The sequence below is a fragment of the Candidatus Litorirhabdus singularis genome, from assembly GCF_026262625.1.
In the GTDB taxonomy this organism is placed as follows: Bacteria; Pseudomonadota; Gammaproteobacteria; order Pseudomonadales; family Halieaceae; genus Litorirhabdus; species Litorirhabdus singularis.
In genome coordinates, this window is sequence record NZ_SHNN01000003.1 from 172,364 (window position 1) to 403,049 (window position 230,686).

At 54.9% G+C, this 230,686-nt stretch carries 218 protein-coding genes, 1 other RNA gene and 1 riboswitch (2 of these 220 cut by a window edge); of the genes, 64 read left to right on the plus strand and 155 right to left on the minus strand.

Features of this window, described 5'->3' with window-relative positions:
• A protein-coding gene (locus tag EYC98_RS15250; RefSeq protein ID WP_279246234.1) for an efflux RND transporter permease subunit crosses the window boundary here: on the plus strand, positions 1–2,613 show its 3' portion. 432 nt of this gene lie to the left of the window's left edge; 2,613 of the gene's 3,045 nt are visible here — the last part of the coding sequence; its start codon lies off the left edge, out of view; the stop codon is at positions 2,611–2,613.
• On the opposite strand, the gene EYC98_RS15255 is transcribed toward EYC98_RS15250, so the two are convergent.
• The 3 genes from EYC98_RS15255 to EYC98_RS15265 are packed head-to-tail and all read right to left on the minus strand — an operon-like array spanning position 2,610 to position 5,205.
• Positions 2,610–4,310, minus strand: a complete 1,701-nt coding sequence (locus tag EYC98_RS15255) for a GMC family oxidoreductase (protein WP_279246235.1) — start codon at positions 4,308–4,310, stop codon at positions 2,610–2,612. The genes EYC98_RS15250 and EYC98_RS15255 overlap by 4 nt on opposite strands.
• Positions 4,307–4,945, minus strand: a complete 639-nt coding sequence (locus EYC98_RS15260) for a gluconate 2-dehydrogenase subunit 3 family protein (RefSeq protein WP_279246236.1) — start codon at positions 4,943–4,945, stop codon at positions 4,307–4,309. The genes EYC98_RS15255 and EYC98_RS15260 overlap by 4 nt, the downstream gene beginning before the upstream one ends.
• Positions 4,942–5,205 (minus strand): hypothetical protein, encoded by a 264-nt coding sequence (locus EYC98_RS15265; protein WP_279246237.1) that lies wholly within the window; start codon positions 5,203–5,205, stop codon positions 4,942–4,944. The genes EYC98_RS15260 and EYC98_RS15265 overlap by 4 nt, the downstream gene beginning before the upstream one ends.
• A 174-nt stretch (positions 5,206–5,379) precedes the next feature.
• Here EYC98_RS15265 and EYC98_RS15270 point away from each other — a divergent pair, with 174 nt between their 5' ends.
• Entirely contained in the window at positions 5,380–6,768 is a 1,389-nt protein-coding gene (locus EYC98_RS15270; RefSeq protein WP_279246238.1) for a M20/M25/M40 family metallo-hydrolase, read from the plus strand.
• Between the two features lie 24 nt (positions 6,769–6,792).
• Here EYC98_RS15270 and EYC98_RS15275 read toward each other — a convergent pair whose 3' ends face one another.
• The 5 genes from EYC98_RS15275 to EYC98_RS15295 all read right to left on the minus strand — a co-directional run bounded on the left by EYC98_RS15275 (position 6,793) and on the right by EYC98_RS15295 (position 12,764).
• On the minus strand, positions 6,793–8,670 hold the full coding sequence (locus EYC98_RS15275; protein ID WP_279246239.1) for a DUF3604 domain-containing protein: 1,878 nt from the start codon (positions 8,668–8,670) through the stop codon (positions 6,793–6,795).
• A gap of 140 nt (positions 8,671–8,810) precedes the next feature.
• Positions 8,811–9,695 carry an SDR family NAD(P)-dependent oxidoreductase gene (locus EYC98_RS15280; RefSeq protein ID WP_279246240.1) on the minus strand — a complete coding sequence of 295 codons (885 nt, stop codon included), beginning with the start codon at positions 9,693–9,695 and terminating at the stop codon, positions 8,811–8,813.
• 5 nt (positions 9,696–9,700) lie between these two features.
• Positions 9,701–10,480 carry an acetoacetate decarboxylase family protein gene (locus EYC98_RS15285; RefSeq protein ID WP_279246241.1) on the minus strand — a complete coding sequence of 260 codons (780 nt, stop codon included), beginning with the start codon at positions 10,478–10,480 and terminating at the stop codon, positions 9,701–9,703.
• A gap of 101 nt (positions 10,481–10,581) precedes the next feature.
• The gene (locus tag EYC98_RS15290) at positions 10,582–11,541 is read right to left on the minus strand and encodes a Rieske 2Fe-2S domain-containing protein (RefSeq protein ID WP_279246242.1); all 960 of its coding nucleotides are present in this window, start codon (positions 11,539–11,541) and stop codon (positions 10,582–10,584) included.
• Positions 11,542–11,552: 11 nt separating this feature from the next.
• The gene (locus tag EYC98_RS15295; protein WP_279246243.1) at positions 11,553–12,764 is read right to left on the minus strand and encodes an amidohydrolase family protein; all 1,212 of its coding nucleotides are present in this window, start codon (positions 12,762–12,764) and stop codon (positions 11,553–11,555) included.
• A 149-nt stretch (positions 12,765–12,913) separates the two neighbouring features.
• Between EYC98_RS15295 and EYC98_RS15300 the strand changes: the two genes are divergently transcribed.
• The 3 genes from EYC98_RS15300 (at position 12,914) to EYC98_RS15310 (ending at position 15,638) form a co-directional block, all read left to right on the plus strand.
• Positions 12,914–13,543, plus strand: a complete 630-nt coding sequence (locus EYC98_RS15300) for a TetR/AcrR family transcriptional regulator (protein ID WP_279246244.1) — start codon at positions 12,914–12,916, stop codon at positions 13,541–13,543.
• A 14-nt stretch (positions 13,544–13,557) separates the two neighbouring features.
• On the plus strand, positions 13,558–14,754 hold the full coding sequence (locus EYC98_RS15305) for a cytochrome P450 (protein ID WP_279246245.1): 1,197 nt from the start codon (positions 13,558–13,560) through the stop codon (positions 14,752–14,754).
• A 140-nt stretch (positions 14,755–14,894) separates the two neighbouring features.
• The gene (locus EYC98_RS15310) at positions 14,895–15,638 is read left to right on the plus strand and encodes a glucose 1-dehydrogenase (protein WP_279246246.1); all 744 of its coding nucleotides are present in this window, start codon (positions 14,895–14,897) and stop codon (positions 15,636–15,638) included.
• 33 nt (positions 15,639–15,671) lie between these two features.
• Here EYC98_RS15310 and EYC98_RS15315 read toward each other — a convergent pair whose 3' ends face one another.
• From EYC98_RS15315 to EYC98_RS15330, 4 genes are all read right to left on the minus strand, one after another.
• A complete protein-coding gene (locus tag EYC98_RS15315) occupies positions 15,672–17,000 on the minus strand; it encodes a carotenoid oxygenase family protein (protein ID WP_279246247.1) in 1,329 nt (442 codons plus the stop codon).
• Positions 17,001–17,094: 94 nt separating this feature from the next.
• Positions 17,095–17,508: a nuclear transport factor 2 family protein gene (locus EYC98_RS15320; protein ID WP_279246248.1), complete on the minus strand. Its 414-nt coding sequence runs from the start codon at positions 17,506–17,508 to the stop codon at positions 17,095–17,097.
• Positions 17,505–18,677, minus strand: a complete 1,173-nt coding sequence (locus EYC98_RS15325) for a sulfotransferase family protein (protein ID WP_279246249.1) — start codon at positions 18,675–18,677, stop codon at positions 17,505–17,507. The genes EYC98_RS15320 and EYC98_RS15325 overlap by 4 nt, the downstream gene beginning before the upstream one ends.
• A 171-nt stretch (positions 18,678–18,848) precedes the next feature.
• Positions 18,849–19,463, minus strand: a complete 615-nt coding sequence (locus EYC98_RS15330) for a hypothetical protein (protein WP_279246250.1) — start codon at positions 19,461–19,463, stop codon at positions 18,849–18,851.
• A gap of 176 nt (positions 19,464–19,639) precedes the next feature.
• On the opposite strand from EYC98_RS15330, the gene EYC98_RS15335 reads away from it, so the two are divergent.
• A complete protein-coding gene (locus EYC98_RS15335) occupies positions 19,640–20,593 on the plus strand; it encodes an alpha/beta hydrolase (protein ID WP_279246251.1) in 954 nt (317 codons plus the stop codon).
• Positions 20,594–20,702: 109 nt separating this feature from the next.
• Positions 20,703–22,277: an AMP-binding protein gene (locus tag EYC98_RS15340; protein ID WP_279246252.1), complete on the plus strand. Its 1,575-nt coding sequence runs from the start codon at positions 20,703–20,705 to the stop codon at positions 22,275–22,277.
• Between the two features lie 39 nt (positions 22,278–22,316).
• Here the strand turns inward: EYC98_RS15340 and EYC98_RS15345 are convergent, their stop codons facing one another.
• From EYC98_RS15345 to EYC98_RS15375, 7 genes are all read right to left on the minus strand, one after another.
• Positions 22,317–23,078 carry a glutathione S-transferase family protein gene (locus EYC98_RS15345; protein ID WP_279246253.1) on the minus strand — a complete coding sequence of 254 codons (762 nt, stop codon included), beginning with the start codon at positions 23,076–23,078 and terminating at the stop codon, positions 22,317–22,319.
• A gap of 35 nt (positions 23,079–23,113) precedes the next feature.
• Complete coding sequence (locus EYC98_RS15350; protein WP_279246254.1) at positions 23,114–23,995, minus strand: LLM class flavin-dependent oxidoreductase; 882 nt, start codon at positions 23,993–23,995, stop codon at positions 23,114–23,116.
• A gap of 72 nt (positions 23,996–24,067) precedes the next feature.
• Positions 24,068–25,681, minus strand: a complete 1,614-nt coding sequence (locus tag EYC98_RS15355; RefSeq protein WP_279246255.1) for an AMP-binding protein — start codon at positions 25,679–25,681, stop codon at positions 24,068–24,070.
• Between the two features lie 3 nt (positions 25,682–25,684).
• The gene (locus tag EYC98_RS15360; protein ID WP_279246256.1) at positions 25,685–26,617 is read right to left on the minus strand and encodes an aromatic ring-hydroxylating oxygenase subunit alpha; all 933 of its coding nucleotides are present in this window, start codon (positions 26,615–26,617) and stop codon (positions 25,685–25,687) included.
• Positions 26,618–26,736: 119 nt separating this feature from the next.
• Positions 26,737–27,978: a cytochrome P450 gene (locus EYC98_RS15365; RefSeq protein ID WP_279246257.1), complete on the minus strand. Its 1,242-nt coding sequence runs from the start codon at positions 27,976–27,978 to the stop codon at positions 26,737–26,739.
• A gap of 1 nt (position 27,979) precedes the next feature.
• A complete protein-coding gene (locus EYC98_RS15370) occupies positions 27,980–29,164 on the minus strand; it encodes an iron-containing alcohol dehydrogenase (protein ID WP_279246258.1) in 1,185 nt (394 codons plus the stop codon).
• Positions 29,165–29,282: 118 nt separating this feature from the next.
• Positions 29,283–30,098: a sugar phosphate isomerase/epimerase family protein gene (locus EYC98_RS15375; RefSeq protein WP_279246259.1), complete on the minus strand. Its 816-nt coding sequence runs from the start codon at positions 30,096–30,098 to the stop codon at positions 29,283–29,285.
• A 192-nt stretch (positions 30,099–30,290) separates the two neighbouring features.
• Here EYC98_RS15375 and EYC98_RS15380 point away from each other — a divergent pair, with 192 nt between their 5' ends.
• Together EYC98_RS15380 and EYC98_RS15385 are read left to right on the plus strand one after the other, a co-directional pair.
• A complete protein-coding gene (locus tag EYC98_RS15380) occupies positions 30,291–30,746 on the plus strand; it encodes a VOC family protein (protein ID WP_279246260.1) in 456 nt (151 codons plus the stop codon).
• 2 nt (positions 30,747–30,748) lie between these two features.
• A complete protein-coding gene (locus tag EYC98_RS15385; RefSeq protein ID WP_279246261.1) occupies positions 30,749–31,540 on the plus strand; it encodes an SDR family NAD(P)-dependent oxidoreductase in 792 nt (263 codons plus the stop codon).
• Here the strand turns inward: EYC98_RS15385 and EYC98_RS15390 are convergent.
• Together EYC98_RS15390 and EYC98_RS15395 are read right to left on the minus strand one after the other, a co-directional pair.
• The gene (locus tag EYC98_RS15390) at positions 31,533–32,384 is read right to left on the minus strand and encodes an SDR family NAD(P)-dependent oxidoreductase (protein ID WP_279246262.1); all 852 of its coding nucleotides are present in this window, start codon (positions 32,382–32,384) and stop codon (positions 31,533–31,535) included. The two genes, EYC98_RS15385 and EYC98_RS15390, sit on opposite strands and share 8 nt — an antisense overlap.
• Before the next feature lie 33 nt (positions 32,385–32,417).
• On the minus strand, positions 32,418–33,596 hold the full coding sequence (locus EYC98_RS15395; protein ID WP_279246263.1) for a pyridoxal-phosphate-dependent aminotransferase family protein: 1,179 nt from the start codon (positions 33,594–33,596) through the stop codon (positions 32,418–32,420).
• A 183-nt stretch (positions 33,597–33,779) separates the two neighbouring features.
• Here EYC98_RS15395 and EYC98_RS15400 point away from each other — a divergent pair, with 183 nt between their 5' ends.
• The gene (locus tag EYC98_RS15400) at positions 33,780–33,965 is read left to right on the plus strand and encodes a hypothetical protein (RefSeq protein WP_279246264.1); all 186 of its coding nucleotides are present in this window, start codon (positions 33,780–33,782) and stop codon (positions 33,963–33,965) included.
• Positions 33,966–33,979: 14 nt separating this feature from the next.
• On the opposite strand, the gene EYC98_RS15405 is transcribed toward EYC98_RS15400, so the two are convergent.
• On the minus strand, positions 33,980–34,426 hold the full coding sequence (locus EYC98_RS15405) for a MarR family winged helix-turn-helix transcriptional regulator (RefSeq protein ID WP_279246265.1): 447 nt from the start codon (positions 34,424–34,426) through the stop codon (positions 33,980–33,982).
• 488 nt (positions 34,427–34,914) lie between these two features.
• Between EYC98_RS15405 and EYC98_RS15410 the strand changes: the two genes are divergently transcribed.
• Positions 34,915–35,571, plus strand: a complete 657-nt coding sequence (locus EYC98_RS15410; RefSeq protein WP_279246266.1) for a hypothetical protein — start codon at positions 34,915–34,917, stop codon at positions 35,569–35,571.
• Positions 35,572–35,912: 341 nt separating this feature from the next.
• Here EYC98_RS15410 and EYC98_RS15415 read toward each other — a convergent pair whose 3' ends face one another.
• Together EYC98_RS15415 and EYC98_RS15420 are read right to left on the minus strand one after the other, a co-directional pair.
• Positions 35,913–36,854 carry a hypothetical protein gene (locus tag EYC98_RS15415; protein WP_279246267.1) on the minus strand — a complete coding sequence of 314 codons (942 nt, stop codon included), beginning with the start codon at positions 36,852–36,854 and terminating at the stop codon, positions 35,913–35,915.
• Positions 36,855–37,290: 436 nt separating this feature from the next.
• Positions 37,291–37,860 carry a hypothetical protein gene (locus EYC98_RS15420; protein WP_279246268.1) on the minus strand — a complete coding sequence of 190 codons (570 nt, stop codon included), beginning with the start codon at positions 37,858–37,860 and terminating at the stop codon, positions 37,291–37,293.
• Positions 37,861–37,968: 108 nt separating this feature from the next.
• Between EYC98_RS15420 and EYC98_RS15425 the strand changes: the two genes are divergently transcribed.
• Positions 37,969–39,204 (plus strand): NupC/NupG family nucleoside CNT transporter, encoded by a 1,236-nt coding sequence (locus tag EYC98_RS15425; protein WP_279246269.1) that lies wholly within the window; start codon positions 37,969–37,971, stop codon positions 39,202–39,204.
• 2 nt (positions 39,205–39,206) lie between these two features.
• Here the strand turns inward: EYC98_RS15425 and EYC98_RS15430 are convergent, their stop codons facing one another.
• Both EYC98_RS15430 and EYC98_RS15435 read right to left on the minus strand, forming a co-directional pair.
• A complete protein-coding gene (locus tag EYC98_RS15430; protein WP_279246270.1) occupies positions 39,207–39,602 on the minus strand; it encodes a DUF8021 domain-containing protein in 396 nt (131 codons plus the stop codon).
• A 49-nt stretch (positions 39,603–39,651) separates the two neighbouring features.
• Entirely contained in the window at positions 39,652–40,593 is a 942-nt protein-coding gene (locus EYC98_RS15435) for an alpha/beta fold hydrolase (protein ID WP_279246271.1), read from the minus strand.
• 255 nt (positions 40,594–40,848) lie between these two features.
• Here EYC98_RS15435 and EYC98_RS15440 point away from each other — a divergent pair, with 255 nt between their 5' ends.
• Together EYC98_RS15440 and EYC98_RS15445 are read left to right on the plus strand one after the other, a co-directional pair.
• Positions 40,849–42,456 (plus strand): AMP-binding protein, encoded by a 1,608-nt coding sequence (locus tag EYC98_RS15440; protein ID WP_279246272.1) that lies wholly within the window; start codon positions 40,849–40,851, stop codon positions 42,454–42,456.
• Between the two features lie 215 nt (positions 42,457–42,671).
• Positions 42,672–43,946: an MBL fold metallo-hydrolase gene (locus EYC98_RS15445; RefSeq protein WP_279246273.1), complete on the plus strand. Its 1,275-nt coding sequence runs from the start codon at positions 42,672–42,674 to the stop codon at positions 43,944–43,946.
• 17 nt (positions 43,947–43,963) lie between these two features.
• On the opposite strand, the gene EYC98_RS15450 is transcribed toward EYC98_RS15445, so the two are convergent.
• From EYC98_RS15450 to EYC98_RS15470, 5 genes are all read right to left on the minus strand, one after another.
• A complete protein-coding gene (locus tag EYC98_RS15450; RefSeq protein WP_279246274.1) occupies positions 43,964–45,358 on the minus strand; it encodes a hypothetical protein in 1,395 nt (464 codons plus the stop codon).
• 2 nt (positions 45,359–45,360) lie between these two features.
• Positions 45,361–47,271, minus strand: a complete 1,911-nt coding sequence (locus tag EYC98_RS15455) for a DUF3604 domain-containing protein (protein ID WP_279246275.1) — start codon at positions 47,269–47,271, stop codon at positions 45,361–45,363.
• 263 nt (positions 47,272–47,534) lie between these two features.
• On the minus strand, positions 47,535–49,829 hold the full coding sequence (locus EYC98_RS15460; protein WP_279246276.1) for a TonB-dependent receptor: 2,295 nt from the start codon (positions 49,827–49,829) through the stop codon (positions 47,535–47,537).
• Between the two features lie 269 nt (positions 49,830–50,098).
• The gene (locus tag EYC98_RS15465; protein WP_279246277.1) at positions 50,099–50,941 is read right to left on the minus strand and encodes an SDR family NAD(P)-dependent oxidoreductase; all 843 of its coding nucleotides are present in this window, start codon (positions 50,939–50,941) and stop codon (positions 50,099–50,101) included.
• Complete coding sequence (locus tag EYC98_RS15470; RefSeq protein WP_279246278.1) at positions 50,928–52,100, minus strand: sulfotransferase family protein; 1,173 nt, start codon at positions 52,098–52,100, stop codon at positions 50,928–50,930. The genes EYC98_RS15465 and EYC98_RS15470 overlap by 14 nt, the downstream gene beginning before the upstream one ends.
• A gap of 182 nt (positions 52,101–52,282) precedes the next feature.
• Between EYC98_RS15470 and EYC98_RS15475 the strand changes: the two genes are divergently transcribed.
• A complete protein-coding gene (locus EYC98_RS15475) occupies positions 52,283–53,863 on the plus strand; it encodes a M48 family metalloprotease (protein ID WP_279246279.1) in 1,581 nt (526 codons plus the stop codon).
• A gap of 12 nt (positions 53,864–53,875) precedes the next feature.
• On the opposite strand, the gene EYC98_RS15480 is transcribed toward EYC98_RS15475, so the two are convergent.
• The 8 genes from EYC98_RS15480 to EYC98_RS15515 all read right to left on the minus strand — a co-directional run bounded on the left by EYC98_RS15480 (position 53,876) and on the right by EYC98_RS15515 (position 63,179).
• Positions 53,876–55,132, minus strand: coding sequence for a sulfotransferase family protein (locus tag EYC98_RS15480; protein ID WP_279246280.1), 1,257 nt, complete (start codon positions 55,130–55,132; stop codon positions 53,876–53,878).
• 61 nt (positions 55,133–55,193) lie between these two features.
• Positions 55,194–56,201 (minus strand): lipoyl synthase, encoded by a 1,008-nt coding sequence (gene lipA / locus EYC98_RS15485; protein ID WP_279246281.1) that lies wholly within the window; start codon positions 56,199–56,201, stop codon positions 55,194–55,196.
• 34 nt (positions 56,202–56,235) lie between these two features.
• Positions 56,236–57,165, minus strand: coding sequence for a TauD/TfdA dioxygenase family protein (locus EYC98_RS15490; RefSeq protein ID WP_279246282.1), 930 nt, complete (start codon positions 57,163–57,165; stop codon positions 56,236–56,238).
• Positions 57,166–57,203: 38 nt separating this feature from the next.
• Positions 57,204–57,974: a class II aldolase/adducin family protein gene (locus EYC98_RS15495; RefSeq protein ID WP_279246283.1), complete on the minus strand. Its 771-nt coding sequence runs from the start codon at positions 57,972–57,974 to the stop codon at positions 57,204–57,206.
• A gap of 29 nt (positions 57,975–58,003) precedes the next feature.
• The gene (locus EYC98_RS15500) at positions 58,004–58,915 is read right to left on the minus strand and encodes an NAD-dependent epimerase/dehydratase family protein (protein ID WP_279246284.1); all 912 of its coding nucleotides are present in this window, start codon (positions 58,913–58,915) and stop codon (positions 58,004–58,006) included.
• A 203-nt stretch (positions 58,916–59,118) separates the two neighbouring features.
• Complete coding sequence (locus EYC98_RS15505; protein ID WP_279246285.1) at positions 59,119–60,843, minus strand: SLC13 family permease; 1,725 nt, start codon at positions 60,841–60,843, stop codon at positions 59,119–59,121.
• Between the two features lie 174 nt (positions 60,844–61,017).
• Complete coding sequence (locus tag EYC98_RS15510; protein ID WP_279246286.1) at positions 61,018–61,416, minus strand: hypothetical protein; 399 nt, start codon at positions 61,414–61,416, stop codon at positions 61,018–61,020.
• Positions 61,413–63,179 (minus strand): FAD-dependent oxidoreductase, encoded by a 1,767-nt coding sequence (locus EYC98_RS15515; RefSeq protein ID WP_279246287.1) that lies wholly within the window; start codon positions 63,177–63,179, stop codon positions 61,413–61,415. The genes EYC98_RS15510 and EYC98_RS15515 overlap by 4 nt, the downstream gene beginning before the upstream one ends.
• A 156-nt stretch (positions 63,180–63,335) precedes the next feature.
• Between EYC98_RS15515 and EYC98_RS15520 the strand changes: the two genes are divergently transcribed.
• Both EYC98_RS15520 and EYC98_RS15525 read left to right on the plus strand, forming a co-directional pair.
• Positions 63,336–65,204 (plus strand): DUF3604 domain-containing protein, encoded by a 1,869-nt coding sequence (locus EYC98_RS15520; protein ID WP_279246288.1) that lies wholly within the window; start codon positions 63,336–63,338, stop codon positions 65,202–65,204.
• Between the two features lie 13 nt (positions 65,205–65,217).
• Positions 65,218–65,721, plus strand: coding sequence for a nuclear transport factor 2 family protein (locus EYC98_RS15525; protein ID WP_279246289.1), 504 nt, complete (start codon positions 65,218–65,220; stop codon positions 65,719–65,721).
• A 9-nt stretch (positions 65,722–65,730) separates the two neighbouring features.
• On the opposite strand, the gene EYC98_RS15530 is transcribed toward EYC98_RS15525, so the two are convergent.
• Both EYC98_RS15530 and EYC98_RS15535 read right to left on the minus strand, forming a co-directional pair.
• Positions 65,731–66,168 (minus strand): Zn-ribbon domain-containing OB-fold protein, encoded by a 438-nt coding sequence (locus EYC98_RS15530; RefSeq protein WP_279246290.1) that lies wholly within the window; start codon positions 66,166–66,168, stop codon positions 65,731–65,733.
• On the minus strand, positions 66,165–67,325 hold the full coding sequence (locus EYC98_RS15535; protein WP_279246291.1) for a thiolase family protein: 1,161 nt from the start codon (positions 67,323–67,325) through the stop codon (positions 66,165–66,167). The genes EYC98_RS15530 and EYC98_RS15535 overlap by 4 nt, the downstream gene beginning before the upstream one ends.
• 297 nt (positions 67,326–67,622) lie before the next feature.
• Between EYC98_RS15535 and EYC98_RS15540 the strand changes: the two genes are divergently transcribed.
• Positions 67,623–71,015, plus strand: coding sequence for an ATP-binding protein (locus EYC98_RS15540; protein WP_279246292.1), 3,393 nt, complete (start codon positions 67,623–67,625; stop codon positions 71,013–71,015).
• Positions 71,012–71,923 (plus strand): response regulator, encoded by a 912-nt coding sequence (locus EYC98_RS15545; RefSeq protein WP_279246293.1) that lies wholly within the window; start codon positions 71,012–71,014, stop codon positions 71,921–71,923. Before EYC98_RS15540 ends, EYC98_RS15545 begins: the two co-directional genes overlap by 4 nt.
• A 14-nt stretch (positions 71,924–71,937) precedes the next feature.
• Here EYC98_RS15545 and ureG read toward each other — a convergent pair whose 3' ends face one another.
• The 14 genes from ureG to EYC98_RS15615 all read right to left on the minus strand — a co-directional run bounded on the left by ureG (position 71,938) and on the right by EYC98_RS15615 (position 84,193).
• Positions 71,938–72,573 carry an urease accessory protein UreG gene (gene ureG, locus EYC98_RS15550; protein ID WP_279246294.1) on the minus strand — a complete coding sequence of 212 codons (636 nt, stop codon included), beginning with the start codon at positions 72,571–72,573 and terminating at the stop codon, positions 71,938–71,940.
• A gap of 39 nt (positions 72,574–72,612) precedes the next feature.
• Entirely contained in the window at positions 72,613–73,284 is a 672-nt protein-coding gene (locus EYC98_RS15555) for an urease accessory protein UreF (protein WP_279246295.1), read from the minus strand.
• Positions 73,265–73,732, minus strand: a complete 468-nt coding sequence (locus EYC98_RS15560; protein ID WP_279246296.1) for an urease accessory protein UreE — start codon at positions 73,730–73,732, stop codon at positions 73,265–73,267. Before EYC98_RS15560 ends, EYC98_RS15555 begins: the two co-directional genes overlap by 20 nt.
• A gap of 7 nt (positions 73,733–73,739) precedes the next feature.
• Positions 73,740–75,443, minus strand: a complete 1,704-nt coding sequence (ureC, locus tag EYC98_RS15565) for an urease subunit alpha (RefSeq protein WP_279246297.1) — start codon at positions 75,441–75,443, stop codon at positions 73,740–73,742.
• Complete coding sequence (locus EYC98_RS15570) at positions 75,440–75,778, minus strand: urease subunit beta (RefSeq protein WP_279246298.1); 339 nt, start codon at positions 75,776–75,778, stop codon at positions 75,440–75,442. The genes ureC and EYC98_RS15570 overlap by 4 nt, the downstream gene beginning before the upstream one ends.
• 15 nt (positions 75,779–75,793) lie before the next feature.
• Positions 75,794–76,096, minus strand: a complete 303-nt coding sequence (locus EYC98_RS15575) for an urease subunit gamma (protein ID WP_279246299.1) — start codon at positions 76,094–76,096, stop codon at positions 75,794–75,796.
• Between the two features lie 34 nt (positions 76,097–76,130).
• On the minus strand, positions 76,131–77,003 hold the full coding sequence (locus tag EYC98_RS15580) for an urease accessory protein UreD (protein WP_279246300.1): 873 nt from the start codon (positions 77,001–77,003) through the stop codon (positions 76,131–76,133).
• Positions 76,993–77,190, minus strand: a complete 198-nt coding sequence (locus EYC98_RS15585; RefSeq protein WP_279246301.1) for a hypothetical protein — start codon at positions 77,188–77,190, stop codon at positions 76,993–76,995. The genes EYC98_RS15580 and EYC98_RS15585 overlap by 11 nt, the downstream gene beginning before the upstream one ends.
• 100 nt (positions 77,191–77,290) lie before the next feature.
• Positions 77,291–77,986, minus strand: a complete 696-nt coding sequence (gene urtE, locus EYC98_RS15590) for an urea ABC transporter ATP-binding subunit UrtE (RefSeq protein ID WP_279246302.1) — start codon at positions 77,984–77,986, stop codon at positions 77,291–77,293.
• Positions 77,983–78,819, minus strand: a complete 837-nt coding sequence (gene urtD, locus EYC98_RS15595; protein ID WP_420887182.1) for an urea ABC transporter ATP-binding protein UrtD — start codon at positions 78,817–78,819, stop codon at positions 77,983–77,985. Before urtD ends, urtE begins: the two co-directional genes overlap by 4 nt.
• A complete protein-coding gene (gene urtC / locus EYC98_RS15600) occupies positions 78,816–79,964 on the minus strand; it encodes an urea ABC transporter permease subunit UrtC (RefSeq protein WP_279246303.1) in 1,149 nt (382 codons plus the stop codon). The genes urtD and urtC overlap by 4 nt, the downstream gene beginning before the upstream one ends.
• Entirely contained in the window at positions 79,961–81,619 is a 1,659-nt protein-coding gene (gene urtB, locus EYC98_RS15605) for an urea ABC transporter permease subunit UrtB (protein ID WP_279246304.1), read from the minus strand. Before urtB ends, urtC begins: the two co-directional genes overlap by 4 nt.
• Positions 81,620–81,719: 100 nt before the next feature.
• Complete coding sequence (gene urtA, locus EYC98_RS15610) at positions 81,720–82,988, minus strand: urea ABC transporter substrate-binding protein (RefSeq protein WP_279246620.1); 1,269 nt, start codon at positions 82,986–82,988, stop codon at positions 81,720–81,722.
• A gap of 47 nt (positions 82,989–83,035) precedes the next feature.
• Positions 83,036–84,193: a hypothetical protein gene (locus EYC98_RS15615; protein WP_279246305.1), complete on the minus strand. Its 1,158-nt coding sequence runs from the start codon at positions 84,191–84,193 to the stop codon at positions 83,036–83,038.
• Between the two features lie 232 nt (positions 84,194–84,425).
• Here EYC98_RS15615 and EYC98_RS15620 point away from each other — a divergent pair, with 232 nt between their 5' ends.
• The 3 genes from EYC98_RS15620 to EYC98_RS15630 all read left to right on the plus strand — a co-directional run bounded on the left by EYC98_RS15620 (position 84,426) and on the right by EYC98_RS15630 (position 85,514).
• On the plus strand, positions 84,426–84,797 hold the full coding sequence (locus EYC98_RS15620) for a hypothetical protein (protein WP_279246306.1): 372 nt from the start codon (positions 84,426–84,428) through the stop codon (positions 84,795–84,797).
• A gap of 301 nt (positions 84,798–85,098) precedes the next feature.
• Positions 85,099–85,356, plus strand: coding sequence for a YkgJ family cysteine cluster protein (locus tag EYC98_RS15625; RefSeq protein WP_279246307.1), 258 nt, complete (start codon positions 85,099–85,101; stop codon positions 85,354–85,356).
• A 35-nt stretch (positions 85,357–85,391) separates the two neighbouring features.
• On the plus strand, positions 85,392–85,514 hold the full coding sequence (locus EYC98_RS15630; RefSeq protein ID WP_279246308.1) for a hypothetical protein: 123 nt from the start codon (positions 85,392–85,394) through the stop codon (positions 85,512–85,514).
• Positions 85,515–85,572: 58 nt separating this feature from the next.
• Here EYC98_RS15630 and EYC98_RS15635 read toward each other — a convergent pair whose 3' ends face one another.
• The 12 genes from EYC98_RS15635 to EYC98_RS15690 form a co-directional block, all read right to left on the minus strand.
• Positions 85,573–86,274: a hypothetical protein gene (locus EYC98_RS15635; RefSeq protein WP_279246309.1), complete on the minus strand. Its 702-nt coding sequence runs from the start codon at positions 86,272–86,274 to the stop codon at positions 85,573–85,575.
• Positions 86,274–86,939 carry a hypothetical protein gene (locus EYC98_RS15640; RefSeq protein ID WP_279246310.1) on the minus strand — a complete coding sequence of 222 codons (666 nt, stop codon included), beginning with the start codon at positions 86,937–86,939 and terminating at the stop codon, positions 86,274–86,276. Before EYC98_RS15640 ends, EYC98_RS15635 begins: the two co-directional genes overlap by 1 nt.
• Positions 86,940–86,941: 2 nt before the next feature.
• Entirely contained in the window at positions 86,942–87,502 is a 561-nt protein-coding gene (locus EYC98_RS15645; RefSeq protein WP_279246311.1) for a hypothetical protein, read from the minus strand.
• A 14-nt stretch (positions 87,503–87,516) separates the two neighbouring features.
• On the minus strand, positions 87,517–88,344 hold the full coding sequence (locus EYC98_RS15650; RefSeq protein WP_279246312.1) for a hypothetical protein: 828 nt from the start codon (positions 88,342–88,344) through the stop codon (positions 87,517–87,519).
• A 45-nt stretch (positions 88,345–88,389) separates the two neighbouring features.
• Positions 88,390–89,442: a lytic transglycosylase domain-containing protein gene (locus tag EYC98_RS15655; RefSeq protein ID WP_279246313.1), complete on the minus strand. Its 1,053-nt coding sequence runs from the start codon at positions 89,440–89,442 to the stop codon at positions 88,390–88,392.
• A gap of 10 nt (positions 89,443–89,452) precedes the next feature.
• Positions 89,453–90,808 (minus strand): hypothetical protein, encoded by a 1,356-nt coding sequence (locus tag EYC98_RS15660; protein WP_279246314.1) that lies wholly within the window; start codon positions 90,806–90,808, stop codon positions 89,453–89,455.
• Between the two features lie 114 nt (positions 90,809–90,922).
• Complete coding sequence (locus EYC98_RS15665; RefSeq protein ID WP_279246315.1) at positions 90,923–92,359, minus strand: ATP-binding protein; 1,437 nt, start codon at positions 92,357–92,359, stop codon at positions 90,923–90,925.
• 3 nt (positions 92,360–92,362) lie between these two features.
• Entirely contained in the window at positions 92,363–93,049 is a 687-nt protein-coding gene (locus EYC98_RS15670; RefSeq protein ID WP_279246316.1) for a response regulator transcription factor, read from the minus strand.
• Positions 93,049–93,375 carry a hypothetical protein gene (locus tag EYC98_RS15675; RefSeq protein ID WP_279246317.1) on the minus strand — a complete coding sequence of 109 codons (327 nt, stop codon included), beginning with the start codon at positions 93,373–93,375 and terminating at the stop codon, positions 93,049–93,051. The genes EYC98_RS15670 and EYC98_RS15675 overlap by 1 nt, the downstream gene beginning before the upstream one ends.
• Positions 93,353–94,081 carry a glycine zipper 2TM domain-containing protein gene (locus tag EYC98_RS15680; protein WP_279246318.1) on the minus strand — a complete coding sequence of 243 codons (729 nt, stop codon included), beginning with the start codon at positions 94,079–94,081 and terminating at the stop codon, positions 93,353–93,355. Before EYC98_RS15680 ends, EYC98_RS15675 begins: the two co-directional genes overlap by 23 nt.
• A gap of 88 nt (positions 94,082–94,169) precedes the next feature.
• A complete protein-coding gene (locus tag EYC98_RS15685; RefSeq protein WP_279246319.1) occupies positions 94,170–94,826 on the minus strand; it encodes a DUF4126 domain-containing protein in 657 nt (218 codons plus the stop codon).
• A 107-nt stretch (positions 94,827–94,933) separates the two neighbouring features.
• Positions 94,934–98,104, minus strand: coding sequence for a 3-keto-alpha-glucoside-1,2-lyase-like domain-containing protein (locus tag EYC98_RS15690; RefSeq protein ID WP_279246320.1), 3,171 nt, complete (start codon positions 98,102–98,104; stop codon positions 94,934–94,936).
• A gap of 215 nt (positions 98,105–98,319) precedes the next feature.
• Here EYC98_RS15690 and EYC98_RS15695 point away from each other — a divergent pair, with 215 nt between their 5' ends.
• A complete protein-coding gene (locus tag EYC98_RS15695) occupies positions 98,320–99,594 on the plus strand; it encodes a cytochrome P450 (RefSeq protein ID WP_279246321.1) in 1,275 nt (424 codons plus the stop codon).
• A gap of 89 nt (positions 99,595–99,683) precedes the next feature.
• Entirely contained in the window at positions 99,684–101,498 is a 1,815-nt protein-coding gene (gene recQ, locus EYC98_RS15700) for a DNA helicase RecQ (protein WP_279246322.1), read from the plus strand.
• Here the strand turns inward: recQ and EYC98_RS15705 are convergent.
• Genes EYC98_RS15705 through EYC98_RS15720 form a run of 4 tightly spaced genes read right to left on the minus strand, consistent with a single transcriptional unit; the run spans position 101,489 to position 105,431 of the window.
• Positions 101,489–102,427 carry a sterol desaturase family protein gene (locus EYC98_RS15705; RefSeq protein ID WP_279246323.1) on the minus strand — a complete coding sequence of 313 codons (939 nt, stop codon included), beginning with the start codon at positions 102,425–102,427 and terminating at the stop codon, positions 101,489–101,491. The two genes, recQ and EYC98_RS15705, sit on opposite strands and share 10 nt — an antisense overlap.
• A 4-nt stretch (positions 102,428–102,431) precedes the next feature.
• Complete coding sequence (locus tag EYC98_RS15710; protein ID WP_279246324.1) at positions 102,432–103,706, minus strand: DSD1 family PLP-dependent enzyme; 1,275 nt, start codon at positions 103,704–103,706, stop codon at positions 102,432–102,434.
• Positions 103,703–105,073, minus strand: a complete 1,371-nt coding sequence (locus EYC98_RS15715) for a D-arabinono-1,4-lactone oxidase (RefSeq protein ID WP_279246325.1) — start codon at positions 105,071–105,073, stop codon at positions 103,703–103,705. The genes EYC98_RS15710 and EYC98_RS15715 overlap by 4 nt, the downstream gene beginning before the upstream one ends.
• 1 nt (position 105,074) lies before the next feature.
• Positions 105,075–105,431, minus strand: a complete 357-nt coding sequence (locus EYC98_RS15720; protein ID WP_279246326.1) for a c-type cytochrome — start codon at positions 105,429–105,431, stop codon at positions 105,075–105,077.
• Between the two features lie 244 nt (positions 105,432–105,675).
• Between EYC98_RS15720 and EYC98_RS15725 the strand changes: the two genes are divergently transcribed.
• Complete coding sequence (locus tag EYC98_RS15725; protein ID WP_279246327.1) at positions 105,676–107,697, plus strand: pyrroloquinoline quinone-dependent dehydrogenase; 2,022 nt, start codon at positions 105,676–105,678, stop codon at positions 107,695–107,697.
• 6 nt (positions 107,698–107,703) lie between these two features.
• Positions 107,704–109,755: an oxidoreductase gene (locus EYC98_RS15730; RefSeq protein WP_279246328.1), complete on the plus strand. Its 2,052-nt coding sequence runs from the start codon at positions 107,704–107,706 to the stop codon at positions 109,753–109,755.
• A gap of 28 nt (positions 109,756–109,783) precedes the next feature.
• On the opposite strand, the gene EYC98_RS15735 is transcribed toward EYC98_RS15730, so the two are convergent.
• The 4 genes from EYC98_RS15735 to EYC98_RS15750 are packed head-to-tail and all read right to left on the minus strand — an operon-like array spanning position 109,784 to position 112,621.
• Complete coding sequence (locus EYC98_RS15735; RefSeq protein ID WP_279246329.1) at positions 109,784–110,251, minus strand: nuclear transport factor 2 family protein; 468 nt, start codon at positions 110,249–110,251, stop codon at positions 109,784–109,786.
• A gap of 28 nt (positions 110,252–110,279) precedes the next feature.
• Positions 110,280–111,155 carry a DUF1295 domain-containing protein gene (locus tag EYC98_RS15740; protein ID WP_279246330.1) on the minus strand — a complete coding sequence of 292 codons (876 nt, stop codon included), beginning with the start codon at positions 111,153–111,155 and terminating at the stop codon, positions 110,280–110,282.
• A 1-nt stretch (position 111,156) separates the two neighbouring features.
• Entirely contained in the window at positions 111,157–112,098 is a 942-nt protein-coding gene (locus EYC98_RS15745) for an alpha/beta hydrolase (RefSeq protein ID WP_279246331.1), read from the minus strand.
• A gap of 55 nt (positions 112,099–112,153) precedes the next feature.
• Complete coding sequence (locus EYC98_RS15750) at positions 112,154–112,621, minus strand: nitroreductase family deazaflavin-dependent oxidoreductase (RefSeq protein ID WP_279246332.1); 468 nt, start codon at positions 112,619–112,621, stop codon at positions 112,154–112,156.
• A gap of 285 nt (positions 112,622–112,906) precedes the next feature.
• Between EYC98_RS15750 and EYC98_RS15755 the strand changes: the two genes are divergently transcribed.
• Complete coding sequence (locus tag EYC98_RS15755) at positions 112,907–113,665, plus strand: SDR family NAD(P)-dependent oxidoreductase (RefSeq protein ID WP_279246333.1); 759 nt, start codon at positions 112,907–112,909, stop codon at positions 113,663–113,665.
• Between the two features lie 21 nt (positions 113,666–113,686).
• On the opposite strand, the gene EYC98_RS15760 is transcribed toward EYC98_RS15755, so the two are convergent.
• The 3 genes from EYC98_RS15760 to EYC98_RS15770 form a co-directional block, all read right to left on the minus strand.
• Complete coding sequence (locus EYC98_RS15760) at positions 113,687–114,301, minus strand: carbonic anhydrase (RefSeq protein WP_279246334.1); 615 nt, start codon at positions 114,299–114,301, stop codon at positions 113,687–113,689.
• 162 nt (positions 114,302–114,463) lie between these two features.
• Positions 114,464–115,375, minus strand: coding sequence for a 1-aminocyclopropane-1-carboxylate deaminase/D-cysteine desulfhydrase (locus EYC98_RS15765; protein ID WP_279246335.1), 912 nt, complete (start codon positions 115,373–115,375; stop codon positions 114,464–114,466).
• A gap of 7 nt (positions 115,376–115,382) precedes the next feature.
• Positions 115,383–116,267, minus strand: a complete 885-nt coding sequence (locus tag EYC98_RS15770; RefSeq protein ID WP_279246336.1) for a hypothetical protein — start codon at positions 116,265–116,267, stop codon at positions 115,383–115,385.
• Positions 116,268–116,498: 231 nt separating this feature from the next.
• Here EYC98_RS15770 and leuA point away from each other — a divergent pair, with 231 nt between their 5' ends.
• A complete protein-coding gene (gene leuA / locus EYC98_RS15775) occupies positions 116,499–118,172 on the plus strand; it encodes a 2-isopropylmalate synthase (RefSeq protein WP_279246337.1) in 1,674 nt (557 codons plus the stop codon).
• A 149-nt stretch (positions 118,173–118,321) separates the two neighbouring features.
• On the plus strand, positions 118,322–118,504 hold the full coding sequence (locus EYC98_RS15780; protein WP_279246338.1) for a hypothetical protein: 183 nt from the start codon (positions 118,322–118,324) through the stop codon (positions 118,502–118,504).
• Positions 118,505–118,588: 84 nt separating this feature from the next.
• Here the strand turns inward: EYC98_RS15780 and EYC98_RS15785 are convergent, their stop codons facing one another.
• Together EYC98_RS15785 and EYC98_RS15790 are read right to left on the minus strand one after the other, a co-directional pair.
• Positions 118,589–118,978 carry a TFIIB-type zinc ribbon-containing protein gene (locus tag EYC98_RS15785; RefSeq protein WP_279246339.1) on the minus strand — a complete coding sequence of 130 codons (390 nt, stop codon included), beginning with the start codon at positions 118,976–118,978 and terminating at the stop codon, positions 118,589–118,591.
• Positions 118,979–118,985: 7 nt separating this feature from the next.
• Entirely contained in the window at positions 118,986–119,795 is an 810-nt protein-coding gene (locus EYC98_RS15790) for an alpha/beta hydrolase family protein (RefSeq protein WP_279246340.1), read from the minus strand.
• A gap of 124 nt (positions 119,796–119,919) precedes the next feature.
• Here EYC98_RS15790 and cmoA point away from each other — a divergent pair, with 124 nt between their 5' ends.
• Positions 119,920–120,651: a carboxy-S-adenosyl-L-methionine synthase CmoA gene (gene cmoA, locus EYC98_RS15795; protein ID WP_279246341.1), complete on the plus strand. Its 732-nt coding sequence runs from the start codon at positions 119,920–119,922 to the stop codon at positions 120,649–120,651.
• Complete coding sequence (cmoB, locus tag EYC98_RS15800; RefSeq protein ID WP_279246342.1) at positions 120,648–121,628, plus strand: tRNA 5-methoxyuridine(34)/uridine 5-oxyacetic acid(34) synthase CmoB; 981 nt, start codon at positions 120,648–120,650, stop codon at positions 121,626–121,628. The genes cmoA and cmoB overlap by 4 nt, the downstream gene beginning before the upstream one ends.
• 23 nt (positions 121,629–121,651) lie before the next feature.
• On the opposite strand, the gene lon is transcribed toward cmoB, so the two are convergent.
• Complete coding sequence (gene lon, locus EYC98_RS15805; RefSeq protein WP_279246343.1) at positions 121,652–124,126, minus strand: endopeptidase La; 2,475 nt, start codon at positions 124,124–124,126, stop codon at positions 121,652–121,654.
• A 110-nt stretch (positions 124,127–124,236) separates the two neighbouring features.
• On the opposite strand from lon, the gene EYC98_RS15810 reads away from it, so the two are divergent.
• A complete protein-coding gene (locus EYC98_RS15810) occupies positions 124,237–125,499 on the plus strand; it encodes an aspartate aminotransferase type Ic (RefSeq protein WP_279246344.1) in 1,263 nt (420 codons plus the stop codon).
• A gap of 3 nt (positions 125,500–125,502) precedes the next feature.
• On the opposite strand, the gene EYC98_RS15815 is transcribed toward EYC98_RS15810, so the two are convergent.
• On the minus strand, positions 125,503–125,847 hold the full coding sequence (locus tag EYC98_RS15815) for a DUF1820 family protein (RefSeq protein WP_279246345.1): 345 nt from the start codon (positions 125,845–125,847) through the stop codon (positions 125,503–125,505).
• A gap of 130 nt (positions 125,848–125,977) precedes the next feature.
• Between EYC98_RS15815 and miaB the strand changes: the two genes are divergently transcribed.
• The 9 genes from miaB (at position 125,978) to EYC98_RS15860 (ending at position 136,078) form a co-directional block, all read left to right on the plus strand.
• Entirely contained in the window at positions 125,978–127,396 is a 1,419-nt protein-coding gene (miaB, locus tag EYC98_RS15820; RefSeq protein WP_279246621.1) for a tRNA (N6-isopentenyl adenosine(37)-C2)-methylthiotransferase MiaB, read from the plus strand.
• 65 nt (positions 127,397–127,461) lie between these two features.
• Positions 127,462–128,475, plus strand: coding sequence for a PhoH family protein (locus tag EYC98_RS15825; protein ID WP_279246346.1), 1,014 nt, complete (start codon positions 127,462–127,464; stop codon positions 128,473–128,475).
• The gene (gene ybeY, locus EYC98_RS15830; RefSeq protein WP_279246347.1) at positions 128,472–128,966 is read left to right on the plus strand and encodes an rRNA maturation RNase YbeY; all 495 of its coding nucleotides are present in this window, start codon (positions 128,472–128,474) and stop codon (positions 128,964–128,966) included. The genes EYC98_RS15825 and ybeY overlap by 4 nt, the downstream gene beginning before the upstream one ends.
• On the plus strand, positions 128,963–129,805 hold the full coding sequence (locus EYC98_RS15835) for an HlyC/CorC family transporter (protein ID WP_279246348.1): 843 nt from the start codon (positions 128,963–128,965) through the stop codon (positions 129,803–129,805). Before ybeY ends, EYC98_RS15835 begins: the two co-directional genes overlap by 4 nt.
• Positions 129,789–131,318 (plus strand): apolipoprotein N-acyltransferase, encoded by a 1,530-nt coding sequence (lnt, locus tag EYC98_RS15840; RefSeq protein WP_279246349.1) that lies wholly within the window; start codon positions 129,789–129,791, stop codon positions 131,316–131,318. Before EYC98_RS15835 ends, lnt begins: the two co-directional genes overlap by 17 nt.
• Before the next feature lie 91 nt (positions 131,319–131,409).
• A complete protein-coding gene (gene leuS, locus EYC98_RS15845) occupies positions 131,410–133,857 on the plus strand; it encodes a leucine--tRNA ligase (protein ID WP_279246350.1) in 2,448 nt (815 codons plus the stop codon).
• Complete coding sequence (locus EYC98_RS15850) at positions 133,858–134,403, plus strand: LPS-assembly lipoprotein LptE (protein WP_279246351.1); 546 nt, start codon at positions 133,858–133,860, stop codon at positions 134,401–134,403.
• The gene (gene holA, locus EYC98_RS15855) at positions 134,403–135,464 is read left to right on the plus strand and encodes a DNA polymerase III subunit delta (protein WP_279246352.1); all 1,062 of its coding nucleotides are present in this window, start codon (positions 134,403–134,405) and stop codon (positions 135,462–135,464) included. Before EYC98_RS15850 ends, holA begins: the two co-directional genes overlap by 1 nt.
• Positions 135,461–136,078, plus strand: a complete 618-nt coding sequence (locus EYC98_RS15860; RefSeq protein WP_279246353.1) for a pentapeptide repeat-containing protein — start codon at positions 135,461–135,463, stop codon at positions 136,076–136,078. Before holA ends, EYC98_RS15860 begins: the two co-directional genes overlap by 4 nt.
• 18 nt (positions 136,079–136,096) lie before the next feature.
• Here the strand turns inward: EYC98_RS15860 and EYC98_RS15865 are convergent, their stop codons facing one another.
• Positions 136,097–136,387 carry a putative quinol monooxygenase gene (locus EYC98_RS15865; protein WP_279246354.1) on the minus strand — a complete coding sequence of 97 codons (291 nt, stop codon included), beginning with the start codon at positions 136,385–136,387 and terminating at the stop codon, positions 136,097–136,099.
• A gap of 251 nt (positions 136,388–136,638) precedes the next feature.
• On the opposite strand from EYC98_RS15865, the gene imuA reads away from it, so the two are divergent.
• The gene (gene imuA, locus EYC98_RS15870) at positions 136,639–137,334 is read left to right on the plus strand and encodes a translesion DNA synthesis-associated protein ImuA (protein ID WP_279246355.1); all 696 of its coding nucleotides are present in this window, start codon (positions 136,639–136,641) and stop codon (positions 137,332–137,334) included.
• Between the two features lie 30 nt (positions 137,335–137,364).
• On the plus strand, positions 137,365–138,822 hold the full coding sequence (locus EYC98_RS15875) for a Y-family DNA polymerase (RefSeq protein WP_279246356.1): 1,458 nt from the start codon (positions 137,365–137,367) through the stop codon (positions 138,820–138,822).
• A 70-nt stretch (positions 138,823–138,892) separates the two neighbouring features.
• Here EYC98_RS15875 and EYC98_RS15880 read toward each other — a convergent pair whose 3' ends face one another.
• From EYC98_RS15880 to EYC98_RS15985, 22 genes are all read right to left on the minus strand, one after another.
• Positions 138,893–139,069, minus strand: a complete 177-nt coding sequence (locus EYC98_RS15880; RefSeq protein ID WP_279246357.1) for a hypothetical protein — start codon at positions 139,067–139,069, stop codon at positions 138,893–138,895.
• 160 nt (positions 139,070–139,229) lie between these two features.
• Positions 139,230–139,847, minus strand: a complete 618-nt coding sequence (locus EYC98_RS15885) for an alpha-ketoglutarate-dependent dioxygenase AlkB family protein (protein WP_279246358.1) — start codon at positions 139,845–139,847, stop codon at positions 139,230–139,232.
• A gap of 1 nt (position 139,848) precedes the next feature.
• The gene (locus tag EYC98_RS15890) at positions 139,849–140,400 is read right to left on the minus strand and encodes a GNAT family N-acetyltransferase (protein ID WP_279246359.1); all 552 of its coding nucleotides are present in this window, start codon (positions 140,398–140,400) and stop codon (positions 139,849–139,851) included.
• A gap of 35 nt (positions 140,401–140,435) precedes the next feature.
• Positions 140,436–140,633 carry a hypothetical protein gene (locus EYC98_RS15895; RefSeq protein WP_279246360.1) on the minus strand — a complete coding sequence of 66 codons (198 nt, stop codon included), beginning with the start codon at positions 140,631–140,633 and terminating at the stop codon, positions 140,436–140,438.
• A 4-nt stretch (positions 140,634–140,637) separates the two neighbouring features.
• Positions 140,638–141,555 (minus strand): VOC family protein, encoded by a 918-nt coding sequence (locus EYC98_RS15900; RefSeq protein WP_279246361.1) that lies wholly within the window; start codon positions 141,553–141,555, stop codon positions 140,638–140,640.
• Between the two features lie 31 nt (positions 141,556–141,586).
• Positions 141,587–141,925: a zinc ribbon domain-containing protein YjdM gene (locus tag EYC98_RS15905; protein WP_279246362.1), complete on the minus strand. Its 339-nt coding sequence runs from the start codon at positions 141,923–141,925 to the stop codon at positions 141,587–141,589.
• Positions 141,926–141,989: 64 nt separating this feature from the next.
• Positions 141,990–142,442, minus strand: a complete 453-nt coding sequence (locus tag EYC98_RS15910) for a nuclear transport factor 2 family protein (RefSeq protein ID WP_279246363.1) — start codon at positions 142,440–142,442, stop codon at positions 141,990–141,992.
• 28 nt (positions 142,443–142,470) lie between these two features.
• Positions 142,471–143,325: a phytanoyl-CoA dioxygenase family protein gene (locus tag EYC98_RS15915; protein ID WP_279246364.1), complete on the minus strand. Its 855-nt coding sequence runs from the start codon at positions 143,323–143,325 to the stop codon at positions 142,471–142,473.
• A gap of 80 nt (positions 143,326–143,405) precedes the next feature.
• On the minus strand, positions 143,406–143,735 hold the full coding sequence (locus tag EYC98_RS15920; protein ID WP_279246365.1) for a putative signal transducing protein: 330 nt from the start codon (positions 143,733–143,735) through the stop codon (positions 143,406–143,408).
• Positions 143,736–143,800: 65 nt separating this feature from the next.
• Positions 143,801–144,211, minus strand: coding sequence for a PaaI family thioesterase (locus EYC98_RS15925; RefSeq protein ID WP_279246366.1), 411 nt, complete (start codon positions 144,209–144,211; stop codon positions 143,801–143,803).
• Between the two features lie 100 nt (positions 144,212–144,311).
• Positions 144,312–145,499, minus strand: coding sequence for a sulfate adenylyltransferase (gene sat / locus EYC98_RS15930; protein WP_279246367.1), 1,188 nt, complete (start codon positions 145,497–145,499; stop codon positions 144,312–144,314).
• Positions 145,500–145,509: 10 nt separating this feature from the next.
• The gene (cysC, locus tag EYC98_RS15935) at positions 145,510–146,127 is read right to left on the minus strand and encodes an adenylyl-sulfate kinase (protein WP_279246368.1); all 618 of its coding nucleotides are present in this window, start codon (positions 146,125–146,127) and stop codon (positions 145,510–145,512) included.
• 30 nt (positions 146,128–146,157) lie between these two features.
• Positions 146,158–147,321, minus strand: a complete 1,164-nt coding sequence (locus EYC98_RS15940) for a sulfotransferase family protein (protein WP_279246369.1) — start codon at positions 147,319–147,321, stop codon at positions 146,158–146,160.
• Entirely contained in the window at positions 147,322–148,416 is a 1,095-nt protein-coding gene (locus tag EYC98_RS15945; RefSeq protein ID WP_279246370.1) for a DUF1214 domain-containing protein, read from the minus strand.
• A gap of 50 nt (positions 148,417–148,466) precedes the next feature.
• Positions 148,467–148,652 carry a hypothetical protein gene (locus EYC98_RS15950; protein ID WP_279246371.1) on the minus strand — a complete coding sequence of 62 codons (186 nt, stop codon included), beginning with the start codon at positions 148,650–148,652 and terminating at the stop codon, positions 148,467–148,469.
• On the minus strand, positions 148,649–149,350 hold the full coding sequence (trmH, locus tag EYC98_RS15955; RefSeq protein ID WP_279246372.1) for a tRNA (guanosine(18)-2'-O)-methyltransferase TrmH: 702 nt from the start codon (positions 149,348–149,350) through the stop codon (positions 148,649–148,651). The genes EYC98_RS15950 and trmH overlap by 4 nt, the downstream gene beginning before the upstream one ends.
• A complete protein-coding gene (locus EYC98_RS15960; RefSeq protein ID WP_279246373.1) occupies positions 149,350–150,213 on the minus strand; it encodes an alpha/beta fold hydrolase in 864 nt (287 codons plus the stop codon). Before EYC98_RS15960 ends, trmH begins: the two co-directional genes overlap by 1 nt.
• A gap of 46 nt (positions 150,214–150,259) precedes the next feature.
• The gene (locus EYC98_RS15965; protein WP_279246374.1) at positions 150,260–151,039 is read right to left on the minus strand and encodes an SDR family NAD(P)-dependent oxidoreductase; all 780 of its coding nucleotides are present in this window, start codon (positions 151,037–151,039) and stop codon (positions 150,260–150,262) included.
• Positions 151,036–152,766, minus strand: coding sequence for an N-acyl-D-amino-acid deacylase family protein (locus EYC98_RS15970; protein ID WP_279246375.1), 1,731 nt, complete (start codon positions 152,764–152,766; stop codon positions 151,036–151,038). Before EYC98_RS15970 ends, EYC98_RS15965 begins: the two co-directional genes overlap by 4 nt.
• A gap of 9 nt (positions 152,767–152,775) precedes the next feature.
• On the minus strand, positions 152,776–153,294 hold the full coding sequence (locus EYC98_RS15975; RefSeq protein ID WP_279246376.1) for a nuclear transport factor 2 family protein: 519 nt from the start codon (positions 153,292–153,294) through the stop codon (positions 152,776–152,778).
• Positions 153,294–154,226, minus strand: coding sequence for an NAD-dependent epimerase/dehydratase family protein (locus EYC98_RS15980; RefSeq protein WP_279246377.1), 933 nt, complete (start codon positions 154,224–154,226; stop codon positions 153,294–153,296). Before EYC98_RS15980 ends, EYC98_RS15975 begins: the two co-directional genes overlap by 1 nt.
• Positions 154,227–154,342: 116 nt before the next feature.
• A complete protein-coding gene (locus tag EYC98_RS15985; RefSeq protein ID WP_279246378.1) occupies positions 154,343–155,485 on the minus strand; it encodes a sensor domain-containing diguanylate cyclase in 1,143 nt (380 codons plus the stop codon).
• Positions 155,486–155,561: 76 nt separating this feature from the next.
• A riboswitch (TPP riboswitch) is annotated at positions 155,562–155,671 on the plus strand.
• 55 nt (positions 155,672–155,726) lie between these two features.
• Between EYC98_RS15985 and EYC98_RS15990 the strand changes: the two genes are divergently transcribed.
• Genes EYC98_RS15990 through EYC98_RS16000 form a run of 3 tightly spaced genes read left to right on the plus strand, consistent with a single transcriptional unit; the run spans position 155,727 to position 159,199 of the window.
• Entirely contained in the window at positions 155,727–157,832 is a 2,106-nt protein-coding gene (locus EYC98_RS15990; RefSeq protein ID WP_279246379.1) for a TonB-dependent receptor, read from the plus strand.
• A gap of 15 nt (positions 157,833–157,847) precedes the next feature.
• The gene (gene pnuC / locus EYC98_RS15995; RefSeq protein ID WP_279246380.1) at positions 157,848–158,447 is read left to right on the plus strand and encodes a nicotinamide riboside transporter PnuC; all 600 of its coding nucleotides are present in this window, start codon (positions 157,848–157,850) and stop codon (positions 158,445–158,447) included.
• Positions 158,414–159,199 (plus strand): choline/ethanolamine kinase family protein, encoded by a 786-nt coding sequence (locus EYC98_RS16000; RefSeq protein WP_279246381.1) that lies wholly within the window; start codon positions 158,414–158,416, stop codon positions 159,197–159,199. Before pnuC ends, EYC98_RS16000 begins: the two co-directional genes overlap by 34 nt.
• Here EYC98_RS16000 and EYC98_RS16005 read toward each other — a convergent pair.
• Positions 159,186–160,373 carry an amino acid aminotransferase gene (locus EYC98_RS16005; RefSeq protein ID WP_279246382.1) on the minus strand — a complete coding sequence of 396 codons (1,188 nt, stop codon included), beginning with the start codon at positions 160,371–160,373 and terminating at the stop codon, positions 159,186–159,188. The two genes, EYC98_RS16000 and EYC98_RS16005, sit on opposite strands and share 14 nt — an antisense overlap.
• A gap of 216 nt (positions 160,374–160,589) precedes the next feature.
• Here EYC98_RS16005 and EYC98_RS16010 point away from each other — a divergent pair, with 216 nt between their 5' ends.
• Positions 160,590–160,928 carry a cupin domain-containing protein gene (locus tag EYC98_RS16010; protein WP_279246383.1) on the plus strand — a complete coding sequence of 113 codons (339 nt, stop codon included), beginning with the start codon at positions 160,590–160,592 and terminating at the stop codon, positions 160,926–160,928.
• Positions 160,929–160,992: 64 nt separating this feature from the next.
• On the opposite strand, the gene EYC98_RS16015 is transcribed toward EYC98_RS16010, so the two are convergent.
• The 4 genes from EYC98_RS16015 to EYC98_RS16030 form a co-directional block, all read right to left on the minus strand.
• Entirely contained in the window at positions 160,993–161,406 is a 414-nt protein-coding gene (locus tag EYC98_RS16015) for a MaoC family dehydratase (protein ID WP_279246384.1), read from the minus strand.
• Positions 161,399–161,932 carry an FAS1-like dehydratase domain-containing protein gene (locus tag EYC98_RS16020; protein WP_279246385.1) on the minus strand — a complete coding sequence of 178 codons (534 nt, stop codon included), beginning with the start codon at positions 161,930–161,932 and terminating at the stop codon, positions 161,399–161,401. The genes EYC98_RS16015 and EYC98_RS16020 overlap by 8 nt, the downstream gene beginning before the upstream one ends.
• A complete protein-coding gene (locus EYC98_RS16025) occupies positions 161,929–163,020 on the minus strand; it encodes a Rieske 2Fe-2S domain-containing protein (protein ID WP_279246386.1) in 1,092 nt (363 codons plus the stop codon). Before EYC98_RS16025 ends, EYC98_RS16020 begins: the two co-directional genes overlap by 4 nt.
• A 105-nt stretch (positions 163,021–163,125) precedes the next feature.
• Positions 163,126–163,608, minus strand: coding sequence for a YajQ family cyclic di-GMP-binding protein (locus EYC98_RS16030; protein WP_279246387.1), 483 nt, complete (start codon positions 163,606–163,608; stop codon positions 163,126–163,128).
• Between the two features lie 77 nt (positions 163,609–163,685).
• Here EYC98_RS16030 and EYC98_RS16035 point away from each other — a divergent pair, with 77 nt between their 5' ends.
• Positions 163,686–164,594 carry a ketopantoate reductase family protein gene (locus EYC98_RS16035; RefSeq protein WP_279246388.1) on the plus strand — a complete coding sequence of 303 codons (909 nt, stop codon included), beginning with the start codon at positions 163,686–163,688 and terminating at the stop codon, positions 164,592–164,594.
• Positions 164,594–165,232 carry a lysoplasmalogenase gene (locus EYC98_RS16040; protein WP_279246389.1) on the plus strand — a complete coding sequence of 213 codons (639 nt, stop codon included), beginning with the start codon at positions 164,594–164,596 and terminating at the stop codon, positions 165,230–165,232. The genes EYC98_RS16035 and EYC98_RS16040 overlap by 1 nt, the downstream gene beginning before the upstream one ends.
• 54 nt (positions 165,233–165,286) lie before the next feature.
• On the opposite strand, the gene EYC98_RS16045 is transcribed toward EYC98_RS16040, so the two are convergent.
• The 5 genes from EYC98_RS16045 to ampD are packed head-to-tail and all read right to left on the minus strand — an operon-like array spanning position 165,287 to position 170,519.
• The gene (locus EYC98_RS16045) at positions 165,287–166,675 is read right to left on the minus strand and encodes a serine/threonine-protein kinase (protein WP_279246390.1); all 1,389 of its coding nucleotides are present in this window, start codon (positions 166,673–166,675) and stop codon (positions 165,287–165,289) included.
• Positions 166,676–168,232, minus strand: a complete 1,557-nt coding sequence (locus tag EYC98_RS16050) for a sigma 54-interacting transcriptional regulator (RefSeq protein ID WP_279246391.1) — start codon at positions 168,230–168,232, stop codon at positions 166,676–166,678.
• 53 nt (positions 168,233–168,285) lie between these two features.
• On the minus strand, positions 168,286–169,053 hold the full coding sequence (locus EYC98_RS16055; protein WP_279246392.1) for an SDR family NAD(P)-dependent oxidoreductase: 768 nt from the start codon (positions 169,051–169,053) through the stop codon (positions 168,286–168,288).
• Positions 169,054–169,068: 15 nt separating this feature from the next.
• Complete coding sequence (ampE, locus tag EYC98_RS16060) at positions 169,069–169,938, minus strand: regulatory signaling modulator protein AmpE (protein ID WP_279246393.1); 870 nt, start codon at positions 169,936–169,938, stop codon at positions 169,069–169,071.
• Positions 169,938–170,519 carry a 1,6-anhydro-N-acetylmuramyl-L-alanine amidase AmpD gene (gene ampD / locus EYC98_RS16065; protein ID WP_279246394.1) on the minus strand — a complete coding sequence of 194 codons (582 nt, stop codon included), beginning with the start codon at positions 170,517–170,519 and terminating at the stop codon, positions 169,938–169,940. Before ampD ends, ampE begins: the two co-directional genes overlap by 1 nt.
• 117 nt (positions 170,520–170,636) lie before the next feature.
• Here ampD and nadC point away from each other — a divergent pair, with 117 nt between their 5' ends.
• Positions 170,637–171,476, plus strand: coding sequence for a carboxylating nicotinate-nucleotide diphosphorylase (gene nadC, locus EYC98_RS16070; RefSeq protein ID WP_279246395.1), 840 nt, complete (start codon positions 170,637–170,639; stop codon positions 171,474–171,476).
• A gap of 58 nt (positions 171,477–171,534) precedes the next feature.
• Here the strand turns inward: nadC and rraA are convergent, their stop codons facing one another.
• Positions 171,535–172,023 carry a ribonuclease E activity regulator RraA gene (rraA, locus tag EYC98_RS16075; protein WP_279246396.1) on the minus strand — a complete coding sequence of 163 codons (489 nt, stop codon included), beginning with the start codon at positions 172,021–172,023 and terminating at the stop codon, positions 171,535–171,537.
• Complete coding sequence (locus tag EYC98_RS16080; RefSeq protein ID WP_279246397.1) at positions 172,023–173,771, minus strand: acyl-CoA dehydrogenase; 1,749 nt, start codon at positions 173,769–173,771, stop codon at positions 172,023–172,025. The genes rraA and EYC98_RS16080 overlap by 1 nt, the downstream gene beginning before the upstream one ends.
• Before the next feature lie 200 nt (positions 173,772–173,971).
• Here EYC98_RS16080 and EYC98_RS16085 point away from each other — a divergent pair, with 200 nt between their 5' ends.
• Together EYC98_RS16085 and EYC98_RS16090 are read left to right on the plus strand one after the other, a co-directional pair.
• Entirely contained in the window at positions 173,972–174,919 is a 948-nt protein-coding gene (locus EYC98_RS16085) for a LysR family transcriptional regulator (protein WP_279246398.1), read from the plus strand.
• 138 nt (positions 174,920–175,057) lie between these two features.
• The gene (locus EYC98_RS16090; protein WP_279246399.1) at positions 175,058–177,238 is read left to right on the plus strand and encodes a malate synthase G; all 2,181 of its coding nucleotides are present in this window, start codon (positions 175,058–175,060) and stop codon (positions 177,236–177,238) included.
• 40 nt (positions 177,239–177,278) lie between these two features.
• On the opposite strand, the gene EYC98_RS16095 is transcribed toward EYC98_RS16090, so the two are convergent.
• The 4 genes from EYC98_RS16095 to EYC98_RS16110 form a co-directional block, all read right to left on the minus strand.
• Complete coding sequence (locus tag EYC98_RS16095) at positions 177,279–178,133, minus strand: glycosyltransferase family 2 protein (protein ID WP_279246400.1); 855 nt, start codon at positions 178,131–178,133, stop codon at positions 177,279–177,281.
• Positions 178,134–178,138: 5 nt separating this feature from the next.
• Entirely contained in the window at positions 178,139–180,043 is a 1,905-nt protein-coding gene (locus EYC98_RS16100) for a hypothetical protein (RefSeq protein WP_279246401.1), read from the minus strand.
• Positions 180,040–181,959, minus strand: coding sequence for a tetratricopeptide repeat protein (locus EYC98_RS16105; RefSeq protein ID WP_279246402.1), 1,920 nt, complete (start codon positions 181,957–181,959; stop codon positions 180,040–180,042). Before EYC98_RS16105 ends, EYC98_RS16100 begins: the two co-directional genes overlap by 4 nt.
• Positions 181,960–182,078: 119 nt before the next feature.
• Positions 182,079–182,507, minus strand: coding sequence for a pilin (locus tag EYC98_RS16110; RefSeq protein ID WP_279246403.1), 429 nt, complete (start codon positions 182,505–182,507; stop codon positions 182,079–182,081).
• 407 nt (positions 182,508–182,914) lie between these two features.
• On the opposite strand from EYC98_RS16110, the gene pilB reads away from it, so the two are divergent.
• Genes pilB through coaE form a run of 4 tightly spaced genes read left to right on the plus strand, consistent with a single transcriptional unit; the run spans position 182,915 to position 187,350 of the window.
• Entirely contained in the window at positions 182,915–184,630 is a 1,716-nt protein-coding gene (gene pilB, locus EYC98_RS16115; protein WP_279246404.1) for a type IV-A pilus assembly ATPase PilB, read from the plus strand.
• Positions 184,631–184,633: 3 nt separating this feature from the next.
• The gene (locus EYC98_RS16120; protein ID WP_279246405.1) at positions 184,634–185,854 is read left to right on the plus strand and encodes a type II secretion system F family protein; all 1,221 of its coding nucleotides are present in this window, start codon (positions 184,634–184,636) and stop codon (positions 185,852–185,854) included.
• A gap of 9 nt (positions 185,855–185,863) precedes the next feature.
• Complete coding sequence (locus EYC98_RS16125) at positions 185,864–186,754, plus strand: prepilin peptidase (RefSeq protein WP_279246406.1); 891 nt, start codon at positions 185,864–185,866, stop codon at positions 186,752–186,754.
• A complete protein-coding gene (gene coaE, locus EYC98_RS16130) occupies positions 186,751–187,350 on the plus strand; it encodes a dephospho-CoA kinase (protein WP_279246407.1) in 600 nt (199 codons plus the stop codon). Before EYC98_RS16125 ends, coaE begins: the two co-directional genes overlap by 4 nt.
• A gap of 16 nt (positions 187,351–187,366) precedes the next feature.
• Here coaE and EYC98_RS16135 read toward each other — a convergent pair whose 3' ends face one another.
• Entirely contained in the window at positions 187,367–188,020 is a 654-nt protein-coding gene (locus tag EYC98_RS16135; protein WP_279246408.1) for a TetR/AcrR family transcriptional regulator, read from the minus strand.
• A 136-nt stretch (positions 188,021–188,156) separates the two neighbouring features.
• Between EYC98_RS16135 and EYC98_RS16140 the strand changes: the two genes are divergently transcribed.
• Positions 188,157–189,443 (plus strand): aromatic ring-hydroxylating oxygenase subunit alpha, encoded by a 1,287-nt coding sequence (locus EYC98_RS16140; protein ID WP_279246409.1) that lies wholly within the window; start codon positions 188,157–188,159, stop codon positions 189,441–189,443.
• A complete protein-coding gene (locus EYC98_RS16145) occupies positions 189,440–190,000 on the plus strand; it encodes an aromatic-ring-hydroxylating dioxygenase subunit beta (RefSeq protein WP_279246410.1) in 561 nt (186 codons plus the stop codon). The genes EYC98_RS16140 and EYC98_RS16145 overlap by 4 nt, the downstream gene beginning before the upstream one ends.
• A gap of 52 nt (positions 190,001–190,052) precedes the next feature.
• Here EYC98_RS16145 and EYC98_RS16150 read toward each other — a convergent pair whose 3' ends face one another.
• The gene (locus tag EYC98_RS16150) at positions 190,053–190,367 is read right to left on the minus strand and encodes a DUF1330 domain-containing protein (RefSeq protein ID WP_279246411.1); all 315 of its coding nucleotides are present in this window, start codon (positions 190,365–190,367) and stop codon (positions 190,053–190,055) included.
• Between the two features lie 162 nt (positions 190,368–190,529).
• Here EYC98_RS16150 and EYC98_RS16155 point away from each other — a divergent pair, with 162 nt between their 5' ends.
• Positions 190,530–191,447: a TIGR03564 family F420-dependent LLM class oxidoreductase gene (locus tag EYC98_RS16155; RefSeq protein ID WP_279246412.1), complete on the plus strand. Its 918-nt coding sequence runs from the start codon at positions 190,530–190,532 to the stop codon at positions 191,445–191,447.
• Positions 191,448–191,482: 35 nt separating this feature from the next.
• On the opposite strand, the gene EYC98_RS16160 is transcribed toward EYC98_RS16155, so the two are convergent.
• The 26 genes from EYC98_RS16160 to rsmI all read right to left on the minus strand — a co-directional run bounded on the left by EYC98_RS16160 (position 191,483) and on the right by rsmI (position 221,426).
• On the minus strand, positions 191,483–192,421 hold the full coding sequence (locus EYC98_RS16160) for a TIGR03619 family F420-dependent LLM class oxidoreductase (protein WP_279246413.1): 939 nt from the start codon (positions 192,419–192,421) through the stop codon (positions 191,483–191,485).
• A gap of 81 nt (positions 192,422–192,502) precedes the next feature.
• Positions 192,503–192,781 carry a hypothetical protein gene (locus tag EYC98_RS16165; RefSeq protein WP_279246414.1) on the minus strand — a complete coding sequence of 93 codons (279 nt, stop codon included), beginning with the start codon at positions 192,779–192,781 and terminating at the stop codon, positions 192,503–192,505.
• Between the two features lie 208 nt (positions 192,782–192,989).
• Positions 192,990–193,673, minus strand: coding sequence for a glutathione S-transferase family protein (locus EYC98_RS16170; protein ID WP_279246415.1), 684 nt, complete (start codon positions 193,671–193,673; stop codon positions 192,990–192,992).
• 194 nt (positions 193,674–193,867) lie between these two features.
• Positions 193,868–195,724, minus strand: coding sequence for a putative bifunctional diguanylate cyclase/phosphodiesterase (locus EYC98_RS16175; protein WP_279246416.1), 1,857 nt, complete (start codon positions 195,722–195,724; stop codon positions 193,868–193,870).
• 213 nt (positions 195,725–195,937) lie between these two features.
• Positions 195,938–197,389 (minus strand): carotenoid oxygenase family protein, encoded by a 1,452-nt coding sequence (locus EYC98_RS16180; RefSeq protein WP_279246417.1) that lies wholly within the window; start codon positions 197,387–197,389, stop codon positions 195,938–195,940.
• 223 nt (positions 197,390–197,612) lie between these two features.
• Positions 197,613–198,017, minus strand: coding sequence for an 8-oxo-dGTP diphosphatase MutT (gene mutT, locus EYC98_RS16185; RefSeq protein ID WP_279246418.1), 405 nt, complete (start codon positions 198,015–198,017; stop codon positions 197,613–197,615).
• Entirely contained in the window at positions 198,018–199,214 is a 1,197-nt protein-coding gene (gene argJ, locus EYC98_RS16190; protein WP_279246419.1) for a bifunctional glutamate N-acetyltransferase/amino-acid acetyltransferase ArgJ, read from the minus strand.
• Entirely contained in the window at positions 199,201–201,930 is a 2,730-nt protein-coding gene (secA, locus tag EYC98_RS16195; protein ID WP_279246420.1) for a preprotein translocase subunit SecA, read from the minus strand. The genes argJ and secA overlap by 14 nt, the downstream gene beginning before the upstream one ends.
• Positions 201,931–202,019: 89 nt before the next feature.
• Positions 202,020–202,949 (minus strand): M23 family metallopeptidase, encoded by a 930-nt coding sequence (locus EYC98_RS16200; protein ID WP_279246421.1) that lies wholly within the window; start codon positions 202,947–202,949, stop codon positions 202,020–202,022.
• A gap of 237 nt (positions 202,950–203,186) precedes the next feature.
• Positions 203,187–204,362 (minus strand): cell division protein FtsZ, encoded by a 1,176-nt coding sequence (ftsZ, locus tag EYC98_RS16205; RefSeq protein ID WP_279246422.1) that lies wholly within the window; start codon positions 204,360–204,362, stop codon positions 203,187–203,189.
• A 71-nt stretch (positions 204,363–204,433) separates the two neighbouring features.
• On the minus strand, positions 204,434–205,672 hold the full coding sequence (ftsA, locus tag EYC98_RS16210; protein ID WP_279246423.1) for a cell division protein FtsA: 1,239 nt from the start codon (positions 205,670–205,672) through the stop codon (positions 204,434–204,436).
• A gap of 67 nt (positions 205,673–205,739) precedes the next feature.
• Positions 205,740–206,504, minus strand: coding sequence for a cell division protein FtsQ/DivIB (locus EYC98_RS16215; RefSeq protein WP_279246424.1), 765 nt, complete (start codon positions 206,502–206,504; stop codon positions 205,740–205,742).
• A 4-nt stretch (positions 206,505–206,508) separates the two neighbouring features.
• Positions 206,509–207,429 (minus strand): D-alanine--D-alanine ligase, encoded by a 921-nt coding sequence (locus tag EYC98_RS16220; RefSeq protein WP_279246425.1) that lies wholly within the window; start codon positions 207,427–207,429, stop codon positions 206,509–206,511.
• A complete protein-coding gene (gene murC, locus EYC98_RS16225; protein WP_279246622.1) occupies positions 207,426–208,826 on the minus strand; it encodes a UDP-N-acetylmuramate--L-alanine ligase in 1,401 nt (466 codons plus the stop codon). The genes EYC98_RS16220 and murC overlap by 4 nt, the downstream gene beginning before the upstream one ends.
• Before the next feature lie 25 nt (positions 208,827–208,851).
• Positions 208,852–209,949 (minus strand): undecaprenyldiphospho-muramoylpentapeptide beta-N-acetylglucosaminyltransferase, encoded by a 1,098-nt coding sequence (gene murG, locus EYC98_RS16230; RefSeq protein ID WP_279246426.1) that lies wholly within the window; start codon positions 209,947–209,949, stop codon positions 208,852–208,854.
• The gene (ftsW, locus tag EYC98_RS16235) at positions 209,939–211,099 is read right to left on the minus strand and encodes a putative lipid II flippase FtsW (RefSeq protein WP_279246427.1); all 1,161 of its coding nucleotides are present in this window, start codon (positions 211,097–211,099) and stop codon (positions 209,939–209,941) included. Before ftsW ends, murG begins: the two co-directional genes overlap by 11 nt.
• Positions 211,092–212,465, minus strand: coding sequence for a UDP-N-acetylmuramoyl-L-alanine--D-glutamate ligase (gene murD / locus EYC98_RS16240; RefSeq protein WP_420887184.1), 1,374 nt, complete (start codon positions 212,463–212,465; stop codon positions 211,092–211,094). Before murD ends, ftsW begins: the two co-directional genes overlap by 8 nt.
• Before the next feature lie 15 nt (positions 212,466–212,480).
• Positions 212,481–213,563 (minus strand): phospho-N-acetylmuramoyl-pentapeptide-transferase, encoded by a 1,083-nt coding sequence (gene mraY, locus EYC98_RS16245; RefSeq protein ID WP_279246429.1) that lies wholly within the window; start codon positions 213,561–213,563, stop codon positions 212,481–212,483.
• Between the two features lies 1 nt (position 213,564).
• A complete protein-coding gene (locus EYC98_RS16250; protein WP_279246430.1) occupies positions 213,565–214,929 on the minus strand; it encodes a UDP-N-acetylmuramoyl-tripeptide--D-alanyl-D-alanine ligase in 1,365 nt (454 codons plus the stop codon).
• Complete coding sequence (locus EYC98_RS16255; RefSeq protein ID WP_279246623.1) at positions 214,926–216,425, minus strand: UDP-N-acetylmuramoyl-L-alanyl-D-glutamate--2,6-diaminopimelate ligase; 1,500 nt, start codon at positions 216,423–216,425, stop codon at positions 214,926–214,928. Before EYC98_RS16255 ends, EYC98_RS16250 begins: the two co-directional genes overlap by 4 nt.
• A gap of 2 nt (positions 216,426–216,427) precedes the next feature.
• Positions 216,428–218,140: a peptidoglycan D,D-transpeptidase FtsI family protein gene (locus EYC98_RS16260; RefSeq protein ID WP_279246431.1), complete on the minus strand. Its 1,713-nt coding sequence runs from the start codon at positions 218,138–218,140 to the stop codon at positions 216,428–216,430.
• Positions 218,137–218,454 carry a cell division protein FtsL gene (gene ftsL, locus EYC98_RS16265; protein WP_279246432.1) on the minus strand — a complete coding sequence of 106 codons (318 nt, stop codon included), beginning with the start codon at positions 218,452–218,454 and terminating at the stop codon, positions 218,137–218,139. Before ftsL ends, EYC98_RS16260 begins: the two co-directional genes overlap by 4 nt.
• Complete coding sequence (gene rsmH, locus EYC98_RS16270; protein ID WP_279246433.1) at positions 218,447–219,376, minus strand: 16S rRNA (cytosine(1402)-N(4))-methyltransferase RsmH; 930 nt, start codon at positions 219,374–219,376, stop codon at positions 218,447–218,449. The genes ftsL and rsmH overlap by 8 nt, the downstream gene beginning before the upstream one ends.
• A complete protein-coding gene (gene mraZ, locus EYC98_RS16275) occupies positions 219,377–219,832 on the minus strand; it encodes a division/cell wall cluster transcriptional repressor MraZ (protein ID WP_279246434.1) in 456 nt (151 codons plus the stop codon). It abuts the gene before it with no gap.
• Between the two features lie 331 nt (positions 219,833–220,163).
• An RNA gene (gene rnpB / locus EYC98_RS16280) (RNase P RNA component class A) lies at positions 220,164–220,515 on the minus strand.
• Positions 220,516–220,592: 77 nt separating this feature from the next.
• The gene (rsmI, locus tag EYC98_RS16285; protein ID WP_279246435.1) at positions 220,593–221,426 is read right to left on the minus strand and encodes a 16S rRNA (cytidine(1402)-2'-O)-methyltransferase; all 834 of its coding nucleotides are present in this window, start codon (positions 221,424–221,426) and stop codon (positions 220,593–220,595) included.
• Between the two features lie 16 nt (positions 221,427–221,442).
• Here rsmI and EYC98_RS16290 point away from each other — a divergent pair, with 16 nt between their 5' ends.
• Genes EYC98_RS16290 through EYC98_RS16305 form a run of 4 tightly spaced genes read left to right on the plus strand, consistent with a single transcriptional unit; the run spans position 221,443 to position 224,819 of the window.
• Complete coding sequence (locus EYC98_RS16290; RefSeq protein ID WP_279246436.1) at positions 221,443–223,248, plus strand: penicillin-binding protein activator; 1,806 nt, start codon at positions 221,443–221,445, stop codon at positions 223,246–223,248.
• Between the two features lie 36 nt (positions 223,249–223,284).
• Entirely contained in the window at positions 223,285–223,641 is a 357-nt protein-coding gene (locus EYC98_RS16295) for a YraN family protein (RefSeq protein WP_279246437.1), read from the plus strand.
• Between the two features lie 3 nt (positions 223,642–223,644).
• Complete coding sequence (locus EYC98_RS16300) at positions 223,645–224,238, plus strand: SIS domain-containing protein (protein ID WP_279246438.1); 594 nt, start codon at positions 223,645–223,647, stop codon at positions 224,236–224,238.
• Positions 224,235–224,819, plus strand: a complete 585-nt coding sequence (locus EYC98_RS16305) for a BON domain-containing protein (protein WP_279246439.1) — start codon at positions 224,235–224,237, stop codon at positions 224,817–224,819. Before EYC98_RS16300 ends, EYC98_RS16305 begins: the two co-directional genes overlap by 4 nt.
• 48 nt (positions 224,820–224,867) lie before the next feature.
• Here the strand turns inward: EYC98_RS16305 and EYC98_RS16310 are convergent, their stop codons facing one another.
• From EYC98_RS16310 to rplM, 6 genes are all read right to left on the minus strand, one after another.
• Positions 224,868–225,260, minus strand: coding sequence for a ClpXP protease specificity-enhancing factor (locus tag EYC98_RS16310; RefSeq protein WP_279246440.1), 393 nt, complete (start codon positions 225,258–225,260; stop codon positions 224,868–224,870).
• 35 nt (positions 225,261–225,295) lie between these two features.
• Positions 225,296–225,928, minus strand: a complete 633-nt coding sequence (locus tag EYC98_RS16315; protein WP_279246441.1) for a glutathione S-transferase N-terminal domain-containing protein — start codon at positions 225,926–225,928, stop codon at positions 225,296–225,298.
• A 48-nt stretch (positions 225,929–225,976) separates the two neighbouring features.
• Complete coding sequence (locus tag EYC98_RS16320; protein WP_279246442.1) at positions 225,977–228,004, minus strand: cytochrome b N-terminal domain-containing protein; 2,028 nt, start codon at positions 228,002–228,004, stop codon at positions 225,977–225,979.
• On the minus strand, positions 228,004–228,606 hold the full coding sequence (petA, locus tag EYC98_RS16325; protein ID WP_279246443.1) for a ubiquinol-cytochrome c reductase iron-sulfur subunit: 603 nt from the start codon (positions 228,604–228,606) through the stop codon (positions 228,004–228,006). Before petA ends, EYC98_RS16320 begins: the two co-directional genes overlap by 1 nt.
• Before the next feature lie 256 nt (positions 228,607–228,862).
• Positions 228,863–229,255: a 30S ribosomal protein S9 gene (gene rpsI, locus EYC98_RS16330; RefSeq protein WP_279246444.1), complete on the minus strand. Its 393-nt coding sequence runs from the start codon at positions 229,253–229,255 to the stop codon at positions 228,863–228,865.
• A gap of 11 nt (positions 229,256–229,266) precedes the next feature.
• Positions 229,267–229,695: a 50S ribosomal protein L13 gene (gene rplM / locus EYC98_RS16335; RefSeq protein WP_279246445.1), complete on the minus strand. Its 429-nt coding sequence runs from the start codon at positions 229,693–229,695 to the stop codon at positions 229,267–229,269.
• Between the two features lie 358 nt (positions 229,696–230,053).
• Between rplM and EYC98_RS16340 the strand changes: the two genes are divergently transcribed.
• Positions 230,054–230,686: the 5' portion of a hypothetical protein gene (locus EYC98_RS16340; protein WP_279246446.1), read on the plus strand. It continues 303 nt past the right edge of the window; only the first 633 of its 936 coding nucleotides appear in the window; the start codon lies at positions 230,054–230,056; its stop codon lies off the right edge, out of view.

Sequence of the window (230,686 nt, forward strand, 5' to 3'; positions counted from 1 at the left end):
GGTGACCGGCCGCTGGCGGAACTGAATCAAATAGCACGTATACAGGTAAAAAAAGCGCTGGAAAATATCAGCGGCGTCGGCGAAGTTGTGGTCGGCGGTGGTCGCGAACGCAAGATTCGTGTGGACCTGAATCTGTCGCGTCTGGCCGCTCTGGGCTTAACGGCACAGGACGTTATCACCGCGTTTAGCCGTGAGCACATTCAGATACCCGGCGGCTTTCTGGTGGGGGGCAATCTGGAGAAGCTATTGCACCTGGACCTGGAGTTTCACACAGTAGCCGAGCTGGAAGAACTGGTAGTGGTATGGCGCCAGCAGGTACCCGTCAAGCTGCGTGATGTGGCGCAGGTCAGCGATGCACTGGATGATAAACGCAGTCTCGCCCGCTTCAATGGCGAAGAGGGAGTGGCGATAGCGATACGTAAAGTACAGGGTTCGAACACGGTGCAGATCGTACGCGAAATTGAGCGGCGTCTGGAGCAGACTATCGCCCCTACCCTGCCAGACGGCATAGAGCTGATCGTAGCAGCCAACGAGGCGGGTGTGATCGAGGGCATTGTCGACGGTCTTAACGCCCACATCATTGAGGGTACCTTGTTGGCCGCGTTCGTGGTCTGGCTGTTTCTACTCAATCTACCGGCCACAGTGATTATTGCTACTGCCATTCCCGTGTCTCTCGCAGGTGCGGTAATCGTCATGTTCTTTGGCGGCTTTACCTTCAATATGCTTACCATGAGCGGGCTACTACTGCTGATTGGCGTGGTTGTAGATGACGCCATTGTGGTCCTCGAAAACGTGCACAGACAATATGAAGCGGGCCAGACTGACCCGATACAAGCCGCCATCGACGGCACCCGCGGCGTGGTCGCGGCGGTCTTTGCCGCCTCCTTAACTCTGGTGTGTATTTTTGCCACGGTGATTTTCATGGATGGCATGATCGGCGTTTTCATGCGCTCTTTTGCGGTCGTGGTAACTGTCGGCGTGATCACCTCTCTGATTGTGTCTCTGACACTGACCCCGGCTCTGTGCGCACGCTTTCTGAAACCCGAAAAAAACAACGACACCAATCCGCTGCACCGCATTATCAACCGCGGCCATGCGCTGCTTGAAAACAGCTACCGACGCATGCTTGACGGCAGTTTACGACATCGCGGCATGACGCTGATTGGAACCACGCTGGTAGTCGCATCCAGTGGCTGGTTCATGACACAACTAGGCACAGAGTTCTTCCCGGAAGATGAGGAGTCACGCTTTCTGGTCACACTCAACACGCCGCTAGGCTCTTCCATTGATTACATGGAAGACAAAGTCGCACGCGCCGAGAGTATTCTGCGCAAGTACCCGGAAGTACTCCACGTGCTTAGCACCGTAGGGGCGCAGCGCGGAGACGAGATAACCAATGCTTCCCTGAAAGTGGCCCTGGTACCGCCCAGAGATCGCGAACTAAGCCAAATGCAATTAATGCCCATCATTCGAGAGGCCATGCAGGAGATTCCAGGCGTAGATGCCTATCTGGGTATGTACCCGATGTTTGAGGGTATGGGCGGAAGCCCGTTTGAAGCTTATATCACTGGTCCCGACCTCTACGAGGTAGCCCGGCTGTCCGAACTGATGCAGGAAAAACTGCAGGAATACCCCGAGATGGGCAAAGTGCGGCTGGAGCTGAAGCTGGATCGACCGCAGTTGAGTTTTAGTGTAGACCGCAATCGCTCCCAGGCACTGGGCATCAGTACCCAGCAGATCGGCGACACGGTGCGAGTACTGGCCGGGGGCGCGGATATTGCCAAATACAACGAATTACCCGGCGATGGGGAGCGCTATGACGTGCGACTTGCAGCCAATCGGGACACCATGATCGGGGCCCGGGACCTTGAAAACGTTTATCTGCGTGGTCCCGAGAACAGTCTGGTGCAAATGAGCTCGGTAGTGACCATGGAAGAAAAACTCGGCCCAGCTCAGGTACAACGACTCGCGCTGAATTTTAGTGCGGGCTTTTTTGCCACACCAAACACTGACATTGGTTCCGCAGTCAGTATTTTCCGCTCCAGCGCCGGTGATATCCTACCTCCAGGCTATCAGGTGTTACTGGTGGGCCAAGCCAAAGAAATGGAAAAGACCGGCGGTGCTGTGCTCCTGCTAATCATTACCGGACTGATCATGGTGTATATGGTGCTGGCCAGTCAGTTCAATTCCTTTCTGCAGCCGGTGCTGGTCATGCTGGCGCAGCCGCTGGCCATTGTCGGTGGCTTTATGGCGCTATGGATTGCCGGCAACACGCTGAATTTGTTTTCCATGATTGGCATGGTGCTGCTGGTCGGTCTGGTCTCCAAGAACTCGATTCTGCTGGTCGACCTGATCAATCAATTCCGCGCACGCGGTATGAGTGACGCCGAAGCGATTCGACAGGCCTGCCCCCAGCGCATGCGCCCGGTGCTGATGACCTCGTTAACCATTGTCTTGGCCATGCTGCCCGCTGCAATAGGCGTGGGCGAAGGCTCGGGGCAATACGGCCCGCTAGCAGTAGCGGTGATTGGCGGTGTAATCAGTTCAACCCTGCTTACCCTGCTAGTGGTGCCAGTTGCCTACTCCCTGCTGGGACGCTGGCTAACGCGCTAGCCGTAGTGGCCCGCTTGCAGTTGCTTGACGGCATAGTCGCAGGCACGCGCTGTAAACGCCATGTAGGTTAGCGAGGGATTCACGCAGGACGCCGACGTCATAAAGGACCCATCAGTGACGAACAGGTTGTCAATTTCATGGGCCTGATTGTACTTATTCAGTACTGATTGAGTGGGATCATCGCCCATACGCGCGGTACCCATCTCGTGAATAGCGCCACCACCGGTTTCCATATTGGATTCATCATTGGTGATGTAATACACCGCGCCGGCCGCGCGAAACAACTCCGCCGCCTGCTTGCCGGTATCATTAGCCAGCGCCCGCTCATTGGCACCCCACTCAAACTCAGTCGCCAGCTGCGGAATGCCGAAGCGGTCGACCTTGCTGGCGTGCAGATAAGCCTGGTTTTGCGCCTGAGGCAGGCACTCAGAGAACGCTGACAGGGCCCAGATCCACATGGGGTTGGGTTTTTTCAGCGACGCTTTGTAGTCTGCACCGAAACCTTTGCTGTTAAAGGTGGTTTGCCAGTCACCGCGCATGGGTATGGCCTGAATGCCAAACCCGCGCACGAAATCAGCGTCCTCGTCTTGCCCGGTCAGATTGCGAAAACGCGGTATATAAAGCCCATTGGGACGATTACCTTCGTAATAGCTATTGACGTCATCCACCATGATACCGAGATGAATCATCTGCAGGTGGTCCATCAGGTACTTACCCAGCGCGCCGCTACGATTAGACAGACCGTTGGGGTGCTGCTCGCTGGTAGAATTCAACATGATCTGGGTACTGCCCAGCGTCGACGCACACAGGAAGAACAGCTTGGCGCTAAAAATGCTGCGCTCACCGGTCTGGGTATTGATGGTTCTGACTGCCGTAATACGCGTACCGCTGGCATCGTGGTCCAGCCGCTCCACTACCTGGTCAGGCATCAAGGTCAAATTTCCGGTGGCCTGCGCTGCCGGCAAGGTCGAGCTCTGCGAGCTGAAATAGCTGCCCGTAGAGCAGCCACGCTGACACGGCCCACAGTAATGACAGGGCGCACGGCCGTTATGTTCCTCAGTAAGAATCGCGACCCTACCGATGGTCATGGGTATATGTGGCATCTTTTTATTGATGCGCGCCTTCGCGGTCTTCTCGATTTCGTAGTAATCCATGGGCGGCAGGAATTCACTGTCGGGCAGCTGCGGCAGGTTCTCGGCTTGACCACTAACGCCAATGAACTTCTCCACGTAGCTATACCAGGGTGCAATTTCCTCATAGCTCACCGGCCATGGGATCCCATGACCATCGGTAGCGTTGGCATTAAAATCCTGCTCACTCCAACGATAGACCTGACGCCCCCACAATAATGAGCGCCCACCGACCACATCCGATCGAAACCAGTCGAAGGGTTTTTCCTCACTGCGCACATAAGGATTCAAACGATCATTGTTCCAATACTGTCGGGTCGCCTCGCTAAAGGCGTAGCTGGAACTCTGCACAAAGTAATCACGCTCGTTCTGCTCACGATCGGGCATTCCATGAAACGGGATTTTCCAGGACGGTGCATGCTCTCCCCGGTAATCCTGACCGTGTTTAATATCCTTGCCGCGCTCCAGCACCAGCACCTTAAGCCCCTTCTCGGTCAGCTCCTTGGCGGCCCAGCCGCCGGAAATACCCGAGCCGACCACTATCGCATCGAACTGTGTAGCACTCATAACCCGGTCTCCGCCGACAACATGCGCATGGGAAGCTCCGCCGCATAGGCTGAGTCATCTTCAGCCAAAGCCAGGCTGCCATTAAAACTACCCATAGGATTTTCACGCAGAAACTGGGTCCCCCCCACTTCAGATAGCATGAACCCTAGCACCGTCAACTCCTTGAACTGACAAATAAACGGCGCCTCGGAATCCCACACCCGGGTCACATTGCCCAGGTTATACCACTGGGCATCACCCGCCTCCGCCTCCAATTGTTCCAGTAGCTGTAATTGTTGCTTACCAGATAACGCGGCAAAATCGCCATTCGCTCTGGCCAGAAGGTCCGCCAGCCCAGCATCGAACATCGCGCGCTCAGCGTCGTTAAACCAGTCAGCTACCATCAGCTCAATAAAGCGAGCCACCCCGGCATCTGTAGCGCCTGGAGTATCAGTCGCGGGAATCACTTGCTCAGCCGCTGCAGTAACAGCCGCACGCTGCGCAGCGTTGAAATAAGTGAGCGGTTTGCGGTCTATGTAATTGGTTTGTCCGGCCAGAAAGCGGGACTGTTCATTACTCAATGCCCAGCTGGTTGGAATGCTGCTAGCGCCGGCGGCAAACACCGCTGCACACTGTAAAAATTCTCTTCGATTCACACACGACTCCGGCGTTGATTCCTGAATTGTAGGGCTAATGTCACCAGCAAACCTACGCCAATACAGGCGATGGTCTGATATTGCCACAAGCTAAAGGCATAGCCGCCACCGCGGAATACCGTGTAACCCCAGTAAAGACCGTCGACACTCAGCGCATGACTGGCTTCGTAAAACGCCCAACCAGTGGGCTCCAGGCCGAAACGCAAATAGATCGCTACAATCAGCCCCCACAAACTCGCTCTTATTATTCCCGATGACACTTGGCTTCTCTCGCGGCGCAGTTGAAGGAGCTAAAGTAATTCATTCGCGCTTTAGGGGTCAAGCGTCGCGTCAGCGCCGATGATGGCGCAATAATCAATTCGCGCTCAGAGCCAGATACCAGTAGCATTCGCCAGTCATAATCCCAATACCCGGTAATCATGGAGACCCCGCTTATGCTGTCAAAATATCTGCTACTTGGGCTGCTACTAATCGCTGCTCTACCAGCAACCCTATTCGCCAGCAACGGTCAGGCTAAAGACCCCGGAGCAGAAGCCACTGAATGGCTGCAGGCTTTCCTCCGCGTGGACACGGTAAACCCCCCGGGAAACGAATCGCGGGCGGTTGATTTTTACGCTGAGATTTTTGATCGAGAGGGCATAGTCTGGGAATCTGCGGAAAGCGCACCCGGTCGCGGTAATATCTGGGCCCGTATTAAAGGTGGCGATGAGCCGGCCCTGATACTGCTGCAACATACCGACGTGGTGCCTTCCAACCCAGAGTACTGGAGCGTGGAACCGTTGTCCGGGCTGATTCGCGATGGCTACCTGTGGGGCCGCGGCGCGCTCGACATGAAAGGTACCGGCATTAGCCATCTCGCTGCCTTTCTGGCGCTGCATCGCGCCGGTAAGCCGTTGAACCGGGACGTTATATTCCTGGCTACCGCCGATGAAGAAGCCGGCGGTAAGTTCGGCGTCGGCTGGATGGTTGAACATCACCCGGAAGTGTTTGCCGGTGCCGGCCTACTGCTTAACGAGGGCGGCGGAGGCAGCCGTTCTGGTGATCAGGTAGTGTTTGGCGTGGAAGTCACCCAGAAGGTACCCGTATGGCTGCGCTTAACGGCCGAGGGCACTCCTGGGCATGGCTCGTCGCCACGCAGCACTAGCGCTGTGGACAGCCTGATAGGCGCGCTGACCAGATTACAAGGCAATCCCTTCCCCGCGCGCATCATTGCTCCGGTGGACGCGATGTTCAAATCCATGGCGCTGGATGCCCCAGCGGAGCAGGCAGCAGTCTTTACCGACATGAGGAGCGCGATTAAACAACCAGGATATTTACAGCAACTGCAAAGCGACTCGCCACGCTTGCATGCGATCACCCGGGACACTTGCAGTATCACGCGCCTGCAGGGTTCCAGCAAAATTAACGTCATTCCCCCGGTGGCCTGGGCGGAAATTGACTGTCGTATTCTGCCAGATCGACCCGCCAGCGCTTTTATAGCCGATATCAATAAGCTGTTGGAAGGTCGTGGCATTCTGGTTACCGAAATACTGTCTTTCGGCTCCGCAATATCGACCACTGATACGGTGCTCTATCGCGCAATCGAAGAGTTTGCCAATGAGCGCTACCCCGGCTCAAGAGTCATGCCTGCGGTATTGGGAGGCTTCACTGACAGCCATTTCACCCGTGAACTGGGCATCGCCAGTTACGGCTTTAGCCCAGTCGTTAATTCAGAACGAGACTACGTCGGCATCCATGGCAATGACGAACGTATCAATATTGCAGACTTCCGCGAGGGTGTGGACAACCTGATTTACCTGCTGGGTAAAGTCGTCTACCCCTGAGGTGCACCGTGTCGGCATGACCCACTAGCGCGGGCTGTACCAGATTGGCGAACTGTAGGCGCGGTCCTGCACGGTAGTCGGAGCTCGCGGATCAACCGCGCGACCTAATCTGACCCGGTCGTATTCCGACCAGCGTGGAGTTTCTATCTCAATCACACGAGCGTAATAAAAGGCGCGCTCTGCCGCATCAAAATCAGGATCGGTCCAGACTGTTGCCAACGCTGTAGCGCCTATCGAGTTATCATAGCTCGCATCACTGAGATCCACGCTATTGCCCAGCGACTTGAGGCTGCCGTTGCGACGCGGTCGACGTCCGTCCGAGGCCGCCACGTTATAAACCTTCTCGTGCAACTCACCCGCATCATCCAGCCAACCCTTAACCACCTGCAGCCTGTCCAGGTTGGCTCCATCCGGATCCTTTAACGCCGCAATCATGAAGTCTGGAGCCTTACCTTCGGGAGCGCCCAGTTCACCTCCCATAGGTACCCCTTTGCGATAACCAATACGCGCAAAATGCGGGTCAAGCACGTCATCTTCTGCGTATTCCCAGCCACCAAAAAACCGCAGGCTTATACGTGAGCCGGTTGTCGCGTAAACCTCTTTTCTGCGCATAGCATCGAATAATGATTCACGGGTATTCTCCTGCGCCCACACGGCGGCGTAACCGGAGGCCACAAAGGCCCAGGGCATAGTCAGTTCTACGCCGGGTTGCTCGGTGGTGATATTGCTTACTGCTGGCGCAGTGCGCGGCATGGCTGGTTCCATCACGGTGGCCTTACCCCAGAAGTTATCTTCGCCCCCGGTAGCCAGCGAAGTATGCGAGTCGGTGCTGCCAATCATGCCAAACTGGTAGGGGTTGATTCCCAGGGTACTGGCCAGCAATAAGCCGCTCTTCAATGCGCTGCGAGCGTACTCATATTGCAGCATATCATTGGATTTATTGGCACCGGCAGTTGCGACAAAGTTACCTCCGTCCCAAGTTTCAAAGTCCGCAAACTCGTCATCGGGTGACAGGAAAGGATGCGTTTCACCGTCGCCTTTGATCTGCGTCACCTCCACCAGCGGTTCATGCCGCAAACGCCGCGCCGCGTATTCGGCGTCGATAGCCGCACCGGAATAATCCGTCATCTGGAACATGCGGCCATTACTGAGGTTGCCGTTATGCGGGATTGCCAAAATGCGTCCGCCCGTGTTCTCCTCATAGCGCTCCATAAAGCTCCACAAGTTGGCCGGGTCCTCACCGCCGTTGGATGCTAATGGTTGCATCTGCCCCGCTTTATCGGCTGCATCAGCATAGATCACCACCCGGTGCAGATTGTTGCCAGCGGGCATAGACGTCCATTCAAAACCAATCAGGGCGGTAAAGTTACCGGGATCGTTATAGGCATCCGAAATTGCGATCGATTCCTGCCAGATATCCGCTGAAACCTCGGGTGAATCCAGCATGGCAGTACCCTGTGACATCTTGCTCAGAAACTCCTGCATAATCGCCCCGGCCTGCTCTGGAGACGCATCACCGGTCATCGCTTTATAGACACGGCGGGAGTCGTCCGTAGTGAGTAGACGTGCGTCACCTTCGCGCAACTTAAGCATGGTGCCCAGCTGCTCGGCATGGTCTGACACCACCAGGAAATCAAGCGGTCGATAGAGCCGCGCTAACATGCCGGCGTTGGCCTCAACCGCCTCACCGCGGGCAAAGCGATAGGCATCAGCAGGGCTCAGGCCGGTATTACCCATGGTATTTGCATCTACGCTATAGGAGCTGTGCAAGTGGGTATCTCCCCAGTACACATTCATCGGAAAATTCTCTTCCGCCCATGGCGTATAGTCTTGTGCCATGACCTGTGTAGCGGTATATCCGAGAGCCAGCAGCGCGCAGCGCAATAGCAGGGTTTTATACATGACTAACCAGCCTTTTATAATTATTGATAGCCACAAAAGCATAGACCATGTTGAGATCAAATGGCAGCAGAGGTTCTGCCTGCTGTGGGGAAACTGAGAGAGAAATGCGAGGTGACAGTCTGTCACCCCGCAGCAGAGTGCTAGCCCAGAGCGGGCGGCACCGGAGTCGTACGATTCAGAATCATATCGGTGCGCGCCTGGATTTTGGCGTCGGTCTCAGGCGTGGTCTTTAGCAACCAGAACTGATCTTGCTCAATACCAGCAACAGCCATCTCTGCCACTTCATCCGGATGCGTGACATTCATTTCGATACCGTATTCTGCCGCCATCTTCTTCATGTCATCGACCGAATTGATGCCGGTTTCATTGCCATCACCCTGAAAGTCTTTTTGCAGTTCTTCAGGACGCACGCGACCAGAGTTGAACAAGCCGGTATCCACAACATACGGCCCGGGGAATAAAGCACTGATTTTAACCGGCAACTGCTGCGCGGCAACCTGAAAATGCAGGTTCTCAGTAATACTCTGGACCGCCGCCTTGGTCGCGGTGTAAACCGGACAGTCTGGCAGGACAATGAGTGCTCCGTTGCCAGAACCGGTAATGGCGAAGTGTGACTCCACGCCTTGCTCTATCAATCGCGGCATGAACACCTTAATGGAGTTAATCACCCCCCACAGATTGACGTTCAAGGTCCACTGCCAGTCCTTGTCGGAGTAATCCCACATATTGCCAGACTCGCCAGCACCGATACCGGCGTTGGCGAACACCAAATGCATACCACCGAACTCGGCAATGGCCTTATCCGCGACGGCGTTCAAGCTGTCTACCGAAGTGACATCACAAAATTCGGCAATCGCCGTTATGCCCTCCGCTGCCAAGTCTGCGGCCACAGTCGTCAAGGCATTGCGGTCGACATCGCCGACTACAATCTTAGCCCCCCGCCGACCCAGCGCAAACGCCAGCGAACGTCCGACGCCGCTGGCACCACCGGTAATAACTGCAACTTTGTCCGTAAAATCTTGCATACGGCTTACGCTACGTTCAGGTCAGCAGGAGCGCCGCCCACACCAGGCCAGCGCGAACCGGAGATAGTGTCAGCAAACGGCAGGAAGCCTTCACCGTCAAGCTCACCCGCAAGAGTCATCGTGCGATCCAGAAAGATCGGCCACCACAGGTGTGCCGACAGTTGCTCACGCATGGGCAGCTTGCTGGCCAACGGATCCCAGGGGCTATCGCGTAATATTAACTCACCGTCGACTTTTTCGCGACGTTGAGTGCCGTACTTGCTCATCACATGCACTACATGTGGCGGAAAGTCGTAACCGGTTGCGGGACCGCCAACGCTGACTGCACGTGATACTTTTATCCACCACTCGTTCTGTACCCATTCGTCCATGGGGTCTAGCTCACCGGTGCTCTGGCCGCTGAACTCCAGGAAGGTATAACCTTGATGCACGCAACGCGCTGACACCTGATCCATCATCCGATAGAAAGTGGTATCACAAGGGTACTTGGGCTGACCGTTGGTCTCCTGGCTGATAAAAATAGCCGACTCCTGATCAATACCGTATCCCAGCGTGTACTCGCCAGCGGTGCCGTTATAGTCCGCGTCAACCGTGGTAACCACACCGTACTCAGGAATATTGGGTACCGGAAAATTGTAGATGGTCAGGTTCACATTGGGCTCAGCTCCGGGCTCAATGCCGGGTGGCAGCAGCGCCGCAATTTTTTCAGGATCAGTGCGATACTTGATCTTCAGCATAGGCCAGTTGAGGATATCGCCAGTGTTGCCTTGGATAGAGTCAGTCATTGGTTTTCCTTTTTGGTTGTTGTTTTCGTTTTTTTATTGGTAGTGCCCGGACTCACGTGCCGGGCGCTGTAGGCTAAATTTTTACAACGCTTTAGCTGCGACTAAGCTGCCGCATTATCGTCGATATAGAACTGCCGCACCCACTTACGAAAGCCCACCAATGAGGTATCGCCTTTGCAAAATACGGGCTTTTGACGATAAATCTTGTGGCGCCAGATAGGCATATCGTCACCAATACCTTCTTTAATCCCGCGCATAACATCATCACCTACCAGATCGACAATTTCTTTACGCACAGTCAGTGTCCAGCGCATGTGCGTTTCTTCAAGGCTGGTGGGCTGGGCGGTGGAATACACCAGCATTTCTGCACCAGGCCCATAGACCGTTCTGACCACCGCCAAACCCGGATTGTGCAGGGTGGCGTGCAGTGTATTAGGGTGCGCAGCATCTTTGGCATCGGCCACCATGTGCAATACGCGGCCATCCTCTGCTATCTCAACCTTGCTCGGCGGTGTGTCCTGCATGCGGTGCACATACTGAAAATGCTCTGGGTCACAGGTATTCTCAGCAATATTCTGCACGTGATTGGGAATGGTAAACTCCCAGTATTGCGGCTCGCTCCAGTCATCGCTGGAAAGCTCCTCCAACGCAGGAATCTCCCATGCTGGTGCCTCTTCCAAGGGGTGATACCAAACCATGATATCCCCGTTGGTTTCACTGACTGGCCAGGAACGCACTTTGGCTCGCTCCGGAATTTCATCGCAGTAAGGTATTTCTACGCAATCTCCACTGGCGTCAAACTTCCAGCCATGAAACGGACAGCGAATAGTCTCCCCCACTACTCGTCCTTCGACACCCAGATGGGCGCCCAGGTGTGGACAGAATGCATCGGTGACCACTGCCTGACCGGAGCGGGTACGAAACAGCGCCAACTCGCGGTCAAACGCTGTCACTCGCTGAACTTCGCCACTGGCAAGTTCGCGGCCACGTCCAACCGAGTACCAACCAATGGGAAAATCCGGCCCGTCCTGGGATTTGGACTCACATACACCTAAAGCCATCTAACAAACCTCTACTGAAACTGACTGAACTGAGGACCGATACGGTCCGCAATGGGACGTAAAGCATCTTCCGACATGCCGTACCACTTAATAGCATTCTCGCCTAATACCTTGCGAATATCGGATTCTGGAAAACCACTGAAGTTTTCGACCAGACGCGTCTCCGTCTCGGGCCACGTCCCCTCAGGGTGCGGGTAATCACTGCCCCACATCAATTTATCTTTGCCCAGGAAATTAGTTACCGCCATGTCACCACGCTTGGCGCAGGACGCCCCGACACCAATATTGCGCATAAAATACTCAGACGGCAGCATGCTGAGATGGGCCCGAAAATCACCCAGCTTGGCCGACTCTGGACCTTCGGTAGAGTGAAAGTCGAGCATCTTCAGCCAGTACTCCAACATCCAGTTGGTGCCACCCTCGGTAAGACACGCCTTGAGTCGCGGGAAGCGTTCAAACACGCCGCCCCAAATCATGAAGGCCAGCGGCCGATACAACCACCACATGACCTCGGACACATACAGACCCATGGCGCCGGGACGATCCTTGGCGGGGTCCATAGGAAAATCCGGACCAAAGAAATCTTCCATCGGTCCCGGTCCAGAATGAAAGTGGACCATCACACCCAGGCTTTCGCAGGCCTCCCAGAAGGGGTCGTATTTAATATGGTTGTAACCCGGAAACTCATGGGTCATCACCGGTATCATGACGTGGCGGAAACCATTGTCGTAACACCAGCGCATATTCTCTACCGCCAGCTGCACATCCCACAGCAACGGAATAACCGCTACACCATGATGACGCGCAGGATTATTGGCACAAAATTCTGACAACCAGCGGTTGTGGGCCATAGCACCCGCCCACTGTAATTCCGGTGTCATATCCTTGGTCGGCATCGACAAGCCGGCCCCAAACGGCGGCGTGTTGACCTCAGTTATACCGTCAGGAAAGATCATTTCAGCGGCAATACCATCTTCATCCAACATGGCCACTCGCTGCTCGTAAACCCAAGCACCCGTTAGACGGTCTTCAATACCTATGCGCCATTGGTCATTGATTTCCTTGATCAGGAAACTCTCTGACGCCTTAGTCGACATTTCGATGGTGATAGGCACCGCAATATCCAGAATATCGTGGAATTTTTCTTCCACGTAAGGCTTGTACTCGGCAATAGGAAGGCCGGCATGGCAGTCTGAAGACACCACAATCATACGATCCGACATATAAACTCCTGCATCTGTTATGTCGCTCGAATCGGCTGCTTCCGATGCCATAGCGACTACTATTAAAAATAAACAAATGAGCATTTGTGCTCGTTTGTATACTTTTATAGACTATACGCTCATGGGATGCAACATTTGCTGGATATTTTGTGGATGCGATTGAGACACTAGCTGAACGACCCGAGACCAGCCGCCGAGAAAAGCGCAAGCTGGAAATTCGCGGTCGTATTCAGGATTCCGCCTACACACTGTTCCGTGATCAGGGCATTCAAGACACCAGCATTGAGCAAATTTGCTTGGCAGCTGACGTAGCCAGACGCACTTTTTACGGCTACTACCCGAACAAAGATGCCCTGCTGCGCGAACTCAGCCGCGAGCGCATTTCCAATACTGCTGAGGGTATGATCGAGCAGGTCATGACCGAACATAGCAGCACGCGCGGCCGAGTCTCTGCCATGATCGACTACATGGCGGCCAATATTCGCCAGTATTCAGACATCGATCGCAAGCTGATCCTGATCACCCCGGTATCAGCCGATGACGATAATCACCTGCGTGAACTCAGCGCCAGCGTGCAGGACCACTTCAGACAAGTTTTCAAAGCCGGCATTGCCAATGGTGAATTAGGCCAACGCTTCTCGCCGGAGATTCTCTCCGAGATGATTATGGGTACCTTCAACAACATGATGGTAAGTTGGGCCGTGGACGCACGGTTTCCGATTTTCGAAAAGCTTGAAGAAGCGCGCGACCTGTTCGACCATATCCTCGCACAGACTTAAAATAGGCCAAGCCCATGCAAATCGATATCTATAGCCCCGACAGTTACCTACAGGGCATACCGCATCAGCAGTTTGCCTGGCTACGCGCCAACGACCCGGTGCACTGGCATCAGCACCCCGCCGGTGGCGGTTATTGGGCGATCAGCAAACATGCCGACATCCTTGCGGTATCGCGCGACCATAAGAGCTTTTCCGCGCAACAGGGTTTTGTCATGGTGGACGACCTGCCCGCTGAGATCCTGCCCATGGCACAGGGCCAGCTCTTAGGTATGGACCCGCCCCAACACGGCCCCATTCGCCGCGCTGTGATCACCCGCTTTACCTCCAAAATGCTGGCCAACCTCGAGCCACAGATTCGCAGCATTACTCAATCAATCATGGCGAATGCACGCGACATCGGTGAGGTCAATTTTGTCGAGTCACTAGCCGGCGACCTACCCACCGCAGTCATCGGCTCTATGCTTGAGATCCCTACCGATATGTGGCCACAGATCAGGGCTTGGTCAGATATGCAGACTTCCGGCGATGACCCCGACCTGGGTGGCTCACCAGAACAGATTAATCAGGCTTCCGTAGAGATGGGCACCTACGGCTACCAGCTAGCTACCGAGCGTAAAGACCAGGGCGGCGATGATCTTATCTCGTTATTAATCAACACCGAGGTCGACGGCCATCAGGTCGACGAAATGGAGTTCGCCAGCCTGTTTATCCAAATCACTGTGGCCGGCAATGAAACTACCCGCGGACTCATCAGCTCCGGCATGCACCAGTTGATGCAGCAACCCGAGCTGTACCAGCAGCTGCAGGATAACCCGTCAATGATACCCGGAGCGGTAGAAGAAATGCTGCGCTGGACTTGCCCGCTACACTATTTCCGCAGAACGGCGACCTGTGACACCGAAATCCGCGGACAGAAAATTGCCAAAGGTGACAAGGTCGTTATGCTCTATAGCTCTGGTAATTTTGACGAAGAGGTATTTACCGACCCCATGCGCTTTGATATTGAGCGCAACCCCAACCCGCACCTGTCATTTGGCCACGGCATTCATCTGTGCCTGGGCGCCAACCTGGCGCGCATGGAGGCCCGCATATTCCTTGAGGAATTCTTTAAAACCTTTTCCGGCATCGAAATGGCCGGTGACACGGCTTATATTCGCTCCAACAGTATTCACGGTTTCAAGCAGATGCCGGTGCGATTGTTGCCGCGCTAACTTCTATGGCCTTCGGCATTACAGCTTAAACCAATCAAAGACCAAAGCTCCCCACGGTTCTGCCAGCGGCCCGACTGAGCTATGCTTAGCTGGTTATCACATAGCGTGCAGACCGGCGCATTGACTGAGGAGTAATTATTGTGGAAAGACTAGCGGGTAAAGCGGTACTGCTGACCGGTGGCGCCAATGGTATGGGTGAAATGCACGTACGCAGACTGGTTGCCGAAGGTGCCCGAGTGCTGTTTACCGACGTCAATGTCGAGGCCGGACAGGCTCTGGCCGAGTCAGTCGGCGAGCGCGGCATATTCGCCCAACAGGATGTCAGTCAGGAAGCAGACTGGGTGCGCATTGTCGAACTGGCGGTCGCAGAACTGGGCGGCATCGATGTACTCATCAACAACGCCGGCATTCATTCTTTTGGCAGTCTGGAGGAAGAAAACGTAGAGCGGCTGCGTCAGGTACTGGACGTAAACGTAGCAGGCACCTGGCTTGGCATACAGAAAGTTGCTCCTATAATGCGCGCCGATGGCGGCGGCTCCATTATTAACCTGTCTTCCATGGCAGGCTACGTGGGCATGCCCCACTACACCGTATATTCAAGCTCGAAGTGGGCGGTGCGCGGCATTACCAAGTGCGCAGCCAGCGAATTGGGCGCAGACAACATCCGCGTAAACGCGATACTGCCAGGCGCCATCGATCAGACCGGCATGTTTAATAGCGCAGAGGCAGAAGCTGCCATGGAACGGCTGAGCACCAGTACGCCACTAGCAAGAGTGGGCGAGCGCGATGAGGTCTCATCGCTGGTGGTGTTTCTCGCATCCGACGAATCTGCCTTTATTACCGGCGCCGACCACCTGATAGATGGCGGCAATAGTCTGAGCTGATTGTCACATCAGCTCAAGATATAGCACCACTACTTAATAGTTCTCGGGTATCCAGCTGCCATGAAAGCCCATTGGTACCCGCGCTGGCAGATGCACAGTGGCTAACGCCCCGCGACTGAGGTCGGCGGCGTCCATGATCACAAGCTCGCTAGTGCCCGCTGCCTTATCGAACACATAGCTGAGCAGCCATCCATCATCTTCTGCACTGCCATCCGGGTCGGCCACAAACACAGCTTCACTGCCCTCGCGTCCGGCACCCAACTCAAACACCTGACTGCTGTCATTGGCGAGATCGAACTTGATATAGCGTTCGGCAAGCGGGCCGACATCGGATAAACCCGCCACATAACCATAGCGATGCTTTAGACCTACCAGGCTGTCATTAAGACGCGGAAACTCGGTAGAGCGGTCATCCAGTTGGGTCTCAGTGACGGTACCCTTGTCCTGATCAATCACCCAGCGGTATAACATCGCTGGACTCTCAACCCGAGCCGCCATGACGTTGGCCTTGCGACAGACATCGATAACAATCTGATTGCCCTCTTCGTAGGCATTCAGGGGATGAAAAACATAGCAGGGGTCGATCTCATACCACACTACATCGGCATCGCATCCCTCTCGTGGCATCACACCCAGGCGCGCTCCATAGGAAGGGTCCCACTTAATGGGCAGGCCGCTATCAGCCATGTTCTCCACGTCCCAAACGGCGGGGAGATCCATCCAGATTACATAGTTACGGGTGATGTTGAAGTCGTGAATCATGGTCGCGCCGGGCACGGTAATTTCTTCGCTTTGCACCAGTTCGCCACTCGCCGACACCCGGTGATAAGTCAGATAGGGCGGAAAAATGCCGTAGCCAAAGAACAACAGCTCGCCAGTCTCAGGGCAAGTTTTAGGGTGTGCCGTCATTGGCGTATTGAGCTTACCGGCAAAATCCCAGGGACCTTCGGTTTCCAGCTCAGGCGTCAACGCAAAAGGCAGGTGCGCTTCTTCCAATGCCAATATCTTGCCTGCGTGATGGATAATGTGGGTATTGGCGGCAGACTTCTGCAAATCCATGATTGCCTCAATGGGGTCCGCACCGGAGTCCGCAAACAACGGGGTACGCACATAACGATTGCGATACCAATTGGCTTTGCCATCCTCCAACTCAACCCCATGAATCATGCCATCGCCCAGAAACCAGTGGCTGGACCAGCCAGTTTGTGGATTAGGCCCATTGCGCAGCATTCGCCCGTTCAGCGCACGCGGAATTTCACCAGTGACTTTAAGCTCAGTAGCTGTAACTTCTTCAAAGGTAGGCGCGAAATTATCTTTTAGATAAAACGGCAGATTCTCAGGCATGACTTCTGGCTTATTCATGGGCTCTCTCCTTGCGTTCCTCACATGATGGCGGGAATCGACAGGCTGCCAGCATAAACCAGTTTTACGAAGACCGGTAGCTCACCCGAGGAATCTACTCGGGGCTCATCATGGCGTACAAATAAGCGGTGTCAAAGACCTCCCAGGTCTCGGCAATTCTGCCCGCCTCAAGACGAAACAGGCTGTGGTACTGATTCTTGTATTCATCACCTCTGGCAGTAATCGCACTCAGGGTGAACAACATGCTGACGCGATCTCCCTCTGCCGTAAACGCCTGATAATCAAAGCGCAGGGTCTGCGGCTGGTAATAGTCAGAGACCACGCCACTGAATAACGCCAGCACCTGCTCGCGGCCGACACAAGTGGCCACGGAGACGTTCGACTGCGGAATATGCCACACGACATCCTGTGTAAAAAAGGGTTCAAGATCAACCTCCTCACCCTTGAACTTGCGCTCCAGGCTCGACTGAAAAGACTTTATAAGTGACTTATTTTCCGCTTCGCTCATCGCTGGGACGCCTGAGACAACCACTCTTGCTGATCATAGAAAGAAAATCTCTCTCGCACCTGCGCCTCACTCATACCGAACTGGTCCAACCGGTGCTGATGTTTACCGTGTTTGTTTTGCGGATGCGCATCCATATGCGACTGCAGACATCCACGCACGTCGCTATCGAAAGGCAAATCAAAATGAGCATATATGCGCTGCGCGGTATCCATCGAATCAGACACCAGACAGTCATGTTCATAATCGGTAAAACGTTGCTGCGGCAATATCCGCCGATCCTTAAGCCCGCGCTCCAAAGAACGGGCATACCACTCCATTACCAAAGGACCAAATTTTTCGGCATCGACCTGGTCCGCATTGCCACCACACATATAATTACTGAGAATCATCTGCGTCATTGAACAGATAGATGAGGTAACACTCACGACATCGCGATGCCCCCACAGAATATTGGCATCGGGAAACAGATCCAGCAGGACTGGCAGCGCCCACATATGTGCCGGCGCCTTTAGTAGCCAGCGCGTACCAGGCCGCTGCCACTGTAATAACTTCAGGTAGTTGCGGTATTCCGTATAAAGACGTGTCAGGTCATGATTCTGGAACCAGCTGCTATAGGGTTCCAGCATAATCTCCCAACCGGTCTGCACACCGTCAAAAGAATAGGCATGCATCATGACGCACTCTTCCGGTAAATCAGGGTGGGCATAGTGGATTTTGTCAAACTCTGGATTACGGTTGGCTTCCATATACTCCACCATGCCGACATGGCGCGGGTCCGGAGTGCCACGCTGCCATCCCGGTAACGGCTCGGGACAATGAATTTCCCAAAGCAACAATGACTTGGTGGCGGGGTCGGCATTCAACAAATTCACCATTGCCGACGTTCCGGTGCGCGGTAAACCTGTTACAAACATCGGCTGCTTGAGTTCAATATCGAGGATTTCGGGATGCTCATCAAACGCTTGCTGCATCTTCAAGCGTGTGACCAGTCGACCCAGCGTAGTTTGACTGCAGGCTTGACGACTACCCTCATCAACAACATTTTTGTCGTAAGTCTCTAGCAGCACCTCCAAACCTTCTCGAAAGCCAGCATCACCAAAGTGATCAAGACCAGTCTGTGCCCGTGCCGCATCTATCAGTGAATTTGCATCAAACAAGTTCTTGCTCATTGTGGCTCCGGGAAATCATTTCTGCGAAAGCAGCTCTGTGCGTAAACCGCTACCATCGTCTTCAAATTATCAGGCTACTCATTTTGTGCCAAACATCATCAAACGACAGACAAAAAAATGCCAGCGAAAGCTGGCATTAATCTTCTAACTTGAAGCAACGAGTTTAATCTATCATGCGGACTTGGGCTTAGGTGCTGCCTTCTTCTTTGCCGCGGCCTTCTTCTTTGGTGCCGCCTTCTTCTTAGGTGCAGCCTTTTTCTTTGCAGCTGCTTTCTTTTTCGGTGCAGCTTTTTTGGGCGCAGCTTTTTTGGGCGCAGCTTTTTTCTTTGCCGCAGCCTTCTTCTTCGGAGCAGCCTTCTTTTTAGCTGCTGTCTTTTTCTTAGCCTGAGCCGCCGCAGCTTTTTCTACAGCCGCTGCCGCCCGGTCTGCAGCCTTCGCCTTTTGCTGCTCAAGCATCACATCGGTTCGCAAAGGCACCAATCGCTCAACAGCGTCTGCTAACACTTGTGCGATCTTACCAGCGGTATCGCCCATGTGCCGCGCCTGCGCTCGCAATTCTTCCAACTTCTTTTGGTTCTCGCTGGTAGGCTTGCCCTTGAGCGAGCTACGAGCTTTTTTCAGCCGTGCATTCGCTGCCTTTTGTTTTTTGCGCGCCGCAGCCAGTTCGCGCTTACCGCGTTCAACCCGCTGCTGTGCATCCTTCAATAAACGCGCGCGAATCTTCTCGACTTCACTATTCGCTTTTTGTGCAAGCTTGACTGCCTGCGCCAGTTCTTTCTCTAACATGTTCCGCACTCCTGAAAGGGTTGATACCGCAACTGTTGATACCGCACCTACAGTGTAGGAAAGAATTCACCAATTGCCCAGCGGCAATTGCTATTCTAAGTGCAGCATTAATTACATTTATTGAGCAGCATCAATCTAACACAAGACACGCTGCCGCGAAAAAACGGAGAGAGATGATGAGCTACCCGATAGATACCGAACTAACAGCGATACTTGAATATATTCCAGCATCTGACTTTTCTGACCCGGTTGCGACGAGAAAAAACATGAAGGACATGATGCAATTGTTTGGCAACGACACCGATGAAAGTGGTATCAACATTACCGATACCACTATACCCGGCATGTCCGGTGCACCCGATATACCACTGCGTATTTACAGACCAGAGGAATCGGACGCTATTACTGCGGGCCTTTTGTATATACACGGCGGCGGCTTTGCGGTGGGAGATCTCGACAGCGAGCACAGTGGTGTAGTCTCAATGTGTCGTTCTCTAGGCATCGTGATCGTGTCTGTAGACTACCGACTGGCACCTGAAGACCCTTATCCAGCTGGACTTGAAGATTGCTATACGGCATTACAATGGGTCCACCAGCAAGCAACGACCCTGGGCATTGACGCTACACGAATCGGTGTAAGAGGCGGCAGTGCCGGCGGTGGTCTGGCCGCTGCGCTGGCGCTGCTAACCCGCGACCGAAGCGGTCCATCACTGTGCTTTCAATTTTTGGGCATTCCGGAACTAGACGATCGACTGAGCACGGTAAGCATGATTGAGTTTACCGATACACCATTGTGGCATCGCGGCAATGCCATTCTCAGCTGGCAGTATTATCTGGGCGACAAGTACCAGCCAGGCGCTGAAGGAGTCCCCTATACCGCTGCTCCTGCGCGCGCCGACATTGAGGATCTACGTGGACTGCCGCCGGCCTATGTATCGACCATGGAATTTGATCCACTGCGCGATGAAGGCATCCAATACGCGCTAAAACTTTTACAGGCTGGCGTTGCCACCGAGCTCCACAGCTTCCCGGGAACTTACCACGGCTCAGAAATGGTACTTGAGGCTGCGGTCACCAAACGCGGCAATGGCGAAGGTTTGGAGGCGCTGCGCCGGGGACTTGGTTTATAATAGAGTCAGCCGGATGGCCGCTATTGTCAGTTCAGATTGACCGCTGCCACCTATAACTAACCGTATCGTCAACGCTATACTTTGCGACCCAACGCGGAGATTGACCACTATGTCTGACAGCATTCACCACCCCCCCTTAATGGCCGACCTACTGATCAACGGCCTCAATCGTTACGATGACGAGCCCTGTTTATATTTGGGCGATAAGGTTGCCAGCTACCGCGACGTACGCGAGTCCACCAGTCAAATGGTGCAGGCGCTGCAGAGTTCAGGACTCAGCCAAGGCAGGAAAATTGCCGTTATATCTGCCAATAGACCCGAAGTGCTTTCCAACATTGCCGCCATGCAGCTCGCCGGCTGCATCGGCTCACCGCTGCACCCAATGGGCTCACTCGATGATCACAGTTACGTCATCGAACACGCTGAAATCGACGCACTGGTATTTGATACCACAGTATTTTCGCCCCGCGCAGAGGAACTCAAACAACGTTTTCCCGATCTTATATTGCTGGGTTTCGGACCCAATGACGTCGGCGCAGACTATCTGGCACTAGCCGCTAGCTTCGAGCCGCAGCCACTGGTGGCACCGGATGTGGATCCGACGGACATCTCATCGATCACTTACACCGGCGGCACCACTGGAAAACCCAAGGGAGTTCTAAGCACCTACCGCGCCACCTCCTATATGACCATGATACAGATGGCGGAATGGGAATTTCCCGCAGACCTGCGCATGCTTATTGCGACACCACTGTCACATGCCGCTGCGGCGTTCTTTGTGCCTGTATTGCAGAAGGGTGGCGCTTTCTATGTCATGCAGGGTTTTAGCCCTGATGAATTTTTTGACATGGTGGAAACACACCGCATCACCGCAACGATGCTGGTACCCGTCATGCTCTACTTCCTGCTCGACTCGCCACGCTCAGCTCAGGCTGATATGTCGAGCATGGAAACTATATTCTATGGCGCTTCTGCGATGAGTCCCGCACGCCTGACCGAAGGCATCAACAAGTGGGGCAAGGTTTTCTACCAGTTCTTTGGCCAGTCAGAGGCACCCATGGTGTTGGCCAATATGAAAAAGTCCGAGCACGACCTGAGCAAACCCGAGCGCCTAAGCTCCTGCGGCCGCCCCGCTCCCTGGATTCATCTCGCCTTACTCGACGATAACGGTAATGCAGTGGCTGCTGGCGAACCCGGTGAAATTTGTGTGCGAGCACCGTTGGTTATGCATGGCTACAAGGATATGCCCGAGCAAACCGAAGAAGCCATGGCGGGAGGCTGGCTGCACACAGGTGATGTTGGCCGCCTGGATAGTGAAGGTTTTCTTTACATAGTGGATCGCAAGAAGGATATGGTAGTCAGCGGCGGCTTCAACGTTTTTCCGCGCGAAGTAGAAGATGTGTTGTCCGGACATGAGGCGGTAGGTCAGGTAGCGGTTATCGGTGTACCGGATGAAAAGTGGGGAGAAGCCGTCAAGGCGGTTGTGGTGCTTAAGCCCGGCTTTGAGAGCAGTGAGGAACTTACGCAAGCATTGATCGACATGGTTAAAGCTGCGAAGGGTTCAGTGCAGGCGCCCAAATCGATCGACTACGCCGACGCTATTCCGCTGACGGCGGTTGGCAAACCCGATAAGAAAACCCTGCGCGCCGCGTACTGGAGCGATTCAAGCCGCGGTGTGGGCTGAAGCAGAGTTAAAACTCAGCAGTGCTGGCCCGGGCCAGCACTAGAACTCCAGCGGCAGCTTGAGCCACGTGTCGAATATGTAACGACGGTGCTCCCACACAATATCGCGTGCTTTATCATGACTGGGGTGATGTTGAGAAAAGCCGGCACGCATGCTGCCGGGCATGGGAAGTTCAGCCTCTGGCAAAGGATTGATCATTATTGCCAGCATCACCGCCGCGTATAGATCCAGCGCCGTTAGGGAGTCGCCAATAAAGTAGCGCGAGCCTCGCGCCTGCTGCTGCTCTAGCAGGTCACTACATAGCTCGAGCAATTGACCTACCCGCACATATGAAGCTTCCACCTCAGCCTCACTATAGCCATACTTCGCCGCCAGTAACGCTAATACCGGAGAGGCCTCAGGCCCGCCAGAGGCCGCGATAGACTGCAGACGCCGGTCCCAGGCGAAACCACACTCACCGGCGAATTCGCGCAACAGGCCAAACATAGCAACGCGCTGCGAAGCATCTTCTGGTATCAGTCGTGGCTCTGGCTGCAGTTGTTCCGCCTGCCACAACATCGCCTCCCAACTGATACGAATGCGCTCATCATTAAATGCGGCTACCGGGGCACTGTTCTGTCCACTCCAAGCAAGCAGCTCCGCATTCTCCTGGCCCATCAACTGGGCAACGGGTTTGTATTCAAGACTTTTGACGTGATAGATCGCTTTTACACACTCACCCCAAGCACCCGGCACACCTGCGACCAACACCAGACGCAAGCCATCGGCGCTGCGCCCCTCTTCCAGGCTCAAGTACTGCATAGTTTTCTCCCCGCTGCCAACCCGTTCCAACAGATCTAGCGTGTCTCGATAATGTCGACAAGACGGTCTATCTCGCACAGTTCCGCGGTAACGGGTGACAGCATTGCCTCTTCGCATCCGGCCGCCTCAATATTGTCCAATGCCTCACGCACAGCATCAGGCCCGCTACGATGCTGCGAGTCGGCCATCCATTTGGCAATGTCTTCACCCGCAATCAGCAGATAGTTGTAAACGTAGTCGTATAGCTTCTGTTGCCCACCTTCGGCCAGCGTAAACCAACAACCGCCCATGTGGTAAGGCACAGTGTCACGACCTGCATCAGCCCAAGCCTTGTCCGCCATACCTAGCGTATTGGCGAGTTCGTCTTTTTCGCCATTACCGGAGAAGGCGAAAATACCGTCTGCCCATTGCGCGCTGCGCGCAATCCCCTTCGGCCCCATAGCACCGGTCAGAATTCGCGGCCCACCTTCCTGCACCGGCACCGGCCCCACCGGATCAACACCTTCAAACGGCGGATTCTGTGCCCAGATACTGCGCATGGTCGCCACCTGCTCATCCATTTTGGCGTGGCGCCCACCATAGGTCGCCCCAACCGCTTTGTAATCCAGCGGTCGGCCGCCATAGCCAACAGTCACCGTCAGCCTGCCACCAGACATCACATCCAGAGTCGCGATCTCTTTGGCCGCTCGCACCGCGTTATGCATGGGCAGCACATAGAGCGTCGTATTGATCTCGATACGCTCGGTAACCGCCGCCGCAGATGCCAGCAATATACGCATATCGTAGGTCGGCCCCAGAATACGCTCGCCACAGGACAAACTGTGAAAAGGACCCTGATCGATATGCCGAAACCAGGCGTGATAGTCGTCACGGGTCAAACCCTGCTTCATATAGGGCAAACACAATCCGATTTTCATAGTTTCTCCTGTATTGGTTTAGCCCTGCAGCAGGTATTAGGCACCAGCCTGCAGCGCTGAAATAATTGGCGACTAGCGCTTGAGTTGAAAGTCGGTACTGGTGCGATCCCAGACCCCGGGTTTGAGAGCCCGATCTCGCAGCTTATACTTTTGCACTTTGTTGGTAGGCGTAAACGGCAGCTCTGAGACAAACTCAATATAGCGCGGTACGCAAAAATACGGTGCGTTGTCATTAACATAGCGAGCCAGCTCATCGGCACTAGCTCCGACGCCATCATTAGCTACCACATCCAGCTTGATCTCATCTTCGCTGTCCAGTTCATCGGCGCGAATAGCATACACAGCAGCCGACTGCACCGCTGGATGCTGCATCACAATACCCTCAATCTGCACAGAAGAGACATTCCGACCTTTGAACCGAATAACGTCCTTTTTCCTATCGACAAAAAAGTAATCGCCGTCCTCATCGCGTATACCGAGGTCCCCGGTATGATACCAACCGTCAATGTAGGCAGCGGCCTCGGTGTCAGGGTTTTCAAAGTAGCCGTTGAAGATCTGGTACGGTTCCGTCTGACGCACACAAAACTCTCCCACTTCACCCGTGGCTGCGGCAATACCATCGGCATTGACCATCTTGAGTTCGATACCTGCTGACAACTCTCCCAGGGCGTTCGGCTTCCATTGCTTGGCGGGCGTATCCTTGCGCGACAGCAGCAGCATCACTTCACTCTGCCCAAATCCCTGCAAATTACCTTCAATACCGAACCGTTCGCAAAACGGCCGCATTAACGGTTCTGGCATCGGCACCATATTGGCCATGCGCAGCGGATTCTCTGCATCGTCTTCCCGGGGAGGCTGCTTCCAGAGAAAAATGTGCATGGCCCCCAGCGTCATCGTCTGAGTGGCCCCGTAGTGTCGCAGCCTGTCCCAAAAATCGTGCACTGAGAACGCCGGGTCAATAGCGCAGGCTATACCGCCAACCATAGCCCGGTAGACGTTAGCCACCCAGCTGGCCGAGTTATAGAGCGGTAAACAGTTATAGGCGACGTCACCTTCACGAAGTTCGAAATTACGATTGTTGTGAATCGCCGCCCTAACCCAGACATTGTGGCTCTGCATTACGCCTTTCGCCTTACCGGTCGTGCCCGACGTCCACATAACCGCACAGGTATCACCGTAGTGGATATGGCTCATATCAGGCTCTGAGCAGTCATCCGAGATAAGATCAGTAAGTCCAAGCGCTCCGGCCGGCTCTTTACCTTTCTCCAAATCCACGACCACCAGGGGACCAAAGGCCAGGTGCTCACGCACCTCCAGCAGCCGCGGTAGCAACGCGCCCTCGGTAATCAAAATACTGCCGTGACTGTCGGCAATGGTTTCGCGTAACCAGTTGCCTCGATAGTCGGTATTAATAGGGACCCAAATGGCCCCCACTTTGCTGCAGGCCAGCGCCAAAAACACAAACTCGACGCTGCTGTTGAGAAAGAAAATGACTCGATGACCGGCGCCAGCACCCCGCGCACGTAAACCGTGAGCCAGCTGATTTACGCGGGTGTTAACTTCACTATAGCTATAGCTCTGATCCTGCCAGAGCAGAAACGGCTGATCACCAATGGCATCGGCATGCAGGGCCAGAATAGTGCCCAGACGGCGGTTACCCGGATCGGAAAAATCTATCTCATGCATAGTCTAGGCGTAGAATTGGTTAGCCCACTTACGGAAGCGCGAAATAGGTCCATCGCCATCGCAAAAATTCGGTTGTTCACGGTATAGCTTGTTTTCCCAGATTGGAACATCATCACCAAATTGCCGGTTAACCTCAGCCACAAAGGCCGCACCTATGCGGTCGACCTTTTCGTCCCCCTCTTCGTTGCGGTAGTAAATATGAAAATGCTGCTCAACATTATCCTCATCCACCGCTACCGTGGTTCCTACCATACACACATCCACCAGGGTCTGGTAGCGGGTCACAGAGAAGCCAAAACCCATGGTATCCGTATTCAAAGTGCCTTCTACAGTGCCTTTGGAACTGGGGAAATGCTGAGTACTGCGCATGATCATTGACGGGCCTTCAAACCGAAAGTCACCGTACTCAGCATCACCCGGGTGATTGTGGATGGTCACAAAATGCGCGCCATCAGCGGTGTTTTCAGCCATTTCCTGTAGCGCTGTACGTACCTTGTGTACGCGACTGAATGGGCCCTTCCAGGCTTCATCCTCAGCCTCGGGAATGTTTGGCAAATCAAACAGCGGGGCAACATCCCCCGGGTGATACCACGCCATAATGACGCCATAGTGTTCCTGTGTAGGGTAAGTGCGCAAACACGCGCTTTCATTAAGCTTTTTGGCGTAATCAATCTCTGCCACCGCACCATCACCGTTATAGCGCCAGTGGTGAAAGGGGCACTCCACCAGATTGCCCTTAACCCGGCCACCCACACCAATATGCGCACCCAGATGAGGGCAGTAGGCGTCCTGCAGGTGCGCCGCACCGTCTTCGCCACGCCACAAAATCAGGTCGCGCCCAAAATAACGCACGGTATGCAGTTCAGAGGTACCGACTTCAGCGGAATAACCCACATGAAACCAGCCATAGGGTAATGGAAAAGGAAACCGACTCATGACAACTGCCTGTGATAAACGCGTGCGGCCAGCTTAGCCAGACGCCGCACATTCTTCAACAAAACAATTCAATTGAATTGTTTTTGGGTTAACAAATTGAGCCGCAGCGGTTTCTGAGCCTAGCGAAACTGATAACGCACCGGCATCGACTTGAGACCACCGACAAAGTTGGCGTGAACCCAGGTTGGCTCCGTCGTCATTTCCATGTGCTTCAGACGCGGCAGCAGCTCACGATAAAAACGCGCCACTTCCATGTTTGCCAGATGCTGCCCCAAACACATATGTGAGCCATAGCCAAACGCCAGATGCAGTTTGGAATCGCGTTTCAGATCGAGTTCATTAGGGTTGGCAATCACCTCCGCATCACGATTAGCGGCGGGAAACCACAACGCTATATTGTCACCTGCCTTGATCTTCTTACCACGCAACTCCAGATCATCGGTCGCCGTACGCACCATATGCCGTACTGGCGAAACCCAACGCATCAGCTCCTTGGACGCTTCCATATCCATATCTGGATTATCGCGCCACTCGGACATTTGTTCAGGGTTATCCAACAGTGCCTTCATACCGGCACCGAGCACGGCGGAGGTGGTGTCATGGCCGGCGCTGGCGGCAATAATAAAATAGCTCATCTGGTCCAGAGGGTTCATCGGCTCGCCGTCTACTTCGGCATTAGCCAGCACCGTGGCCAAATCATCGGTGGGGTTTTTCTTGCGATCGGCGATCACTTCTTCAAAGTAAGCGGAAAAAGCCAGCAGTGTTTCCATGCTCTCACCATCCAGGCTCTGACGCTGCAAATCAGGGTCCTGATTACCGAATAACTCCTGCGTGAGGCGCAGCATAGTAGCCTCAGACTCACGCGGGAGACCCAGTATCGACATAATAATACGCAGTGGATAGAGTAAGGTGATGTCCTTGACGAAGTCACACTCGTCGCCCATCTCCTGCATCTTATCGACATACTCTTTACACATGGCCTGAATCTCGACATCGAGCTTTGCCACCGAACGCGGCAAAAACCAGTCACGACTGACACGGCGCAACTTCAGATGCTTCGGCCGATCCATGTGAATCAGCGTCTCCAGACCATTACGCGTTCCGAACTGTTCCAGCAATGGCTCCTCAAAGGCCTTGGGGAACAAAATGGTGCGCGGGGCGCTAAGAAATCGATCGTTGTTACTGCCGACAAACTTGATATCTTCGTATTTCGATAGTGACCAGAACGGGTCAAAACCCTCTGGCTCAACCCAGGTCACCGGATCGTTCTCACGCAGGTAATCAAACAGCCCATGCATGGTGGTTTCGTGACCCATGATCTCCGGGTTTACCAGATCAATATTTTTGTATTGGCGACTCATCTCAGCTTTCCTTGGCCAAGAGCTGACGCAGCACGCCATCGCAGTCATCATTTTCCATGTAATAAGGTGACGAATATCCATTGGCTTCAGCCACGGCACGGTCACGTATCGCCACCATATCCTCAGCGCGCAGTTGCTCGCAGGTAGTCGGTATACCCACCTGCTGATTTAAGTCGCGTACCGCCGCAATAAACTCTTCTGCAGATTTCTTACCGATCAACACCGCGAGTTCAGTCAGCTTGTCGCGCGCGTCTGGCAAGGACATTTCCAACACGAATGGCAGTACCATCGCGTTAGCCAGCCCATGAGGAACACCGTACTCGGCGCCCAGCTGGTGTGCGATGGCGTGGACATTGCCAACGTTGACCTGATTAATTGCCTGACCCGCCATATAGGCTGCATGCGCCATACCATCGCGAGCATCAATATCGCTGCCCTGGCTATAGGCCACCGGCAGCTGCTTAAAGATAATACGAATAGCCGCGCGCGCTTTATCCCGCGCATCACCTTTGTCCCACACACTGATATAGGCTTCAATAGCATGGGTCAACGCGTCCATACCGGTCGCCGCTGTGATATGAGGCGGCAGCCCGGTCAGCAGCGTCGGGTCGATACAAGCGGCATCAGGCCCCAGATTGGCGCCCGCAATAATTGATTTCTGGTGCGTCTGACTATCGGAGATGACCGCGCCGCGGGTAGCCTCAGAGCCCGTGCCTGAAGTGGTCGGTAGCGCAAACAAGGGCGGAATCGCATTCGGTGCCTTACCCATACCCACCAGATCGCGGGGGTCGCCAGGGTGAGTCACCATCGCTCCAATAATCTTTGCCGCATCCATGGAGGAGCCTCCACCAATAGCGAGAATGCCGTCGCAGCCATTCTCCTGATAAACCGCGTGCCCCTGTTCGACAATATCAAAGGTGGGGTCTGGCAGTACCGCATCAAATACCACGGTCTCGGTATCAGTACCTTCAAAGCCAGCCAAAGCTTGTCCAACGATGCCCAGCTCAACCAACGGCTTGTCCGTCACCACCAGAATTTTGCGCACGCCGTTACGGGAGATGTACTGACAGAGCTGCTTGGAACTGCCCTCCCCGGCAAATAGCATATAGGAAGCACCGCCCATGAAATTCATCATGAAACTGGCAAACTTGAGAAACAGGCCGTGCTTGCACTTTGCGAATGACATTATTTTCCACCTCAAAAACGAAAGGCTGACATTATGGAACGCCGCTGCGAGCTTCACCATAGCTGCCTATAGTCAATTTTGGCCACAAGCGCCGAAGACAAACTCGTCGGGCTGGATACTATTCTCGAAAAGGCCGTTGTAGCGTTTCATGCAGATATTGCGCGCCATCGTCGAGACTCATGGCTTTGACTTTATTACTGAACATTTCCGTACCGATGGGGCAGGCAATCCCCATATCACGCCACAATTGCAGCATCCGTGGCCAGTCGACCACTCCCTCGCCCGGCGCGCAACGATAACCCAGCGTCTGCTCCATAATGTCTTCATCAGGCTGCTCTGGCAGCGCATCTGCTACTTGAATAAAGTGCACTTTGTCTCCGGGCAGCTGGGCCAGCGCGTCGTAATCCATCCCCGCACGGGTAAAGTGCCAGGTATCAATAACAAACCCGAGGTTGTCCTCTGCCACCGTATCAACCAGCTGCAGAACCGCCTGCGGATTGGGGAGTGCTGACCAGGGCAAAAATTCCAACCCCAGTTTGACCCCTTGCGCTCCCAGCTGCTGACACTGCACCCGCAAATTGGCGGCGGCACGGGCAAAGTCAGGAATCTCGGGTGTCATACAGCCGACCATCACCAACTCGGGTTCAAATACCTCTGCGGCCGCCAGCATCACATCCAGTTCCTCCAGATGCTCGCCATTGCTGGCGTGGGTCCAAGCCGTCATAAATTCCAGCGAGGTAGCCCGCATCCCGTGTTGATCCAGGACCTCACGCACTGCCTCCAGACTTCCCAGTTCTTTGCGGCCGACGTCGATACTCATTAACCAGAAAGAGAGCTCGGTAAAACCAGCGCGGCTGGCTGCAGCAATATTGTCACTGAAACTGGCGCCATCCGGCAGGCAGGCGTAACAAAGCAGGTCGGTACGGTCGAACATGTCAATCTCCAGTTGAGTGAGTGCTGACGCATCAGATAGCCGCCAAATATAGAACATTCGGACCAGAACCGACAGAGCCGCCTGGAAGAGCCGCCTGGAAGAGCCGCCTGGAACAGCCCTTCAGGGTTTTTTAATACGATTGTATTATTTTTATGAAATGTCTATAGTGACCAAAAATCGGAGAGCGCCGCCATGAATACCTCTGTGCAACAGCAACTGAATTTACCACCGATGGATCAGGTAGGTTTTGTCTATAAGGATCTGGACGCCGCCATCGCCCAATACGGCCCCATGTTTGGCCCCTTTGAGGTACAGGAATACGGCAGCTTCGATTACACCTATCGCGGCCGTTCGGAACCGGCCGAGCTACGAATCGCGTTTGGAAAAAGCGGTGACATAGAAATAGAACTGATTCAGTGGGTCTCTGGGCACAGCCCACACAGGGAGTTCATTGAAGCCGGCAATGAAGGTATGCATCATCTGCGATTTCTGGTCGATAACGTGGACGCCATGGTTGAGCAGGCAGCCGCCTTCGGCTGGCATTGCATCTGGTATAACCAGTTTGCGCCGGGTTTGGCCATGGCTTATATGGAACGTGAAGGCGACCCACTGCTCATCGAGTTTTTCGAAAACCAGCAGGCTACATAGCCATGGATAGCAGTATCTTCAAAAACCACTATGGACCGGCAGCGGTCATCACCGGCGCCTCCTCAGGCATTGGTTACGCGTTTGCCCAACGTCTGGCCGCGATCGGCTTTGACCTGGTACTGGTTGCACGCCGTGAAGACCGACTGCAACAGTTAAAGCAGTCGCTGCAGCAGTATCACGTTAAGGTGCAGCTGTGCGTTGCCGACCTCACCACAGAAAGCGCCGTTGATGCCGTATTTAGCGCCTGCCAAGGCATGGATATCGGCCTGCTGGTCAGCAATGCAGGCTTTGGCCTGAAGGGGGCCCATCAAGACAACGACCCGGCCACCATGCAGCGCATGCTGACGGTTAATTGCAACGCGCCGATGCAGCTCAGCCACCGCTTTGCACCGCAACTGGTGGCACGCGAACGTAGCGGAATTATTATCACCAGCTCTGTCGAAGGCCTGATGGGTTTCCCCTACTCCGTGCCCTATGCAGCCAGCAAAGCTTTCACCAACAGCCTGGCCGAAGGCCTCTGGGGTGAATTGTCACCTCAGGGCGTCGACGTGCTCGGACTGTGCCCGGGTAGCACTGATACAGAGGCACACGCCCTGCAGGGGATTGATCAATCAAAGCTGGAAGGCATGATGAGCGCCACCGAAGTGGCGAGTCTGGCATTGGAGAACATTACCGAAGGGCCAATCTACATTGCGGGTGAACAGAATCAGCAGATGTTTGCCAGTATCACCGAGATGCCAAGACGCGACGCACTGCTAATGATGGCCCAGACCATGCAGGAGTCGTTCAAGTAGGCTCGGTAAACTCCGTGGCAGGCTCATGCGGCAGACCATTGATGACCGCCGTGCCCCAACTCATCATATCGATCGCTGCTGGTCGACTGGCGAGGTAATCGGCGGGCAATCGAGCCCGATTGTCTTCTCCCGCCACCCACAAAGGCCCCTCGCCCAAATGCATCAGGCCTTCTTGCGCCGCCTGATCGCAGGACATCGCACCGCCTGGCATAAAAGCCTCGAAGTCCACGTGGGCGTGGCTTGGCGTGTTCGTGGCACCCAGCACCAGACACATAGCATCAACTCCGCTGGGCTTCAGGTCATGCCACAGACCTTCCGCTAACATCTGGTCAAACGCTTTACTGGCAGGATATATAGACAGCCAGGCTGACCCAGCCATAGCCGCCATAGAAGACAGCAGCATAAGTCCGCCGCGACCGCGTTCGACCATCGCTTTGGCAAAATGATTACACAGCAGCGCCGGCGTGCGGCAGTTCAAGTTAATCATGAAGTCGAGATCGTCAACGCTCCACTCGGTGTAGCGGGCATACTTGACTGCCGAACCGACGTTGTAAATGAACAAGCCCACCTCTAACTCCGCGCTAAACGCCTGTATTCGCTGCAGCACATCGGGCTGAGTAAGATCGGCAGACAGATACCTCACCTCGATATCATGTTCCCGCTGAAGGCTATCTGCCAGTTGCTGCATGGGTTGCTCGCGCCGCGCCACCAGCAACAGATTAAGACCTGCTGCCGCCAACATTCTGGCAAAAGATTCCCCTACTCCCTCAGAGCCACCGGCAACTAGCGCCCAGGGGCCATATTTGTCCGCGAAACCGGCAGGCAAATCTGCTGTGGCCGTCATACTCAACTCCTACCAGTGATCAAACCGGAACCCTCAGGACGCGGAAGCGTAAACCGCATTGGCCGCTGCCACTGCTTTGCCGCCAGCCAGACTCAGGCCCTGACCAATTAGCGTGTTTTCCAGTGCCGCCAGACACAAACGCACGTTACCGGGGTTGCTGGCATAGCCCATCAGGCCGATGCGCCAGACCTTACCGGCCAGCGCTCCAAGACCCGCACCAATTTCAAGATTGTAATCCTGTAACAAAGTGGTCCGCAGTGCAGCGTCATCAACACCGTCAGGAATACTCACGAGGTTGAGCTGGGGCAACCGACTCGCGGCTTCAACTACCAGTTGTAGCCCCATGGTTTCCAGACCCGCTTTAAGTGCCTCGTGATTGCGCGCGTGACGCGCCCAGCTGGCCTCTAAACCTTCTTCTTGCAGTATGGTCAGAGACTCGTGCAGCGCGTATAACGCGTTAATAGGCGCGGTATGGTGATAAGCCCGCTTGGCACCGCCGCCCCAGTAGCCCATCACCAGGTTCATATCCAGAAACCAGCTTTGTACTGGCGTCTGGCGCGACTGAATAACATCTACCGCGGCCTGACTGAATGTTACCGGTGATAACCCCGGCACACAGGACAAACACTTCTGCGTGCCAGAGTAGACCGCATCTGCGCCCCAGCCATCCACATCAACTTCTATACCCGCCAGTCCGGTCACGGTATCCACAATCGACAACATGCCAGCCGCACTGGCCATTTGACACAGAGCGTAGGCGTCACTTTGCACACCGGTAGAGGTCTCGGCGTGCACAAAGGCCAGCAGCTTGGCGTCTGGATGCGCAGCAATCGCCTGCGCCACCTTGGCGGTGTCAACTGCGCTACCCCACTCGTCTTCCACCATAATCGCTTCGCAGCCGGCGCGAGTGACATTTTCTTTCATACGCCCACCGAATACGCCGTTCTGACAGATAATGGCTTTATCACCCGCCTCCAGCAGGTTCACGAAGCAGGCTTCCATGCCAGCGGAACCCGGCGCCGATATCGGCAGCGTCAGTTCGTTACTGGTCTGAAACGCGAATTGCAGTAATTGCTTGATCTCATCCATTAACTGGATAAAGGCCGGATCCAAATGGCCGATGGTCGGGCGCGCCAGGGCTCCGGTAATACGAGGGTCAACGTCGGAGGGCCCGGGGCCCATCAGTACACGCCGGGGCGGATAAAAACTCATAGGGAATACCTCAAAATCTGTGGCCGATCAGTTTACCTAATTGGCTCTGCCACGTCAGCTGATCAACGCATAACGCTAAACACACAACTGGACGTTAATCAGGACGGCACGTAACATTGCGGCATACTATTGTCGGCGGGCCTCACCCGCCACCAAGCCCATTCCAGTCAGGAGTTGCCAGAGATGGCGGATGTCGTACCTTTTAAGAAACCCAGTCTCAAGGAAAAACACCGGGGCAATACACTGTGCCGCAATGGCCACCACAAATGGGCGATCGAAAAAGCCAATCAGTTTGACGTCAAGTACGGCAAGCTAGTCACCATTTACAAGTGCAGCCGCTGTGGCACACTGCGCAACGAACTAACCTGAACGCCACGCCAGCTCTAGCTGGCTAATATCTGCGTCAGCTTCTGCAAGTCGCTCACCTGCTCTTTATTCAGTCGCTGCAGCTGCCGACTCGACATCTCATCAAAACTGACCGCAGCTTCTGCATAAATGCGGCCACCCCCCCTGCTCAATTTGACCAGACTGGAACGGGCATCGCGCGGGTTGCGCTGCTTCAGCACCAACCCGGTTTTCTCCATCGGCATTAGCATACGGGTCACACCCGATGCCGTGCGCCCCAGAGCACCGGCCAGATCAATGCGACGCATGCTCTGGCCGGGTGCCTCCGCCAACAGGTGTAACACCACAAATTCTGCCAGACCCAGCCCGTGCACCGCGCCCAGGCCATTATCGATGCGCCCGGTTAACTCGCCCACGGCGCGCGATAGCGCCAGCACTGTTTGCGCTTGTGTATTCACTGTTACAACCACCTTATATATTTGCATAATACTTGATCTATCAAGTATCTATCCATAAACCAAGAGAGTCAAGCGACAATGATCTCTGGTCGAAGGATTTGGCGAGCTGTTATCGGCGCTCAGCGATGAATAAACGTATCTGCAACATAAGAAGCGTGCCGCATAAGGCGAGCATCCCGACATTGACAGTCAATGCCAGCGGACTCATCTGCGCCGCGCGAATCAATAGCGTCGCAGCCGGCGCGAGCGCACCGAGGACCGCAATAAATGAGGCGGCATACATAGCTTAGCTTAAGGGGTCAGAGCCCTTTTTTGAGCGTCCGCTTCGAGGTTTGATCTCAACCGGTCGTTAGCTCTGCCCTAGATCTGATCCGCCCTGCCGTCCGCTTTCGCCTATCAACGGCCATATATCCTCATGACGTCCAGAGCCATGAAATCGGCGCCTTATGCCATCCTCATTTTAAACCCAGCTGGGTATTGTGGCTCAATTAGGGAAAATTATTTGGGAGTTACTAATGGGCTGGCTTGAGAATCGGCGCGTAAGGCGCGAATGGCAAAGAAAGGTGGAGAGAATCTTTAGCGGCACGGATGAACCAAGAAATAAGACCATGAAGGCTTCACATTTCATCTGCGTCACTACCCTGGCAGTCGCATTATCTGCATGTGCGCCCAACGCTGAGAAATCTCCAGTTGGCGCCGAGGAGCAAGGGGTAGCTCAGGGGAGAACATTAATCGTTGACGGTAAGGCACGGGAAATTCCTGAGGGCGCAGACGTAATTTCTTGGAAGTGCCGTGAGTATGGTAGCCGCGATTCCAAGGATGAAGTTCTTGTCGAAGTTGGCCGAGCATCGTTTGCAAGCCTTGTCAAAACGCGCGATGAATATCAAGAACTGGACGAGTCGGATAAAGACTCACTTTCGAAAATTTTAAAAGCATTGGAGGACCACACCGCATTCGTTCTTTATGACGGAACGAATGAGGGAGAACTTGCCTTCTACAGTCGTGAGGGTCTCGACCAGAATTGGTATTGGGGTAGTCTTGGGGAAGAGGACCAAAAATATCGATACGCAATCGTTATAAAGCCGGATGGTAAAGGCCTGTACTACGACTTCTCTACCGCCAAAGATGGTGTCAAGAATAGGGCTGATGACGTTTTTAAATGCAGCAGGTGAACATACATGTTCTCTAACTTGACGTAGCTGTATCTTCTCTGCCCAAAGCGGAGAGAGAATAGTCGCTAGTTTAGTTCCGCTTCGAGGTGATAGTAGTCGTTAGCAGAGTCCTGGAATCCGATCAGCCCTAATGTCGGCTTTCGCCTATTCTGGGACATACTGCTCACCCGTTTCTAACAGATAAACTAGCTTACGCATCAGAGCTAGACTTGACGCCTCTGCCACGTTTGGCGGAGGCGACCAGTCGCTCGCCAGCGGTGGTTGGAAGCGAAGAGGCCGTGGTATGCATCAATTTTATTGCCAGGGACACTGGTTCATTTGGTCCGATAATTCCATGCATTCTATTGTTGTAGAGCTTTTCTTAGTTGCTCAAATGCCTCTGCGTCTTTTTTGCTGAAGTTGAATTTTGTGCTAGTGGTTTCCACTAGTTTTTTTTTGCCAGATTCGCCTAGTGCATGGATAGTGATTGATATTGGATAATCCGTATTGGTAGCTATGCTGGTTTGCGGGCATTGAAAAAATGTAGAACTATTGCTGCCAATCTGTTTTGTAACCTCGCATTGTTGTTTATGGTCAGGTGCTTTGAAGAAAACTGTTACATCTAGAGGCGTGCTGGATCCATTTGCCAAATTTAGAGCTAACGCGGGTCCGGTCCCTGGAAATGCCATCATTCCGCCGCTAGTGATACTGACCCATTGTGATGAGAACTGATAAGCAGTCGGACGTGTACTGCCGCTACTTACTATTGAGGAATTAGTTTCAACAAGATCAATGCCATATGAGCTTTTAACTCTTTCGGCAATGTCGCCCTGAGCAATATCCACTTTATAGCGAATATTTGTGTAAATGGTAATTAGGCCCGGTGGAAATTCAACAACTATCCTGCCAATATAAACCGGTTTGTTTGGTTGAACAGAAAAACTCAGCTCTATCTTCTTCTTCGCAGAATAGCCAAAACCGCTTTGGCTCAATACGAAGAAAGTGTAACTACCCGCAGGCATAGATAAAGCAAATATCTTTTCTTCGCCATCTCGATTTGCAATGACAGAATACTCATCTGGGAACATGCCTGAATCATTGTCATTTTTGGCGATGAGCTTCCATTCTGTTCGACCAAATGGATCGTCACCACCTCTTATTATTAGCGAGCCTATAGCTATACCTTCATTTGGTGAAAGAGATTTCAAATCTTCAGGCGATAACTTGGAAGGTGTTGCGCAACTGTTGAGAAGAAAAACAATAAGAAGCATTGAGCAAACTCTGAGTGAGTTATCAGATTCCATTTCTTTCTCCTATTTCGTGCCTGGCGAAAAATAGGGACTTTAATACTTTCATCATGTTCATGACGCGTCCCCACTTTCGGTGCATCTAATCAACTTTGAGCGTAACTCTCCTTCATATGGAACTAGTTGATCTGGAGTAATATTACCGTATTAAAAGTAAGACTATTTTGCTGCTGCCGGCAGCTTGGCTATAATGATAGGGAATAAGAAAATGTCGGTCGAGGCCGCCATAAGAATGAGCTAATGGGGTCAGAGCCCTTCTTTGAGCGTCCGCTTCGAGGTGAAAGCGGAAGTTTTCGCTGAATATATCGCATGGCTGAAAGGGCTCGTTAGCCAAGCCCTTGAATCCAATCCACTGTAATGTCGGGCATCAGTAATCGGGACAGACCTACATTTTGGAACCCATAAAAGGGCTCTGACCCTATCTGATGCGCCATCATTTCTCGGCAAGGTGGTAGTCATGAATCTGATCGGGAGTAATCTCACGCTGTAAGATACCCTCAAAACCACCGGGCGGCGCGTAGCTGTCTTCGAATTGCACCAGCCCATCATTATCAAAGCCCCAAATGATGACCAGCCGACTTTGATACAGGTATAACTTCTCGGCATCGGCGTCTGCGTGACCCATCATTTGCAGCACCGCTCCAGGGTAGGCCATCTTGATGACGCCCTCCTCCATAATATGATCGCGGTCGGCAATAATTCGGTCGGACTTGTGCTCTATGCGGTGCAAACCCGACTCGACAATCATACGGTAGTAATCGGCAACGCCGGCTTTACCCTGCGGGCTGTTAGCAGCATCCGCCGCCGGGTCGCCAGAATAGGAATGATAGCTGGCCTGCGGGGACACGGTGGCCATAAGTTGCTCGAAATCAGCCGCCGCTTCATAGCGGGCATGATTAATCACGATCTGCATGTGAGCCCTGATCTGTGGGTCTGGTTCGACCGCCATGCGTGATTCCATCAAGACCCAGTTACGTCGCGGATCTATAATATAATCGCTCATAAGAACACCCTCTGCGTTGGCAAGTAGTAGTGCCCCAGAACCGCAGATAGCGGTATATTGAAGCCCTGATAACAACTCAAGCTACAGCAGCCAGAAGGCGCTTACCAGATGTCACAGGCTATACCCGGTCTCGCCATTATCATTTTTCTGGCCTGGCTTACTTCTTCAAACCGTCGCGCGTTTCCACTGCGACTGGTAATCGTCGGTTTTGGTGTGCAGCTACTGCTGGCACTGGCGTTCCTCAAACTACCAGTTCTGCAAGAGCTGTTATTACTGATCAACAAAGCCGTACTCAGCGTCGAAGCGGCTACCAACCAGGGTACGCAGTTGGTGTTTGGCTTTGTGGGTGGCGGTCCTGCGCCCTATGCAATTACCGCTGCACAACACAATATGGTGCTAGCATTTCGTGCCCTGCCCATTGTAATCGTCTTCGCCGCGCTCAGCGCTTTGCTCTGGCACTGGCGTATCATCCCGCTACTGGTAACCGGGTTTGCGCGCCTGCTGGCGGGCACACTGGGCCTCAGCGGCGCGGTCAGTGTTGGCAGCGCTGCTTCCGTTTTCGTCGGCATGGTGGAGTCGCCCCTGCTGATTAAACCCTATCTCGCCAAGATGTCGCGGCATGAACTGTTTGTGCTGATGACCTGTGGGATGGCTACGGTTGCCGGTACCGTGATGGGTTTGTATGCGGGCATTCTAGCTAGCGTGCTGCCACAGGCACTGAGTCATATCCTGGTTGCATCACTGGTGTCAGCGCCGGCGGCGATTATGCTTGCCGCTATTATGGTGCCTGCCGAAACCGATGCGACACCAGCGGTCATGGATATGTCCTCGCCCTATCAAAGCAGCATGGATGCGCTGGTCAGCGGCACTGGGGAAGGCGTAAAGCTGTTCGGCAATATCATCGCCATGCTCATCGTGTTCGTTGCACTGGTGTATCTGGCGGACCAAGTGCTCGGATTAATACCCACAGGCGGTGAGCCTCTGAGTCTTATCGGAGTCGCAGGGAAATTATTGGCCCCGCTCGCCTACCTGCTAGGAATCCCCTGGTCAGAGGCGCAGTACGCCGGGGAGCTATTGGCCACCAAAGTCTTTATTAACGAGTTGGTGGCCTATTTGCAGCTAGCAGGTAGCGATTCCCAGCAGCTGAGCGCACACAGCCAACTGATTATGACCTACGCACTGTGTGGCTTTGCCAACTTTGGTTCTTTGGGGATAATGTTGGGAGGTCTGACAGCTCTGTGCCCGCAGCGTCGCGACGATATTATGCAACTGGCACCGCGGTCAATTTGGTCGGGACTGCTGGCAACCTGTATGACCGGAGCGCTGATCGGTCTGGTAGCCTGACATTAGAGATCCGTGCGCAGGGGTTCAGTGGCCTGCATAATCAACGAGTGGAGCTCGCCGCCGTTAAACAGTATTTCGATATGCTTTATCTCACCGTTTTCTATCCGAAACCGCGTGGCAATACGCATCACCACGTCCATGCCGTGTAGTTCCAGACAAAACCTGGCGTCAACATAGGGATCTTCTACCACCCAAACGAGGTCAGTAATCGCCTTATTGGCAAGATAAGCATCTCCGGCCAGTAGCTCTCGAAGCTGTTGGGCGTTACCACCCGTCTCCCAACCCATTTCCATACGCACGCAGTCTTCGGCAAACAAAACCTCATCGGGCTTGTGCTCCAGTAAACCCTGAAATAAATAAGTGCTGGCTATTGCGATCAGTTCATCACGTGTCGACATAATCTAACTCCGTTGCCTCCCTATGCTGTTGCGGCATGTATTCATTACCTCACTGCTGTGTGACAGCAAGCTCATTCAAAAAACGTACGATTGTCTCAGTCACTTCACCGCGATGGGTCAGCGGCATAAAGTGATCCGCACCTTTAATAGTATGCAATCTCGCCCGCGGCAAAATGCGCGCCAATAGCTGGGCATGGTAATACGGCACCGATGCATCAGCTGTACCATGCACGATCAGCGTAGGCGCCCTGACGTCATCTAAAGGCAGGTCGAGAGCCGTGAACTGCTGCAAATCATTCTCAAACCCCGCGGACCGCTGTGAAGGCGGCCACATCGCCCACATCATATCGAAGAGTTCACGAGTTGCCTGCGGACTAACCAGCACTCGCTGCTGATTATCAGGGTCTGGCAACATCATGCGCACCAGATCTTGCTCGCCGAGCAGGTTGCGCGCGGTGGACAGTGTCAGCCACACACCGAGGTCACTGCTCAACCATGCGGATAGTGGATCCAGTGTTATGCTGTCGACAACCGTCTCGAGCATCACCAAGGCCACTACCCGATCAGGATATAGCCCGGCAAAGGCCAACGCGGAAGGGCCACCACCAGACAAACCAACGACGACCGCATAGTCAATATCCAATGCATCGAGCAATGCCGCATACGCGTCAGCCTGCTCCTCCGGCGAACGCCCCGAGGCAAGCGGCGTACGCAGGTAACCCGGACGCGAGGGTGTCAATGTGCTCAAGCCGGGTACGCCGGGAAAGCCTAAAGCGTCGTAGCCACCAGGCGTGCCATGGATAAATAGCAACACCGAATCTGAATCACCCTCAAAATGATACTCAACAGGACCCACTCTGGTGTCAATAACCTGACTCCCGGCAACTAGTCCTTCGCGGCGCTCACCACTGAAATCAGCATAAGCCCACCAGGTACCCAAGGCGCCGATACCAGAGACCAATAGAAGACCCAGGATAATTTTGTTTAGCATCGCTTCTACCCCAAAAACCGTGATTTCGACCGCCTCGCTGCGGCGAACCCAGCATCACCCCGCAACACCGGAAGCAGAGGTGCAAGATAGCATACCTGCCGGCAAAACCGCTCCAGTCAGACGCTCATACGGACTAGAGCTGATGGCTTTTTCTGGTACTATCTTTACTCAATTGATCCACCGTTTACGCTTCTATTTTTTCTAACAGAGCGCGACTTTTCTGTAACAGAGCGCGATCAGGGAGATTCAACAACAGTGAAAGTACTCGACTATGACGCAACAGAACAGCGCCATTTAGGCCGCGCCATTGCACGTCAGGCAGCGGAGAATGGCGACTGCACTTTCATCATGTTTGGTGAGGAGCGCTACACCTTTGCCGAAACCAACGCCAAGGTAAACCAGCTGGCGGCGGGCCTTGCTGAAGCGGGCGTAGGCGCGGGTGATCGCATTGCATTTTTTATGTCCAGCTCTCCCGAGGTTATTTTCCTGGTGCTGGCCGCCAACAAGATCGGTGCCATATGGGTACCGGTGAACACCGACTACAAAGGTGCATGGCTGGAAGACACCATCAATCGCAGCCGCCCGACACTGGTTTTTACCGATGCCAGCCACGCCGAACGTCTTGCTGCGGTGCAGGCCGATCTGGCGGGTCTGCCTATTGTCGTGCTGGGCGACCCGGGGCCACTGAAAGGTTGCCGCAGCTTTGACTCGCTCTATGCAGCGGATGCCGCTGAGCCCGACATGTCTGCCTTCAAATACAGCGATACCTGCGCCGTGCTGTGGACTTCGGGTACCACCGGACGCTCCAAAGGCGTGATGCAAAGCCACAATGTGTGGTTCAACGCCTGTCTCTCGGCTACCGCCCAATACAAGACTCAGGCTGACGACGTCATTTTCTGTGTACTGCCTATGTACAACTCAGCGGCATGGGTTACTTCTATCTTCAGAGCTCTGCTGGCTGGCGTGCCTTTGGCCATTGACCAGTCCTTCTCGGTAAGCAACTTTTGGGAACGCGTCAGCTATTACGGGGCGACCCAGATATTCACCTTAGGGGCCATGCATATGTTCCTGTGGAATTCACCGGAAACGCCCAATGATGCCGATAACAGCTTGCGTAAAATTCAGGCTGTACCCATGCCACACGATATTATTGAGCCTTTCGCCAAGCGCTTCGGGGTTGAGGTACTGGGCCAGGGGATGTCGCAAAGTGAGGCTATGATGATCGTCAACCAATACGCCGGCGGTCGCACCAGCTGGCCACCGGGCAGCTGCGGCGGCCCCACGCATTTGGTCGACATTAAGCTAACCGATGACGATGGCAATGAGGTCGCCATTGGTGAACACGGCGAATGCTGGATCAAGCCCAAGCAGGACTACGCCATATTCAACGGCTATTTTGATGATCCAGAAGCCACCGCCAATGCCTATGAAGGGCAATGGTATAAGACCGGAGATCTACTGAAGCGCGACGCCGATAATGTCTTTTACTTTGTCGACCGTAAAAAAGACGCAGTACGCTTCAAAGGCCGCAACATCTCTACCTTCGAAGTTGAAATGGTCGCTCGCAAACACCCCGCGGTATTGGATTGCGCGGCGTTCGGCATCGCTAGTGAACATTTGGAATCCGAAAACGAAATAAAGCTCGACATTATCCTGCGCGACGGCCACAACCCCGAGCCTGAGGAAATTGCTCGCTTTATCAACGATAACGCACCCTACTTTTTTGTACCGCGCTATATCGAGTTCGTCGCCGAGCTACCTTACACGCCCACCAACAAAATCCAGAAATACAAGTTGCGCGACAAGGGGCTTACCGCCACTACCTGGGATGCCAATCAGGCTGGATTCAAGGCCACCCGCTGATTCTCCCTGCTACCACTAGCAGCAGGCAATAAGCGGGCGCCCGCAGTAAAGCCGCGCCCAGAGACAGATACCACAGCACTAGATCAACTCGCCCCGCGTCTGGCAGCAGAGCGGCGCAAGTCGACTAACACTTAGTACTTTGGTTGTAGATATTTGCAAATAACGGTCGGCTTATCTACTATTAATACGACCTCCTTAATAGTGAGAGCACCCAGATGCGCACCCCCCTCTACAAGTCGCGGCCTGTCGGCCCCCACTCCGCCCGTTTTGGCGGAGAACGCATCAACGACTTTATTGTCATGTCCGAGGGCAACTCCAATACTTATCTGCTGGAGACGCCGGCGGGTAATATCCTGATCAACTCGGGGATGGGCTATGAAGCACCTGTGCACGCGGCTAATTTTCAGGCGCTGGGTAATGGCGCGGCGATAAAGTACCTGATTACCACCCAGGGGCACGTCGATCACGTCGGCGGCGTACAGTACTTTCGCGACCAGCACCCTGGACTGCAATACATTGCCCAGGCCAACAATCCTGAGCATCAGGAGTATGACGCACGCCTGCAGGCATTTCGCGGCCAGCGCTCCGCCTTTCGTTTCATGGAGGCTTTCAAGCAGGATTTCGCGTACTACGCTGAGCAGGGCTACACCGGCATTAACGCGCAGGATACGCCAACGGCTGATATTCTGTTTGAGGAGCGCCACGAGTTATCACTGGGAGGCCTGGACCTGGTACTGATTGCTGCCGCCGGTGCCGAGACCAACGACTCGCTGATTGTTTGGCTACCGCAACACCGTATTGTATTGACCGGCAACCTGTTCGGCTGTCCGTTTGGCCACTTCCCCAATCTGGTGACCATCCGCGGCGACCGTTACCGCGATGCCCTGACCTGCGCTGCAGCTGCCGATAGTGTACTAGAGCTAAACGCAGAAATGCTGCTCTATGGCCACCACGAGCCGGTTGTCGGTGGCACATTGATTCGCTCTGAAATTAGCACCTATCGCGATGCCATTCACTATGTGCATGACGAAGTGGTCAAAGGTATGAATGCTGGAGAACCGTTGCATCAGCTGCAACAGGACATCCAACTACCGGCGGAGCTCGAAGTGGGTCAAGGCTACGGCAAGGTCTCCTGGAGTATTCGTGCAATTTGGGAGAACTACGCGGGTTGGTTCAAGCATGAATCCACCACCGAGCTCTACAGTGTTCCACCCACCGCTGTATACGCAGACCTATTGGAACTGGCTGGAGCGGGTCCGCTGCTGGACAAAGCTCGCGAGAAACTGGCGGCTGGACTGTTGGAGGAAAGTCTGCATCTGCTGGATATTCTGCTTAGCGTCCAAGCTGATAATACAGAGGCTAAAGAACTGGCCGTTGCTGTACATCAGGCCCTGCTCGAGAGCGCAGACAACTTCTGGCTCAACGGCTGGCTGGAAAACCAGATCAAGCTACTGCAGGGTGGCAGTACCGCCCCACTCGCTTTCAAATAGAGTGGTCGGCGCGCGGCCTAGAAAACCCGAAACCGACGCTGTACATGGGCTTGGCGCACGCCTATCACCTGACGGCGTTGCTCCAGCGTAAGCACCGGCATGTCATCCGGAAAGCAGTCCTGAATATCCGCAAAGGCCACCTTGCGACAGCTAATAGTCGGCCAGTCAGCCTTCGGCGGCAGTTCAGGATAAGCCCAACGATGCGATAAATAGCCACTAGGCAGTCCGGTAGTATCTATCCAGTTCTGCACGCCGGGGTCACGATGGGCAACCACCCAGCGCTGAATACTATCGTCGCCCATATGCATCTGCGCCAAATTGAGACTGCTTTGATGATTCGCGTAGTCAGGTGACTCGCCCCATAGATTGCCCAGGTGCATGCTGCTGTAGATCGGATCGCCGCTGAAACTTGCCTCCACGTAAAGCGCCTCGTCCGGTTCAAGCTCAAAAATTCCCCCGGCGTAAATATTGGTGCTCATGCCACCGCCGGTATCAGCAGATGCAGCATTGGGCGTGTTATAGGCGTTCACTGGCATAAAGTACGGACTGTTATTGACGTTCTCATGGCTGCCATTGCAGTTCAGCACTTTGTCATAAAAGTTTAGCCAGAAATGCATTTGACCGCGCACCACCGCGCCCATACGTCGCAACTGCGCAGCCGACTGCTCAGGCGTCTGCGCTGGTGGATGCTCGCCAATATTGTCTAATGGTGTGATCGAGAGATGGATCGGGTCTTCATTTTCCCAGTCGTAGAACAGCTGTCGTCCGGACACATAGTCTGCATAACGTGGCTCATCATCTTCTGCGTCGCCGCGCGGCGGTTTAGACGTGCAGATGAAATTACCCTCGTATGACTGTGGCCGCTCGGGTGCCAGCAGCACTTCAAAATCACCATTGCCGGCGACCTGCAGACGACTGGAGTCCAAGGTGCCAAACCCCGTGCGAAACCCGGGCATGAGTTCGGCCAGATTGCCTGTGTCACCCGCCATAGGGCCGCTGGCAGATTCAAAAATAAGATACTGCGGTGCTTTACCGCCGCCAGCTGAGCGCGGCTCACCGCGCCAATGGGAGAAATCGCCAGCATTGCCCTTGATCAGATAGCGCTGACGACCATCTATCGCCGCATAAAAATAGATGGCGTCGCTGTTATCAATCGTCGATTTATTGAAAATGGACAGCGCATTACGAAAAGCAGGAAAATTGACGTCCTCGTGAAACGCTCGCTCAATACCGTGATGCACGAAGCCAGCCAGATAGCGATAACCTTCGGCCAACACCCGCGGCGATGCCGAGGGCGGAAAGTAAGCCGGATCATCAATCGCGTTGCGAGCGCTCTGCAGCTCGCCGATCAGATCATCCCAGGCGGATCGTAATTCGTCGCGTGCCTGCTGCGTCGCTTCAATTTCTGTCATGACTAACTACCCTCGTTAACTAGCAGTTTCTGACCATTACTGGCTCGATACCAAATGGGTGAGGACCAGGCCCGCTCCTGAATCACCGGACGATGATCGGCGGCACAACATTCCTCTAGACCGTGACCAATAGTGCGCGGGTCACCGCAATCCACGCCGTTAGCGACACAGATACGTTGGCTCCAGCGACAGGACGGATTTTCTATCACGCGCGAGTAATACCAGGCGTCCGCATCCGCATCAAAATCCGGGTCGCTCCACACGGCGCACAAGGTGGCATGACCGGTGCCACTGGTGGCACAGCTGGTCGTATCGACGCTGGCGCCGTTATTGGCACTGCCAACGACGTCGTAGACTTGCTCGCGAGGTTGGCCGCCACTGTCTAACCAACCTTTGATTATTTGTATGCGCTGCAACGGCATACCCTCTGCACCAGCAACACCCGCGTCGGCCTGCGCCGATACCGCAAACACGGGAGACGCTGCCGAGCGCGGCGGCAGGTCGCCGCCCATGGGCACGCCGTCAGCGTAACCGCGGGTTACAAACTCACTGCTCTGACAGATATCCTCAGGATAACTCCAGCCTCCAAAGAAGCGGGTAATAATTCGCGGACCGCTGGTACCGTATGTCTCGCGTCGCTGCATGGCATCGAAGAGTGAATCGCGATCATTCTGCTCCGCCCACACCACAGCCAGCCCACCGGGACTGTAATCCAGCTTATCGGGTAGGCCAGGCGGCATTCGGTCTCCAGCTGGAACGCCGGCACCACCGTGGCCGAGAAAATCGTCTTCGACCGCCGCGCCGGGTGTCCCAAGATGAGTGTCGGTACTGGCTATAACACCGTATTTATAGGGATTTACGCCCAGTTCACGCTCAATCGCCAGGCCGTTGGTAAGCACGTCTCGCACAAAGCCTGCGCTGCGCATGGGCGGTGCACCCGCCGGTCCCAAACGTCCAGAACGCAGTTGCTCGAAGCCACACAACTCATCACTGGTCTCACCGAACTTGAAGTAGCATTCGGAAGAACCTTTGTGTTGCATGATCTCTACCAACGGCTCGTATTTTTGACGCAAGCTCGCATACGCCGCATCTATAGGTGCACCGCCGGCATCTTCACGGGTGAACATATCACCCAGACTGACATTCGAGTTGTGCGGAATTGTCAGCGCTTCACAGCCGGACCCGCTGCCATTGCAGTCGCGTTCAAGCGCCGCCCACAATAATTCCGGTGCCGGTTCGTTGATGAATGAAGGTGGCACTGCTGGCACTTCGCTATTACGAAACATGACATTGCGGTGCCAGTTACCGCCGCTGGGCCCCATACCTGTCCATTCGTATCCTACAAACGTAGTAAAGCTGCAGTCGCTACTACGATCGTAGTGATCTTCTGCTGCCTGCTGGATTTCGCGCCAGGGGGGTTGCAGTGCCTGAGCACAGATCCCGGTAGTCTTGTCGCCGCAAAACGGCAGGCGGTCATTGGTATAGGAAGCATAAGCGTTAAACAGGTAAAAGGCGCCGCGCGACCAATGCCGGTAAACCAGACACTCCCAGGCATCATAACCTTCCAGTTCCGGACTGTTGCAGATATTGACCTCACCGATCAGCTCAGCGTGGTCCGACAACATCGTGAAATCCAGCGGCCGTGACAGCTGCAGCGAACGCCGTGCCTTGCCATCGCTGGTCCAGGGCTGCAGCCCTATACGTTCACCGCGGGCAAACCGGTAAGCCTGGTCCGGTGTGGTACGAGTACCCTGAGTGCTAGCATCCAGCGAATAACGGGTATGCACATGGGTGTCGCCAAAAAACGCCTGACGCAAGGGGTCGTAGTGACTGCAATCTTCGCCGTAGGCCGAGACGCTGAGGCTGGTTAATAACAACACAATAAAACAACGTCGCCACAGGAGAAAAATCATACAAGGATGTCCGCAAGATTTCTTAAGCATAGAGTATAGAGCCGATAGCGGTTGAATGTGCATCCTACAGCGCATAGCGCTGCCAAACTATTGAACCGGCGGCAGACATGTTACGTCCGAGCGCAACCCAGAGAGCGGCAGAATGAATTCTCCCGTGCAGTGAGCAACGCTCACCCTAATCATCAGGCAAAAAAATGGCAACCCGGAGGCTGCCATCTAACGTTGTTTACAGGCCACCCGCGGGCGGCTGCCACAGCTCCGCGCTAGAAGCGGTAGCTAGCAGTTACCCCGTAGGTGCGCGGTGGCGTCAAGGTCAGCTCGTTGTAAGCATCACTTGCGGCGCGCTTCGCCAACACACCGTCTTCGTCGGTCATATTCTTGCCGAACACCTGCACACTCCAGGTATCACTGCGCAAGCCGGTATACAGGTCGAGCGTGGTGAAGCTGTCGGCCTCAAAGCGAGCCTCGATATCTCCAGGGACTTCGGTCTTTCCACGATAAACCACCAGGCCACTGAGATACGCATCTGCCCCAAACAATAACTGCGGGAATACATACTCAGACTGTAAGGTGCCAAAAAACTCGGGCTGCTCGCTGGCCTGCTCACCACTGGCGTCACAGGTATTAAAGCGATTACCCGCATCCACCGGAGGACCATTAGGATCGGTACAGGGGACCTCACCGTCGGTGAACTCTACCTTGGCATAGGTTGCCGAAGCAAAGAGTGACCAATTATCAGTGATCAACATTTTAAGCTCGCCCTCAAGACCAAGTTGCTCCGCCTCATCGACATTTACATAAGGTCGATTGCCGGCTATCTCTACGTCACCACTGGTAACATTGTAAGCTTCAAAACCCACCTGAACCTGATAATCCTCATACAAACTGTAGAAGAAAGCTGCCGAGTAGCGCGCCCTGCCGTCAAGGAAATTACCCTTCATCCCCAGCTCAAAGCTTTCTACGGACTCACCGGTGTAATTATTGAGGTCGCTATCTGGATCTTCGGGTGTCGCCTGAAATATACCAGTGGTATCAAAGTTAGGCGCTCCAGGACGATAACCCCGGTCCAGCGTACCGTACATGTTTAAGGCATCGCTAAACTGATGCGCTAACTTGATAGTGCCGGTCCACTCTTCCTGCTTGTCTTGGTCGCCTATAAAACAGGGGGAAGCACTGCCATCGGGACAGGGGAAAACACTGGGAATCGCAACTGTCGGGTCAGTCAGTTCGCCGCCTGGTTCCATCACTGCGCCCAGCAGAAAATCACCATCAATGATATTGGCGCTCTCAGATTCAAACTCGTTATAACGTAGGCCTACTGTCAAAGAAGTGTCATCGGTGAGATTGAAAGTATTGTGTGTAAAGATAGCTGAGGTAGTCGTGGCAGTGGGAATATCGAGAAATATCTGGAATACCCCAACGCCTTCAATGACCTGATCCACCCGCACGTCGGTCTGCGCCGCAGCATCGGAGTAATAGGCACCCACTGTCCACTCCCAGCGATCATCAAAGGCAGCACTGCTGATGCGCAGTTCATGCTGGAAATTATCGTTTACACTTCCGCCGTATGTACCAGCGTTGTACAACACCACACTGGGGATATCGGTGTTGTCGTTGTCATTGCGGGTGTCGTACTCTGAAGTCAGTAAGCCGGTAAACCAACTAACATCGATGTCACCCAAAGCCCAGTCCAACTTAAAAGTATAAAAGTCATCTTCTTTCTCGTTCATGACCGAGGGGGCATCACCTATTGCGTAACGGTCATCAGCCTGCACATTATAGTTGGCCAGATCAGAATCAATAGTCTCCACGATCCGGTGCAAGTCAGAGTCGTCAGTTTCAACACGGTGATAGCCAAACAGCATGCTCAAATCGTCAGTGGGCTCCCACAACAATTTTATACGGAAGGCATCTCGACCCCGTTCATCAGTTTCGTTACGGACAATATTTTCAATCCCGCTTTCGCGCTTGTCTGTTAAGGCGGCAATTCGAATCGCCAATTTGTCTTTAATAATAGGGACACTAACAGCTCCCTGCAGGTTGTAACCTGAAGGATCCACGACACTGCCCTGCACATAGCCGTTGACCTGAGTGAGGTCAGGATCGGCAGTCTTCATAATCATCGCACCGGTGGGTGAAGGCTGTCCGTACAAGGTGCCCTGAGGTCCTCGCAGAATTTGTACGCTGTCCATGTCGTACATACCGCCCAGCGCTGTCGCTGCCTGCGACGCCATGTAATAATCATCCAGATAAGTACCCACACGTGCGGGGGCTGCCTGCTGACTAAAGGTCCCGACACCTCGCAGACCCACACCTGTGTTGGTGTCACCCTCAAAACGTATATCCAGACCAGCGGTTAATTTACCCAACTCGTCCGCCTGAAACACAGAAAATTCTTCGATCTGCCGGGCGCCGATAACATTAACTGCCACCGGGGCTTCCGATAGCAATTCATCTTTTTTCTGTGCAGTAACAATAACTTCTTCCAGTTGCGCAGCTGCAAATCCGGAGTGCAATGTTGCAACCGCCACAGCGATTGCCAGGGGAGTGCGTCTCATATTAGTAACCTCAGTTTTTTTTATCTTGCGAGTAAATCAGGGCACCATCCTCAAAGGGACGATCACTAGATTAACGACAAGGTTTCGCCAGCAGTAGTACAACATTTACATGGGAAACCAATTTTTATATATTTTAGTTAGTCCATCTTTCCGAGTTTATTGAACCATCTTGGTTTTACGGCCGGAGCATTCTGCGCCACCGGCACCTCGCGCGCATCACCCATATTGGTTACAGGCCAAGCACTCAAGTATTCGGCGAATACATTGCACTAGTCCAACTGAGCAGCCAACAGCCCGTCGCCCAGTACTGTCTGACCATCGAGGCTCATTACCGGCCGTTGTAGTGCATGCAAAAGGCGTCGGCTGAAACAGACCTGCCCACAATGACGTTGGGTACACAATTCCAACGCGGCCTCCACCATCACCTCCAGCGGCTCAACCATATCGGGCCGACGCTCGGCGATATCGCGGACGTACTCAGCTCCCGGGGTCAACACAATCGCTTCTGGCGCCAGTGTATTGATGCACAACCCTGCCGCAGTCATTTCGTGCGCCAACGCCTCGGTGTAGCGATCCAGTGCGGCCTTGCTGGCACCATACGCACCGATCACGTGGGCCGCCTCCGGTCGATCGGGGTAAGGAACTTGCGGCTGATTGCTAGTGGCACTGCTGATATTCAGTATCCAGCCTTGCCCGCGTTCCCGCATGCCCGGAATCACCTGTTGTGCCAGCTCTACCGGCGCATTAACGTTAACTTCAAACATCAGGTTGCGGTCGGCAGTTGTCAACTGACTGGGCATACCCATACGCGCCATGGCCGCGTTGTTGACCAGAATGTCCAGCGGACCGAAGTGCGATTCAGCGCGCTCAACAAGGTCGGACCGTGATTGCGAATCTGCCAGGTTCGCGACTTCAGCTACAGCATCTGCACCGCTGGCCTGAAGATCGGCAACCGCCTGTTCCAGAGTGCCGGGTAGCTTACCGTGTACCCCCAACCGCGACGCGCTGAGTATCACTCTTGCGCCCTCAGCGGCGAAGCGGGTGGCGATTGCCAACCCAATACCGCGACTAGACCCTGTGATAAGCGCAACTTTCCCTTCAAGAAGATTCATGATCTGCCTCTTTCTCTGCCGCAACAGTCACAGATGGCCGTGGCCATTCATAGCGCTGATACAACGTTTCCAGTTCGGTTTCTATACGTTGCAGTGACAAGTCATAATCATCAATGCTGTATTCAAATTTGCTGTTGTGAGTGCGCTCGCGATCTGCCTGTGCCGCTAACCAGGATTCATAGACTGGGGTCATCGTCATGCCCAGTGCTGCGTAGACTGCATTAACAGTTGCCTGCGGATCCGTGGTCAGGTCACGATAATCGACAAACATTTGCGGCGTATCAGGATGACGCGCCAAGACCCGATGCGGGTTGTGAAAGTGCTCAAAGGCGATATCCGTCAGTAAGTCCAGCGAAGTACCATAGTCCTCGCGGGTCCACCCTCTGGACCCCCAGGCCACTTCTACCAGCTTTAGCACACTGGGAATACACTGCACGGGATCACGCACCATCACCAGGATGCGAGCATCGGGGAATGCCTCTATCAATGCCTCTACCCATCCACTCATCACCGGGTTTTTGGCCAAATGCACCTTGTCGCCGCCGTTGAGCAACAGCTGCCTTTTCATGAGCTCACGATAGTGATGTAGCCAGCGCTTGCGTTTCTGGGGCATCTGATCGACATGAAAGATGTCGATCACGTCCATCATTGGTATATCCAGAGACCACTGTTGAGTAACAAAGGCCGCCGTCATGGCAAAGCAATCTTCCTCTGAGGCCCATAGGCTCATGTAATGCATATGCCGGTAAGGACCAAAGGTTTTATCATCCCAGGCTACCAATTTGCGCCTGCAGGCACCGCCCAAACACCGCTGATCGAGCCAACCCAAACCGCGAATGATTTTTTTCTCCAGCAGCGAGGGAAAGAACATTTCCCAATACAAAGGATAGCTAAAACGCTCTTCATCAGCCGCCAACAGACGGTGTAATAGAGTCGTGCCACTGCGACCGTGTCCGACAATGAATACCGGCGCGCGCATCTGCTGGCTCCATAGACGCGGAAAAAACACATAGTCGAGCAGAAAGAAAACTGCATGAATCGTACTTACTAGAGGTACGACTACCAAAAGGCGCAGCAGCATCTTGGGCTTGGAGGGATAATCCTGCAGCTTCCAGACATGGCGCAACACTCGCCAGTAATAATCAAAGTCAAAGTACATAGTGGTTTCCCGGATTACGCCCCAGTCTAACGCAGCAGGCTGGCCCGGCAACCCGGTCAGCCTAGCTTTCTGCACCAGCCGCATCTGAGTGCAAAAACATACTCGCGTAGATAGCGGTGCGCACTGATTCTGTCAACTCAAGGTTTCTTGTTATCATGCGGCTTCCTCCAAGAGGCATTGCCATGCGCCAACTACTGATATTGTGGATTCTTGCACCGCTGTTGCTCACTACGGCCTGTGCCGTCAACCCGGTAACCGGCGAGCGAGAATTATCGCTGGTGTCTGAGCAGCAGGAAATTGCTATCGGCGCTCAGCAGTACGGACCGTCGCAGCAATCCCAGGGCGGAGCCTACGTGCTTGATGCCGGTCTGCAGGCCTATGTCAGTGACATCGGCCACCGTCTGGCAGCAGTAAGCGATCGGCCTGACCTACCCTATGAATTTGTAGTCCTGAATAATTCTATACCCAACGCCTGGGCCCTGCCCGGCGGTAAAATTGCCGTCAATCGCGGCCTGCTGGTTGAACTTGATGACGAAGCCGAGCTGGCCGCCGTCATAGGCCATGAAATTGTTCACGCCGCAGCTCGTCATGGGGCGTCGCAAATGAGTAGTGGCGCGCTGACCGGATTTACCGCGCAATTGGCGACTATAGCGGCAGCCAGCGTTGGCTTTGGCGATATTGCTAATTCCGCGTCGCAGGCAGGCAGTGCCGCCTTCATGGCCAAATATGGACGTGATGACGAACTGGAGTCCGACAAATATGGTATCCGCTATATGTCAAAACTTGGCTACGATCCTCAGGCAGCAGTATCGCTGCAGGAAACCTTTGTACGCATGAGTGGCAAACAGCAGCAAGATTTTGTTAGCGGCCTGTTCGCCAGCCACCCGCCCTCCCAGGCGCGAGTTGATGCCAACCGCGTGCATGCGCGTGAGCTGCCGCCAGGGCAACGCTACCGTGAACGCTATCAGCAGCGCATAGCACAGCTTAAGCGCGACGCTCCGGCTTATGCCAAGCTCGATGAGGCGCTAACTGCGCTCGGCGAGGAACAACCACAAAGAGCCATTAACCTGCTGGACGCCGCCTTGAAAATTCAACCCAATGAAGCGCAGCTCTGGGAGACTCGTGGCCACGCCTGGAATATGCTCAAAAACAGTGACAACGCAGTCAAAGCCTACAGCACCGCCATTGCCAAAAACCCCGCTCAGTTTAGCCCCTACCTCTACCGGGGTATCACGCACTATCGACGCGGAGAAACCGAGCTGGCCGAGCAAGATCTCCTCGCCAGTAATCAGAAATTACCCACCGCTGTCTCTGCCTACTATCTGGGCGAAACCAGCCTGGCTAACGATGATCAACAGCAGGCGCTCAGCTATTTCAACCAGGTGGCACAAGGCGGCAATAAAGAGCTGTCGCAGCTTGCGCAGGTGCGTCTAGCCCAGCTAGAGATGGCAGCGCAGCCCGGCAAATACATCGCTACTGCGCCCTACGTCGGTAAAGACGGCTATTTGTACATTGCCGTGCGCAACAATAGTAGCCTGACCGCTGCAAACGTGAAGCTGGAGCTGATTCAGATTGATAGCAGCGGTAAGGCTATTGCGCGCGAACGTCTGCAAAATACTCTGCAGCTAAATAGTGGAGAGCGCGTCGATATAAAAACCCGTACGGGGCCGCTATCCAATACCGCAGCAGCCAGCCAGTTTCGCAGCCAGGTGATTAATGCCGAGCCGGTCGTCGTTGAACTGGCCGCCGCCGATAACCGCTAGCAGCTGACCCGGTTAGCTGTTTTCGGCCTCCCGCGGCACCGGAAAGGCCTCCATATAAGCGGCAAACCGCTGATAAAGCTCAGCCCGAGTTATCCCGAAGTCGCCTTCAAGATCATACTGGATTTTGCCCAGGTGCCCGCGCTGGTGTTGGTCACTATAGGCCTGAATTTCGGCGCGGGTAGACGCGTCAAAGCTTAACCCGGCCTTGGCATATATCTGCTCCAGCACACCGAAATCATCTTTCATAAATTCATCGAAGTGGACCTGAACCACTTGCTCCGCGGGCAAGGCGTGAATACCCGCCGTAACTCCCTGCAGCAGCGCCTCCTGAATGCGCAGCGCCTGCGCGCTGACTTCGTCCAGATCGACCGGATCACGACTCATACGCGCGGTATAACTGAGCATAGTCACCCAAGAGGTAAAAATGCCGACCGGGTCACGATGGGTCACCACATAAGTGGCGTCGGGGAATACGTTGTGCAGTACCGGTAGAAAAGCCAGATGCTGAGGGCTTTTGAGTACCCAGCGCCGCGGTCCGCGCAACCACTGCAGGGCCTTCAGCACACGCTTTAAAAATTCATAGTGCGGCGTCTGGTCCTGGCCATAATAATAATCTTCCCACTGCGGAATATTAGCCAGATTGGCCTGCAGCAGAGTACTGGCATCCAGAAACTGCAGCTCAATCTCTTCATGGATACTGTCATTGCGCACATCGTACATATTCTGGAAGTACGGCATCATCGCGTCCTGCATCGCCAATTGTGCCAGCCCATTGGCATAACGCTCATCTTCTGCGTCGCCCTTGAGGGTGGCCTGGCTGGGAATCGGCTCCAGGGATTCCCAGTAACGCAGCGAGCGTAAGCGGGTATCTGCGGAAATCAGGTTCAGTAAGTGGGTAGTACCTGAGCGCGGTAAACCGGCAATAATGATCGGGGCTTCTATCTCCTCGGCTTCAATCTCGGGATGCTCCAGATACAACGCCTCCAGCCGACTCCGTTGTACCAGATGGCGCTGCAGGTACATGGCAATCGTCATACGCCCCATGGCGCTGAGATGGCTGTCTGTAGCCACAGCAGAGAGAAACACTTGTACCCGCTCGCGCAAACCCGAGTCTTCATAAAACGGCACATCACACTGCTCACGAGCCGCCGCCAATACCCCGTCAAGCGTCAGGTCCACGGGCACGGCAGCTACGGCATCCAGCAGTGCCTGTGCCTCAGGGGTGTATTCGGGAGCAGCAAGGTCCGTAAGGCGGATAGTGTCAGTCATTTTAGTTGGGTCCGATGGGGAGGAGCGCGCTAAAAACTGCAGAGAGGTGGCGCTGATACCTCTAGATATTGACCACGGGTATCTGACCAGGCAGTCCCAGATTATTCTGCTCGAGGATGCGGTCGGCACGATAGCTTGAGCGCACGAGCGGGCCGGAGGCTACCTCAGTAAATCCTAATGCCAGCCCCTGCTCTCGGTAAGCCGCGAAGGTATCCGGATGCACCCACTCAGCCACCGGCAAATGGTTTACTGTGGGACGGAGATACTGCCCCAGTGTCAAAATGTCCACCTTGTGAGCGCGCAGATCACGCATACATTGCAATATTTCATCCGGCGTTTCACCCAGACCCAACATCAGGCTCGACTTGGTCAGTATCTCCGGGCGGTGGGTTTTGGCGAAGGCCAGAACATCCAAAGTCTGTTGATACCCTGCTCGAGGATCCCGCACCCGGTAAGTCAGGCGTTCGACTGTCTCCACATTCTGGGCGAACACCTGCAAGCCAGAGTCGACTACCGTGGCCACATCGGCTTCCACGCCGCAAAAATCTGGCGTCAACGCCTCGACTGCGGTACCCGGGTTGAGCTCACGAATAGCTTTCACACAGGCGGCATAGTGCGCCGCGCCACCATCATCAAGGTCATCGCGGTCGACCGAAGTCAGCACCACATAACGCAAATTCATCAACTTGACCGAGCGAGCACAGTTCGCGGGTTCCTGCGGGTCCAGCCAACCCTTGGGGTTGCCCGTATCCACGGCACAGAAACGACAGGCGCGGGTACAAACGGCACCCATCACCATTATTGTGGCGGTACCGTTACTCCAGCATTCACCGATATTGGGACAATGACCTTCCTCGCAAACAGTAGCCAAGCGATGCTCGGAGACAGTTTCCTGCACGGCACGGTACTTTTCGCCGCGCTCAATACGCATCCGCAGCCATGGCGGCTTGCGTTGATTGGGTACTTCGCGGTCGGCATTGGGCTTAATGCCGTCCTTGATCGCGGAAAAGCCCTGCGGCGTGCTGAATTTGACGCCGCTGCCGGGACGCTTGTTGTTCGCTTCACTCATGAATCTATTCTAACGGGAAATGCTCGCCAATACTCTAGCTCGCCTCGGCTAATTGACGACCCAGCATCACATCTCCGGCTATGGTCGTGCGATTGATAAGCCGCTTCACTCCAGGTTTGGTACCCGACGTGCAATGCATAGCGCGCCAGTTATCCCAAAGCACCATGTCACCCTGCTGCCATTCATGAAAATAATGAAACTCAGGCTTGCGGGTATGGGCCACAAGCTCCCTTAGCAGCTCGTCTGCCTCACTATCATTCATCCCGGCCCGTTCAGGATCAATGACCCGATCCAGGAACTGTTCGACGATTTCCAGCAGGTTGGCACCAGTTACCGGGTGCTGCACTACGATAGGATAGATGGCATCTGGAAAGTCCGGAAACCCCATATCACTGGGTTTCTTGGGTGAGTCGGGGCCGGGTTCATAGTCCTCAACATCAACAAAGCGCATCTGACGACGCTGCATATTGAACTGATAAGCTACTTCCAAACCAGCCAGCTTTTCCTTTAAGGCCGGAGCAAGCGCGTCATAGGCTTTCTGCAGGTCGCCAAAGCCGGTCAAACCATCCTCCGAGGCTACCACCACCGCACGCAGCAACGCTCCGTGATTAGGCTTGCCGGTATAGTGCAGGTCCTTGTGCCAGTCGAGACGACCAACGATCTCCTGCCCCTTATAGAACGCTGTTTGATACTTATCTTTGTCGCCGCCATTTTCCAACACAAACAGTTCCGGATAGTCCAGTGATGTGGTGGTCGCCAGCGGGTGCATCTCCAGCGGCCCAAAAATGCGACTGAATTCTATTTGTTTTTCAGGCGTCACTTCCTGGCCACGAAACAGCAAGATGCCGTGCTCATACCAGAGCGCCTTCAGTTCTGCCTGCAACTGCGGGGTCATGGGAGCATTGATATCAAAGCCAGTGACTTCGGCGCCTACGCTATCGAGCAATCGTGTCTGTAAACCCATTGTCGTCTCCTTTAATCTTGCTACGGTGCGCTTGCAAACTAGTCCAAGATGCCAGGATCAGCGCGTAATTCACGCCGCGCCATGGCTTCAAATTGAAACGGAAAACCGTTGGCATCGGTTATTCCTACCTGCTTCACCACAGTATCTGGTAATGGCACGCCACCACCAATAGCTTCCGCATACCAAGCGCGCTGGCTACGCCATTCGAGGGTCAAAACGCGCAAATGCGCCTGACGCAGATCCTTCGCTACCACCAGCGAACCGTGATTTGCCAATAGCGCCCAGCTGGCATCACCCAACGCATCCACCGCAGCCTGAGTCGCATCGGTATCTTCGAAAGTGCCGTCGTATTCATCAAACAATAGCAACTCACCGGGTACATGAGCGCCAGTCTGATCAATAATCGGCGGCACCCGCTTGGCATTGGCCCAGATACCGCTCCAGTGCGCATGATTGTGAATCACAACATGTGCGTCCGGTCGCTGCTGATGCAGCTGTATATGCAAGCCCAGCGCCGGAGTAACATTCCAGTCGCCTTCGATGATATTACCCTGCGGGTCCAGTGTAAGAATGTCGCTGGCGGTCAACTCATCCCAAGCCAACTCCCACGGATTCACCAAGATATTGCCGTTATCCAGACGATAGGTAATATGCCCTGCAATGTGCTCGTTCCAGCCCTCGTTAAAAATCATTCGACACAACAAAGCCACCTTGGCCTTATCGCTCATAGGCGGCAGCAGCTCACGACGACCGGGGCGCGGCGCAAACCGACGCACCATGGCCTCATTTAGTCCCTCATACTTTTCCATATTTACTCTACTCCTGCTAGCAACTGCGCTCAGCCTGCCAAGACAGCTGCGGCTACTTCATTGATCATGGGACCGACCAGACCACGATCATAGCCCAACAGCTCAGTGTCTACTGCATCTGGTTCATAACTTACCGTAACGCCAACGCCGGCAAACATAATCACATTTGGCAGCAGCGGGTGGTCATCGTCGCGCACCTCAAACTCGCGCGGCTTACCGGCAGCCGCGGCCCAGGTCTCGAGATAATCCTTCCAGCTATAGTTTTCATCACCGACCAGATACGCCTTGCCAGATTCCCCACGCTGCAGCGCGCCGACTATCGCCTGGGATAGCGATGTGGTGGTGATGTGATTAGTACCACCGGGCGGCGCAAAGAGTGGCAGGTCGGGAAGGTTGCCCATGACGTAATGCACCAGTCCCCCCAGATGCGGAATATCGAGGCCGGGCAAGTGCCCCAGTACATAGGGAGCATTCAGGCTACAAACGCTAAAGCTATCATCCGCCAGCGCCCGCGCGCCCTCATCGGCCAGGTGGCGCGACTTCACATACGCATTGACTTCAATTTGCTGCGGCGCCACCTGCGGGTAAAAACTGCCAATATAAACCGCTCGTGGAATGCCCGCCGCTTTGGCCGCGGCAAAGAAACGCGGCACAGCCTCGCTGTTGCTGCGGCTGTAAAATTCTTCCTCTGTTACGGAACCATCCTGCGGCATATAACGGATATCAACGGCGGCGGCAAAAACCAGCGCATCGAAACCTCGCAGTCGCCCGTCGCTGCAATCGTCATCAATATAGTTGCCCGGTATAAAATCAAATTCCGCCAGCCCCGGCACTGAGCTGCGCTTGCGCGCCATTAGCGTAACGGCATGACCCTGCTGCGCCAACTGCAGCGCTGCATGACCACCGATAAGCCCGGTGCCACCTACAATTAATACTTTCATTGAGCTCTCCTGATACCGCATGTAACAGCCATACGGCCGCCTCGAATCTACCAACGATTATGCCCTATACAGCGGCAATGGCTGCATCGCAGCGGTTTGAATAGCTGCATCCTACGACACTAATTCCTCGCCGCAGCCGTTATAGAAGGTCAACTGACCACTAAGCGGACAGGGTTTGCCGCTTCAGTAAGCGAGCAGCCGCATCAGAAGGGAAACACCAGGGGAATCAATATCAGCACCGCCGCGGAATAAACCAGAGACATAGGCACACCGGCACGAAAATAATCAGCCAACCGATAACCGCCCAGGTTTTGCACCATCAGGTTGGTGGCGTAGCCGTAAGGCGTAAGAAAGCTGGCACTGGCGCCATAGGCAACAGCCATCACAAATGGCATATGGCTCAGCCCGTAGCTTTCGGCCAGCCCAAAAGCAATCGGAAAACTGAGTGCGGCAGCGGCGTTATTAGTCATCAGCTCCGTCAACACCAACGTAAATAAAAATATACAGGCGATGGCGGCATGCGGCCCCAGATCAGCTAAACCGGAATGCAGCCCCTCGGCCATCAACGCCACCAATCCCGAGTTATTCAGCGCCTGCGCCAATGTCAGCGCCGAGGTAATAATCAGACACAACTCAAAGGGGAATCGGCGCCGCAGCTCTTCCACCTTGATAACGCCAACGGCGAGCATACCCACTAGCAGCAACGCTAAACCCTTGATCAATGGCAGCACGCCCAGCGTTGCTAGCAGGATCACACCTAGCAAACTCAGTGAGATGAAGTAGTTTTCAAAACGGGTGGCACTGGCGCCTACTACCTCGTCATCAATAACGATAAAATTCTTGTCGAGGTTTTTGCGCTCGTAGAAATCGGGGCCCACGGCCAGCATCATGCTGTCACCGGCCTGAATAGTAATGCTACCGAGCTTGCCCGAGAGCCGTTTACCACCGCGGCGCATGCCGACAACGGCAGCATCAAACAGCGAGCGAAAGCCGGTATGTTTAAGTGTCTTGCCTTCGATGGAAGCATTAGGCACCACCACCACTTCAATCACGTTGCGGTTGAGCAGGCCTTCTTCCAACGCAAACAAACTGAGACCGTTGAATTCCTCCAATACCCCCACTTGCTTAACATCACCAGAAAAAATCAGTTTGTCACCGGGCTCGATATGCTCGCTTGGCGACACCGGCGATATCAGGTGTCGCCCTCTTACGATCTCGACCAGAAACAATTCTTCCAGATCTCGCAGCCGATTCTCTTTAACACTCTTGCCGATAAGCGAGGAATCCTCGTTGACCTCCGCCTCAATAAGATATTCATTAAAGTTCACCTTCTCGATGGCGTTATCGGGCAGCAATCGCGCGCTGACAAACATCATCACCATGCCCAGACCGGTTACGCTGGAACCAATAATCAGGAAGTCAAAAAACGCCAAGCCCTGCCCCGTCATGTCTTCGAGAAAACTACTGACGATCAAATTGGTGGAGGTACCAATCAGCGTCATAGTGCCGCCCAGAATCGCCGCATAGGACAGTGGGATCAGCAACTTGCTTGCGGCGTGATGGCGATTACTGCGCACCGCATGAGCCAGCGTCGCGACCACGGCGGTGTTATTGAGAAACGCTGAAAACAGTGCGGTAACAAAGCTAAGCCGAAACAGGCTCAGCCCATAATTCTTGGTGATAAGGCGACCGGAGACTAACTTGAGCCAGCTCATTTTCTCCAGACCAACTGACACCAGCAGCAGCAGCAGCAGAGTGACAAGGCCCGTATTGGTGGCTTTGGACAACACCTCTTCCGTGTCGACCAAACCCACAAAATACGCCGCCAGCATAGCACCCGCAAATACTTTGGATGCCTTCCAATCGGTGAAGATCAGGCTAGCGAATAGGGCTAAAAAAAGCAGCGAAATGAAAATTTGTTCCAGCATAGATCTCTACGTTTTTATAAGCTTGCAGCCGCAAGAGCGCCGCCATAATAACCCGTTAGCAGCAGCCGGTGAAAAATGTTTTGCGGTGTAGTTCACAGAGATGAACATAAGAACCAGGTGTTCTAGACACCCATACCACAGCGAACAGCGCTAAGGCCTATCTGCAGGCTACAGCTAGTTATCCAGGGCACCCTGTTCGATCCAGCGCCGCACCAGCTCCAGATTATTATCGGGCCAGCGAAAGTAGGGCATCAACCAGCCCTCGGCACCCAACTGCAGGTGCTCACCGGTCAGCTTCTTCCACAGATAACTCTGATCCGGCGACCCTGGTCGAACCCGCATCATTTGCGGGTAAGCAAAGGCCGGCACATCAATCAGGTTTCCCAGGGTGTTGCCGGGCTCGATAACCAGATAGCCGTAGCTGTCTTCACGCATATGGCAGTAACTACACTCACGCATCAATAGCGGCAGCACCTGCTCGCTAAAGCTGACCGATTCGACATCATCCGCTGACCAAACCGGCTGCCCTAGTAAGAACAGAAAACCGGCAACTGCTGTTTTGACATAATTCACAAGGTTTCCTCCTGCGCGCCCATGGATTGCCGCAAAGCCACCTGTTGGCCAGCAATTTTGCCGAAAGTCAGCGCAGAGCCAATAGTAGCTCCCGCAGCCCAATAAGCGTTCGCGGCCGGATGTGCCATACAATTGCCTGCGGCATAAAGACCTGAAATAGGTTTATTCTGGTAATCCAGCACCTCGGCCTGAGCATTAACTTTAGGACCCCCATTGGTCCCCAGCAGACCCGGCGCCAGAATGATCGCGTAATAGGGCCCCTTTGCTTGCAGCGGGTAGAGTGTGGCATTCAATTCTGACTGGGGTTCCCACTGGGTACCCTGCTTGGGTGGCGTGTAATTACTCCAATCCTGATCCTCGCGATAGTTACCGCGCCCAAAATCCGTATCAACGCCCGCTCGTGCCATATTATTGAAGCGCTCTACCGTAGCCTGTAACTGGTCTGAAAAAGCATCCTCAAGCTCAATACCACCGGTATGGCTGGCCAAAGTCGCCAGTCGCTCCTGAATGCGCTGTGACAGTTGTTCAAGAGTATCGCCAACAATGACATAGGGCGCTGCTTCCGGCAGTGGGGGTATTGGATGATTGCCCGCACGAAGATCAGCGGTGCGCTGGTCGTAGACCATAAACGTCAACAGGTGCGGGTAACCCGCAGCGCTGGCGTCAAAGTTGTACAGTTGGCGCACGCGGTCGTTGTAGCCGCGCTTTTCATTCACACAGCGTTTACCACTGCGGTCCACCAGCAGCATACTGTCGCCCGGCGGCCAATACACTACCGCTGGCACCGCCTTATAGCGCAGCGTATCCTCCAACACCACTTGTCCGCGCCACGCGCCTGCCATATTCGCCAACTGCGCACCCACCGCACCGGCAATCGGTATGAAATCGCCTTCATTGGTTGGCACGGCACAAGTGCCAAACACCGGATCCATTTGATATTGGCGCAAATATTCCTGATTGTGACTGTAGCAGCCAGTAGCAAACACCACCCCGCGCTGGGCACGAATAGCCACTTCCTGGCCGTCGTCATTGCGTGCCAGCAGGCCAATCACTGCTCCGGCCCCATCGAGCACCAGCTGCTCTGCCCGATGTCGCATCACCAGTGTGCAGCCTTCGGCCAACAGCGCCTGACGCATGGTATCAACCACACCCTTGCCGGCGGCAAAGCGACCATCGCTGTCGATAGGCTCAAGCCCGCGTCCACGTGGCACCTGATTCCAGGGCGAGTGGTCAAAGTAATCCGGGGTGTACTTGCCGTTGGTCCATATTTTCGCAGCGCGAAAACGAAACGCCTTCCACGCCATCATTTCGTCTACCATGCTGGCGCCGTTATCGTAGAAAGCGGCCAGTAGTTCAAAGGTATTCGTATCCAGGCCCAGCTGCGGGTGTTCCGGCTGAAACAAATGCGGGTAGGAATACTGCGCCATGTATTGCAGGCAGGCGCGTCGATCATCATCGACACCTCGACTGCGTAATTCGAAATTATTGGGAATCCAGATATGACAACCGGACTTGGCGGTGGTGCCACCCCAGGCCGAACCCTTCTCAATAACTGTAACCCGAGCGCCCGCTTTGGCGGCGTAAAGAGCAGCCGTCCCGCCGGCTGCACCTGAACCGCAGACCAACACATCGGTTTCGATATCCCAGGATCGCTGGGTACTCGCATCACTAGTAGTCGCGCAACCACCAAGACTGGCCGCAGCGAGCCCAGCGCCACCACCCAGCAACAGCGAACGCCGCGATAAGTTCTTTTCATCCGTCATCTGAACAGCCTGCAATAATCAACGCGAGCTAGACTAACACTGTGATCAGGCGTGGCGCTGGACGACACGGGTTTTAGGCTCTGTAGTAGTAATAACTAAACTACCCATGTGCAGAATATTGTTAGTATGACGACACATTAATCGAGGTTCTCGATCATGCGAATAATAGCCCCTACCGCCCTTAGCTTGCTCCTGTGCACCCCACTGCTGGTCAATGCCAGCGAATATTCACCCTATGTCGACGAAGACTTCCCTCGCAATCTGTACTGGGGCGATACTCACTTGCATAGCTCATTCAGTATGGACGCCAGCATCATGGGCAACGCCGCCCTGCCACCAGCGGCGGCATTCCAGTTTGCTCGCGGCGAAACGGTCACCGCCAATAACGGAATGCGGGTTCGCCTGCAGGTACCGCTGGATTTTCTGGTCGTAGCGGACCACGCTGAACACATGGGCATTTTGCCCAAGTTGCGTGAGGGAGCAGCTGATATTCTTGCTGACCCCATCGGCCAGAGGCTTTACGAAACGCTGACCAACAACCCGGATGGCAGCAGTCTATTAATGGGCGAGTTACTGAAATCGACCAGCGCCAATAGTCCCATCATTGCCAATGATGCTATCGAACGCAGCGTCTGGGAGGAATCAGCCAGCACCGCCGATGCCTTCAACGATCCTGGCACATTTACCACGCTGATAGGCTACGAGTGGTCTTCGATGCCAGGCGCCGATAACCTCCACCGCGTTGTTGTATTTGCCGATGCCGCCGACAAAGTCACGCAGATAAAACCGTTTTCTTCTTTTGACTCAGAGCAGCCAGAGAAGCTCTGGGCGTTTCTGGCGGACTACGAAGCGAAGACCGGCGGCCGCGCACTGGCCATCCCGCACAATAGCAATATCAGCAATGGCCGCATGTTTGCTGTGGAAGACTCTGATGGCCAGCCCTTTAATCGTGAATACGCCGTACAACGCATGCGCTGGGAACCGATTATTGAAGTCACGCAGATCAAAGGTGACGGCGAGGCCCACCCTTGGCTCTCGCCCGACGACGAATTTGCCAACTTCGAAACCTGGGACTTTGGTAATTTTGGCGCCCTGGAAGGCGACAACAAAGAAAACTATATGCTCCAACATGAATACGCCCGCTCGGCGTTGAAACTGGGATTGCAGCAACAGGCATTACTGGGTGTCAATCCATTCAAGTTTGGCATGATCGGTAGCACCGATTCACACACGTCATTAGCTACCGCCGCTGAGGAGAACTTCTTCGGCAAATCAAGCACGGTGGAGCCCGGCAGCAACCGCACTTATGGCAGCGCCAGTTCGGTCGCCAGTAAATCCGGTAACGTGATGTTCATGCCGTGGGAATACGCCGCCTCAGGCTATACCGGGGTGTGGGCCCGCGATAACACCCGCGAAGAACTGTTCGCAGCACTGCAACGCAAGGAAGTTTACGCAACTACCGGCTCACGCATTGCGGTGCGCCTGTTCGGCGGCTGGCAGTTCAGCGCTGCTGACATCAACCGTCCCGACCGCACCCGCCACGGCTATGCCAGTGGGGTACCCATGGGGCAGGACCTGCCGACGGCCAGCGGCGAGCAACCCGGATTTATGGTGTACGCCAGTAAAGACCCCAACGGCGCCAACCTCGACCGCATTCAGATCGTCAAGGGATGGCTGGATACTGAGGGTGAGCTGCACGAGCAGGTCTACAATGTAGCGGCCTCAGATCAGCGTCGCATCCGCAGGAATAAGGTAAAACCACTTAAGTCTACGGTGGATGCAGCCAGCTATAGCAATAGCATTGGCGAAGCGACGCTGGCCGCGTTCTGGGAAGATCCCGACTTTGAACTTGAGCAAAGCGCCTTCTACTATGCCAGAGTCATAGAAATACCCACACCACGCTGGCCGGCCTATGATGCCGCGCGTCTGGGCGCAAAAATTGATGCCGCAGTGCCACTGGAAGTACAGGATCGAGCCTATACTTCACCTATCTGGTATACCCCCGCGACTGACACACGGCGTTAATGGAGCTAAACCTATGAGTGATTCTGAATGGCATGAGTTGCGCGCACAACAGGCCATACGCGATACCCTGTACCGCTACTGCCGCGGCCTTGATCGCATGGACAAAGCTATGGCCTACGCCGTATTCAGCGAAACCTGTCAGGTGAATTACCATGGTATGTACACAGGCAGCGGCCATGGCTTTGTGGATTGGGTCTGGGAGGCGCATGCCGGCATGCAGCGCCACTCTCATCAAATCACCAATTGCCTGATTGAAGTTGATGGTAGCCGCGCCACCAGCGAGTCCTATGTGACAGTCGCCCTGTGGACCAAACCACCCGAGACTCAGGAGATAGTGTGTAAAGGTCGTTATCTGGACCGCTGGCAGTGTGACAACGGCCACTGGAGTATTGTCCAGCGAGAACATGTGTTGGACTTGCAGTCCACCAACGGCGTACCTGATATCTCAGCACCCAACTCCGTCGGTAGCCGCGACAGCCAAGATGCTTCCTATGGCTTCAGTCGCTTTAAATCCTGAACGAAAACTCTAGCCGGCCACCAGCGGCCGAAACATGGGTAGCTTAAGGTTATCCCCGCGCGGCACAAAACACACTTCAACAGGCATGCCGATACAAGCCGCCTCCGGCTCACACTCAATCAAGTTGGAGAGCATATGCCAGCCCTCCTCTAATTCAATGATAGCGCCAATATAAGGCGCGTCGAACTCGGGTCGTTGCGGCCGGTAAATCACCGTAAAGCTGTACAACACTCCGGTCCCACTGCTGGCAACCCAGTCCAACTGCTGAGAGAGACAGTTAGTACAGGCGAGTTCAGGTATAAACACATAGTGGCCACAGTCCTGACAGCGCTGCACCAGCAACTCATCACGCTGACAACCCTCCCAATGGGGCCGTGACAAATCAGTTATTGTCGGCACCGGCAGACCCGGTGTATTCAGCTTGTCCAGATCACCGTAGGTACTCATGTCGGCTCCCTCCCCATTAGCATCACATCGCAGAACAATGCCCCGGAACCACCATTAGAGGCTATCGCTACATTAGCGTCCGGCACGGTCAACTCGGCTGGCAACTGACCGCTGAGTTGCTCATAGCCAGAGATCACCTTCTGTAGCATCTGTAAGGTGCCCGCATGACTGAACGAAAGGGTACCGCCGTTGGTGACAACCGGGAACTCGCCATCGACTGCAATGCGGCCGTCCATAACGAAATCTCCGCCCTCGCCTTCCGCACAGAAACCAAAGGCTTCGAACTGCCGAATAATCTCAAAAGAAAAGGGGTCATAAAATTCGCACACATCGACATCTGTTGGCCGCAGTCCCGCCATCTCGAAAGAGCGTTCGGCTGCGCGTCGCCCTACCCATCCGTAGGTATCCCAAACCGGCGCCCGGGTATAGGCCATGCCCTGCCGATCGGTCCCGCCGCCGAGTATATGAATGGGAACCACATCCAGGTCGCGAGCACGCTCCGCGGTAGTCAACATCAGACCGCCTCCGCCTTCACTATTGATGCAGCAATCCAGCAAGTGAAACGGCGAGGCTACCATTCGCGAAGCCAGCACATCTTCAGGTGTGACCTCACCCCGATCGTAAAAACACCCCTTGGGATTTTTGTTGCCGTTACGGCGAATAGTGGCTGCGACTTCCGCCAATGCCTCCTGTCGGGTGCCATACAAATGCATATGGCGCTGAGCGCAAAAGGCAAACTCAGCGGCGGTGTATAAGCCCCAGCATTCTGAAAACTCATGAGTAGGTCGGGTCCAGGGTGACGTCGCTTCGCCATAGCTATACTCACCCGCCTGAGCGTGGGCAATCATTATCATCTCGGCCTGGCCTGTGGCAATCGCGCCGGCTGCTTCCAGCACCGCAGCAATACCCATAAACTCATTACCACACCAACGCGGCTGGCCGCCCAGCAACTGTATGGTCTCGCGGCCGTTAAGCCCCCACACCGGCGTACTTACATTGACCCCATCGACCTGATCGGCACCGACGCCGGCGCGCTCCAGCAAGGCTGGAATCACCTCCAACATTAATGACATGTCATTGGCGCCTTCCAGGCGACGCGCCTGCTGGGTGTTATAGCTGGCAATGATCACTACATCCTGAAGCGGATTTCGACTCACTGTGTTCTCCTGATAGCACGCAGCGGTCTACTGCGTTTCGTAAAATAGAAGCATATCACTGTCTGTAATCACCTCAGAGAACCGGAATCGACAAAAGAGGGTATAGCACAAGAATCTGACCAACATTACATGGCGCCTGTCGATCACACTGCCCCGCCTAGGGGAACACACGTTGATGGACAAAGCTTCTATACGCTACAAACCCGCGCATGCTAGACTCGACGCTGCAGACAGACACAGATCTGACGCTGGTAACAAGCCCGCCACAAGTTTTTAATCATATCCAGAACCGACAGCATGCGCGCTAAGCAGCAGATTTTTCGTGTCCGACGCGAATACAACCAATGGGTGAACAACCAGACCCTGGAAGACTACGCCCTGCGTTTTACCGCCAAGAGCGCTCGCCGCTGGAGTAGCTGGCAAGTCTCGATGACCGCACTGGGCGCAACGGCTTTCCTGGCTCTGGAAGCCATCGGCGGAGCAATTACACTCAACTACGGTTTTACCAACGCTGTCTATGCCATGCTGGCAGTGGGCGCAGTCCTGTTTGTAATTGGCCTCCCTATCAGCTATCACGCTGCGCGACAGGGTCTCGACATTGACCTGCTGACCCGTGGCGCCGGATTCGGCTACTTGGGATCCACCGTCACCTCGCTGATATATGCGTCTTTTACCTTCATCTTCTTCGCCATTGAAGCAGCCATTCTCGCCATGGCGCTCAAGGCTTTGCTTGGCATTCCCCTCTACATTGGCTACGTACTGTGCTCAGTGGCTGTGATTCCGATTGTGACCCATGGCATCACGGCCATTAGCCGCTTTCAGGTTGGCACCCAAGGCCTGTGGCTGGCACTACAGCTACTGGCCTTGCTGGCAATTGCGATGTTCGAGCTGTCCCGAGTAGAAGACTGGACCCAGTTTCAAGGTCTTCAACCAGCACCAGAGCCAGGCTTCAACCTGCTATTATTTGGCGCTGCTTCTGCCGTGTTGTTTGCCTTTGTCGCCCAGATTGGGGAGCAGGTGGACTACCTGCGTTTTCTACCGGCCCGGGAAAGTACCGGCAAACTGGCTTGGTGGAGTGCCATGATCTGTGCCGGCCCAGGCTGGATTTTTATCGGCATCATCAAGATGCTGATTGGATCTTTTCTGGCATGGTTAGCCTTCAGCGGAGGTAAGCCTTTCGCAGTAGCTACCGACCCCACCTACATGTATCAAACGGTCTACGGGTACTTCACCCAGTCTCCGACGCTGGCTCTGATACTGGCGGGCACCATGGTCATCATTTCGCAGATGAAGATTAACGTTACCAATGCGTACGCCGGATCCATCGCCTGGTCGAACTTTTTCTCGAGACTGACTCACAGCCACCCTGGTCGAGTAGTGTGGCTGGTATTCAATGTACTCATTGCACTGCTGCTGATGGAGCTGGGCATTTATCAGGTACTTGAGAATATACTCAGCGTCTTCGCTATCGTCGCCGTCAGCTGGCTGGGCACTATTGCCGTTGACCTCAGCATCAATCTTCAGCTCGGGCTAAGACCACAAAAAATTGAGTTCAAACGTGCCCATCTGTACGACGTCAATCCGGTCGGAGTAGGCTCGATGCTAGGCGCGGCGTTTGTAGGATTGGTCTGCTACAGCGGCTGGCTGGGCCTGGAGGCACAGGCCCTGGCACATTTCTTGACACTGATTACCACGGTCATACTTGCCCCCGCTATCGCCTGGCTGACCGGAGGCCGCTATTACATTGCGCGTGAATCAATTGAGCTGGCGGAGCTTGAAGAGCCCTGCCGATGCTGCATCTGTGAAAACCGTTTCGAATCCGAAGACATGAGCTATTGTCCGGCCTACGCAGGAGCCATTTGTTCACTATGCTGCTCACTGGACAGTCGCTGTATGGACTCCTGCAAACCCGGGGCGCGCTTCTCAAGGCAGATCGTTCATTGGCTGGGGAAAATCATGCCGGAGAAAGTTGTTGCCCTGGTCGACTCACGCATGGGTCACTATCTGGCAATTCTCAGTTGCATTGCCGGTATCAATGCAGCACTTTTAACCCTGGTGTACTACCACATTGATCCTAGCGAAGCGGCAGTTGCGGAGCTGCTAAGCGAGATGCTGTGGACTCTGTTTTTCGTGTTCATGATCATCGCTGGCGTTATCGCCTGGTTATTCCTGTTGTCTCAGGAAAGCCGTCTGGTTGCAGAGGAGGAGTCACAGCGCCAAACCCAATTGCTTATGCGCGAGATACAGGCTCACGGTGCTACGGACCGTGAGCTGCAAAATGCCAAGGAGAATGCCGAAGCGGCCAACCTGGCCAAGAGCCGCTATCTGGGAGGTATCAGCCACGAGCTGCGCACACCGCTGCAATCCATTCTTGGCTACGCGCAGATTCTGGGTCGTGATCCGGAGATTCCGGATGCACGCCGCGACTCTATCGATATCATCAGGCGCAGCGGTGAATACCTCAACGACCTGATTGATGGGCTACTGGAAATTTCACGTATCGAAGCCGGACGCCTGGATATCCAGAGAGAGCAGGTTGACCTGCATACGCTACTGGCAGAGCTGGTCGATATGTTCAGGCAACAGGCCAACGCCAAGTCAATCGATTTCAATTATCGCTGTTCGCCTGCGTTGCCACGCTTTATCAATAGCGATGAAAAACGACTGCGGCAGATTCTTATAAACCTACTGAGCAACGCCATCAAATTCACTGACACAGGCAGTGTCAGCTTTGATATTAAATATCGCAGCCATGTTGCGGAGTTTATTGTCGAGGATAGTGGCCGCGGCATCGCCAGCGCCGACCGCGACCGGATTTTCCAACCGTTTGAACGGGTACACCGCAGCGGCGCGCCTTACACCCCAGGTACCGGGCTCGGCCTGACCATCGTGCGACTGCTGTCGGAGATGATGGGCGGTGATGTCAGCCTCAACAGCCAGCCAGGTGTAGGCACTCGCTTTGTCTTGCAGATGATGCTGAGCCGTATCGATCAACCCAGCCTGCCAGCACCGCCCAAGCGTCCGGTCATCGGCTACCATGGTGCTCGGCAACACGTCATGGTCGTCGATGATGAGCCACACCATCGCCAAATACTGGAGCAGTTACTGACACCGCTAGGCTTCAATGTGCAAGAGGCTGCTGACGCAGCAGCCTGTCTGTCAGGTCGCAAAGACTGCCAGCCGGATCTATACCTACTGGATATCGCTATGCCCGGAACCGATGGTCTCGGTCTGGCAAAAATACTGCGCTCCTCTGGCGATAAAGCCGCCATTATCATGATATCGGGTAATGCACACCGCCGCCGCGAGATCATCAACAGCAATTCCATGACAGAGGAAGCCGAGCGAGTTTACCACGATGACTTTATGACCAAACCCATACGGCTCGATGCGCTGTTGGCGCGCATTGGCAAACTGCTGCAGATAAAATGGGTGTATGGGGCAGTCGACAACAGCGCGCAGACGCCCGCTGTGCTAGACACGGACTCCGTTCACATTCCGGCGTCACACCCCAGCATAGTGCAGCTCAAAACCTACGCAGAACTGGGTTACCTCAAGGGGGTTCGCGAACAACTGACTGAACTGGCGGAACACGGAACTATCGAAAAACACGCTATCGCGCATATGCAGCAGCTGGCACGCGATGCACAACTGGAGAAAATGGTGGAATTTTTGGAACGCTCAGCATGAATATAGCAACAAAAGACAGTGGGATAGTGCTGATCGCCGATGACTCGCCTGAAACTCTGGGTATGCTAAACGAGGCACTGGAACAGTCCGGGTATATGGTTCTGGTTGCTCTGGAAGGCCGCCAGGCGCTTACTATCGCCGAGAAAATCACCCCCGACATCATACTACTGGACGCGATCATGCCCAAGTTAGATGGCTTCGAAACCTGCCGCAAGCTGCAGACCATACCCCAACTGGCAGAGGTTCCGGTGATTTTCATGACCGGGCTAAACGACACCGAAAGTATCGTCAGAGCGCTCGACTGCGGGGCTGTCGACTACCTACAGAAACCCATTAACCCAGACGAGCTGATCGCACGCATGCGAGTACATCGACATAACGCCAGCAAGGCTACCAGTGCGCGCAGTGCACTGGACAGCACCGGCCAACATCTGTTCACCATCAATGTCGAAGGCCGCATCGTCTGGGCCACACCACAGACCATCGCCTTGTTCAATATCGCCAGAGTCAGCGACACCTGGAAGGATCAGGAGCTACCCAGCCAACTGTTGCAATGGCTTAATCACCAGCCACGGCCCAATCAATCGATCGAACTTAGCGGCCTGGAGCACCCACTGCAGGTCAGGTATCTCGAACGTTCTGACCACGGTGAGGTTTTACTGAAGCTGCTGGATGGAGCCGTGCCATCGGGGCCCGAGCGTCTGCGCAAAGCTCTACCGCTGACCGGCCGCGAATCAGAAGTGCTGTACTGGATAGGCAATGGCAAAACCAATCGGGAAATTGCTCTGATACTCGACAACAGTCCGCGCACTATCAACAAGCATCTGGAACAGGTGTTCCGCAAACTTGAGGTCAGCAATCGCACTTCAGCCGCAGCCATCGCCCTGAAAATTATGGCAACAGAGTGAACCCGAAACGCGCCTCAGGCGCTAGCGTGTGCCGCTGGCGCAGCTAGCATTCCCTCGCGGATGATAAAGTCGATGATAGTGGTCAGGCCATCTCCACTTTTGAGATTGGAAAACACAAATGGCCGCTCCTTACGCATCAAGCGAGCGTCGCGGTCCATGACCTCCAGCGAGGCTCCCACCAATGGCGCTAAATCGGTTTTGTTAATCACCAGCAGGTCAGAGCGGGTAATACCCGGCCCGCCTTTTCGCGGAATCTTGTCACCCGCACTGACATCAATTACATAAATAGTCAGGTCAGATAGCTCCGGGCTGAAAGTCGCACTGAGATTGTCGCCGCCACTTTCCACAAACACCACGTCCAGATCACCGTGGCGAGCCATCAGCTCATCAATCGCCGCCAGATTCATAGAAGCATCTTCACGAATAGCCGTATGCGGACAACCGCCGGTTTCAACACCAATAATACGATCGGGACTAAGCGCACCATGGCGAGTCAGGAACTGCGCATCCTCCTGTGTATAAATATCATTAGTGACAACCGCTATCTGGTACTCATCGCGCAACACGCTGCACAGGGCTTTCAGCAACGCCGTCTTGCCGGAGCCCACTGGGCCACCAACACCTACTCGTAAAGTTTGTTTCGTTTTCATCTATCTTCTCCTCAGATTTCTGTGCGGCGATTGCGCGATTCAACTGCGAAACAACCTTGAATATTGGGTTTCATGCCAGACGCTGGCGAGCGCCAGACCGGGCAGCGAGGCACCGATATCCCGATCCTCTAAAACCATGGCAGCATCAACCGCTGCTGGCAGTTGTTCTGACAGCTGACCCAGCAGTATTTGAGCGGCACTCTGTCCCAACGGTACCAGTTTTGTTGCCGCCGCTACTTGATTCTCCAGCCATGCCCAGGCGTAGCCATGACAAGCGGCTCGTGGGCTTATCGACCACGCATCACAGGCTATCGCAAAACCAGCGGCAAATACCGGCGTCTGTAAAGGTGGTTGAGGCAACTCAAGCTGATTAAGCAAACGCACCAGGGCCTCGCCCATCGCCGTATCAGTTAACCGCAGCTCGGCGGTTTCACGACACGCCAACAAATAGTCATTCCAGTACTGCACGGCGCTGATATCACGTTCTTCCTGTGCTCGTTGCAAGCGCAAAAGCAGCGGCAAGTCCACTCGGGCGAGGCTGTAATTTAGCTGATCCAGCAACCAATCGTGAGTCGCTTCCCGGTCTTGCAGCCAACCCTGCTCAACCGCATTTTCAAGTCCCTGCGAAAAGGCGTAACCACCCACCGGCAGCGCTACGCTACTCAATTGCAGCAGCCGCAGCAGAGCGCTGTCAGTCGTGGTGATGGCCATGACCAGCTCCTGCATAGGCGCCGGCTTCGGGCACAAACACTAACTCCTCGTGACTGACCTGCAAACCAAGTTGCCGCAACATTTGCTCCAGCACCGGATCTGGCGTCATTAGCAGCCAGCGCTCACCCACCTGAATTTTGACATGGCGATTACCCAGGTGATAACAGGCACGGGCAAAAATCTGCCAATCACTGCAGCTACCGCGTACCACCATTTCGCTAGCGCCTGCGACTTCAAACAAGCGACCACACTCACTTTCCAGAAGCTCACCCAGAGCCAGGGTTTTCCCGCGTTCCAAAAAGATGCGCAGTTCGGCACCAGTCTCTGTCCGCACCTTGAGCCGACCACGCTCGCGCTGCAGGTGATCAAGTACTACCCGATCGTGAACTGTCGCGCCTGGCTCGGCCGGGCGGCGACGTTGAATTTCAAAGCTTTGCGTAATGTTCATAGGCACGCTAAAACAAGCAGTAGAGCTGCGCCAACGGCAGCACTTGCGCAGGTTCGCAGGTTAACAGTTCACCGTCAGCGCGAACCTCATAGGTCTGTGAGTCGACGGTGATACTGGGCTTCCAGGCATTATGCACCATGTCGGTCTTACCGATAGTGCGGGTATTGCGGCAGGCTACCAAACGCCGGCCCAGCCCTAGCTTAGCGGCTAGATCGGTTTCCAGCGCTGCTGCTGAAGTGAAAGTCACAGCAGTGGCGCGGGGAGCTTCACCAAAAGCACCGAACATCATCCGGTAGTGCACCGGTTGCGGTGTAGGAATCGATGCATTGGGATCGCCCATGGGGGCGGCAGCGATGAAACCACCTTTGATAATCAGGGCCGGCTTGATAGCAAAAAATGCCGGTTTCCAAAGCACAATATCCGCCAGCTTGCCTACTTCAATCGACCCGACCTCATGGTCAATACCATGAGCAATGGCTGGATTAATCGTATACTTGGCCACGTAACGGCGCGCCCTGAAATTATCCATTTGCGGAGTATCTTGCTCCAGCGCACCACGCTGCTGTTTCATCTTGTGCGCTGTTTGCCAGGTTCGGGTAATCACCTCACCGACTCGGCCCATCGCCTGCGAGTCAGAAGCGATCATACTGAATGCTCCAAGGTCATGCAGAATATCCTCGGCGGCGATGGTCTCTTTGCGTATGCGCGAATCCGCAAACGCAACATCCTCAGGAATCGAGGAATCCAGATGGTGACATACCATCAGCATATCCAGATGCTCATCCACGGTATTGACCGTGTAAGGACGCGTCGGGTTGGTCGACGAAGGCAGCACATTTTCCTCGGCGCAGGCTTTGATAATATCCGGCGCATGGCCACCCCCGGCGCCCTCCGTATGGTAAGTGTGTATGGTGCGACCTTTGAACGCAGCAAGCGTGTCATCAACAAAGCCGGACTCGTTGAGAGTATCGGTATGAATCGCTACTTGAACATCAAATTCCTCCGCCACGCTTAGGCAGGTATCGATAGAAGCCGGCGTGGTGCCCCAGTCTTCATGCAGTTTCAGACCACAGGCACCGGCGAGAAGTTGCTCTTCCAGCGGCAGCGGTTGACTCGCATTACCCTTGCCCAGAAAGCCAAGATTCATCGGCATAGAGTCTGTCGCCTGCAGCATGCGCGCTATGTTCCATGGACCCGGCGTACAGGTGGTAGCGTTGGTGCCAGTGGCCGGCCCGGTGCCTCCGCCGAGCATGGTAGTAATACCGCTCATAAGCGCCTCTTCAATCTGCTGTGGGCAGATAAAGTGAATGTGGGCATCGATACCGCCAGCGGTCAGTATCTGGCCCTCACCGGCAATGACCTCGGTCCCGGCACCAATCAAGATATCAACGCCATCCTGAATATCAGGATTGCCCGCCTTGCCTATGGCTGCTATGCGGCCGTTCTTGATACCTACATCCGCCTTCACAATGCCCCAGTGATCAAGGATTAGCGCATTGGTAATCACAGTGTCGACGGTGTCGGCACAGCTCGCCTGCCCCTGGCCCATGCCATCACGAATCACCTTACCGCCGCCAAATTTTACTTCATCACCATAGCGGGTGAAGTCACTCTCCACCTGAATAAACAGATCAGTATCAGCCAAACGTACCCGGTCGCCTGTGGTCGGACCAAACATAGAGGCGTAGGAACGTCGATCCAATGTAGTCATTGTGAATCTCCGGATACTGCCGTCGTCACGGGCAGTGGCCCCATAATTTCACCGCGAAAACCAAACACCCGGCGGTCCCCCGCATAGGCGACCAGCTCCACTTCACGGTCTTGGCCCGGCTCAAATCGCACGGCGGTGCCGGAAGCAATATTCAAACGAAACCCAAGAGCCTGCTCGCGATCGAATATCAGCGCGGGATTGGTTTCATAAAAATGATAATGTGAGCCGACCTGCACTGGTCTGTCACCGCTATTCTCGACACGCAGTGTTAGCGTCTCGCGACCCTCATTGAGTGTGATATCGCCTTCAGCGACCAGAATTTCACCCGGTATCATGCTGTCCCTCGCGTTTCAGTTAATTGGATTGTGGACAGTGACCAACTTGGTCCCGTCAGGAAAAGTTGCCTCAACCTGAACTTCAGCAATCAAGTCGGGAACCGCATCCAGCACCTGCTCGGCACTGAGAATGGTCCGACCATAGCTCATCAGTTCGGCAACGGTCTTGCCGTCACGGGCACCTTCCATTATTTCCAGCGTCAGGTACGCAACCGCTTCCGGGTAGTTCAGGCGCAAGCCACGCTGAAGACGTCGCTCTGCCAACAAGCCTGCGGTTACCACCAGCAGCTTGTCCTTTTCTCTTGGCAATAGTTCCATAGTTCATTCCGTATTCGCTGCAAGTTTGCAGATATTATGTATACCAGATACGCGGCACACTGGCAGGCCGTTGCATAACCAGCGGACGCAGGACCTGCCACCAGTCGGTAAAAAGCTTGCGCGCCTGCGCCGCGCTGCTACCGAGGTAGCGACCAAGCACGAAGTCTCCGTTAAGGCCCAAAGCTGCCTCGCGCTGCAGTCCAGCCGCGCCAATCATCGCACGTAGAGTGTCCAGGGTCAGCGTAGACGGCGCCGTCACCGGACCAATCAAGAAAAAACCGGCCACCGGCTGGCCTTGCAACCCCACTTTGGAATCCAGCAGAGGCAAGTCCGCGGCAGTCAACTTCAGCTGCTCGATAAACACCGGACGCCCGTCAAGAAAGACCGCATAGCGCTGCCTGAAACTGCCATCATTAAAGCGAGAGGCGCTGGCCGGTAATCCGAAGCAGGTAATTTCCCAAGCCCCGAAGTGCGCGCCCGGCGCCAAGTTAACAGTTGTCTCAAGCTCCACTCTGGCGCCGTCATAGACAATACTCTCTTGCGGAAACCACTCGACCGCGGCGTCAGTGTCCACTTCAATATGTACGTTCTGAACCTGAGCATCACCACCTTGGCGCGCTCTATACATGCGCCCAGCCCCGGGCGTTGTCAGCAAAGCCGCACTGGCTGCGCCTGCATGAATACTGATCTCAAGCCGATCCCCGGAAACCAGTCCACCCGGAGGATGCAGCGGATAGACATGGGCCCAATTCGGGCCCTCTGGATAAAAGGGCTTTTGTACGTACAGCGGACCGACGTGGTGGCAACTACTCAAACGACTTCCGCGGTCGGTGCGGGTAAACTTCAGCGCCAGTTCTGCATGCCAGTGTTCCTGATGAATCTTATCCAGAGCGGATTCAGCCCTCATGATCGCCCGCAGCCAGCGGCGCCATACCTGCTTCGAATAACGATCGCCAGACGGCCGCGATCATAATCGCTCCGACTACTGCGGCAACGCTATAAAGTGGGTCAATACCCTCACCATGATGCGCCTGCGCCAGCGAAGGTACCATCGCTGTCGATAATCCTGCTGCTATACGCCGAAATGAAATCACCTGCTACTCCTATATTGCCTGTCGCCATTGGCGCACTATGCAATGCTCCAGTTTGTGAGCCGCCGGCGTTCATCTACCGGTAGCAATTTTTCGAGTCTGACTAGACCGCCAAGTGGCGATTTACCAGTTCATCGCTTAGTAAATCCATGTTGCCAGATGCTACCACACGGCCCTTCTCCATTAACCGAAACTCCTGCCCGACGCGACGTGCGAAGGCGAGTTTTTGCTCTACGAGTATTACAGTAAGGCCCTGCTCCTTATTCAGCTTCAGCACCACATCGCCGATCTGACGCACGATATTGGGCTGGATACCCTCATTGGGTTCATCGAGAATCAAAACCTGCGGATCAAGCACCAAGGCGCGACCGATAGCCAGTTGCTGCTGCTGGCCACCTGACAGGTCGCCGCCACGGCGACTGAGCATATCGTTGAGCACCGGGAACAGCTCAAACACTTGTTGCGGTATCTCCCGGATTTTGTCGCGGCGACTGCCCAGGCCGATACGCAGGTTCTCTTCCACTGTCAGCAGCGGAAACACGTCACGTCCCTGCGGCACATAAGCCACGCCGCTGCGCGGTCGGGCCACCGCCGGCAGTCGAGCGAAATCAGTATCGCCGACACGAAGGCTGCCAGACTTTATGGGCAACAGACCCATAAGGCATTTCAATAAAGTTGTCTTACCAACACCGTTGCGCCCCATGATGCAAGTTATGGAACCCTCCGCCACCTCAAGATCAAGATCCCAGAGCGTCTGGGTGCTGCCGTAAAATTGATTCACCCCTTCTATACTGATCAATGTCCTTCCCCCAGGTAAACTTCGATAACTTCGGGGTTATTTTGAACTTCTTGCATCGAACCCTCCGCGAGCACCGCTCCCTGATGCAGAACGGTAACAGTGCGCGCGATGCTGCGCACAAACTCCATATCATGCTCAACCACCACCACGGTTCGTTCACCCGCCAAGCTCGTTAACAATTCGGCGGTGCGCTCAGTCTCCTGCGGCGTCATTCCAGCAACGGGTTCATCCACAAGCATTAACCGCGGGTCGGCAATGAGCAGCATGCCAATCTCCAACCACTGTTTCTGGCCATGGGACAGCGCGCCAGCGAGCATGGACTCCTGCCCCTGTAAGCCGATTGTCTCCAGTACGTGTGCTATGCGGTCGAGTTCTGCGCTGCCCAGTCGTGACAGCAAACCATAAAATATCGACTTGTTTACCTTCATCGCCAACTCAAGGTTAGTGAATACGGTTTGGGCTTCAAACACACTGGGCTTCTGAAACTTGCGCCCGATACCCAGCGCGGCGATTTCTGCTTCGTCTCGATCGAACAGGTCAAGCGTCTGACCGAACCAGACCTGCCCACTATCGGCGCGCGTCTTCCCGGTTATTACATCCATCAACGTTGTCTTACCCGCACCGTTGGCACCTATCAAACACCGCAGCTCCCCATCATTGATATACAAATTAAGATCATTTAGCGCCTTAAAACCATCAAAGCTGACACTCAAACCTTCCACATACAATAGTATGTTTTTTGATGCGTCGACGGCCGGTGGCTGTTTCTCGATGAGAAAAGGCCACAGCTGATCACGCGGCATACTCTGACGAAAATCTTCTGACAAACTCATGAGGCCTGCCCCTTTACTTGCAGCCAGCGCGCTTTTACCCACCCCACAATACCATCGGGCAGAAACACGGTGACGCCGACGAACAAAGCGCCCAGCGCAAACAGCCAGGCCTCGGGCCATACCGCCGTAAATCGGGTTTTGGCATAATTTACTAGAACGGCACCAAGCACAGCCCCATAGAGGGTACCGCGGCCACCTACCGCCACCCATACCACCGCCTCGATAGAATTGAGTGGCGAGAACTCGCCCGGATTGATAATGCCTACCTGAGGTACGTAAAGTGCGCCGGCAATGCCCGCTAACACAGCCGAGTACACAAACAACCAGATTTTGTAATGCTCAGTCCGAAAGCCAATAAAACGCGTACGGGTTTCGTCATCACGCACGGCACGGATTATCCGTCCCAGTTTGGACTGCATTATCCAGAGGCTGACGGTATATCCAGCGCCCAATGCTAGTGCCGACAACATCAACAACGCAACGCGGGTAGAGTCCTTTTGCAGGTCATAACCCAGGATTTCCTTGAAATCAGTCAGCCCGTTATTGCCGCCAAAACCCAGCTCGTTGAGAAAGAACGCAAGCATCAGGGCGAAGGTCAATGCCTGGGTCATAATGGAGAGATAGACTCCCACCACCCGCGAACGAAATGCCAGATAACCGAACCCAAAGGCCAGCAGCCCGGGCACCAATGCCACCATAATCAGCGCCAACCAGAACTGGTCAAAACCTAGCCAGTACCAGGGCAACTCCTCCCAGTCCAGGAACACCATAAAATCGGGTAATTCAGGATTGCCGTAAACGCCGCGATCGCCGATCTGTCGCATCAGGTACATGCCCATTGCATATCCGCCAAGGGCGAAGAAGGCGCCGTGGCCCAGACTAAGGATTCCGCAATAGCCCCACACCACGTCCACCGCCAGCGCCAACAATCCGTAACACAGGTATTTGCCCAGCAGCGTTATCGTGTATGTGCTCACATGAAACACTGAGTCTGGCTCAAACAGCAGATTGCCAACCGCGGCCAGCGTGGTAATAGCGAACAGAATGAAAAGAAATACCCTCGCACCCTGACGCAGTTCCTTGGCTCGATCCGCCACTCCCGGCAGCGCAGCGTAATCTGATCCTATTGCTCCCACAGCCGTCATTCCGCCGCCCTCCCCTGTTGCGGGAATAGTCCACGCGGACGTTTCTGAATAAACAACACGATAAATACCAGTACCAGTATTTTCGCCATAACAGCACCCGTGGCGGGCTCCAGAAACTTGGTGAATACACCCAGCGACAAACCTGCAACCAGTGTCCCCCACAGATTACCGACGCCTCCAAACACCACTACCATAAAGGAATCAATGATATAGGCCTGGCCCAGATTGGGGCCCACGTTGGTCAGCTGACTAAGCGCTACGCCAGCCAAGCCAGCAACACCGGAGCCGAGCCCAAAAGTCATGGCGTCAACCCAATCCGTTTTTACACCCATGGCTTTAGCCATCGATCTATTCTGAGACACTGCGCGCACGTTCAATCCTAGAGTCGTGCGTTTTAAAATAAGTTGTAGCAGGACAAAAACCAGCAGTGCAAACAGAAAAACATACAGACGGTTATAGGTCAGCGAAAATATGCTGTTGATCTCTAGTGACCCACTCATCCATTCCGGGGTCGCGACCTGACGATTGAGCGGCGAGAAAATGCTTCGGACAGCCTGCTGCAAGATCAAACTGACACCAAACGTCGCCAACAAGGTTTCCAGCGGCCGACCATGCAGAAAACGAATAACACTACGTTCTATTAGAATACCCACTAACCCCGAAACCAGAAAGGCGGCCGGCACTGCTACCAGCAAAGAGTACTCAATATGGTTTGGCATTAGCAGTTGCACAACATAGGTGGTGTAAGCGCCCAGCATAATGAGCTCGCCGTGCGCCATATTAATGACCCCCATGACACCAAAGGTAATCGCCAAACCAGTCGCAATAAGCAACAGCACGGAACCCAGGCTGAGACCAAAAAATAGCGTTTCCAAGAACGCATAAAACCCGAGCTTGCCGTCAATTTTGTCAAGCAGCCGACTAGCACTGGTAAACACCACGATATCCTGCTCCAGCGGTTGCGCATCCGCATCCAACGCCACCAGCGCCTGCAGGGCATTGCGCACAGCCGGCTGCAAGCTACCTTCGAGCTCTCGTAAGGCTTGCAGGCGAGGCTGCCGGTCGGTCGCCGCGATCAAAAGATTCAATGCCAGCGCCTCATTCAGTAAATCGACTATGTCGCTGTCAGTTTCCTGGGCACGCGCCTGCTGTAGCAGTTCCAGATTAGCCTGATCCGGCTTTTTGAGCATATTCTCAATGGCGGTCAAACGCAGCTTTGGATCATCGCTGAGCAAGGTAAGCCGGCCAATAGCCGCTCGCAGCTGCACCCGCAGTGCGTTGTTGAGTTTGACTTTTCTGATTTGCTTCTTGGCAACAGACCCTAACGCGTCAGTACTGAATACGTCACTGATCTGAAAGCCACCCTCGGTTTGTGAGACTGCTCGAACCAGCCGCTTATCAGAGCGCTGATAGTAGAGTTCACCAGCCAGCAAGGCTTCCAATACGGGCAACGCGGTTGTACCCGCCTCCAGCTCCAGCCGCTCGACCAGCGCCGGCATCTTACGTAGATTGGCACCAACAAGAGGTTCACTGAGCTCGGCTAAAGTGACCGAAGGGTTTGGGGTCGAAGACTCTGCCGCGGACTGCTGACTGTAAACAACGCCGAACACCGCAATAACAAGCGAGAGAAAATAATGGATGGGCAATTTATTCATGCGGTTACTGACCTGAAAAGAACGTTAGGAAATGGGCAAAAAAAAGGAGGGGTCGCCAGACGACCCCTCAAACCCACTTACACCCATGTAAGGAGCTGCTTTACATGTTCTGACCGGAGCATTTAGCTGTCTTCGCATTGAAGTTGCCGCAGCGAATTGGGGTTACCCAGTCAGCGACAATATCCTTGGACCCAGGCAGGTAATCAGACCAAGCATCACCCGGCACTACGCCCATGGTTTCAGAGACAACTTCGAACTGCCCGTCAGCCTGAATTTCGCCAATCAATACCGGCTTGGAAAGGTGATGATTGCGATTCATAACCGCTGTACCGCCGGTCAGGTTTGGTGTGGTTATCCCGATCATCGCCTGCTCTACAGCGTCAACATCGGTAGTACCGGCCTTCTCTACAGCCGCGACCCACATATTGAAACCTATATAGGTAGCTTCCATAGGATCGTTGGTCACCCGTTTATCGTCCTTGATGTACTTCTTCCACTTGGCGATAAACTCGTCGTTCTCGTCGCTTTCAACACTCTGAAAGTAGTTCCAGGCGGCGAGGTGACCCACCAGCGGCTTAGTGTCGATACCGGAAAGCTCTTCTTCCCCGACCGAAAAGGCTACTACTGGAATATCTTCCGCTGAGATTCCCTGGTTACCGAGCTCCTTATAGAAAGGAACATTGGCGTCACCGTTGATCGTTGATACAACAGCCGTCTTCTTACCCTCGCTACCAAACTTCTTTACATCCGCAACAATGCTCTGCCAGTCAGAATGACCGAACGGCGTGTAGTTGATCATAATGTCTTTATCAGCCACGCCCTTGGCCTTGAGATATGCCTCCAGAACCTTGTTAGTCGTACGTGGGTAAACATAGTCGGTACCCGCCAGCACCCAGCGCTTAACATCCAACTCATTCATCAGATAATCCACAGCAGGGATCGCCTGCTGATTGGGCGCAGCGCCGGTGTAGAAAACATTCTTTGAGGATTCCTCACCCTCGTATTGAACCGGGTAGAACAACAGTCCGTTGAGCTCTTCAATAACCGGCAGCACAGACTTGCGTGAAACGCTGGTCCAGCAACCGAAAATCACATCGACCTCTTCCTGGCTAAGCAGCTCACGGGTTTTCTCCGCAAACAACGGCCAGTTGGATGCGGGGTCTACAACCACAGGCTCCAGTTTCTTGCCAAGCAGTCCGCCTTTCTTGTTCTGATCTTCAATCATCATCAGCACGGTGTCTTTCAGTGTGGTCTCACTGATCGCCATGGTGCCTGACAGTGAGTGAAGAACACCGACCTTAATCGTGTCCGCTGCGTACAGGCTGGCACTTAGTACAGCGCCGCCCACCGCTAAGAGAGCTGTGGACATTAATTTTCTTGTATTCATTGATACTTCCTCGGTTCGTTAAATTTGGGTTAGATTTGGATCTGGATGCCAAAGGAGAGACTCTGAACATCGGCGCCCTTATAGCCGCTGATGTTGGCATCACCGGTGCCGTAGTTAAGGTTCAAGCGCGCGTTATGGCCGTCGATCACGTAGTTCACGCCGAGTTCAGTCAAGTCGCTCTTGTCGCCATCAGAGGGTTTGTTCTCTACGTAGCGCACATAGGGCTGAAACGCTCCGGGACCGATCTTTTCACCGAAGTAGAATGCCCCTGAAAGGTAATAGGATTCACCGTCAAACAGGCAGAAACAGTCTCCGGTCATCGGTCCCGAGGCCAGGGTATAGTCCGCTTCGAAGTCCTTATACTCGGCCTCAATAGTCAACGCATTGCCATCGCCAACAACAGTCTCAGACAGTAGGTCTATGGTGTAGCCACTGAAGTCACCCGAGCTATCCTCACTGCCCGTGCCGTCCTTCTGGCTTTGTGCGGACACTGCAAGAGTTAACACATTGCCCGCCTTGCCGAAGTAAGTGCCGCTAGTATAGTAGGCGGGGTTACCTTCCATATTCAGGAAGTTGTAGGCAAACCGCGCGGCAAAAAGCGGATTGTCATCGACGTTACCAAAACCTTCCACACCTTCAAAAGCACCTACCGCGTATTGAAACTTGCCCAGTGTTCCCCATACGGTAATACCATCATCGCGCCCGTAGGAACCGGCATCACCGCCCTGATCAGATGGATACAGCGGCTGCGTGTACTGGTTCCAGGTCAAACCATAGAACGGACCATTCATTTCAATTCGATCTGCCGGGGTTAGCATTCTTCCCATCCAGATATTGAATGACGGAGAGAATTCCAACTGAGCAATCGCATCCAGCACATCGACGGGCCCGTCGCCAAAAATTTCATCGGTGTTAAACGTGAACTTAACGTATTCATGCACCTGTCCGGAAAAGTAGAGGCGTATGTTCTCTACATCAAAATCAGTCGCATCATCACCACTGGGAGAAGCGTCTTCAGTGAATTTGGCAACGGTTCTTAAACCCGCTCCCACCGAAATCCATTTAGTATCATCAATCTCCAGTTTTTTGCCGGCGAGTGCTGGCATGGAGATGCTCGCGCCCGCAATCAGCCCCACGGCCATGACCAGTTTCGCTATCGGTTTGACAGCAGTAGTAACGTTTTTCATGCTAAATCCCCTAGGTACAAAAGTTATCGGAATGTAACTTTTCGATGAGGCGATTATTCAGGCTTGGGCGATCTGGCGGTATTCGTTCAATGTCGGAAGCTACTACGTCAAATGACGTAGAGCACACTTGAGTTACGCCAGAAACACGCCCAAGTCCTGGGTTTGCATACTCAAGCGGCGCTGGCTACAGTGGCTGACACCACACTAACAATAATCCAGGATATCCAAGCCCATGCGTATACTGCTTATCATCGTCCTTATAGCCAACGCCCTGTTTGAAGGCCTTGTAGGTTTGCTACTGGTTATTTCTCCAGAGTCTGCCATCACTGATGGCAGTGTCGCCGGCATCACCTTTGCTACTAACTACGGCTTCGCGGCGCTGACGGTGGCCAGCGTGATCGCGTGGTGCTGGAAAGACAAAGATAACCTGCGCACCATGGGTGTGGTACTGGGCATTCTCTCAACCTTCCATAGCGCTCTTACTGTTGCCACCGCGATCAATATGAGCACCACAGGTGAACCTCTGCCGACGATCGTGCACGGCATTATGGCGTTAATGTGCTGGGTTCTGTTTTTCAATCGAAAAAAATGGTGTTCCTCTTGAGCCCAGCGTAGTTACGTGTGAACGCATTCGCTTATGGCACCGGGCTAGTCGCCTGCTTGCTGTTAGCCAGATGTGCCAGCAAGATCAGGAAACCGCGGGGTTATTCCACAAGCCCAAATAGATGCACTAAGAAAAGCAGAATCAACGCATTTCGCGCCAATACGTTAACCTTTGGTGACATCGGGCAAACTGTGTTTTAGTGGTCAAATAGCAGCGAGCTCCAATTCATACTCATATAGCAGACCATACCATTTGGCCTGCGGGGCAAAACCTCAGATTTACATAGAGTTGTGGTCATACTATGGAATGTCGAAAAGGTTGCGGCGCCTGCTGTATCGCCGCTTCAATTAACCACCCGCTACCTGGCATGCCTATGGGCAAGCCTGCGGGCATGGTGTGCGTTAATCTACTTGCGGACTCTAATCTTTGCTCATTGTGGGGTGGCGATGATTACCCCGCTACTTGCCAGAATTTCAAAGCCGAATTGGCGGTATGCGGCAATGACCGTGCCGAGGCCATAGTACTTATCGACAAACTTGAGTTGGCTACTCGTAGCTGACGGCGGGTTCATAAATCCCTGGAAGACAAACTGGAATGAAACTGGCGCATCGAGACATGCGATTGGCGCCAGCAGCCAGAGCCTTCGTGCACCATGCGATGCATGATATCCACTTCAAGGTCACAGCAGTGGCCACCACCCTGGAGTTGATATCATGAACACAGTTTACAGCAGAGTTTTCCCAGCGTTATTCGTCGGCTTATTGCTGCTCAAAGGCTATCTGGTACTGGCTGCCTGATTTTGTGCAGCTTCCAATCGCACTGAAGCGTCAGCCTGAATAACCAGCGCACCTCCGCCAGGACGATTCGCATAGCCACGCAGTTGCTCTTGCAGCTGCGCCGGCAATACGACGCCCCAGTCTGGTTCGGCAGCTCCAGCGACATTACGCAGCCCCTGCCTTAACGCCTCTGGCACAGTGGCCGCCTCCATCCGATGATATTGTGCCGGAGGCTCAGCCTGAATAAACAGAGGTTTACCCCGACTGATCCAGACCTTGTCATTCAGCGTGGCGATAACTTGCACTGACTGCGCTTGCAACAATGCCAACAGCACCTCAGGCGAGTCGAACTCCAGTGTATAGCCAAGTTCCGGGCTAGCCGCTGGGGCGGTCGGCTTGGGTTCCGGAGTAACCGGTAGCCGAAGCGGCTTGCTCGCGTGAGATGCCTGATCCCTCGGAATCCGAGCTACTTCCTTTGCGGGCGGCGGCGATGGACTCAAATCTCTGGAAACTGAGGCGAGAACCTCAGTAACAGAAGCGGTTGCTATCTGCTTCTCTCCCTGCTGCTCCTGAGCGACTGATTGCACCAGCGAAAATATGGCAGCAAGACACAAGCCCAGAATCGCCACAAAGCGCATAACATCTGTCTGCAGTGCCTCCAATTCGCTGTCATGAGAACCTGGTCGCGTCAGTGAGTACATTAGTTTGTCGCCTGCGCTTCGCCGGGAGATAAGCCAGCGGACGCCAACGCACCACTGTGCAGTAACTGTTCTATACGCTGCAAGGCGTCGATACCCTCCGCAAGTCGCTCCTGCTGTGCATGCATATATACCGCGTTCAGCGCCGACCCCAGCCACAGGGTTTTAATCAAACGCATTAAGTACCCGCCCATGCCGCCAACAATGGTGGTGCTCAACGCCAGCAGGATACCGCCGTCAACCAGCCGCTGTAGAACAGAGAAAGCGCTTTCACCAACACCCGCGCCGGGATCACCCAGGCCGTGCAGCAGCGCACCGCGCATACCCACCGCGGTCCAGATAACGCCTACACCAAAAAACAAGGTGGCTGCGAGATCCAGCAGTTGATCCAGGCGCAGTACCTGACTTAACGCTGGCTGATCAACATCCAGCGCCGAGTTAAGTCGCTGCAGCAACACCAGAAAACAGATTAGCAACAGCGCGAAGGGCAGTATCGCCCCCTGCAGATTGAGCTCCGCCAGACTCCACAGAGTCTTTAAGCTCTCGGGCACATTCAAACCAGCGTTGTCAGAAAGCCATCGTGGCAACATTACCAGCACAACAAAACTAGTGCTCAGGCCAGCGACCATACCGCCAAAGAAACTGCGGCTGGCTTTGAATGCAGCCACCGTCACACGTCCTGGGTACAGGCTACTTCGACGGCGTCGAGCACTAACTGTAGATCAGTAAAGTGCTGCTGAGCTTCGCGGAAGCGCTGTTTGTCGTTCAGTATTTCCAGCATACCCTCGCGCTTGAACGCCAACTCGGAGCGCATACCTGCATAGAGCTTGTCTTTCTGACGCAATGAAGAACAGCTGCTGCGAGCCTCATCCTTGACGACATAGAACTCCGGATCAAAGTACTGGCTGAACAGTGCCTGACCTTGCCGCTTGGAGATCACACCCTGATCAATGGTATCGCGCAGCAAACCCGCGAAACGAGCCTCGTTGTCAGGGCCCGGGGAACCCTTGGCGGCACTTAATAACTGATCACGATAGCGTGGATAAGAGTAATGGCAACTGCGATCCTGCAGTTTCTCTCCCACTTCGGCAAACAGGCGATCGACATTACTGGTCTCACTCAGTTCACACTGCTGTGAGACCTGGGTTGGCGTCTGTGAGCAAGCCCCGAGGCCTGCCATTAGTAGTGCCGTAGTTGAGGCTGCGAACAATTTTCTGATTGAATTTTTCATAGTATTCTCCGTGATTATCTAACCAGCAGGTCACTGTAAGTGTCTTGTTGTGGCGGAGTCTCAAGCCCCACCTCCAGAATGTCTTCGCTGCGATCGGTGTCACCCCATAGCAAGGCTTTAACATCAGTGACCGTGGCGCTGATCTGATCGGTAAGTTCACCCCACTCCAATTCCAATACCAGCTCGGTACTCTGGGAACCGATTTCCGCCTCTATCAGATCCAGAAAGTACAGCGACTGCATTGAGTCCAGATAGATCTGTGAAGCGAGTACCGGTAACGCATCAGCCTGGCCACCGCCACGCTTGACCAGCTCGTAGTAGCGCGAAAACATTTTGCTGAGCTTGCCCTGTCGGTTACCGCTGGCACTGACACGCGGAGACATCGCATTACTGGCTGAACGACCTGCGAGGATTCTTTGCACATCACCCGGCGTCATCTTGCGACCGATCTCGGCGCGCAAGCTACCGCCCATCGAGTTAACTGTGTCGTCCAGGGTGGTGCGCATTTGCGGGATGCTCTGCTGCATCACATCAAGCATGTCCTTGTAGCTACCGCGTATGGCCTTGCGCAATTGCACACAACCGACATCCTCACTGTTTTCGCACTGCGTACTTTCATAGGCCTGTTTCTGCTGATCGAGGCGGGTGACGACGGTGTACATGCCGCTTTCCATCTCGCGCGCTGCGCGTGATGTTTCGCTCAGGCTCGCCACCACCGAGGTGGGAAACAGATTGATTTTGGGCCGGCTCGATTCCGCTGACTGTGGCACGGCCTGCGCCAGCGAATGGGTTAGAAACAGGGCCCAGCCACAGGCCACTGCCATTGCTCGTTTATTGAACATGGGGCTTCTCCTTACGTTTATCGTGGTGTGTTTCATAGTGATCTCCTAAAGATAAAAACTCGTATTCTGTGCTCGCGCTGCAACGGCAATACCGCGAGCGGCTATTTGATCCAGCGCAGCCCGCAACTCGGCTTCACTGCGATATTGCAAGATCACCTGATACAGACCCATTTGCGCACTGCGCTGCTGTAGATCAAGACCCGGGACGGCCGCGTCAAGCCAGGCAATAAACTGTTGCGCGCGAAAGGCCTGAGTGAAAGTCATCAGCACCTGCTGACCGCCCGTGGTGTTAGGCCTGACTGGCGCATCACTTGCTGTAGCTTCGCGACCCAGCACCTGCTCAAGGTGACCGTAGATGTATTGGCTGTACCCATTGGCGCCGTCGGGCACCTGTCCCGGCGCGATACGCGAGGGGCCATAATTGTAAGCAGCAAGCATCAGGTGCAGATTACCTGTGTAGCGTTCCTGTAACTCGACTAGATAGCGTGCCCCCGCGTCGACATTGCGACAGGGGTCGAACAGGTCAGCCTGGCGCTCTACACCCAGATGCTGGCTGGTTTGCGGCCAACGAATTTGCATCAGGCCAATAGCCTGACGATTCGAGATGGCAGCTGGATCAAAGCCACTCTCGCCACTGGCTACTGCCAACAGTAGAGTTTGCGGCAGCTGATGCGCCGCTGCAGCTCGCGCAAAACACTCCTGCCAGGGAAAGTCACCGACTGGCTGCAGTGAGGACGCTTCACTGGCGTACTGCGCCCAGCGCTGCTCCATTATTGTGCTGGGGTCGGGCTCAGTAACAAGCGTTTCAACAACGGCCTCAGGCGCTTCTGGCTCTAACGGCGCTAGAGGTACTGGGCCGGGCAATGTCTCACTAGCTGAAGCAGGGGTTGCCGGCGGTATAGGCGCAACCATATCTGCCACAGCATCGTCAGGGACGAACACAATCTGGGAGTCATCCTCCAGTACCACAGCCAATTCTTCGGCTATAGCGGCCACCTCTCCCACCGCAGCTTTTGAGGTTGTGATCAATGACGGGTAATAATTGACCAGCGCCACGGCCATGATGACCCCACCTATAAATCCAATCAAAGTCGACATAGCGATCTCCCTAGTATTCCCAGCGCACATAGTCGGTAACGCTTTGTCCATACTGCGCGTATTGCTCGAAGGCTTTGAGGTCACGAAACCCTGCACAACTGCGGGCACCCAGCAGCGGTGTTGGACGGTGTCGGGCATCTGTCACTCGTAAGCGCCGTAAGATGGTTGCACCTGCGGCAATCACACCCTCTACATTTCCGTAGGCATCGTGTCGGTAGTTGCCGGAACGCGCGATGCAATGATTGAAATGACCGCCGGAGGTAGTCAGCGAATAGGCCATGGGCACAGTGGCTCGATTCTGCAGTTCCAAAGTCAGCAATAAGTCTGCACGCGCTCCGGAGCGATCCTGCTGGGCAGCTTCGACCAGTGCCACTTGAAGATACTCACGGGGGGAGCCAGGCGGCACCGGTAGGGGCTCGGCGTTAAACTCGCGCGGCTCCGCTATGCGCTGCTGCTTGCGTACATCTGTATCCATTGCGCTGGCATTTTTAGGCAACTGGAGATAAGTCACCGCCTGTGCATGGCCCAGATTAACGGAGCCGGGCGCGGCTTCCAGCCAGAGCTGCCAGATACCGTCGCGAAACGGCGTCATGGTTACGCCCAACTGATAGTCAGTACCTGAAGGGCTCACCTCGAGTTCGCGAAACGCGGCCAGCAACTGGGTACTGGCGGCCAAAGTCTCGCGCACGGTGGCGGGTAAGCCTGTGCCCGAAACGGTTTGCAGGCTCAGGCGCTGTTGCACGTGGGGTCTTAATTCACAGGCCAGTTGATAACTCAACTCCGCGGCGGCCTGCTCCACTTGCGCCGGCTGCCAGGGTGCACCGAGACTACCGTCAGCTGCTCCCGTCGCGGCTTGCGCTGCGTATTGGCGTTCACCACGAGACAGCTTGCCGCTCCAGGTCCAGCTCTCGACAATGCGTCCAGCGCTGGCAATCTCTACTAAGGCCAGCTGAACCGTACGCAGCCCACGCTGCCCCGGCATCACCTGCACCCTGAGTCTATAGTCAACATTGGCGGCACTATTACAATGCAAGGCATCAATGCTGGCACCCGTGCCGCGAGGTAAACCCGTAGGCCCCGACAACTCCGCGCTCAGTTGTGGCAGCGCTGACAGGTTTTTGCGCAACACAGTGACAAGCGCAGCGGTCAACGTATCTTCCGCCCCCGCATCCAATTGCAGCTGTGCGCCCTGAAAGCGCGGATGGGTAGCCATTTGGTGGCGCAACTCGGGTATCGCCTTACCACTTAACCATTGTGACAAGGAGCTGGCAGCAGCGGCCTGACCACTACACAGCAGTAGCATGACCGCGGATACGATCATCAAAGCCAGCGGTATCACCCGATACTCTGTTCTCAACCTGCACATCGTATTGCCACCCCTCGCCATCACGTCTCAACATGATTGAAGGATTACACAGGCTTACTGAACGAAAACTGAACGAGTGCGGGAAACTTGACTGGCTGGATCAGGGCGGCGAGATTAGGGCGCTGCTGGCAACTCGCCCGAGGCAGGCTTAAGCGGCAGGCGCACGACAAACATTGCGCCTCCAAGCGGCGAACTCTGCGTGTGCAGGCTACCCCCGTAGGCACTGACTATTTCGACCACGATAGAAAGCCCCAGACCCTGTCCAGCGTTGGCGCTGTCGGCACGGGCCCCGCGACGCAAAATAGCTTGCTCCAGACCTGCCGCTATACCGTCGCCATCATCAGCGACACTGAGCTCCAGACAGCCACCTCCAGCGTCATCGACCAAGTCGGCAGCTACTGCAATACGGTGGCGACAGTATTTCAGCGAGTTTTCAAGAATGGTGCCAAACAGGTCCTGCAGGTCGCGCTCCTCGCCATAGAACAGCGCGCTGTCCGCAACCTGATCAAGGTCAATCATCACCGGCCCCTGTAAATTTAGGTCCGCGCTGCGTCGCGGCAGTCGACTATAAGCGGCGGTGATGCGTTCCAGTACTGGTCGCACCGGCACTGGCTTGCCCAGTATATTCACCGCACGGCCGTCCAGCCGCGCCCGCGCCAGCTCGCCTTCAACAATACCCAACATACGGGTCACCTGCTCATCGACCAGCCCTCGATACGCGTCGCCCTGATCTGAACTATTGCGAATCAGCATGAGTGGGCTTTTCAGCACATGAGTCAGCCGATCCATTGTGTTGCGCACGCGTTCACGGCGTCGGGTCTCACTGGCTAGCAGCAGGTTCAGATTAGCCGTTAACGGCGTCAGTTCAGCGGGGTAGTTATCATCCAGCGTCTCTGCCTCACCCCGCTCGAGCACGGCAATAGATTTGGCCAAACCGCGCAACGGCGACAAACCCCAACGAAACAGCAGTGTCTGTGCTACCAGCAAAAGTGATGCCGCTGCCAAACTTAACCACCAAAGATACTGCTGAAAATTCTTGCGCGCCGCCAGTTCGGGCTGGCGCGACTCGATAATCATAAAGACGCTTTGCGGCCCGCTGCTACCCCAGGCAACCCCTGTCGCATGACAATAGTAAGTCGCACCCAGCCGGCATTCTTCAAAGCGCGTCTCGCCAATAGCGACTTGCAGCAGCGGCGCCAGCGCAGACGCTAGCTCAGCCACGGACTCAGGTGCCTCGGGGATTAACTCAGCCGATGGGCTCTGCCACAACAAGTCACCGCTAACACTCAGAACCAAACCGTAAAGCCCTGAGCGCGGCGCCTGATAACGCGGATCGTCGAGACCCTGAAACTGCCACTGCTGGCCATCCCAATCGGCAGCACGAGCGAGCAGTAGCTGCTGCAAACGCATGCTCTCCTGCTGCGACTGCAACTGATAATTGGCAAAAGCACGATCCAAAAACCAGGCGGTTACTCCCAGAAACAGGGGCAGAATCAACAGACTGGCAATCAGTAGGCGGGCGTGAATCGAAGGCGCTGAAAAGGCAGCCACCTGTCAGTCAGAGTCCCGGAACAAATAACCGCGGCCGCGCACAGTTTCAATCGGTTTAAGGCTGCCATCAGGGTCAAGCTTGCGCTTAACTCTGCCTACCAGGCCCTCAACACTATTGGCGCGCGTATCGGCACCGGGGTCACGCTGATAGCTGTCAGCTATACTCTTCTTCGACTGCACTCTGCCCGCATTGCGCCACAGGTGCTCGACGATTTCATACTCGGCGCGCGTAAACTCAATACGCTCCTCACCGCGATGCACCAGTCTGGCGCGCGTATCCAGCTGCAGGTTGGCAAACTCCAACAACGGCTGATCGAGTTTGGGATCACCCAGTACCCGCCTCAGTACCGCTTCGATATGCGCAAAAAGCTCGGCAAAATACACCGGCTTTTTGAGGTAATCGTCGGCACCCGCTTCCATCGCCTGCACAATACTCTCGACATCATCGCGGGCGGTGAGCACAATAATCGGCAGGGTGTTGCCTGCTTTACGCAGACGCTTGATTAGATCCAGGCCCGACATACCCGGCAACCCCAGGTCGATCACCGCCAGCGTATAGTCAATTTCCTGCGCCTCGAACAAGCCGTCTTCGCCGTTGTTAACAACCTTGGCCACGTAACCACGCTCGGCAAAGCCCTCGGCTAACTGATCCGCCATGCGCAGGTGATCTTCAACAACCAGGAATCGCATCAGTTGGTCCGCCGCACTTTGCCTTTTTTGCTATCAAACTCATACCAGATAATGCGTCCGCCGCGCACCTGAGCCTTAATAGCTTGACGATTTTCACCGGCAGGACGTGACAACAGAATATTAATACAGCCCTGCGTGCGCTCCTGTTTACTGCAGCCTTCCAACTTTTCAATAGCGCGCTGCGCCTGACCCACCTGAGCGGTGGCGGGGATAATGACCGCAAGCCCAAGAGCCAGCCACAAAAGAATGCGGGCTATGTCAGTGACAGCCCGCTGATAGAAGGTTCTCGATAAGGGCCCTGTTTCAGGCCGGCGTAACATTAACATCCAGTTTTACCCATTGTCCCGGATCGTAATCCATACTCGAATAATGTACCTGCCCATTGTAGCGGTAGCCGACTCGGTACTCTACCAGCTCGCGTACCTGCTCCCTGTGCTCGCGCACACGGCATGGCCCATCGACTGTCACGCTGCGATTATAAGCCACATTGCGGCCAATACTGTGGCCTATAGAGGCACCCAGTAAACCGCCAGCGACAGCTGCCACCTGCGGATCGCCATGGATGTCACCGATGCGATGCCCCAGTGCGCCACCAATCACAGCGCCCAAAATGGGTCCGGTGTAATTGACGTTAGCGCCGCTGTAACCTTGTTCACGCAGGCAGGAATGATCACTGACCGGACGCGAGTAACTGCGGTAGACCGGTTTAACGCTCACCACCCGCGCCACATTTGAGCCGTAGCGGTCGCGCTCATAGCGCGAGGCATAGCGTTCGGCCCGACGCTCAGCTTTGCGCTCCGCCTTGAGCCGTGCTGCCCTATCGGCCTTGCGTTCGGCCTTGATTGCCTTTTTGTAATGCTGACGTGCCTCACGCTGGTGATACTTTGCCTGCTTCTCGTAACCCTCGTATTTGGCCTGAATGGCATGTTTGCCCTCATGCTTATCGGGATGATGGCCACCATGAGCCCCAGCCTGGGCCGCGCCCATTGCCAACACACTTACTATCGCTGCTGCTATTAGTTTCTGTTTCATCGTTGTGCTCCTCGTTACTGGAAAACGTCTTTCGTTTGACGCTGAGCACTACTTTAAAACCGCCTCGCTGAACGGAAGCTGAACTGATTCAGGAAATTTCCTTAGCCGGGTTAACAGGAACTTCAAGCGGCTTCTTTTCCACCAGACCCAGCCATTCACCCACGGTGCGGAACACCGTCTTAATCAAACGCCAGAGTTTCGGCAGCATCCAGATCACCATCAACAGAAACACGATAAGGAAACCCAGGAAGACCAATGGATAATTAAGCGCCGCCCAGAGCCCGCCAAACACCATGAAATCCTCTGTGAATGAAGCGCCCCAATTGGTGAAAGGCTCCGGTGAGGTGTTAATCAATAAGCGACTCCCGGCCTTGGTAGCGTGACTGGTGGCGGCTAAACCGCCACCAAGGATGCCCGCACTGATTTCAATGGCCGGAGTCACATCACCTACCGACCCGGCTGCCAGCAAGGCTCCAGCGGGTATCCTGACAAAGGTATGCAGGGTATCCCAGGCACTGTCTACTCCAGGAATCTTGTCGGCGAAAAACTCAACCGCATACATAAGACCGGCAGCGCCAATGACCAGAGGGTTCTGCAACACTTCCAAAGCGGGTGGCAGCTCGATATTGCCAGTCGCGCCGCCCAGACCCAAAACCAGTAATGCGGCATACAAGTTAATGCCACTGGCCCAGGAGGCACCCATCGTCAACGCCAATGTAGCTAGCAGTGCGTCATAATTTTCCATCGTCTGTGTCCTCAGTAACTTTAGATAAGGGCGCTACGGCACCCTTGAGACACACTAAGGCGTCTTCCTGAACAGATGCTGAATGAACCCTGATGCATCCCGCCAACTCATTGTAGTTTGCGCACCTTGATATTCCGGTACCACACCGGGTCGCCATGATCCTGCAGCACAATATAACCGGTGTCAGCCAGGCCAAAGTCAGGCATTTCAGTAAACTTGCTCGCCGCCAACAGACTATCCCACTGCTCACCACCGCGTTCAATGGCAACCACCCGCACCCCGTTAAGCCAGTGTTCGATCTGGTTATCCTGCACCCGCAGCAATATGTGGTTCCACTCACCGGGTGGCTTCACCGTTTCCGGGTCCGCCGCCAGCAGATCATAGAGGTCACCGGCTCGATGGGTGGTTATCGCACCATCAGGATGACCCTCATTGTCCAGCACCTGCATCTCCAGACCGGTTTCCCAGGGTGAATTGTGCGCTTCATCGGCCACCAGATAGAAAATGCCACTGTTGCCATTAACGCCGATTTTCCACTCCAGACTGAGTTCAAAATTTTTGAATTTCTCGGTGGCATAAATCAGGTCGCCACTACCGGCACCAGAAATGGCAGCCCACACCATGCGCCACCACGGGAACCAATCACCGGGCTGCAACTCGAGCATGCCATCGTTAATCACCCAACCACCAACCTCGCCTGGTTGACCGCCGTAATTGCGCCAGCCGCCAAAGTTACTGCCGTCAAACAAAGACTGCCACTGGGAGTGAGTATCGGAAAGCGCTATAACATCACTGGCCTGCGGAATGGCGTTGAGCGTGTACCATCCTTCGCTGATCCAGAGCTTTTCCCCACTAACCGAGATCAATCGCGGGTTCAGCCTCAAATAAACCACATACCCGGGCTTTAACTGGGGGATAACGGCGCGCAGCTGGAGTCTGTCTGCGCTCAATTGCAGCTCGCTGACCGGGAGTTCGTGGGCATCGTATTTCGGTCCGCCATACTGCTCATTGGGAAAGTAGAACCATTGACGCGCGATCAGATCCGCTGCCACGGGCTGCAGGTCTTGCGCCAGCGGTTCAGTCAGGGTCAGGGTAAAGCCATCCGAGTTGGCCTCAATGCTGAGAATTTCATACGCGGGCTGGCCCTGATAGGTAAGGCGTTCCAGCCCATGCCAGACTTTACCAATCTCACCCCAGTTGGGCGGGTTGCCCAATTCACCCACGTAGATCGAGCCATCCGGACCCCGTTCCAACCGATTCACATTACCCTGGAGCCCCCCACTAAAGTGGAATGCAGCGCCCTGTAGCTGGCCATCAACTGACTCCATAAAGACACGCTTAATGCCACCGTTAGTGACATCGCCATGAATCATTTGCCCGCGATAAGGTCCCTCATTAAGCAGCAATGGCTGGGACGGTGAGTTACCGATTTCATCTTGTGGCAACCAGACGACTGGCGGTTGCTCGCGCAGCTCCATCACGCCCGCATCCGGTACCACTCTGGAGCCATAAAAACCTCCCGGCTGAACGTGCACTAATTTATTGGCCGGTAGCCAGTCGCCCTGGTTATCCGTGACAAACAGTTCATCGTCCGGTCCTAGCCCAATACCGTTGGGCGTTCGAAAACCCGAGGCAATAATGCGGGCTGAGCCATCTTCCAGCGCAATTTCCAGCAACTTACCCTGAGTGGGCAGCTGCTCTGGGCAGCTGGCACCACCGGGCAGCACGCACACCGACAGCAATGCATAGAGTTTGCCGTCCTTATGCACCAGGCCGAAGGCAAACGAGTGAAAGTTGGCACTGGTCGGCCAGTCTCGCGACACTACCCGGTACTCATCAATAATCTCGTCACCGTCATGATCAATCAGCTGCGTCAGTTCCTGCTTCTGCAGCACGTACAGTGAGCTATCGACTACCGCCACTCCCAGCGGCTCATGCAAACCCTCGGCGATACGCAGCGGAGGCTCGACACCGCTGGGGTCGATCAAAAAGACGCCGCCATCGAGATCCCAGCTGGCTACCACCAACTTGCCATCGCTGCGAAAACCCATGCCCCCGACCTTGGGCTCAAATCCCTCTGGCAACAGGCCCTCCAGCTTGAATGCCGGGTGCACAGACTGCAAGAATGGATTGATATCGTAGTCACGGGTGGCAGCATAGGGCTCACCGCTAGCGTCCATAGGAACGTTCTGCGCGACACCCGGATCCGGGCGACTAAGGATGTAGGTCACTGCCGCCCGAGCATCCTCTGGCGATATTTGCGGATGCGGCGTCATCTGCAACTTACCCCATTTCCCGCCGCCACCCTGAATGACGCTATCCGCCAGTGCTGTAACTGACTCCTCTTGCACGTAGCCGCGATAGCGACCTGCGATCCGGGTCCAGGCCGGCCCAGTCACCTGATGCTGTTCGGCATGGCAACTGAGGCAGTCGCTGTCTGCAATCACCTGTTTGCCGCGTTCATTAACACCGCTATCCACTTCAATACGACGCTGAAATTCGCGCTCAGGAATCGGCGTAGTCTGCGTCAGTAGCACCAAAGTATCAGCACCCGCTAGCTGTAAAGGTCCCTCGCCGTTGCGATACCAGGCCTGCAGCTCAGGTGAACCCTCCTCTACACGAAACTGGCGCAACAGGCTTAGGCCTTCAGCGCCCCGTGACAATTCCGGGTATTCCACCAGTTGCAGCCGGGCTGCGGCAGACGCAAGGCTAAAGCGCAATCCGGCCGTTTTACGATCCACACCGTATTCATGGCCCAGATAGGTGGCCTTCGCTGGCTGCGCGGTGACGGCAGAAGCGCCCAGATACCACTGTGTTGGCTGCTCTTGTCTCAGGTACCAAACGCCCCGCGACTCGGGCTGCGGACCATGGCGATAGTCGTAGGTAGCACCCTGAAACAACAGTTCGCCCTGCCAAACCTGGTACAGCGACACGGTACTGGTGTCATAAGCCGCCCAGATACCTGGCGCCAGGGCAAAACTGAGCATACGCGGACGTGCATCTAGATTACTACGTACCACCCAGGGCGCATGCCCCCGCCCCTCGACCAGGCTGCGGCCATAGCCGGGGTCAGTTGCCATCTCGGCGCTGCCGCCCAACTCTGCTGCAATAATGGACCAAACCGCGGCCGGTCCATGCTTTGAGCCGACCTCAACCAGATAGTCAAAATCGCTGCGGGTCATCAGGCGCGCCTGCCAGACATACAGGCTGACCAATAAGGTCAGCACGACCAATAGCGCTGGAACGTAGATCAAAAACAGTTTTCCGAGGAATTTCATAGATTATTCTTATCCTTTTATCCTACTCGGCGATAGTAGTCGGGATGCGACAGCACGGCAAACGGACACCGCGGCTACAGACTTGAATAGTGCCTCTATACTGACCTGCAGAAACGCCCGGTAACCGGCGGCAGAAATACATACAATCAATCCTGTTTTTTTTGTTATCATCGCTTGCCTGAACGACAATAAACACATAACAAGGGAGAAGAATCATGTCTGCAGATACGGCAGCCGCGAAAAGCCTGGCGGAAATGAAGTTACTGGACCCGGAGGCTCTCAAGTGCCCCTACCACTACGACAAGACACTGCGCGAGCAGGCACCGGTCTATCAGGACCCGGAAACTGGCGCGTATATCGTTTCCACCTACAATCTGGTCCGCGAAGTTCACAAGGCCAAAGATGTCTTCTCTAATGAGTTCACACTGGCACTGGGGTCTTCCCGCAAAATAGACGACGACGTCGTGGCGGAGATGCGCAATACCTATGATATCGGCAAGGGCACACTGCTTACCGTCGACGACCCGGAGCACGGCTTTTACCGTGACGCGGTCAAAGACTTCTTCCTGGCTGACAATGTTGCTCAGTACGCCCCCTGGATTCGCGAAAAAGCTAACGCTCTGGCTGACAAGTTAGAACAGAAAGAGTCTGCCAACTTTGTCGAGGAATTCGCTAGACCCCTGCCGCTATCCGTCATCATGCACGTGCTGGGTATGCCGGAAGAAATATTCGATCAGGCCTTCCAGTGGACTGTCGATAACGTGGCACTGCTATCCCAGATCGCTGACAAAGACGCCCTGATTGCAGCTCAAAAAGGCGTAGCAGCAGAATACGAATGGTTTGTCAGCGCACTCAATGAGCGTCGCGGTAACTCCCAAGGAGATCTGCTGTCATTGGTGGCCAACGCTCGCTACAAAGATGACGATGGTGATCGCGAAATGACCATTGAGGAACAAATCTCTTACTGCACCCAGTTTCTGGTAGCCGGTAACGAAACCACTACCGCCACCCTCGCAGAAGGTTTTCGTCAGCTGTGCATGCACCCTGAGCAGGAAGCCATGATTCGCGCTGACCGCTCATTGATACCTAATCTGGTAGAGGAAACTCTGCGCCTGGCCAGCCCCACCTCCAATATGTGGCGCGTTAGCAAAACCGACTATGAGCTGGGTGGGGTCAACATACCCGCGGGATCCATGGTGCTACTGAAATACTTCTCCTCCAACCATGACGAGACCATGTTCGAAGATCCCATGGCATTCGATGTAAACCGCAAGAACGTGCGCCGTCACATCAGCTTCGGTTTCGGCACTCATGTTTGTATTGGTCAGCATTTATCCAAGCTGGAAATGATCATCGGCTGGGAAGTCTTGTTTGAGAGATTCGACAATTTTCAGCTGGCGGTCGGCCTTGATGACCTTGAATATATGCCCAACGTGCTGTTACGCGGCCTGGAAGAAGTACCCGTCACCTACAAAAAAGTCGGCGGCTAATTCCACAGGGCGGCTTAGCCGCCCTTTTTTTTCGATCAATCTTCCCGGATTTACCCCCCGCTTGGCGCGCATCAGGTAAACTGCCGCCGATGAACAGCGCCCGCGACATTCTCCAATCGACTTTTGGCTACGACGACTTTCGACCGCCGCAAGCCGAAATCATTGATACTGTGATCAACGGCGGTGACGCGATGGTGCTTATGCCAACCGGTGGTGGCAAATCTCTGTGTTATCAGATACCCGCGCTAGCCCGTTCAGGCTGCGGTGTTGTCATATCGCCGCTCATCGCGCTGATGCAGGATCAGGTCAATGCCCTGCGCGAACTCGGCGTGCGGGCCAGCTTTCTCAACTCCACTCTGGACGCTAACACCGCACGAGACATCGAACAGAGCCTACTCAATGGCGAGCTGGACCTGCTCTATATTGCGCCCGAGCGGCTCAACCAGCCCCGCACTATGGATCTGCTGCAGCGCACCAGCCTGTCGCTGTTCGCCATCGATGAGGCCCACTGTGTGTCGCAGTGGGGCCACGACTTTCGCGCTGACTATCTGCGCCTGAGCCTGCTGCACGAGCAGTTTCCGACAGTGCCGCGTATCGCCCTGACCGCCACCGCCGATGCCCGCACTCAGGAAGAGATAAAACTGCGCTTGCAACTGCAGGATGCGGCCTACTTCTGCGCTGGTTTTGATCGCCCCAATATTCGCTACCACATTGCACTCAAGCACAATCCGCGCCAGCAGCTGTTGCAGTTTCTGCGCCAGGAACATGAAAAAGATGCCGGCATTGTGTACTGCCTGTCACGCAAGAAAGTGGACGACACCGCAGCCTGGCTAGCGCAACAGGGCTTTAATGCTCTGCCCTATCACGCTGGCCTCGACGCCTCGGTGCGCGCCGATCATCAAGCGCGCTTTCTGCGAGAGGAGTCAGTCATCATTGTGGCTACCATCGCCTTCGGTATGGGTATCGACAAACCCGACGTCCGCTTTGTTGCCCATCTGGACATGCCCAAGACCGTCGAGTCCTATTATCAGGAAACCGGTCGTGCCGGTCGTGATGGCGCACCCGCAGACGCCTGGATGATTTACGGACTGCAGGATGTCATCAAACTGCGGCAGATGATGGGGGAGTCACAAGGTAGCGAGGAACATAAACGCGCCGAGCAACATCGACTCAATGCCATGCTAGGACTCTGTGAAATCACCACTTGCCGCCGTCAGGCGCTGCTGGCCTACTTCGATGACCGTCCCGAAGCCGCCTGCGGCAACTGCGATACCTGCCTGCAGCCGGTGGCGACCTGGGACGGCACCGAAGCCGCGCGCATGGCACTCAGCGCCGCCTGGCGTACCGGGCAGCGATTCGGGGTCAACCATCTGATTGACGTACTACGCGGCGCCGAGACCGACAAAATCTTTCAATGCGACCACCACCAGCTGCCCACCTATGGCGTGGGCAAAGAGCTGGATGCCAACCAGTGGCGCTCCGTCTACCGTCAACTGGTAGCGCGGGGGTTTCTCACGGTCGACCTGGAACGGTTCGGAGCGCTGCGCCTGGAAGAGGCCTGCCGTCCGGTATTACGCGGCGAACAAAACGTCGAGCTGCGCAAAGACGTCAAGCTCAAAGCCAGTAAGCAACGCACGCGCACCCAGCTGCCCGAAGATCTGGATATCACCTTGTGGGAGGCTTTGCGCGATCGCAGACGTGAGCTGGCAGAGGCGCAGGGCGTTCCACCCTACGTGATCTTCCACGATCGTACCCTGCAAGAGATGTGTCAGGCAGTGCCGCAGAATTTAATGCAGTTTGGGCGCCTCAGCGGTGTTGGCGAACGCAAGCTGGAAAAGTACGGTGACGAGTTCCTGGCGGTGATCAACGCCCATCTGGAGCCCGGCGGTGCGGCTCAGGCCTGAGGCGTCTCGCTGTCGGCCTTGATCCGGCGCCAGCGCAACGGTGCGACAATTTGCGCCCACCAGGTCATCGGGAACGCTGCCAGGCCAGTCATGCCAATATCTTCCGGCGGTGCTTTATCAGCCGGCAGGTGACGGGTCCCGAACACCCAGTCCCAGACACTCACCGTCTGCCCATAATTGCTATTGGACTCCACTATCGTGCGGGAGTGATGCCAACGGTGCAGTTCCGCCATGCTAAAGAACCAGTTCAGCGGCCCCAGCCGCAGCTGCAAATTGCCGTGCTGAAATATGCCGTGCAGGGCGGTGATCAGCGTGAAATACGCCAGCAGCATCTCACTGGCGCCCAGCGCTACCAATAACATCAGCGAGGGCACAAAGGTCAGCAGCGAATCGATCGGGTGAAAGCGCCCGGCGTTGAGCCAATAAAGACGCGGCGCGCTGTGATGCACGGCATGAAAGCGCCACAGAAAGTCCCACTGGTGTTCCCAGCGATGAATCCAATAACCGGGTATTTCGCCGATCAGCAGCACCATGACAATCTGTAACAATAGCGGCCATTCATGAGGCCAAATACTGGCGCCATACTCAGCAGACAGGTAACCACCGATTACTACGCCCGTCGCCGTCAACAAGGGGGTCACCAAACCCAGCAATACGGCGATACTGACCGCATGCGTAGCATCAACCCGGATATCGGCACGGCTGATATTCCAGCTGCGGTGATAGGGGTATATATGCTCAAAAATAGCCACTACGATAAACCCACCAAACTGCGGCCCCAGAATAGCCAAGGCTGGCTCTACCCCATTGCCCATCAACCACCAGGCTATGGCAACGGCAGCCGTCATTACCACGGGAAAGATACCGTATTGAAACAGCCGTGGTGCGATCACGTTTGCGCTGGCTGCTGGTGCTGATCCTTGTGACACTGAATCAGGCACCCTGGCTAAACACCGGCCATTGCTCGGTAATACTGCCCTGGTCATACACGGCGATATCACCAAACTGTAAAAACACGTGCTCGCTTTGGGTCGGTCGCAAAAACACCCAGTCGTCTGGCTGCAGGTCGATGCTGTTACTACCCATCAACATTTCCTGATTAGTGCTGCGCCCGTACAGGCTATTATTAGCGAGCCCCGCCGGTGACTCCGGCCGCGCCTTCCAATAGCCTCCATAGATGAAGAATGCCTGCGCAGCATTGGGGTTGAGCCAGCGCTGCACCCTAGCCAACGACTCAACGCCCGGCACCTGCGCCGAGGGCAGCGACTTAATCACTGGGGTGGCAATAAACGCCGCTGGTTGATGTTCGGCCAGCGAGTCGAGATCAAAATCCGTCGGTTTAACCAGAGCTGATCCCGCCGATAACTCGGTAGCCACCTGTTTCCCGTCGTAATACTGATAGGTTGGGCTTCCCGCCGCGTTCAGCGTGGTGTCCGCCAAAGACCTTTTCAGCTCGCCCTCGGCAATCGCCAACAGCTCGCGATAACGTTGCTGAGCCGAACTGAAGGCAGCGTCAGGACCACCCAATAATCCGGGCATTTTTGCGACATGGGGCTCGTATCCCATCAAACCGCCCAATTCCAGCCAGGGAGATTGCTCCAATATCCGCAGGGCGGTTACCAGACTTTGCTCATCGGCAAAGCCACCCCGATGCAGACCCACATCCAGCTCGAGATTAATGCGCATAGGCTCATCGAGTTGTTGAGCCAGCTCGTGATATTGCTGCATCCGCTGCGGCGAATCTACTAGCCACTGCAATTGTCGGCGCGGCTCAAACCTATTGCCGCGGTGCTGCTGATAAAAACTCGCCGCAGCCGCTACTGGCATAGGTTTACCCAGCAACAGATCACTGCCGGGCATTTCCCGCGCGATAAGGTTCAGAAACGGCTGATGAAACACCATCAGGCGCTGAGTCCCGGTATGCTGCATCACTGTATCCAGTAACGGCAGCGAAGGCAGCGACTTGGCGACCACGCGATAGTCATAACGACCCTGCAGTCGCTGTTTGATAATATCCGCATTGGCCAACAACCGCTGCCGATCAATCACCAGTGTTGGCCGTGCCAGACCCGCGCCATCGAGAGCCGCCGAGAGTTGGCGAAAATACGCGTTATGGTTGGCGCCGCGATCGCGCCAACTACCCAAGCCAAACATCAGACCAGCGCCGCCCACGGCCAAGCCACCAGCCAGCAGCTGCCGGCGTTTCATGTTCGCCCACCAAACAACTGCGCCAAATACGTATTAAGGAATTTGCCTGCGGGGTCGAGTTCGTTTCGCACTCGCTTGAAATCGCCCCAGTGCGGATACAACTCGGCAAAATCATTGGCCGTCAGCGTATTAATCTTACCCCAGTGCGGGCGACCGCCATACTTGCGGAAAATGGGTTCGATGGCTGCGAAATACTCGCGGTAATCCTCTTCAAAAAATCGATGCACAGCAATCGACATACAGTCGCGCTGATAAAAAGGGCTCAACCACACGTCATCTCCCTTAACGTAGCGGACTTCTATGGGGAAAAACACATCGCGATGACCGCTCTCCAGAACCTCACGCACCTCACGCAGGGCCGCCAGCCCATTTTCACGTGGCAGATGATATTCCATCTCGTTAAAACGTACGTTGCGCTCACTGGCATAGTTGAGCCAGGACGCTTCCACCACCACTTCTTTATCCATGGTTGCCGCAATCGCTTTGATCGGTAATCCGCGCAGTACATCCGACCACCCGAGGTAGTCGCGAATCAACTTCAGATCATTCACCGCTTCGTTAGCATCATGGATCGGCGTCGAGTGCTTTTCTTCGTCGGTAACATCGTGTGTATGTAAAAAGCAGCGTTCGGAAAACGGGATGTAATAAAATTCAAAGTTGCGATGCGCTGAGGCCAGTGCATCTGCCTGCTCCATGGTCTCTTCCCAGTCTGCGATCCAGGATTCGCGACGCGAGCGATAGGGGGAGGTATTCTGCAAGCGGATTTTACTGAGCACACCCAATGCACCCAGCGAAAGACGCGCCGCTTCAAACACTTCTGGATTAGCCTGAGCGTCGCACCAAAGTGCTTCTCCGTTCGCGGTAATCAATTCCAGGCCGGTGACAAAGGCCGGTAGACCGGTAATCTCAGCACCGGTGCCATGAGTACCAGTGGCCAGTGCACCAGCCAACACCTGTTCGTCGATATCCGGCATATTAATCAACGCCTGGCCCACCTCATGCAGCGGACCACCCATAGCCGACAACTGAGTGCCTGCGTAAAAGGTGGCCTGTTGCGTATCGGCATCATGATCAATGAGACCGCTGATGCGAGCCAGCGACAAAATATCGCCGTCGGTTGGCACCAGTGCGGTAAAGGAATGCCCCGCACCTACCGGCCGCAGCGGACCCGCGCTGTCGCGGATGACTTGCTGCATCTCTGCCACACTAGCCGGTGCCAACCGAGCGCGCGGCTGGCATGACTGCGAACCGGACCAGTTGCGCCAGCCTATAGGTTTACGCGCTGCCGCCGCCCACTGCGGGCCGACCGCACTCGCTGCCGCCGCTGCGGCCAGTATTTTGAGAAACTGACGCCGTGGCTGAGTCATCTCAGGAGCCACTCATGTACTTAATCAGCGCAATAAAATCCTCTTCCTCGCAATCAAAACACATACCCATGGCTGGCATACCCTGAAAGCTATTGATGGTGTGATCCAGCAGCACATCCATACCCTGCGCCAAGCGCGGTTCCCAGGCCACAGTGTCGCCAGTCAACGGCGCTCGTCCCTGGCCCTTGGCATGACAGCTACGGCAGGAGCGATTGTAAATAGCGACGACTTCCGGCGCTCCGGACGGCTCGACAAAGCCGGGCTTGGCTGCTGATTGCGTTGCTTGCCCTCCGTTCTCAGCCGAACAGCCGACTAAGGTAAAGGCAACAGCAAAAAACAAAACTTGAAGTTTGGACATGGAATACACCGTCAATATCAGGAAGCCAAAAGTATACTCGGATGCAGCGTCGCGGGCACCCCCTGAGCCCAGTCAGGCTCGAGGTAGAAACTCTTATACCGTTAGCATCCAATGAGTGACATAGAAGTGCATTATTTGCCGCAAAATGAGCGTTAGGCTATGATCGAAAACCAATGCGGTTGCAATGTTTTTAGTTTAACGGGCAGCCCTGGCACACACTCCCTAAGCTGATTGGATTACGCGTTTGAAGACAGCAGGCTTCACAAGAAAACTGCAACTTGCCATTGCCATTGCCTTGGGCCTGGGACTATCGGCATGCGATAACTCCCCGCCTTTGCAAATGGACGGACCGACCGCGCAGTGGCCGCATGTGGGCGGCAATCAACAGGGGCAGCGTTTCTCACCGCTAACCCAGGTTACTCTGGAAAACGTAGACGATTTACAGGTGGCATGGACGTATCGCACCGGTGACGTCTCCAGTGGTAATGAGCGGCACGGACCGACGACCTTTCAGGCGACGCCGTTGGTGGTGGCCGACACGCTCTATTTCTGCACCCCCTATAACCGCGTCATTGCGCTGGATGCCAACACTGGCGACGAGTACTGGACATTCGACCCGGAGCCGAACCTGACTGGCGTTTATACACCCGCCTGCCGCGGCGTGGCGTGGTGGCCAGGTGAGCCCGCCGGTGCGGCTAATGCGAGCAACTGTAAGGCCCGCATCTTTACCACCACCCTGGACGCCAGGCTGATCGCTCTGGATGCGGTCAGCGGTGAAGCCTGCACAGATTTTGGTAACCGCGGTGAAGTCAGTCTGCTGAACAATCTCGGCGATGTGCGCACCGCCGAGTACTACCCCACCTCAGCCCCACTGGTCATTAATGACCTGGTGGTAACCGGAGCCTCAGTACAGGACGGTCAGCGCGTGGATGCCCCGCCCGGGGTCGTACGCGCCTTTGATGCTCGTAGCGGCGAACTGCGCTGGGCCTGGGAAGGCACGCCACCGGGCCAGATGCCTGTTAGCGCGGCAATGGCCAGAGCTGGCGCCGATTTTACCCGCGCCACCCCCAATGTCTGGGGCAATATGTCAGCAGACCCGGAGCGTAATGTCGTCTATTTGCCAACCGGCAATTCACAACCAGATCATTATGGCGGCCGTGAACGCGGCGATATGGATTACTACGGTACCTCTGTCGTAGCACTGGATGCCGATACCGGCAAACGCCTCTGGCATTTCCAGACCGTACACCACGACATCTGGGATTGGGATGTAGCTGCTCAGCCTGTCAGTTTCACCCAAGCCACCGCAAACGGCAGTGTAGCCGGTGTAATTGCAGCAACTAAAGCGGGACATATTTTCCTACTCGATGCTGACAGCGGTGAGCCGCTGTTCCCGGTCGAGGAACGCCCAGTACCCCGCACCACTGTGCCAGGAGAATTCAGTAGTCCAACCCAACCATTTCCGACACTGCCCAAACCCGTGCATCCGCCCACCCTGACTGAGGACGACATCTGGGGCATCTATCCCGGGGACAGGGCAGCCTGTTTGGAACTGTTTCGAAGTTACCAATATGAAGGTCTGTTCACCCCACCCGCGCTGGGCAAGAAAACGCTTGCCTGGCCGGGGATCGGCGGCGGCATAAACTGGGGCTCTGTCTCGATAAACCCCACCAGCAATATTATGCTGGTCAATTCGATGCGGGTACCCTATACGCTGGAACTGGCACTGCGGGAACAGGTCGCGGACCTCAGCGGTGCCGATCAGGTCGGAGCCAATCCACAGGAAGGCACCCCCTACGTCATTTTGCGCGGGGCCTTTTTGTCTCCGAATAATACTCCCTGCACCGCACCGCCCTGGGGTGTATTAACCGCCATCGACCTCAATTCCGGTGCCACCCTTTGGGAACGCCCGCTGGGTAATCTGGAAGGACTGGCGCCGCTGGGCCTGGGCCGGTTTTTCAATTGGGGCACTCCCAACACTGGCGGCAGCCTGCAAACAGCCAGCGGCCTGGCTTTCATTGGCGCAACGCTGGATGGCTACTTTCGCGCCTTTGATATCAGCACCGGCAAGGAAGTCTGGCACGACAAGTTACCCGCGCCCGCACAGGCTACACCCATGACCTGGCGCAGCGCCGGTGGCCGGCAATACATAGCAATCGCCAGCGGCGGCCATGGCCCACTGGCCTATGCGGCTCTGGGTCCCGAGCGGCTCGGTGAAATGTTGGGTGACACACTGGTCGTCTATGCACTACCCGCACCGGACTGAACGTTAATGAAACTGTTATCGCCTACCTCTATTGGAGCAATGTCACTGCGCAACCGCCTGGTGATGGCTCCCATGACCACCAACTATGGCCACGAAGACCAGTCTCCATCACCGCGCCTGATAGAATTTTTGCGCACGCGCGCACGCGGTGGAGTTGGGCTGATTACCGTCGAAGTGTGCACGGTTGATGTCCAGCAAAAGTATCAGCCGCAATCATTGACGCTGGGTGATGACAGTTTCATCGAAGCGCATCGGCGCCTCACCGACGCCCTTCATGAGCACGGGGCAAAAGCGCAGCCGCAGATCACGCACCCGGGGCCGGAATCCATGATTTCGATTTACCACGGCGGCCAGTCAGTTGGGCCCAGCGCAGGCGTGGGTGCAACCCACGGAATGCCATCGCGCGAGCTGGCAGCAGCTGAACTACCTGCCATTGTCGAACAATACGCGCAGGCAGCTCGCCGTGCACGCGAGGCCGGCTACGATGGCATAGAGCTGCACGCCGCCCACGCCTATATGTTGCTGGGTTGTTTTCTGTCACCACTGAAAAACAAACGGCGGGACAGCTACGGCGCCGACACCATGGAAAACCGTGTCAGGCTGCTGGTCGAGGTGCTGCAACGCATCAAAGCAGTAGCCGGTGCCGACTTCCCAGTGACCCTGCGCATTTCAGGTTTTGAGCGTATTCCAGGCGGCCGCGACTCTTACGATACCGCAGCTGTGGCAAGCATATTAGTAGCGGCTGGCGTTGATGCCTTTCACGTTTCCGGAGGGGTGTCTGACCCCATGGTCTCGCAAATGATTTGCGGACCCGAGGTTGGCGACGGCTATAATATTCCAGCGGCACAAGCCATCAAAAACGTGGTCGATGTACCGGTGATGGTGGTGGGCCGTTTTCTCGACCCGGAGCTCGCAGAAGCGACACTGCAACAAGGCAAGGCCGACATGATAGTAATGGGACGCCCCCTGCTGGCCGACCCGGAACTGCCAAACAAACTTGCAGCAGGTCGATGGCAAGACATCAGGCGCTGCATTTCCTGCCAGAACTGTATCGACTCCATGTTCCTGTGGCCCACAGAGTCGCGCATGAACTGCGCCGTCAATGCCGCCAGTGGGCGCGAACTTACTCTGGACTACCAGCCCGCAACTGAGCCCCTCCATGTTGTGGTGATAGGCGCCGGGCCCGCCGGCATGGAGGCGGCAAGAGTTGCCGCTCTGCGCGGCCATCGGGTCACCCTGATTGAGCAACAACACCGCCTGGGCGGCTCGCTAATGCTGGCTGCCACCGTACACAGTGATAACCAGCGTCTGCTCGACTACCTGATTGCCCAGGTACGTCGTCTGAATATCCATGTCGAACTGGGCAGCACTGCCAGCGTAGCGCGCATCAAGGCACTGGCGCCGGATCAGATTATCGTTGCTACTGGTGCCTTAGTAGAGTTACCCGCACTGCCGGGCATTGACCTGCCCAACGTTCTTACCGGCGCGCAATTGCGTGAACTGACTAACGGCGGCACTATCCCAATTAGCGCTCTACCGAACTGGCTTAATGTGCTGCGGCGACCGGCCGCCGGGTTTATTAAGCGCAACCTCACTCCCTCCATGCTGCGCCGCGTGGCGAGCTGGTGGCTGCCATTGGGACAGCGCATCGCGGTGGTTGGCGACGATCTGGCGGCGATTGAACTCGCCGAGTTTCTCGCGCGCTGCCAGCGGCAGGTGTGTATTTTGAGCTCAGCATCACTGCTGGCGCCCGAGATCGGCCCCAAGCGGCGACTGGAGCACGAAAAGCGGCTGGAGCAATTACAGGTGTCAATTAATACCGGCGTCAACGTCGCCGCCATCAGCGCCGACGGAGTCACACTACAGTTGACTGCGCATAGCACCACACTGGTGGCGGCTGATCACGTCATTGTCACTGGTTCCGCGCAGGCAGATGGCAGTCTGGTAACGGAACTAGAGGCTGCAGGCATTACCTGCCGGGCCATCGGAGATTGCACCGGTCTGGGCCTTATTGTAAAAGCTATTGCCGAGGGCAACGCAGCAGCGCACGCTATTTAGCGCTTTGCTGTTAGATGTTGAAACGCGTCTAAGAAGCATCCCAGGTCGCGGCTTCACCCGCAAACAACATACGCTCGTCACCTTGAATAGCGGTACTGGTGTAGTCACGGCGCACAATACGCCACCCATCAGCAGTGCGCTGAAAGGTGTCATCATAGACGCCCCACATAGAGCAGACCTTGTCGGCAAAACTGCCGGCCCCAAAATGCACCGCGTAGTAATTGCTGATACAACGCATCTGATCGCCGACAATGCTAACGCGGGGATTGCTGATATTGTGCTGAGTCGCAGCCACTGTATTGCGCGACATATTGTGCTTACCACTGCTGATCAGCGTCGCCAGACCATCGACCTCCATGCCATTGTAAATACCGACGGTATTCTCGCTGAACACTTCGTCCATAGCATCCCAGTCCAGCGCATCGACAATTTCACAATAGCGGTACAGTATCTGCTGGATTGCATGACAATCCTCCAGCGTCGGTGCAGCAGCCATCACATTCTCCTCTTCCATTCAGCAAGTACTAGTCATCAAGCTTCCAGCGACGTCCAATCCAGGGCAGCAGCACCGGCGTCGACGTCACATAATTGCGCCACTGTTCATCAGCGCCCCAGCGTTTCAGGGCAGCCTTCTGCAGCAAGGGTACACCACTGATTCGCAACAGCAACAGGGCCACAAATACCGGTGACAGCAGGGTCAGCCATTGTGCGCCGACAAGTGCCGGCAGGGCCAATAGAGCCAGCCCAGACCACAACAGGATCTCGCCAAGATAATTGGGGTGCTGACACACTGACCACAGCCCCGTGCTAATAAAGCGTCCACTATTTTCTGGCTGACGACGAAACCGATGCTTTTGTTCATCGGCGGTGACCTCAAGGGCAAAGCCGATCACCCATAGTGCAAGACCGACTCCATCGCGCAACGACAAGGATGGAGAATCAGCGGCTGCCATAGCCGCCAAAACGCAGCCTGCGGTAGCGATAACCCACAGAGCCTGTAAGGTCCAGGTCATCAGAAACGGACCAAATCGCGAGCGAATAGCATCGAAACGACTGTCACCACCGGCCTGACGTATACGTAAAAACAGAAAGCTGCCCAGACGCGCCGCCCATACCACCACCAGACAACCCACCAGCAAAGTTCGCTCCTGCGCCAGCGGCGCCAGCAGCAGAAAAAGAAAGACCAAAGCGATGTAATTGAGACTGCCCAGCAAATCAAACCACGCTTCTGTCTGCCGCCAATACGCGAAAGCGAAGCCCAGCCATTGCAGGCCGAAGCTTCCCAGCGCGGCCCACAGCGGTAAACTCAAGCCTGCATAGCTAGGCGTACCAGCGCCGGCCGCAAGCCCTACCAACAAGCCGATACTGACGATCAGCCCAAGAGTCAGTGCGCGAGTCATGCTAGGCGCTCGCGGCAAACAGTCGCCGCAGCGCCGCGATACGACGCAACATGGAATCGGCGACCACCGGGTTGTCGGCAGCCAGCTCGTAACCGTGCACTGTACCCTGCGTACTATTCAGTTCCACATTGACGCCCGCGCTCAGCAGTCGCTGCGCGTAGTCGATACCCTCGTCGCGCAGCGGGTCATACTGCGCTGTCTCCAGATACGTCATGGGAAGGTCTTTCAAGTCTGCGCGCAAACCCGCGGCAGCATACTCAGGTACATTTCCAGTCAGCCTGTCGCCCAGATACATTTGCCACATACGCCGGTTGGATTCGGCAGTAAATACCGGCACAGACTCAAATTCAGTAGCCGATGTGGTCTTGCACTCACAATCCAGTACCGGATAAATAAGCACTTGGCCCTGCACTGGATTACCTTCATCAAGTGCACGTTGCGCGACCCCTGCGGCCATCGCGCCGCCGGCACTATCGCCCATCACCACGATGCGTGAAGCATCTGCCTGCAAACGCTGGGCGTTATCGACCACCCATTGTCTGGTATCAAAGCAATCATTAAACCCAAGGGGGAACACGTGTTTGGGCCCCAGGCGGTAGTCAACCAATACCACCAGGCAATTAGCCTCCAGCGCATAGCGCTGGCAGGAAAGATGATGCATAGAGGCATAGCTCAACGAGAAGGCACCGCCGTGGTAATACAGCATGACCGGCAAAGGCTCGGTGGCATCGGTCGGGCGCATAACCAGCGCCTTAAACTGACTGCCGTCGGTACCTTGCAGCACTTCCTTTTCCACTGTCACGCCAGGACCGGGATTACGACACTTACGCCATTGGTCAAACTTTAAGAAAAGGTTCAACAGCCAAGAAGCGACCCTGCCAAATGGCAGGGTGAAAGACGGGACCTTCTTATAGTCGTCATGCATATTGCTGATATCTGTCACGGCATTCCTCGATAGCTTTGGGGTTTAGACTTTGGTGATAAAAATGATGCAACAATCACTGGGTAATCGGCTCACAAATGAACACCGGTATCTCGCGTTCGGTGCGTTGTCGGTAGAGATCATAATCCGCATAGTGTTCAACGCATACCGGCCACAATTGCGCCCTCTCCTCGCCTGCAACTTCGCGCGCACGTAGCTTGCGCAACAGTCCACCTTCTTCAATCGTCACATCGGGGTTGGCCACCAGGTTGTTATACCAGACCGGGTGCCTGGGCATCCCACCCTGCGAGGCCACCAACAAGATAGTATCGCCATACGGCACGTACATAAGCGGAATGGTTCTGCGCTTACCACTGCGCGCACCGGTCATCGTCACCAGACAAATAGGGTCACCCCCTAACTTGTTCATCAACTTGCCCCCACTGAGGCGGTAGACCCACACATTGATACGGGTAAAGATCTTGAGTACACCCTTGGGTGGCGGTTTACCCAGCTCCACAGTAGAGGAATCGGCTTGCGACATGACTTACTCTCCTTTCGATTATCGTGAGCTGCTAACTCAGGCGGCGCAGCTTTATCAATGATCCATAGACCCCTGAGCAGCTCCAGCTAGCGCCGTAAACCTGTGGCCGCTATGAATGCTTAAACCCGACGCCAGTTTCCAGTGTCGAATCGAGTTACTTGACGCGGTAAGCCTACCACGACAAAGTCGCTTGCGGCATAGTAGCCAACCACTTGAGGGTGGCAAGCAACAACAACTGTCACAGTATTTGAACCCTCACCATCAGGCATCTGCGGGAGAATCAACATGGGTTTATTAGCCAACAAGGTCGCTCTGGTCACTGGCGCTGGAATGGGTATTGGCCGTGCCATCGCGGTTGCCTGCGCCCAGGAAGGCGCCAGCGTCGTGATTGCGGACTTTAATCAGGAAGCCGGCACCGAGACCGTAGACATCATTATTGGTCAGGGCGGCATTGCCAGCTTCGTGCTCTGCGACGTCAGTGATGAGGAACTGGTGGCAGCCATGGTTCAGCACACACTGGACACCTATGGCCAGCTTGATGTGGCCTGCAACAGCGCAGCGGTGACTCGAGGCAGCGGCCCTATCCACAAGTACCAACGCGATGACTGGGACCGGACTCTGGAAATGTGCCTGACCAATACCTGGCTATGCATGAAGCATGAATTGGTTCCCATGCTGGCCGCCGGCGCTGGCGCCATCGTCAACATCAGCTCCAATGCATCTTTGAAAGGACAGCCACATAATAGTGCTTATGCAGCCGCCAAGGGTGGGGTCAACATTCTGACCAGCAGCAGTGCCGGCGAATACGGGCACAAGGGAGTACGCATTAATGCGGTTTCGCCTGGCACTATCCGCACCCCGGGTGTCGAAGCGTACTTTGCCGAGCAACCCCGGCAGCAGGAAGTGCTCACCAGCCGCATACCGATGCGCCGCCTGGGTGAGCCGGAAGAAATTGCTGAGGCTGTGGTGTTTCTGCTTTCGGATCGGGCGTCTTATATTACCGGCCAGATACTCTCAGTAGATGGCGGCAACGCGGTATTCTGAGCAGCTTGACCCCGCCCGTGACTAATCGTCGAGGAACTCCACGGAACCTGTTTCAAGTGAGTACTCGGCGCCAATAATCATCAAATCACCACTTTCTGCGAGCTCCTCTAGTAAACTGGACCCCTGCCGCAAGTGCTTCACTGAAGCATGCACATTCGCCCGCACGCAGTCACGCATAAGTTCCTCTTCATCTCTGTTGTCGGCGTTCGCCAGCAACGGTTCCACTGCAGGTCTGACCCGATCGACAATAGAATTCAGATACTGCGCCCGATGTCCGGAGCCACCGCGCAGCGCATCGACCGTTGCGGCAATCGCGCCACAGCGGGTATGTCCCAAAACCACTACCAGACTGGTGCCAAACCACTCCACGGCAAATTCGATACTCCCAATTTGCGATGGTGCCACCACATTGCCGGCAACGCGGATCACAAACAGATCACCAAGACCCTGATCAAATACTATTTCACCCGGGACCCGTGAGTCAGCACAGCCCAGAATAATCGCAAACGGATTCTGATCGGCAACGAGTTCCTCGCGGCGCTCCTGACTGCTCAGCCGCGGCCCCGCAGGCTGCCCATCGCGAAAACGTCGATTACCGTCCTTCAGTCTTTGCAAGGCTTCTTGTGCGGCAACCATACCCAATCCTTCTATTAGTGCCGGCAGTGCCAGCAGGTAGTGCGCAACACAGAGTGCGCAAATATCGCCACAGGGTACGACATTAGCCGGCGTGCGGGAATGCTTGCGAGCCGCTAATTCGGTTTACAACGGTAAACCCGACGTAAGGAATTACGCTGCAGGCTACTCTGGCGCAGCGCCCAGCTGAGGAAATCCGCGCCGCCCCTGCAGGCCACCTGTGTGCAGGGCCAACACCCGGGTCGCCGGATTCAGCCGCCCGTTCGCTATCATCTGGTAAAGAGCGTACATCAGCTTGCCGGTATAAACCGGCTCTAGCGGTATCCCCTGCACCTGCTCAAATTCCTCGATAAACTCGGCCAATTTTGGGTCGCAGCGGGCATAACCACCCCCATGATAGTCCTCTTCCAAATGCCAATGGCAACCGACTCCGCCCTGACCGGCAATCCAGCCCCCAATATCGCTACGCAGTTGTTCCCCTGCGCCTTTCAGCACTACCACGCCTAACACCTGCTTATCTGCCGGCAGTGCCGCCGCCAGACCCGCCAATGTGCACCCCGTGCCCGCGGCCAGACCAACCAGCTCCGCCGCAGCGTAATGCTCCATAATCAAGTCAGCGATGGCACCGCAGCCCTTCGCACCGTCCAAACCCGCCCCACCTTCGGGGACCATAAGACAATGACCCAGACGTTGCTGCCAGGCCGCCAGCCATACCGGGTCATGTCTGCGCCGATAGTCGCCGCGACTGACAAACTCCAGCTGCATACCCCAGCGCTTCGCATCTTGCAGGGTGGCAGACAGTGGCGCGTTGGCATCACCACGGATGATACCCACGGTGGGAAAACCTCTGGCATGCCCCACCGCCGCCAGTGCATGAATATGATTGGACCAGGCGCCTCCGAAGCTGACCAGCGTCTGTCCTGGCTCTAGAGCCGTCAAATAGTGCTGCAACTTATAAAACTTGTTACCTGACGCCGGCGCATTGAGCAGGTCCAAACGCAACATCCGGCAATTTTTCAGGCTAGTGCCGGCGACCAATGCCGGACTCAAGGGCTGCACAATGGCATCAGCAGACATTCAACTATTACCAGTCGAAGACTGAGCGAAAGTAGAGTTTGACGCCGCTAACGTCATTGCCTGCTCGATTAAAGGTGAGCCCAACCCGATCAAACTTGAACCGCCAAAACTGCAGCCTTTGACCCTGTCGACCCAGCGCGATCCCAGCTTGCCACTGGTCCACCGCCTTCACTATCTGCTGGCGCTGCACAATATAATCCAGATTGTTGTGGTAGACGGTATAGGTCACATGCCAGTTTACCTCCAGGGGGTTTTGCGCCAGTTTCCAGGGCAGCGGATAAGCAAACTCCAACCCGGTCATCAACGGAAACATATCCTCGTTGCGATCCTGGGAGGGGTTGTAACCCACGTAGGACAGGGAATTCAGTAACGCCCACTGGAGATTGCCAGTATTAAAACGGTACCGGCTATTGATGCCTAGCCAATAGGTCCAGGCCGACTCGCTACCGTCGGTCAGACTCCCCCAACCCAAATTAGCACTGGGTCGCAAAGTCCAGCGCTCAGTCACGGGAATATCCAAATCAACTCCGGGCGTCACACTGATACTACCAACGTTGTCAGGGTCGACAATCCCGGGGATGTCATCGAGATCAAAACGGTGCAACCCGACCGCCATGGGAAGGCGAAAATTCCAACCCAGTTGGCGCTCACCACCCTGCTCGTAGTCGGCTTCTGTGTAGCGCCAGCGCGCCGTGGGATTGAGCACCGTGACCGACTTGTTATCGCCAACCCGATAAACACCGGTGCCAAAAAAGGAGGAGTAGGCCCAATGTAAATTGCCGCCATCGGTGCCGCTGGTACCGGCTGTCGCCACTGCACTTAACACCATCAGCAAGGCGGCCGCCAAAAATGGCAGGATCCGCGAGCAAAAGACATATTTTGGAACAATCACAGCCGCATGCTGGGACAGGCATGACATAGAGTCAAGGACTGCCAGCGTCCTGGCAACGCTGAGGCGCCCTCTCCCGGAAAAATCAAATAATTAGCGATATTATCTATTATTTCATTAAATATTAGATATATATTGACTATATACCCTCAAAATGATCCATATTTGCAAGCTATCACCACAAGAAACCTCCTATACTATCTCTCATCGTCACCCATGACCCCGGTACTCAATATGTCAACTTTTGATCACAGCAAGTATCCCGCTTTCAAGCCATTACAGATGAGCGCCAGACGCTGGCCTGACCAGACCATAAATGCTGCGCCAACCTGGTGCAGCGTCGACCTGCGCGACGGTAATCAGGCCCTCATTGAACCCATGACTACGGCGCAGAAATCACGGCTGTATGACCAACTGATCAAAATTGGCTTTAAGGAAATTGAAGTCGGCTTTCCGTCCGCTTCCAGTCATGACTTTGATTTCGTGCGCGACCTGATCGATAACAATCGCATTCCTGAGGATGTGACTATTCAGGTATTGACTCAGGCCCGCCCTGAACTTATCAAAAAAACCTTTGAGGCGTTAAAAGGCGTCCGACGTGCTGTATTGCACGTGTACAACTCAACCTCAACAGTACAACGGGAAAAGGTGTTCGGACTCGACCGCGACGGCATTACCGATATCGCCGTTCGTGGCGCGCAGATGGTCAAGGACTACGCCGCCAAATACCCGGAGACTGAATGGGTATTTGAATATTCACCGGAGAGCTTCACCGGCACCGAAATCGATTTTGCCATTGACGTGTGCAATGCGGTTATCGATGTCTGGCAGCCCACGCCCGAACACAAAGCGATTATGAATCTGCCCTCCACCGTCGAGATGGCAACACCGAATATCTATGCTGACCAGATAGAAACCTTCTGCGATCGTATTAACCGTCGCGACAGCATTCTGATCTCTACACACACTCACAATGACCGCGGTTGCGCGGTTGCTGCCGCTGAATTAGGCGTCATGGCTGGCGCTGACCGGGTCGAAGGCACCCTGATGGGTAACGGTGAACGTACCGGCAATATGGACATTGTGACCATGGCGATGAATCTTTATAGCCAGGGCATCGATCCCAAACTGGACTTTGGGCCGATGGACGAAATCATTCAGACCTACAAGGACTGTACCCAAATGCCATTGCACCCGCGCCACCCCTACGCAGGTGAACTGGTATTCACGGCATTTTCCGGCAGCCATCAGGATGCTATCAAGAAGTGCCTGGACAAGCGCGATGACAGTCAACCGTGGGAAGTGGCCTACCTGCCTATAGACCCCGCTGACATCGGCCGCTCCTATCAGGAAGTGGTGCGCATCAACAGTCAATCTGGCAAGGGCGGTATCGCCTACGTGCTGGAGAGAGATTATGGCCTGCAATTACCACGCTGGCTGCAGATTGACTTTAGTGGAGCAGTACAGCGACACGCAGAGAAAAGTAAAGCTGAGGTGGCCCCTGATGCTATCTGGGAACTGTTTCAGGCTACCTACTTCACCGCTGCGGGTCCGTGGACCCTGGGCAACTACCAGGTCAATCGGGAGGATGGCAGCGACAAACTGCAGGCTGAGTTGATCAAGGCAGGAGTCACACACTCACTCAGCGGCAGCGGTGCCGGCGTGGTTGAGTCGTTTGTGAACGCGATGGAGCAGTTCGTGGGCAAGCAGATTGTGTTGGTGGAGTATAGCGAACACGCGCTCAGCCAAAGCGCCGATGCCGAGGCTATCTGTTACATACAAATGAATATCGACGGACACAGAGTATGCGGCGTTGGTCGCAGCGCGGACATTATCCAGGCTTCACTGGACGCCATTCTGGGCGCCATTAACGTGGCGGCGAGACAGTCTGAAGAGCAGGCAGCATAAGGGCAGAAGCTATCCTGCAGGGCGGCGTGAATTGCCAATAATTCACGCATTCGCCCTGTAATATTTACGCCACATTAGTCGCTCGCTTACCTAAACTGGAAACTCCAGAAATGGCTTCTGGAAGAACACAAAAGCTTTCGAGGTATGACATGAAGACGCAAGCACAAGACAAAGCGACCTTCGCAGAGGTTTTTGGCAGCATCAAATTTGCCGGTAAAACTTCCACGACAAGCTCACGCCCCTGGCCCAAACGTGGTTTCGCGGTGAGCCAATCTACTCACATGGGTGGCACATCGTCAGAAGAATCCAAATCGGTGCGCTCCAGCAACTGAGATACAGCGCGTAGCTGCAAGGCACCCGCCGGCGCGACTGATTACTATCGTTTCTGCTTTACGTCATCAGCTCTCGCCGCCCGCCTAATCCTGACGCTGCCGCGCAAACAGGTCCTTGACCTTATCCGTAAGTGTCTCAAACTTGAGATCAGTGAACTCTCCCGCATCCAAAAACAGTTTGTCGCATTGTGGGCAGGATTCCAGACAAATATGTGTCTGTACCGGGTCGGTAATCCTGCTCATTGTTATGTGACAATCCGGGCACTCAATATCATCTATCGGATTATAGTGGCGCCCCAGCGACGGATGCCCGACATCGATAAAGGCTTCAGTCATCCACTGCTGACGCATTTGCCACAACACCTCAGGCGCCACAAATAAACCAAGGCAGTGGCTACAGCGCTGCAATTCCGATCCGCCAGCAATACTCCGGGTTTCAAAACTCTCGCCACACTTGGGGCAACTCACCGGCATGGCATAATCAACCGGGCTGGTGAATCAACGGCTTAAACAACTGTTGCTGCCAGGGCTGCCAGCGTCCCTCATTCTGGCCTAGCCGTTCGCATAGCAAAGCGCGCACCAGCGGATTGAATGGAAAACCGATATGGCTGGCGATGACTGCGATACTCTCCATTAACGGGTGCTCTGGAAGCTTGGCAATACTCTCACCGACAATCCCGTCAGACCGACTATAAACTGCAGTTACCGGAACTTCGAGTTTGCCAGAGAAGGTATGCTCACTCCACTGCTCCAACAATTCTGGCGCCACATCAGCATTGTTCATACGCTGCATCACCGAGTACACCGAGGTACCACGAGGATCACCAAACGGGGTACCCAGAGTCACTACCTGACGGATCAAGTCAGGGTGGCGATGCGCCAGGCTAGTCGCGTACAAACCGCCCAGGCTCCAACCCACCAGGCTGACTTTACGTCGGGTTCTACTTACCTCGGCGGCAATCGACTCCGCCAACGCCTGCTCCGTGCGATCGCGAAATTCCAGAGTGGCTTCCATGGTCGCCAACCCCTCACTAGGAATGTTTCTACCCAGGCCCCAGGGAATAGCATTGTAGTTTTGTCGATCCAAAAACCGTCGCAAACTGGCGGTGGAACCGTCGGCACCAAAGAACCCCGGCAAGGCCATCACTGAGTGTCCATCACCTTTAGGCAGTGTCCGCATCAGCGGCTTCAACAAGTAGCCGCTGGAAGCTTCGAAAAAAACGCGACTGAGTTCAAGCACGCTATGGTGGGCGCGCGGCGGCGTTGGAGACAAACTGCTAGGAGCGGTCATAGCTCATCCTGCTGACGAATTCATGGCAGGGATTATTCCATTGCTGAGCGACAGTTGATACAGGTTAAGAGTTGCAGGAACTGTGCTAGGATTGCCGGTTCCTTCAATCCCATACTCCAGCCCAGTGACCGATACTCCAGACACCATTTACGCTAATCCCGTCCCAACACTACGCGCCTTCGCCTTCGACAGCAGTGTCGTGGAAGTTTTCCCCGATATGATCAAGCGCTCGGTGCCAGGGTATACCACCATCATTGCCATGACAGGCATGCTGGCCGGCAAGTATACAAATGCCGGCGCGCGTTGCTATGACCTGGGTTGCTCGCTGGGCGCCTCAAGTCTGGCCATGCGCCAGAACATCAAGGCCGATGGCTGCAAGATTATCGGTGTCGACAATTCGCCCGAGATGATAGAACGCTGCCGCAGCATCCTCGACACCGACACTAATCCGACCCCGGTTGAACTGCTGTGCGCCGACGTTCAGGATATAACGGTTAGTGACGCCAAAGTGGTGGTCCTGAATTTCACTTTACAATTTATTCCAGTAGCGCAACGGGATGCTCTGATCCGCAATATCTATGCGGGACTGGAACCCGGCGGAGTCATGATTCTCTCCGAGAAAGTCAGCTTTGCCGACCCGCATCTGGATCAACTCAACATTGAGCTGCACCATCAATTCAAGCAAGCCAACGGCTACAGTGAACTGGAAGTCGCCCAAAAACGCTCAGCCATTGAAGACGTATTGATCCCCGAAACACTTGATCAACACCGTCAGCGTATCGCTGCTGCCGGCTTCAGTAGTTGTGATGTGTGGTTTCAGTGCTTCAACTTCGCTTCACTGATCGCCCTCAAATGACTACCACCATCGATTACCAGCCGCTGGTGCAGCGCTGGCAGGATACCCCGCTGCAGCCTTGGGCGGACATTTTACAGGAACAAATCGGCGCAGATTTTCACAGCCGTCGTTACGGCGATCTACCGCGCTGGCTTGAGGCACTGGAGGCACTACCCACAATAACTGAAGCTGCTGTCATACTCGATCAAGCCGTTGTACAGGTGGGCCAGTCCCAGCAGTTGAGCGACGCCGAAAAAATACAACTCGAGACGGCACTGCGCCAGCTTCACCCCTGGCGCAAAGGCCCCTTCGACCTGTTTGGCGTGCATATTGATACGGAATGGCGCTCCGACATAAAGTGGTCGCGACTGCAATCGCAGCTGGGAACACTAGAGGGACAGCGCGTACTGGACGTAGGCTGTGGCAGCGGTTATCACAGCTGGCGCATGCTCGGAGCCGGCGCCGCTGAAGTCATCGGAATTGACCCAACCCCGCTCTTCGTCGTTCAGTTCTGGGCACTACAGCGCTACATCCAAAACCCCAACATCTGGGTACTGCCACTGGGAATTCAACATGTACCGGCGCAGTTACAGGCATTTGATAGCGTTTTTTCCATGGGCATTCTCTACCACCGCCGCTCTCCCATAGACCACTTGACGGAGCTGCGCGATGCGCTGGCACCCGGCGGCAAACTGATACTGGAGACGCTGGTTATCGAGGGTGGCCCCAATGATTGTCTGGTGCCACAGGGGCGCTATGCGCGCATGGGTAATGTCTGGTTTATTCCCAGCTGCGAACAACTGTGTACCTGGCTGCGCAAACTCGGCTATAAAAATATTGAAGTAATCGATGTTTCCGTCACCACACCGGCAGAGCAACGCAGCACCGATTGGATGCAGTTCCAATCACTGGCAGACTTTCTGGACCCCAAGGACAGCAGCCTGTCTATTGAAGGCTACCCGGCGCCCACCCGGGCTATGGTAGTCGCTAACAAATAAGCCCCCCCGCACCAGCCAGGCTCTCAGTGCAGAGCGTTGTCGTCCAGGTGATTCTCGAAGACGTAATGAAACACATCGCGGAAAGTTCGCGCAAAGTGAACATTGATTCCCTCGCGTAAATAATCTGGCAACTCCTCAAAATCCTTCTTATTTGCGGCTGGCAGAATCAGCTCCATAATGCGACTGCGCCGCGCAGCAATAACCTTTTCACGAATACCACCTACTCCCAGCACCTGACCGGTCAGGGTGAGTTCCCCGGTCATTGCCAATGGCCGCGCGATGCGTTCCTTGCGCGCCAGTGACAGCAACGCAGTAGCCATGGTTATCCCTGCGCTGGGCCCATCCTTGGGAGTTGCTCCTTCTGGCACATGTAGATGCACCAGACTGGTGTCGAAGTAATCGGGAGGACAGCCATAGTCCTTGAGGTGAGACATAACATAGCTGTAGGCGATGTCGGCTGATTCTCGCATCACCTCACCGAGCTTACCGGTCAACTTAAAGCCCCGGTTCAGCGTATGCACCTGGGAGCTTTCAATCGCCAACGTAACGCCGCCCAGCGAAGTCCAGGCCAGGCCAGTGGCGATACCCAAACCACGCAGAGGCTTGTCATTAGCGAACGGCGGCTTACCCAACAAATCCTCGATATCCTTGCGCCCTACCCGCAGCTTAGACTGATCACCTTCCAGTAGTCGCACGATACTTTTGCGCACAATCCGCGCCAGCTGTTTTTCCAGACTGCGGACCCCCGCCTCACGACAGTAAGCGTCAATCACATAGCGTAAGCCTGCGTCATTGATCTTGAGCTGATCCGGGCGTACGCCCGAGCGCTGCAGCAAACGTGGCCACAGGTGATTTCTGGCTATTACCAGCTTTTCCTCAGCGATGTAGCCCGACAAACGAATAGTTTCCATGCGGTCTAGCAATGGCGCCGGTATAGAGTCGAGCTGATTCGCAGTACAGACAAATAGCACCTTGGACAGATCCACTCTTAGATCAAGGTAATGATCCAGGAATTCGCTGTTCTGCTCCGGATCCAGAACCTCCAGTAGCGCCGAAGCCGGATCACCCTGATAGGACGATCCGATCTTATCTATTTCATCAAGCATAATGACCGGGTTGGACACTTCGACATCCTTCAGAGCCTGAACCAATTTGCCCGGCATAGCGCCGATATAAGTACGCCTGTGTCCCTTGATCTCAGCCTCGTCACGCATACCACCCAGACTAAATCGGTAAAACTCGCGACCCAGTGCATCTGCCACAGAACGGCCTATCGAGGTTTTACCAACGCCAGGCGGACCCACCAAGAGCAAAATTGAGCCTGACACCTCGCCCTTGAACGTGCCCACCGCGAGAAATTCGATGATGCGTTCCTTCACGTCCTCTAGGCCATCATGATGAGAATTGAGTTGCTCGCGGGCGTGACCCAGATCGAGCACGTCCTGCGAATACTTACCCCACGGCACGGAGGTCGCCCAATCCAGATAGTTGCGAGTCACCGCATATTCCGGTGAGCCCGTTTCCAGGAATGACAGCTTGCGCAGCTCCTCATCGATACGTTTCTGCGCCTCTGCAGGGACAACCAGACCCTCCAGCCGCGCCTGAAAGTCATCGGCATCGACGGTCTTGTCGTCCTTGGAAATACCCAGCTCTTTCTGAATCACCTTGAGCTGTTCCCGCAGAAAAAATTCTCGCTGTTGTGCGGAAACCTGCTGATTAACCTGGCCAGTAATTTTTGTCTGCAGTTCGGCGACTTCGCGCTCCTTGCGCAGCAGGTTAAGCACCAGTTCCATGCGTGGTATCAGCGGCAGTGTTTCCAGAACCTGCTGCAACTGAGCACCGCTGGCGGTGGTTAGGGCCGCGCAAAAATCAGCCAGAAACGATGGCTCATTGGGACTGAAGTGAGACAGGTAATGCTTTAACTCTTCGCTATACAGAGGGTTTAGTGGCAGTAACTCTTTGATCTCCTTGATCAGCGCCATCGCATAGGCTTTTACCTCGTCGCTATCGCGCTGGCCCTCGCTCCTCGGGTACTCAACCTGGGCCAGAAAAGGAGCTTCCTCACTCAGCCAGCGGACCACCCGAAAACGTTTGATACCCTGCACCAAAAACTGGTTCTGAACGCCCTGAGCACTCTCCTCGGAACTGTCCTGAGGATTGGGAACGCGATGTAAACGCACCACGCAGCCAGTCACCGGGAAGTCGGCGACGGCCGCCTGACCAGACTCTTTTCCCTCAATAAAGGCAACACCCAACAAACGGTGACCCGAACGGGCCACTTCGCGCAGGGTGTCCCCCCATTGCTCCATATTCACCGTAACCGGTTGCGCCTGACCCGGAAAATAAGGGCGTGTAGATATAGGCATAATATGCAACGTGGCGGGCAGCATGTCATCTGCCACAGCCAGATCATGGCCGCCGTTTTCGGAGCTGAGAATCTCGCCATCTACGGCATTATCCTCATGCCCGGCCCCTGCACCCAAAAGTTCGTCGTTCATCAAACCGCCCCTTTTACCTTCACCATCTGATAAAGGATATGGAGTCGTTTCCGACAAATTCAATACACCGCTATAATCGGCGCACCAAACTATTTATAGCGGAGCAGCACGTGCATATAGACCAAGCCAGTAAAGCGGACGCCGAGAACATGATCAGCCAGCTGGAAGCCAGCTACCAGCAACTTGCCAGTAGCCAGCTGAATCTGGATTTGACTCGCGGCAAACCATCGCCGGCGCAGGTAGCGCTGGCCAGCGACCTGGACGGGATTCTGCAGGGCAACTACGTCGATGCTGATGGCATAGACACACGCAACTACGGTGGTCTTGCTGGTATTCGCGAGGCCCGTGAGCTGTGTGCCGCTATTAGCGGCTGTGATCCAGACCAAACTCTGCTAGGTGTTAATAGCAGTCTTAACCTGATGTACCAGGTGGTGGAGTTCGCGCTTAACTTCGGGCTGCAGGGAGATGCCTGGAAGCAATCTGGCGCGGTGCGCATACTGTGTCCAGTACCAGGCTACGATAGACACTTTGCTCTGTGTGAACATCTGGGCATCGATATGGTGCCGCTGCCCATGACAGCGACCGGGCCGGACATGGATCAGGCCGAAGCACTGGTAAGAGAAGATCCTGCTATTAAAGGCATCTGGTGTGTACCGAGATTTTCAAACCCCAGCGGAGATACCTACTCCAGTGCCACCGTCGAACGTCTGGCCAAACTGGGAAAAATCGCCGGGGCAGGATTCCTGGTGCTCTGGGACAATGCCTACGCTGTGCACAGTCTCTACGAAGACGCGCCAGTGCTACCCGCTATTGATCACTATCTGGACGCGGAAACAGAATCCAGCGTGGTGCAGTTCGGCTCGACGTCCAAAATCACTTTTGCGGGCGCCGGCCTGGCCTGGCTATGTTCCAGCGCCGACAATATCAAAAGGATTAGTTCGCACCTGGCGTTCTCCACCATCGGCGCCGACAAAGTCAATCAATTACGCCATGTGCGCTTTCTGCAGAACCGGGCGGGTGTTGAGGCCCATATGCGCAAGCATGCGGAACTGGTACGGCCACGGTTTGAACTCGTGCTAAAGCTGCTTGAAGAAGAACTGGAAGGCAGCGGCCTCGCCACCTGGACCAAACCCAAGGGAGGTTACTTTATCCAGCTCAATACGCGCCGCGGACTGGCTCGAGAAGTAGTCAAGTTGGCCGCCGACATCGGCGTTAAGTTGACCCCGGCCGGGGCTACCTGGCCTTATGGCAGAGACCCGAGAGACAGTGACATCAGACTGGCGCCGACCTTTCCGGATCATAATGAACTGGAGGCTGCAGTACGTGCTTTTATCGTCTGCCTAAAGCTGGCGAGCTGGCGCCAGCTACGATGAGATTTAGTCGTCGCTCCCACGCTGGGTACCGGGAGTGGTTCCAGGCATTGGAAATGCTGTGATATTGCCGGCCCCTGCAGTGGCATCGCTAATTTTTGCAGCGCCTTCCTTTTCCACTTCATCGATACGAATTATCGAGTGCATTGGAATATAGCTGCGGGTGACATTGCCAAACTCGTTTTTGAGCTTCTCTTCTGACGGATCAACCAATATCTGGCTGCGCTCGCCAAACATAAACTCCTCGATCTCGATAAAGCCCCACATATCGCTCTGAAAAATCTGTCGGGCGTACACCTCATAGACCTTGTTCTGGTTCTGAAAGATGACCTTGTAGACGGGCTGTGGCATTGACCAATTCACCTGCAATTTTGGGGGCGAGAATGCTATCACGATTACACTATCAGCATACTCCCCTGATCCAAAAAAACTAGGTTTGGCAAAGACTTATCTGTATAATCGCCGACCCCTTAAACAGCACATGTGGAACCCGGTGGCAAAACGACTTTACATTCAGACTCACGGTTGTCAGATGAACGAATACGACTCATCGCGTATGCGTGATCTGCTGCAGGACAGTCATGACATGGTCATGGCGGAGACGCCTGAAGAAGCTGACGTTCTGCTGCTAAATACTTGTTCTATAAGGGAAAAAGCCCAAGAGAAGGTGTTTCACCAGCTCGGGCGCTGGAAGCATCTGAAGCAGCAAAACCCTGACTTAATTATCGGCGTAGGTGGCTGTGTTGCCAGCCAGGAAGGCGCTGAAATCGGCAAACGCGCACCCTATGTCGACCTGGTTTTCGGACCACAGACCCTGCACCGTCTGCCGGAAATGATGGAGCAAAGCAGCTCTAACGGCACCATCGTAGTCGACGTCAGCTTTCCAGAAATCGAAAAATTTGACCGCCTGCCCGAGCCCAAGGTCGACGGCCCGAGTGCCTTCGTCTCGATAATGGAGGGCTGCAGTAAGTACTGCACGTTCTGCGTGGTGCCCTACACCCGCGGTGAAGAGGTCAGTCGCCCGCTGGATGATGTTATCGCCGAGATCGCCCACCTGGCAGAAAACGGTGTCCGCGAGGTCAACTTGCTGGGACAGAATGTGAATGGTTACCGAGGGGAAGATCATACCGGCGCCATCGTTGACTTTGCCGAGTTGCTGCATTTTGTGGCGCGGATTACCGGTATCGAACGCATTCGCTATACCACCTCACATCCGCTAGAATTTTCCGATGCGCTGATCGATGCTTACGCCAGCATCCCCCAATTGGTCGATCATTTACACCTGCCAGTGCAAAGCGGCTCAGACCGGATTCTAATGGCTATGAAGCGCGGCCACACGGCAATAGAATACAAATCAAGAATTCGGCGCCTGCGTCAGGTCCGGCCTGACATCAGCATCTCTTCGGATTTCATCATCGGCTTTCCCGGTGAAACCGAGGCTGATTTTGCCGCCACTATGAAACTGATAGAGGACATCGGCTTCGACTTTTCCTTCAGTTTCATCTACAGCGCCCGGCCTGGCACACCAGCGGCGGAGCTAGAGGACACTACCGAAGAAAGCGTCAAGAAACAGCGCCTGCAAATATTGCAAACTCGTATTACACAGCAGTCAATGGCGATCAGCCGCCGCATGGTTGGCACCCGTCAACGGGTGTTGGTGACCGGTGTTTCGAGACGGGACCCGGGCAAACTGTCCGGACGTACGGAGAATAATCGAGTCGTCAATTTCGCCTCTACTGACCACAGCCTGATCGGTCAGTTTGCCACTGTGACCATTGAAGAAGCGCTGCCAAACTCACTGCGCGGTTGCCTGGCCGAGACCACTGCCCAGGTAGCGACATCTGCCGCTACTAATGCCGCGACCAATCCAACAAATACGGCAACAATCCCTGCCGGTTGACTGGCGCAGATTCCCAGTTATGCTTATCCTTTACTTCTATGCTTACGGAACCCTAATAGCCTACCTTGACCAAGACTGAATCTTCCAATGCTCGCACCGTTACTCTGGAACCGGATGACCCCAATCATCTGGCACTATTGTGCGGACAATTCGATCAACATCTGCGCCAGATTGAACAGCGCCTGGAGGTTAGCATCAACTCACGCGGCAATCAGTTCGTCATCGATGGCGAGCCTGACGGCGTTGAGAACACGGCAAGGTTGTTACAGAATCTGTACCGTGATGTCTGTATGGGCATAGGTCTGGGGCCAGAGTCGTTGCATTTACAACTGCAGCAAATCGACATGGAAGCTGACATTCAGCCTGGTGCTGATGCCAGCATCGAGCAGCTGACGGTGATTCGTACCAAGCGTGCCTCTATTAAACCGCGCGGACGCAACCAGCAGGGCTACGTCAAGTCGATCGCCCGTAACGATGTTAACTTTGGCATTGGTCCTGCTGGCACCGGCAAAACTTATCTGGCGGTGGCCTGTGCGGTTGAAGCGTTGATGGAAGAACGCGTGCGCCGCATCCTGTTAGTCAGACCCGCCGTAGAAGCCGGTGAGAAGCTGGGCTTTCTGCCCGGTGACCTGTCGCAGAAAATTGACCCCTACCTGCGCCCTCTCTACGACGCGCTATATGAAATGCTGGGGTTCGAGACCGTCAACAAATACATCGAACGCAGTATTATCGAGGTAGCCCCGCTGGCTTTTATGCGCGGGCGCACATTAAATAATGCCTTCATTATTCTTGATGAAGCGCAAAATACCACTCGTGAACAGATGAAGATGTTTCTCACCCGTATCGGCTTCGGTTCTACCGCGGTCATTACCGGCGACGCCACCCAGATCGACCTGCCTAGAGGTAGTCAGTCGGGACTGATTCATATTATGGATGTGCTGGACGGAGTTGACGGCCTCGGCTTTACCTATTTTCAGAACCGCGATGTGGTGCGACATCCGTTGGTACAACGTATTGTCGAAGCCTATGACGCGCATGACATCCAGCGCACCACTAGCCTGGACGGCACCCGCTCATGAATCTGCAGGTAGATGTTCAGTGCGCCTGCACTGAGCCCGTACCTGAGGAAGAGGACATACGACGGGCCATCGACGCCGCTCTGAGTCATCATTATCAGAACACTGCTGACAGTGCTGAAGTCAGTGTGCGGCTGGTCAGTGAAGCAGAGATGTCCGAGCTCAACGCGGTCTGGCGCGGCCAACACAAATCAACCAACGTACTTTCCTTTCCTGCCGACCTGCCCGCTGAGGTTGAGCATCCACTGCTTGGCGATATTGTCGTTTGTGCCGCCGTGGTGACACGCGAGGCGCGGGATCAACACAAAACTGATGCAGCGCATTGGAGCCATATGCTGGTTCACGGTAGTTTGCACCTGCTGGGTTACGATCACGAACTGGACGCCGAGGCAGAGGCAATGGAGACCATGGAAACCCTCATTCTGGAACAACTGGGTTACCCCTGCCCCTATAAGGGCCAGCCACAGCTGGATACTATCCGGAGCCTGGGATGACTGACCAAAAATCCAGTGGCGACAGCGATAAGTCGTGGATAGAAAAAATTGCTCTGGCATTTTCATCAGAGCCAAAAAGTCGCTCTGATCTTAGCGGGATCCTCACCATAGCCCGCGATAACGAAGTGATTGATGATGATGCGTTCGGCATTATCGAGGGCGCTATGAAAGTCGCCGACATGCAGGCCCGCGACATTATGGTGCCGCGACCGCAAATGGAAGTTATCCGGGCTGAGGCCAGCCTGCAGGAAATACTGCCGCAAATTACTACGTCGGCCCACTCCCGCTACCCGGTTATAGGCGAAACCACAGACGACGTGCTGGGCATTTTGCTGGCCAAAGATCTGCTGGCTCAGGTTCTTGAGCCTCAGCTGGAGAACTTTAGCGTAACCGCATTAATGCGCGCCACTAACGTCGTACCAGAGAGCAAACGGCTGAATGTGTTGCTGCGCGAATTCCGCGAGAACCGGAATCACATGGCCATCGTTATCGACGAATACGGCGGTGTAGCCGGCCTGGTCACTATTGAGGACGTGCTGGAGGAAATCGTCGGAGAAATCGAGGATGAAACCGATGTGGTCGCCGATCGCCCGATTCGTAAGGTGGCCGAAGGAGAGTACCTGGTAGAGGCACTGACTCCGATTGACGATTTCAATGAGGAGCTCGAAACGGATTTCAGTGATGATGAGTTTGACACCATCGGTGGCCTGGTCATGCAGCAATTTGGACACTTGCCCACCGGTAACGAAACCACCAACCTGGACAATATCGAGTTCAAAGTAGAAAGCGCCGATCAACGTAAAATAAACAGTCTGCGGGTCCGTGTCAGAAAACCTTGAGAGCGAAACACGATCGAGCAAGATCGGCGCCAGCCTGCTGGCTATCTTTGCCGGCAGCCTGATCACACTCGCGCTCGCCCCCTATAATCTGTGGCCCGCGGGCCTGCTAAGTTGTTGTATTTATATCGGTTTGCTGCGCAATGGATCACTGCGCATGGCGGCATGGCTGGGGTGGCTCTACGGTATCGGTATGTTTGGCACCGGCGCCTCCTGGGTTTACGTCAGTATCCATGAGCAGGGCAACGCCAGCGTGCCGCTAGCGGTCGCGCTGACGGCCATATTCGTCTCTGCGCTGGCCCTGCTGCACGCTCTCTTCGCCTGGATATACGCAGCCCTGCTGCGCAATGTAATGGCCGGTATGCTGCTCGGCTTCCCCGCGCTGTGGGTGTTGTTTGAATGGATTCGCAGCTGGTTATTTACCGGCTTTCCCTGGCTCTATCTGGGCTACTCATCCATGGATACCTGGGCCTCAGGCTGGATACCGGTGATCGGCGTCTTCGGCGCCTCACTGCTGTGCGCTTTTAGTGCCAGCTGCATTTATCTAGCCTATATGCGCCGCAACCCCCAGGCGTATCTCATCTACGGCACTATGATCGCTAGTCTGTGGCTGACCGGCTGGCAGTTACAACAGGCCAAATGGGTCGCGCCGGCCAGCGCAACGCCGCTGACGGTAGGACTGGTACAGGCCAATATTCCCCAGCAAATGAAGTGGCGGCGGGAGTACTACCAACCCACTCTCACCCTGTATCAATCCATGACCGAACCGCTACTGAAACAGGACATAGTGGTTTGGCCAGAGGCAGCAATACCCAGTTACTACCAGAACGCACAGGATTTCCTGCAACCCATGGCAGCAGCGGCTGAGCGCAGCAACACGGCACTCATTACCGGCATACCCTGGCGTGACGCCGGTGCCAGTGAGTACCACAACAGCATTGTGGCAATGGGCGCTGGCACCGGCGTTTACCATAAGCAGCGACTGGTGCCGTTTGGTGAATATGTCCCGCTGGAGCACTGGCTGCGTGGGGTCATCGATTTTTTTGACTTACCCATGTCATCCTTCACTCCGGGTCGTAGCAAGCAGTCGCCTCTGCTGATACACGATTTTCGAGTCGCGCCGTTTATCTGCTATGAAGTGGTGTATCCGGATCTGGTGCGCAAATTTGCCCGCAAAGCTGACCTGCTCATAACCATCAGCAACGATGCCTGGTTTGGTGCCTCACTGGGCCCCATTCAGCACCTGCAGATGGCCCGTATGCGGGCGCTGGAAAACGGCCGCTATATGATCAGAGCGACCAATAACGGCATCTCCGCCATCATTAATGAGCAGGGAGAGATTGTCACCATTGGCAACCAGTTCCAGCGTGAGACCATCACCGGAGAAGTTCAGGTAATGCTTGGTGAGACGCCATTCACCGATATCGGCTCGATACCTATCATCGTAGTCTGCGCGCTGACGATACTGGGGCTGCTGGGCGCAGGCACTATGGGCCTGAGACTCCAGCACGACTAAGCCTCACACTGCGACTGCTCCGCTCCTGTTTAGCAATCTTTAGTGATAGAATGCCCGGTCATTTTTGGGCAACAGTTGGTTGACAGGCACCATGGAAGAACAATATCGGCCAGAGCAGTTAGAAAGCGCGGCGCAGGCCTGGTGGCAACAAGCCCGCAGCTTCTCCGTAGACGTCGATGATCAGCGCGAAAAGTTCTATTGCCTGGCTATGTTTCCCTACCCCAGCGGCAAGCTACACATGGGGCACGTGCGCAACTACACTATTGCCGATGTAATCGCGCGCTATCAACGCCAGCAGGGTCGCAATGTACTACAGCCAATGGGCTGGGATGCCTTTGGTCTGCCGGCTGAAAACGCCGCCATCAAACACCAGGTACCACCGGCGCAATGGACCAGCGCCAATATCACCGAGATGCGCGCCCAGCTGCAACGACTCGGGTTTGCCTATGACTGGGAACGAGAAATTGCCACCTGCCATCCACAGTACTATCGCTGGGAGCAGTGGTTTTTCACCCGTCTGTATGAAAAGGGTATGGCCTACAAGAAGAAGGCTGAGGTCAACTGGTGCGAAACCGACCAGACCGTTCTCGCCAACGAACAGGTGGTCGATGGCTGCTGCTGGCGCTGTGACAAGCCGGTAGAGCGACGTGAAATTGATCAGTGGTTTATTCGGATAACCGATTACGCACAACAATTGCTGGATGATCTGGACCAACTGGATGAATGGCCGGAACAGGTGCGCACCATGCAGCGCAACTGGATTGGTCGCTCGGAAGGCGTCACGCTCAGCTTCGGACTGGATGATGGCAGCGACCTGCAAGTTTACACCACCCGTCCCGACACCTTGATGGGCGTGACCTATGTCGCCGTAGCACCCCAGCACCCGCTGGCACAGGCTGCTGCGGCCGATGACACTGAACTGGCCGCTTTTATCGCAGCCCAGGGCAAAACCAGTGTCGCTGAAGCCGACATGGCCACTATGGAGAAACTGGGCAAGCCGACCGGTGTTGAGGCAATACACCCCATCACCGGTGACAGAGTACCCATTTGGGTCGGTAATTTTGTTCTCATGAGCTACGGTTCCGGCGCTGTCATGTCAGTGCCTGGCCACGACCAGCGCGACTGGGAATTTGCACGCAAGTACGGACTGCCGATTGTGCAGGTCATTGAGCCACTGGCCGATGAATCCTGCGATCTCGATACAGCGGCCTTTACGGAGCGCGGCCGCACCGTGAATTCGGGTGAGTTCAGCGGCCTCGAATTCCAGCCTGCCTTCAATGCCATTGCCGACTATCTGCAGGCCAAGGGCAGCGGCGAACGCACCGTCAACTTCCGCCTGCGCGATTGGGGAGTATCCCGGCAGCGCTACTGGGGCGCACCAATACCCATCATCAACTGCACAGATTGTGGTGCTCTACCGGTGCCCGCCAAAGACCTGCCAGTGGTTCTGCCCACCGATGTCGCACTTGAAGGTGTCGGCTCGCCGCTGAAGAAAATGCCGGAGTTCTACGAAGTGGACTGTCCCGCCTGTGGTAAGCCTGCGCACCGCGAGACGGACACCTTCGATACTTTTATGGAATCTTCCTGGTACTACGCCCGTTACAGCAGCCCGCGCCTGGATACAGCGATGCTGGATGCCGGCGCGGACTATTGGACTCCGGTAGATCAGTATGTAGGCGGTATAGAACACGCCATTTTGCACCTGTTGTACGCACGCTTTTATCACAAGCTGCTGCGCGATGAAGGTCTGGTCAGCAGTGATGAACCTTTCAAACGTCTGCTGACCCAAGGCATGGTGTTAAAGGATGGCGCCAAAATGTCAAAGTCAAAGGGCAATGTGGTTGATCCACAGGGCCTTATTGACAAGTACGGCGCTGATACCGTGCGCCTGTTCAGTATGTTTGCGGCGCCACCAGAACAGTCACTGGAGTGGTCAGAGTCTGGCGTCGATGGCGCCTATCGCTTCCTCAAACGACTTTGGAAACTGGTCGCAACGCATGTTGCAAGCGGCAATGCGGCGGCTCTGGATACTGCAGCTCTGTCGGGCGCGCAAAAGGCAGTGCGACGTAAAACTCACGAGACCATTGCCAAGGTCAGCGACGACTACGGGCGCCGTCAGACTTTCAATACCGCGGTTGCGGCTGTCATGGAGCTAAGCAACGAGCTGTCCACACTGGGAGACCAGCCCCAGGATCGCGCTGTTGCACGCGAAGCACTGAGTGCCATGGTGCAAATGCTGGCGCCTATCGTGCCTCATATCTGCCATCAGCTGTGGCAGGATTTGGGTGCTAGCGGCAGTGTGGTAGACGCTGGCTGGCCAACCGTAGACGAGTCAGCTCTCGTGCGTGACAGCATAGAAATGGTGGTACAGGTCAACGGCAAAGTGCGCGCACAAATGGAAGTGGCCGCCGGAACCAGCCGCGAATCGATCGAAGAACTTGCGGTACAACAGGACAATGTACAGAAGTTCCTGGACGGTGTTACTGTACGCAAAGTTATTGTGGTTCCCGGCAAACTGGTCAACATAGTGGCTAATTGAATGAGCGTAACCACCCTGTACAAAGTTCTGATCATCGGCCTGACCATGGTTCTGTCCAGCTGTGGTTTTCAGTTACGCGGCAATATTGATATTCCACCCGAATGGCAGCAATTACGTCTGGTATCTCCCAGCCCCAATGGCGAGTTGGCCCGCGAAGTGCGCGACGGCTTTAGTAACAACGGCGTGCAGTGGGTCGAGGATAACAGTGCCAATTACATACTGCGGCTGGCTGATGAGCGTTTTCAGCAGCGCAACCTGACTATTGGCAGTAATGCCCGCGCCACTGAGTTTGAACTGACCCTGGACACCACCTTACAAGTCATGGATGCCGCCGGCGAAGAAGTCATGCCACCCTCGCAGGTGACAGTGACCCGCGTAATGACTCACGATCCGGAAAATGTCGCCGGTAAAGTGGAAGAGTCGCGTCTGTTGCGTGATGAAATGCGCATCGACCTGGTTCAGCAGCTATTGCGCAAAATTCGCTTTGCCGCAGTCAACAGCGGCACTGTCACAACGGCACCTGCAACCGCTACTGCCACGCCCTGATGCGACTGCGCCCAGAGCAACTGAACAAAAACCTGGAGCAGCAGCTGCACTCCCTTTACCTGGTCAGCGGTGACGAAGATCTGCTGGTGCAGGAAGCCTGTAGCGCGATTCGGGCCAAGGCCCGCGAGCAGGGTTGCAGCGAACGCGAAGTACTGCGAGTAGAAGGTAAGTTTGACTGGAACAACCTGCTCGGCTCTGCTGCCGAAATGTCACTGTTTGCGGAACGCAAATTAATAGAACTGCATATTCCCTCGGGTAAACCCGGCGCCGAAGGCAGTAAAGCCCTGCAGGCCTACCTGGCAAATTCCGGTAGCGATAATATTCTGCTCATCATTGCCGGCAAGATCGACAAACAATCAACCAACAGTAAATGGTTTAAGGCCCTCGATCAGGCGGGCGCCATCATTCAGGTGTGGCCGGTGGATGCGCGCCAGCTACCCCGCTGGCTGCAACAGCGATTACAACAGGTCGGGCTCAGCATTGAAGCCGAAGCCCTGCAAATGCTCTGCGAGCGGGTCGAGGGCAACCTGCTGGCAGCAGTGCAGGAGGTTGAGAAACTGCGCCTGCTGGCAGAAAACGACACTTTGACCAGCGCTGATATCCAGGCGGCAGTTACCGACAATGCCCGCTATAACCTGTTCGATCTGGTCGATCACGCCCTCAATGGTAATGCCACCGATGCGTTTCGCATGTTTTACGGACTGCGTGGTGAAGGCACCGAAAGTGCTGTCGTATTATGGGCACTGGCCCGCGAAATACGCATGTTGTACCAAATACGGCTGAGCATCGACAGCGGTAACTCCGCCGCTCAGGCGCTTCAAGCAGCACGGGTCTGGGACAAACGCCAGCCGCTGGTCAACGCCAGCCTGCAACGCCATGGGCGCGCTGCTATTGAGCAACTAATGCAACAGGCAGAGACAGCAGATCGTTGTATCAAAGGTCTGCAAGCGGACTCACCCTGGGACGCCCTGAGCCTGTTATTGCTGAATCTCTGCACGACTATTGGCGGCACCGGCAATATTAACAAGGGTACTCCTCACAATAGGCGACAGCTCGCATGAATGGCACGGCACTTAATCAAATTGATCATAGTGAAGCTGAATTTATCGGTCTCAGTTTCAGTCAACTGGAATGCGCTGAAGAACGTTTTGCCGACAAGGAATTTGATGGCTGTCGTTTTATCGACTGTGATTTCAGTGGTACCACCTTCGCCCACTGCAAATTTCTGGACTGCAACTTCAGCGGCTGTAATCTCAGTGTGGCTCAGCTTGAGTACAGCAAGTTTTCCGAGATTGAATTTAGCGATTGTAAGCTGATTGGCGTGGACTGGACCCGTGCCGAGTGGCCACAACTGGCGCTGAGCTCTTCACTGGTGTTTCGCAACTGCATTCTCAACGACGCCTCGTTTTTCGGACTACAGTTAGCAGAAACTGTACTCGAGAACTGCAAGGCACATGACATGGACCTGCGCGAGGCGGATTTCAGCGAATCCAATTTTCGCGGCACCGACTTCAGTCACAGTCTGTTTCACCGCACCAATCTCAGCGGCACTGATTTTGAAGACGCTCACAGTTTCGATATTGATGTCGCCACCAACGTTATACAACGCGCGCGATTCTGTCGCGCCGAGGCTGTTAACCTGCTGCACAGCCTCGGTATTGAACTGGTGGACTAACCACCCGCTACCGCAATATCAGATACCATCAACCAGCTCGATTTCAGGCGGGCCCGCCATGCAGGGGCCCAGTGAGCGGCCAATTTCGCGAAAGTAATCACTCTTCCCGTGTGCTTCAAATGCCGCCTGGTCGGTGTACTGTTCCAGCACTTTATAGACTTGGCCATCAGTCCGGGATTTATGAATCTGATAAAAATTACAACCCTCTTCCTGGGCGTTAACCTGCTCCACCAATTGCTTGAAAAGCGCTTCAAATTCCGCATTTTTACCTTCAGCCACGGTTAGCGTGGCGAGTACTCCGATAGTCATATCTACTCCTCTGTCATTACAAAGCGGCCGTAGCCTTGGCTTACGGCAGGGTGGTGTGAGTATGTCACATTCACCCAGTCACACAAAAATACCCTTGATTTATTGCCGGAGAGAAACTACTGTATGTTCATACAGTATATAAGCGTTAGCGTGGGGCAACTGCCCGCACACACAAATAAAGAGCACAAGTACAGGGCCACCAAGTCGCGGATAATCTGCAGCCGGCAGCCCTGGAGTAGTAAGGGGAAGACATGAATGCAGCTATAGATCACGTAATGCAGCGCCAGGATACCTGGCTTGGACGCGCCTCCCGAGCGGCACGCCAAGGCATGCCCACCGGCTATCATAAACTCGATAGCGAGCTTCATGGCAACGGCTGGCCGCTGGGCAACACCATTGAGTTGCTCAGCGACGGCAATGGACTAGGTGCCATGGGTTTGTTTCTACCTGCCATGGAGCAGCTCAGCCAACAAGGGCGCTGGCAGGTTTTCATCGCCCCTCCCTACATACCCTATGCCCCCCTGCTAGAGGCCCGTGGCATCGACAGTCAGCAGGTTTTGCTGGTACATCCACAGAACCGGCAAGACCTGCTGTGGAGTATTGAGCAGGCTCTGCGCAGTAGTACCTGTAGCGCCGTATTCGCTTGGCTGGGAAACACTACTTTTAGCTACAGCGAACTCCGCAAGTTGCAGCTCGCTGCAGCCGGCACTGATGTCTTGTCAGTGCTGTTTCGGCCACGCCAGGCTGGCCACAATCATGCGCCGGCGCCACTGCGCCTGGAAATGAAAGAATATCGTCGGCTCAATATACTCAAACAGCGTGGTGGCAATCAGTACGTAGACGTCAACCTGGGTACTGAGGATGATATTCCCGGTCAGCCGCAGCTGTGGGAATTACCCGCTTACGCACCGGTACAACACGCACAAACGCCCGCTTTCAGCGCTTGACTGCTGTGTCGAGTGTGAGGTGCTGGCAACATGAGTCTATGGCTATGCCTGCGGTTTGAAAAACTCCCACTACAGGCACTAACCCGGCGCGACAAAGGACTGATAACAGCAACCGCTATTCTGCAACAGCAGCGGGTACTACAGGCCTGTGACACAGCGGCCAGTCTTGGCATCAAACCCGGGATGCGGGTTGCCACGGTGCGCGCATTAGATGAATCTATGCGCCTGCTGGAGCGCGACCCAAGTCTTGAGCAACAGTGCCTAAAGCAGTTGTGTTGCTGGGCTTACAGTATCAGTCCCAGCCTGCATATTTACCGCGACAACTGCCTGCTCCTGGAGATCGGTGGTTGCCTAACCCTGTTCAAGGGTCTTGAAAGCCTACTGATACAGGTTCATAGCGACCTATCTTCCCGTGGGTATAGTTATCTTACCGGGCTGGCCGAAACCCCCAAGGCAGCGTGGTTGCTATCCCATACTACCGACGACCATCAGCGCCCCCTGAACGAGCGCCTACAACCACTGCCACTGCGCTTACTCGATATGTTTCCACGCCAACTTGACTCTCTGGCTCGCGCGGGGCTATGGCAGTTTAGCGACATCCTCAATCTGTCGACACAGGCACTGGGCCGCCGCTGCGGCAAAGATATGATCCACTTTATACAGCAGGCTCTGGGCACCGCCCATGATCCGCAACCCGACTACAGCCCACCCCCACAGTTCCGTGACGACTACTGGTTCGGTTATGAGGTAAAAGCCAATCAGGAGTTGCTGCCGGCTATACAGCGGCTGCTGCAGGCATTGTGCCAGTTCCTGCGCAACACCCAGTTGCAGTGCCAACAAATTCAGTGGCAGCTATACGGCATTCAGAGCAATCTACATTCACTAACCGTAGCCAGCTCGTTGGCCCACTCCAACTGGCGGCAATGGTATCAATTGAGCCAATTGCATATAGAACAGCTGACACTGGATATGGGGGTCGAGGGTATCAGTTTGCAATGCCTGAACCTGAGTGCTGGCAACAACCATACTGGCGACCTGTTTAACGCGGCCGAGCAAAGTGAACCACTGCATAGCCTACTGGACCGGCTGCAGAACCGGCTGGGGCTGCAGTCGGTCAAAAAGATAGCGGGACGCAATGAACATCTACCGGAATTCGCGGGTTATAGCAGCTGTGATAACGACGGCAACAACACTGTCGACAACAACATCGACAAACACGACGATAGCCATGCACAACCTTCTATCAGCGGCGCATATCGGCCGTTTTGGCTGATGCCAGAACCACAGCAAGTCAACCAGTCAGCGCGTGGGCTGTACTGGGGTGGCGGTCTCAACATTATGGAGGGACCGGAACGTATAGAAGATAACTGGTGGTTAGAGCCCGTAAGCCGCGACTACTATGTAGCGCTTGGCCAACGCGGCCAAAAGTACTGGGTCTATCGTGACAGACTACAGAACCGTTGGTTTATTCAGGGGATATTTGCCTGAAACTGACGGCTGCGCCGCCAATTGGGGTCTTTGAGAGCCGACAGCTAGCGCGTCGGCCGTTAGCGCCACTCTAACTACTCACCTCTTCCAGACCAGTAGTTGCGATAATTGTCTGCATGAGCTCGACAACCTCGTTTTGCTCGCGCTGCTCTTCCTTGCCCAGCGTAGCCATACGGGCAATCATGCCCAGACGAATACGGGCTCGCATAAGCTCAGTAGTCAATTGGGATTCGCGCTGTTTTGTCATTGTGTGTCACCTCAAACTTGATCAGGGATTATTATCGGCTCGCGCCAAAACAATGCCAGTGGCGACACGGAAATTAGTGACTGCTGTCACAAAATTATGGGCGGTTCCTGAACAGCACAAGACGCATGCCACAAAGCCAAAAATAAAGTTGTGAACTGGCTCACACGGATTTGAAAACTCTGCGAAAGGTGAGATTGAGACGGGGCCCACAGGGCTTCTTCTGTTTGTTAATGCCGTGCTTCCAGCAACGCTGCGTGGCGCCGCGCATGAGCAGCACGCTGCCCGAGGCCAACGGCAGATGCAGCGCCTCCAGATCGCGTTGGTGACGATGCCGGAATACCAGTTTACGTACTTCCCCCAGGCTCAGTGATGCAATGATAGGCGCCGGGCCCAACTCCACCTCATCGTCACTGTGCATACCCATACTGTCGCTCTGATCCCGGTAGTAATTCAACAGGACGCTATTGAAGGGAGCGCCCGCCAGAACCTCAAGTCGCTGTTTGAGGTCGAGTAGCAGCGGTGTCCAGGGTAAGGGTTGCAACAAAATTCCTGAGTAGGAGTAGCTGCTATCAGCATCCCCATACCACGCATGCAGACGCGGCTGGCGATGGGTCTTGCCCCAGACCACAATATCTTCCTGTCGCCACTCCGTCTGCTCATACAGCTGATCAAACAAACTCGTCGCTGGCAGTCCCAGCGAGGGGGCCACCGCATAGGACAGATCGGCATCCTGTAGTGGTATCGGCTGTAAGCCAGCGTTATCGAACAAGTCAGTCATCTTACTGGGACGAAGCCCACTCGTTGCGTGTCAGGCGATACAGCACGTGTTCGCACAGCGGGTCGTCTGCGGCAACCAGGGAATGCTGGAAGTTACTATGGGTATTCGACATCCCCAGCCGCGCCATAACCGCTATCGAAGGTTGATTAGACAGTGCGGTAAAAGAGACGATAGTGTCCAGCCCAAGTTCCTCAAAACCAAAGCGCAGCGCCTGCAGCGCCGCCTCAGTGGCTAAACCCTTGCCCCAGAATGGCCGTGCCAGACGCCAGCCAATCTCTATGGCGGGACTAAAGGCCAGCTCTGTGGCGATAGGAGTCAAACCGGTAAAACCGATAAAGTGTCCGCTCTGACGCTCTTCCAGCGCCCACAGACCCCAACCATGGCGGCTGATGTGATCGGCAGCACGCTGCGCCAGTTGATCACTTTGCTGACGACTCAAGGGCTGCGGGAAGTAACGCATGACCTCACTATCCGCATTCAACCGAGCGAACGCATCGTAATCGTTGACGCGCCATTGCCGCAGCAGTAAACGCGGCGTGCTCAACTGTCTCACAGCCATCTCAGTGCTACCCGGCGGCTTGGCTGTAGCTAGCGGATGCGGCCACCAACAGAAATGCTCCCATGCATGCGCGGTCCCGAATTATAACCGCCACGGTAGCCACCGTAGGAGCTATAGCCGCTAGACACGCCAACGCTGCCATAAACCTGAGGGTCATCGCAGCCACTCAATGAGACTAGCAACGCGGCCAACACACCACACTTTATAAACTTTATCGCAACTCGCATATTGTTACTCCTCATCAGGACCAAACTCCGGCCAGGTCTGAATGGCGATCCCTGCTCCGGATGGGTCCGCAATCAACGCTACTCTTCCACCGACAGCGCGATCCTGTGGTGCCAACAAGACACTGCCACCCAAAGCTTCCACACGGTCGACCATAGCATCCAGGGTGACATCATCAGCCACCCGGATATAAGTAGCCCAAAGCGGCGTCAATCCCTCTATAGGATTGGGTAATATTCCTACTCTGCCAACGTCATCAGACTTCAACAAGCGGTAATTATGCTGGCCCTCCTCGGCAGTTACGGTCCGGTCAACGACCGTGTAATCCGCAATACCCTGATAGAACTCGGTCGCAGCGTCTACATCACTGGTCCACAACTCGTTCCAGAGAAAGCCGCCGATATCTGGCTCAGCTGTATCCAGCGGGTCGCCGCCGCGCGCCTCCAGTAAAGACAGTAAGGCCCCCTGCGGATCGGCTACCACCGCCATGCGACCGCGTTCGGCCATATCTCTGGGCGGGCTGAATACGGTGCCACCTGACGTTTCTACAAAATCCACTGCAGCGTCAATATCAGCCACTGACAACAAGACTACCCATTGGGAAATATCAGCTTCCGTATCGAGCAGGTTCTGGTCTATCAAGCCGCCTATGAGCCGGCCCTGGTTGCGTATCAGGGTATAGTTCACTGTCCGCGAGAAACCCAGATTCAGCCCCATATCCTGAAATTCCCAGCCGAAAAGCTCCGCGTAAAAGCGTCGCGATTCCTTCGGGGTATCGGTAATCAGCTCATGCCATACCACTTTACCCGCGAGCCGAGTATCAGTCGGCGCATCCGTGATCGCCGGCATATTGATGCTGACACTGCTGCAGGCTACAAGCGTCGCCAGCAGTGCCGCTAACAACGGCATTTTGTATCTATACAAAGTAACTCCCTCCGCTGAACCGGGTTACGGATCAGGCTTTTTTGACGAACTGTGACTTGAGTTTGACTGCCCCTATGCCATCAATTTTACAATCAATGTCATGGTCGCCAGCTACCAACTTGATATTTTTGACCCGCGTGCCCACCTTGACCACATCGGAGCTGCCCTTGAGTTTGAGGTCTTTGACCACGGTTATGGTATCGCCATCTGTCAGCACATTACCATTGGCATCTCGATAGATGTCCGCTTCGAGCACTTCTGCCGACGCAGTAGCGGACCATTCATGGGCACACTCGGGACACACTAACAGCTCCCGGTCAGCGTATGCATAACCACAGCCACAAGCCGGACAGGGGGGTATTTCACTCATATAGTGGTCTCAGACATCAGCTGGAAACGGCGCCAGGGCGCGCAGTATAGATGGCTTCGACCCATCATGCACTCCAGCCCCCGGGACCGCTACCCAGGACATCAATATTACCCAACACGGCGCGATTCAACTTGCGACGTTGGGTCATCAACCAGCGTCCATCGAGCCGACGCCAATGGTCGTGATAATCCCCCAACGTACTAAAACTCTCACCGGCACGCTCACCGACTCCCACATGCATATCACTGACATAGGCTTCACTGGTTGCCGTGTCGCCATCCACTTCGACAATAATATTGCCGAGCAAATGCTGGGTCGGGCCGCAGGCATCAAGAAATGAACGCATATTGATTACCATAGCCTCTCTGCCAGAGAGCTCACCGGCACCCAAGTCGGCTTCAATATTATCTACCGTGATTGTATCCAAAGCCGACCAATCGCGCGTATCCATGGCGCGCGCAAAACGAATCAGCTGACGCGTAATCTCATGCTCAGCGAGCAAGGTATCAATATCCATAATAGTCTCCAAAAGCCGCGACTCCGGATTAAAATAAGCCCGGGTAGTCCGTCCAGTAGTAACGTAAATCAGGACTGCGCCAGTCCTGATAAATACTGTCCCAATCCAGGCCTTCAATACGCCAACCATGGTGGGGTTCGATATTGGTGGAAAATACCGGGGCACCATAATCACAAAAGCGGGTGTCGACACTGAGGCGCACCACACTGTCGGCAGTATTGGGTTCCGCTTTATGCACCGTGGCTGAGTGAAAAATCAGCACGTCACCCTGCTCGTAATCGGACACATGCCAGCAGGTTTCATCCGGGTATATCTCACATTGCACTCCACCCACCCCCTGAGTCTCAAATACCGGCCGTACCCCTCGCTTATGTGACCCGGGTAAGACCATCACTCGCCCCATCTCCTGTCGCACGTCGTGCAAGGCCACCCAAATACCGGCCATAGTGGGCCCGGCATGGTGCGAGTGTGCATCCTGATGCGGCGGTGTTTCATAGCCTATTTTGCCCGGCGTGGAAATGCGCGCCATCTTCATCGGATAAACAAACACCGGCTTGCCAGTCACCGTCTCCATCAGGTTCTGCACCTGAGGAGTATGAAAAAAACGATGAAATGGCTCAAGGCTCTGAATACGTGGGTACAGTTGGTCCCACACCGGGTCAGTCTCAAAAAAGGGGCTGCCGCGTAAAACCGGCGCCTGCTCAATATCGCTCCAGCCAATATGCGGTTCAACCTGGGCGAGAATATCCTGCAGCAGCTGTGCGCAATCTTCCGCGGCGACATACCGGCGAAAAAACAGGTAGCCCTGCTCTTCGAAACGAGCCCGCAAGCTACTCGGATCTTCGGCCATGGAAGACACTGAATAAGGTAATTTTTCAGACATGGGTGACGCTGCTTCCTGAGCCGATAGCTGGCTTAACTATAAAGGGAAATATTTTAGCAAACGCTGCGTACAACGCCCATTCAAGCATCATCAGCCCCCGCTTCGTCGGGTCTCTCCAACTGACAGTTCCAGCATAATTCAAACACCGCAGTATTGCGCTCACCACAGCTTCGGCAATGCCAATCCGGGGACTCATCAGACTGTTGCGCCGCGGCTATCAATGCCGCAGCGCGAGGATAATCGACTTCACTGGGTAACCAAATTTCTAGCCAGGCATCAAACGGGGAAACCTCACCAATACCGCCGCCAGAAAATTCATTTCGGTATACGGTGTCAATGCCGGCGGCATCGAGTACATTACGGATGTTGCCGACCACAAGGCGATTTTCATGGCTAAACAACAACTTCATAACTGCTCCACAACGCTTTCGTAAAACCTTGACCGTCTCAAGAACAAACCCCGCTTATCACGCTGTCAGTCACTCTGTGGCGGAATTGAGTAAGTCCCTACCGCATGGGCTACGGCGCGCTCATCCCCTTCAGAGTACAACTGAACTTCACCGACAGCCAAGCTGCGACCGAGCTTGAGCAAATTACAGGTGGCCAATAGATCGGCCTCAGATAGTGGCTTGCGCATAAAATTGAAAGACAAACTGGTGGTGACGGCCAACGGTACAATGCCAATACGGGCCAGAATGGCTACATACAGTGCGCAATCGGCCAAAGCCATCATGGTCGGACCACTGACGGTTCCGCCCGGACGCAGATCGGCAAAACTCACCGGCTTACGCAGGGTAATCTGCTCTGGCTCCAACGACTCGATCAAGAAGTCAGATTGAGGGAACTCGGTAGCAAGAAATACTTCCAGTTCAGTCCTGGTTGGCATGGGATGCAATATTGATCAGCCTCACAGACTGCTATTTTTATTCACACTCGGTAGAAGGATGGCGCCCGGCTAAGCCGGACGCCTATCAGCAGCGCGGGTATCAGCTGTCCAACGTCTGGTAGTAGTCACTCAGGATCTTGGCAACTTCGGGGCGGGAAAACTCAGGCGGTGGCGCAATACCCTTACCTAACATCTCTCTAACAGCGGTACCTGACAACAATACAAAGTCTTCCTTACTGTGGTCAGGTGCATCCTTCATCATCACCACTTTATCCAGCTTCTTGCTGTAAGCCGTGTGATCTGCGTTGTAGACTTCCAATTCCAGCGCGCCCTCAGGGACTTCTTCAGCAAAGATAGTCTGAGCGTCAAAACCACCGTAGTAGTCTCCAACACCGGCATGATCACGGCCTACAATCAGGTGAGTACAGCCACAGTTCTGACGGAAAACCGCGTGCAAAACCGCTTCGCGCGGTCCCGCATAGAGCATGTCAAAGCCATAGCCAGTCACCATGACCGTGTTAGGCGGAAAGTACACTTCAACCATTTTACGGATAGAGGCATCGCGCACGTCGGCTGGAATATCACCCGGCTTCAGTTTGCCCAATAACATGTGAATCAGTATGCCGTCGGCATCCAGGTCGTGCATGGCCATCCTACACAGCTCTTCGTGAGCGCGGTGCATGGGGTTACGGGTCTGAAAAGCCACGACCTTATTCCAGCCATGCTCGGCGATCTCATTGCGTATTTCTACTGCGGTGCGGAAGGTGTCCGGAAAGTCTGCCTGGAAATAGGAGAAGTTCAGTACGTCAATGGAACCCGACAAAAGCGTGCGACCGAGGCCAGTAAACGTGGCAACACCCGGGTGTTTCTCATCCAGACTGCGGAAAATTTTCTCCGCCATAAAGTTAATCTGATCTTCCGAAACAGTCTCGACCGCCGCCACTGACATAATCGCCAATACGGGATTACCCTCGACATTGGGGTCACGCAGAGCAATTCGCTGACCGGCCTCAACACCGGATTCGTTGGTCAGGTTGACAATAGGAACCGGGAAAAAAAGTCCATCAGTCGTGTGCATCTTTTCTGCCACACTCAGTGAATCAGCCAGATTCATGTAACCGGTCAGCGGGTTGAAATAACCACCACCCAGCATCACGGCATTAGCGGCAGCGGCAGAGTTCAGCAATATAGAATGAAGGCCTTCGGCTTCTTCAATCAGCGCATGACGCTTTTCAGAGTCGTATACAAAACGCGGGTCAAGCGCGTCTGATCCATGGGGCTTAATCATTGGGTTGTCCTTATTCGCTGATGATGCCGCGCTCTTTCAGTGCGGCCAAAATGATGCTGACTTCCTCAGCCAGGGTTTGCTGATCTGAATGCAGGTGAATCTCGGGCTTGGTCGGTGCCTCGTAGGGGTCATCGATACCAGTGAAATTTTTGATTTCTCCCGCACGGGCCTTTTTGTAGAGTCCCTTGGGATCGCGTTCTTCGGCAGCCGCCAGGGAGCAATCGACAAAAATCTCGATAAACTCCATACCAGCTTCTTCGTGCAGCGCACGCACCTGGTCACGATCTTCACGATAGGGGCTGATAAAGCTGCTTAGCGCAACAACACCGCTGTCTACAAATAATTTAGCGACTTCGCCAATACGGCGGATATTCTCAGTGCGATCTTCCGCGGTGAAGCCCAAATTCTTGTTGATACCCATGCGCACATTATCACCATCCAGGCGATAAGAAAGCACGCCCATCTCATGCAGAGTACCTTCAAGTTCTACCGCCACCGTACTCTTCCCGCTGCCAGAAAGACCGGTAAACCAGAGGGTAGCGCCCTTGTGGCCCAATAACTTGCCGCGGTGCTCCGGGGTGATATCGCCTTCATGCCAATGCACATTAGTTGCTTTTTGATCTGCCACTTGATGTTCTCCTGTCGTTTTAAATCAGTTTCAGTTGGGAAGAATAAACTTCTCGCGATAACGGGCAAACTGCTGCTCTAAGCCGCTCTCGGTAAACCCATATTGTTCCAGCGTATAGGCGTGGGCAGGGCGCAGCTCGCGCTTATTAAAGTCCTGCCACTGCTCCATCTCGGCACGCGCCTCCGGCGTAAAATCCATGCCGATAAAATCATAGATCTTTTGAATCTCGGTCAGCGGCTGGCTCACCGTATCCTTGAACCACAGATCAAGAAAATGTTCTTCACCCACTTGTTCGCGCACATCCATCGTGTGCGTCATACCGCGGGCAAACTTGCGCGCCCAGGTTTTCCCTACCTCGCAAGGATCTGCGTTATCAGAGTATATAACCCAAAGCGCCGCAGTCATACTGGTTAATGACGGGATGGTATCGACAGGGTCACGGTGCGTTTGCACCACGCGGGCGTCTGGAAACACTTTAAACACGAGATCCATAAAGTGCAGATGGTGCGGTGCCTTCACTGTCCAGCGCTCTGCCTGCTTGCCGGTACGCTTTTTCTGCCACTGCAAGAACTGCAGTAAAAGCCGCCAATACTCGTAACCCACAGTATGGTCTTGCGCCTCAATCCAGCGGTCAAAGGTGGGCAGATTAGCGTAGGCTTGAATGTTATAGCTGTAGAAGCTTTGCTCGAGCAGCATAATGTCTTCATCGGGGCCCATAGCATCCATGGGGTGCACGGCCAGCAGATCAGGATTAGCCTCCAGCATGGCGCTCATTTCAGCTTTGGCATCAATGATGCGCTGGTCTTCTCCAGCCGGATCCCAGTCCAGACTCGGACAGGGATAGCGTACCTCGTACCATAGCGGCGCGAACAGACGATGATCGGCCGCCAGGGTGCGATGCAACATGGTGGTGCCGGTGCGCGGTAAACCAACCACTACCAGGGGTGCCACAATCTCTTCATCGCGTATTTCAGGATAGCGTTTGAGGTACTCCTGCACCCGCAGACGAGTGGTCAGTATATCCACCACCCGCTGTCGTAAAACAGTTTCACCGATAGCGTTAAGGTCCGCCTCGTGCTCTAACGAGAACAGCAGTTTTTCCAGCGGCTCGCGGTGACTGTCATCACCAAAGTCACTCAGGCCATCCACCGCACAAGCGTCTCGAGTCAGGCTATCCGGTGTCCAATCGACCATCTATAAGTCTCCAAATTTGACCACACGGGTCTTAACCGGCGGGAAACTGCTGGCTTCGATATAGCGCAGCAGCATTGAGCCCTGATTATGTCCCGCAGTACTGATCCAGTTCGGATAGTTCTGACCCGGGTCACTGTGAGCAACAAGAATCTGCAGCGAGCCGTCTTCAGCATAGCGGGCAGTGTGCTTGTTAACGTGAATACGGTGGTAACGGTAGTCCAACGACTCTAACCAGAAGTTGCTGAGCTGGAAATTCCAGCTGCGGCACTCCGGTAACTCCGCAATCTCGATCAACAGCGCCTCATCTGCCGCTAACTTCCAGTAACTGTTGTGATAATAAATGGAAGGATCGCCACCGGCGGTCAGGCACATTTGTTGGTCATTGGGAGGCAACTGGTTGATATGCTTACTAAAAATATCCATCCAGTCGATAAACAGACCGGCCGTGCCATTGATAAAACCGTTGACCCGGCCCAACTGCTCGGCAAACTCCACCGGATCCAACTGCGCCTCACCATCGGGATTCAAACACTCAATGGTCAACTGGGCAGCGCTCTCCTGGCTTCGATTCTGAAAGGTCTGCCGCACCAGCATATTGTCAGATTCTGGCTGCATCGGCAGCCAGTTGCCAGACTGTGGCGTAGCGCTGACCAGAATTTCGAAGCTGCCATCATCGAGAATATCCAGATCCTCCAGTTCGACATGTCCTGTAGGTGCCATAGTGCCGGTGCTACCGTATGAACCTGCTTTAGTCTCAATACTGAGATAAGGCACGCTGCCGCGCTGTCCACGAATACGGTAATCGTAACGCCCGGAAATCGCACAGTTCTGATAAAAGTTGTCAGGGTTGTCATTGCCAATCTTGGCAGTAGCATGCGATAAAGAGTAAAACTCGGGGAACCGGGGATCGCCAAATTCAATGTTCTTTTCCAGACTTAGACGCAGCAGACGCGTGAGATAGCGGTAACCCTCGGCACGATCGAAGACGTTAGCTGGTGCAGATTCACGCAACACTTGCTCTCCGGTTGCCTTGAGCGAGTCACAGAAATCCGCCCACAAACTGCCATCCATTATTCTTTGTTCTTCTTGATCCACGGGTTCAGCCTCCTCGATAGTTGTGCAACCAACGGCGCCAGCGCTTATCGCTAATTGGAGCCGCTAAAATACATGATGATTTGAATCACAATAGAAATCATCACCAGCGGCCAGATCCAGCGAGTGATGCGCTGCAACTTCTCTGGTTCCATGGGACTGGCAAATTTCTCACCCAGCACTACCATCAGAGCCACGCCGATAAATATGAACAAGACAATGCCTAGCAGCGTACTCATGATAAATCCCGTTTAGCCAGTTGTTGTCGAACGCCTTCATACCAGAGACTGGGGCTATCAATTTCACCGCTGGCGTCCAATTCAGGGTACTCCAGGTCCCGCTCTATGCAGAATTCGCGAACGCTGGGGTGGCCCCACTCGAAAAAGAGCCTGCGGTAGGTAGCGTCATCGATACGTCTGTGCCGATAGAGTCCCGCAGCTTCGCGCTGCCGCTGCACTTCGGCCAGTATAATGCCAGCGGCCACGGAAACGTTAAAGGACGCCACCATACCCACCATGGGTATGGTGATACAGCAATCTGCGCTGGCAACCCCATGGGCGCTGACACCGCGTTTTTCTGCGCCCATCAATAGTGCCGTGGGCCTGGTGTAATCGGGCTCACGATAGTCTATAGAATCAGTGCCCAGATGCGCTGCGATCACCTGCATATCCTGTTCACGCGCGATATCAAGCGCAGCGTCCAGCGTTTCGTGGCAAACAACCTCCACCCAGTGATGGGACCCCATGGCAGTGCCGCGAAAGGCCTTGTAGTTATCCTTCTCGACCACCGTGTGCGCAGTCATGATACCCACAGCATCACAATTACGTACCAGCGCCGATACATTCCTCTGTTTGTTTACAAAGTCAGTGATCACCGTCAGGTCCGGCTGCCTGCGGTCAAGCACCGCGCGCAACCTGCCAATACGTTCCGGGGTCATCAGCCAGACACCACACCCACTACGGGCAGGCGCTCCAAAAACTCGATAACCGCGGCACTGAAAATATCATTGCGATCACCCGCCACCATATGCCGGGCCTTGTCGACATCAACGTATTCTGCATGCGGAATCAGTTCGAGAAACTCGCGCACTTCATGCTCGGTAACCACGTCCGAGGCGCGCCCGCGAATGAGCATCACCGGCACGGTGATATTACTTGCCGCCGCCAACAACGGCTCGGGTGCAGACGGACCGCCCTCACGCGGAGCAAAAAAGTTGGGGTCCCAATGCCAGTAGTAGCGACCTTCGCGCTCCCGCAGATTCTTGCGCAAGCCACTGAGATCATCGCGTCGCGGTCGACCTGTATAGCGCGCCACGGCATCCGCGGCCTCTTCCAACGAGCCAAATCCGCTCTCAATATGCTCGTGCATAAAGTCGAAAATCTTCTGCACGCCGAGATGATTCAATCGAGGGGTGACATCGACCAGCACGATAGCGGAGAACATACCGACATCCAGTTCACCAGCACCCCACATTGCCGACATACCGCCCAGAGACGCACCTACCACTGCGGGCGGCGTGGCGAATGTTCGCGCCAGGCAAGCCATGTCGAGGGCAAAATGTCCCATCTCATAGAGGCCCTGTTCAGACCATTCGCTCTCCCCGTGACCGCGATGATCATAGGCCACCGCATACCAACCGCGCTCTGCCAATGCCTGCGCCGTGCCGCCCCAGGAGTGACGGGTCTGGCCACCGCCATGGGCAAGGATTACCGGAGGATTGGCAGGATCTCCCCAGGCGTCAGCCACCAGAGTAATGCCCTCTTCGCCTTCGTATTCCAGTCTTTCGGGCTGTAAATCCATGCTATATCCGTCTCAAAAAGTGGGGGCCCTACTGTGGAAAGAGGCCCTATACCAGACCCATCATCTCTACCAGACCATGGGAATGTCCGGCGGTATAGCCACCATCAACAGCCAACGCCTGACCGCTGACAAAAGAAGCATCATCCGAAGCCAGGAAAAATGCGGCACCGGCGATCTCTTCGGGTTTACCGAAGCGTCCCAGCTTGTGCTGCGATTCCACGTCGGCCCGAAACGACTCCATGCCCTCCATGTCCATCACCTGCCGGAACATGGGCGTATCAATAAAACCCGGACAGATAGCATTAACCCGAATACCCATGCGGCCGTAGTCGATGGCCGCATTACGTGTCAGCAATACCACCCCGCCTTTGGACGCATTGTAGGAACTGCCACCCTCACAACCCTGCAAGCCCTCCACACTGGCTACAGTAATAATACTGCCACTGCGCTGCTCCATCATGGTCGGGAGTACTGCCTTTAGCGACAGGAAAGTACCCTTCAAATTGATATCCAGCACCCGGTCCCAGGCGTCTTCCTCCACCAGATGCACTGGGCCGGCGTCGCCGACACCGGCAGCTGTCACCAAAATATCTACGCGCCCGAAGCGCTCAACCGTGTTGGCAATCATATGCACTTGCGCTTCAGCATTGGTCACATCCAGCTGATGAAAAGCGCTAAAACTCTCGTCCTGTAAGACGTGAAGGTCGGCACCAATGACAGTAGCGCCTTCACGACAGTAGCGCTGCGCGCAAGCCAAGCCAATACCCGAGGCTGCTCCAGTCACTACCGCAACCCGACCCGCCAGTCGCTGCTCCTGGCCATTCATGCTGCGGGAGCCGCCTGGGCACCGCGTATCAGCTTGCCGGGCAGTGCTCCGGTTGCCGCGCCATCAGCCATAACCACTTCGCCGTTCACCAGCGTCGCACGGTAACCTTGCGCTGACTGGAACATACGACGTCCGCCAGCGGGCAGATCGTAGATTATTTCCGGCGCATCCATCTTCAGGGCACCGAAATCGATCAGGTTAATATCCGCCTTCATCCCAACTTCCAGTGTTCCCCGGTCTTCCAGACCGACACAGCGGGCTGTATCGCGGGTGTGCATCTTGACCGCCTGCTCCAGCTCAAAGCGCTTACCACGCGTGCGGTCACGAACAAAGTAGGCCAATAAATAGGTAGGCATGGAGGCGTCTGATAGCACCCCGCAGTGGGCACCCGTATCGGCCAGGCTAATGACCGAGTTCTCGTCCTCCAACATGGTTACCTGCCGACGCAGGTCTCCCTTGTCGTAGCCCATCAGCGGAAAATACAGCATCGACTTGCCATCGCGCTTCAGCAGGGTGTCATACGCCAATTCCTGCGGTGTGATCCCCATGGCTGCGGCTCGCGCGGCCATGCTCTGATCTGGAGTCGGCTCGTAATCTGGCTCCTCTCCCAGTTCATACATCAGGTCGAAATCGGCCGCCATGCGATCGGCCGCCTCAATGCCCATGGTCGGCGTCGGCTCGGCCAATATGGCCGCTCTTACCGCAGGATCGCACAAGCGCTCAAGGCGCTCCTCTGGTGACAGGGCAGCCAACGGGGCAAAGTTCTGATGCATGAAAAACGGGTGCACGGTGCCATTAAAATTCATCAGCACATTGACCGGACGTGCGCCGACGTGAGGCACTAACCTGGCGCCCTCAGCATTCGCCTGTCGCACGTAATCGAGCTGGGCTTCGACCCGCGGCCACTGGCTTTCGTCTTGATAGAACAGCACAAAGTTGATCTGACACTTGTTAGCAATTGACAGGCGCTTCATCCAATCCATTTCCACTTCCCAGTCGTCCCAGTCAGAGACCAGCTGGTAGATGCCTTTGCCTATTTCCCCAAGCACTTTGCCAATACCCAACAATTCACTTTCATCAGAATAGGTGCCTGGCATCGCTAAACCCTCGCGGGTCCGGTGCAACTCGGTACGGGAGGTGGAGAAACCGATAGCACCGGCCTCAATGCCCTCGCGCACTATCGCTGACATCTGCTCGACGTCGGCGGGCGTGGCCTGCTCATTCTGCACACCGCGATCTCCCATGACATACGTGCGCACCGCACAATGGGGCACTTGAGCGGCAACGTCGATGGCGCGCGGAAATTTGTCCAACGTATCCAGGTATTCAGGAAAACTCTCCCACTCCCAGGTTATGCCTTCGTGGAGCGCAGCTCCGGGTATATCTTCAACGTCTTCCATAACCGCAATCATGCGATCGCGCGCTGCCGAGTTAGGCTCACAGGGCGCAAAACCGACGCCACAGTTACCCATAATCAATGTTGTAATACCGTGGTTCACCGCTGGACTAAGCAGAGGGTCCCAGGTGGCCTGGCCGTCCATATGTGAGTGCGTATCCACCCACCCCGGCGTTACCAGCAAATGGCTGGCGTCGAGCTCTTCGGTAGCAGAGCCGTTCACATCACCGACCGCAGCGATGCGTCCGTCCTTGATAGCGAGATCGCCTTCAAATGCTTTGCGGCCGGTGCCATCTACCAGAGTTCCATTACGAATAATCAGATCAAACATAGTTACCTCTCAGCCCGCTTGGCGGGATGGATCATCAAGTTCCGCCGGCGCAGTGCGACCGGCATAAATCACTTTCGCCAGCGCTTCGCCAACATCCAGTATCAGCGTCGAGCTTTGGTGAAAACATGAACGGGTGATTTTCCAATCCCCGTCAATACAGCGATACTCATCGTCATAGCCACCGCCCAGCTGCGTGGCCACATTTTGTTTAGTATCTATCATGTAGTAATACAAACCCCATACCGCACTGGCCTCGGTAGCGCTGTGGACGGTAATCTGTGGATTTTGCGCATGGTGCATTTCAATAATATGCTCCGCGCAGGCCAATTCCGTGAACACCGCCACCATATCATCGGCCCGGGTGAAATTGCCTATCCGCCCGTATTGCAGATCGATTTCGCCATCGGCAAAACAGCTTCGCACCTGCGCCGGCTGTTTGCCGTCGCAACTGGCAAAATAACGTGCCTTAAGGCCCTTGATCGCCTCTATTGCTTCCAAACGGGCCAAGCGCAATTCCAGATCAGACATCAGCCTACCTCCTTGATTAGTTCAGGCGCCATAGTGCGCACCATACTGGCGACACCCACTTTCCAATCAACCGCTGTGGTGCCTATCAGCTCATGCATGCGAGTGGTATCGATACAGAGGCTGCCAAAGGCGGTGGAAGTCTCGTTGAACACCGGTTCAAATCCCGTCAACTCCTGTAAATAGGCGCACCATTCTTCGACACTGGTAGCTTCCGAACCACCAAAGTTCAGCGTCGTTACCTCCGGCGTGGCAGCAGCCAGCAGCCGTGGAATCTTTTCCAGATAATCATCAACATGCAGTAAATTATAGTAGTTGGGCTGTTCGGGGTGTATATCAATCGGAATGCCGTTTTGCATCATCAACAGGTGGTAGTAAGGCCAGCCTCCGTTATCACCGTAGGGAACGCTGAGGCGCGCAATCGTCGTTGGTATTCCAAACTGATGAGCAGTAAATCGACACACCGTTTCAGCGGCAATTTTGCTGATACTGTAGGTGGGGAACATGGCTCGGTGATTATCACCTAAAGGAGAGTTCTCACTCCGCGGCTCATGCCCGGCATATTGATAAACTGCCGTCGATGAAAAGTGTAAAAAAGCCTTCACACTTTTGCAGTGCAGCATCAGACGTCCCACGCCCTCGGCATTGGCTGCCAGGTCGTAGTCAAAATCATCGGTCTTGACTACCGCGAAGTTAAGCACGTAGTCAAAGTCGGTTGGCACTGCGGCCAGACCATCCACATCAGCGAGATCGGCGGCCACACAGTTAGCCCCCAGAGCCGTTATACGATCACGGTCTTCTTGCTTGCTGAATCGCGCCAGTGCAGTAACATCACAATGGCCGGCGAGCGCCGCCACCACGGGTTCCGCTACCTGCCCTGTAGGACCGGTGATGAGTATTTTGCTGCCAGTCAATTTAACCGGGTCGAATGCCATTTTCAGCTTCCACTTGTTACCGAATGGACGGCTATTCTACTCCGAATACCCCTCGCGCTGGGCCGGCGGCGTTCAAGACATTAAACCGCGGCCTGCTACCGAAAACGGCACTCAAGTTAGACCATCATCGTGGTCAGGCGCACTACGTTAATACGATTGCCGCCAAGATCAGAGGCTCGGCGCATCGCCTGCAGCGCTGAATTGTTAATCTGCTCTGCCAGCTGCTCCATATTAACCGCAGGGTAGCTATTGGGACTCCAACAGGTCAAGCCAACTGAGAGGCTCGCAAACAGGTTAGCACCGCGTTTGTCGTCAATCTCCATAAACTCAATTTCGCTACGCATACGCTCCGCTACCTCCTGCGCCTTGGCCTCGGTGCAGGCGGGCAACAATAGTGCAAACTGGTCCAGACCAGACCGTGCGATATAGTCAGTCGCGCGCAGCATGCGCGCTATTTGTGTAGCGATAGAGCGTATGACGTAGTCACCGGACAAATGTCCATGGGTGTGATTGATATCGGCAAATTCATCTACCCTTACCTGCAACAACACCAGCGGTTTGTGGTGACCCTGCGCTCGGGCTATTTCCTTGCGCAACTCCATGCCAAAGGCTCGGTTATTACCGGTTCGCGTAACCGGATCAAGCAGGCTCAGTCTGGACAGGCGCTGGGCGTTAACGCAGTTATCCAGACAAATAGCGATAATCTCGGCAAGGTGCGCCATGAATTCCCGCTCACCGCTACTGGCGAACGCGTCCCGTTCATCGCAATCCCAATGAAAGCTGCCCACCAACTGCCCATCGCGCATCAGGGGCAGCAACACCAGAGTAGCCGGCCCGTTCGCACTAAGCGGCAGCTCTGAATCGGCCAACGCAGTTACATCCACCACTTCAATTTCAGGCCGCACGCCATAGCGCTGGTGCATATCAAAAGTGTCCTTGACCAGCTGCAGGTCGTCACCATAATCCAGTCCCGGCGGCATCAATTCTGCTATTACATGCTGCGGGTCATACAGTGTCAGGCTGGCACCGCACAGCTCAAAGTGCTGCCGAGTGGAACGCAGCAAAATGTCCAGCAACGCCGCCAAACTAGCCGCTTCAAGTAGCATCAATTCATATTGCTGCAGGCGTCGCGAGAGCCGCTCGTTCATCTCGACATTACGCGCAAAACGCTGCATCTGCGCATCAATATCGCGGTAGGACAGATTGTCTGAAGAGCGAGTCCAAGTCCCGCTATCGCTGCTGTGATCACTGCCTTGCATGAATCATGTTCCCTTGCTCGGGCCGGCAATGATACACTGCCGCCGCAACGTGGTGTAGCTCTACCGCCCGCGTCGTTTAAATCCTGAGGGGTGGCCAAAAGCCTGAGATACTGACCCAGTGGCGTCAGTGAACCCTTTGAACCTGATCCGGTTAGCACCGGCGTAGGGATAGGACAACCTATCTGTTACACCTTGCAATGTGTTCACGACCGGGTCTCTTTGCCTATTCTGGAGAGACTCAATGAAAGCTTCAATACGCCCCTTTTTGACCCTAAGCTGTCTCAGCGTAAGCTTGGCCACCGGCGATGTCGGTGCCAATGAATTACCTGAAATAGTTGTCACGGCCCAGTTTCGCGATACCAACCTGATGCAAGAGGCCAACAGCACCAGCGTCATTGGTGCGGAGCTGATTCAACAACGCGCCGCTCAACACCTTGACGAAGTCATCAATCTCGCACCCAACGTAAATTTTTCTGGCGGCAGTAATCGCGCTCGCTTTTTTCAAGTTCGGGGTGTCGGCGACCGCAGTCAGTTTCAGGCCCCACTCAATCCCTCGGTTGGCGTCATTCTGGACGGCGTTGATTTCAGCGGTATGGGCGGTCTGGGGACCCTGTTTGATATTGAGCAGGTGGAAATACTGCGCGGCCCACAGGGCACGCTGCACGGCGCCAATGCCCTGGCGGGACTCATCAACATCCGCAGCGCCGCCCCGACTGCGGAGTTCGAAAACTATATTGAAGCCGGCATCGCCGACTACCAAACCTGGAATCTCGGCGCGGCCAGCTCTGGACCACTTGGTGATTCACTGTTGTATCGGGTTGCTGCGCATCAATTTCGCAGTGACGGCTTCACCGACAATCAGTTTCTCCAGCGCGAAGACACCCAGTCGCGCGACGAGCTGACCCTGCGCGGTAAACTGCGGTGGCTGGCCGACGCCCATACTGTGGACCTGGGCCTCAACCACATCGACATCAACAATGGCTATGACGGTTTCTCGCTGGATAATGTTCGCGACACGCTGTCCGACGAACCCGGTCAGGACGACCAGAAATCCAGCTCCGCCTCTGTGCTGGTAGCCTCTACGTTCAACGCCTTTGATAATGAAGTGCTACTTACAGTAGCCAACACCCGCAGCGATTATGGCTATGACGAGGACTGGGTTTACGAGGGTTTTCACCCCTTTGGCTACTCATCCTTTGACCGGTATCAGCGTGAACGCGACAGTTACAGTGCGCAGTGGCGACTGCACTCCAATGACAGCTCAAAACTGTTTGCGAACTCTACCGACTGGACCGCCGGAGCATATTATCTGAGCAATGATGAAGACTTGAATCGGTTTAACAGCTACGGCAATACCCGTTTTGACAGCCGCTATGAGACAGCGACATTGGCACTGTTTGGCCAGCTGGACATTAGTTTCACAGAAGCACTTAAGCTGACACTGGGCCTGCGCTGGGAAGACCGCGACACCGACTACAAAGATAGCAGCCAGGTGAATTCAGATACTGAAAAGTCGCTTTGGGGCGGACGCATAGCGCTGGAATACCAGACGAATGATCAGACCCTCGCCTATGCCAGCATCGCGCGCGGCTATCGTGCCAACGGCGTCAATCCAGACATTCTTTCCACGCTGAATGAGATATCGGACCCCGAGGTGCTCAACCTGTTGAGCGGCGTTAGTGAGTACGATGAAGAGTCCCTGATCAACTATGAGGTGGGCCTGAAAGCGCGGCTACTGGAGAACCGGCTGGAGACTCGCCTGGCCATGTTTTACATGGACCGGGAAGATCAGCAAGTCCGCGGCTCCTTCGTCGTGCAACGCCCCGGCGGCAGCAGCGACTTCATTGACTTCACTGATAATGCAGCGCAGGGCAATAACTACGGGATGGAACTGGAAGTTGACTGGCTACTGAGCGACGCGCTGCGCTTGTGGGGCAGTCTGGGATTACTGGAGACGGAATACGAAGACTATATCAATGCACAAGGTGACGACCTTGCCGGTCGCGAACAGGCTCAGGCGCCTGCATACCAGTATACCCTGGGAGCACGTTACAGCTTCAGCGGCGGGCTGTATCTGCAGGCGGATCTTGAGGGCAAAGACTCCTTTTACTTTTCCGATCGGCACGAAGTGCGTGCCAGCGCCTATGACCTGCTTAATGCCAGCGTCGGCTACCAAGCGCGCAACTGGACGCTCACCCTGTGGGGCCGCAATCTGACCGATGAAGATATTTTTGTACGCGGCTTTGGTGGTTTCGGTAATGACCCACGTAAGGATTATGCCGTCGAGCCCTATTATCAGTATGGCGCGCCGCGCCAGGTTGGCCTTAGCGCCAGCTACACGTTCTAGCGCTACCGATACACCATGGAACAGCTACTTCAGGACGCCGCCGCCAACTTTTCCTGGTGGGAAGCCAGCGCAGTCGTGCTGGGCATCGCGTATCTGCTGCTGGCCGTGCGGGAAAGTCTGTGGTGCTGGTACGCTGCCGCCGCCAGCACCGCGATTTTTCTTTTCCTGTTCTGGGATGTAAACCTGGTTATGGAGTCTGGTCTGCAAGTCTATTACCTGGCCATGGCAGCATACGGTTGGTGGCAATGGCGGCGTGGTGGCAATGATAACAACCCGCTGCAGATCTCACGGTGGTCACTACGTCAGCACTGTGTAGCTATCTCTCTGGTACTGGTCGCCGCTAGTGCCAGCGGCACCCTGCTGTCTCTCAACACCAACGCGGCGCTGCCGTATCTGGACAGTTTCACCACCTGGGGCGCCGTATTGGCTACCTGGATGGTGGCGCGCAAAGTTCTGGAGAACTGGCTTTACTGGCTGGTTATCGATGCGATTTCTATCGGCTTGTATCTGGACCGGGGCCTATATCTCACCACCTTGCTGTTTGTGGTATACATAGTCATCGCATGCTACGGATATTGGCAATGGCGGCAACATTACCTGCAAACACACAACTGAAACTGCAACAGGTTCTGTCCCAGTGGCAGCATTGGGACAGCAAGGAACCGCTGCTGGTTGCACCGACGGTGCAACACCAAATCGGCTCTGGCCGCAGCAATCTCAGCTGGCTGGTGGCCGCTGGAGAAAGACAATTTGTGTTGCGCCTGGATGGTCAGGACCCACAGCGGCTAGGCCTCAGCCGCCCAGCGGAATGGCGCGCGCATCAAAATGCCCATAAACAGAGTCTCGCACCCAAGCCACTGTACTTTAACCCAGAGCTTGGCGCATTGGTCACCGCTTTCTATCCCGCTGACACTGACACTACGCACCCGCTAACCGAGGTGGCCGCTCTACTGCGCGGTATCCATGGGCTGGCGCCGGTCAAATTCCGACTCAGGCCACTGCAGCGAGCACAGCATTATCTGGTTTACCTCGGTCATGAGCAGCCTGAAGCCGCCTTTGTCGCCGCCTGTGAACGCGCCAGTAACAGTGAACAATGCCTGTGTCACAATGACTTGCTGCAGGCCAATCGCCTTGCAGGCGCCGCCGGGTTGCTGGCAATAGACTGGGAATACGCGGCGATGGGCAACCCCTGGTACGACCTGGCCGCGATTTGTGAAGGGGATTCACTCAGCGATCAGCAATGCCTGGAAATGGTCGCTAGCTATTTACAGCGGAAGCCAAAGCCCGCCGAGCTGGACCAACTTAGCGACAATAGACTGATATACCTCACTCTGTGCGACTACTGGCAGCGACTTACAGAACTTTAGCCACAGCCGCGGCAAAGTAATCCATATTGTCGGCACGCAAGCCGGCGATATTCATGCGGGAAGAGCCGACCATATAAACACTGTGCTCCTCACGCAGACGCTTCACCTGCTCTGCGGAAATACCCAAAAAGGAAAACATACCCTTTTCACGGGCAATGAAACCAAAGTCCTCGCCGGTAGCTGCATTGAGTTTCTCAACCAACTGCAGGCGCAAACCGTTAATCCGACCACACATCTGCTCCAACTCTTCGCGCCAGAGCGCATTAAGACGCGCATCGGTAAGCACACGACCGGCAAGAATCGCACCGTGCGCCGGAGGCATGGAGTAAATTCTCCGCGCGGCGGCTGTGGCCTGAGTTTGCGCGGCAATAGCTGCGTCTGGATCGGCTGATACAAACAGCGCTGCCCCGGTACGCTCACGATACAGACCCAGATTCTTGGAGCAGGAGCCTGCAATCAAAACCTCGGGGACCGCTGCAACTAACTGCCGTAATCCAGCCGCATCAGCCTCCAGCCCATCACCCAAACCCTGATACGCGAAATCGACAAAAGGCGTAAATCCGTTGCGCGCGGCCAACGCTGCGATAAGCCCCCACTGTTGCTGATCAAGGTCGGCGCCACAGGGGTTGTGACAGCAGCCATGCAGTAGCACCAGATCACCGCGGCCAACCTGTTGAAGGTCTTCCAGCATGGCTTCAAAATCTACTGAATGGGTCGCTGAAGCATAATAACGATAGCTGCGCAGTTTGAGGCCGGTAGCTCCCAACAACGGCACGTGGTTGGGCCAAGTCGGATCGCTCACCCATATAGTGGCGTCGGGGTTGGCAATCTTGACTACCTCGGCACACAAACGCAGCGCTCCAGAACCACCGGGCGCCTGCACGCTGGTAACTCGCGCCTCCGAAAGGGCATTGGAATCCGCACCCAGCATCAATTCCTGCATACCGCGATTGAAATCCGCATCACCGACTTGAGGCATATAAACTTTGGTAGTTTCGCTGCCCACCAATTCCTGCTGCGCCAGCTTGATGGCCTGCGGCACCGGTGTCGCCCCGGCCTCATCCATATAAACGCCCACAGTAACATCGACTTTATGCGGGTTAGGATCGGCTTTACAGGCAGCTGCCAAGCCCAGAATTGGGTCGGCGGGCAAGCGCTCAAGGGCTTCAAACATGGTCAAATTCCGGGGTTGCAGTGAAGCTGCGCATTGTCTTACAGACGACGGCGGCACTCAACCGCATTCAACGCCTGGGAAGCAACTTTCACCGCGCCGCGCGCCTCGATCTGACTAGTCTGACAAAAACCAGTCAAAGTAGTGCTTATTGAGCGCAACCCTTTGCCTAGCGACTGCCAGCACGTATATTGGACGGCCTAATCTCTGGAGAAGCACATGGCAGACGAAAACTGGAAAGTCGTAGATATCAGTGAAGTCAGGCAGCGTCTGGAAGGCCGCGACGTAGAATATCTGGAATTTCTCAACGTACCGTCAATCAGCTGCGGCCTCTATTCGCTGGCGGCCGGCAGCAAAGACATGCAAGCCCCTCACGACGAGGATGAAGTTTACTTTGTGCTGGAGGGCCGCGCTCGCATGCGTCTGGGCGACGAAGAAAAAGACGTCGTGCCCGGCACTCTACTCTATGTCGAAGCCGCAACTGAGCACAGTTTTTTCGAGATTCAGGAAGACATGCTACTGCTGGTAATCTTCAATAATGCGGCAGCACAACGCTAACCGCATTCAACCCCGCTGCAGCAGCAGCCGGAAGACCATGCCAAACGATAAACGTCCGGCCGCCTTACGCCAACAAGTGCAACACCACGGTACCGGTCACATGCGGGCCCAATTGATTGTTACCGGCTATCGCCACCGTGACTTCTCCAGTAGCGTTGTCGCAAGCTTGTACTTCTCCACTAAAAGTCATGCAGTCACCAGGGAAATTGGGCGCACCCAGGCGGATGTCCACCTTCTTCAGGCGTGCGGCGGGGCCAGCCCAATCAGTCACATAGCGTCCGACTAGGCCATTGGTAGTAAGGATATTCATGAATATATCCGGCGAACCCAGCGCTTGAGCCGCGTCTTTGTCATGGTGAACATTCTGATAATCACGGCTGGCAATAGCGCCGCCGACAATAAGCCGCGGCGTAATATCAATACTGAGTTCAGGCAGCTTAGTACCGACCACAAGATCAATCAATCGTAACTCAGCCATCGGCATTCTCCCGGCTACCGGGGCGGTATTTGAAGACCCGAAAGCGCATAGTCCCTACCAGTTCATCCCGTTGGTTATAGAACGTGGACTTTTCCGTGGCAAAAAAACCCGTACCCAGGGCAGTGGTTTTCTCCGCAGAAATTGATTCCAGTTCGGCTTTGTAATAAATCTCGTCACCCGGTTGCAGATACTGCTCGTACTCCTGCTCGCAGTTGACCGCCACCACACCCGGGTAGCCTGCAGCTTCCAGTACTTCCAGCACTGCAAAGGCGCTGCCCGAGCTGGAGCCAGGCGCTCGCTCACCGGCATAGCCAACCATGGACCATGCCTGCAGCATAGTTGGCGGGGCCACCAGTTGTTGATGTTCAACCGCCTGCGCTGCCTGATCGCTGGTATAGATAGGGTTAGTGTCACCCATGGCCTCACACCAGTGCCGGATCATCGGCGCGTTAACCGGATCCCATGAATGGAACGGTCCAAACTCTTTACCCACATACTGCTGTAGGTCTGGCAAAGTCGCGCTCATCGTCCGAATAACCCCGCCTCAAGCTGTCTGACCTCATCACTGGGTTTGTCCAGCGTCGGGATATGGTAGATGCCAGCGGCTTCATCCAGATAGTTGGCCGCATTCTCGCGCTTGTCGTAAAAGTGCCCATACCACTTACGCACCATGCGAAAGGGGCCATCGTTGGGCATTTGCATGACCCGGATGGCAGAGCGCTTATGCCGCCAAACATCAAAATCAGCCGCAAAGGCATCCAAAGCGCCAGCCTGAATACCTTTTGCCGTTGCTATATCTGCTTCCGAGTGAGGCACATTGTCGGCCTTGGCAAGAGCCGCATGCCAAACCTTTGACACCCCATCATCAATCGGGGTGTTAGCGATCAGCTCAAACGTCAACACATCACCAAATTCCTGCTTGGACAGCAATACTCCGGGACCGGTGTACCAGGTAGTAGTGGTTAACATGGCATTGTATTTCTGATGAAAGCCGCCCTGCCGCTGGATACAAAGATGCCCATCAATTTCATTCTCGAAATATTCGCAGGGGGCACCATGGGTCGGCCCCAAATGTTGGGCATCGGCCATATTATCCAGTATTTCCTGCCCGTGCAGCTCGATCTCACCGAGATGGTCCAACTCCCAGCGCACCCAGCTAGGGTCATCCCATTCCTTAAGGCAGGGCGCTGCATATTCAGGCTCTCCTCCCTCAGGATCCCACCACATCATGACGCAGCCCATGACATCTTCGACATGGTACGAGCCTATGGCTGCAGACTTGGGCAAAGCGCCCTCATGGTAAGGAATGTCATCGAGCTTGCCATCTGCACCATAACGCCAACCGTGATAAGGACAGCGGATTGAGTCACCCTCAATTTGCTCGCCATTTTGCACAATCATGGCGCTCTTGCTGGCCGCAATATGAGTCCCCATATGCGCGCAATAGGCATCCAGCATTATGGGCTTGCCACTCTCCCCGCGATACAGAGCGAAGTCCTTGCCAAAAAAACGGACGGGTAGCGGTCCTGCATCCAGCTCACTACTCTCTGCAACAATGAACCAGCCCCGCGGAAATACCTCCGGGCCCAGTGAATACTCAGCTGCTTTTGCCATGTTATTTACTCCCTATCGTTTGCAGACCACGCATTATGAACAAGCACCCGGTCAGCACCAAATTCGCCAGTCACCCTTTCTAAACCGCACTGCGGTTTATCCGACCTAATCTCTGAAGTTGGTAAATTGCAGAGGATATTCCAGATCCAACTCCCGCAGTTGCGCCATTATCTGCTGTAATTCATCGCGTTTCTTGCCCGTTACTCGCACCTGTTGGTCCTGAATTTGTGACTGGACCTTAAACTTGGTTTCCTTGATGGCTTTGTTGATAGTCTTGCAGGTCGGTGAGTCCAGCCCATGCCGCAGGGTAATAACCTGCTTGACCTGCTTACCCAAACCGGTGATATCACCCAACTCCATAGCCTTGGGGTCAAGCTCACACTTAATCAGTGTACTGCGCAACATATCCTGCATTTGCTCTACCTGAAAGTCCGCATCTGCAGTCAACACCACACTGCGCTGGTCGCGCTCAAAAGAAGCCCCCACGCCTTTGAAGTCAAAGCGGTTAGCAACAATACGAGCAGCCTGGTCGACCGCATTTGTGAGCTGATGCAGGTCAACTTCAGAGACAATATCAAAAGATGGCATAAGGTATACTCGCTGATTCAGATGCCGCTGATAATAGCATTTAGTAGCGGAAATCACTGCTGTGAAAGGAAACAATCTTGACTGAGCGCTGGCACATTCTGGGAGCGGGAGCCATCGGTACCCTGCTCGCCACTCAGCTGCAGGAAGCCGGCAGCAAGGTGTCTCTGCTGCACCGCAACTGCGCCGGCGCAGAGGTAGCGCCGGCGCAGTTGAAACGATATGCCCAAGGCCGTGTTTCAACTCACCACTTAACCCGCTCAAGCGCTGCCGCTGTGCAGGAGATTCAAGGTCTTATCATTACGACTAAAGCGGCGGATGTGATACCGGCATTACTTGACGTCAGAGGAAAACTTGCCGCAGATGCACCGGTGATACTGTTGCACAACGGTCTTGGCATCTATGAGCAGCTAATCAACCACTACCCGGCGAGCCTGACGTACTGCGGCATCACTACCGAAGGTGCTTATCTGGATAATGCCGGAGATTTGATTCACGCCGGGCACGGAGACACGCGGGTGGGCCAGCCTGACGGGGCAGCAACGGCAAGGGCGCTAAGCGAACTGCTCGAGCCACGAGGAAGCTGGCTCTGGGATGCAGACATAAACCTGTCGCTGTGGCGTAAACTCATGATTAACTGTGCCATCAACCCCCTCACGGCCATACACGGTTGCCGCAATGGCGAGCTGCTGGAAAATCCGCAGCTGCGCGAGGAAACCCAGGCACTGGTCGCTGAACTAGCGGCCGTCAGCGCAGCCGCTGGCTTTAAACAGCTAGCCGCAACCCTACAGAAAACGGTGGCCGGGATCATTGGCGCAACCGCCGACAACGCCTCGTCCATGCGGCAGGACCTGGAGCGTGGACGCGCCACGGAAATCGAGGCTATTACCGGCTATTGCTGCCGTCGCGCCACTACGCTCAATGTCCCTACCCCACTCAACCATCGATTGCTGCAACAGGTGCGGCGAATAAGTATGGAGAAAAACTGATGCTGCTAATCATTGCTGTCGCCGCAATATCAGTCGTTGCGCTGGTTTGGGTTGAAACCCGGGGCCCGCGGCGGCTAGCCTGGCTGTTCAAGCCACTAGCGGCTAGCTGCTTTGTAGCGCTGGCGATTGATAGCGGCGCCCTGCATAGCGGCTACGGTCAATGGCTATTGGCCGGGCTGGCACTGAGCTGGCTGGGTGACGTGCTGCTGATACCCGACAGCGAAAACTGCTTTAAAGCCGGACTGGTCAGTTTTCTGTTGGGTCATGTCATGTACGTGGTGGCCTTTAGTCATCTACCACTGGTGCCACTCCTGCTCGGTATTGGTCTGACACTGGCGTTGGCACTGGGGGCTTTATCCTGGCGCTGGTTACAACCGCATTTGGCCCTCGATATGCGCATACCGGTGGCCCTATACGTCACCGTGATTTGCGCAATGGTGACCATTGCCACGGCAGTTGCGGATAGTCCACTGGGCTATGCTGTAGCCATCGGTGGCTGGGGATTCGCCCTCTCCGATCTGGCGGTTGCTCGCCAGCAGTTCGTAAAGCCCGGAGCCAGCAACAGACTCTGGGGTACACCACTGTATTTCGCCGCGCAGTTACTGCTGGCATTAACACCGCTGTTGCTAACAAATTGAAGGGTTAGCCTATTAACAATTCAAGAAATTGGGCTGCCAGGCCCAGGGTCACTTTCAGTTGCCATAGAGTCGGCCGATAGCGCGATCCATACTGGAGCGCCAGGCGCGCGGCGGCACCCCGGTCAGCAATACCGAGTAATCTTCACGTTGCTGTCCATGGGTCTCGCGAATCATGCGCAGTTCGCATAGGTAGGTATTACAGCGAATTCGCGTGTGTAAGCGCTCCTCTGGCGTCGCTCCGGCGGCGCTAAACTGCCCTGTCGCCGCCAGAGCCTGACCCAGTAAACGATGCAACTCATCGGTGGACGGCAATGACTCACCCTCGCTCATCGCGGCGATTAGCGGAGGCCTGAGCTCAACCGGTTGCACGGTTTTTGCGACCTCCTGATAGTAGAGCAGGCCAGATCCTGCCAGCACACTCGCCGCCATGGCACCCGCAATATATCGCGATGGATGCGGCCGACCCCAGCGACCCCACTCGGCCCGCGAAAGAAGCCGACTGCGAGCTGCACCAGTGACACTCGCAGGTAAGCGCGACGGTGAGTCTATTTGCATAATCTCACGACTGCGACCGCCCATCACCGCGCTGAGTGCTGCGCCCTGATAGACCGGTACAGTGCGTTTGATTTTGATCAGCGCCTGGCGTACTTCCAGTGCGCCCAACGTGCGCTGACGTGGGTCCTTGGTCAACATTAGATCGACCAGTTCACTCAGCTCCGGCGCAATGGCGGTATTGCGCTCTTGCAGCGGTGTATGTGGGGTATGCTGGACCTGTTGCAGTAACACCAAATCGTTGGCGGCAGTCGCAAACGGGTGCTCGCCAGCCAGGCAGCGATACAAAATCAAACCCAGGGCAAACACATCAGTGCGCGCATCCAACTCGGCGCCGGCAGCATGCTCAGGCGACATTGCTAATAGCGTTCCGGGCACCGAAACAGGCAGGGTGTCTTCATTGCTGGCGGCCTTAGGAGCAGCTTGCGGGACCCCCAAAGCAATCCCAAAGTCGCCCAATTTTACCTGCCCACTACTGGCAATCAACACGTTCGCTGGTTTCAGATCACGGTGCACAACGCCTGCACGCTGAGCCGCCGCCAGCGCCGAACAAAGGTTAATACCCAGCTGAATCACAGTTGCCTGCTGCAACGCCACCTGTTCGCACAATACCTGTAGATCAAGTCCGGGGACATATTCCATCACCAGCACCAGATGGCTCTTGGTTTCCACCACATCAAAGATCTGCACAATGGAACGATGATTAAGCCGCGCCAATGCGCGCGCCTCCGCGACGACTTGTTCACGCTGCTCACGGTCGCGCGGCGCCGCAATAAGTTTAAGCGCCACCTGGCGCTTGAGGCGGCGATCATAACCGGCATAAACCGAACCCTCACCGCCCTGCTTGACCAATGACTGGACCCGATAAGGGCCGATAGTATCCTGGCCCATTCAGCGCGCCCGCGGCGCCAGTTCCAGAGCACGCCAGCGCCGCAACAGCGCTGGGCGAGAAACACGATGAGTGGCAGCCGCCTGCTGCACCTGCCCCTCGCTCTGGCGATAGACTTCACGTACTTCCTGAGCTGGCACATCGTTAGCCAGACGCAGCTCCTCGATACCCTGTAAACGCTTGTACAGTGCAGTTCGACTGACATCCAATAACCGCGCCGCCCGGGCAGGTTCATAGTCAGCCTGCTCCATGACTCTTATGACTTCATCAGCCGGCAATTCAGCGGCTACTCTATAGGCCTCACTGCGTTGTGCAAAAGCGACAACCGAATCTTGATGGAGTGCGTCCATAATAATCTGGGGCACGCGAAGACTGCCGTGGGCACGCGTGGAAAGCACAATCTGCTGGCAAAAATTACGCAGCTCACGCACGTTTCCAGGCCACCGATAACGCGCCAAATCAACGACCAGAGCGGCCCACTGTCCATGGATAACCGGATCCATCTGTGGCTGATGCAAGGGTGCGGGGGCATTACAATCAAGCTCACGCAAGAAATGAAAAAACAACAGGCCCACATCTTCAACTCGGTCTCGCAAAGGAGGTACACGCAGGGTGACCACCGCGAGTCGGTGCAACAGCGCAGCGCTGAACCCCTGCTCTTCGACACTAGCGTCGGTCGCAGAAACCACACGTACATCTACAGTCTCAATACGACCCCCGGCCCGTTGTACCTCTCCGCTTTCCAGGGCCCGCAACAGCAGCGGTTGCACCGGTTCCGGACAGGCGCCAATTTCATCTAAAAACAAAGTGCCGCCAGCGGCTTGCTGAAAGTACCCCGGTTTATCAGCGTCTGCACCGGTAAAAGCGCCCTTACGCACACCGAACAGTTCCGCAGCCGCAAGCTCCGCAGGAATAGCAGCCATATTGACGGCGACCAAGGGCTGTTCGCGGCGCGCACTACTGCTATGTATCGCCTGAGCCGCCAGCTCTTTACCGGTACCCGACTCACCCCGCAACATAACGGCCGCATCAGTAGCTGCCACCGCGCCAATCTCACTCCGTAAAATATCCAACGCCGAGCTGGCGCCAATAAAGCTACTGTCGCGGCTGGCTTCGGCTCCAGTCTCGACGGGGGCCAGTTTCAACAACAACACCAGACGTCGCGCCAGCAGTAATACAACCCCACGACTTAAATCGGCGCGACTAAGATGATGACTGCCGATAACCGCCTGTCCATCGACATGCAATGAGCTGCCGCGAGCAGGCAAGCTCACGGCAACACCCGCGCGATCGCGGGTAAAAACAATAGGCTGGCGACTTATATGACGGTCTGCAAGCGGCGCTTCATTAGCACTGACGTGAGGATCGGTGAACAGCGGCGAGTGACGACTTAACTCTGCCACCTGCCCAAGCTTGAACTTACCCAACTCACCCCGCTGACCGACACGCTTCAAATTCGGATGATAAAGAATTGTCAGCACCAAACGTGGCGCAGACACGGCCAAAGCATGTCGCAGCGCTACTTCAGGTATCGTTGTTTCAGGACCTCGATCTGCCACCCTCACCACTCAATTTAAACGACCTTTTATTGAGTGTAGCAGCTGCTGAGAATTTAGTAGGGCAAGGTCGCTCCGCCATCGAGCAACAGATGCTCTCCGGTAACGTTGGATGCACCCACAGCAAAAAACCAAATATTATCGGCAACAGTATCCGCCGTCATAATGGCACCCATTGGTGCCCGATCTTTGAAATGCTGCTCCACCGCAGGATAGAGCTCTTCGCCAAGACCTTCACGCAACCATTCACCCTCCACCATGCCGGGGCACACTGCATTGACCTGGATTTCAGGGCCCAGCTCACGCGCCATAGACTGGTTGATGGCCAGCAATGCTGCCTTGGAACAGGCGTAAGCCAGGCTACTGCCCACACCTTTGAGGCCAGCCACCGAAGCTACATTAACGATAGTGCCACCGTTACGTTTCATAACGGGCGCGACCGCTCTTATCATCTGAAAGGCACCGACTGCATTAATTTGATATAGCCGGTGGAAATCTTCAGCGTCCAGACCATCCAGGTCACCATGCGCACAGAACTTGGTCGTGCCAGCATTATTGACCAACACATCGACCCGCCCCCATGACTCTTGCGCAACGCCAACCAACGCATGGCAGGCAGCGTCTTCACCGATATCTGCACCCACTGCAACCGCGTCAACTCCCTGACGATGACAGTAGGATACAACCTCTTCAGCACCAGCCTGATTACTGTTGTAATTGACCAATACATTAAAATTTTCGCGCGCCGCACGTCGAGCGACCGCAGCACCAATACCCGAGGATGAACCCGTAACAATAATGACCTTCCTTGAACTAACCGACACTTGTTAACCTCCTGTTTACAAAAATATTGTGAGTAATGAAACGAACAGTAGCCACGCAATCGCACTGCGTGATATCAAGCCATGCAGCTGATCCACCTCCCATTCACTGACCTGCGCAAAGGTTGCCTGATCACCGCTGTCATTATAAACCGTAGACTTCAAACCCAAAGCTGCATGTGCGCAGTCGCTGAGCACTTGGGCATTGCCGTTACGCAGATCCTGCCAGGCGTCGGACAACAGGGCTCGACTACCTACGTAATCGCCGGTAAGCGCAAAAGCAGTTAGCATCAATCGCGACGGCACCCAATCGATATAGTGAAGTACACTCGGCGCCAAGCCAGCAGCGGGGCGTGCACGACTGCTCTCCGCATAGATCTGCAATAACCGATAGGCCACAGCCCCGACAGGACCAAACAGTACAAAGTAAAAAATCACCGCGAACCAGCGTTCAAAGGCCATATAGACAAAACGCTTCTTCATCCAACGATGCAGTCCTTCGGGACCAGTTTCATCGAAGTCAGCCGGGTCAGCCGCGAACAACTCCTCAGCTGATAACAGAGCAGACTGCAAATCCCCACCCCCGCACTGAGATCGATAACGGGTCACTGCCGCTTCATAGTCACCACGTCCAAAACTGTACAATAGCAGGCACACGGTGAGCCCCATTCCGACCAGCCCAAAAAGCCAGCCACCAAACAACTCCAACAGCAACCAGATTGCCGCTGCCGGCAGCATGATAACCAACAACAATTCCAACACAGGTGGAAAAGACCAACCGGCAAAGCGGTTTAGCAGGGAATAAAACCATTCATCACGCTGAAATTGCTGACTACTGTCCCAGTAATGAACCAGTATCAACGCTACAACCAAAGCCAAAAAAGTCACTATTGATCTCCATCGTGGGCAAGTGTCGCTAAAAAATTTCGCCAATCGAATGCCGGCCCAGGATCGGTCTTACGCCCTGGAGCGATATCTTGGTGGCCACATATCCGCCGACGCGTAAGCGCCGGGTAAGCCTGCATCAATGCTTGGGTCACTCGCGTGAGTTGCCTATATTGTGCACTAGTATAGGCATCATGATCGGTTCCCTCCAGCTCAATACCTACGCTGTAGTCGTTACATTCGGCGCGGCCGCCAAATTCAGAAACCCCTGCATGCCAGGCGCGCTGGTGAAACGGCACGAACTGGATAAGCTGCCCGTCCCGGTCGATAAACAAGTGCGCTGAGACGCACACATCCCGCAGCTGCTCAAAATAAGGATGCTCATCGCAATCAAGCTTGTTGCAAAAAAAATCCTGAACCTGCCCGCCGCCAAATTGACCGGGAGGCAAGCTGATATTGTGGATAACCAGTAAACTAATCTCTGACGGTTCCGGTCGCTGATTACAGTTGGGCGACGGCAGCCGCTGGGCCTGCTCGATCCAGCCATCGATCACGGTGAGGCCTAACTGTTCGAACTTCTCCATTGCAGCGCTTCCATTATTAACCTCGCTATTGCCGACCAGTAAATGCGACAAACGGGAACATAATAGCCCAACCTGCTACAATCGCCGCCACATTTATTTGCTGCAGCCGAGGCGCCAGTGTCGTCATTACCCCCGCAAGAAGATATCAGCAACCAGGTTCGTGCCGCACTGCGTGAGGACGTGGGTAGTGGCGACATAACCGCGCAGCTAATCGCCGCCGACAGCATCGCACGGGCGCGGATAATCTGTCGTGAACCAGGCATATTGTGCGGTACAGCCTGGGTTGATGAAGTGTTTCAGCAACTGGATTCATCAGTCAGCATTGACTGGCAGTTTAGTGACGGCGACAGTCTGAGTGCTGACGCCACACTCTTCACTTTGCACGGCAATGCGCGCAGCCTGCTTACCGGGGAACGCGCAGCACTAAACTTCTTGCAGCTATTGTCGGGCACCGCGACCCTGAGCAGTCATTACGCCGGCGTAGTCGCTGACACTGGCGTCACGCTACTTGATACTCGCAAGACTATTCCCGGCCTGCGCACAGCCCAAAAATACGCCGTGACCTGCGGTGGCTGCGGCAATCATCGCATGGGTTTGTATGATGCTTTTCTGATCAAAGAGAACCATATCCATGCCTGCGGCTCAATTGCCAGCGCCATAGCTAACGCGCGCCGTATCGCGCCTGATAAACCGGTGGAAGTAGAGGTAGAAAACCGCGATGAGCTGGAGCAGGCTCTGGCCGCGGGCGCCGATCGCATCATGCTGGACAATTTTTCACTAGCCGCACTGAGAGATGCGGTGGCCCTGAATGCCGGTCGTGCAGAGCTTGAGGCTTCAGGCGGTATCACTGATGAAAGCCTGCGGCCAATTGCGGAAACCGGTGTCAATTTTATTTCTATCGGTGCGCTGACCAAAGACTGTAAAGCGCTGGATCTGTCCATGCGCATCACCGCCTGAGGCGACTTTGCAAGCATGACGCTAGCTGCGGCAGTTGGTACCGCCGCAGTCACGTCAGCTAAAACAGCGCGCCAGATGCCACTAACACGCCATTGTTGTCAGCATAGACATAGTCACCCGGATTCACAGTTACGCCTCCGATATGCAGTGCAACGTCCACCTGACCTACCCCAAGCTTGTCAGTCTTGAGCGGCGTATTTGCCAATGCCTGCACACCTAGCTGAATCACCGCGATTTGATCAACGTCGCGCACCGCACCATTGATCACCACGCCCGACCAACCATTCGCTGCGGCTTTTTCCGCCAACATATCACCGAGCAGAGCGCGCCGCAGCGAACCGCCACCGTCCACCACGATGACCCGACCCCCACCCGGAGTACCCACCAACTCTTTGACCAGCGAATTGTCCTCATGACATTTCACCGTCACTACCGCACCGCTGAACTGCTGTAGCCCACCAAAATTACGCAGTGGCAGCTCTAGTGCCGCCACTTGGTCCGGAAAATCATCGGCGATGTCCGGGGTAGAGATTGTTAGCTGAACCATTACATCCACTCCGTCGGGTAGTTCTGTAACGCAGCGCTACCACCAAAAATGACTTCTGCATGACTAGCGGCACGCACCAGTATATGTTCGCAATAATAGCGAGTACTGGCGATTTTACCGGGGTAAATAGATCGTTCGCTCTGCTGGCAACGCGCACTGGCGACGACAGACGAACGCGCCAGATGCCAGGCTCCGGCAACGTAACCCAACTGCATCATAAAGTCGTAGGCCCCCGCTTGAGCCGTGTGCCGGTTCTCCTGCAGCTGTTCCACTAGCGTAGTGGTGGTTGCCGCCAGCGTCGCCACCGCGCTGGCCAATGCAGTACCAATGTCAGCAAGCTCCGCATTATTGCAGTCTGTGACCGTCGCTTTCATTTCCTCAATCAGCGCCAACATGGTCGCACCCTGATCACGCCCCAGCTTACGACCCACTAAATCGGCCGCCTGAATACCGTTAGTACCCTCGTAAATGGGCGCGATGCGCGCATCACGCAAGTACTGGGCGGCACCGGTTTCTTCGACGTAACCCATACCGCCGTGAACCTGTACCCCCAGTGAAGCAATCTCTACACCCAACTCAGTCGACCAACCCTTGATCACTGGAATCATCAAATCCACACGCGCCTGCAGTGCAGGGTCAGCTGATTGATGGGCCAGATCCATAGTCACTGCTTCGGTATAGGCCAGTGCCCGCATCGCTTCTGTTTGTACCCGCATGGTCAAGAGCATGCGCTTGACATCGGCGTGCTCAATAATGGGAACGCCACCCTGCACTCGCTCGCGGGCGTAGGCCACAGCTTGCTGATAGGCGCCCTCAGAAACCCCCAGACCCTGCACTCCCATTTTCAGGCGTGCTTCATTCATCATAGTGAACATACAGGCCAGGCCCTGATTAGGCTCACCCAGTAAATATCCGACCGCGCCCGCATCGTCTCCCAGTGCCATGACGCAGGTAGGACTGCCGTGAATACCCAGTTTGTGCTCCACCGATACCGGGTATATATCATTGCGTTCACCCAATCCACCGCTGCCGTCATCCAAATACTTGGGCACGATAAACAGCGATATTCCGCGACTGCCTTCCGGCGCATCAGGCAACTTGGCCAGCACCAGATGCACAATATTATCCATCGCTTCGTGGTCGCCCCAGGTGATGTAAATCTTCTGGCCGAAGAGTCGATAGTGATCCCCATCAGGCACCGCCCGAGTCTTCATCACGCCCAGATCAGAACCCGCACCGGACTCCGTCAAACACATGGAGCCGGCCCACTCACCGCTGGTCATCTTCTCCAGGTAAGCGGATTTCTGCTGCTCGCTGCCGTGGGCTTGAATGGTCATTGCCGCGCCGATACTCAGTATAGGTGCCAGCGCAAAAGCCATATCAGCGCTATTCCACATCTCACAGGCGGCCGTGCCATAAACCTCGGGCAAACCCTGCCCGCCATGAGCGGGGTCAGCAGCAATACCGTACCAGCCGCCGGCCGCTAGTTGCTGCAGGGCCTCGGCATAGCCCGGGCTGATCTGCACTTTGCGCTCGGCGCAGCTGGCGGGCTGCGTATCCCCGACGCGACGCAGCGGCGCAATCACTTCTGCACTTAGCCTGGCTGACTCTTCCAGCAGTGCGCCACTGAGATCGGGACCCACACCCAGTTCTGCAAATCTCTGCAAACCGCCCAGTCGCTCGCCAACCTCACACAACTCGTCGATGACAAACTGCATGTCTTCCACCGGTGCTCTGTAATTCTCCACTGCTCTGCCCCTGCTCTATGACTGAAAAAATCTGCAGCGAGAGTTTACCGTTTTGCCCCCCTGCACCGCCACTCCCGTCAACACACATAACTGATAATCAACAGAAACAATCCACAACCGACCCACTGCATCGCATTGCACCAGAGCGTCGCACGTGATAATTTTCCCCATCTATACCCATAACCCAAAGCATTCACAGCATGAATATAAACCGCGTCGACCTCAACCTTCTGGTCTATTTGGACGCCCTACTGCGGGAGCGCAACGTTACTCAGGCCGCCAATACGCTGAACCTGAGTCAACCTGCCATGAGCAACGGTTTACGGCGCTTGCGCGTTTTGTTCGACGACCCCTTGCTGGTGCGCACCAGCGACGGCATGACACCCACGGAAAGAGCGTTGGAGCTGGAACCGCAAGTTCGCGATATTCTCGAGAAAGTTGACCGTGCGGTACAACCCATCGCTGAATTCGATAGCGCCAATACCGAGCGCGTATTCCGAATTATGGCCAGTGACTACGCCGAGTCGACGCTGTTACCGGCGCTATTGGGAAAACTCAGATCACAGGCGCCCGGGGTTATTCTGGATATCATGACTCCCAGTGATGTCAGTTTCCTTGATGTGGAGCGCGGCAAAATAGACATGGTCATCAATCGCTTTGACAGCATGCCCCAGTCTTTCCACCAGATCACCGTCTGGAACGACACGTTTTCCTGCCTGCTCAGCGCAGACAATCCCTTGCTGAAAAGCTTTACCCTGGAAAACTATCTCAAAGCCCAGCACGTCTGGGTCAGCAAAACTGGCATGGGCGTTGGGGTTGGAGTGGACCCGGCCGATGTGCAGCGCCTCGGCTGGGTCGATGTAGCACTCAACAAACTGGGCAAGAAACGCCAGATTGCAGTTTTCACCAGACACTATCAAGCCGCCATGATTCTGGCAGAGCAGAACGACCTGGTGGTTACACTGCCAACTCTGGCAGCACAACTGCAGGTCAATAACCCTAAGCTGGTTATCAAAACGCCGCCCATTGATATCGCACCACTGGAGCTAAAAATGGCTTGGAGCCCGCTATTGCAACACAATCCGGCCAACCGCTGGCTGAGAAAACTGATTGTCGAGACTGGGCGTGAAATCAGCTGGGAACACTGATCCACTGCCGACCAACATTCAGCAACCGAATAGTGATGATAAAAACGATAAATTAGGGGAATTATACCCCCTCCTTTATAGTATCTGGCCTTGCGGTATAGACCGCTCACATCAGTGTGACCAGGCAGAGGTATCATCATGAGCCATAGGATTACCAAGGGCGGCCTGCAGATTGCCGCCGAGTTGTTCCAGCTAGTGGAAGACGAAGTTCTGCCCGGCATCAGCATCAAGTCCGAGCCCTTCTGGGCGGGACTGGAAACTATTCTTGGCGACCTAATGCCGCGTAACCGTGACCTGTTAGCGCAGCGCGATCAGCTGCAGCAGCAAATCGATGAGTGGCATCGTGACCACCCGGGCGCCGACTATGACCGCGACGCCTATCAGCAGTTCCTGACCGATATCGGTTACCTATTGCCGCAGGCGGAAGACTTTTCAATTACCACCGCCAACGTCGACCCCGAGGTAGCCGAAGTTGCCGGTCCACAATTGGTGGTACCGGTTATGAATGCACGCTATGCGCTTAATGCCGCCAATGCACGCTGGGGAAGCCTCTATGACGCGCTCTACGGAACCGACGTTATCAGCGAAGACAGCGGCGCCGAACGCGCCGGCGGCTATAATCCAGTGCGCGGTGACAAAGTTATTGCCTACGCCCGTCACTTCCTTGATGGCGCGGCGCCGCTGAAGCAGGGCAGCCACAGCGACAGCACGCACTACGCCATTGTCGGCGGCGCCCTGCAGGTTACCCTACAAGATGGCTCCAACACCGGCCTGGCAAACCCCGAACGCCTGCGTGGCTACAACGGCGCGCCAGACGCCCCCTCCGCCGTGCTGCTGAAAAATAATCGCCTGCATATTGAGATTCAAATCGACGCTACCAGCCCTATCGGCAGCACCGATGGCGCCGGCATCAAGGATTTGTTGCTGGAGTCAGCGATTACCACTATTCAAGACTGCGAGGACTCTGTCGCCGCAGTGGATGCCGCCGACAAAGTCGTGGTCTACCGCAACTGGTTGGGTTTAATGAAGGGCGACTTGAGCGAGAACTTCAGCAAGGGCGGCAAGTCGATGCAGCGCACCCTGAATCCTGATCGCAGCTACCTTGACCCGAATGGCGACGGTTTCAGTCTGCCAGGACGCAGCTTGATGTTCGTGCGCAACGTTGGCCACTTAATGACCAATGATGCCATTCTGGACAGCAATGGCGAAGAAGTACCAGAAGGCATCCTGGATGCCGTGTTTACCAGCACCATGGCACTGCATGATTTGTGCGTTAAGCGCCAGCAGGGTAATTCACAGACCGGCAGCATCTATATTGTTAAGCCGAAGATGCACGGCCCCGAGGAAGTCGCTTTCACCTGTGAACTGTTTGCCCGCATCGAGACAATGCTTGGACTCAGCGCCAACACCATCAAACTCGGCATTATGGATGAAGAGCGACGCACTACTGTAAATCTGAAACAGTGCATCAAGGTAGCGGCAGAGCGCATAGTTTTCATCAACACGGGCTTCCTCGATCGTACCGGTGACGAGATTCATACCTCCATGGAGGCCGGCGCCATGACACCCAAGGGCGACATGAAACAACAGCCCTGGATCAGTGCCTATGAGGACTGGAATGTAGATACCGGCCTGCAGTGCGGCCTGCAGGGCAAAGCCCAGATTGGCAAGGGCATGTGGGCCATGCCAGACTTAATGGCAGCAATGATGGAACAAAAAATCGCTCACCCGGAAGCCGGCGCCAATACGGCCTGGGTACCATCGCCCACAGCCGCGACGCTGCACGTCATGCATTATCATCAGGTGGACGTGCGCGAGCGTCAGCAGTCGATCAAGCTGCGTGAGCAAGCGGCCCTCAGCGATATCCTGACTATACCGCTGCACCGTGGACCGGCACTCAGCGAGGAGGCGATTACGCGCGAGCTGGACAACAATGCGCAGGGTATTCTGGGTTATGTGGTGCGCTGGATTGACCACGGCGTTGGCTGCTCAAAAGTACCGGATATCAACAACGTGGGCCTGATGGAAGATCGCGCCACTTTGCGAATTTCAAGCCAACATATCGCTAACTGGCTACGCCACGGCGTTTGTTCAGAGGAACAGGTCCGCGAAACCATGGCGCGTATGGCAGCTGTGGTTGACGCACAGAATGCCCATGACCCCGAATACCAACCCATGGCTACGGACTTGGAGGGCAGCATCGCCTTCCAGGCTGCGTGTGAATTAGTGTTTGCGGGCTGTGATCAGCCCAGCGGCTACACTGAGCCAGTGCTGCATCGGCGGCGCCGGGAGCTTAAAGCAAGCCGCGCGCAAGGTTGAAACACCCTGAGACGCCACTCCAGGCCGCCTCACTAGCGGCCTAGACGTCCTTATACATCAGGTTGGTAATCTGCTCTGATACCAACCCTATAAGGAACACTATTATTGCCGCAAGAAACATCATCGCACTCATGTTGGTAAAGCGTGCATCTACCAGATAGGTGTATAGGTAATTAAAGCTCCCCAGTAGCCCTAGCACAATAGACAGTGGGAAAAATATCTTCAAGGGCGAATAGAGCGTGCCAATCTTGAAAATAATCAGAAAGAACCTGACGCCATCGCGCAGCAAATTGATGTGGCTGGTACCAATGCGGTTGGCAACCTCAATCGGCACGAAAGCAACAGAATAACCGGCGCGAAAAAAAGCCATGGTGCTGGTAGTCGGATACGAAAACCCGTTTGGCAGCAAATACAGGAACTCCATAAACAAGTGCCGGCGCACCGCACGAAAGCCGGATGTGAGGTCAGCAATATGGTGGCCGACCATGCTGCTCGCAAGCTTGTTATACAGTGTATTGGCAGACCAACGAGCTACGCTCGCCTGCGAACCTACACCACTACGGGCACCGACCACCAGATCAAAACCCTCATCAACTTTAGCCAGCAGGCGCTCAATATCGGCAGGATCATGCTGGCCATCGCCGTCCATAAAAACCATCAACTCGCCGCTCGCTGCCCGTGCGCCACTCTTGATAGCAGCACCATTGCCCTTGCTATAAGGGTGCACCACCTCAGTTACCTGAAACTCGCGACAGACCTCGCTGGTGCTATCAGTAGAGCCGTCATTAACCACAATAATTTCAGCCTCCGGATGGCGCGCCACCAAATCTGGCAGCACTTTACGCAGACCATCAGCTTCATTTTTTGCTGGAATTACAATTGAGAGAGAAGACATAAATTTCATTCCCCCGGCGCTATAGCGGCGGGCTGGTTAACGGGTTGAGTGAACAGCTCCAAATTATAGTGTTGCTGACGATTCAACAAGCCCTGAGCCTGTAATTGCTGCAATTCCTCAGCCACCCGCTGGTGCTCGGCACCCTGACCGAGCACCGAGGTAAAGTATAACTTCATCATTAGCGCGCGAATATTACCGGGCGAGCGACCCAGCAGCCCATTAATATGCTCCAGCGCCTGCGGATAGCGCTGCAAATAATTTTCCAATATCGCCAGGCTGACATAGATAGTGGGGGCAACAAAACGCGGATCTGATACCTTAAGCAGTTCCGCCAAACGATCTGCCAGCAGCGGGAAATCAGTCGCCGCGCAGCCGCCATCGAGAATCCGGTTAACCAGCAATGTCATCGTATTACTGGTCGCATCAATGCGAAAATCTTGCGCGGTTGCGCTGAGACCCGCAATCACCGCCGCCGGAATAGCTTGCTCACCAAAGCAGTACAAAGAGATACCGCGCAAACTATGCTGCAAACTGTTACCCGTGCCATTGAGCTCTGCAGATCGATCCAGCATCACCACGGCCTCGTCTATTGCACCAGCCTGACCTAGTACCCGCGCCATTTCTGCGTTGGCACGCGCGGAATCTGGAAAGCGGTTGAGCGACACCGCATTGAGCACAAATTCGTTGGACCAGATTTGCACTTCACTGCCAAGCAATAAGGCATTACGCATCAGCATCAACAGCAGGGCCGCCAGTAACCAGCTACGCAACCAGGGCCAGCGTTGCCAGAGTCCGGCCAGAGCCGCCACCAGTGCTATGAACAGTCCCACCGCCGGTAGGTAGTTGCGATGCTCGAACACCAACTCCAGCGGGAAGATAGTAGACTCCATACTGTGGGCAGTGACAAAGAACCCGAAGCCGAAGGCCATCGGACGCCAGCGCCGATCACGCCTCATTACAAACACCAGCGCCAGTACCAGCAGCCAACCCACTAGCGCCGGCAGAGTTACCCAAGGCTGCAACCAACCGCGTGATACCGGCCAGCCATCCTGGTACAAACCCAGACCCTGAGGGTCTGCCCAGAGTAGCTGAGCAACGTAAAACCAGACCACGCGGCCTTCTGTCAGCAGCCGTTCCCCGCGGCTAAAATCTCGACCGCTATACCCCCCCAGTACGAGTTCCGGTCGCCATATCAAGACCGCCCCCACGCTCACCACCCCAAACGCCAATAGTAGCGTATGAACCCAGCGCACCTGACGGCCAGCCCTACCCCGGTAGTGCAATAAGCACCATTCGCTAAACATAATCAACGGCAATGCCAACAAACCGTTTTCTTTGGCCAGGGGCGCTGCCACCATCGACAAGAGGGACAGTGCACCCCAACCTAGCCAGCCATTTCCGGTACTGAGCCGCGCGCGCAGGTAGCTCCACACTGCCAACAAAGACAATAGCGCTGACAGTTGCGCCATGCGTTGTATGGTGTAAAGCACTGTGCTGATAAATAGCGGGGTTAATAACCACAGACCGGCTACCAGTACCGCCAATGCAGCAGCGCGCGGATAGTGCAGACAACGCAGGACGTCGCGGGCGAACAGTGCTACCAGCGCTGCCATAAACAGGTGTAGCACCAAATTGAAACGCTTGGTGCCTGCAACACCGGCATCGATATAGATTTTCTCGAGACTGAAAACCAACATCGACAACGGCCGCCCCAACGGGCCCGAAGCATTGCTGCGCACCACATCAGGGAGAAACTCCCGGCTCTCCTCCAGATTATCCAAAGCTCGCAGATTAGAGCCATCATCCAGCACCGAGGGGCCTGAGGTGCCGGGCCAATAGAGCCATAGGCACGCCACCGCCAGCAGCGCGAACAGTAGAGCCGGTAGCGCGGCGGCAGCGCGACTGCTCATGGCGCCTCCTCGGCAAAGCTGGTAATCACATGGCGTACGCGCTGCGGTCCGGCATCCGCAGCCAAACTGGCGCGCAATGCCTCTAACGCCTGACCTAACTCGCCACTGCGGTTATACCAGGCGGCCATACCATCCCACGCGTCCAGATTGTTCGGAAAGGAATCCAGCAGGCGAGCATGCAGAGCCAGCGCCTGCGGATAATCCATTTTCACATTGCCGTAAAAGGCCGCCAGATTATGCAAATAGTGGGGCCGCTGCGGATAGCGCGCAATCAAGGTCTGCATGATGCCAATGTAGGACTCGTCACTGATATCGCATTGACCCTCTGAGATACACTTCATTAGCAGGCCCAGCGCAGCGTGATCATTGTTGTTCAAGCTCCGCGTTGCGGCTGCCTCGGTCAACTGCCTCACCCAGTCACCGTCTTCTTGTGGGCCGAAGTATCGGCTATCGAGATACAACAAGGTAGTCAGTGCGGTGAAGCTGCCTGCATCGAGTTCCAACATGGTGATATAGCCCTGACGCGCCAACACCAGCCGCCGTTGCTGCTCTGACTTCGCAGTGGCGGATTCAGCCAGCCGCAATTGCAGGTTGGCATAGTGATAGCTACTGCGCAGAGATTGCGGATGATGGTGCAGGTGGTAGGCCGCCATCACCTCCTCGTCCCCCCAGAGGCTGGCGCGATTAAATAGCTGGAGCCCCAGCACCAGCACCAACAGGCCACTGATCAGCAGACGCTGACGCAGCACTGACAAGGGCAGCAGCGACCAAATTACCCATGCCACCAACAGGCAAACGCCCAACGACGGAAGATAGTTGCGATGCTCCCAGGCCAACTCTAGCGGCAGCACATTGGCCTCCAGACTGTGCAACAACAAATACCAGCCTAGGGCAAAACTCAGCAACGGCCAACGGTGACGCCAAAATACCGCTACGCCGATGGCAGCAAGCCATCCACCCACGGCCAGTGCGGTGGTATAGGGCTGCCACCATCCCCGCGACACCAGCACATCGTCATGATGCAGCGCCAGCGGGCGAATATCGGGCACCAACGTCCAACCGAGATAACTCCACAGTACTCTTGCCTGAGTCAGCAAACGCTCCTCAAGATTGAAATCGCGGGTCCAATAACCACGTAAAATAAAGTCGGGCTGCCACCAGACCACTGTCGCCATTAACAGCAGCGGCGAGAATACCGCTAGCGCACAGATAGCCGGGATAAGTGCATACCGGCGCCCCGCAACCTGTCCGTCGAAAAAGACCAGTTCGACCAAGAGCACCAGCGGTATCATCAAGATGGCATCCTCCTTACAGAGTATGCCCACCGTCAGGCTCAACACGAGGCCAAATAAACAGGCTGAAAGTTCGGATGCTGTTGGCGCCCGTTGCAGCCAACGCGGTCGATAGGAGACGTAAACCAGCAGCGCTGCCAGGGTCGCCAAAGCAGCCAGCTGCTCCATCCGTTGCACCGCATACAGCACCGTAGAAACTTGCAGAGGGTGCAGTAGCCAAAGCGCGGCGGCGGTTGCCGCAAGCCAACTGGCGCGCTGCTCATCAATATCAATCTGTGGTGAAAGTATCAGCAAGCGACGGATCAACTGATAAGCCAGCAGTGCCATTCCACCATGCAGCAACAGATTAGTGAACTTCATAGCCCATGCAGACAACTCTCCTGACATCTGCGTATTCAACGCAAAGCTGAGCATACTCAGAGGCCGACCGGTGGGTCCACTGGCAGAGCTGAACAGGGCGTTATACCACTGTATAAAGTTGCCCGAGTCGAACACCAATGCCGAATTTTTAGCGATAGCCGGACCGGAATCAAATAAGAAAGCGCTGCCCAGACCCAGCCAATAGGCAGCCGCACACATCAGCAACAGGACTATCCAGTGGCGGACTAGTGGGACAGCGGGCATAGAGTTACTCGACAGGACTATGAAGGTGCACAGATTATAGCGACTGCAGACAAAGATGAAGGCAAAAATGAAGGCAAAAAAAAACCCGGGCAAGCCCGGGTTCTTCTGCTTAGCGAGTATTAACCGCGGCAGTTAGCAGGCAAGTACTTGGCTTCGATAGTGCCAGGCTTGCAAACCCACTGCATGGTGCCGCCTCTGGTGCTAGTGTTAGACAGCAGCATAGTCTGGTCGTCAGCAGTAGTTCCGCCCACATCTTTGATCTGCAAAGTGATCAGGCCAGTGGTGTAGATAACCGAAGCAACAACGTCAGTATCAATGTTGCTGCGCACGCCAGCTTGTGCAGGAGTCGTAGGAATTGCGTCGTTCGCGATAAAGTACTCGCTCACATTAGTTTTGGCTTCGCCCATAGTCATAATGGCTTCAGACAGCTTCGCACGCACTGTATAGTCCTGATAAGCAGGCAGTGCGACCGCGGCCAGAATGCCCACGATAGCGATAACGATCATCAGTTCGATCAGTGTAAAACCTTTTTGGTTAGTATTTTTCATTTTGTATCTCCGTTAGTACTATTAAGTTGTGGTGCCGGCCACTTGTTCCGGTCCTGCCGGAATTCGGCAGCAAGCCAGTCCAGCTGAATAAGACTAATGCAGGCACCGTGCCAACAACGGAACTATGCCATTTATTATTTTTAATATCGTTTAAAATCAATATCTTATGGTTTAATTTTATTTTCGAATAGTATTTCAGAGGACACTTTTGTGGGCCACTCAGGCGTCAGACAGTGACAATCTACGTCACTCGTGGTCACAAAAGGTCTGTTGCGCAAATATGTTGTGACACATATCGACTTTCATTATATCCGTACTATAAGCGCGATGACTTGATGGCTATACTGCTGTCAATCAATTGCGAAAATACCAAACGCCATGCGCCAAGCAATACACAGGGCCCAAGAATGACAAACAAAACGCCAACTCAGTTAAGTGGCCTGGCCGGACGCCTGGTAGCCGATGGATTACTCGATGAGGAAGTCGCCCACGAAACTCAGTCCACGGCCTCACGAGAAAAAGTCCCCTTTGTAAAACTGCTGGTAGATCAAGAGCTCATTAACAGCCACAAACTCGCGGAAATGGCGTCAGAAGAGTTTGGAGTTCCCCTGCTCGACATCAGCGCTTTCAACAGTGAGCTGCTGCCTCGCGAACTGGTGGCGCCAAGTCTGATCGCGAAGCATCATGCGCTACCGTTATTCAAACGTGGCAGCCGTCTCTATATAGCCGTCTCTGACCCCACCAATCTGGTGGCACTGGATGAGATCAAGTTTCACACCGGCTTTAATACAGAAGCGATACTAGTTCATGAAGAAGCTCTTAATGAGCTCATCAATGACTGGATTGAAGAAAACGATTCATTGAGCACCGGCCTCGATGATCTGGATGACGCTAGTCTCGAAGACCTTGATATAGAAGGCGGGACCGACGATAACTCCGACGATGATGGCGCTGAGCTCGACGAGACGCCTATTGTCCGTTTTGTTAACAAAGTGCTGATCGATGCCATCAAGGCGGGTGCGTCAGACATACATTTTGAGCCTTACGAGAAGTCCTACCGTATTCGGTTTCGCACCGACGGCATTCTCGAGGAAATGGCACGACCACCCAATAATCTGGCGGGGAGACTGGCAGCGCGACTTAAAGTGATGTCACAGATGGATATTTCTGAGCGACGCGTGCCACAGGATGGCCGTATCAAGATGAAGCTTTCCAAAAACCGCGCTATCGATTTTCGGGTGAATACCCTGCCGCTGCTGTTTGGTGAAAAAATTGTACTGCGGATTCTCGACCCATCCAGCGCCCAAATGGGCATCGATATGCTCGGCTATGAACCGGAACAGAAAGATCTCTATATGCAGGCACTGGAGCAACCGCAGGGTATGATTCTGGTAACCGGTCCAACCGGTTCCGGTAAGACGGTGTCGCTTTACACCGGCCTCAATATTCTCAACACCCCGGAACGTAATATTTCCACTGCGGAAGACCCCGTGGAGATTAACCTGGACGGTATTAATCAGTGCCACGTAAACAACAAAGTAGGCCTCAACTTTGCCATGGCGCTGCGCTCATTTCTGCGTCAGGATCCGGACATCATCATGGTGGGAGAAATACGTGACCTGGAAACTGCCGAGATTGCGATCAAGGCGGCACAGACAGGTCACATGGTTATGTCGACTCTGCACACCAACAGCGCGGCCGAAACGATTACTCGTATGCTGAACATGGGCGTACCGTCGTTTAACCTGGCAACCTCTGTGAACTTGATCATTGCCCAGCGTTTGGCGCGGCGTCTGTGCAAAGAATGTGCCGAACCTATCGATGTACCGCATGAAACTCTGCTCAAGGAAGGTTTCACTGAGGAAATGCTTGAATCTGCAACTTTAATGCAACCCGTGGGCTGTCCCAAGTGTACTTCCGGCTACAAAGGTCGAGTGGGTATCTATGAAGTAGTACGCGTTACACCAGCGCTGGCACGTATTATCATGGAAGAAGGTAACTCTATTGATATTGACAAGCAGGCACGCAAAGAAGGCTTCAATGACCTGCGCATGTCAGCTCTCCGTAAGGCAGCCTCTGGCGAGACCAGCCTTGCAGAAGTTAACCGGGTAACAACGGACTAAGTTATGGCAACAGCAGCAGCTAAAGGTAGCAAGTTTCAGTGGCAGGGGACTGACCGTAACGGTAATGCCTCCAAGGGCGAGATTGAGTCAGTCAGTGTGGCAATGGCCAAGGCCCAGCTGCGTCAACAGGGCATTAAACCACGCACGGTAAAAAAGAAGTCCAAGCCTCTGTTTGGAGACGGCGGCAAAAAAATCACTGCCTCCGATATCGCGATTTTCACCCGTCAGCTCGCCACTATGATGAAGGCCGGTGTACCCTTGGTACAGAGCTTTGACATCGTCGGCGAAGGCACCGACAACGCGCGCATGCGCAACGTCATTAGCACCATCAAGAATGAGGTGGCGTCGGGTACCAGTCTGGCGGCTTCATTGAGCCGTTACCCTCAATACTTTGATGAATTGTTCGTTAACCTGGTCGCCTCAGGAGAAACCTCGGGAACGCTGGAGACCATGCTCAGCCGCGTCGCCACCTATAAAGAAAAGTCAGAGCAACTTAAAGCCAAGATCAAGAAAGCGCTGACCTATCCTATAGCTGTGGTCGTTGTGGCTCTGGTGGTGACAGGTATTCTGCTGGTTAAAGTAGTGCCGCAGTTCGCTGAAACCTTTTCTTCGTTTGGTTCTGAGCTGCCAGCTTTTACCCTGTTCGTGCTGAATATTTCGAATGCTGCACAGGAATGGTGGTTGATCATACTGGTTGGCATTATCGCCTTGGTCTACGCCTTCCGCGAGGCCATGAAACGCTCAGTAAAGTTCTCTGAGGGCATCGATCGCGTCATGCTAAAAATGCCAATCTTCGGTGACATCGTCTTTAACTCGGTCATAGCGCGCTTTTCCCGCACACTCGCTACCACCTTTTCCGCCGGTGTTCCCTTGGTAGAGGCACTGGACTCTGTTGCAGGAGCAGCCGGTAACTCGGTTTATGCAAAAGCCATCAAGCGTATTCGCGATGACGTAACCACTGGCTCCCCACTTTATACCTCTATATTAGCGACTGGAATTTTCCCCACGATGCTGCTGCAGATGGTATCCATTGGCGAAGAAGCAGGTGCCTTGGATGACATGCTGGAAAAAGTGGCCGACTATTACGAAGAGGCGGTAGACAACGCCGTGGACAGCCTCAGTTCGTTAATGGAACCCATGATAATGTCCGTGCTAGGTGTTCTGGTGGGTGGACTAATGGTCGCTATGTACCTGCCAATATTTATGCTTGGCTCGGTCGTCTAACGCTCAGATATGGAATTTATTACTGCCATTAACCAGCACCCATGGCTGCTGGAAGCACTGGTGCTGTTGCTAGGACTCTGCGTAGGCAGCTTTCTCAATGTGCTTATTTATCGCCTACCGGTCATGATGGAATCCGAGTTCCGCACTGAATGCTACCTGCTCTTAGAGCAGGACAATCCTGCAGATGAGCCAGAGCGAAAATTCAATATCGCGTTCCCCAACTCTCACTGCCCCGGTTGCAAGCACGAAATCCGCGCCTGGGAGAACATCCCAGTACTTAGCTGGCTGCTATTACGCGGCCGCTGTAGCAATTGTGATAGCGCTATTTCAATGCGCTATCCCGCGGTAGAGCTTGCCTGCGGCTTACTGTCGCTGTTACTGGCATTACAATTTGGCAGTGCCAGTATGGGTCTGCTGGGCGCCCTACTGCTGACCTGGGCGCTGATAGCGCTGACCATGATTGATATTGACCATCAATTACTACCCGACAACATAACCCTGCCGCTACTTTGGCTGGGCCTGCTATTCAATATCGGTGGTACCTATGCCAGCCTGCCCGACGCCGTGATCGGCGCCATTGCCGGCTACCTGTCGCTATGGAGCGTGTACTGGTTGTTCCGCCTGCTCACCGGCAAAGAAGGCATGGGCTACGGCGACTTTAAGTTACTGGCGGCACTTGGCGCATGGCTGGGCTGGCAGGCACTGCCAATGATCATATTGCTATCTTCATTGGTAGGGGCTGTATTGGGAGGTCTAATGATGTTTTTACAGCGCCGTGGGAAAGATATTCCCATGCCCTTTGGTCCGTACCTCGCCATTGCCGGCTGGATCGCATTTCTCTGGGGCCCTGAAATCATGGCCTGGTATTGGGAAATCGCCGGACTACAGAGCAGCACATGACACTGATTGTAGGTGTCACAGGTGGTATCGGCAGTGGCAAGTCCGCGGCTACTGATCACTTTGCCAGCCTGGGTATTACGATCGTCGACGCTGACCTCGTCTCACGCATTATCGTTGAGCCGGGCCGTCCGGCACTGACGGCGATCGCTGAACACTTCGGCGCTGAAATCCTGCAGGCAGATGGCCAGCTCGACCGCGCGGTGCTGCGTCAAAAGGTCTTTACGGATAGTGCTGAGCGCGAGTGGCTGGAACAGCTCACGCATCCGTTGATTGGAGAAGAAATCATCCGCCAGCTGGCACAATCTCAGTCTGCCTACACCATACTGGCATCGCCCCTGTTGCTGGAAACTTCACAAAAAGACCTCTGCGCCATAACCGTGGTGGTCGATGTGCCCGAAGAACTGCAACTACAGCGCACCATGGCGCGGGATGCCAACGACGAGGCTCAAGTACGGCGTATTATGGCAGCGCAGATGTCACGCCAACAACGCCTGCAGCTAGCCGATGAGGTCGTCGATAATAGCGGTGATCTAGCAGGGCTATACGGTCGGGTTGAACAACTTCATCAGCAGTTTTTAGAGCAATGCTCCATCTAAAAGCCTGCACCGCGATCTAATCCAGCGCAATCAACAAGACGCGAAACATTTTTGATAGGAACCTTTTCTGTCGCTCTATATTCTCCTCTGCCATTAAATCCCCCTCGGCGAGAACATCAAATATAGCCTGCGACTGAAAGTAGCCTGCAGTAAGGTTGAACATTGCGATCACACTGATAGCCACCATGGCTGGGTCGTGATGATGGGTGCCCAGTACCGCCTGCATACTGTGTGAGCCCTGCTGGAGCAGATGCTCCAGCCACTTCCGCATCAAACGATGCCCATCAGAGTCAGCGCCGCCTTGCAGCGCTTGCTGAAACAATGCCGCAACGTGCGGATGCTCACGCAATAAATCAGTCATGCGCTCAGGCAAAGTTTCAGGACTGCCACCGTTCGCCAAAAAATCATCCAGCGCCAGAGAGAGAGGCCGTAGCGCCCGCTCCAGCACGGCAGCGTAAAGCGCCTGCTTGCCTCTGAAATGATTGTACAGCGCAGGCTCAGTTAATAGCGCAGCTTCACTGATCTGACGCAGACTGACACCTTCAAAGCCATAACGGGAAAATAGTGGCTCGGCCGCGTCCATGATGCGCTGCCGTGTCCGCTCACCTTTACTCATAGTCGTCGCTAGAGCCATTGGTGGCAGCTCCGGTGCTTTGAACGACTGACTCATGCTAGCTACCCACCATAATAATATTAATATTAGATCATATTTATAACATATAACTGCGAAATTCCGGTGGATAATTACTCTATTCTATTGATAAACTGTATTTTTATTAATATTTGATAATATATTGGTGCCAAACATGACTACAGCAAAAGATTTGGTCAGCGACGATGGCGCCTGGGTGAACCGCAAGGTATGGACCGATCAGGCGATCTACGAGCTGGAAAAAAAAGCCATCTTTGCCAAGGCTTGGCTATTCCTTGGGCATGAGTCTCAGATTCGCAGTCCCGGAGATTTCGTGCAGGCTTTTATGTGTGAAACCCCGATCATTCTCGCCCGCGGCTTTGATGACAAAATTCACGCCAGCATCAATAGCTGCTCCCATAGAGGGCTCCCCGTATGCCGCGCCGACAGCGGCAACACCAAACGCTTTGTCTGCCCCTACCACAACTGGTCCTATACCGTGGCTGGCGAACTGAAGACCATTCCGCAGGAGTCCGAAGTCACCCACAAACCCGATAAGAGCCTGCTGGGACTTAAACAGGTGCCACGAGTGGAATCCTGGCGCGGCATGATCTTTGGCAGCTTCAATGAGGACGTAGAATCGTTAGAGGACTATCTCGGCGATATGCGCTTTTATCTGGACGCATTTTTCCTACGCTTTCCAGCGGGCATTGAATTCATGGGGGCACCGCACCGCTGGCTGATAAACGCCAACTGGAAGCTGCCGATGGAGAATCAACTCGGTGACGTCAACCATGGTGCCTTTTTGCATGGCGCGCTAATACCGCGCGAGGCTCAGGATCAGATCGAAGCGATTGGCTACAGTTGCGTCACCGAGCCGGGTGGCCACGGCGCAACCTTTCGCCTAATGCCTGATGAGACCGCGGCCAGCGAGATAGCCTGGGGACTGGAAGGCATGGGTGGAATTTTCGGAGGTGCCGAAGTTCAGGAGTACCTGCTAGAAGTACAAGCGCGCGCCGCCGAAAGGGTTGGCGATATCCGTGCCCGCATGAAAGGACTGACTTACGGCATTTACCCCAACCTATCATTTCTCTGGTCGAACACTTCCTTTAAAGTGTCACATCCACGAGGACCCGGCCAGGTCGAGTACTGGTCCTGGGCAGTCGTTCCTGCCGACGCCCCCGACCACATTAAAAAAATTCTTCGCACCAACTACAGCTCTTTTTTCGGACCCGGCGGTATCCTGGAGCAAGAAGACTCAGAAGCCTGGACCCAACAGTATATCGGCAGCAATATTGATTTTGCCGACGATCGCCCATATTACTACGGCCTTGGACTGGGCGATGAAAAACCGCACCCCGAGCTACCCGGACTAGTCAGCGCCACTGCCAACGAATACTACGGGCGCGCGTTCTACACACGCTGGCGGCAGGCGATTGAAGCTGTGGAGGCTAGAACATGACAACGTCCTACCCGTTGAATACAGAACAGCAGCTACAGCTGGAACAGTACTACTATCGTGAAGCCCGACTGCTCGACAGCCGTCAGTACCAGCAATGGCTAACCCTGCTCAGTCAGGACATCAGCTACACCATGCCGTCCCGTTCCAATGTTCAGATCGATAATCGAGAGCGCGGCAACGAGGCAATGCTCAGTATTGAGCATGAGCTGGAGCAAGCCGAATCCATGGGTTGCCCGATTCGGGAAGAAAATATCATTCACTTGTCGGTGCGGGTAGAGCGCGCTTACAAAATGAACTCATGGTCGGAAAACCCACCAGCCAGAACGCGGCGCATTATCGGCAACATAGAAGCCTTGCGCGCAGAACAGGAAGCTCTGGAGGTGGTCAGCAATTTCCACCTACACTACAGCCGCCCCGGGCATGCCACCACCCTGTACAGCGGTCAGCGGCAAGACCGCTTATTGCCAGACGGTGACACCGTGTTCAAGATAGTGCGCCGTATCGTGATTATGGACTACGCCATTATTGAGGCCCCAACAATGGGGCTGCTATTCTAGTGGCATCTCAAAAGGCATTAAATCCCTCGGAGAAAAGACACGGAGGACGCGTTCATGCGCGCGGCGGCATACCATGCACCATAGTCAAAAAATGCAGATGCGTGCCAGCGCGGCGGTGCTCCGACAACGCCTGATAATCCGGGTCTGCGTACCAGGCCTGCGCCTTCTCGGCGGAAGGAAATTTGAACATTACCATGCGCCCGGTACGGGGTGACGCACCTTCGAAAGTTTCAGTGTTGTCGTCGTAGGTAAAAAACTCACCTTCATGACGTTTCAGAATCGGGAAAAAACCCTTTTCGTACTTGCGGTATTCATCGGCATCATGAATATCGAAATTAGCGATCACATACGCGGGTGCTTCAGACATCAGAACAATTCCTTGTGTGGTAAAAGTGTTTATCGGTTCACGCTTCATTCAGCGCGACCAGCGTCTCGGCTCGCCAGCAGTCATGCTGTGCGCTTGCAAAGTGACCATGGCTACCTGAGAATGCAGGGCCTCATTATGCCAACAGTCAGCAAGGACACCAACATGAAAATTGGTCTTATGGCCGGTGCCACAGAAGCTACCGGAACCGGAATCAACGACATCATCGAGTTTAGCAAGCAGGCTGAAGCACGCGGCTTCGACTCCATCTGGCTTGCAAATATCTTCGGCATCGACGCTGTCATGGCCTGCGCCCTGGCTGGCGCAGCTACCGAACGTATAGAGCTCGGCACCGCCGTTACGCCGAGCTACCCACGCCACCCATTGGCGATGGCGCAGCAGGCACTGACTGCCAACGCGGCCTGCAGCGGTCGTTTTGCAATGGGCATCGGCTTGTCCCACAAGCTGGTTATCGAAGACATGATGGGGCTTTCTTATGCGCGCCCCGCATCGCATATGAACGAGTATTTGCAAGTATTGTCTCCACTGCTACGCGGTGAGCCCGTGAGCTTCAGTGGCGATGAGTACCGGGTAAACGCCGCGCTAGACGTTCCAGACGGGGCCCCCTGCCCCCTGTTGGTGGCTGCACTGGGCCCGCGTATGTTGAAGCTAGCCGGCGAATATGCTGACGGCACTATTACTTGGGTGACCGGCGCGCGCACTTTGGAAAATCACATTATTCCAACTATCAGTGAGGCTGCCGCAGGCGCCGGACGTGCAGCGCCCCGCATCGTTTGCGGACTGCCCGTTGCAGTGACCGAACAACCCGCGGAAGCCAAAGCCATGGTAGCCGAGTCATTAAAGATGTACGGAATGCTGCCCTCTTACCGTGCAATGTTGGACCGGGAAGGGGTTGAAGGACCTGCTGATGTGGCTCTGATCGGCAGCGCCAATGAAGTCGCAGATCGACTCGCGGCCTTGCGCGAGATAGGGGTTACCGATTTCAACGCCGCTATCACTCCTACCGACCCGGACGTGTTTGACAACACTATGGCCGTGCTAGAAGCCGCTATTAGCAATTAAGCGGTTATTGTACCTGGCTGGCTGTCGGCGTTACCTCAATTATGGGCGACGGCAGCCAAGGGAGCAAAAAATTCCGGCTGGGCCAGCCAACCCTCAGGGCCAGGGTTATCAGCAAAAAAGCTGGTATCAAGAATCAGCTCTGAAACTCCTGCAGCGCGTGCCTGTTCGACCTGGCGCGACAAATCTTCAATAGAACCACACCAGTCTGGCTGCATGGGGCCAGCACTAACGGGCGCCAGTCCAGGCAGTTGCGGCGAACAAAACACGCGGTATATAAGTTCCAGCGGTGGGCGCCCAAACTCACTTTGCGCCATATTGTTGATTGCGCGTAAACCGCCTACTGCAGCATCCAGATCCAGTCCGGCGGGCATCCAGGCATCGCAGTACTCCGCTGTACGCCGCAGACCCGCCTCTGACCAAAACCCACTGATCAAAGGTATTTTTCCAGTCACCGGCTTGGGACTAGTCAGACATTCCGGTATGGAAAAGAAGGGGCCCTCATAGGCCACCGGGTCTGGGCCCAAGCAAGCCTGAAGAGCGCGAATGAAATCACGTGAGCGCGGTCCCCTCGAGCTGAAGGGCGTATCCATCAACGCGTACTCCTGCTCACTCCACCCCAGCCCGAGACCGAGCTGGAAACGACCTCCGGACAAAACATCGATGGTCGCAGCCTGCTTGGCCAACGCCAGAGGCCGATGATAAGCGGTCACAAGAATAGATGTGCCTAGACCGATGCTGCCAGTAACCCCAGCAACAAAAGACAATAGCTCCAACGGCGACAGTAACTGGGCATAGGGCTGCGGCCAAGGTATATCTGCGGAACCCGCATAACCCAAAGCTGGTTGCGGATAAAACAGGTGCTCTTGGACCCACAGCGAATCAAAACCCAGCGCTTCTGCCTGCACGGCAAAGTCAGAAACAACAGCTGCACTTGTGTGTGGACCCAACTGCGGAAGACACAGGCCAATTTTCATAATGGGGGGCGCCCTGAAAGATTAAGGACACATGATACTCTTAGAAGTGCTGCCGGTCAGTCCCGAAGCGTGTATTGCTTTTTACCAGGTCCCGGGCTCCACTGGCTCCGGCTGAACCGCGTAAAACAGATTCTCACGATGGAGACAGTAGGCATAGGCCTCTTCCAGCGCTGCAGCGGAAAAATTCAGTGGCCTCTGACTGAAAGTGCTGTGCTGAGACATACAGCTAGCACGCCGCTGCTCGGTCTCAGCATCGACCTGGCTGACGAAATTCTGAGGCACCAGAGTAGACCCCGCAGAGCATCCTACTAGCGTCGCTAAGACTGCTAGTGATAGCATTTTCTGGAATGGTAAACGCATGGCAGGTTCCAATTTCTCAGGCTCTGAAACTCACTATAGGAGCAGCTGATACTATTGGATAGTGACTATTACCTGCTTTGATCAAGCTAGCATGTGAATTCGTGACTCGAGTCACAAAAAGCAGCGAATCCCACGAAGAAGCAACATTTGAGGCCAGTTTTACTGTGCTATGGAAACAACAGAGGACGTCACAAAGGCGCGGAAAAGATCAGGTTTGTAGGTTTATGCGCGCCTTCTTGGTGAACTCCTGCTGGGCTTTCTCATCTTCCAGCAAGCTGTCGATTGCGATAGGAACCCGCACACCGGCCTGCAAGCCCGGCTTCTGTTTCATAGCGTCCAACCAGCGATCAAGGTGCGGCAACCCGTCTCTGGAGACTCCCGACCACTTGTAAGTCCGTACCCAGCACCAGTTGGCGATATCGGCAATGGAATAGTCATCAGCCAACCACTCGCTTTCACCCAGACGGCGATCAAGGACTTCAAACAGACGTCGCGATTCGTTTTGATATCGGTCAATGGCTGGTTGGATCTTCTCAGGAAAATAGCGGAAGAACACGTTAGCTTGCCCCATCATTGGTCCCACCCCGCCCATCTGGAACATCAACCACTGCATCACTCGCGCCCGCCCGGCGGCATCTGTGGGTAACAACTGACCGGCCTGTTCAGCCAGATAGACCATAATGGCGCCAGATTCAAAAATGGCCAGATCATCCGCACCCCGATCAACGATGGCGGGTATACGGCCATTCGGGCTTATCTTTAAGAACGCATCCGTCTTCTGATCGCCGGCGCTGAGATCGACGGCTTGCACAGTATATTCGGTACCGAGCTCTTCCAAAGTACAGGAAACTTTATGCCCGTTAGGGGTCGGTGAGGTATAAAGATCGATCATGTTCTTGGTCCTGTCGGGGTGAGCAGCGTCTTGTTAAAGGAGTTTCTGCTATTGCAGCGCTAAAGCCTCATACCGTCAAAAACGGCTGAGCGTAACATCGCCACATTATGGCAGCAGTGATCGCAAAGACAAGAACCGGGGGCGCACCGCCCACGCGGATGAATTACCCGCCCAAAAAAGCAGTAGCTGACCGCCTACATGACGCTGAGGTTAGGGGGGCCGTGATGATACTCATTTCCCGCCTGAGCCATAAGGCGTTCTAGCTCGCAGGCACTCACCGGCTGACTGAAATAGTAGCCCTGATAGTTAGTACAATCGTGACGCCGCAGAAACTCAAGCTGCTCTTCACTCTCCACTCCCTCTGCCAAAACCCGCAGGTGTAAACTCTTGGCCATAGCGATAATCGTGGTCGCAATAACAGAATTTTTGCGATCAACAAATAGGCTGCGCACAAAACGCTGATCAATTTTGAGTTCGTAAAACGGCAGCTCCGAGAGATATGACAGAGAAGAGTAGCCGGTTCCAAAGTCATCCATGGAGCTACGGACTCCAAGCGCGTTGAGCGCGTCCATCTTCGACTTGGCGTCGTCTAAATTCTCAACGACCACACTCTCAGTCAACTCCAGCATCAGGTGCCTGGCGGGTAACTGAGTTTCGCTTAACACGCGGGCGACACGCGCTACAAAATCTGCATCACGGAACTGCCGGGGGCTCACGTTGACCGACACGTGGTCAAGCGCCAAGCCTTGTTGCAGCCACTTACTCATCTGCTCACAAGATTCTTGCAAGACCCAATTTCCAATCGGGACGATCAAACCACAGTCTTCTGCTACAGGAATAAACTGTTCAGGCGCTACTGCGCCAATACCCGGCCGTGTCCAGCGTATCAATGCCTCAGCACCGCGGATAACACCACCCCCGTCAACCTGAGGTTGAAAGCGCAGCATAAATTCATCTCGCTGCAGAGCTTCACGTAAATCTCGCTCCATAGCTAAGCGATTCTCGGCAACCCGCTGCATTTCGGGATGGAAGAAACAGGCTGAATTCTTGCCGCCGCCCTTGGCCTTATAAAGCGCAGTATCTGCCTGCTTCAGCAATTCCAGAGGCGAACTGGCGTTACTGGGAAAGATGGTTATACCGATACTCAGCGACACATAGTGCTTCTGTCCGGCAATAATGTAGGGGACCTCCGACAACGCCAGTATTTTCTCGCAGATGCGACTGGCATGCTCTATCGTGTCTTCCTCGTTGCTGGTATCCCCCGGGAGTAGAATCAGGAATTCGTCGCCACCCAGACGCGATACTGTATCTGACTTACGCACATTATCGGTCAGACGGCGACCCAGCTCGACCAGCAAACAGTCACCATGGTCATGACCCAGCGTGTCATTAATATCTTTGAAATTGTCGATGTCCATAAAGAACAACGCGCCAGCGGTTTCATAGCGCTGTGCGTGGGCTAACTCACGATCAAGGCTATCTAAAATCTTACGACGGTTGGGCAACCCGGTAAGGGAATCAAAAAAGGCCAGCTTATTAATCTTTTCCTGAGTACGCTTTTGCTCGGTGATATCCGAATAAACAGCGACATAGTGAGTAGTGCCCCGATGACGATCCGTTACGGCCGTCAGACGCTGGTACATGGGGATACACTGGCCGTTCTTTTTCCGACACATCACTTCGCCACTGAATTGTCCATCCTCCTCCAGCGCATGATGGATTTCATGCCAGGGCAAATAGCGATCCTCCAGCGAAAACATCGAGGCTTTAGTGCCGACAAGATCGAGTCGCTCAAAACCCGTTGCGCGGGTAAAAGCTGGATTCACCCGTCGAATTGTCAGGTCTTTGTCGGTAATAAGAATCGGCTCATGTGAGTCGAAAGTGGTCGCCAGTAAGCGCAACTCTTCCTCTGACACCTCTAGCTGATCCGACTTACGCTTGAGCAAATTGGCAATTGCGGTATTTTTACGCCGAATACTGACCAGCGCCACCAGTAGCACAAAGGCCAGCAAACAGCTGGCAAGACTTAACGCAGTCATTCCGTAGGCCATTTAGACGCCTCTCGCAGTCCGCGAAATCGCGGTAGTAGGGAAACGCGTATTGGGCCTTTTGGGCAGGGTATTTAACATGCAGAAAGTCTAGAGACTCAAGCCGACAACACCAAACCGGAACAGCAAAAATGGCTAGCTGTTCACATTTTACCTAAGCGAACCGTGAACAGGTGCGCAATCGCCGGTCGCAGACTATGGCAGCATCTTAAATAACTAGTTATCGCTAAATATATGCGGGGTATAGAAGCCATGGAAACCATAGGGCACATGATGCAGCAAAGGGATGGACGCTATCTCATCCGACATCGCTACAGCGTCAACCAAAGACACCTCGCTGCGTCCGGTGTCAGCATTGAACAACACGGCCGCCAACCAACCATCGTCTTCGGCAGTTCCGCCCGGACGCGGTATAAACAGTGCCTCGGAGGTGAAACGTCCGGGCCCGAAGTCAAAAAAACTAACTACGCCGGTCTGGTGATCAATTTTCTGCAGCGCATTGAACGTATAAGGAGTGCCGTTCTCTAGCACTGTAGCGGTATACGAGTAGCGATGTTCCACACCGGTGCGGCGTTGATCCCAAACCGGAAAGTCGCCGCCCTGAACACCCTCATGACGATAGCCAGAAACCTCACCACTGGCCAGGTTCAGTTTGAACCGATAAAAGCATGCGCTGGGATCGGGCTCCACTTCAATATCCGCGAACACGTCGCGCATAGCATCCATTGAACCCATTTCATCCACTCGACAGACATCGACATTAATTTCATCGCCGTCTTCGTAGGCATTGCCAAAGTGATAGCAAAAAAACGGGTCAACCTCGAACTCCCGGACCAAAGACAAATCATCCAGCGACAACACCACGACCTTGGTGGGTAATGAGGGGTCGTAAGCCATCGCATCCACAATACTGTGCATGCCCAACACAAATTTGAGCGGAGTTTTAAACACGGCTGGACACAGAAAGAACACTGCGTATTTGTCCGTCATCGCAAAATCGTGACACATCGCGTAATTGCCGACCTTGTGTCGAGTGCGCCCTACCATCTCACCATGAGGATCAATCTTGTAAAAGTTCAGCGCGCCCATCATGCCGAAGTTGTAATAATTTCCGGTACCCGGGTGGACCTTGCCATGAGCACTAAAAGGCATACCCATTTTTAACTGACCGGAGAAATTATGGGCGCCTACGGTTGTAAGGTCGGCGGGATTCAGCTCCCAGGGCGCACCGCCCTCCCACAAGGCCAACAGTCGGTCGCCGTGATAAACCACCGCTGTGTTAGCCGCATTACCCGGAAAACGGAACATATTATTTAAAAAACCACCGGGGCGCTGAGTGCCCACGCCGCGATACAAAATTTTCTGCGCGGCAGTCTCGTTTACATACTTGGGCGTGCGCACATACCGATTGCGGTAATGCACCTGGCCTCGATCAAAACTAATAGCACTGAGCATCCCATCGCCATCGAACCAGTGCCCATATTTGTAGGGTCCGATCTTAAGCCGACCAGGCCCGTTGCGAAACAGGGTGCCCACCAGCTCTTCCGGCACTTGCCCAGTAATGGTGTCAGCGTCTACGGTGTAGTCATGTTCTTCTGAAAGCGCTTCATAGCCGGCGATATGACAGCCTGGCTTGATGCGTGCTGCTACTGTGTTCGGCGCATTCATAATCAATCTTCTCAGCTACAATCATTGCACCAGCCTATCACTATTACGGGCACAACTGGTTGACAGCTGTCTACAGCCCGTCAGGTTTGTCTCAGTTGCGCCTGCTGGCATGGGCGGCACACGGGGCACCATTTACTGCAGACGCCATAGCCGTCGAGGTGATTGCCACTGTGGTGATGCTGGTTGCTGCAAGTCGCTGTCCGCAACCACAATCCTGACATTGTTAAAGCAGTGACTGCCGACTTTGCAGCGCCTCTACAATGGCCTGGTTAGCGGCAGGAAACTCCAGTTCAGACAAAGTTTCGAGACGGACCCAACGCAGCTCCTGACCCTCGCGGCCAACCGGGTCACCGCTGAAGTCCTTAACCAGCCAGACATCCAAAAGCACCTGTTTGTCGCCATAGTCATGGCGCACTTCCACCAGCGCCTCCACGGCGCCCGTGCAAATGCCCAGCTCCTCCTGCAGCTCGCGGTCCAGCGCCGCCAACAGGCTTTCACCAGGTTCAACCTTGCCACCCGGAAACTCCCACAAACCACCCTGGTGTGAATTCGGGTGGCGAAAACTGAGCAGCACTTCGGTGCCAGAAGCTGAGCAGATAACACCTACCGCAACGTGAACCAGGCCCATTCAGGTCCGGTACTCGGCATTAATTCGCACATAGTCGTAAGATAAATCACTAGTCCATACCGTGGCGACGGCATCGCCACGCTGCAGCTCAACCACTATCTCAATGTCCTCTGCGGCCATCGCTGCCGCACCCTGCTGCTCAGTGTAACTGGCAGCGCGACAGCCACCCTCTGCAATCAGCACATCGTTAATACGCACGGCTACGCGGTCAACATCGAGTTCCTCAATGTCGGCACGGCCAATCGCCATAAGTAGACGTCCCCAGTTGGGGTCACTGGCAAACAGCGCGGTTTTAACCAGCGGTGAGTGGGCAATGGTATAGGCCACCTCCAGACACTCTGCTTCGCTGCGGCCGCCCTGCACCTTGACGGTGACGAACTTACTGGCACCCTCACCATCACGCACCATGGCCTGAGCGAGCTCCAACACTAGCTCTTTCAGTGCGTCGGCAAATAATTCATAGTCGGGGTGGGCAGCGCTATCCAGTGCGATCGAACTGCGACCGGTGGCAACCAGAATCGCCGCATCATTAGTAGAAGTATCGCCATCGATACTGATTCGGTTAAAACTGAGTTCAACAGCCTCGCGCCACAAGGACTGCAGTAACGACTGCGGCAAACCTGCATCGGTTGCGACATAGGCCAGCATAGTCGCCATATTGGGACGAATCATACCGGAGCCCTTGGTGATTCCGGTCAGCGTAACGGTCTCGCCATCGATCACAATACACCGGGAGGCCAACTTGGGACGTGTATCGGTGGTCATTATACCTGCGGCCGCGGCCTCCCAATTGGCCTCACCCAGACCAGCCAGCGCAGCTTCAAACACTGCCTCCAGCTTACTCACCGGCAGCGGTTCCCCGATGACTCCGGTAGAGAAAGGCAGTACCTGCTGCGGCATGACGCCGGCTAATTGTGCCAGTTGTGAACAACACTGCTTTGCGTCGCTGATTCCAGCAGCACCGGTACCCGCATTAGCATTACCTGTATTGACCAACAGATAACGAGCTGAGGCGTGCGCCAGGTGGTCCTTGGCGACCTGCACCGGCGCCGCACAAAAAGCATTCTGGGTGAACACGGCCGCCACAGTCGCCTCAGCGGGAAACTCCATAAGCACCGTATCCAACCGCCCCGCGGTCTTAATCCCGGCGCTAACCGCAGCGAGCCGAAACCCGCTTACCGAGTCAGAGCTGGCCATGACACTGCTTATACTTTTTACCTGAACCACAGGGACAAGGCGCATTGCGCCCGGTCTTGGGAGCTTCCCGCGTAAACGGCTGTCCCGCGGGCGCCGCTGCGTCGTTATCAGCCTCGGGTTCGGGACTGGATAAGGCGCTGGCTTGAGCGTGCTGGAAAGCTAGTTTTTCTCTCTCAGCAGCTTCACGACGACGGCGTTCAATCAGCTCTGCCTCGTCCTGACGCTGAATCTCCGCGTGACTCAAAAACTTTATGACTTCGTATTTGAGGTTATCCAGCAAACGCTGGAACAACTCAAAGGATTCGCGCTTGTATTCCTGTTTCGGGTTTTTCTGTGCGTAGGCGCGCAAGTGTATGCCTTGACGCAGATGATCCATGGTAGCCAGATGCTCTTTCCACAGCGTATCGAGTACCTGCAACATAACCGACTTTTCTATTTTGCGCATATCAGCGCCAAGGGCTGCAGACTTCGCATCATAGGCGGCGGTCACAGCTTCCAGTATCTGCTTGCGCAAATTCTCCTCATGCAGATTATCATCACCATCCAGCCATTCTTGCACCGGTAACTGAACGGCAAACTCGGTCTCCAGCTGTTTCTCCAGGCCACTGACATCCCACTGCTCTTCTACACTCATGGGCGGAATAAAGTCGCTTACGACCTCACTAACCACATCCTCACGAATCGCTATGATGGTGTCCGATATGTCGTCTTCAGTGAGCAGATCATTACGCTGCTGGTAAATCACCTGACGCTGATCGTTGGCAACATCATCGTATTCCAGCAACTGCTTACGAATATCGAAGTTACGTCCTTCGACTTTCCGCTGCGCCTTCTCAATGGCGTTAGATACCATCCGGTGCTCTATCGCCTCACCCTTCTCCATGCCCAGCGCCTGCATGAAATTTTTCACGCGGTCGGAGGCAAATATGCGCATCAGATTGTCTTCCAGAGACAGATAGAAACGTGATCCACCGGGATCACCCTGACGACCGGCACGACCCCGTAGCTGGTTATCAATACGCCGGGATTCGTGGCGCTCGGTACCCAAAATATGCAGACCACCGGCCTCTAACACTTCTTTGTTGCGTGCCTGCCATGCCTGTTCTACCCGCTGCTTGTCGGCATCTGAAGGGTCTTCCAGCTGTTCTATTTCAGATTTTAGATTACCGCCCAACACAATATCCGTGCCTCGACCCGCCATATTTGTAGCGATCGTCACCGTACCTGGCACACCGGCCTGAGCAATAATATCGGCTTCACGTTCGTGCTGTTTGGCATTCAGAACCTGATGTTCAATGCCGGCAGTTTTAAAGCGCCGAGACATTTCTTCAGAGGTCTCAATAGACGCAGTACCGACCAGTACCGGTGCGTTCTTCTCGATGCACGCTCGCACATCCTCTACGATAGCGTCGTACTTTTCATCACGGGTCAGGTAGACCAGATCATTGAGATCATCACGGGCCATCGGCTTATTGGTGGGCACCACGATAACCTGCAGGCCATATATCTGACGAAATTCAAAAGCTTCTGTGTCAGCGGTTCCAGTCATACCCGACAACTTGTCGTAGATCCGGAAATAATTCTGAAATGTGGTCGAAGCCAGAGTCTGGCTCTCATTTTGAATCCTGACTCCTTCCTTGGCTTCTATCGCCTGATGCAAGCCCTCAGACAAACGCCGACCGGGCATGGTACGACCGGTATGCTCATCAATCAGCACAACCTGATCTTCCTGCACAATATATTCAACATCGCGCTGAAACAGGATATGCGCGCGTAACGCTGAATGTACGTGATGCAGCAGGTTCAGATTACTGGCTGAGTAGAGGCTATCACCCGCTTCCAGCAGCCCATTCTTGGTCAGCAATTCCTCGACCAACTGGTGACCCTCTTCATTCAGTTCTACCTGTCGCTGTTTCTCATCGACGGTAAAGTGTCCTTCCTGCCCGGTCTCACCCTCTTCTGCGGGTATCTCCTGTTTAAGCGAAGGGATGAACTTATTAATAGCGCGATACATCTCGGAGCTATCTTCAGCGGCACCGGAAATGATCAACGGCGTACGCGCTTCGTCGATCAGGATAGAGTCAACCTCATCAACGATGGCAAATGACAGCTTGCCCTGAATACGGTCTTCCAGTGCAAACGCCATGTTGTCGCGCAGGTAATCAAAACCAAACTCATTGTTGGTGCCGTAAACAATGTCGGAGCTATAGGCCTCACGCTTCTGGTCTGGATTCTGCCCGGACAAAATAACTCCCACTGACAGTCCCAAATACTCATAAAGAGGCGCCATCCAGTTAGCATCTCGATGCGCAAGATAGTCGTTTACCGTCACCAGATGCACACTGTTGCCCGGCAGCGCGTTGAGGTAAGCCGGCAAAGTAGCCACGAGGGTTTTACCCTCACCGGTACGCATCTCGGCGATATTACCTTCGTTCAACGCCATACCACCGAGCATTTGAACATCAAAATGACGTAGACCCAAACTACGCTCGCCCGCTTCGCGGACGACCGCGAACGCCTCAGGAAGAATAGCATCGAGCGTTTCACCGGCGGCCAGTCGCTCACGAAACTCAGCGGTTTTGCCACGCAATTCCTGCTCTGACAATGCGGCGATAGCCTCAGCGAAGGAATTAATTTTTTTGACGACCTTGCCCATACGCTTGAGCTGCCGGTCGTTTTTACTGCCGATTACGGTCTTTAGAATATTTGCAATCATTGTGCTTTGAATACCAGAAAGTAAAACAGGAAAAGCCCGGTGCGACACTATTCGATCGCCCGGGCATTGTAACGTGAATTAGGGGAATGTCAGCGTCGGCTGCGGTGGATATAACTAGCCGGATCGACTGGACGACCGTGCTTATACACTTCGTAATGTACGTGGGGGCCAGTAGAACGACCGCTGCTGCCCATCGCGGCAATAACCTCGCCCTTCTTGACCAGATCGCCCACCTCAACCAGATTAGTCTTGTTGTGTGCATAGCGCGTCGAGTAGCCGGAGCCATGATTGACCTCGACCATGTCACCATAGCCGCTGCGCTCGCCTGACCAAGTTACAACTCCGGCAGCCACAACGACAATATCAGAGCCATCTTTACCGGCAAAATCGACGCCGCCATGCCAGGCATTGCGGCCAGTAAACGGATCGGTACGACTGCCAAAGGCTGATGACATCCAGCCTTTCTTAATAGGCCGGCCAGACAAATAGATATCGTCGGCAAACTGGCGGTTAAGCAACAGCGACTGTAAAATCTCCAATTGCTGCTCACGGTCGAGCACGCGTTGCTCCAGGGCCTTCAGTTCAGTCCCCAGGTCATAGCGCAGCGCTGTACCTTCATCATTTCGTAATAAAGGCCCACCCAGAGCAGGTTTGGACCCAAAATCAAATTCGCCTTGCTCAAGACCCGCCAGATCAGTCAGGCGCTGGCCCAGTGCATCCAAGCGCACCAAACTCGCTTCCAATTCAGCGGCTGAACGAGTCAGTGCCTGCAGCTTACGCTGACTGGCTGCGCGCAAATCTGCTACTGCCTCGCTCTGTTGTTCAAGCTCATCCTGCATAGCGCCAAGGTTGATATCGCGCTGCATAGAGGTGGGCGCCAACTGCGCCACAAAGTAGCCGAGGCCAAGCATACTCAAGGGTACGCCTAGAAAACACAGGGACAACACAGCACGCGTCTTCCGACCCAATTCGAGGAACCGGGCGCCGCTGTGTTCATTGTTGATGAGAATAACTTTCATGAATGCGAATAGCTGTTTCCCAGAAAGGAGGCACTATCGCATATCTGTTGACCAATTGCCATTTCGTCGACTGAACCCAGGTCGCAAAATAGGAACCGCTGGTAAATTCGCAAAAAAAACCAATAAATGGCCACAATGGAAGCGAACTACCGGGAAAAGGGAAATAAACCCGGCTCGCCTCCACTGCTTGCCTGCGTCGTCGTCACGGGGTCAACCAGCGCGACGGCGCACTGTCACCTAGTCCGCCTGACGACGCAGAAACGCAGGAATATCGAAGTAATCCTCCGATCCAACTGCCTTATCCATCGCCGCCTGAGGTTCTTCCCGTGCCGCGCGGCTATCCTTGCGGTGTGTCACAGGCCGATCCAGCTCACGATAATCCGGCTCTGCCTCGGGCTTATTAGCGACTGCAGGCTTGACTACAGGCTCAACGACCTGCAACTGACGGGGCATTGCCTCACCACCGAGTCCAGTGGCAACCACAGTTACCTTCAAGTCTTCTTTCATCGACGGATCTATCACCGTGCCAACCACTACCGTGGCATTTTCCGAGGCAAACTCCTCAATGGTATCGCCAACCTCAGAAAACTCGCCCAGGGACAAGTCCAGTCCAGCCGTAATGTTGACCAGAATGCCACGTGCACCTTCGAGATTGATATCTTCCAGCAGCGGACTGCGAATAGCCGCCTCAGCCGCTTCGCGGGCGCGATTGTCACCACGCCCAGTACCGGTACCCATCATGGCCATACCCATTTCCGACATCACAGTGCGCACGTCAGCAAAGTCGACGTTGATCATTCCAGGACGAATAATCAGGTCAGCAATACCCTGTACCGCGCCCAACAGAACATCATTCGCCGCCTTGAAAGCATCAATCAGGCTAGTACCTTTACCCAGCACGTCCAACAGCTTTTCGTTGGGAATAGTAATCAAGGAATCAACATGTTGCTGCAGCTCTTTCATGCCCTCGGTAGCGATCAGAGTGCGCTTCTTGCCCTCGAACGGAAACGGCTTGGTAACCACAGCGACAGTCAGTATGCCCAGTTCACGGGCTACCTCTGCAACTACCGGCGCGCCACCAGTACCGGTACCACCGCCCATGCCAGCAGTGATGAAGACCATATCCGCGCCAGCCAATGCAGCTGCAATACGCTCACGATCCTCCATAGCGGCAGCCCGACCAACATCCGGGTTCGCACCTGCCCCCAGACCCTTGGTGATGTTGCCACCCATCTGCAGCACTGTCTTGGACTCTACATCCGCCAGTGCCTGCGCATCTGTATTGGCGCAAATAAACTCTACACCGTCGACCGCGTTGGCGATCATATGTTTGACGGCGTTGCCACCACCGCCGCCGACCCCAACGACTTTTATGACTGCTGTTTCTGGTACGTTATCTACTAGTTCAAACATGGTCTTACTCCCTTTTTTATAAACTGCCGGACCAAAGCCCGACGCCCAAGCTATTGCTAAAAATTGTCTTACTAAAAATTATCCTGAAACCAGCCGCGCAAGCGCTGCCATGGACCCGGCGCTGCGGCACTGCGTCCCGAGCCCGGCACCACCCCGTCCTCCTGTGCCTTAAAGCCGTATTGCAACAAGCCAACACCGGTTGAATATATTGGGTTCCTGACGATATCGGTGAGACCGGCGATCGCCTGCGGAAAACCTACTCGCACTGGCATATGAAAGATTTCTTCGGCCAGTTCCACCACGCCTTCCATCTTCGAGGTACCACCGGTCAATACGATGCCGGCGGGAATCAAGTCCTCAAAACCGCTACGCCGCAGCTCCGCTTGCACCAAAGTGAACAGCTCGTCATAGCGCGGCTCCACCACCTCCGCCAGAGCCTGACGCGACAGATCCCGCGGCAGACGATCGCCGACGCTAGGCACCTTGATAGTTTCATCAGCACCTGCCAATTGCGTCAACGCGCAGGCGTACTTAATCTTGATTTCCTCCGCATGCTGAGTAGGCGTGCGCAGAGCCATGGCGATATCGTTGGTGACCTGGTCGCCAGCAATCGGAATGACGCCGGTATGGCGAATGGAACCCTCAGTAAAAATCGCTATATCGGTAGTACCACCGCCGATATCTACCAGACAAACACCCAATTCTTTTTCGTCGTCGGTCAGCACCGAGTAGCTGGAAGCCAGCTGCTCAAGGATGATGTCCTCTACTTCCAGACCACAGCGACGGATACACTTTTCTATATTCTGTGAAGCATTGGTGGCGCAGGTCACCAGATGCACCTTGGCCTCCAGGCGCACCCCGGACATGCCCAGTGGCTCCTTGATGCCTTCTTGACTATCGATCACGTATTCCTGTGGAAGAATGTGCAGTACGCGCTGATCAGCGGGTATAGCAACTGCCTGCGCCGCGTCTATGACTCTTTCTAGATCATGGCTAAATACTTCGCGATCCCGAATAGCGACGATGCCATGAGAATTGAGACTGCGAATATGACTACCGGCAATCCCAACATACACAGAATGGATCTGGCAGCCCGCCATCAGCTCCGCCTCTTCCACAGCACGCTGTATTGACGCGACGGTAGACTCAATATTGATCACCACGCCCTTCTTCATTCCCTTACTGGGATGAGAGCCGATGCCGACTATCTCAATCACACCACCGCTACTGACCTCACCCACGATCGCCACGACCTTGGAGGTACCAATATCGAGACCAACGATCATGCGTTTATCCTGCACACCGCCCATCAGCAGTACCCCCTTACACTATTTTTCGCTGCAAACGCAGCGCCTTGCCCCACTTTTATGACGCTACTCATCCGTTCCTCCAGGCCACTGCAAAACCGCTTTCATAACGCAAATCAACTCGTGCAATGACGCCGCCATCTTGAGCCAATTGGCTCTGATAAAAACTCACATAGCGCAGCAATTTGTCCTCAATACGGTCACTACCCAACACCAGTGTGGTGTCATCACTGAGCCGCGCCGACAAACCGCCCCGACGGTTCATGACCAACTCTCTAACCTCCAGACCCAGCGGCTGCAGCTGCCCATGCATAAACATGTACATCCGCATCAGCGCCAACTGGCTGCCTTCCGGGCCTGACAAAAGCGGTAGCTCGGGCAGCTGCGGCACTTTTTCTGGCGCAAACACCTCACCTTCATGATTAACAAATGCCAGATCACCCCAGCGCGCTATGGGCAGTTGCTCAGTAACCACAATTTCAATCTGGTTAGGCCAATGCCGCTTGACCACAACCTGATGCACCCAGGGCAATTGCTCCAGCGGCAGCCGAATCGCATCAAGATCGGCGCCCAAAAAGCCGCCGACAAGAGTCGCTGTCACCATATTTTGAATCTGCTCACGCGACACCTGCTGCAAACCGCCACTGACTGCCACGCGCTCAATCGGCATCTGCTGCAAATGACGGGCACCGGCCATCACTAGTGCAACCACCAGAAGACCCAAACAAGTCGCCAGCAACCGGCGCAACCAAGTCGCTGCGCTATGCATAGTTCCCGCTGGCAGCGCCGCTTTAGTCGCCTTGCGAGTTGCACCCTGAGTCGCCTTTTTAGCCACTATCTCAACCTCCGCCCATTCCCAACAGAGCGATACGCCCCACCAGTTCTTCGAGGTTGATATCCAAAGCCTGCGCCGCCATGGGTACAAGGCTATGACTAGTCATACCCGGCACCGTATTCACTTCCAGAACCCAGAGCTCACCCTCGACATCACGCATAAAGTCCACCCGACCCCAACCTTTGCAGCCCAGCGAAGTAAAGGCTTCCAGCGCCAAAGCCGACATCTCTGCCTCCTCTTTTGCACTCAGACCGCAGGGGCAAAGGTAACGGGTAGCATCGCTGAAATACTTGGCCTGGTAGTCATAGAATTCGTTGTCGGTCTCCAGCTTGATTGCCGGCAGCGCACGCTGGTCCAGAATCGCAACGGTAAATTCTTCACCTTCGATGAAGCGCTCTGCAATCACAGCATCACCGTATTGCGCAGCCTCCTGCCAGGCTGCAGACAGTGCCTCAGCATCCGCTGCCCTGGCCATACCAATACTGGAACCTCCATTGGCTGGCTTCACAAACGTACTGCCCAGTCGGTCAATGATCGCCTGCCAGTCGCTGTCCGCCGTAAGCTCAGCAAAGTCGGCTGTAGCAATTCCCAGACCCTGCCACAAGCGCTTGCTCATCAACTTGTCCATCGCCAACGCCGAGCCCAGCACACCGGAACCGGTATAAGGAACACCCAGAGTTTCCAGCGCACCCTGTACCACGCCATCTTCACCGCCGGCGCCATGCAAACAATTGAACGCCAGCTCACACCCTTTGAGTTGCTGCCACCAAAGCGAATCCGCTGTGTCTACGCGGAGGGTAACTACCCCCAAAGCTTCCAGCGCTGCCAGTACAGTGGTACCGCTCATCAGCGAGATCTCCCGCTCTGGAGAACTTCCGCCCATCAACACAGCGATCTTGCGTCCACTCAGGCGCTCGAGGTTCATTGCTCTGCCCCCGTGAAATCATGCTCAAACAGGCTCTGTGCCAGCGCAGAAACGTTACCTGCACCCTGGGTCAGCACAACATCACCGTCTTGCAATAATCCAGCCAATACCGCTGACACCTCATCAAGATCGTCAACAAACACGGGCTCCACCATCCCGCGCTGGCGCACACTGCGGCTGAGGCTGCGTCCATCTGCTCCCGGAACAACTTCTTCGCCCGCCGCATAGACTTCTAATAGCAACAACACATCGCAGCTACTGAGCACCGCTACAAAGTCTTCATAAAGGTCCCGGGTGCGACTGTATCGATGCGGTTGAAAGACCAACACCAGCCGTCGCTCCGGCCACGCCTGGCGCGCAGCTTCCAGCGTCGCACGAATTTCAGTGGGGTGATGGCCGTAGTCGTCGACCAACAGAGCTGAACCCTGCGGCAAGGGCAAATCTCCCATGACCTGAAAACGTCGACCGACTCCCTGAAAGCCCCGCAGACCGCTCGCAATAGCACTGTCCGCTACGCCTTCGTCACAGGCGACTGCTACCGCGGCTGTAGCATTAAGCACGTTGTGCAGACCGGGCATGCTCAACTCAAGGTCCAGTGTCGACTTGGAATCCGGACGCTGCACCCTAAACCGGGTTTTCAGTGAATCCTTGACCACATCCGAAATTCGATAATCTGCATCTTCGGCAAACCCATAGGTGAGCACCTTTCGTCCCACTTCGGGCAACAAATTCGCCACATTGGGATCATCAACACAAAGCACCGCAACACCATAGAAAGGTAAATTATGTAAAAACTCGAGAAAGGTTTTTTCCAGATTAGCGAAGTCGCCGCCATAGGTTTCCATATGATCGGCTTCAATATTGGTCACTACGGAAATCATTGGCTGTAAATGTAAGAAAGATGCGTCGCTCTCATCGGCCTCTGCAATCAGGAAGCGGCTCGCGCCAAGCTGTGCGTTAGTGCCGGCACTGTTAACCAAACCGCCAATCACAAACGTGGGATCCAGCCCCGCCTCCGCAAATATGGCAGCAATCAGACTGGTGGTAGTAGTCTTGCCATGCGTACCAGCAACCGCGATACCGTGCCTGTAGCGCATCAGCTCGGCCAGCATTTCTGCCCTCGGCACAACCGGAATTCGAGCCTCGCGGGCTGCCTGCAACTCGGGGTTATCTTCTAGCACCGCGCTGGAAATCACCACGACATCGGCGCCATCAACTTGCTCGGCAAGATGACCAATAGCAATAGTGGCACCCAAACTCCGCAAGCGGTCTACCGCCGCGCCCTCACGTTCATCTGAACCGCTGACCTGATAACCCAGGTTGAGCAACACCTCAGCAATACCTGACATACCGGCGCCACCGATACCAATCATATGGATTGCATGAATACGCCGCATCTCGGGAACGCGCAGAGAGAGATCGTCAGACACGCCTCACCTCCTCACAGATATCCGCAACTCGATGTGTGGCCTCGCGGCACGCTACTGCTGCTGCCGCGGCTGCCATCGCCGCCAAGCGCTCCGGCGCGGCGGCCAACTGTTCAAGTTGTGCTGCCAACGTCGCAGCCTGCATTGCGCCCTGTTTCACCACCAGCGCTGCATCGTGATCCGCCAACCATTGCGCGTTATGCGCCTGATGATCATCAATCGCGCCAGGTAAGGGAACCAAAATGGAAGGACGACCCATGGTGGTGAGCTCAGCAATGGTGAGCGCTCCAGCACGGCACAGCACCAGGTCCGCCCACTCCAGAGCTTCGGCCATATCTTCGATAAAGGCCTCTACCCGCACGCCGTCCCGCAGCTGCGGCGGGTAGCTTTCCAGCACACTGGCGTAATGTGCGCGCCCGGTCTGATGACGTACTTCAAAATTCTCGGGACTGGTAAGACAGGCCAAAGCCTGGGGCAGCACTTCGTTAAGTGCCAATGCACCCAGACTGCCACCGAATACCAACAAGCGCAGCGGAGACGAGCCGTCATAGCGATACTGACAGTCACGCCCTTGCTCCAATAGCTCGGCACGTACCGGGTTGCCTACCAGGGTGGTTGCTACCGTAGCCGGAAATGCCTGCGGGTATGCCACCAGTACTCTCCGGGAAAACCGCGCCAAGATCCGGTTTGTGGTTCCCGCTACAGAGTTTTGTTCATGCACCAGCAGCGGGCGTCGCAATAGCCAGCTGGCGATACCACCGGGCCCGGCCACATAGCCGCCCATACCCAGCACGCAAACCGGGCGCAACCGCGCCACCGTCAAAAGGGCGCGCAGCATAGAGGCCAGTAACATGAACAATCCGCCCAAGCGCGTCAGTAAACCCTTGCCACGAAGACCCTGCACCGGCAAGAAATGTAATGAAAATCCAGCCCGAGGAACCACGTCGGCCTCAAGTCCCCGGTGAGTGCCAAGCCAGTGCACGGCATAACCACGCTGCCGCAACTCTTCCGCGACAGCAAGCGCGGGAAATACATGACCGCCGGTACCACCGGCCATAATCAGTATGGGCGCCATGGCGGGGTTAGCGACCATGTGTGACCCCCTCGCCCCGGCGGTGATGATGATCGATACGCAGCACCAGCGCCAACATGCAGCAACAAGCCATCAAACTCGAACCACCGTAGCTAATCAGCGGCAGAGTCAGACCTTTGGTCGGCAACAGGCCGGTAGCCACGCCGATATTAATAAACACCTGAGCTGACAACACCAACGCCACGCCCTGACAAACGAAAGCTCCAAAAAGGTCGCCCAGCGCGGCCACGCGGCGAGAAATCCAAAGTATGCGCAACACCAACATAAGATACAGGGACAGTATCAGCGTGGTACCGAACAGACCGGTCTCCTCAGCCCAGATCGAAAATACAAAATCAGTGTGCGCCTCGGGCAGATAGAACAACTTTTGAATACTATTGCCCAGGCCCACACCGAACCACTCACCCCGTCCAAAGGCGATCAAAGACTGCGTGAGCTGGTAGCCGCTGTCGAACTGATACTCCCAGGGATTACGATAGGCCAGTAGGCGCGCCAGGCGATAAGGCTCGCTAATTACCAGAATCACCAGAGCGAACATGCTCGCCAACGCTACGGCCATAAAGTGTCCAACTCTAACGCCAGCGAGGAACAACATACCAAACGCAGTCCCCACCGTGACCACGGTAGCCCCGAAATCTGGCTCCGCCATCAGCAACAGCGTCATGGCGAATACCACCGCCATGGGCTTGATGAAACCACTCCACTCGCTGCGCACCTCAACTTGTCGTCGCTGCAGATAACCGGCCAAATAAATAATGAGGAACATCTTGGCGAATTCGGAAACCTGAAGTGTTAATGGACCAATGGCCAACCAGCGTTGGCTGCCGTTGGCCCCGCGCCCAATGTGTGGAACCAATACCAGCGACAACAGAATCAGACTGACAAACAACCAGATCCAGCCCGTGTCGAACCAGAATTTAACGGGCACGCTGTAAACAACCGCAGCGCAGAACAATGCCAGCGCCACATAGATCAAGTGACGGTTACTGTAGTGCAGCGCATTACTTTCGCGCACCAGCGCATAGTCAATAGACGCCGAGGAAATTGCCACAAAGCCGGCCAGTAGCAGCAATAGTGCAATCACCACCACGGGGCCGTCGACATCACTGGCATGACCACGAATACCATTGAGCAAAACCGCGCTACCCATCGGCTTGCTCCTCGCAAATCAGGGCACGCACTGCTCGCGTAAACTGCTCGCCCCGGTCGACAAAGGAGCGGAACATGTCGAAGCTGGCACAGGCCGGGGACAACAAAACAACATCACCTGCGGCCGCCAGCTGTCTGGCAGCGCTGACGGCCGCCGCCATCGAAGTAGCGTGCAGCGCTGTTACCGAGTTCGGAATAACCGCCTCTATCTGCGCCGCGTCTTCGCCAATCAACACCACGCCCTTGCAGCTGCTGGCGAAGGCGGCGCCCAGTTCGTGAAAATCTGCACCTTTGCCCTCACCACCGGCAATGAGAACGATATTGCATCCCTCAGACAGACCCTGCAACGCAGCCAGAGTGGCGCCCGTATTGGTCGCTTTGGAGTCATTGATGAAACGCACGCCAGCACTGTCGCCAACCAATTCACAGCGATGCGGCAAACCGGTAAATTCCCTTAATGCCGCCAACATAGGCGCCAGCGGCAGTTGCATGGCAGTACCCAGTGCCAGAGCCGCTAAAGCGTTAGCAATATTATGGCGCCCCACCATGCCCAACTCATGCACCGGCATCAGCAGCGAGTCCTCATAGGCTAGCCATTCCGCCCCGCCGTGCTCGACTATTCCGAACTCGCGCTGCGTCGGTGCGCTCAAACCAAAACTCATGCTGACGGCAGACAAAATTTCAGGAACTGCGGTCCGCGCATCCTCTCGATTGAACACAGCTGTCGCGCAACCACCAAAAATTCGTTGCTTGGCACGGTGGTAGCTGTCGATATCACCATGCCGGTCCAGGTGATCCTCCGAAACATTCAAAATGCAAGCCACGGCCAGGCCCAACTCACCCGCACGCTCCAACTGAAAACTCGAAAGCTCAAGGATGTAACATTCATTACTGTCATCCAGTAATTCCAGCGCCGGGGTACCAAGATTGCCACCCACCCCGACCTGCAAGTCACTGCGTCGCGCCATAAGACCCAGTAACTCGGTCACAGTCGACTTGGCATTAGACCCGGTGATACCCACTAGCGGGGCCTGCGCCGCCGCCGCAAAAAGGTCGATATCGCCAGCAACTGGGACGCCCGCCTCTACAGCGGCGGCAACCGCCGGCTCCTGCAAGGCAATACCCGGGCTAACATATAGCTGCGCGGCCTGAGCTAGCAGTGCCTGAGGCAACTCGCCAGTGATCACTTCGATATGAGGCAGTTCATGGCGTAACTGCGCCAAGCCTGGAGGGTTCTGACGACTGTCGACCACCACGAATTGTTCGCCGCGCTGCGCCAGAAAGCGCGCTACCGACACGCCAGTAGGCCCGAGGCCAACCACTACTGGTTGTCCGCTGCCTGCAATCATGTCCGCATCAAGAGCCACTCGCATTTCCCTAACTCAGCGCAACTTCAATGTGGCCAGCCCAAACAGGACCAGCATTACGGTAATAATCCAGAAGCGCACGATCACGCGCGGCTCCGGCCAACCTTTCAATTCAAAGTGATGGTGGATAGGCGCCATTCTGAAAATTCGCTTACCGGTAAGCTTGAAAGAAACTACCTGCATAATCACGGACACCGTTTCCAGCACAAAAATGCCGCCCATGATGAAGAACACAATTTCATGTCGGGTAATTACCGCAACCGTACCCAGTGCTGCACCTAGCGCCAGCGCGCCAACATCACCCATGAAAACCTGTGCCGGGTAAGTATTGAACCAGAGGAATCCCAGACCAGCGCCAGCCAGCGCCCCGCAGAACACTACTAACTCACCGCTGCCGGCGACGTACGCAATATTGAGGTATTCCGCGAACTGAACATTGCCCACTAGATAGGCGATTATGCCCAGTGCTGAACCAACCATGACAGTGGGAAGAATGGCCAGGCCATCGAGGCCGTCAGTAAGATTTACCGCATTACTGGAACCCACCACAACAAAATAAGTTAACACGATAAAAGCCGGGCCCATGTCCCAGGCGACGTTCTTGAAGAACGGCACGAACAACTGCGTAGCAGCCGCGGCATCACTGTTCATATACAGATAGACAGCCACGCCCAGGCCAGCTATCGACTGCCAAAAGTACTTCCAACGAGCCGGCAGACCACGCGAGTCTTTTTGCACAACCTTGCGATAATCATCAACCCAGCCCACCGCGCCAAACACTCCGGTCACCAGCAATACGCACCAGACATAACTATTACTCAGGTCACTCCAGAGCAGCGTACTGATCGCTATTGCGACCAGTATCAAGGCTCCACCCATAGTCGGAGTACCAGACTTGCTCAGGTGTGATTCGGGGCCGTCATCACGCACCGACTGACCTATTTGATGGTAGTTGAGTCGGCGAATCATGGTCGGCCCCACCAGCAAGGCAATACCCAGCGCGGTCAGTACGCCCAGAATGCCGCGAAAAGTCAGATACTGGAAAACCTGAAAACCGCTGGCAAACTGACTGAGGTATTCGGCAAGCCACAACAACATATCAGCCTACCTCCCCTTGCTCAGCTAGCAGCGCTTGCACGACATGCTCCATCCCCATACTCCGCGAACCCTTGACCAGCACTATGTCCTGACGACCAAAACGACCGCTAAGAGCCGCTATCAGATCATCGCGGCACTCAAAGCAGTGCGCCTGACTTCCGAACCCTGAAGCTGTAGCAGCCACCTCAGTACCGGTAAGCCAGACCTCGTCGATATTGGCGGCTGCGTACTCACCAATCTCGCGGTGAGAGTCGGTACTGATACTACCCAGCTCAAGCATATCGGCTAATATCAGCACGCGATTACCGTCTGCTGCGGCCAGCGTATCGATGGCCGCACGCACCGAACCGGGATTGGCGTTATAGGTGTCATCAATAACCAGTGCTCCGCTGGTGGCCCGCCTGGCTCCCACGCGACCAGGCTCAAGCTGCACAGTTGTTAACCCCGCGGCTATTGCTTGCAGATCGACACCCAAACTATGCGCCGCAGCTGCAGCTGCCAGCGCGTTGGCAATATTGTGACGCCCGGGCCATGGCAGGCTTACTGGAGCACGACCGGCAGGCGTTACCAAGACGAATTCAGTGCCCGCCATTGGGTCAGAAACACTAATTGACTCGGCTCTCACCACGGCAGCATCAGCAAATCCAAACTCGATCTGCGGCACCGAACCAGCCACCTTACGCCACAGTGGCGCATAAGGACTGTCAGCCAAAAACACCGCTGTGCCGTTGGCACTCAGTGTTGAAAATATTTCTGACTTGGCATGGGCCACGCCATCCACTGAACCAAAACCGTCCAGATGGGCGGGCATTGCATTCAGTAGCATGCCCACACGGGGCTTACCCAGCTGGCAAAGATAGGCCACGTCACCGGCCTTACCAGCGCCCATTTCGACCACTGCATAACGATGCTCTTCGTTCAGCTGTAACAAGGTGGTCGGCACGCCTATTTCATTATTTAGATTCCCCGGGGTAGCCAGTGTCGGTCCTTGCGTAGCAAGAATGCTGGCCAACATATTCTTCACCGATGTCTTGCCCACACTTCCAGTGATCGCAACCAGATCACCACTAAAACGCTCGCGATTAGCTGCGCCCAGTTGGCCCAGCGCCAATTGAGTGTCGGCAACCTGCAGGCTGGGTAGCGGATAGTCGCCGGCGCAGTCAACAATCGCTGCTACCGCACCAGCGGCCGCGGCCGCATCCACGTATTCATTGCCGTTAAAGCTGGCACCACGCAGCGCCACAAACAAATCACCGGGACTAATACTGCGGGTATCAGTAGAAACCGTGTTGAAACTAACGTCCTCGCCCTGCAATTTAGCGTCAAGCACGGGTACCAGTTCGCCTAGAGAGAAACTGCCTATCATTGGCTAGCCCTCGAAGCGACAGCCATGCGCAGCTGCTGTACGTCGCTGAACGGCAACCGCTGCTCACCGACTTGCTGATAAGACTCATGCCCTTTGCCTGCTACCAAAATACAATCGCCGGCAACCGCTTCCCCCACAGCCATAGCAATAGCGCGGGAGCGATCAACTTCTGTATGCAGCTCAGCTGCGTTAGCGTGTGCGATCTGCTCTACCACCTGCTCTATAATCTGCTGCGGATCTTCTCCACGAGGGTTGTCAGAGGTCACGATGACAAGGTCCGCCTCGACACTGGCAACCTGTCCCATCAAAGGCCGCTTGGTGGCATCGCGGTCGCCGCCACAACCAAACACGCAAATCAGCCGCCCCTGGCAGTGCGGCCGCAACGCGCGCAAGGCTTGCTCAAGCGCATCGGGTGTGTGGGCATAATCAACAATTAGCTGCAGGCCCAGCAAATTCTCTACTGATTCCATGCGGCCCGCAGCCGCCTGTAAATGAGGCGCCTGCTCCAGCACTTGTTCCAGTGGCACCCCGGCATCACAGGCAGCGGTTAGCGCCGCCAGCAAATTAGATAGATTGAATGCACCCACCAGCGGGCTATGCAGAACGCCTTCACCCCAGGGCGACTCAATATCCGCATGCAAACCCTGATCATAGAAACGCACGTTGTGCGCAGCTACCTGCGCCGCCACTCCGGTAATCGAGAACGTCAGAAGTTTGGCCTCGGGACGCACCAACGGCAGCAGTGCAGCACTAAAAGGATCGTCGACATTGATAATAGCGGTGTGCAAATCAAATTCTGTGAACAGCTGCGATTTAGCCATACCATAACTGTGAACATCACCATGGTAATCAAGATGATCGTGGCTCAGATTGGTAAATATAGCGCTGTGAAAGGGCACCGCGCTCACGCGTCGCTGCACCAGACTATGGGAAGAAACTTCCAGCACCCCATACCCTACGTCACTCTCACGCCAGGCTGCTAATTCAGCTTGCACGCTAACCGGATCCGGCGTGGTATTGCGCGCTTCGCTGACAGCGCCGGTGAGCCCGGCACCCAAGGTACCCATCACGCCGCAGTCGCCGTAGGCGCGTCGCAATATCTGCGCCAATAGCTGGGAGACCGTGGTCTTACCATTGGTACCTGTCACCGCCGTGAGCTGCAGGTGTTCACCGGGTTGACCGTAAAAGTGCGCTGCGATTTCGGACAGTCGCTGGCCCAATTCTGCTACTTCAACCACCGGCGTGGAGCCACAGGCACGCCGCTGCACATCAGACAAACCGACATCGGCGAGAATCACAGCGGCACCCGCAGCTGCCGCAGCCTCACAGAAATCACGACCATCATATTGGGCACCGGCAACTGCGAGAAACGCATCGCCGGGTTGCAGCCGCCGTGAATCCAATTGCAACCCCTGCACCTCAATAGCCATGCCAGCCAACTCCGGCACCAGACGCTCCAGTGGCACGGCAAGAGAATCCATGGTCTGGTGCGCCATCACTAGACTGCCTCCGCCGCAGCAATCTGGTGGGTAATCTGGTCAGGCACAATATTCAGCAAGCGCAGTGCGCCCGCCATAACGCGGGAAAATACTGGCGCCGCTACTTCACCGCCGTGATAACGATCACCCGCCGGCTCATCAAGCAGTACCACCGTAACCAGGCGCGGATCCGAGATGGGAGCAACGCCAACAAACAGTGCCAAGTAGCGATTATCTGAGTAGCCTCCTGCCGACGCCTTATGGGCGGTGCCGGTTTTTCCGCCGACGCGGTAGCCAGCCACACGTGCGCGCTTGCCAGTGCCAATATCTGCGGTTACCCCCTCCAGAATCTCCAGCATCTGGGCTGCCAGCGGACGACTCAATACGCGCTCGGAGACTACATCTTCAGGCTCAAGCCGCAGTAGCGAAGGAGACACGCGACGCCCTGCATTGGCAAACACTGAATAGGCTTGCGCCAGCTGCAGAGGCGTGGCGGTCAGGCCATGACCATAAGCCAGCGTCGCCCGCTCTATCGGGCGCCATTTCTCGCGATAGGGCAGCACCCCTGAACTCTCACCCGGAAAACCCGTTCCCGGGTGCACACCAAAACCAAAACCACGATACATCTGCCAAACCGCTTGCGCATCAAGCGCGAGCGCTACTTTGACCATGCCAACCTGACTGGATTTGACAACCACGCGAGCAAGATCGATTTCACCGTAGTTGACAGGGTCATGCAGCACTTTACGACCTACCTGAATGCGCCCGGGAGCAGTATCGATAAGCGTCTGCGGCGAGAACTTGCCACTGTGCAGCGCCGCCGCCACCGCCACCGGTTTCATCGTTGAGCCCGGCTCAAAGGCATCTATTAAAGCGCGGTTACGACGTTGACCCGGCTCTACACCACGCAAATTATTGGGGTTGTAGAACGGGAAGTTAGCCAGCGCCAGGACTTCACCGGTACGACTGTCCATGGTCACCACGCTGCCGGCTCGCGCGCCCGTCAACTTAATCGCCGTATGCAGTTCGCGATGCGCGAGATATTGCAGGCGCAGATCTATACTAAGAGTAAGGTCCCGCCCAAATACTGGCGCCCGCAGCTCACCAACATCGCGCACCACGTTGCCATGCCGATCTTTGATCACCTGTTTGCGACCGGACTGGCTCGCCAGGTGCTGGTCATAGCTCAGCTCCAGACCCTCAATACCTTTGCCGTCGATATTGGTAAGCCCGACCACGTGCGCAGCGACTTCACCGGCCGGATAGTAACGGCGATATTCGCGGTCGCTGCCAACGCCGGGAAACTTCGCATCCAGTACTGGCCGCGCCCGCTCCGGTGACATACGCCGTTGCAGATACATAAATCGCTTGTTCGCATAGCGTTCCAGTTTTTCGCGCAGCTGCGATTCCGACAAATCGATTAGTACTGCCAGCTCCGCAACACGCTCTGATGCAGCAAGTCGCGCCGGATCAGCCCACAGCGAGACCACCGGGGCACTAACGGCCAGCGGCTCGCCGCGGCGGTCTGAGATGAGCCCCCGGTAAGCCGGGATCACCGCGTTGCGCAAATAACGCGCCTCACCCTGGTCCCGCAAAAATTCACTGCCACGATCACTGTTCATGACTTGCAGACTCAACAACTTCCAAAGCAACAGACAGAATAATAGGCTGATAACTATGGCCATCAGCGGCAGCCGCCAGGGCGAAATCGGGATCAATTGTGACTTTCTCATCGCCACAGCACCTTGATATCAGACGCCGCCGGACTGTGCATTTGCAGCTGCTCCATGGCGGCATTCTCAACCCAATCATGATTAGCGACCGCACCTTCCTGCAGTATCAGCTGACCCCAAACCTCCTGCATGCTCCACTCAGCAGACTGCAGCGACTGCAATGTGGCGTAGTGTTGCCGACATTCGTGTGTGGTTTGAATAACCGCCACAGCACTCAGCAGTACTCCCGCCAACAATAGCGAGTTGCCACCCAGCCAACGCAGACTCACTACGTCGGCCACGACATCCGCGCTCTTGTTTTTCGCCTTAGGCACCAATTTTCTCCGCGACTCGCATAATCGCCGAACGTGCGCGCGGGTTCATGTCGACCTCTGCGGCACCAGCACGCACCGCCTTGCCGACCAGACGAAGCTGCCGATCCAGATCGCCATCGCGTATCGGCACACCGGCCGGAACATAGCGTCCACGAGACATATCGCGAAAGAACCGCTTCACTATGCGATCTTCCAACGAGTGAAAACTGATGATTACCAGACGACCACCGCTAACCAACAGTTCCAGCGAGGAGGCCAGAAACTGCTCCAACTCATCCAACTCACCGTTAATATGAATGCGAATACCCTGAAATGCCCGGGTTGCTGGATGCTTATGCTGCTCCCAGCGCGGGTTAGCCTCGGTAACGACTTTTGCCAACTGCCCGGTAGTTTCCAAGGGTGCTTCTTCGCGAGCGCGCAAAATGGCACCGGCGATGCGACCAGCGTAGCGCTCTTCTCCGTAGACCCGTAACACCCGCGCCAGATCGCCGTGAGCGACCGTCGCTAGCCACTGCGCTGCAGTTTGGCCCTGACTGGTATCCATGCGCATATCAAGCGGACCCGAGTTCTGAAAAGAAAACCCTCGCTCACCTTCGTCCAGCTGCGGACTGGATACACCAAGATCGAGCAAAATACCGTCTACGGCAGCGACCTGTCGCTGCTGCAGGTGCTGAGGCAGCTGGACAAAGCTGCCATGCTCAAAGCCAAAGCGCGGCTCGCTGTCAGCAAGCTCCGCTGCTGCTTCCATGGCCTGCAGATCCTTATCTACCGCCAACAGATGCCCTCCAGCTTCCAGTTGCCCCAGAATTTCTCGGCTATGCCCGCCACGACCAAAGGTGCCGTCGACGTAGTAACCGTCCCTGCGAGTTATCAGAGCCTCGGTAGCCTCTGACAACAAAACCGTCTTATGCGACCCGTCCATCTATAGGGTCAGCGACATCAGTTCTTCAGGCAGCTCCGCCTCAATCCCGGAATCCTCCAGCGCCTGGTCGCGCTCGGCCAGCCAGGCCTCCTCTGCCCACAATTCCAGCTTCTTGCCCTGACCCACCAGTACCAGCTTTTTCTCCAGACCCGCGTACTCACGCAGCGAGGCTGGCAGCAACATCCGGCCATTGCCGTCCAGCTCCAGATCAGTCGCATACCCCAGCACCAAACGCTGAAACCGCTTCACCGCCGGCTTCAGCGCCGGTAGGTCCTGGATTTCACGTTCAATTTTTTCCCATTCGGGCAGCGGGTAGATAGCGAGACAACGGGACTGGGTATCGATTGTGGCAACCAACTGGCCCTGGCATTCGCTCAGCAACGGCTCGCGCTGGCGAGCCGGCATCGCCAGTCTCCCCTTCGCATCCATATTGATATGCTGTACGCCACGAAACACGACTTTAATCCCCACTGCACGGCTTCAAAAACCACTAAAAGCCAGAAAAACCCACTTTTGTCCACTTTTCGACACTATAGGGACGTAAGGGAGAAACTGTCAACTTGGGCAGATAGGAAAAAGGTCTATAATTCAGTCAATTAGCGCGCTTTTGGAGGATTCACAGGGCTTTCTGGGAGCACGGTAAAGATCAAAAATGATCAAAAACAGCCTCGTATCATTCATAGTTCATAGTTTACTTTAACTATGAAACTATTTTCATCTTAATAAGCGTGTTTTATATTCTATTTAGAAATAACAGAGCCGTTCTTTGGCCTGCATTTAGGCAATAAGGTGGAGTTGGCCGATAAGCCGGGTTCTGTCGTAGACGATCATTCATCTGCGATCAACGTCACCGTTAACCTGTAGCGACCTACCCGAATCCACTGCGGGCCGCAGCTATGGATTCCTATTTGGTCTTGCTCCGAGTGGGGTTTACCATCGCCACGCCTGTTACCAGAACGCGCGGTGCGCTCTTACCGCACCTTTTCACCCTTACCTGACCCGAGGGCCTGGCGGTTCACTTTCTGCTGCACTTTCCGTAGGCTCACGCCCCCCAGGAGTTACCTGGCACTCTGCCCTATGGAGCCCGGACTTTCCTCCCCTCACCGCGAACGGTGAAAAGCGATCGCCTGGCCAACTCCGCGCGCAAGGTTAGCGACATTCCTGCGCCACCGCAAGGCGCACCCACAGGTGCCTCTAGAGCGGCCAGCGCTGGCGACTAATCCCCCCGTGCCACCAACCAGTTATAGAGCTCTTTCTTGTTGGCCCCGGTATAGCTCGACGCAATCGCTGCGGCTTTGCGCGGCGGTAGTTCATCAGCCAGCAATACCAGCAGACGTTCTACTTCTGCGCCCAACTCCACTGGTAACGGAGCAGCGCCGTCTACCAACAGCACAATTTCACCGCGAGACTGATTACTATCGGCTCGCACCGTGGCAAGCAATTCGGCGACTGGTAGGCGCAAGATGGTCTCAAAAGTCTTGGTCAATTCACGCGCGAGCACGACCAGGCGCTGCTCGCCAAAGGCCTCAGTCATCGCCTCCAGCGTTGCAATAAGACGGTGCGGCGCTTCATAGAAAATCATCGTCGCCGACTCCGTTGCCAGGCTTTCTAACTGACGCTGACGTGCCGCAGCACGGGCCGATAGAAAGCCCTCAAAGCGAAATCGGTCAGTGGCCAAACCCGCCACTGATAGCGCTGTTATTAATGCACTGGCGCCCGGCACGGGAACCACTTTCCAGCCCTGGCTGTGCGCGTGCTGTAACAACCGGTAACCGGGGTCAGAAATCAGCGGAGTACCCGCATCGGAAATCAGCGCCACCGCACCGCCGGATTCCATCACGGTCGCAATTCGATCGAGAGCGCCCTTGCCACTATGGTCATGGTACGCCAGCAGCTGTGTGTCAATATTGAATTCGCGCATCAAATTCGCGCTATGACGGGTATCTTCGGCAGCAATCAGCTGCACAGACTGTAGTATTTCCACAGCCCTTGGTACCATATCCCCCAGGTTCCCGATCGGGGTCGCCACAACGTAAAGAGCATTCTCCATCAATCTGATATCCAAAATGTTTCAGAATTTTTCAGCCGGGCGTCAGCTACTCGCTGGACTGTGCATTGCCGTCCTGATCAGCGCCTGCGGCAGCCAGCCTAGCGCACCTACCGTGACTGAAGGACCGGCACCCGTAATCCCCGACACCGAGCTAACCGAGCTCGACGCCTGGCTGGAAAACCCGGTTCTCGCTCGAGCCGCCGGCCTTTTGGACAGCGGCGACACTGACTTGGCTGCCAGCATACTCAGCCAGATTGACCGCAGCAAGCTGAGCCCTGACGAGATTGCATTATACAGTCTTCTCGATGCTCGCGCGCTCGAGCGCGAGGGCAACGCCACTCGGGCCAACGAAACACTTGAACAGGTGCTGATTAGCGGCGCCGAGTTGGAGCCACAGATCCGTGAGCGCTTGCAACTGGAGCAGTTAGCCATCCTCACCCGCGCAGGGCTAAAGCTGCAAGCTGCACGTCAGGCTGCGGGCTGGCTGGCAGACTCAGATACTGATCATCAGGAATTACTGCTAGCTACGCTGTGGCAGCAGCTGCAATTACTACCGTTGCGCGAACTCGAGCAAGAGCGAGTCTTGAGCGTAGATCCACAATGGCTAGCCTGGCTGGACCTGACGCTATTAACCGCCAGCATTGATGTCAGCCCGCTCAGCCAGGTAAACGCGCTAGCAGATTGGCAGCAGCAGTATCCTGAACACCCTTTTGCCACCAACCCGCCAGCCAGTTTGGCGGGGCTGGAGCAACTGGCGGCGGCAACACCGCAGCGAGTCGCACTGATATTACCTTTAACCGGCCCACTCACCCGCGCTGGACAGGCGGTACTCGATGGTTATCTGGCCGCGATGCATATCGCCAGACAAAATCAATGGCCCGGCAGCGAACTACTGGTACTCGATAGCGACCAATTCACCGACGCCTGGGACGCCTACCGCCAGGCCGTAAGTGGCGGTGCCAACCTGGTGATCGGGCCGCTGGCCAAAGAGAGCCTGCCCCAGTATGCACCCGATGCTGCACTGCCCGTGCCATGGCTGGCACTTAACTGGCTACCAACCGCTGTAGATGCTTTCCCCGGGTTCTATCAATTCGCACTGTCCCCGGAAGACGAGGCTGCACAATTGGCCGAATTGGTCTGGGCGGACGGCGCCCGCAGCGCTCTGCTGGTGCACCCGGATGGCGAGTGGGGAGAAACGGTAGCCGCGGCACTACAGACACGCTGGGCGCAACTGCACGGTGATATGCGCGGTACCGCGACCTACTCTGACTCCAGCAACTACTCCGATAGCATCAAAAGTGCGCTGAATATTGCCGAGAGCGAGCGCCGCGCCAGCCGTGTACGACAAATCATGAGCAGTACCATCCAGTTCACGCCGCGCCGGCGCCAGGATGTCGATGCCGTGTTCCTGCTCAGCGGCAAACCTCAGGAAGCGCGCTCGATTAAACCACTGATTGCCTTTCACTACGCCGCCGACTTACCGGTTTACTCAACATCACAAGTTTACGGCGGCAAACCCGAACCGCAGCGTGACCGCGATCTCAACGGCTTGCGTATGCTGGAGATTCCGTGGCTGCTGACTCCGCCACCGGCACGCGTCGGCATCGAGGCCGCCAATGGCAGTCACTCCCTGGCCGCAATGTACGCACTGGGTCACGATGCCTTCCTGCTGCACTGGCGACTGCCGGCGATGGCCGCAGACGAATCCAGTCAACTGCGCGGCGCTACCGGTTCGCTCAGCATGGACAGCAATGGTCGCATCCACCGCCGCCTGCTTGCCGCAACATTCAGAAAGGGCACACCAAGACCACGCGCGCACTGACACACCCTCACTTTCGAAACATGGAGGTTTCGGAATATGGCAACGGGAAAACCCTACGAAGACCTGGCTGTCCAGCACCTAACTCGGGCAGGCATGACAATTCTGGAACGAAATTACCGCAGTAAGCTGGGCGAAATCGACATCATTGGCAAACTTGAAAATCACCTGATATTTGTTGAGGTACGCTATCGCAGCAACCCCCGCTACGCCAGTGCCGCACAATCTGTAACCAGCGCCAAACAACGGCGTATTATTCGGACAGCGCAATTCTATTTACAGCGCCGATGGCGCGGCAGGGAACCGGCCTGTCGCTTCGATGTCATAGCCATAGAACCGGGCATAACTCCGGACCAAACTGAGGTACAATGGCTGCAAAATGCCTTCACACTCTGACTCATGGATTCTTACTCCGCTATAGCCGCCAGTTTTGGCGAAACTATCGACCTGGTCTCCACTTCAGTAGACTCACTCGCGCCAGAAATAGAGCGTGCCACCCTGCTCTGTATCGACGCTTTACTGCAGGAGCGCAAAATCATCACCTGCGGCGTCGGCAGCGGCGCCGCGGTCGCCCAGATTTTCTGTACCAACCTACTGCATCGCTTTGAGCAGGAACGCCCGGCGCTACCTACCATTGCGCTAGGTGCTGACGGCACCACTCTGACAGCACTGGCGGCCACATCCAACAATGACCTTTACTCCAGGCAGGTGCGTGCCCTGGGCCAGCCCGGCGACATACTGCTGGCGATCGCAGGACACGATAATAACGGTAGCATCGTGCGCGCTGTGCAAGCCGCTCACGACCGCGACATGCCTGCCATCTTGGTCAGCGGAGGCGATTGTGCTGATGTATCAAGCCTGTTACTCCCGGAAGATGTGGAGTTGCACGTGGCCAGCGCCCGCGCTCCCCGTATTATTGAAGTACAGGTAATGATCATTCAATGCCTGTGCCAACTCATTGACGATTCACTATTCGGTAGCTATCAATCATGAGCACTTTGCGGCACCTCCTTTCCGTTTTAATAGTATTGAGTCTTAGCCTCGGCCTGAGCGGCTGCGCTTCACTGCTCACCGCCGCAGATTCCGAAGCCATTGAGGATGATAGTGGCGAGCGCACATTTGGCGCCAGCATGGACGACGAATCTATCGAGACCAAAGCGCGAGTTAATGTACATGCCGCCAACGAAGCTTTTGACGATACACATATCAGTATCATCAGCTACAACGCCTACGTCCTTATTGTCGGCCAAGTACCCAGCGAGGCATTGAAACAACAGGCATCGGACGTTATTCGCGAAATTCGCCGCGTACGTCGAATCTATAACGAGCTGGAAATCACCGGCAATACCTCCTTCATGACGCGAACCAGCGACACCTGGATAACCAGCAAGGTAAAAACCAACCTGATTGCCAACGCTGAGACTGAGGGTCTGCGGGTCAAGGTTGTGACCGAAAATGGGGTTGTCTATCTAATGGGGCTGGCATCACGCGCCGAGGCTGACCGTATAGTTGATGTTGCCAGCGCCAGCTATGGCGTGCGCAAGGTGGTGCGTTTGTTTGAGTATATAGATTAAGCGACCGGCAACCGGCCGTTGAAACCCTGCCTTAAGCCCAACGAGAAACTACTTTACGACTTTAAGCGACGGCTTGCGTGGCAACGTAGGTGGTTGCTCAGGATCTGAGGGAGGCGGCTCCGGGTTAGTGTCTTCATCAAAGACCATACCCTGACCATTCTCCCGTGCGTAAATGCCGATGACCGCTGACGTCGGCACATAAACGTCTGTGGCAATACCGCCAAAACGGCCATTGAAGCTCATAGCGTCGTTGTCAATGGACAGATCTATCACCGATAGAGGCGATATATTAAGCACAATCTGGCCATCTTTAACGTATTGTTGAGGGACCTGCGCACCACTGTCCATGGCGTTAACCAGAACATAGGGCGTGCACTCATTATCCAAAATCCACTCGTACAGTGAGCGCATGATATACGGCCGACTGGACGTCATAGACATAATCTACCCTCTGCGTGGTACCGCCTGAACAGCGCTTAGAGCCGCATCTCTCGCTCTTGCTCAGACAGACTCGCCTGGAACGACTCGCGATTAAACAGCGTATCCATATAAGCCAGCAACGGCTTGGTCTGCTTGGTTGAGCGGATATCAACGCCAAGCGCCGGCAAGCGCCAGAGGATCGGTGCCAAACAGCAATCCACGAGAGTAAACTCTTCACTCATGAAAAACGGCTTATCGGCGAAAATCGGGGCAATAGCCGTTAGGCTCTCACGCAACTCTTTGGTGGACTTCTCCATCACATTATCGGAACGAGTGTGCAGAATGGCGTCAGCCAAGGCACACCAATCGCGCTCGATGCGATGAATATAAAGACGGCTTTCTGCACGAGCTACCGGGTAAACCGGCAGCAGCGGCGGGTGGGGAAAGCGCTCGTCCAGATATTCCATCATGACCTTGGACTCATAGAGCACGAGATCCCGGTCAACCAGTGTAGGCAAGGTGTTGTAGGGGTTCAAATCTGCCAGTTCAGGCGGCGGGTGCGCTTCACTAGCCTCAACCACATCAACCGTAACGCCCTTTTCCGCCAGGACAATCCGCACTCGGTGACTATAATGACTTTCGTTATCTGAAAAGAAGGTCATTGACGACCGTTTTGCCACAGCTCCCATTGGAACTCCTCGCGATTAATTAATCGGTTGACGAATGCATGAAAAGTTTTAGTGAACGTCCTTCCAGTATTCCCGGTTCAGTAACCAGGCGAATACAAAGAACAGCGTAATAAACAGTAAGACATAGATACCCAGACGCTCGCGGTGCATAGCCGCCGGCTCTCCAGAGTAAGCCAGAAAATTGACCAGGTCGTAAATGGCAGCATCATACTCTGCTGGTGTCATCAGCCCTGGCTCGGTGATGGTAAAACGACTGCAGGGCTCCTCCAGAATATCTTCACCGGTCAAAGGGTCGCGCTTGATGCCGCCATTGGCCGCAGCCACCGGACCCATAGCGCACTCCTGCATTCCCTGCAGTTCCTGCAGGACATGAGGCATGCCTACGTCTTTGAATACCTTGTTATTAACGCCATAGGGGCGACTATCATCTGCGTAAAAAGTCCGCAGATAGGTGTACAACCAGTCGGTGCCGCGAGCCCTGGCAACCAGAGTCAAATCTGGCGGCGCGGCCCCAAACCAACGCTTGGCATCAGCGATGTCCATCGAGTTGGACATCAACTCACCCACGCGGACATCGGGATCAAACATAAAGTTGCCCGGCAGCAGGTCCAGTGGAATCTCCAGATCAGTAGCCATGCGCTCATAGCGCGCGTACTGCTGGGAGTGACAACCCATGCAATAGTTCATATACAACTGAGCACCAGTTTGCAGCGACGCCTTGTCGGTCAGGTCTGGTTTCATATGGTCCAACGCCACGCCAGGTCCACCGGCACCCACGGCTTTCAAGGGCAGGAAGCAAAGCACACCGATCAGAATCACGCCGCCCATCGAGCCCCAGAACCCAATACCACCATTATCGGTAGTTCGCTCAGGCACAGGCTTGGTTTTCTCCAGTGAGGTCCAGACTGGCATCAGCAGAAAGAAGCCAAAGTAAATCACGGTGCAAATCTGCGCCAGCACGGTCCGCTCAGGAGTCGGCGCCCGGACGCCCAAGACACCCAAAATAATGAAAGAAGCGGTGAACAGAACCAGCATCACTTTTGTGATATTGCCTTTATAACGCCAAGACTTTACTGGACTACGGTCAAGCCAGGGCAGGATAAAGGGAATAGCAACCGAGGCGGCAAAGGCCACGAAACCCCAGAATTTATCCGGCACGGCTCTCAACACTGAGTAAAACGGCGTGAAGTACCAGGTCGGCGCAATATGCTCCGGCGTCTTCAGGGAATTGGCTTCCTCAAAGTTAGGATATTCCAGAAAGAACCCGCCCATTTCAGGGAAGAAGAACATCACGGTGCAGAAGATGAACAGGAACACAGCGATAGCCTGCAGATCGTGCACCGTGTAGTACGGGTGGAAAGCGACGCCATCTAGCGGTATCCCGTTCTCATCCTTATGCTTCTTGATGTCCACGCCATCAGGGTTGTTGGACCCAACCTCGTGCAAAGCCAGCAGGTGCAGTACAACCAAAGCGAGCAGAACGATGGGCAGCGCGACCACGTGCAAGGCAAAGAAACGGTTGAGCGTTATCCCGGAAATCAGATAGTCCCCCCGAATCCAGGTCACCAGGTCTTCTCCCACAACGGGAATAGCACTAAACAGGCTGATAATCACCTGCGCACCCCAGTAGGACATCTGCCCCCAGGGCAGTACATAGCCTACAAACGCCTCAGCCATCAGCACAACAAATATGAGCATGCCGAAAATCCAGATCAGCTCACGCGGTTTCTGGTAGCTGCCATACAGAATGGCACGGAACATATGCAGGTATATCACGACAAAAAACGCAGACGCACCGGTAGAGTGCATATAGCGCAAAATCCAACCGTAATCCACATCGCGCATGATGTATTCAACGGAGGCAAAAGCCCCTTCCTGACTGGGATTGAAGCTCATAGTCAGCCATATGCCGGTAAGCAACTGGTTAACCAGGACGAGCAACGACAAGACGCCGAAGAAATACCAGAAGTTGAAGTTTTTGGGCGCGTAGTACTGGCCCATGTGGGTATTCCAGGCGCGCATAATCGGTAGCCGCGCATCAACCCAGTCTCTTAATCCGATGAGCATATTGTTCATTATGCAGCTCCCTCGTCTACGCCAATCACAATCACGGTGTCGGTCTCATAACTGTAAGGTGGCACCACGAGGTTGGTGGAGGCCGGAACACCGGCATAAACCCTGCCGGAAAGATCAAAAATAGAACCATGACAGGGGCAGAAAAAGCCTCCACGCCAGTCCTTGGACTCATCGGCGAATGAGGTCGCGCCGACTTCCGGATGAAATTTGGGAGCACATCCCAAGTGTGTACACAGACCTACGATGACCAAAATCTCAGATTTGATCGAACGACCCCTGCCTTCAATGTACTCGGGCTGGTCTGATACAGCAGAATCCGGATCCTTCAATTTGTCATCAATTTCAGCCAAGTCGTCAACTTGCTGCTGCGTGCGCCGCATCACGTAAACCGGCTTGCCGCGCCATTCTACCGTAACCATCTGGCCCGGTTCGACTTTGCTGACATCAAATTTTACCGGCGCGCCGGCCGCCTTGGCCTTGGCACTGGGATTCCAGGAACCCAGAAAAGGTATCGCTATACCGACCACGCCAGCAACACCCACTGCGCTGGTCGCAGCCGTCAAAAATTGTCTGCGGCCAGTGTTCACGCCGTCACTACTCATGATTTTCTCCCAAATCAGACTCTGGTGCAGGACTCGCACCCGGGGGATGGTACAAAACGCTGCAAATGGTAATGATTTTAGTCTTGCGTGACAAGGTAATGGGTTTCAAATAGCTGTCTTGAATCAAAGAGGCAATATGTATTTGAAGGTGTCAGGCACTGGTTTTACCCTCCAGTACAGACGCCCAACCCAAAGCCATAAAAAAACGTCCAGGGGTAGTACCCAACTGGACGTTCTCGACGGCTCGCACGCTGTCTTAACGCTTAGAGTATTGAGGTCTCTTACGCGCCTTGCGCAGGCCCACTTTCTTACGTTCTACGGCACGCGAATCACGGGTCACATAACCAGCTCCACGCAGTGTACCGCGCAACGACTCGTCGTACTCCATGAGCGCACGGGTAATGCCGTGGCGAATAGCGCCGGCCTGGCCAAAACTACCGCCACCAGCTACCGTAATATTGATGTCAAACTTATCGTTCAGTTCAACCAGTTCCAGAGGTTGACGAACAATCATGCGTGCTACTTCACGACCGAAGTACTGGTCCAAAGGACGCGCATTGACAGTAATAGCACCACCACCGTTACGCAGAAATACACGGGCGGTAGAAGTCTTACGACGCCCGGTTCCATAATATTGAGTCACTGACATAAGATTATCCGTTATATATTCAGGGGCTGGGGTTGCTGAGCTGTATGGGGATGCTCAGTTCCGGCATAAACCTTGAGTTTGCGATACATCGCACGACCCAGAGGATTGCGTGGAAGCATACCCTTGACCGCTTTCTCCAGTACCCGCTCGGGCGCCTTGGCCAGCAGCTTTTCGAACGACACCGACTTCAACCCACCGGGATGACCCGTGTGATGATAGTACATCTTGTCGGTTTTCTTGGCTCCGGTAACCTTCACCTTGTCGGCGTTAACCACCACGATGTAGTCACCAGTATCGACGTGAGGCGTGTATTCCGCCTTGTGCTTGCCGCGCAGTCGGTGCGCGATTTCACTGGCTAGACGACCCAGAGTTTTGTCCTCTGCGTCTACCACAAACCAGTCACGCTGCACTTGTTCCGCTTTTGCGCTAAAAGTTTTCATGTCCTAAATTGCCTCAGCAAGGCCTCCAATTTCGAGAGCGCGAATTCTACCCACCTGCTCTGGCTATTACAAGCACCTTTTTCGACCAAAGCGCGCTTCTGGCACCAGCGCGCCCTGCTCCGACCTCTACCCCGAAGCTAGCGGTTTATTATACCTGCAAATGGGCAGGGAACGATATTAGCCGCCCTCAATCCAAACTAAAGCCTTCAACACCGGTAAATGAGGCCCTCACCGTCTACCGGTGTGTAAATTGTGACGGTTTTTCTTCTCGGCTTTAGTCTTCATAATGGGCCTCAAGAGAGACATTCCTGCTGCACGCTAATGCAGCCACATCAGACTTTCACAAAGGGACCACCCCATGCCAACCCTCTTTCGATACTGTTTACAGCTGGTTGCCCTGATTATTTCATCGTTGCTGCTAGCAGATACTGCTGACTCGGAATTGCCCCCCATGACCTGGGAGGTCCTGGAATTCGAGCGCAAGTCAACCTGGGGCGACGCCCGTTCTCGCCTCTCGCTGAGCCGTATACCAGCGGCTGAGCTAAGCGCTGTGCTGCAACAACCGGGGTCGCGCAGCTATCTGCAGCCGAATCCGGAGGAGCGCGTCCAGGAACTGAAAGTAGAGGCCACCGTGGGCACCAAGAATCAGGTTTCACTGCAATTGTTGATGCACCCGGAAACTCAGGCGCTATATCAACGTTCGCGCTTCTCCATCGGTCGCAAAGACCGCCGCTTCAAGTTCTTCCGCTACGCTGAAGATGGACTGACGCGGTTGCGTAAGGATCCCGCGGACAAAAAGGAAGCCAAACTGCCGCAGCAACAATGGAGCCGCAGCAGCAGCACTGAGGTGAATTATTCAGAGGAACTGCAACATACTGCGGTGACCAGTCCATTCGCCTTGTTCGTTATACTCTCGCGACTGACCTCAGAGCAATTGGCGCAGCAGCCCGTGCTTCTGGTCAATACTGACACTAACGTCTATAAGGTAACG

Bases quoted from the DNA above. Each gene is read 5' to 3' on its own strand.
- EYC98_RS15255 (WP_279246235.1), bottom strand. From the start codon at position 4,310: ATGAGTGCTACACAGTTCGATGCGATAGTGGTCGGCTCGGGTATTTCC.
- EYC98_RS15270 (WP_279246238.1), top strand. From the start codon at position 5,380: ATGCTGTCAAAATATCTGCTACTTGGGCTGCTACTAATCGCTGCTCTA.
- EYC98_RS15275 (WP_279246239.1), bottom strand. From the start codon at position 8,670: ATGTATAAAACCCTGCTATTGCGCTGCGCGCTGCTGGCTCTCGGATAT.
- EYC98_RS15280 (WP_279246240.1), bottom strand. From the start codon at position 9,695: ATGCAAGATTTTACGGACAAAGTTGCAGTTATTACCGGTGGTGCCAGC.
- EYC98_RS15285 (WP_279246241.1), bottom strand. From the start codon at position 10,480: ATGACTGACTCTATCCAAGGCAACACTGGCGATATCCTCAACTGGCCT.
- EYC98_RS15290 (WP_279246242.1), bottom strand. From the start codon at position 11,541: ATGGCTTTAGGTGTATGTGAGTCCAAATCCCAGGACGGGCCGGATTTT.
- EYC98_RS15295 (WP_279246243.1), bottom strand. From the start codon at position 12,764: ATGTCGGATCGTATGATTGTGGTGTCTTCAGACTGCCATGCCGGCCTT.
- EYC98_RS15305 (WP_279246245.1), top strand. From the start codon at position 13,558: ATGCAAATCGATATCTATAGCCCCGACAGTTACCTACAGGGCATACCG.
- EYC98_RS15315 (WP_279246247.1), bottom strand. From the start codon at position 17,000: ATGAATAAGCCAGAAGTCATGCCTGAGAATCTGCCGTTTTATCTAAAA.
- EYC98_RS15320 (WP_279246248.1), bottom strand. From the start codon at position 17,508: ATGAGCGAAGCGGAAAATAAGTCACTTATAAAGTCTTTTCAGTCGAGC.
- EYC98_RS15325 (WP_279246249.1), bottom strand. From the start codon at position 18,677: ATGAGCAAGAACTTGTTTGATGCAAATTCACTGATAGATGCGGCACGG.
- EYC98_RS15330 (WP_279246250.1), bottom strand. From the start codon at position 19,463: ATGTTAGAGAAAGAACTGGCGCAGGCAGTCAAGCTTGCACAAAAAGCG.
- EYC98_RS15335 (WP_279246251.1), top strand. From the start codon at position 19,640: ATGAGCTACCCGATAGATACCGAACTAACAGCGATACTTGAATATATT.
- EYC98_RS15340 (WP_279246252.1), top strand. From the start codon at position 20,703: ATGTCTGACAGCATTCACCACCCCCCCTTAATGGCCGACCTACTGATC.
- EYC98_RS15345 (WP_279246253.1), bottom strand. From the start codon at position 23,078: ATGCAGTACTTGAGCCTGGAAGAGGGGCGCAGCGCCGATGGCTTGCGT.
- EYC98_RS15350 (WP_279246254.1), bottom strand. From the start codon at position 23,995: ATGAAAATCGGATTGTGTTTGCCCTATATGAAGCAGGGTTTGACCCGT.
- EYC98_RS15355 (WP_279246255.1), bottom strand. From the start codon at position 25,681: ATGCATGAGATAGATTTTTCCGATCCGGGTAACCGCCGTCTGGGCACT.
- EYC98_RS15360 (WP_279246256.1), bottom strand. From the start codon at position 26,617: ATGAGTCGGTTTCCTTTTCCATTACCCTATGGCTGGTTTCATGTGGGT.
- EYC98_RS15365 (WP_279246257.1), bottom strand. From the start codon at position 27,978: ATGAGTCGCCAATACAAAAATATTGATCTGGTAAACCCGGAGATCATG.
- EYC98_RS15370 (WP_279246258.1), bottom strand. From the start codon at position 29,164: ATGTCATTCGCAAAGTGCAAGCACGGCCTGTTTCTCAAGTTTGCCAGT.
- EYC98_RS15375 (WP_279246259.1), bottom strand. From the start codon at position 30,098: ATGTTCGACCGTACCGACCTGCTTTGTTACGCCTGCCTGCCGGATGGC.
- EYC98_RS15380 (WP_279246260.1), top strand. From the start codon at position 30,291: ATGAATACCTCTGTGCAACAGCAACTGAATTTACCACCGATGGATCAG.
- EYC98_RS15385 (WP_279246261.1), top strand. From the start codon at position 30,749: ATGGATAGCAGTATCTTCAAAAACCACTATGGACCGGCAGCGGTCATC.
- EYC98_RS15390 (WP_279246262.1), bottom strand. From the start codon at position 32,384: ATGACGGCCACAGCAGATTTGCCTGCCGGTTTCGCGGACAAATATGGC.
- EYC98_RS15395 (WP_279246263.1), bottom strand. From the start codon at position 33,596: ATGAGTTTTTATCCGCCCCGGCGTGTACTGATGGGCCCCGGGCCCTCC.
- EYC98_RS15400 (WP_279246264.1), top strand. From the start codon at position 33,780: ATGGCGGATGTCGTACCTTTTAAGAAACCCAGTCTCAAGGAAAAACAC.
- EYC98_RS15405 (WP_279246265.1), bottom strand. From the start codon at position 34,426: ATGCAAATATATAAGGTGGTTGTAACAGTGAATACACAAGCGCAAACA.
- EYC98_RS15410 (WP_279246266.1), top strand. From the start codon at position 34,915: ATGGGCTGGCTTGAGAATCGGCGCGTAAGGCGCGAATGGCAAAGAAAG.
- EYC98_RS15415 (WP_279246267.1), bottom strand. From the start codon at position 36,854: ATGGAATCTGATAACTCACTCAGAGTTTGCTCAATGCTTCTTATTGTT.
- EYC98_RS15420 (WP_279246268.1), bottom strand. From the start codon at position 37,860: ATGAGCGATTATATTATAGATCCGCGACGTAACTGGGTCTTGATGGAA.
- EYC98_RS15425 (WP_279246269.1), top strand. From the start codon at position 37,969: ATGTCACAGGCTATACCCGGTCTCGCCATTATCATTTTTCTGGCCTGG.
- EYC98_RS15430 (WP_279246270.1), bottom strand. From the start codon at position 39,602: ATGTCGACACGTGATGAACTGATCGCAATAGCCAGCACTTATTTATTT.
- EYC98_RS15435 (WP_279246271.1), bottom strand. From the start codon at position 40,593: ATGCTAAACAAAATTATCCTGGGTCTTCTATTGGTCTCTGGTATCGGC.
- EYC98_RS15445 (WP_279246273.1), top strand. From the start codon at position 42,672: ATGCGCACCCCCCTCTACAAGTCGCGGCCTGTCGGCCCCCACTCCGCC.
- EYC98_RS15450 (WP_279246274.1), bottom strand. From the start codon at position 45,358: ATGACAGAAATTGAAGCGACGCAGCAGGCACGCGACGAATTACGATCC.
- EYC98_RS15455 (WP_279246275.1), bottom strand. From the start codon at position 47,271: ATGATTTTTCTCCTGTGGCGACGTTGTTTTATTGTGTTGTTATTAACC.
- EYC98_RS15460 (WP_279246276.1), bottom strand. From the start codon at position 49,829: ATGAGACGCACTCCCCTGGCAATCGCTGTGGCGGTTGCAACATTGCAC.
- EYC98_RS15465 (WP_279246277.1), bottom strand. From the start codon at position 50,941: ATGAATCTTCTTGAAGGGAAAGTTGCGCTTATCACAGGGTCTAGTCGC.
- EYC98_RS15470 (WP_279246278.1), bottom strand. From the start codon at position 52,100: ATGTACTTTGACTTTGATTATTACTGGCGAGTGTTGCGCCATGTCTGG.
- EYC98_RS15475 (WP_279246279.1), top strand. From the start codon at position 52,283: ATGCGCCAACTACTGATATTGTGGATTCTTGCACCGCTGTTGCTCACT.
- EYC98_RS15480 (WP_279246280.1), bottom strand. From the start codon at position 55,132: ATGACTGACACTATCCGCCTTACGGACCTTGCTGCTCCCGAATACACC.
- lipA (WP_279246281.1), bottom strand. From the start codon at position 56,201: ATGAGTGAAGCGAACAACAAGCGTCCCGGCAGCGGCGTCAAATTCAGC.
- EYC98_RS15490 (WP_279246282.1), bottom strand. From the start codon at position 57,165: ATGGGTTTACAGACACGATTGCTCGATAGCGTAGGCGCCGAAGTCACT.
- EYC98_RS15495 (WP_279246283.1), bottom strand. From the start codon at position 57,974: ATGGAAAAGTATGAGGGACTAAATGAGGCCATGGTGCGTCGGTTTGCG.
- EYC98_RS15500 (WP_279246284.1), bottom strand. From the start codon at position 58,915: ATGAAAGTATTAATTGTAGGTGGCACCGGGCTTATCGGTGGTCATGCA.
- EYC98_RS15505 (WP_279246285.1), bottom strand. From the start codon at position 60,843: ATGCTGGAACAAATTTTCATTTCGCTGCTTTTTTTAGCCCTATTCGCT.
- EYC98_RS15515 (WP_279246287.1), bottom strand. From the start codon at position 63,179: ATGACGGATGAAAAGAACTTATCGCGGCGTTCGCTGTTGCTGGGTGGT.
- EYC98_RS15520 (WP_279246288.1), top strand. From the start codon at position 63,336: ATGCGAATAATAGCCCCTACCGCCCTTAGCTTGCTCCTGTGCACCCCA.
- EYC98_RS15525 (WP_279246289.1), top strand. From the start codon at position 65,218: ATGAGTGATTCTGAATGGCATGAGTTGCGCGCACAACAGGCCATACGC.
- EYC98_RS15530 (WP_279246290.1), bottom strand. From the start codon at position 66,168: ATGAGTACCTACGGTGATCTGGACAAGCTGAATACACCGGGTCTGCCG.
- EYC98_RS15540 (WP_279246292.1), top strand. From the start codon at position 67,623: ATGCGCGCTAAGCAGCAGATTTTTCGTGTCCGACGCGAATACAACCAA.
- EYC98_RS15545 (WP_279246293.1), top strand. From the start codon at position 71,012: ATGAATATAGCAACAAAAGACAGTGGGATAGTGCTGATCGCCGATGAC.
- ureG (WP_279246294.1), bottom strand. From the start codon at position 72,573: ATGAAAACGAAACAAACTTTACGAGTAGGTGTTGGTGGCCCAGTGGGC.
- EYC98_RS15555 (WP_279246295.1), bottom strand. From the start codon at position 73,284: ATGGCCATCACCACGACTGACAGCGCTCTGCTGCGGCTGCTGCAATTG.
- EYC98_RS15560 (WP_279246296.1), bottom strand. From the start codon at position 73,732: ATGAACATTACGCAAAGCTTTGAAATTCAACGTCGCCGCCCGGCCGAG.
- ureC (WP_279246297.1), bottom strand. From the start codon at position 75,443: ATGACTACATTGGATCGACGTTCCTACGCCTCTATGTTTGGTCCGACC.
- EYC98_RS15570 (WP_279246298.1), bottom strand. From the start codon at position 75,778: ATGATACCGGGTGAAATTCTGGTCGCTGAAGGCGATATCACACTCAAT.
- EYC98_RS15575 (WP_279246299.1), bottom strand. From the start codon at position 76,096: ATGGAACTATTGCCAAGAGAAAAGGACAAGCTGCTGGTGGTAACCGCA.
- EYC98_RS15580 (WP_279246300.1), bottom strand. From the start codon at position 77,003: ATGAGGGCTGAATCCGCTCTGGATAAGATTCATCAGGAACACTGGCAT.
- urtD (WP_420887182.1), bottom strand. From the start codon at position 78,819: ATGAGTTTGTCAGAAGATTTTCGTCAGAGTATGCCGCGTGATCAGCTG.
- urtC (WP_279246303.1), bottom strand. From the start codon at position 79,964: ATGACGGCTGTGGGAGCAATAGGATCAGATTACGCTGCGCTGCCGGGA.
- urtB (WP_279246304.1), bottom strand. From the start codon at position 81,619: ATGAATAAATTGCCCATCCATTATTTTCTCTCGCTTGTTATTGCGGTG.
- urtA (WP_279246620.1), bottom strand. From the start codon at position 82,988: ATGTCCACAGCTCTCTTAGCGGTGGGCGGCGCTGTACTAAGTGCCAGC.
- EYC98_RS15615 (WP_279246305.1), bottom strand. From the start codon at position 84,193: ATGAAAAACGTTACTACTGCTGTCAAACCGATAGCGAAACTGGTCATG.
- EYC98_RS15620 (WP_279246306.1), top strand. From the start codon at position 84,426: ATGCGTATACTGCTTATCATCGTCCTTATAGCCAACGCCCTGTTTGAA.
- EYC98_RS15625 (WP_279246307.1), top strand. From the start codon at position 85,099: ATGGAATGTCGAAAAGGTTGCGGCGCCTGCTGTATCGCCGCTTCAATT.
- EYC98_RS15630 (WP_279246308.1), top strand. From the start codon at position 85,392: ATGAAACTGGCGCATCGAGACATGCGATTGGCGCCAGCAGCCAGAGCC.
- EYC98_RS15635 (WP_279246309.1), bottom strand. From the start codon at position 86,274: ATGTACTCACTGACGCGACCAGGTTCTCATGACAGCGAATTGGAGGCA.
- EYC98_RS15645 (WP_279246311.1), bottom strand. From the start codon at position 87,502: ATGAAAAATTCAATCAGAAAATTGTTCGCAGCCTCAACTACGGCACTA.
- EYC98_RS15650 (WP_279246312.1), bottom strand. From the start codon at position 88,344: ATGTTCAATAAACGAGCAATGGCAGTGGCCTGTGGCTGGGCCCTGTTT.
- EYC98_RS15655 (WP_279246313.1), bottom strand. From the start codon at position 89,442: ATGTCGACTTTGATTGGATTTATAGGTGGGGTCATCATGGCCGTGGCG.
- EYC98_RS15660 (WP_279246314.1), bottom strand. From the start codon at position 90,808: ATGTGCAGGTTGAGAACAGAGTATCGGGTGATACCGCTGGCTTTGATG.
- EYC98_RS15670 (WP_279246316.1), bottom strand. From the start codon at position 93,049: ATGCGATTCCTGGTTGTTGAAGATCACCTGCGCATGGCGGATCAGTTA.
- EYC98_RS15675 (WP_279246317.1), bottom strand. From the start codon at position 93,375: ATGTTAATGTTACGCCGGCCTGAAACAGGGCCCTTATCGAGAACCTTC.
- EYC98_RS15680 (WP_279246318.1), bottom strand. From the start codon at position 94,081: ATGAAACAGAAACTAATAGCAGCAGCGATAGTAAGTGTGTTGGCAATG.
- EYC98_RS15685 (WP_279246319.1), bottom strand. From the start codon at position 94,826: ATGGAAAATTATGACGCACTGCTAGCTACATTGGCGTTGACGATGGGT.
- EYC98_RS15690 (WP_279246320.1), bottom strand. From the start codon at position 98,104: ATGAAATTCCTCGGAAAACTGTTTTTGATCTACGTTCCAGCGCTATTG.
- EYC98_RS15695 (WP_279246321.1), top strand. From the start codon at position 98,320: ATGTCTGCAGATACGGCAGCCGCGAAAAGCCTGGCGGAAATGAAGTTA.
- recQ (WP_279246322.1), top strand. From the start codon at position 99,684: ATGAACAGCGCCCGCGACATTCTCCAATCGACTTTTGGCTACGACGAC.
- EYC98_RS15710 (WP_279246324.1), bottom strand. From the start codon at position 103,706: ATGAAACGCCGGCAGCTGCTGGCTGGTGGCTTGGCCGTGGGCGGCGCT.
- EYC98_RS15715 (WP_279246325.1), bottom strand. From the start codon at position 105,073: ATGACTCAGCCACGGCGTCAGTTTCTCAAAATACTGGCCGCAGCGGCG.
- EYC98_RS15720 (WP_279246326.1), bottom strand. From the start codon at position 105,431: ATGTCCAAACTTCAAGTTTTGTTTTTTGCTGTTGCCTTTACCTTAGTC.
- EYC98_RS15730 (WP_279246328.1), top strand. From the start codon at position 107,704: ATGAAACTGTTATCGCCTACCTCTATTGGAGCAATGTCACTGCGCAAC.
- EYC98_RS15735 (WP_279246329.1), bottom strand. From the start codon at position 110,251: ATGGCTGCTGCACCGACGCTGGAGGATTGTCATGCAATCCAGCAGATA.
- EYC98_RS15740 (WP_279246330.1), bottom strand. From the start codon at position 111,155: ATGACTCGCGCACTGACTCTTGGGCTGATCGTCAGTATCGGCTTGTTG.
- EYC98_RS15750 (WP_279246332.1), bottom strand. From the start codon at position 112,621: ATGTCGCAAGCCGATTCCTCTACTGTGGAGCTGGGTAAACCGCCACCC.
- EYC98_RS15755 (WP_279246333.1), top strand. From the start codon at position 112,907: ATGGGTTTATTAGCCAACAAGGTCGCTCTGGTCACTGGCGCTGGAATG.
- EYC98_RS15760 (WP_279246334.1), bottom strand. From the start codon at position 114,301: ATGGTTGCCGCACAAGAAGCCTTGCAAAGACTGAAGGACGGTAATCGA.
- EYC98_RS15765 (WP_279246335.1), bottom strand. From the start codon at position 115,375: ATGTCTGCTGATGCCATTGTGCAGCCCTTGAGTCCGGCATTGGTCGCC.
- leuA (WP_279246337.1), top strand. From the start codon at position 116,499: ATGTCAACTTTTGATCACAGCAAGTATCCCGCTTTCAAGCCATTACAG.
- EYC98_RS15780 (WP_279246338.1), top strand. From the start codon at position 118,322: ATGAAGACGCAAGCACAAGACAAAGCGACCTTCGCAGAGGTTTTTGGC.
- EYC98_RS15785 (WP_279246339.1), bottom strand. From the start codon at position 118,978: ATGCCGGTGAGTTGCCCCAAGTGTGGCGAGAGTTTTGAAACCCGGAGT.
- EYC98_RS15790 (WP_279246340.1), bottom strand. From the start codon at position 119,795: ATGACCGCTCCTAGCAGTTTGTCTCCAACGCCGCCGCGCGCCCACCAT.
- cmoB (WP_279246342.1), top strand. From the start codon at position 120,648: ATGACTACCACCATCGATTACCAGCCGCTGGTGCAGCGCTGGCAGGAT.
- lon (WP_279246343.1), bottom strand. From the start codon at position 124,126: ATGAACGACGAACTTTTGGGTGCAGGGGCCGGGCATGAGGATAATGCC.
- EYC98_RS15815 (WP_279246345.1), bottom strand. From the start codon at position 125,847: ATGCCACAGCCCGTCTACAAGGTCATCTTTCAGAACCAGAACAAGGTC.
- miaB (WP_279246621.1), top strand. From the start codon at position 125,978: ATGTGGAACCCGGTGGCAAAACGACTTTACATTCAGACTCACGGTTGT.
- ybeY (WP_279246347.1), top strand. From the start codon at position 128,472: ATGAATCTGCAGGTAGATGTTCAGTGCGCCTGCACTGAGCCCGTACCT.
- EYC98_RS15835 (WP_279246348.1), top strand. From the start codon at position 128,963: ATGACTGACCAAAAATCCAGTGGCGACAGCGATAAGTCGTGGATAGAA.
- leuS (WP_279246350.1), top strand. From the start codon at position 131,410: ATGGAAGAACAATATCGGCCAGAGCAGTTAGAAAGCGCGGCGCAGGCC.
- EYC98_RS15850 (WP_279246351.1), top strand. From the start codon at position 133,858: ATGAGCGTAACCACCCTGTACAAAGTTCTGATCATCGGCCTGACCATG.
- holA (WP_279246352.1), top strand. From the start codon at position 134,403: ATGCGACTGCGCCCAGAGCAACTGAACAAAAACCTGGAGCAGCAGCTG.
- EYC98_RS15860 (WP_279246353.1), top strand. From the start codon at position 135,461: ATGAATGGCACGGCACTTAATCAAATTGATCATAGTGAAGCTGAATTT.
- EYC98_RS15865 (WP_279246354.1), bottom strand. From the start codon at position 136,387: ATGACTATCGGAGTACTCGCCACGCTAACCGTGGCTGAAGGTAAAAAT.
- imuA (WP_279246355.1), top strand. From the start codon at position 136,639: ATGAATGCAGCTATAGATCACGTAATGCAGCGCCAGGATACCTGGCTT.
- EYC98_RS15875 (WP_279246356.1), top strand. From the start codon at position 137,365: ATGAGTCTATGGCTATGCCTGCGGTTTGAAAAACTCCCACTACAGGCA.
- EYC98_RS15880 (WP_279246357.1), bottom strand. From the start codon at position 139,069: ATGACAAAACAGCGCGAATCCCAATTGACTACTGAGCTTATGCGAGCC.
- EYC98_RS15885 (WP_279246358.1), bottom strand. From the start codon at position 139,847: ATGACTGACTTGTTCGATAACGCTGGCTTACAGCCGATACCACTACAG.
- EYC98_RS15895 (WP_279246360.1), bottom strand. From the start codon at position 140,633: ATGCGAGTTGCGATAAAGTTTATAAAGTGTGGTGTGTTGGCCGCGTTG.
- EYC98_RS15905 (WP_279246362.1), bottom strand. From the start codon at position 141,925: ATGAGTGAAATACCCCCCTGTCCGGCTTGTGGCTGTGGTTATGCATAC.
- EYC98_RS15910 (WP_279246363.1), bottom strand. From the start codon at position 142,442: ATGGATATTGATACCTTGCTCGCTGAGCATGAGATTACGCGTCAGCTG.
- EYC98_RS15915 (WP_279246364.1), bottom strand. From the start codon at position 143,325: ATGTCTGAAAAATTACCTTATTCAGTGTCTTCCATGGCCGAAGATCCG.
- EYC98_RS15920 (WP_279246365.1), bottom strand. From the start codon at position 143,735: ATGAAGTTGTTGTTTAGCCATGAAAATCGCCTTGTGGTCGGCAACATC.
- EYC98_RS15925 (WP_279246366.1), bottom strand. From the start codon at position 144,211: ATGCCAACCAGGACTGAACTGGAAGTATTTCTTGCTACCGAGTTCCCT.
- sat (WP_279246367.1), bottom strand. From the start codon at position 145,499: ATGATTAAGCCCCATGGATCAGACGCGCTTGACCCGCGTTTTGTATAC.
- EYC98_RS15940 (WP_279246369.1), bottom strand. From the start codon at position 147,321: ATGGTCGATTGGACACCGGATAGCCTGACTCGAGACGCTTGTGCGGTG.
- EYC98_RS15950 (WP_279246371.1), bottom strand. From the start codon at position 148,652: ATGAGTACGCTGCTAGGCATTGTCTTGTTCATATTTATCGGCGTGGCT.
- trmH (WP_279246372.1), bottom strand. From the start codon at position 149,350: ATGACCCCGGAACGTATTGGCAGGTTGCGCGCGGTGCTTGACCGCAGG.
- EYC98_RS15960 (WP_279246373.1), bottom strand. From the start codon at position 150,213: ATGGATTTACAGCCCGAAAGACTGGAATACGAAGGCGAAGAGGGCATT.
- EYC98_RS15965 (WP_279246374.1), bottom strand. From the start codon at position 151,039: ATGAATGGCCAGGAGCAGCGACTGGCGGGTCGGGTTGCGGTAGTGACT.
- EYC98_RS15970 (WP_279246375.1), bottom strand. From the start codon at position 152,766: ATGTTTGATCTGATTATTCGTAATGGAACTCTGGTAGATGGCACCGGC.
- EYC98_RS15975 (WP_279246376.1), bottom strand. From the start codon at position 153,294: ATGTCTGATCTGGAATTGCGCTTGGCCCGTTTGGAAGCAATAGAGGCG.
- EYC98_RS15980 (WP_279246377.1), bottom strand. From the start codon at position 154,226: ATGGCATTCGACCCGGTTAAATTGACTGGCAGCAAAATACTCATCACC.
- EYC98_RS15985 (WP_279246378.1), bottom strand. From the start codon at position 155,485: ATGCAAGGCAGTGATCACAGCAGCGATAGCGGGACTTGGACTCGCTCT.
- EYC98_RS15990 (WP_279246379.1), top strand. From the start codon at position 155,727: ATGAAAGCTTCAATACGCCCCTTTTTGACCCTAAGCTGTCTCAGCGTA.
- pnuC (WP_279246380.1), top strand. From the start codon at position 157,848: ATGGAACAGCTACTTCAGGACGCCGCCGCCAACTTTTCCTGGTGGGAA.
- EYC98_RS16000 (WP_279246381.1), top strand. From the start codon at position 158,414: ATGGCGGCAACATTACCTGCAAACACACAACTGAAACTGCAACAGGTT.
- EYC98_RS16005 (WP_279246382.1), bottom strand. From the start codon at position 160,373: ATGTTTGAAGCCCTTGAGCGCTTGCCCGCCGACCCAATTCTGGGCTTG.
- EYC98_RS16010 (WP_279246383.1), top strand. From the start codon at position 160,590: ATGGCAGACGAAAACTGGAAAGTCGTAGATATCAGTGAAGTCAGGCAG.
- EYC98_RS16015 (WP_279246384.1), bottom strand. From the start codon at position 161,406: ATGGCTGAGTTACGATTGATTGATCTTGTGGTCGGTACTAAGCTGCCT.
- EYC98_RS16020 (WP_279246385.1), bottom strand. From the start codon at position 161,932: ATGAGCGCGACTTTGCCAGACCTACAGCAGTATGTGGGTAAAGAGTTT.
- EYC98_RS16025 (WP_279246386.1), bottom strand. From the start codon at position 163,020: ATGGCAAAAGCAGCTGAGTATTCACTGGGCCCGGAGGTATTTCCGCGG.
- EYC98_RS16030 (WP_279246387.1), bottom strand. From the start codon at position 163,608: ATGCCATCTTTTGATATTGTCTCTGAAGTTGACCTGCATCAGCTCACA.
- EYC98_RS16040 (WP_279246389.1), top strand. From the start codon at position 164,594: ATGCTGCTAATCATTGCTGTCGCCGCAATATCAGTCGTTGCGCTGGTT.
- EYC98_RS16045 (WP_279246390.1), bottom strand. From the start codon at position 166,675: ATGGGCCAGGATACTATCGGCCCTTATCGGGTCCAGTCATTGGTCAAG.
- ampD (WP_279246394.1), bottom strand. From the start codon at position 170,519: ATGGAGAAGTTCGAACAGTTAGGCCTCACCGTGATCGATGGCTGGATC.
- rraA (WP_279246396.1), bottom strand. From the start codon at position 172,023: ATGGTTCAGCTAACAATCTCTACCCCGGACATCGCCGATGATTTTCCG.
- EYC98_RS16085 (WP_279246398.1), top strand. From the start codon at position 173,972: ATGAATATAAACCGCGTCGACCTCAACCTTCTGGTCTATTTGGACGCC.
- EYC98_RS16090 (WP_279246399.1), top strand. From the start codon at position 175,058: ATGAGCCATAGGATTACCAAGGGCGGCCTGCAGATTGCCGCCGAGTTG.
- EYC98_RS16095 (WP_279246400.1), bottom strand. From the start codon at position 178,133: ATGTCTTCTCTCTCAATTGTAATTCCAGCAAAAAATGAAGCTGATGGT.
- EYC98_RS16100 (WP_279246401.1), bottom strand. From the start codon at position 180,043: ATGAGCAGTCGCGCTGCCGCCGCGCTACCGGCTCTACTGTTCGCGCTG.
- EYC98_RS16105 (WP_279246402.1), bottom strand. From the start codon at position 181,959: ATGCCCGCTGTCCCACTAGTCCGCCACTGGATAGTCCTGTTGCTGATG.
- EYC98_RS16110 (WP_279246403.1), bottom strand. From the start codon at position 182,507: ATGAAAAATACTAACCAAAAAGGTTTTACACTGATCGAACTGATGATC.
- pilB (WP_279246404.1), top strand. From the start codon at position 182,915: ATGACAAACAAAACGCCAACTCAGTTAAGTGGCCTGGCCGGACGCCTG.
- EYC98_RS16120 (WP_279246405.1), top strand. From the start codon at position 184,634: ATGGCAACAGCAGCAGCTAAAGGTAGCAAGTTTCAGTGGCAGGGGACT.
- EYC98_RS16125 (WP_279246406.1), top strand. From the start codon at position 185,864: ATGGAATTTATTACTGCCATTAACCAGCACCCATGGCTGCTGGAAGCA.
- coaE (WP_279246407.1), top strand. From the start codon at position 186,751: ATGACACTGATTGTAGGTGTCACAGGTGGTATCGGCAGTGGCAAGTCC.
- EYC98_RS16135 (WP_279246408.1), bottom strand. From the start codon at position 188,020: ATGAGTCAGTCGTTCAAAGCACCGGAGCTGCCACCAATGGCTCTAGCG.
- EYC98_RS16140 (WP_279246409.1), top strand. From the start codon at position 188,157: ATGACTACAGCAAAAGATTTGGTCAGCGACGATGGCGCCTGGGTGAAC.
- EYC98_RS16145 (WP_279246410.1), top strand. From the start codon at position 189,440: ATGACAACGTCCTACCCGTTGAATACAGAACAGCAGCTACAGCTGGAA.
- EYC98_RS16150 (WP_279246411.1), bottom strand. From the start codon at position 190,367: ATGTCTGAAGCACCCGCGTATGTGATCGCTAATTTCGATATTCATGAT.
- EYC98_RS16155 (WP_279246412.1), top strand. From the start codon at position 190,530: ATGAAAATTGGTCTTATGGCCGGTGCCACAGAAGCTACCGGAACCGGA.
- EYC98_RS16160 (WP_279246413.1), bottom strand. From the start codon at position 192,421: ATGAAAATTGGCCTGTGTCTTCCGCAGTTGGGTCCACACACAAGTGCA.
- EYC98_RS16165 (WP_279246414.1), bottom strand. From the start codon at position 192,781: ATGCGTTTACCATTCCAGAAAATGCTATCACTAGCAGTCTTAGCGACG.
- EYC98_RS16170 (WP_279246415.1), bottom strand. From the start codon at position 193,673: ATGATCGATCTTTATACCTCACCGACCCCTAACGGGCATAAAGTTTCC.
- EYC98_RS16175 (WP_279246416.1), bottom strand. From the start codon at position 195,724: ATGGCCTACGGAATGACTGCGTTAAGTCTTGCCAGCTGTTTGCTGGCC.
- EYC98_RS16180 (WP_279246417.1), bottom strand. From the start codon at position 197,389: ATGAATGCGCCGAACACAGTAGCAGCACGCATCAAGCCAGGCTGTCAT.
- mutT (WP_279246418.1), bottom strand. From the start codon at position 198,017: ATGGGCCTGGTTCACGTTGCGGTAGGTGTTATCTGCTCAGCTTCTGGC.
- argJ (WP_279246419.1), bottom strand. From the start codon at position 199,214: ATGGCCAGCTCTGACTCGGTAAGCGGGTTTCGGCTCGCTGCGGTTAGC.
- secA (WP_279246420.1), bottom strand. From the start codon at position 201,930: ATGATTGCAAATATTCTAAAGACCGTAATCGGCAGTAAAAACGACCGG.
- EYC98_RS16200 (WP_279246421.1), bottom strand. From the start codon at position 202,949: ATGAAAGTTATTCTCATCAACAATGAACACAGCGGCGCCCGGTTCCTC.
- ftsZ (WP_279246422.1), bottom strand. From the start codon at position 204,362: ATGTTTGAACTAGTAGATAACGTACCAGAAACAGCAGTCATAAAAGTC.
- ftsA (WP_279246423.1), bottom strand. From the start codon at position 205,672: ATGGGCGGTGTGCAGGATAAACGCATGATCGTTGGTCTCGATATTGGT.
- EYC98_RS16220 (WP_279246425.1), bottom strand. From the start codon at position 207,429: ATGAACCTCGAGCGCCTGAGTGGACGCAAGATCGCTGTGTTGATGGGC.
- murC (WP_279246622.1), bottom strand. From the start codon at position 208,826: ATGCGGCGTATTCATGCAATCCATATGATTGGTATCGGTGGCGCCGGT.
- murG (WP_279246426.1), bottom strand. From the start codon at position 209,949: ATGGTCGCTAACCCCGCCATGGCGCCCATACTGATTATGGCCGGTGGT.
- ftsW (WP_279246427.1), bottom strand. From the start codon at position 211,099: ATGGGTAGCGCGGTTTTGCTCAATGGTATTCGTGGTCATGCCAGTGAT.
- mraY (WP_279246429.1), bottom strand. From the start codon at position 213,563: ATGTTGTTGTGGCTTGCCGAATACCTCAGTCAGTTTGCCAGCGGTTTT.
- EYC98_RS16250 (WP_279246430.1), bottom strand. From the start codon at position 214,929: ATGATAGGCAGTTTCTCTCTAGGCGAACTGGTACCCGTGCTTGACGCT.
- EYC98_RS16255 (WP_279246623.1), bottom strand. From the start codon at position 216,425: ATGGCGCACCAGACCATGGATTCTCTTGCCGTGCCACTGGAGCGTCTG.
- EYC98_RS16260 (WP_279246431.1), bottom strand. From the start codon at position 218,140: ATGAGAAAGTCACAATTGATCCCGATTTCGCCCTGGCGGCTGCCGCTG.
- rsmH (WP_279246433.1), bottom strand. From the start codon at position 219,376: ATGGACGGGTCGCATAAGACGGTTTTGTTGTCAGAGGCTACCGAGGCT.
- rsmI (WP_279246435.1), bottom strand. From the start codon at position 221,426: ATGGAGAATGCTCTTTACGTTGTGGCGACCCCGATCGGGAACCTGGGG.
- EYC98_RS16290 (WP_279246436.1), top strand. From the start codon at position 221,443: ATGTTTCAGAATTTTTCAGCCGGGCGTCAGCTACTCGCTGGACTGTGC.
- EYC98_RS16295 (WP_279246437.1), top strand. From the start codon at position 223,285: ATGGCAACGGGAAAACCCTACGAAGACCTGGCTGTCCAGCACCTAACT.
- EYC98_RS16300 (WP_279246438.1), top strand. From the start codon at position 223,645: ATGGATTCTTACTCCGCTATAGCCGCCAGTTTTGGCGAAACTATCGAC.
- EYC98_RS16305 (WP_279246439.1), top strand. From the start codon at position 224,235: ATGAGCACTTTGCGGCACCTCCTTTCCGTTTTAATAGTATTGAGTCTT.
- EYC98_RS16310 (WP_279246440.1), bottom strand. From the start codon at position 225,260: ATGTCTATGACGTCCAGTCGGCCGTATATCATGCGCTCACTGTACGAG.
- EYC98_RS16315 (WP_279246441.1), bottom strand. From the start codon at position 225,928: ATGGGAGCTGTGGCAAAACGGTCGTCAATGACCTTCTTTTCAGATAAC.
- EYC98_RS16320 (WP_279246442.1), bottom strand. From the start codon at position 228,004: ATGAACAATATGCTCATCGGATTAAGAGACTGGGTTGATGCGCGGCTA.
- petA (WP_279246443.1), bottom strand. From the start codon at position 228,606: ATGAGTAGTGACGGCGTGAACACTGGCCGCAGACAATTTTTGACGGCT.
- rpsI (WP_279246444.1), bottom strand. From the start codon at position 229,255: ATGTCAGTGACTCAATATTATGGAACCGGGCGTCGTAAGACTTCTACC.
- rplM (WP_279246445.1), bottom strand. From the start codon at position 229,695: ATGAAAACTTTTAGCGCAAAAGCGGAACAAGTGCAGCGTGACTGGTTT.